Annotated in this window: 206 protein-coding genes, 3 tRNA genes and 1 pseudogene (2 of these 210 running past the window's edge); 107 read left to right on the top strand and 103 right to left on the bottom strand. The window is 61.1% G+C overall.

Annotated features, from left to right (window positions below; genetic code table 11):
• The 4 genes in view from M3N55_RS03435 to M3N55_RS03420 are tightly spaced (at most 12 nt apart) and all read left to right on the top strand, a layout consistent with a single transcriptional unit that may run on beyond the window.
• A protein-coding gene (locus M3N55_RS03435; RefSeq protein WP_249056397.1) for a microcin C ABC transporter permease YejB crosses the window boundary here: on the top strand, positions 1-6 show its 3' end. Its footprint begins 1,083 nt before the window's first position; the window shows 6 of its 1,089 coding nt (coding positions 1,084-1,089); its start codon lies beyond the left edge, outside the window; its stop codon occupies positions 4-6.
• 3 nt (positions 7-9) lie between these two features.
• The gene (locus tag M3N55_RS03430) at positions 10-1,167 is read left to right on the top strand and encodes an ABC transporter permease (RefSeq protein WP_249056396.1); all 1,158 of its coding nucleotides are present in this window, start codon (positions 10-12) and stop codon (positions 1,165-1,167) included.
• Positions 1,164-2,765 carry an ABC transporter ATP-binding protein gene (locus M3N55_RS03425; protein ID WP_249056394.1) on the top strand — a complete coding sequence of 534 codons (1,602 nt, stop codon included), beginning with the start codon at positions 1,164-1,166 and terminating at the stop codon, positions 2,763-2,765. The genes M3N55_RS03430 and M3N55_RS03425 overlap by 4 nt, the downstream gene beginning before the upstream one ends.
• Before the next feature lie 12 nt (positions 2,766-2,777).
• Entirely contained in the window at positions 2,778-3,989 is a 1,212-nt protein-coding gene (locus tag M3N55_RS03420) for a glycosyltransferase (RefSeq protein ID WP_249056393.1), read from the top strand.
• Here M3N55_RS03420 and M3N55_RS03415 read toward each other — a convergent pair.
• The 3 genes from M3N55_RS03415 to M3N55_RS03405 form a co-directional block, all read right to left on the bottom strand.
• Entirely contained in the window at positions 3,986-4,681 is a 696-nt protein-coding gene (locus M3N55_RS03415; RefSeq protein WP_249056391.1) for a dimethylsulfonioproprionate lyase family protein, read from the bottom strand. The genes M3N55_RS03420 and M3N55_RS03415 overlap by 4 nt on opposite strands.
• Positions 4,682-4,763: 82 nt before the next feature.
• Positions 4,764-4,889 (bottom strand): type B 50S ribosomal protein L36, encoded by a 126-nt coding sequence (gene ykgO, locus M3N55_RS03410; RefSeq protein ID WP_072247233.1) that lies wholly within the window; start codon positions 4,887-4,889, stop codon positions 4,764-4,766.
• A 68-nt stretch (positions 4,890-4,957) separates the two neighbouring features.
• Positions 4,958-5,032 (bottom strand) — tRNA-Val (locus M3N55_RS03405).
• Between the two features lie 146 nt (positions 5,033-5,178).
• Between M3N55_RS03405 and M3N55_RS03400 the strand changes: the two genes are divergently transcribed.
• From M3N55_RS03400 to pnp, 4 genes are all read left to right on the top strand, one after another.
• Positions 5,179-6,033 (top strand): N-formylglutamate amidohydrolase, encoded by an 855-nt coding sequence (locus M3N55_RS03400; RefSeq protein WP_249056389.1) that lies wholly within the window; start codon positions 5,179-5,181, stop codon positions 6,031-6,033.
• A 48-nt stretch (positions 6,034-6,081) separates the two neighbouring features.
• Complete coding sequence (locus M3N55_RS03395) at positions 6,082-8,598, top strand: cation:proton antiporter (RefSeq protein WP_249056387.1); 2,517 nt, start codon at positions 6,082-6,084, stop codon at positions 8,596-8,598.
• A 63-nt stretch (positions 8,599-8,661) separates the two neighbouring features.
• Positions 8,662-9,558 (top strand): oxygen-dependent coproporphyrinogen oxidase, encoded by an 897-nt coding sequence (hemF, locus tag M3N55_RS03390; RefSeq protein ID WP_249056385.1) that lies wholly within the window; start codon positions 8,662-8,664, stop codon positions 9,556-9,558.
• A gap of 287 nt (positions 9,559-9,845) precedes the next feature.
• Positions 9,846-11,975, top strand: a complete 2,130-nt coding sequence (pnp, locus tag M3N55_RS03385; RefSeq protein ID WP_249056383.1) for a polyribonucleotide nucleotidyltransferase — start codon at positions 9,846-9,848, stop codon at positions 11,973-11,975.
• Positions 11,976-12,058: 83 nt separating this feature from the next.
• On the opposite strand, the gene M3N55_RS03380 is transcribed toward pnp, so the two are convergent.
• The 9 genes from M3N55_RS03380 to regB form a co-directional block, all read right to left on the bottom strand.
• The gene (locus M3N55_RS03380) at positions 12,059-12,520 is read right to left on the bottom strand and encodes a hypothetical protein (RefSeq protein ID WP_249056381.1); all 462 of its coding nucleotides are present in this window, start codon (positions 12,518-12,520) and stop codon (positions 12,059-12,061) included.
• Between the two features lie 105 nt (positions 12,521-12,625).
• A complete protein-coding gene (eno, locus tag M3N55_RS03375; protein ID WP_249056379.1) occupies positions 12,626-13,900 on the bottom strand; it encodes a phosphopyruvate hydratase in 1,275 nt (424 codons plus the stop codon).
• Positions 13,901-13,937: 37 nt separating this feature from the next.
• Complete coding sequence (locus M3N55_RS03370; protein WP_249056377.1) at positions 13,938-14,825, bottom strand: DMT family transporter; 888 nt, start codon at positions 14,823-14,825, stop codon at positions 13,938-13,940.
• 116 nt (positions 14,826-14,941) lie between these two features.
• Positions 14,942-15,730 carry a cytochrome c1 gene (locus M3N55_RS03365; RefSeq protein WP_249056375.1) on the bottom strand — a complete coding sequence of 263 codons (789 nt, stop codon included), beginning with the start codon at positions 15,728-15,730 and terminating at the stop codon, positions 14,942-14,944.
• 23 nt (positions 15,731-15,753) lie between these two features.
• Positions 15,754-17,103: a cytochrome b gene (locus M3N55_RS03360; protein ID WP_249056373.1), complete on the bottom strand. Its 1,350-nt coding sequence runs from the start codon at positions 17,101-17,103 to the stop codon at positions 15,754-15,756.
• A gap of 12 nt (positions 17,104-17,115) precedes the next feature.
• A complete protein-coding gene (gene petA / locus M3N55_RS03355; RefSeq protein WP_249056371.1) occupies positions 17,116-17,679 on the bottom strand; it encodes a ubiquinol-cytochrome c reductase iron-sulfur subunit in 564 nt (187 codons plus the stop codon).
• Between the two features lie 170 nt (positions 17,680-17,849).
• Positions 17,850-18,458, bottom strand: a complete 609-nt coding sequence (locus M3N55_RS03350; RefSeq protein ID WP_428982590.1) for a glutathione S-transferase — start codon at positions 18,456-18,458, stop codon at positions 17,850-17,852.
• Between the two features lie 5 nt (positions 18,459-18,463).
• On the bottom strand, positions 18,464-18,748 hold the full coding sequence (locus M3N55_RS03345; protein ID WP_249056367.1) for a hypothetical protein: 285 nt from the start codon (positions 18,746-18,748) through the stop codon (positions 18,464-18,466).
• Positions 18,749-18,826: 78 nt separating this feature from the next.
• On the bottom strand, positions 18,827-20,203 hold the full coding sequence (regB, locus tag M3N55_RS03340; protein WP_249056365.1) for a sensor histidine kinase RegB: 1,377 nt from the start codon (positions 20,201-20,203) through the stop codon (positions 18,827-18,829).
• Positions 20,204-20,291: 88 nt separating this feature from the next.
• Between regB and M3N55_RS03335 the strand changes: the two genes are divergently transcribed.
• The 6 genes from M3N55_RS03335 to M3N55_RS03310 all read left to right on the top strand — a co-directional run bounded on the left by M3N55_RS03335 (position 20,292) and on the right by M3N55_RS03310 (position 27,805).
• Positions 20,292-20,912, top strand: a complete 621-nt coding sequence (locus tag M3N55_RS03335; RefSeq protein WP_249056363.1) for an SCO family protein — start codon at positions 20,292-20,294, stop codon at positions 20,910-20,912.
• 77 nt (positions 20,913-20,989) lie between these two features.
• Positions 20,990-21,544, top strand: a complete 555-nt coding sequence (locus M3N55_RS03330) for an ActR/PrrA/RegA family redox response regulator transcription factor (RefSeq protein ID WP_249056361.1) — start codon at positions 20,990-20,992, stop codon at positions 21,542-21,544.
• Positions 21,545-21,602: 58 nt separating this feature from the next.
• Complete coding sequence (locus tag M3N55_RS03325; RefSeq protein WP_249056358.1) at positions 21,603-22,262, top strand: ABC transporter ATP-binding protein; 660 nt, start codon at positions 21,603-21,605, stop codon at positions 22,260-22,262.
• Positions 22,259-24,616: an ABC transporter permease gene (locus M3N55_RS03320; RefSeq protein WP_249056356.1), complete on the top strand. Its 2,358-nt coding sequence runs from the start codon at positions 22,259-22,261 to the stop codon at positions 24,614-24,616. Before M3N55_RS03325 ends, M3N55_RS03320 begins: the two co-directional genes overlap by 4 nt.
• Complete coding sequence (locus M3N55_RS03315; RefSeq protein WP_249056354.1) at positions 24,606-25,655, top strand: lipocalin-like domain-containing protein; 1,050 nt, start codon at positions 24,606-24,608, stop codon at positions 25,653-25,655. The genes M3N55_RS03320 and M3N55_RS03315 overlap by 11 nt, the downstream gene beginning before the upstream one ends.
• A 143-nt stretch (positions 25,656-25,798) precedes the next feature.
• The gene (locus M3N55_RS03310; protein ID WP_249056352.1) at positions 25,799-27,805 is read left to right on the top strand and encodes an NADPH-dependent 2,4-dienoyl-CoA reductase; all 2,007 of its coding nucleotides are present in this window, start codon (positions 25,799-25,801) and stop codon (positions 27,803-27,805) included.
• 177 nt (positions 27,806-27,982) lie between these two features.
• On the opposite strand, the gene M3N55_RS03305 is transcribed toward M3N55_RS03310, so the two are convergent.
• Entirely contained in the window at positions 27,983-28,801 is an 819-nt protein-coding gene (locus M3N55_RS03305; RefSeq protein ID WP_249056350.1) for an ABC transporter permease, read from the bottom strand.
• A gap of 87 nt (positions 28,802-28,888) precedes the next feature.
• On the opposite strand from M3N55_RS03305, the gene M3N55_RS03300 reads away from it, so the two are divergent.
• Together M3N55_RS03300 and M3N55_RS03295 are read left to right on the top strand one after the other, a co-directional pair.
• On the top strand, positions 28,889-30,082 hold the full coding sequence (locus M3N55_RS03300; protein ID WP_249056348.1) for a KpsE/RkpR family capsule polysaccharide export protein: 1,194 nt from the start codon (positions 28,889-28,891) through the stop codon (positions 30,080-30,082).
• Between the two features lie 9 nt (positions 30,083-30,091).
• On the top strand, positions 30,092-30,751 hold the full coding sequence (locus M3N55_RS03295; RefSeq protein WP_249056346.1) for an ABC transporter ATP-binding protein: 660 nt from the start codon (positions 30,092-30,094) through the stop codon (positions 30,749-30,751).
• A 6-nt stretch (positions 30,752-30,757) separates the two neighbouring features.
• Here the strand turns inward: M3N55_RS03295 and M3N55_RS03290 are convergent, their stop codons facing one another.
• From M3N55_RS03290 to M3N55_RS03250, 9 genes are all read right to left on the bottom strand, one after another.
• A complete protein-coding gene (locus tag M3N55_RS03290) occupies positions 30,758-31,798 on the bottom strand; it encodes a DUF2793 domain-containing protein (RefSeq protein ID WP_249056344.1) in 1,041 nt (346 codons plus the stop codon).
• Between the two features lie 91 nt (positions 31,799-31,889).
• A complete protein-coding gene (locus M3N55_RS03285; protein ID WP_249056342.1) occupies positions 31,890-32,777 on the bottom strand; it encodes a 2-oxo acid dehydrogenase subunit E2 in 888 nt (295 codons plus the stop codon).
• Positions 32,778-32,786: 9 nt separating this feature from the next.
• Positions 32,787-34,211 (bottom strand): NAD-dependent succinate-semialdehyde dehydrogenase, encoded by a 1,425-nt coding sequence (locus M3N55_RS03280; RefSeq protein WP_249056341.1) that lies wholly within the window; start codon positions 34,209-34,211, stop codon positions 32,787-32,789.
• A gap of 12 nt (positions 34,212-34,223) precedes the next feature.
• Positions 34,224-35,498 (bottom strand): biotin/lipoyl-containing protein, encoded by a 1,275-nt coding sequence (locus M3N55_RS03275; protein ID WP_249056339.1) that lies wholly within the window; start codon positions 35,496-35,498, stop codon positions 34,224-34,226.
• On the bottom strand, positions 35,488-36,483 hold the full coding sequence (locus M3N55_RS03270) for an alpha-ketoacid dehydrogenase subunit beta (RefSeq protein WP_249056338.1): 996 nt from the start codon (positions 36,481-36,483) through the stop codon (positions 35,488-35,490). The genes M3N55_RS03275 and M3N55_RS03270 overlap by 11 nt, the downstream gene beginning before the upstream one ends.
• Before the next feature lie 12 nt (positions 36,484-36,495).
• Complete coding sequence (locus M3N55_RS03265; RefSeq protein ID WP_249056336.1) at positions 36,496-37,467, bottom strand: thiamine pyrophosphate-dependent dehydrogenase E1 component subunit alpha; 972 nt, start codon at positions 37,465-37,467, stop codon at positions 36,496-36,498.
• Between the two features lie 73 nt (positions 37,468-37,540).
• A complete protein-coding gene (locus M3N55_RS03260; RefSeq protein ID WP_249056335.1) occupies positions 37,541-38,851 on the bottom strand; it encodes a M24 family metallopeptidase in 1,311 nt (436 codons plus the stop codon).
• Positions 38,852-38,916: 65 nt separating this feature from the next.
• On the bottom strand, positions 38,917-39,723 hold the full coding sequence (locus M3N55_RS03255) for an SDR family NAD(P)-dependent oxidoreductase (protein ID WP_249056333.1): 807 nt from the start codon (positions 39,721-39,723) through the stop codon (positions 38,917-38,919).
• Positions 39,724-39,733: 10 nt separating this feature from the next.
• Positions 39,734-41,470, bottom strand: a complete 1,737-nt coding sequence (locus tag M3N55_RS03250) for an extracellular solute-binding protein (RefSeq protein ID WP_249056331.1) — start codon at positions 41,468-41,470, stop codon at positions 39,734-39,736.
• A gap of 300 nt (positions 41,471-41,770) precedes the next feature.
• On the opposite strand from M3N55_RS03250, the gene M3N55_RS03245 reads away from it, so the two are divergent.
• The 5 genes from M3N55_RS03245 to M3N55_RS03225 all read left to right on the top strand — a co-directional run bounded on the left by M3N55_RS03245 (position 41,771) and on the right by M3N55_RS03225 (position 47,111).
• Positions 41,771-42,724, top strand: coding sequence for a sugar ABC transporter substrate-binding protein (locus M3N55_RS03245; RefSeq protein ID WP_249056329.1), 954 nt, complete (start codon positions 41,771-41,773; stop codon positions 42,722-42,724).
• A gap of 79 nt (positions 42,725-42,803) precedes the next feature.
• Positions 42,804-43,601 (top strand): SDR family NAD(P)-dependent oxidoreductase, encoded by a 798-nt coding sequence (locus tag M3N55_RS03240; RefSeq protein WP_249056327.1) that lies wholly within the window; start codon positions 42,804-42,806, stop codon positions 43,599-43,601.
• A gap of 25 nt (positions 43,602-43,626) precedes the next feature.
• Positions 43,627-44,598, top strand: a complete 972-nt coding sequence (locus M3N55_RS03235; RefSeq protein WP_249056325.1) for an ABC transporter permease — start codon at positions 43,627-43,629, stop codon at positions 44,596-44,598.
• Positions 44,599-44,610: 12 nt separating this feature from the next.
• Positions 44,611-45,606, top strand: coding sequence for an ABC transporter permease (locus tag M3N55_RS03230; protein WP_249056324.1), 996 nt, complete (start codon positions 44,611-44,613; stop codon positions 45,604-45,606).
• Positions 45,603-47,111 carry a sugar ABC transporter ATP-binding protein gene (locus M3N55_RS03225; RefSeq protein WP_249056322.1) on the top strand — a complete coding sequence of 503 codons (1,509 nt, stop codon included), beginning with the start codon at positions 45,603-45,605 and terminating at the stop codon, positions 47,109-47,111. Before M3N55_RS03230 ends, M3N55_RS03225 begins: the two co-directional genes overlap by 4 nt.
• Before the next feature lie 34 nt (positions 47,112-47,145).
• Here M3N55_RS03225 and M3N55_RS03220 read toward each other — a convergent pair whose 3' ends face one another.
• Both M3N55_RS03220 and ribA read right to left on the bottom strand, forming a co-directional pair.
• A complete protein-coding gene (locus M3N55_RS03220; protein ID WP_249056320.1) occupies positions 47,146-47,658 on the bottom strand; it encodes a L,D-transpeptidase family protein in 513 nt (170 codons plus the stop codon).
• Positions 47,655-48,737: a GTP cyclohydrolase II gene (gene ribA, locus M3N55_RS03215; RefSeq protein WP_249056316.1), complete on the bottom strand. Its 1,083-nt coding sequence runs from the start codon at positions 48,735-48,737 to the stop codon at positions 47,655-47,657. Before ribA ends, M3N55_RS03220 begins: the two co-directional genes overlap by 4 nt.
• Positions 48,738-48,897: 160 nt before the next feature.
• Between ribA and M3N55_RS03210 the strand changes: the two genes are divergently transcribed.
• A complete protein-coding gene (locus tag M3N55_RS03210; protein ID WP_249056314.1) occupies positions 48,898-49,584 on the top strand; it encodes a response regulator transcription factor in 687 nt (228 codons plus the stop codon).
• A 157-nt stretch (positions 49,585-49,741) separates the two neighbouring features.
• Here M3N55_RS03210 and M3N55_RS03205 read toward each other — a convergent pair whose 3' ends face one another.
• Positions 49,742-50,410, bottom strand: coding sequence for an NUDIX hydrolase (locus tag M3N55_RS03205; RefSeq protein WP_249056312.1), 669 nt, complete (start codon positions 50,408-50,410; stop codon positions 49,742-49,744).
• On the bottom strand, positions 50,394-50,795 hold the full coding sequence (locus tag M3N55_RS03200) for a DUF983 domain-containing protein (RefSeq protein WP_249056310.1): 402 nt from the start codon (positions 50,793-50,795) through the stop codon (positions 50,394-50,396). The genes M3N55_RS03205 and M3N55_RS03200 overlap by 17 nt, the downstream gene beginning before the upstream one ends.
• A 194-nt stretch (positions 50,796-50,989) precedes the next feature.
• Here M3N55_RS03200 and M3N55_RS03195 point away from each other — a divergent pair, with 194 nt between their 5' ends.
• Genes M3N55_RS03195 through M3N55_RS03180 form a run of 4 tightly spaced genes read left to right on the top strand, consistent with a single transcriptional unit; the run spans position 50,990 to position 52,768 of the window.
• Positions 50,990-51,364 (top strand): CREC-EF hand family protein, encoded by a 375-nt coding sequence (locus M3N55_RS03195; protein WP_249056309.1) that lies wholly within the window; start codon positions 50,990-50,992, stop codon positions 51,362-51,364.
• A 52-nt stretch (positions 51,365-51,416) separates the two neighbouring features.
• Positions 51,417-51,986, top strand: a complete 570-nt coding sequence (locus M3N55_RS03190; protein ID WP_249056307.1) for an RNA polymerase sigma factor — start codon at positions 51,417-51,419, stop codon at positions 51,984-51,986.
• Positions 51,967-52,314 carry a hypothetical protein gene (locus tag M3N55_RS03185; RefSeq protein ID WP_249056306.1) on the top strand — a complete coding sequence of 116 codons (348 nt, stop codon included), beginning with the start codon at positions 51,967-51,969 and terminating at the stop codon, positions 52,312-52,314. Before M3N55_RS03190 ends, M3N55_RS03185 begins: the two co-directional genes overlap by 20 nt.
• 1 nt (position 52,315) lies before the next feature.
• Positions 52,316-52,768 (top strand): periplasmic heavy metal sensor, encoded by a 453-nt coding sequence (locus M3N55_RS03180; protein WP_249056304.1) that lies wholly within the window; start codon positions 52,316-52,318, stop codon positions 52,766-52,768.
• Here the strand turns inward: M3N55_RS03180 and M3N55_RS03175 are convergent.
• From M3N55_RS03175 to M3N55_RS03150, 6 genes are all read right to left on the bottom strand, one after another.
• Positions 52,765-53,175 (bottom strand): Fur family transcriptional regulator, encoded by a 411-nt coding sequence (locus tag M3N55_RS03175; RefSeq protein ID WP_249056302.1) that lies wholly within the window; start codon positions 53,173-53,175, stop codon positions 52,765-52,767. The genes M3N55_RS03180 and M3N55_RS03175 overlap by 4 nt on opposite strands.
• Positions 53,176-53,253: 78 nt before the next feature.
• Positions 53,254-53,691 carry a YidB family protein gene (locus M3N55_RS03170; RefSeq protein WP_249056299.1) on the bottom strand — a complete coding sequence of 146 codons (438 nt, stop codon included), beginning with the start codon at positions 53,689-53,691 and terminating at the stop codon, positions 53,254-53,256.
• 61 nt (positions 53,692-53,752) lie between these two features.
• Positions 53,753-54,622, bottom strand: a complete 870-nt coding sequence (locus M3N55_RS03165; protein WP_249056297.1) for a dimethyl sulfoxide reductase anchor subunit family protein — start codon at positions 54,620-54,622, stop codon at positions 53,753-53,755.
• The gene (locus M3N55_RS03160; RefSeq protein WP_249056296.1) at positions 54,623-55,381 is read right to left on the bottom strand and encodes a 4Fe-4S dicluster domain-containing protein; all 759 of its coding nucleotides are present in this window, start codon (positions 55,379-55,381) and stop codon (positions 54,623-54,625) included.
• The gene (locus M3N55_RS03155) at positions 55,378-55,515 is read right to left on the bottom strand and encodes a hypothetical protein (RefSeq protein WP_249056294.1); all 138 of its coding nucleotides are present in this window, start codon (positions 55,513-55,515) and stop codon (positions 55,378-55,380) included. Before M3N55_RS03155 ends, M3N55_RS03160 begins: the two co-directional genes overlap by 4 nt.
• A 77-nt stretch (positions 55,516-55,592) precedes the next feature.
• Positions 55,593-58,424: a molybdopterin-dependent oxidoreductase gene (locus tag M3N55_RS03150; protein ID WP_249056292.1), complete on the bottom strand. Its 2,832-nt coding sequence runs from the start codon at positions 58,422-58,424 to the stop codon at positions 55,593-55,595.
• A gap of 162 nt (positions 58,425-58,586) precedes the next feature.
• Between M3N55_RS03150 and M3N55_RS03145 the strand changes: the two genes are divergently transcribed.
• The 4 genes from M3N55_RS03145 to M3N55_RS03130 all read left to right on the top strand — a co-directional run bounded on the left by M3N55_RS03145 (position 58,587) and on the right by M3N55_RS03130 (position 61,202).
• Positions 58,587-59,375 carry an exodeoxyribonuclease III gene (locus tag M3N55_RS03145; RefSeq protein ID WP_249056290.1) on the top strand — a complete coding sequence of 263 codons (789 nt, stop codon included), beginning with the start codon at positions 58,587-58,589 and terminating at the stop codon, positions 59,373-59,375.
• Positions 59,376-59,448: 73 nt separating this feature from the next.
• Positions 59,449-60,354 carry a thioredoxin gene (gene trxA / locus M3N55_RS03140; protein ID WP_249056288.1) on the top strand — a complete coding sequence of 302 codons (906 nt, stop codon included), beginning with the start codon at positions 59,449-59,451 and terminating at the stop codon, positions 60,352-60,354.
• A 27-nt stretch (positions 60,355-60,381) separates the two neighbouring features.
• Positions 60,382-61,020 carry an LON peptidase substrate-binding domain-containing protein gene (locus M3N55_RS03135; RefSeq protein WP_249056286.1) on the top strand — a complete coding sequence of 213 codons (639 nt, stop codon included), beginning with the start codon at positions 60,382-60,384 and terminating at the stop codon, positions 61,018-61,020.
• Entirely contained in the window at positions 61,017-61,202 is a 186-nt protein-coding gene (locus M3N55_RS03130) for a Trm112 family protein (RefSeq protein WP_249056284.1), read from the top strand. The genes M3N55_RS03135 and M3N55_RS03130 overlap by 4 nt, the downstream gene beginning before the upstream one ends.
• A 65-nt stretch (positions 61,203-61,267) precedes the next feature.
• On the opposite strand, the gene M3N55_RS03125 is transcribed toward M3N55_RS03130, so the two are convergent.
• The 4 genes from M3N55_RS03125 to M3N55_RS03110 all read right to left on the bottom strand — a co-directional run bounded on the left by M3N55_RS03125 (position 61,268) and on the right by M3N55_RS03110 (position 64,228).
• Entirely contained in the window at positions 61,268-61,405 is a 138-nt protein-coding gene (locus M3N55_RS03125) for a hypothetical protein (RefSeq protein WP_249056282.1), read from the bottom strand.
• Positions 61,406-61,579: 174 nt separating this feature from the next.
• Positions 61,580-61,978: an 8-oxo-dGTP diphosphatase MutT gene (gene mutT / locus M3N55_RS03120; protein WP_296640380.1), complete on the bottom strand. Its 399-nt coding sequence runs from the start codon at positions 61,976-61,978 to the stop codon at positions 61,580-61,582.
• Entirely contained in the window at positions 61,975-63,303 is a 1,329-nt protein-coding gene (gene argJ / locus M3N55_RS03115) for a bifunctional glutamate N-acetyltransferase/amino-acid acetyltransferase ArgJ (RefSeq protein WP_249056280.1), read from the bottom strand. The genes mutT and argJ overlap by 4 nt, the downstream gene beginning before the upstream one ends.
• 85 nt (positions 63,304-63,388) lie before the next feature.
• A complete protein-coding gene (locus tag M3N55_RS03110) occupies positions 63,389-64,228 on the bottom strand; it encodes a peptidylprolyl isomerase (RefSeq protein ID WP_249056278.1) in 840 nt (279 codons plus the stop codon).
• Between the two features lie 212 nt (positions 64,229-64,440).
• Here M3N55_RS03110 and secA point away from each other — a divergent pair, with 212 nt between their 5' ends.
• The 3 genes from secA (at position 64,441) to M3N55_RS03095 (ending at position 68,943) form a co-directional block, all read left to right on the top strand.
• On the top strand, positions 64,441-67,131 hold the full coding sequence (gene secA / locus M3N55_RS03105) for a preprotein translocase subunit SecA (RefSeq protein WP_249056276.1): 2,691 nt from the start codon (positions 64,441-64,443) through the stop codon (positions 67,129-67,131).
• Positions 67,115-67,702 carry a hypothetical protein gene (locus tag M3N55_RS03100; RefSeq protein WP_249056274.1) on the top strand — a complete coding sequence of 196 codons (588 nt, stop codon included), beginning with the start codon at positions 67,115-67,117 and terminating at the stop codon, positions 67,700-67,702. The genes secA and M3N55_RS03100 overlap by 17 nt, the downstream gene beginning before the upstream one ends.
• 188 nt (positions 67,703-67,890) lie before the next feature.
• Positions 67,891-68,943, top strand: a complete 1,053-nt coding sequence (locus M3N55_RS03095; RefSeq protein WP_249056271.1) for a hypothetical protein — start codon at positions 67,891-67,893, stop codon at positions 68,941-68,943.
• On the opposite strand, the gene radC is transcribed toward M3N55_RS03095, so the two are convergent.
• Positions 68,915-69,691 carry a RadC family protein gene (gene radC / locus M3N55_RS03090; protein ID WP_249056268.1) on the bottom strand — a complete coding sequence of 259 codons (777 nt, stop codon included), beginning with the start codon at positions 69,689-69,691 and terminating at the stop codon, positions 68,915-68,917. The genes M3N55_RS03095 and radC overlap by 29 nt on opposite strands.
• A gap of 191 nt (positions 69,692-69,882) precedes the next feature.
• On the opposite strand from radC, the gene M3N55_RS03085 reads away from it, so the two are divergent.
• Positions 69,883-70,170 carry a hypothetical protein gene (locus M3N55_RS03085; protein WP_249056266.1) on the top strand — a complete coding sequence of 96 codons (288 nt, stop codon included), beginning with the start codon at positions 69,883-69,885 and terminating at the stop codon, positions 70,168-70,170.
• Between the two features lie 547 nt (positions 70,171-70,717).
• On the opposite strand, the gene xylB is transcribed toward M3N55_RS03085, so the two are convergent.
• Complete coding sequence (xylB, locus tag M3N55_RS03080; protein ID WP_249056264.1) at positions 70,718-72,160, bottom strand: xylulokinase; 1,443 nt, start codon at positions 72,158-72,160, stop codon at positions 70,718-70,720.
• Between the two features lie 182 nt (positions 72,161-72,342).
• Between xylB and M3N55_RS03075 the strand changes: the two genes are divergently transcribed.
• The 7 genes from M3N55_RS03075 to M3N55_RS03045 all read left to right on the top strand — a co-directional run bounded on the left by M3N55_RS03075 (position 72,343) and on the right by M3N55_RS03045 (position 79,879).
• Positions 72,343-73,374, top strand: a complete 1,032-nt coding sequence (locus tag M3N55_RS03075; protein ID WP_249056261.1) for a LacI family DNA-binding transcriptional regulator — start codon at positions 72,343-72,345, stop codon at positions 73,372-73,374.
• Positions 73,375-73,466: 92 nt separating this feature from the next.
• A complete protein-coding gene (locus M3N55_RS03070) occupies positions 73,467-74,780 on the top strand; it encodes an ABC transporter substrate-binding protein (RefSeq protein WP_249056260.1) in 1,314 nt (437 codons plus the stop codon).
• A gap of 128 nt (positions 74,781-74,908) precedes the next feature.
• Positions 74,909-75,775: a carbohydrate ABC transporter permease gene (locus tag M3N55_RS03065; protein ID WP_249056257.1), complete on the top strand. Its 867-nt coding sequence runs from the start codon at positions 74,909-74,911 to the stop codon at positions 75,773-75,775.
• Between the two features lie 2 nt (positions 75,776-75,777).
• The gene (locus M3N55_RS03060; protein ID WP_249056255.1) at positions 75,778-76,608 is read left to right on the top strand and encodes a carbohydrate ABC transporter permease; all 831 of its coding nucleotides are present in this window, start codon (positions 75,778-75,780) and stop codon (positions 76,606-76,608) included.
• 12 nt (positions 76,609-76,620) lie between these two features.
• The gene (locus M3N55_RS03055) at positions 76,621-77,625 is read left to right on the top strand and encodes an ABC transporter ATP-binding protein (RefSeq protein ID WP_249056253.1); all 1,005 of its coding nucleotides are present in this window, start codon (positions 76,621-76,623) and stop codon (positions 77,623-77,625) included.
• Positions 77,622-78,395: an L-iditol 2-dehydrogenase gene (locus M3N55_RS03050; protein ID WP_249056251.1), complete on the top strand. Its 774-nt coding sequence runs from the start codon at positions 77,622-77,624 to the stop codon at positions 78,393-78,395. Before M3N55_RS03055 ends, M3N55_RS03050 begins: the two co-directional genes overlap by 4 nt.
• Positions 78,395-79,879 carry a mannitol dehydrogenase family protein gene (locus tag M3N55_RS03045; protein WP_249056250.1) on the top strand — a complete coding sequence of 495 codons (1,485 nt, stop codon included), beginning with the start codon at positions 78,395-78,397 and terminating at the stop codon, positions 79,877-79,879. The genes M3N55_RS03050 and M3N55_RS03045 overlap by 1 nt, the downstream gene beginning before the upstream one ends.
• A gap of 297 nt (positions 79,880-80,176) precedes the next feature.
• Here M3N55_RS03045 and M3N55_RS03040 read toward each other — a convergent pair whose 3' ends face one another.
• Positions 80,177-81,400 carry an FAD-dependent monooxygenase gene (locus M3N55_RS03040; RefSeq protein WP_249056248.1) on the bottom strand — a complete coding sequence of 408 codons (1,224 nt, stop codon included), beginning with the start codon at positions 81,398-81,400 and terminating at the stop codon, positions 80,177-80,179.
• A gap of 117 nt (positions 81,401-81,517) precedes the next feature.
• Between M3N55_RS03040 and M3N55_RS03035 the strand changes: the two genes are divergently transcribed.
• From M3N55_RS03035 to M3N55_RS03010, 6 genes are all read left to right on the top strand, one after another.
• Positions 81,518-82,849 (top strand): amidase, encoded by a 1,332-nt coding sequence (locus M3N55_RS03035; RefSeq protein ID WP_249056592.1) that lies wholly within the window; start codon positions 81,518-81,520, stop codon positions 82,847-82,849.
• Between the two features lie 181 nt (positions 82,850-83,030).
• Entirely contained in the window at positions 83,031-84,209 is a 1,179-nt protein-coding gene (locus M3N55_RS03030; RefSeq protein WP_249056590.1) for an aminotransferase class I/II-fold pyridoxal phosphate-dependent enzyme, read from the top strand.
• Positions 84,210-84,220: 11 nt separating this feature from the next.
• Positions 84,221-87,247 carry a DNA translocase FtsK gene (locus M3N55_RS03025; RefSeq protein WP_249056246.1) on the top strand — a complete coding sequence of 1,009 codons (3,027 nt, stop codon included), beginning with the start codon at positions 84,221-84,223 and terminating at the stop codon, positions 87,245-87,247.
• A 3-nt stretch (positions 87,248-87,250) separates the two neighbouring features.
• A complete protein-coding gene (locus tag M3N55_RS03020; RefSeq protein WP_249056244.1) occupies positions 87,251-87,580 on the top strand; it encodes a hypothetical protein in 330 nt (109 codons plus the stop codon).
• Positions 87,581-87,775: 195 nt separating this feature from the next.
• A complete protein-coding gene (locus M3N55_RS03015) occupies positions 87,776-88,381 on the top strand; it encodes a LolA family protein (protein ID WP_249056243.1) in 606 nt (201 codons plus the stop codon).
• A gap of 39 nt (positions 88,382-88,420) precedes the next feature.
• Positions 88,421-89,167, top strand: coding sequence for an SDR family oxidoreductase (locus M3N55_RS03010; protein ID WP_249056241.1), 747 nt, complete (start codon positions 88,421-88,423; stop codon positions 89,165-89,167).
• Positions 89,168-89,226: 59 nt separating this feature from the next.
• Here M3N55_RS03010 and rplT read toward each other — a convergent pair whose 3' ends face one another.
• The 4 genes from rplT to pyk all read right to left on the bottom strand — a co-directional run bounded on the left by rplT (position 89,227) and on the right by pyk (position 91,616).
• Complete coding sequence (rplT, locus tag M3N55_RS03005) at positions 89,227-89,589, bottom strand: 50S ribosomal protein L20 (protein WP_249056239.1); 363 nt, start codon at positions 89,587-89,589, stop codon at positions 89,227-89,229.
• A 12-nt stretch (positions 89,590-89,601) separates the two neighbouring features.
• Entirely contained in the window at positions 89,602-89,802 is a 201-nt protein-coding gene (gene rpmI / locus M3N55_RS03000) for a 50S ribosomal protein L35 (RefSeq protein ID WP_072247128.1), read from the bottom strand.
• Between the two features lie 107 nt (positions 89,803-89,909).
• The gene (locus M3N55_RS02995) at positions 89,910-90,143 is read right to left on the bottom strand and encodes a hypothetical protein (RefSeq protein WP_249056238.1); all 234 of its coding nucleotides are present in this window, start codon (positions 90,141-90,143) and stop codon (positions 89,910-89,912) included.
• 27 nt (positions 90,144-90,170) lie between these two features.
• Complete coding sequence (gene pyk, locus M3N55_RS02990; RefSeq protein WP_249056587.1) at positions 90,171-91,616, bottom strand: pyruvate kinase; 1,446 nt, start codon at positions 91,614-91,616, stop codon at positions 90,171-90,173.
• Between the two features lie 188 nt (positions 91,617-91,804).
• Between pyk and M3N55_RS02985 the strand changes: the two genes are divergently transcribed.
• From M3N55_RS02985 to M3N55_RS16695, 5 genes are all read left to right on the top strand, one after another.
• Complete coding sequence (locus tag M3N55_RS02985; RefSeq protein ID WP_249056236.1) at positions 91,805-92,116, top strand: DUF1244 domain-containing protein; 312 nt, start codon at positions 91,805-91,807, stop codon at positions 92,114-92,116.
• 3 nt (positions 92,117-92,119) lie between these two features.
• Entirely contained in the window at positions 92,120-92,374 is a 255-nt protein-coding gene (locus tag M3N55_RS02980; protein ID WP_249056235.1) for a hypothetical protein, read from the top strand.
• Positions 92,313-92,747: a DUF5671 domain-containing protein gene (locus M3N55_RS02975; protein ID WP_249056233.1), complete on the top strand. Its 435-nt coding sequence runs from the start codon at positions 92,313-92,315 to the stop codon at positions 92,745-92,747. Before M3N55_RS02980 ends, M3N55_RS02975 begins: the two co-directional genes overlap by 62 nt.
• A complete protein-coding gene (locus tag M3N55_RS02970) occupies positions 92,747-93,073 on the top strand; it encodes a hypothetical protein (protein WP_249056231.1) in 327 nt (108 codons plus the stop codon). Before M3N55_RS02975 ends, M3N55_RS02970 begins: the two co-directional genes overlap by 1 nt.
• Positions 93,074-93,190: 117 nt before the next feature.
• Positions 93,191-94,789 carry a calcium-binding protein gene (locus M3N55_RS16695; RefSeq protein ID WP_283163851.1) on the top strand — a complete coding sequence of 533 codons (1,599 nt, stop codon included), beginning with the start codon at positions 93,191-93,193 and terminating at the stop codon, positions 94,787-94,789.
• A 27-nt stretch (positions 94,790-94,816) separates the two neighbouring features.
• Here the strand turns inward: M3N55_RS16695 and M3N55_RS02960 are convergent, their stop codons facing one another.
• The 4 genes from M3N55_RS02960 to dgcN form a co-directional block, all read right to left on the bottom strand.
• Entirely contained in the window at positions 94,817-95,680 is an 864-nt protein-coding gene (locus M3N55_RS02960; RefSeq protein WP_249056229.1) for a D-amino-acid transaminase, read from the bottom strand.
• A gap of 5 nt (positions 95,681-95,685) precedes the next feature.
• Positions 95,686-97,527: a dihydroxy-acid dehydratase gene (ilvD, locus tag M3N55_RS02955; protein WP_249056227.1), complete on the bottom strand. Its 1,842-nt coding sequence runs from the start codon at positions 97,525-97,527 to the stop codon at positions 95,686-95,688.
• A gap of 62 nt (positions 97,528-97,589) precedes the next feature.
• The gene (dgcA, locus tag M3N55_RS02950; protein ID WP_249056224.1) at positions 97,590-98,567 is read right to left on the bottom strand and encodes an N-acetyl-D-Glu racemase DgcA; all 978 of its coding nucleotides are present in this window, start codon (positions 98,565-98,567) and stop codon (positions 97,590-97,592) included.
• A gap of 57 nt (positions 98,568-98,624) precedes the next feature.
• On the bottom strand, positions 98,625-99,626 hold the full coding sequence (dgcN, locus tag M3N55_RS02945; protein WP_249056223.1) for an N-acetyltransferase DgcN: 1,002 nt from the start codon (positions 99,624-99,626) through the stop codon (positions 98,625-98,627).
• 260 nt (positions 99,627-99,886) lie between these two features.
• On the opposite strand from dgcN, the gene M3N55_RS02940 reads away from it, so the two are divergent.
• Positions 99,887-100,843, top strand: coding sequence for an L-malyl-CoA/beta-methylmalyl-CoA lyase (locus M3N55_RS02940; RefSeq protein WP_249056222.1), 957 nt, complete (start codon positions 99,887-99,889; stop codon positions 100,841-100,843).
• Between the two features lie 48 nt (positions 100,844-100,891).
• On the opposite strand, the gene ilvD (M3N55_RS02935) is transcribed toward M3N55_RS02940, so the two are convergent.
• Positions 100,892-102,628 carry a dihydroxy-acid dehydratase gene (ilvD, locus tag M3N55_RS02935; RefSeq protein ID WP_249056219.1) on the bottom strand — a complete coding sequence of 579 codons (1,737 nt, stop codon included), beginning with the start codon at positions 102,626-102,628 and terminating at the stop codon, positions 100,892-100,894.
• A gap of 156 nt (positions 102,629-102,784) precedes the next feature.
• On the opposite strand from ilvD (M3N55_RS02935), the gene mutS reads away from it, so the two are divergent.
• Positions 102,785-105,397 (top strand): DNA mismatch repair protein MutS, encoded by a 2,613-nt coding sequence (gene mutS / locus M3N55_RS02930; protein ID WP_249056584.1) that lies wholly within the window; start codon positions 102,785-102,787, stop codon positions 105,395-105,397.
• Positions 105,398-105,502: 105 nt separating this feature from the next.
• Here the strand turns inward: mutS and mtaB are convergent, their stop codons facing one another.
• Complete coding sequence (mtaB, locus tag M3N55_RS02925) at positions 105,503-106,762, bottom strand: tRNA (N(6)-L-threonylcarbamoyladenosine(37)-C(2))-methylthiotransferase MtaB (protein ID WP_249056217.1); 1,260 nt, start codon at positions 106,760-106,762, stop codon at positions 105,503-105,505.
• Positions 106,759-107,577, bottom strand: coding sequence for a diaminopimelate epimerase (gene dapF, locus M3N55_RS02920; RefSeq protein WP_249056215.1), 819 nt, complete (start codon positions 107,575-107,577; stop codon positions 106,759-106,761). Before dapF ends, mtaB begins: the two co-directional genes overlap by 4 nt.
• 129 nt (positions 107,578-107,706) lie before the next feature.
• Here dapF and M3N55_RS02915 point away from each other — a divergent pair.
• Positions 107,707-107,782 (top strand) — tRNA-Lys (locus M3N55_RS02915).
• Positions 107,783-107,799: 17 nt separating this feature from the next.
• On the opposite strand, the gene M3N55_RS02910 is transcribed toward M3N55_RS02915, so the two are convergent.
• The 5 genes from M3N55_RS02910 to trhO all read right to left on the bottom strand — a co-directional run bounded on the left by M3N55_RS02910 (position 107,800) and on the right by trhO (position 113,243).
• A complete protein-coding gene (locus M3N55_RS02910; protein WP_249056214.1) occupies positions 107,800-109,011 on the bottom strand; it encodes an FAD-binding domain-containing protein in 1,212 nt (403 codons plus the stop codon).
• A 61-nt stretch (positions 109,012-109,072) separates the two neighbouring features.
• Complete coding sequence (locus M3N55_RS02905) at positions 109,073-110,461, bottom strand: TRAP transporter large permease (protein WP_249056213.1); 1,389 nt, start codon at positions 110,459-110,461, stop codon at positions 109,073-109,075.
• 1 nt (position 110,462) lies between these two features.
• A complete protein-coding gene (locus M3N55_RS02900) occupies positions 110,463-111,020 on the bottom strand; it encodes a TRAP transporter small permease subunit (protein ID WP_249056209.1) in 558 nt (185 codons plus the stop codon).
• A gap of 84 nt (positions 111,021-111,104) precedes the next feature.
• Complete coding sequence (locus M3N55_RS02895; RefSeq protein WP_249056208.1) at positions 111,105-112,214, bottom strand: TRAP transporter substrate-binding protein; 1,110 nt, start codon at positions 112,212-112,214, stop codon at positions 111,105-111,107.
• Between the two features lie 126 nt (positions 112,215-112,340).
• Positions 112,341-113,243 carry an oxygen-dependent tRNA uridine(34) hydroxylase TrhO gene (gene trhO, locus M3N55_RS02890; RefSeq protein ID WP_249056206.1) on the bottom strand — a complete coding sequence of 301 codons (903 nt, stop codon included), beginning with the start codon at positions 113,241-113,243 and terminating at the stop codon, positions 112,341-112,343.
• Positions 113,244-113,339: 96 nt separating this feature from the next.
• On the opposite strand from trhO, the gene pncA reads away from it, so the two are divergent.
• From pncA to M3N55_RS02875, 3 genes are all read left to right on the top strand, one after another.
• Entirely contained in the window at positions 113,340-113,936 is a 597-nt protein-coding gene (gene pncA, locus M3N55_RS02885; RefSeq protein WP_249056204.1) for a bifunctional nicotinamidase/pyrazinamidase, read from the top strand.
• Positions 113,937-113,939: 3 nt separating this feature from the next.
• Positions 113,940-115,229: a nicotinate phosphoribosyltransferase gene (gene pncB / locus M3N55_RS02880; RefSeq protein WP_249056202.1), complete on the top strand. Its 1,290-nt coding sequence runs from the start codon at positions 113,940-113,942 to the stop codon at positions 115,227-115,229.
• 125 nt (positions 115,230-115,354) lie between these two features.
• Positions 115,355-115,522, top strand: coding sequence for a YdcH family protein (locus M3N55_RS02875; protein WP_121093459.1), 168 nt, complete (start codon positions 115,355-115,357; stop codon positions 115,520-115,522).
• A gap of 63 nt (positions 115,523-115,585) precedes the next feature.
• Here the strand turns inward: M3N55_RS02875 and phbB are convergent, their stop codons facing one another.
• Entirely contained in the window at positions 115,586-116,308 is a 723-nt protein-coding gene (gene phbB / locus M3N55_RS02870) for an acetoacetyl-CoA reductase (protein ID WP_249056200.1), read from the bottom strand.
• Positions 116,309-116,401: 93 nt separating this feature from the next.
• Positions 116,402-117,574, bottom strand: coding sequence for an acetyl-CoA C-acetyltransferase (locus tag M3N55_RS02865; RefSeq protein WP_249056198.1), 1,173 nt, complete (start codon positions 117,572-117,574; stop codon positions 116,402-116,404).
• A gap of 243 nt (positions 117,575-117,817) precedes the next feature.
• Here M3N55_RS02865 and hspQ point away from each other — a divergent pair, with 243 nt between their 5' ends.
• Positions 117,818-118,144 (top strand): heat shock protein HspQ, encoded by a 327-nt coding sequence (hspQ, locus tag M3N55_RS02860; protein ID WP_249056196.1) that lies wholly within the window; start codon positions 117,818-117,820, stop codon positions 118,142-118,144.
• A 10-nt stretch (positions 118,145-118,154) separates the two neighbouring features.
• Here the strand turns inward: hspQ and M3N55_RS02855 are convergent, their stop codons facing one another.
• Both M3N55_RS02855 and M3N55_RS02850 read right to left on the bottom strand, forming a co-directional pair.
• Positions 118,155-118,613: an ATP-binding protein gene (locus tag M3N55_RS02855; protein ID WP_249056194.1), complete on the bottom strand. Its 459-nt coding sequence runs from the start codon at positions 118,611-118,613 to the stop codon at positions 118,155-118,157.
• A gap of 76 nt (positions 118,614-118,689) precedes the next feature.
• The gene (locus tag M3N55_RS02850; protein WP_249056192.1) at positions 118,690-119,031 is read right to left on the bottom strand and encodes an STAS domain-containing protein; all 342 of its coding nucleotides are present in this window, start codon (positions 119,029-119,031) and stop codon (positions 118,690-118,692) included.
• A gap of 122 nt (positions 119,032-119,153) precedes the next feature.
• On the opposite strand from M3N55_RS02850, the gene M3N55_RS02845 reads away from it, so the two are divergent.
• The 4 genes from M3N55_RS02845 to M3N55_RS02830 are packed head-to-tail and all read left to right on the top strand — an operon-like array spanning position 119,154 to position 123,632.
• Positions 119,154-120,209 (top strand): saccharopine dehydrogenase, encoded by a 1,056-nt coding sequence (locus M3N55_RS02845; protein ID WP_249056189.1) that lies wholly within the window; start codon positions 119,154-119,156, stop codon positions 120,207-120,209.
• A gap of 49 nt (positions 120,210-120,258) precedes the next feature.
• Positions 120,259-121,047, top strand: coding sequence for an alpha/beta hydrolase (locus M3N55_RS02840; protein WP_249056188.1), 789 nt, complete (start codon positions 120,259-120,261; stop codon positions 121,045-121,047).
• A complete protein-coding gene (locus M3N55_RS02835) occupies positions 121,044-122,993 on the top strand; it encodes an FAD-dependent oxidoreductase (RefSeq protein WP_249056186.1) in 1,950 nt (649 codons plus the stop codon). The genes M3N55_RS02840 and M3N55_RS02835 overlap by 4 nt, the downstream gene beginning before the upstream one ends.
• A 54-nt stretch (positions 122,994-123,047) precedes the next feature.
• Positions 123,048-123,632 carry a hypothetical protein gene (locus M3N55_RS02830; RefSeq protein ID WP_249056183.1) on the top strand — a complete coding sequence of 195 codons (585 nt, stop codon included), beginning with the start codon at positions 123,048-123,050 and terminating at the stop codon, positions 123,630-123,632.
• A gap of 28 nt (positions 123,633-123,660) precedes the next feature.
• Here M3N55_RS02830 and der read toward each other — a convergent pair whose 3' ends face one another.
• From der to M3N55_RS02815, 3 genes are all read right to left on the bottom strand, one after another.
• On the bottom strand, positions 123,661-125,121 hold the full coding sequence (der, locus tag M3N55_RS02825) for a ribosome biogenesis GTPase Der (RefSeq protein WP_249056181.1): 1,461 nt from the start codon (positions 125,119-125,121) through the stop codon (positions 123,661-123,663).
• A 78-nt stretch (positions 125,122-125,199) separates the two neighbouring features.
• Positions 125,200-126,513, bottom strand: a complete 1,314-nt coding sequence (locus M3N55_RS02820) for a PQQ-like beta-propeller repeat protein (protein ID WP_249056178.1) — start codon at positions 126,511-126,513, stop codon at positions 125,200-125,202.
• A gap of 30 nt (positions 126,514-126,543) precedes the next feature.
• Positions 126,544-127,194, bottom strand: coding sequence for a hypothetical protein (locus tag M3N55_RS02815; protein WP_249056176.1), 651 nt, complete (start codon positions 127,192-127,194; stop codon positions 126,544-126,546).
• Positions 127,195-127,398: 204 nt separating this feature from the next.
• On the opposite strand from M3N55_RS02815, the gene M3N55_RS02810 reads away from it, so the two are divergent.
• Both M3N55_RS02810 and M3N55_RS02805 read left to right on the top strand, forming a co-directional pair.
• Complete coding sequence (locus tag M3N55_RS02810) at positions 127,399-128,487, top strand: efflux RND transporter periplasmic adaptor subunit (RefSeq protein ID WP_249056175.1); 1,089 nt, start codon at positions 127,399-127,401, stop codon at positions 128,485-128,487.
• Positions 128,484-132,188, top strand: a complete 3,705-nt coding sequence (locus tag M3N55_RS02805; RefSeq protein WP_249056173.1) for an efflux RND transporter permease subunit — start codon at positions 128,484-128,486, stop codon at positions 132,186-132,188. The genes M3N55_RS02810 and M3N55_RS02805 overlap by 4 nt, the downstream gene beginning before the upstream one ends.
• Before the next feature lie 9 nt (positions 132,189-132,197).
• On the opposite strand, the gene M3N55_RS02800 is transcribed toward M3N55_RS02805, so the two are convergent.
• Positions 132,198-132,785 carry an exopolysaccharide biosynthesis protein gene (locus M3N55_RS02800; RefSeq protein ID WP_249056171.1) on the bottom strand — a complete coding sequence of 196 codons (588 nt, stop codon included), beginning with the start codon at positions 132,783-132,785 and terminating at the stop codon, positions 132,198-132,200.
• 297 nt (positions 132,786-133,082) lie between these two features.
• Positions 133,083-133,850, bottom strand: a complete 768-nt coding sequence (gene yaaA / locus M3N55_RS02795) for a peroxide stress protein YaaA (RefSeq protein WP_249056169.1) — start codon at positions 133,848-133,850, stop codon at positions 133,083-133,085.
• A gap of 127 nt (positions 133,851-133,977) precedes the next feature.
• Between yaaA and M3N55_RS02790 the strand changes: the two genes are divergently transcribed.
• The 4 genes from M3N55_RS02790 (at position 133,978) to M3N55_RS02775 (ending at position 138,063) form a co-directional block, all read left to right on the top strand.
• Positions 133,978-134,265, top strand: coding sequence for a YggT family protein (locus M3N55_RS02790; protein WP_249056168.1), 288 nt, complete (start codon positions 133,978-133,980; stop codon positions 134,263-134,265).
• A complete protein-coding gene (gene recQ, locus M3N55_RS02785; RefSeq protein WP_249056166.1) occupies positions 134,246-136,312 on the top strand; it encodes a DNA helicase RecQ in 2,067 nt (688 codons plus the stop codon). Before M3N55_RS02790 ends, recQ begins: the two co-directional genes overlap by 20 nt.
• A 75-nt stretch (positions 136,313-136,387) precedes the next feature.
• The gene (locus tag M3N55_RS02780; protein ID WP_249056164.1) at positions 136,388-136,918 is read left to right on the top strand and encodes an acyl-CoA thioesterase; all 531 of its coding nucleotides are present in this window, start codon (positions 136,388-136,390) and stop codon (positions 136,916-136,918) included.
• A gap of 158 nt (positions 136,919-137,076) precedes the next feature.
• Entirely contained in the window at positions 137,077-138,063 is a 987-nt protein-coding gene (locus M3N55_RS02775) for a cytochrome-c peroxidase (RefSeq protein ID WP_249056163.1), read from the top strand.
• 99 nt (positions 138,064-138,162) lie between these two features.
• Here the strand turns inward: M3N55_RS02775 and cls are convergent, their stop codons facing one another.
• Complete coding sequence (gene cls, locus M3N55_RS02770) at positions 138,163-139,590, bottom strand: cardiolipin synthase (RefSeq protein ID WP_249056161.1); 1,428 nt, start codon at positions 139,588-139,590, stop codon at positions 138,163-138,165.
• A gap of 110 nt (positions 139,591-139,700) precedes the next feature.
• Here cls and M3N55_RS02765 point away from each other — a divergent pair, with 110 nt between their 5' ends.
• From M3N55_RS02765 to M3N55_RS02755, 3 genes are read left to right on the top strand one after another with little or no spacing between them, the layout of a single operon-like run.
• Positions 139,701-140,591 (top strand): CPBP family intramembrane glutamic endopeptidase, encoded by an 891-nt coding sequence (locus tag M3N55_RS02765; protein WP_249056158.1) that lies wholly within the window; start codon positions 139,701-139,703, stop codon positions 140,589-140,591.
• 56 nt (positions 140,592-140,647) lie between these two features.
• Positions 140,648-141,553: an acetyl-CoA carboxylase, carboxyltransferase subunit beta gene (gene accD / locus M3N55_RS02760; protein ID WP_249056156.1), complete on the top strand. Its 906-nt coding sequence runs from the start codon at positions 140,648-140,650 to the stop codon at positions 141,551-141,553.
• A gap of 1 nt (position 141,554) precedes the next feature.
• The gene (locus tag M3N55_RS02755) at positions 141,555-142,823 is read left to right on the top strand and encodes a bifunctional folylpolyglutamate synthase/dihydrofolate synthase (RefSeq protein ID WP_249056154.1); all 1,269 of its coding nucleotides are present in this window, start codon (positions 141,555-141,557) and stop codon (positions 142,821-142,823) included.
• A gap of 56 nt (positions 142,824-142,879) precedes the next feature.
• Here the strand turns inward: M3N55_RS02755 and M3N55_RS02750 are convergent, their stop codons facing one another.
• A complete protein-coding gene (locus tag M3N55_RS02750) occupies positions 142,880-143,305 on the bottom strand; it encodes a c-type cytochrome (RefSeq protein ID WP_249056153.1) in 426 nt (141 codons plus the stop codon).
• A 222-nt stretch (positions 143,306-143,527) separates the two neighbouring features.
• On the opposite strand from M3N55_RS02750, the gene M3N55_RS02745 reads away from it, so the two are divergent.
• Positions 143,528-144,406: a DMT family transporter gene (locus tag M3N55_RS02745; RefSeq protein WP_249056151.1), complete on the top strand. Its 879-nt coding sequence runs from the start codon at positions 143,528-143,530 to the stop codon at positions 144,404-144,406.
• Here the strand turns inward: M3N55_RS02745 and M3N55_RS02740 are convergent.
• Entirely contained in the window at positions 144,403-146,316 is a 1,914-nt protein-coding gene (locus M3N55_RS02740) for a serine hydrolase (RefSeq protein WP_249056150.1), read from the bottom strand. The genes M3N55_RS02745 and M3N55_RS02740 overlap by 4 nt on opposite strands.
• A gap of 169 nt (positions 146,317-146,485) precedes the next feature.
• Positions 146,486-147,190 (bottom strand): HAD family hydrolase, encoded by a 705-nt coding sequence (locus tag M3N55_RS02735; RefSeq protein WP_249056149.1) that lies wholly within the window; start codon positions 147,188-147,190, stop codon positions 146,486-146,488.
• 92 nt (positions 147,191-147,282) lie between these two features.
• On the opposite strand from M3N55_RS02735, the gene clpS reads away from it, so the two are divergent.
• From clpS to M3N55_RS02715, 4 genes are all read left to right on the top strand, one after another.
• Positions 147,283-147,618: an ATP-dependent Clp protease adapter ClpS gene (gene clpS, locus M3N55_RS02730; RefSeq protein ID WP_249056148.1), complete on the top strand. Its 336-nt coding sequence runs from the start codon at positions 147,283-147,285 to the stop codon at positions 147,616-147,618.
• Between the two features lie 9 nt (positions 147,619-147,627).
• The gene (locus tag M3N55_RS02725) at positions 147,628-148,650 is read left to right on the top strand and encodes a class I SAM-dependent methyltransferase (protein ID WP_249056147.1); all 1,023 of its coding nucleotides are present in this window, start codon (positions 147,628-147,630) and stop codon (positions 148,648-148,650) included.
• Positions 148,647-149,453: an SDR family NAD(P)-dependent oxidoreductase gene (locus M3N55_RS02720; protein WP_249056146.1), complete on the top strand. Its 807-nt coding sequence runs from the start codon at positions 148,647-148,649 to the stop codon at positions 149,451-149,453. Before M3N55_RS02725 ends, M3N55_RS02720 begins: the two co-directional genes overlap by 4 nt.
• Positions 149,454-150,004: 551 nt before the next feature.
• Positions 150,005-150,802, top strand: coding sequence for a hypothetical protein (locus tag M3N55_RS02715; RefSeq protein ID WP_249056145.1), 798 nt, complete (start codon positions 150,005-150,007; stop codon positions 150,800-150,802).
• 20 nt (positions 150,803-150,822) lie between these two features.
• Here M3N55_RS02715 and panB read toward each other — a convergent pair whose 3' ends face one another.
• Positions 150,823-151,632, bottom strand: a complete 810-nt coding sequence (gene panB, locus M3N55_RS02710; RefSeq protein WP_249056144.1) for a 3-methyl-2-oxobutanoate hydroxymethyltransferase — start codon at positions 151,630-151,632, stop codon at positions 150,823-150,825.
• Positions 151,629-152,474, bottom strand: a complete 846-nt coding sequence (panC, locus tag M3N55_RS02705) for a pantoate--beta-alanine ligase (RefSeq protein WP_249056143.1) — start codon at positions 152,472-152,474, stop codon at positions 151,629-151,631. The genes panB and panC overlap by 4 nt, the downstream gene beginning before the upstream one ends.
• 127 nt (positions 152,475-152,601) lie before the next feature.
• Between panC and M3N55_RS02700 the strand changes: the two genes are divergently transcribed.
• Both M3N55_RS02700 and M3N55_RS02695 read left to right on the top strand, forming a co-directional pair.
• A complete protein-coding gene (locus tag M3N55_RS02700) occupies positions 152,602-153,063 on the top strand; it encodes an EF-hand domain-containing protein (RefSeq protein WP_249056142.1) in 462 nt (153 codons plus the stop codon).
• A gap of 130 nt (positions 153,064-153,193) precedes the next feature.
• Positions 153,194-155,680, top strand: a complete 2,487-nt coding sequence (locus M3N55_RS02695) for a GcvT family protein (RefSeq protein ID WP_249056140.1) — start codon at positions 153,194-153,196, stop codon at positions 155,678-155,680.
• Between the two features lie 3 nt (positions 155,681-155,683).
• On the opposite strand, the gene M3N55_RS02690 is transcribed toward M3N55_RS02695, so the two are convergent.
• The 3 genes from M3N55_RS02690 to M3N55_RS02680 all read right to left on the bottom strand — a co-directional run bounded on the left by M3N55_RS02690 (position 155,684) and on the right by M3N55_RS02680 (position 158,173).
• On the bottom strand, positions 155,684-156,577 hold the full coding sequence (locus M3N55_RS02690; RefSeq protein ID WP_249056139.1) for an NAD-dependent epimerase/dehydratase family protein: 894 nt from the start codon (positions 156,575-156,577) through the stop codon (positions 155,684-155,686).
• A 70-nt stretch (positions 156,578-156,647) separates the two neighbouring features.
• A complete protein-coding gene (locus M3N55_RS02685) occupies positions 156,648-157,136 on the bottom strand; it encodes an isoprenylcysteine carboxyl methyltransferase family protein (RefSeq protein WP_249056137.1) in 489 nt (162 codons plus the stop codon).
• Positions 157,133-158,173, bottom strand: coding sequence for a type III polyketide synthase (locus M3N55_RS02680; RefSeq protein ID WP_249056135.1), 1,041 nt, complete (start codon positions 158,171-158,173; stop codon positions 157,133-157,135). Before M3N55_RS02680 ends, M3N55_RS02685 begins: the two co-directional genes overlap by 4 nt.
• Positions 158,174-158,369: 196 nt before the next feature.
• Between M3N55_RS02680 and M3N55_RS02675 the strand changes: the two genes are divergently transcribed.
• The 4 genes from M3N55_RS02675 (at position 158,370) to dnaJ (ending at position 165,049) form a co-directional block, all read left to right on the top strand.
• Positions 158,370-159,665, top strand: coding sequence for an MFS transporter (locus M3N55_RS02675; RefSeq protein ID WP_249056133.1), 1,296 nt, complete (start codon positions 158,370-158,372; stop codon positions 159,663-159,665).
• 66 nt (positions 159,666-159,731) lie between these two features.
• Positions 159,732-161,738, top strand: a complete 2,007-nt coding sequence (locus M3N55_RS02670) for a M3 family metallopeptidase (protein WP_249056132.1) — start codon at positions 159,732-159,734, stop codon at positions 161,736-161,738.
• Positions 161,739-161,906: 168 nt separating this feature from the next.
• Positions 161,907-163,820 (top strand): molecular chaperone DnaK, encoded by a 1,914-nt coding sequence (gene dnaK, locus M3N55_RS02665; RefSeq protein WP_249056129.1) that lies wholly within the window; start codon positions 161,907-161,909, stop codon positions 163,818-163,820.
• 71 nt (positions 163,821-163,891) lie between these two features.
• Positions 163,892-165,049, top strand: a complete 1,158-nt coding sequence (dnaJ, locus tag M3N55_RS02660) for a molecular chaperone DnaJ (RefSeq protein WP_249056127.1) — start codon at positions 163,892-163,894, stop codon at positions 165,047-165,049.
• Here the strand turns inward: dnaJ and M3N55_RS02655 are convergent.
• The 5 genes from M3N55_RS02655 to M3N55_RS02635 all read right to left on the bottom strand — a co-directional run bounded on the left by M3N55_RS02655 (position 165,046) and on the right by M3N55_RS02635 (position 170,396).
• A complete protein-coding gene (locus M3N55_RS02655; protein WP_249056125.1) occupies positions 165,046-165,642 on the bottom strand; it encodes an HD family hydrolase in 597 nt (198 codons plus the stop codon). The two genes, dnaJ and M3N55_RS02655, sit on opposite strands and share 4 nt — an antisense overlap.
• 97 nt (positions 165,643-165,739) lie before the next feature.
• Positions 165,740-166,816, bottom strand: coding sequence for a BMP family ABC transporter substrate-binding protein (locus tag M3N55_RS02650; protein ID WP_249056124.1), 1,077 nt, complete (start codon positions 166,814-166,816; stop codon positions 165,740-165,742).
• Positions 166,817-166,852: 36 nt separating this feature from the next.
• The gene (locus M3N55_RS02645) at positions 166,853-167,785 is read right to left on the bottom strand and encodes an ABC transporter permease (protein WP_249056122.1); all 933 of its coding nucleotides are present in this window, start codon (positions 167,783-167,785) and stop codon (positions 166,853-166,855) included.
• Entirely contained in the window at positions 167,782-168,867 is a 1,086-nt protein-coding gene (locus M3N55_RS02640) for an ABC transporter permease (RefSeq protein ID WP_249056121.1), read from the bottom strand. Before M3N55_RS02640 ends, M3N55_RS02645 begins: the two co-directional genes overlap by 4 nt.
• Positions 168,864-170,396: an ABC transporter ATP-binding protein gene (locus M3N55_RS02635; protein WP_249056119.1), complete on the bottom strand. Its 1,533-nt coding sequence runs from the start codon at positions 170,394-170,396 to the stop codon at positions 168,864-168,866. The genes M3N55_RS02640 and M3N55_RS02635 overlap by 4 nt, the downstream gene beginning before the upstream one ends.
• Before the next feature lie 162 nt (positions 170,397-170,558).
• Here M3N55_RS02635 and dnaE point away from each other — a divergent pair, with 162 nt between their 5' ends.
• The 12 genes from dnaE (at position 170,559) to M3N55_RS02575 (ending at position 183,528) form a co-directional block, all read left to right on the top strand.
• Positions 170,559-173,996, top strand: coding sequence for a DNA polymerase III subunit alpha (gene dnaE / locus M3N55_RS02630; RefSeq protein ID WP_249056117.1), 3,438 nt, complete (start codon positions 170,559-170,561; stop codon positions 173,994-173,996).
• 67 nt (positions 173,997-174,063) lie between these two features.
• Positions 174,064-174,900 carry a 3-deoxy-8-phosphooctulonate synthase gene (gene kdsA / locus M3N55_RS02625; protein ID WP_249056115.1) on the top strand — a complete coding sequence of 279 codons (837 nt, stop codon included), beginning with the start codon at positions 174,064-174,066 and terminating at the stop codon, positions 174,898-174,900.
• Positions 174,897-175,712: a 3-deoxy-manno-octulosonate cytidylyltransferase gene (locus tag M3N55_RS02620; protein WP_249056113.1), complete on the top strand. Its 816-nt coding sequence runs from the start codon at positions 174,897-174,899 to the stop codon at positions 175,710-175,712. Before kdsA ends, M3N55_RS02620 begins: the two co-directional genes overlap by 4 nt.
• Positions 175,713-175,837: 125 nt before the next feature.
• Positions 175,838-176,674 carry an amino acid ABC transporter permease gene (locus M3N55_RS02615; RefSeq protein ID WP_249056111.1) on the top strand — a complete coding sequence of 279 codons (837 nt, stop codon included), beginning with the start codon at positions 175,838-175,840 and terminating at the stop codon, positions 176,672-176,674.
• A gap of 19 nt (positions 176,675-176,693) precedes the next feature.
• Positions 176,694-177,521: a transporter substrate-binding domain-containing protein gene (locus M3N55_RS02610; protein WP_249056110.1), complete on the top strand. Its 828-nt coding sequence runs from the start codon at positions 176,694-176,696 to the stop codon at positions 177,519-177,521.
• 63 nt (positions 177,522-177,584) lie between these two features.
• Entirely contained in the window at positions 177,585-178,433 is an 849-nt protein-coding gene (locus tag M3N55_RS02605; protein WP_249056108.1) for an amino acid ABC transporter permease, read from the top strand.
• 11 nt (positions 178,434-178,444) lie between these two features.
• Positions 178,445-179,188, top strand: a complete 744-nt coding sequence (locus M3N55_RS02600; RefSeq protein WP_283163850.1) for an amino acid ABC transporter ATP-binding protein — start codon at positions 178,445-178,447, stop codon at positions 179,186-179,188.
• Positions 179,189-179,255: 67 nt separating this feature from the next.
• On the top strand, positions 179,256-180,395 hold the full coding sequence (locus M3N55_RS02595) for an iron-containing alcohol dehydrogenase (RefSeq protein ID WP_249056106.1): 1,140 nt from the start codon (positions 179,256-179,258) through the stop codon (positions 180,393-180,395).
• Between the two features lie 61 nt (positions 180,396-180,456).
• Positions 180,457-181,188 (top strand): competence/damage-inducible protein A, encoded by a 732-nt coding sequence (locus tag M3N55_RS02590; protein ID WP_249056104.1) that lies wholly within the window; start codon positions 180,457-180,459, stop codon positions 181,186-181,188.
• On the top strand, positions 181,185-181,883 hold the full coding sequence (locus tag M3N55_RS02585) for a GNAT family N-acetyltransferase (protein ID WP_249056102.1): 699 nt from the start codon (positions 181,185-181,187) through the stop codon (positions 181,881-181,883). The genes M3N55_RS02590 and M3N55_RS02585 overlap by 4 nt, the downstream gene beginning before the upstream one ends.
• Before the next feature lie 10 nt (positions 181,884-181,893).
• Positions 181,894-182,289, top strand: coding sequence for a diacylglycerol kinase (locus M3N55_RS02580; RefSeq protein WP_249056100.1), 396 nt, complete (start codon positions 181,894-181,896; stop codon positions 182,287-182,289).
• Positions 182,290-182,352: 63 nt separating this feature from the next.
• Positions 182,353-183,528 (top strand): lytic murein transglycosylase, encoded by a 1,176-nt coding sequence (locus M3N55_RS02575; protein WP_249056099.1) that lies wholly within the window; start codon positions 182,353-182,355, stop codon positions 183,526-183,528.
• On the opposite strand, the gene M3N55_RS02570 is transcribed toward M3N55_RS02575, so the two are convergent.
• The 3 genes from M3N55_RS02570 to M3N55_RS02560 all read right to left on the bottom strand — a co-directional run bounded on the left by M3N55_RS02570 (position 183,525) and on the right by M3N55_RS02560 (position 187,722).
• Positions 183,525-185,792: a hybrid sensor histidine kinase/response regulator gene (locus tag M3N55_RS02570; RefSeq protein WP_249056097.1), complete on the bottom strand. Its 2,268-nt coding sequence runs from the start codon at positions 185,790-185,792 to the stop codon at positions 183,525-183,527. The genes M3N55_RS02575 and M3N55_RS02570 overlap by 4 nt on opposite strands.
• Complete coding sequence (locus M3N55_RS02565) at positions 185,792-186,958, bottom strand: FIST N-terminal domain-containing protein (RefSeq protein WP_249056096.1); 1,167 nt, start codon at positions 186,956-186,958, stop codon at positions 185,792-185,794. Before M3N55_RS02565 ends, M3N55_RS02570 begins: the two co-directional genes overlap by 1 nt.
• Positions 186,959-187,023: 65 nt before the next feature.
• Positions 187,024-187,722: a response regulator gene (locus M3N55_RS02560; protein ID WP_249056094.1), complete on the bottom strand. Its 699-nt coding sequence runs from the start codon at positions 187,720-187,722 to the stop codon at positions 187,024-187,026.
• 235 nt (positions 187,723-187,957) lie between these two features.
• Here M3N55_RS02560 and M3N55_RS02555 point away from each other — a divergent pair, with 235 nt between their 5' ends.
• Positions 187,958-189,082 carry a polysaccharide biosynthesis/export family protein gene (locus tag M3N55_RS02555; protein ID WP_249056092.1) on the top strand — a complete coding sequence of 375 codons (1,125 nt, stop codon included), beginning with the start codon at positions 187,958-187,960 and terminating at the stop codon, positions 189,080-189,082.
• Positions 189,083-189,101: 19 nt separating this feature from the next.
• Here the strand turns inward: M3N55_RS02555 and M3N55_RS02550 are convergent, their stop codons facing one another.
• From M3N55_RS02550 to M3N55_RS02540, 3 genes are read right to left on the bottom strand one after another with little or no spacing between them, the layout of a single operon-like run.
• Positions 189,102-189,836: a lysophospholipid acyltransferase family protein gene (locus M3N55_RS02550; RefSeq protein WP_249056090.1), complete on the bottom strand. Its 735-nt coding sequence runs from the start codon at positions 189,834-189,836 to the stop codon at positions 189,102-189,104.
• The gene (locus tag M3N55_RS02545; RefSeq protein ID WP_249056089.1) at positions 189,837-190,697 is read right to left on the bottom strand and encodes a cell division protein FtsX; all 861 of its coding nucleotides are present in this window, start codon (positions 190,695-190,697) and stop codon (positions 189,837-189,839) included. It abuts the gene before it with no gap.
• Positions 190,694-191,365, bottom strand: coding sequence for a cell division ATP-binding protein FtsE (locus tag M3N55_RS02540; RefSeq protein WP_249056087.1), 672 nt, complete (start codon positions 191,363-191,365; stop codon positions 190,694-190,696). Before M3N55_RS02540 ends, M3N55_RS02545 begins: the two co-directional genes overlap by 4 nt.
• Positions 191,366-191,512: 147 nt before the next feature.
• On the opposite strand from M3N55_RS02540, the gene M3N55_RS02535 reads away from it, so the two are divergent.
• Positions 191,513-192,325 (top strand): zinc-ribbon domain-containing protein, encoded by an 813-nt coding sequence (locus M3N55_RS02535; protein WP_249056085.1) that lies wholly within the window; start codon positions 191,513-191,515, stop codon positions 192,323-192,325.
• Positions 192,326-192,447: 122 nt separating this feature from the next.
• On the opposite strand, the gene M3N55_RS02530 is transcribed toward M3N55_RS02535, so the two are convergent.
• Entirely contained in the window at positions 192,448-194,589 is a 2,142-nt protein-coding gene (locus tag M3N55_RS02530; protein WP_249056084.1) for a transglycosylase domain-containing protein, read from the bottom strand.
• A 350-nt stretch (positions 194,590-194,939) separates the two neighbouring features.
• Here M3N55_RS02530 and M3N55_RS02525 point away from each other — a divergent pair, with 350 nt between their 5' ends.
• Positions 194,940-195,278 (top strand): P-II family nitrogen regulator, encoded by a 339-nt coding sequence (locus tag M3N55_RS02525; RefSeq protein ID WP_249056082.1) that lies wholly within the window; start codon positions 194,940-194,942, stop codon positions 195,276-195,278.
• A 48-nt stretch (positions 195,279-195,326) separates the two neighbouring features.
• Entirely contained in the window at positions 195,327-196,661 is a 1,335-nt protein-coding gene (locus tag M3N55_RS02520) for an ammonium transporter (protein ID WP_249056079.1), read from the top strand.
• Between the two features lie 105 nt (positions 196,662-196,766).
• Here M3N55_RS02520 and M3N55_RS02515 read toward each other — a convergent pair.
• From M3N55_RS02515 to xdhA, 7 genes and pseudogenes are all read right to left on the bottom strand, one after another.
• A tRNA-Val gene (locus M3N55_RS02515) sits at positions 196,767-196,841 on the bottom strand.
• A gap of 99 nt (positions 196,842-196,940) precedes the next feature.
• Positions 196,941-199,304 carry an endopeptidase La gene (gene lon / locus M3N55_RS02510; protein WP_249056581.1) on the bottom strand — a complete coding sequence of 788 codons (2,364 nt, stop codon included), beginning with the start codon at positions 199,302-199,304 and terminating at the stop codon, positions 196,941-196,943.
• 409 nt (positions 199,305-199,713) lie between these two features.
• Positions 199,714-200,055: a DUF2853 family protein gene (locus tag M3N55_RS02505; RefSeq protein ID WP_249056077.1), complete on the bottom strand. Its 342-nt coding sequence runs from the start codon at positions 200,053-200,055 to the stop codon at positions 199,714-199,716.
• A 110-nt stretch (positions 200,056-200,165) separates the two neighbouring features.
• A complete protein-coding gene (gene guaD, locus M3N55_RS02500) occupies positions 200,166-201,455 on the bottom strand; it encodes a guanine deaminase (RefSeq protein ID WP_249056075.1) in 1,290 nt (429 codons plus the stop codon).
• A complete protein-coding gene (gene xdhC / locus M3N55_RS02495; protein ID WP_249056073.1) occupies positions 201,452-202,240 on the bottom strand; it encodes a xanthine dehydrogenase accessory protein XdhC in 789 nt (262 codons plus the stop codon). The genes guaD and xdhC overlap by 4 nt, the downstream gene beginning before the upstream one ends.
• A complete protein-coding gene (gene xdhB, locus M3N55_RS02490; RefSeq protein WP_249056071.1) occupies positions 202,237-204,543 on the bottom strand; it encodes a xanthine dehydrogenase molybdopterin binding subunit in 2,307 nt (768 codons plus the stop codon). Before xdhB ends, xdhC begins: the two co-directional genes overlap by 4 nt.
• Positions 204,540-205,987, bottom strand: a pseudogene (gene xdhA, locus M3N55_RS02485) (xanthine dehydrogenase small subunit). The gene xdhB and the pseudogene xdhA overlap by 4 nt, the downstream one beginning before the upstream one ends.
• Before the next feature lie 154 nt (positions 205,988-206,141).
• Between xdhA and chrA the strand changes: the two are divergent.
• Positions 206,142-207,290 (top strand): chromate efflux transporter, encoded by a 1,149-nt coding sequence (gene chrA / locus M3N55_RS02480; RefSeq protein ID WP_249056069.1) that lies wholly within the window; start codon positions 206,142-206,144, stop codon positions 207,288-207,290.
• 50 nt (positions 207,291-207,340) lie between these two features.
• Here the strand turns inward: chrA and rpsD are convergent, their stop codons facing one another.
• Both rpsD and M3N55_RS02470 read right to left on the bottom strand, forming a co-directional pair.
• Entirely contained in the window at positions 207,341-207,961 is a 621-nt protein-coding gene (gene rpsD, locus M3N55_RS02475) for a 30S ribosomal protein S4 (RefSeq protein ID WP_249056066.1), read from the bottom strand.
• A 178-nt stretch (positions 207,962-208,139) separates the two neighbouring features.
• Complete coding sequence (locus tag M3N55_RS02470) at positions 208,140-210,473, bottom strand: calcium-binding protein (protein ID WP_249056064.1); 2,334 nt, start codon at positions 210,471-210,473, stop codon at positions 208,140-208,142.
• A gap of 201 nt (positions 210,474-210,674) precedes the next feature.
• On the opposite strand from M3N55_RS02470, the gene M3N55_RS02465 reads away from it, so the two are divergent.
• Both M3N55_RS02465 and M3N55_RS02460 read left to right on the top strand, forming a co-directional pair.
• The gene (locus tag M3N55_RS02465) at positions 210,675-212,105 is read left to right on the top strand and encodes a glycosyltransferase (RefSeq protein WP_249056062.1); all 1,431 of its coding nucleotides are present in this window, start codon (positions 210,675-210,677) and stop codon (positions 212,103-212,105) included.
• The gene (locus tag M3N55_RS02460; protein WP_249056060.1) at positions 212,102-213,025 is read left to right on the top strand and encodes a hypothetical protein; all 924 of its coding nucleotides are present in this window, start codon (positions 212,102-212,104) and stop codon (positions 213,023-213,025) included. Before M3N55_RS02465 ends, M3N55_RS02460 begins: the two co-directional genes overlap by 4 nt.
• 22 nt (positions 213,026-213,047) lie before the next feature.
• On the opposite strand, the gene M3N55_RS02455 is transcribed toward M3N55_RS02460, so the two are convergent.
• The 6 genes from M3N55_RS02455 to M3N55_RS02430 all read right to left on the bottom strand — a co-directional run bounded on the left by M3N55_RS02455 (position 213,048) and on the right by M3N55_RS02430 (position 220,565).
• Positions 213,048-214,712 (bottom strand): glycosyltransferase family 2 protein, encoded by a 1,665-nt coding sequence (locus tag M3N55_RS02455; protein WP_249056058.1) that lies wholly within the window; start codon positions 214,710-214,712, stop codon positions 213,048-213,050.
• A 120-nt stretch (positions 214,713-214,832) separates the two neighbouring features.
• Positions 214,833-215,885: a flagellar basal body P-ring protein FlgI gene (locus tag M3N55_RS02450; RefSeq protein ID WP_428982589.1), complete on the bottom strand. Its 1,053-nt coding sequence runs from the start codon at positions 215,883-215,885 to the stop codon at positions 214,833-214,835.
• 50 nt (positions 215,886-215,935) lie between these two features.
• The gene (locus tag M3N55_RS02445) at positions 215,936-216,943 is read right to left on the bottom strand and encodes a flagellin family protein (RefSeq protein WP_249056055.1); all 1,008 of its coding nucleotides are present in this window, start codon (positions 216,941-216,943) and stop codon (positions 215,936-215,938) included.
• Position 216,944: 1 nt separating this feature from the next.
• The gene (locus M3N55_RS02440; RefSeq protein ID WP_249056053.1) at positions 216,945-218,372 is read right to left on the bottom strand and encodes a FlgK family flagellar hook-associated protein; all 1,428 of its coding nucleotides are present in this window, start codon (positions 218,370-218,372) and stop codon (positions 216,945-216,947) included.
• A 31-nt stretch (positions 218,373-218,403) separates the two neighbouring features.
• Positions 218,404-219,702 carry a flagellar hook protein FlgE gene (locus M3N55_RS02435; protein ID WP_249056052.1) on the bottom strand — a complete coding sequence of 433 codons (1,299 nt, stop codon included), beginning with the start codon at positions 219,700-219,702 and terminating at the stop codon, positions 218,404-218,406.
• Positions 219,703-219,776: 74 nt separating this feature from the next.
• Complete coding sequence (locus M3N55_RS02430; protein WP_249056051.1) at positions 219,777-220,565, bottom strand: flagellar motor protein MotB; 789 nt, start codon at positions 220,563-220,565, stop codon at positions 219,777-219,779.
• Positions 220,566-220,744: 179 nt separating this feature from the next.
• Here M3N55_RS02430 and M3N55_RS02425 point away from each other — a divergent pair, with 179 nt between their 5' ends.
• On the top strand, positions 220,745-221,335 hold the full coding sequence (locus tag M3N55_RS02425; RefSeq protein ID WP_249056049.1) for a transglycosylase SLT domain-containing protein: 591 nt from the start codon (positions 220,745-220,747) through the stop codon (positions 221,333-221,335).
• A gap of 3 nt (positions 221,336-221,338) precedes the next feature.
• Here the strand turns inward: M3N55_RS02425 and M3N55_RS02420 are convergent, their stop codons facing one another.
• On the bottom strand, positions 221,339-221,911 hold the full coding sequence (locus M3N55_RS02420) for a LysE family translocator (protein WP_249056047.1): 573 nt from the start codon (positions 221,909-221,911) through the stop codon (positions 221,339-221,341).
• Between the two features lie 153 nt (positions 221,912-222,064).
• On the opposite strand from M3N55_RS02420, the gene M3N55_RS02415 reads away from it, so the two are divergent.
• Genes M3N55_RS02415 through lpxK form a run of 4 tightly spaced genes read left to right on the top strand, consistent with a single transcriptional unit; the run spans position 222,065 to position 226,390 of the window.
• A complete protein-coding gene (locus tag M3N55_RS02415) occupies positions 222,065-223,426 on the top strand; it encodes a TldD/PmbA family protein (protein WP_249056045.1) in 1,362 nt (453 codons plus the stop codon).
• Entirely contained in the window at positions 223,419-224,186 is a 768-nt protein-coding gene (locus tag M3N55_RS02410; RefSeq protein ID WP_346429248.1) for a 3'(2'),5'-bisphosphate nucleotidase CysQ, read from the top strand. The genes M3N55_RS02415 and M3N55_RS02410 overlap by 8 nt, the downstream gene beginning before the upstream one ends.
• A gap of 46 nt (positions 224,187-224,232) precedes the next feature.
• Entirely contained in the window at positions 224,233-225,399 is a 1,167-nt protein-coding gene (locus M3N55_RS02405) for a 3-deoxy-D-manno-octulosonic acid transferase (RefSeq protein WP_249056042.1), read from the top strand.
• Between the two features lie 4 nt (positions 225,400-225,403).
• Entirely contained in the window at positions 225,404-226,390 is a 987-nt protein-coding gene (gene lpxK, locus M3N55_RS02400; protein WP_249056040.1) for a tetraacyldisaccharide 4'-kinase, read from the top strand.
• A 390-nt stretch (positions 226,391-226,780) separates the two neighbouring features.
• Here the strand turns inward: lpxK and M3N55_RS02395 are convergent, their stop codons facing one another.
• On the bottom strand, positions 226,781-227,773 hold the full coding sequence (locus M3N55_RS02395; RefSeq protein ID WP_249056038.1) for a YcjF family protein: 993 nt from the start codon (positions 227,771-227,773) through the stop codon (positions 226,781-226,783).
• Positions 227,770-227,833, bottom strand: partial view of a YcjX family GTP-binding protein gene (locus M3N55_RS02390; RefSeq protein ID WP_249056036.1) — the end only. 1,358 nt of this gene lie beyond the right edge of the window; only the last 64 of its 1,422 coding nucleotides appear in the window; its start codon lies off the right edge, out of view; the stop codon is at positions 227,770-227,772. The genes M3N55_RS02395 and M3N55_RS02390 overlap by 4 nt, the downstream gene beginning before the upstream one ends.

The raw sequence follows: 227,833 nt of genomic DNA, 5'->3' as shown, positions 1-227,833 counted from the left end.
ACCTGAGCCATGGACCAGACCAATTTCCTGCCCCAGACCGAAACGCTGCCGAAACGCCGCTTTGCGTTGTCGCCGCTGAACCAGCGCCGCTGGGGCAATTTCAAAGCCAATCGCCGCGCGCTTTGGTCGCTGGTGGTGCTGGGAACGCTTTATGTGCTGTCCCTCTTTGCCGAATTCATCGCGAATGACCGGCCCATCATCATCAACTATCAGGGCGAATATTACTTCCCCATTGGGAATTTCTATTCCGAAACCACCTTCGGCGGCGATTTCCGGACCGAAGCGCAATACACCGACCCGGTCGTGCAATGCCTGATCCGCGCGGGCGGATCAGAGTTTTGCTTCGATGATCCGGCAGAGGCAACGGCTCAAGCCGCGACAGGCATTGTGGACGGTGCAGAGATCACCCAAGGCTGGATGATCTGGCCCCCCATCCCCTACAGTTATAACACGGTCAATGATATCGGCCGCGCCGCGCCCTCTCCGCCCGATGAAAACCACCTTCTGGGCACGGATGACACCGCGCGCGATGTGCTGGCACGGGTGATTTACGGGTTCCGCCTGTCGATCAGCTTTGCCATTGTCGTCACGTTGCTGACCTCTGTTATCGGGGTCGCGGCGGGGGCGGTGCAGGGCTATTTCGGCGGTGTGCTGGACTTGTTGTTCCAGCGAGTCATTGAGCTGTGGAACTCTGTCCCGTCCATTTACATCATCATAATCATTTCCAGCATGGTGGCGATGAACTTCTGGCTGTTGGTCTTCCTGATGACGTTGTTCGGCTGGACCGGGCTGGTCGGCGTGGTGCGCGCCGAATTCCTGCGTGCGCGCAATTACGAATATGTCCGCGCGGCGAAAGCCTTGGGCGTGTCGAATGCCAAGATCATGTTCCGCCATGTTCTGCCCAACGCCATGGTTGCCACGCTGACCTTCTTGCCCTTCATCATCACCGGCGTGATCGGGTCGCTTGCTGCGCTCGATTTTCTGGGCTTCGGCCTGCCCTCCTCTGCCCCGTCACTTGGCGAGTTGACGTTGCAGGCCAAGAACAACCTGCAAGCGCCGTGGCTTGGGTTTTCGGCGTTTTTCACTTTCGCGATCATGCTGTCGCTTCTGGTCTTCATCTTTGAAGGGGTGCGCGACGCGTTCGACCCCAGAAAGACGTTCCGATGAACCTGCTGGACGTGACAGACCTGAACGTGACCTTTAGCCAAGACGGCCAGCCCGTGCGCGCGGTGCGCGGCGTATCCTTCCATGTGGAACAGGGCGAAACCGTCGCACTGGTGGGCGAATCAGGGTCCGGCAAATCTGTCAGCGCGTTGTCTTGCGTGGGGCTATTGCCCGATGCAGCGCAGGTGGCCGGGTCCGTGACCTTCAAGGGCGAAGAACTGATCGGGGCACCGGACGCCAAACTGCGGCAAGTGCGCGGCAATGACATCAGCTTCATTTTCCAAGAGCCGATGACGTCGCTCAACCCGCTGCATACAATAGAAAAGCAGATCGCGGAAAGCCTGTCCTTGCATCAAGGGCTGTCGGGTTCTGCAGCGCGGGCGCGCGTGCTGGACCTGCTGAACAAGGTGGGCATTCGCGACGCCGAAAGCCGCTTGTCGGCCTATCCGCACCAGCTATCGGGCGGGCAGCGTCAGCGCGTGATGATCGCCATGGCGCTGGCAAACGGGCCGGAATTGCTGGTCGCGGATGAACCGACCACGGCGCTGGATGTAACCATTCAGGCGCAGATTCTGGAATTGCTGGTGGACCTGAAACGCGCCGAGGGGATGAGCCTGCTGTTCATTACCCACGACCTGAACATCGTGCGCCGTTTTGCTGACCGTGTTTGCGTTATGCAGGCGGGTGAGATTGTCGAGCAGGGCAAGACCTCCGAGATTTTCGCCAATCCCCAGCACCCTTACACGCGCAAATTGCTGGCCGCCGAGCAGCATGGCAAACCCGCGCCGGTGCCCGATGGTGCCAAGGAAGTGCTGCGCACCGATGCCCTGCGCATCTGGTTTCCCATCACGCGCGGGTTTTTGCGCCGCACTGTGGGGCATGTAAAGGCCGTCAATGGCGCCAGCCTGACGCTGCGGGCGGGCGAAACGCTGGGCGTTGTGGGCGAATCCGGGTCGGGCAAGACCACGCTCGCGCTGGCCATTTTGCGGCTCATCTCGTCCGAGGGGCCGATCTGGTTCAATGGCACCGACATTCAGGGCCGTAAATCGACCGAGTTGCGGGCGCTGCGGCGCGACGTGCAGATTGTGTTCCAAGACCCGTTCGGCAGCCTGTCGCCCCGCATGACCGTGGCGCAGATCATTGCCGAGGGGCTGGGGGTGCATGGCATTCCGACCGGGAAATCGGAACGCGATCTGGTGGCGGAAATCATGGCCGAAGTGGGTCTGGACCCGTCGACCATGGAGCGCTACCCGCATGAGTTTTCCGGCGGCCAGCGCCAGCGCATTGCCATTGCGCGCGCCATGATCCTGCGGCCCAAGCTGCTGGTGCTGGATGAGCCGACCTCTGCGCTGGACATGACCGTGCAGGTGCAGATTGTCGAATTGCTGCGCGACTTGCAGCGCCGTCACGGGCTGGCCTATCTGTTCATCAGCCACGATCTGCGCGTCGTGCGCGCGCTGTCGCACAAGGTGGTCGTCATGAAACAGGGCGACGTGGTGGAAAGCGGGCCGGTCGATCAGGTGTTCGACGCGCCTGTGCATGACTACACCCGCGCGCTTTTGGCCGCTGCGTTCGATATGACGGCCATCGGCGCGGACTGACGGGGTGGGCGCATGAAAATTCTGTTCGTCCACCAGAATTTTCCGGCCCAGTTCAAGCATCTGGCACCCGCATTGGCCGCACGCGGGCATGATGTTGTTGCCCTGACAGCGGACAGCAACAAGCAGCAAAGCCAGATCCGCACCTATCGCTACCCTATGTCGGACCCGGCCCCGAAACCGGGGCAAGCGCGTTTGGCCACGACCTATATGGCCATGACCGATCGCGCGCATCGTGTCGGGCGGGCGGCGGCGCAATTGCGCGACAAGCTGGGCTTTGTGCCGGATGTGATCTTTGGTCATTCCGGCTGGGGCGAAACCCTGTTCCTGAAAGAGATCTTCCCACAGGCCCGGCTGCTTGTCTATGCAGAGTTTTACTATGGCACCAAGGGGTTGGATGTGGGGTTTGACCCGGAATTCAGCAGTGCAGACCCGTTTTCGGGCTTTGGCGTGATCGCGCGGCAATCGCATCTGGCTTTGTCTATGGTGCAGGCTGATGCCGCGCTATCGCCAACCGAATGGCAGGCTGACACGTTTCCGCCGGAACTGCGCAGCAAGATCACCATCACCCATGACGGGGTTGATACCGATGCGCTGGTGCCGAACCCCGCCGCGCAATTCACCTTGCCCAATGGCCGCGCCTTGCGCGCGGGTGATGAGGTGCTGACCTATGTCACACGCAATATTGAGCCCTATCGCGGGTCGCACATCTTTATCCGCGCCTTGCCGCAGATATTGGCCGCGCGGCCCGGCGCACAGGTGGTCATTATCGGCGGGGATGGGGTCAGCTATGGTATGGCGCCCCCGCAAGGCACATGGAAAGAGCGGTTTCTGTCCGAAATCGCCGGTGCGCCGGGGCTGGAGCGCGTGCATTTCCTGGGGCGCGTGCCGTATCGCGATTACGTCACGCTGATGCAGATTTCGCGCGCCCATGCCTATCTGACCATCCCGTTCGTCTTGTCATGGTCGCTGCTGGAATCGATGGCTATGGGCGCGCATGTGATGGCGTCGCGCACCGCCCCGGTAGAGGAAGTGGTGGTTGATGGGGTCAACGGCCAGTTGGTTGATTTCTTCGATGTCGACGCATGGTCCGAGGCGCTGATCGCGGCACTGGCCAACCCTGCTGGCTTTGCCGCGCGCCGGGCGGCAGCCCGCAAAACGATTGTCGAGAATTACGACCTGAAACGGCTTTGCCTGCCGCGGCTTATTCGCTTTACCGAAGGTTAGCGCGCCGGTTTCGGCGCGCGGCTGAAGACCATTTTCTGGTTCGCCAGCTTTTCTGTCGCCCCCATCCAGGCATAGGCCAGCAATGACGGTTCGTGATCGGCGACCGTGATTCGGTGCAACTGCCCCGGCTGGTTGAAGATCAGCGACCCCGGCGCGTAGACCCCTTGGTCGTTTTCCGACACAGCCCCCGACAGGCACAGGTAGCTTTCGGTAATGCCGTCATGCGCATGGGCCGGGTAGGTGCAGCCGGGTGCGAAAAGCACCAGACCCAGGATCACCTCGTCCGTCACTACCGGGCCGGTCGGGCCAACCAATTCGGCATAGGCGAATTTGCGCTCCAGACCGCGCGGCACTTTTTCATAGCCATACTGCCACCGCAGTTTGTCATGGACCGCGTCGATGGTGCGGATGAAGGCCGCGTGCTGCGCCTCTCGTCCCTGGTCCAGTGCGCGACGGAAATGCAAGGTGACGGGTTTTTCTATTGGCGGCAGGTCGGCAATCGGCGGATTGGCTTTGATGACCCGTGCAATGCGTTCCCGCACGCCGCGTTGATGCGCGCGGATTTTGGCACTGCCGCCAGCGGGCAGGTGGCGATAGAGTTCGTAGAAATCACGCAGCAAATACCGCCATTCGGGACGGTCGGACAGGTGCAACACCGGCACCGGGGCGGGATCTGGAAGGAGTTCTGTCATGGCGCAACCCTAGTGATTCGGCATAGAAAAACGCCGCCCTGAACGACAGAGCGGCGCCAAATCGCGACAGTCGGGGCGAATATCAGCCCTGACGTGCCTTGAATTTCTTCTGGGTCTTGTTGATGACATAAACGCGGCCTTTACGGCGCACGATCTGACAATCACGGTGGCGCTGCTTGAGCGACCGGAGCGAATTCTTGACCTTCATCGGTCTTCTCCTTCTCGCGGCGCGCGTGCGCCTGCCTGTAAACTTGTCCTGCCGAAACAGGGATGAAATGGTGGGCACGACAAGGTTCGAACTTGTGACCCCTACGATGTCAACGTAGTGCTCTACCACTGAGCTACGCGCCCGACTGATCCGACAAACGCCCCAAACAAAAGGGACGCGGGCCAAACCGCGTCTGTAAGCGGGGTCTATAAATAGAGTCGCGAGCAGGATCAAGGGCTTTCGCAAGGGGAAATTCGCGGTATAACTTGGTATGGCAAGGAATTCTCTTATGCAGGCATACAAGTTCATCGAGGCGGCCCCGGCGACGACTTCGGTCATCTTCGCATCGCCGCATTCTGCGCGGGGTTATCCGGCAGATTTTCTGCAAGCCTCGCAGCTTGACGAACTGGCCTTGCGGTCTTCCGAAGATGCCTATGTGGACCTGTTGCTACAGGCTGCACCCGCTGCTGGCGCGCATGTCCTGCTAGGCGGCGTGCCGCGCGCCTATGTCGATTACAACCGTGCCGCGAGCGAGCTTGACCCGGCCCTGATTTCGGGAATAGCGGTGCGCGCCATGAATGCGCGCATCAGTTCCGGGCTTGGGGTTATTCCGCGTGTTGTCGCGGGCGGTCGTGCGATCTATTCGGGCAAGATTGGTCGCGCGCAGGCACAAGAGCGGCTGCACAATTACTGGCAACCCTATCATGACAAGCTGGCAAGCGTGATGGCCGATCATGTCCGTGATCTGGGCCGCGCGATTCTGCTGGATATGCATTCCATGCCGCGCGATGCGGTCATCTTGCGCAACAGCGGGCGGCCCGATGTGGTGTTGGGGGACCGGTTCGGCGCGTCCAGCCAGTCCGACATTGTCGATGCGGTCGCCGCCGTCTTTACCGCTGCCGGTTTGCGCGTGGCCCGCAATGCTCCGTTTGCCGGGGCCTATATCGCGCAGCGTTACGGTTTGCCGTCGGTTGGGCAGCATGTTGTGCAAGTGGAAATCGACCGTGGCCTGTATCTGGACGAGGCGCGGGTCGAACCGAATGCTGATTTCCCGGCCTTTCAGGCACTGATGGACCAGATCGTGACTACCTTGGCCGAAATCGGGCGCAGCGACCGTAAATCTGTTGCGCTCGCGGCCGAATAGGTCGGTGCTGCGTTCCAATTATTTGGCGCGCGCGCTAGACTGAACAGTATGGATATCATCGCTTTTTCCGGCGCGGTTGCGTTGCTTTTCATTGTGATCGGCGTGTCGGAGCCCTTGTCCGAGCGTCTGCGCCTGCCGTTTACCGTGATTCTGGCGATCATGGGCGCGTTGATCGGCGCGGTCGCGCTGACGCTCGCGACCTCTGGTTTGGGCGATACGCTCAGCCCAACCGTGCGGCGGCTGCTGGACCTGCCCATCCGCTCTAATGTGTTCTTGTATATCCTGCTGCCAACGCTGTTGTTCCAGGTGGCGCTGGTGGTCAATGCGCGGCGGATGCTGGATGATTGGGTGCCTATCCTTGTCATGGCGGTCGCGGCGGTGCTGGTCTCTACCGTGGTCATCGGTTATGCGCTGACGCCGTTTACGTCGCTTCCGCTGGCTGCCTGCCTGCTGATCGGGGCTGTCGTTTCGACCACAGATCCGTCTGCCGTGGTCAGCATTTTCCGCAACATCGCGGCGCCGCAGCGGCTGACCCGCATTGTCGAGGGCGAAAGCCTGCTGAACGATGCCGCCGCGATTGCCTTGTTCGGGTTTTTTCTGACTTTCGTTATGCTGGGCGTACCCAACCCGACCCTGCAAGAGGCCGCACTGACCTTTCCGTGGCTTATCGGTGGCGGTGTGCTGCTGGGGTGGGTCTTTGCCCGCGTTGCCACCGCGCTCATGGCGGTGCTGCCCACCTTCCCGCGCGCGCAAGTGTCGGTCAGCGTGGCCCTGCCGTATCTGACCTATATCGTTGCTGAACAATATCTGGGTGCATCGGGCGTGATTGCGGTGGTCGTGGCGGGGCTGGCGCTGAACCTGTCGGGGCCAAGCCGCCTGACACCGGCAAGCTGGGGCTATCTGCGAGAGGTCTGGGATATTCTGGCCTATTGGGCGGGCGCGTTCATCTTTATCCTTGCCGCTCTGTTAATCCCGCGCCTGATGGGCGATCTGCGCCCAAGTGACCTGTTCCTGATCGGGGTGATCGTGGTCGCGGCCTTTGTGGCGCGCGCGGTTATGTTGTTCGGAGTGCTGCCGGTGTTGGGCCGGTTGCGCTTGTCGCCACGGGTGGACCCCAGCTATCGCGCCGCTATCCTGTGGGGCGGTTTGCGCGGGGCGGTCACGCTGGCGCTGGCGCTGGCAGTAACGGAAAGCGCGCTGGTTCCACCTGCGGTCAAGCGCGAGGTGGGTATTCTGGCAACCGGGTTTACCCTGTTCACGCTGCTGGTGCAGGGCACAACATTGCGCTGGGCCATCGCAAAGCTGGGGCTGGACCGTCTGCCGGCCTTGGACCAGGCATTGTCGCGGCAGGTGATTGCGGTGGCGCTGCAAAACGTGCGCGAGGCCGTGTCGGACAGCGCGCGTGATTACCGGCTGACCCCCGATGTGATCCGGTCAGAGGCCAAGCGCTTTGCCGGGCGGCTGGATGGCGCGGTGGCAGAAGCCGAAAGCGTAGACATTCCCGACCGCGACCGCATCACTTTGGGGCTGGTGGCTTTGGCCGGGCGAGAGCGTGATCTGATTATCGAACATTTCCGGCAGCAGCTCTTCTCCTCCCGGTTGGTGGAGCGGATGTTGTCCGATGTCGACGGCCTGATCGAACGCACCCGCCTTGGCGGGCGCAACGAATACCGCAGCACGGCCCGGCGCGCGCTGGGCTATGGTGGGCGCTATCGGCTGGCGGTCTGGCTGAACAACCGTTTGCGTTGGTCTGGCCCGCTGGAAGTTATGACCGCCGACCGCTTCGAATTGCTTCTGAACCAACAGCTTGTTTTACAAGAGTTGCATGGTTTTATTGCGGGCAAGATCCGCCGCATTCATGGCCGGCGCGTGGGCGACCTGTTGCATGAATTGCTGCGCCGCCGGGCCGAGGAAACGGCCAGCGCCATCGAGGGGCTGCGCCTGCAATATCCCGGATATGCCGAAGAAGTCGAACGCCGTTTTATTCGCCGTACATCGTTGCGACTGGAAGAACGCGAGTATGAAACCCTGTTCGCCGATGGGCTGATCGGACGCGAATTGCACGCCACCTTGCGCAACAGGCTGGACGCCGCGCGCAAGCAGTTGGACGATCGGCCCCGGCTGGATTTCGCGTTGCAGCGCGAGGAATTCCTGCGCGCCTTCCCCGTGTTCGATGCCATGCCACCAGAAGCGCGCAAGCGTTTATCGCGGGCTTTGACCACGCATTATGTGGACCCCGGCGCCGTGCTGATCCGGAAGGGGGAAGTGGCGCGCTCGGTCTATTTCATTGCATCCGGCGCGGTAGAGATGGAACGTCGCGGCCAGAAACTGCGGTTGGGGCGCGGCGAGTTCTTTGGTCATTTGGGTATGCTGACCGGCCAGCCGCGCCGCGCGATGGTCAGTGCGATCACGCATTGCACCCTTTTCGCCTTGGACGAGGCGCGCTTCCGCCGTCTGTTGGCCCGCAATACCGCGCTTCAACAGGCGGTAGAGGACAGCGCGCGGGCGCGCGGCGCCAATCTCGAAAAGGTCATGTCGCAGACCAGACCCGGCGACGAACTGTAAACCTAGCTTGTCATAGACGCCCCCGCATGGCACATCATGGCAAAGCCATAGGGAACCGCGCCGATGACCGATCAGAATTTTGACGACCGCAAGGCCCACGCCGCCGCCTGGTTCCGCGAGCTGCGCGACCAGATCGTTGCTGCGTTCGAGGCGGTCGAGGACAGTCATACCGATGGCCCGATGTCCGACCACGCGCCGGGCCGGTTCGAAGTGACCGACACCAAGCGCACTGCGCCAGACGGCTCGGATGCCGGTGGCGGCTTGATGAGCGTGATGCGCGGCGGTCGCGTGTTCGAGAAAGTCGGCGTCAACGTCTCTGCCGTTTATGGCCAATTGGGCGATCAGGCGCAGCGGTCGCTGACCGCGCGCAAGGAAATTCCGGGGCTGGAAGATGACCCGCGTTTCTGGGCGAGTGGCATCTCGCTGGTGGCGCATATGCAGAACCCGCATGTGCCCGCCGTGCACCTGAACACCCGCATGTTCTGGACACCGGGCGGCTGGTGGTTCGGTGGCGGCACCGATCTGAACCCCTGCCTTGAATACCCCGAAGACACCGCCGATTTTCACGCCACGCTGAAAGCCCATTGCGACCCGCATGGCGCAGACCTCTATCCGCGCTTCAAGGACTGGGCGGATGAGTATTTCTACATCCCCCACCGCAAGCGCGCGCGCGGTGTAGGTGGCATCTTCTATGATGACCATTGCACCGGCGATTGGGAGGCCGATTTCGCCTTTACCCAAGATGTGGGCCGGTCCTTTCTGCCTGCGTTTCTGGCGCAGGTGGAAAAGCGGCGGGGTATGGCGTGGGATGATGCCGATAAGGAAGCACAGCTTATCCACCGTGGGCTTTATGCCGAATACAACCTTGTCTACGACCGGGGCACAAAGTTCGGCCTGCAAACCGGCCACGACCCGGACGCAGTGCTGATGAGCCTGCCGCCCTTCGCGCGCTGGGTGTGACGCCCCGGTCATCATAGCGACAGCGGCAGGCCGCGGGTCGGCCCGCGCGGCGGGCTTCGCCCTTGATTCCGCGCCTTTGGTTAGTTGGCCGCCCAATGATGGCTCTTTCAAACGCAACATTCCCCCACTTCCCCCGCAGCCGCTTTTCCTGTATGGCACAGCCCATCTGAGACGTGACGCTTCGGCCCCGGCGTGATGCACAAGGATTGGGGTCGGCGGCAATGGGGCCGCCATAGACATCAGGAGATCCGGGAAGGGCCCGGAAGTGCTCCGACGAGGAATGACGTATGTTCAATATCACCAAGAAATCCATCCAGTGGGGCGAAGAAACCCTGACACTGGAAACCGGCAAGGTTGCCCGTCAGGCAGACGGCTCGGTCATTGCCACGCTGGGCGAAACCAGCGTCATGGCCAACGTGACCTTCGCGAAAGAAGCAAAGCCGGGGCAAGACTTTTTCCCGCTGACCGTGCATTACGTTGAAAAATACTATGCAGCCGGCAAGGTTCCCGGCGGGTTCCTGAAGCGCGAAGCGCGCCCGTCCGACAAGGAAACCCTGACCTCGCGCCTGATCGACCGTCCGATCCGCCCGCTGTTCGTCGAGGGCTTCAAGAACGAAGTTCTGGTTATCTGCACGGTGCTGAGCCACGATCTGGTCAATGAACCCGACGTGGTTGCGCTGATCGCCGCCTCTGCCGCGCTGACCATTTCCGGCGCGCCCTTCATGGGGCCGATTGCTGCTGCGCGCGTGGGCTATTCGAATGGCGAATACGTCCTGAACCCCGAATGTCAGGATATGGAAAAGCTGCGCGAGAATGCCGAGCAGCGTCTGGACCTCGTTGTCGCGGGCACCAAAGACGCCGTGATGATGGTCGAATCGGAAGCCTATGAGCTGACAGAAGCCGAAATGCTGGGTGCCGTGAAATTCGCGCATGACAGCCTTCAGCCGGTGATCGATCTGATTATCGACCTGGCGGAAGATGCCGCGAAAGAGCCCTTCGACTTCCAGCCGCCGGATTACTCGGATCTGTATGCCGCTGTAAAAGCGGCTGGCGAAACCCAGATGCGCGCCGCCTTTGCCCTGCGTGACAAGCAAGAGCGCGTGGCTGCCATTGGTGCTGCCCGCGATGCCATCAAGGCTGCGCTGACCGAAGAGCAGTTGTCCAATGCCAATTTGGGTTCGGCCCTGAAAAAGCTGGAATCGAGCATTCTGCGCGGCGATATCATCAACGGGTCGCCGCGTGTTGACGGACGCGACACCAAGACGGTGCGCCCCATTGTGGCCGAAACCAGCCTGCTGCCGCGCACGCATGGCTCTAGCCTGTTCACCCGTGGCGAAACGCAATCGCTATGTGTGACCACCTTGGGCACGGGCGATGATGAGCAGTTCATCGACGCGCTGACCGGCACCAGCAAATCCAGCTTCCTGCTGCACTACAACTTCCCCCCCTATTCGGTGGGCGAGGTTGGGCGCTTCGGTCCTCCGGGACGGCGCGAAGTGGGCCACGGCAAGCTGGCATGGCGCGCGTTGCAGGCGGTTCTGCCTGCGGCAACCGACTTCCCCTATACCATTCGTCTGGTGTCCGAGATCACGGAATCGAACGGGTCTTCGTCCATGGCAACCGTCTGCGGCGGGTCGCTGTCGATGATGGATGCGGGCGTGCCGCTGAAAGCGCCGGTGGCCGGTGTGGCTATGGGCCTGATCCTGGAAGATGACGGGCGCTTCGCTGTGCTGACCGACATTCTGGGCGACGAAGACCATTTGGGCGACATGGATTTCAAAGTGGCCGGGACCGAAGCGGGGATCACCTCGTTGCAGATGGATATCAAGGTCGCGGGCATCACGTTTGAGATCATGGAGCAGGCTTTGGCACAAGCCAAAGACGCGCGCATGCATATCATGGGTGAAATGGCCAAGGCGCTGACCGCGCCGCAAGGCTTCAGCCAATACGCGCCCAAGATCGAAACCATGCAGGTGCCGACGGATAAAATCCGCGAAGTCATCGGCACGGGCGGCAAGGTCATCCGCGAAATCGTGGAAGTGTCGGGCGCGAAGGTCGACATCAACGATGACGGCGTTATCAAGATCGCTTCCAGCGACGCAGAGGCGATCAAGAAAGCCTACGACATGATCTATTCGATCGTGGCAGAGCCGGAAGTCGGCAAGATCTACACCGGCAAGGTTGTAAAGCTGGTCGATTTCGGTGCTTTCGTGAACTTCTTTGGCAAGCGCGATGGTCTGGTGCATGTGTCCCAGATCGAGAATCGCCGTTTGAACCATCCTTCGGATGTGTTGAAGGAAGGCCAAGAGGTGAAGGTCAAGCTGCTGGGCTTCGATGATCGCGGCAAGGTCCGTCTGGCCATGAAAATGGTCGATCAGGAAACCGGCGAAGAGATCGCGGCAGAGCAGGCAGAGTAAGCCTTTCGCTTTGCTTAGAAGCTGGAAAACCCCGGATTTTTATCCGGGGTTTTTTGCTTTCGAAACAGAAGCTGGCTGAAAATTCAAAAGCGCGCGTTAATTTTCGCAGCGTCGCTGACGGGCGTTTCGTGTGAAGAAAGCTGACCATAGGCGGTGTTTGTCATGTCTGGCTGTTGCTGCAAATTGCCGGTGCGCGGCAGCGCCGGATCATCCGGGGCATCGTTCCCATCATCTTCGCCCGTGCTGTCGGGCAACGCCATCTCTGGCGGGTCGTTGCGTGTTTCGCGGAGGTGCTGCAACAGGTTCACTTCGAATGTGGGGGGTGGCCCGACAAGGCGGTTGCGCCTGTCGGTAATGGGCACACTATCGCGCGTGGTCAGCACCTCTGTCCGGGTGCCGGCCTTGGTCTGCTGGACGGCGGTTTGGGTCAGCGTGGCAGAGACAGCCGGGGCAGGGCGTTGCGCCGCTGTGTTGGCAAAGGCCACCGGGTCGCGCGGTTGTGTGTTTTGCGGCAAAGGTGCCGAAACAGGTAAAAGAAGTGACATCTGGCCCTCCGCCACTGGGATAAAATCTAAGTCACTTAGTATAGCTGATTCGTCTTAACGACAGGTTTACACGCGCGGGGTGTGGTGGCCCCGCGCGTGTAGCGCTTAACGCAGGATTGAACGACCTGCGTAAACCGCGGTTTCCCCAAGCATTTCTTCAATGCGGATCAGTTGGTTATACTTGGCCAACCGGTCTGACCGCGCCAGCGAGCCGGTCTTGATCTGCCCGCAATTCGTGGCCACGGCCAGATCGGCAATCGTGGCGTCCTCTGTCTCGCCCGAGCGGTGCGACATGACGCAGGTCATGCGCGCGCGGTGGGCCATATCTACGGCGGCCAGTGTTTCTGTCAGGGTGCCGATCTGGTTGACCTTGACCAGCAGCGAGTTGCCGCAGCCTTTCTCAATCCCATCGGCCAGACGCGCGGGGTTGGTGACGAACAGATCATCGCCCACAAGCTGCACGCGGTCGCCCAAGCGGTCGGTCAGCAGTTTCCATCCATCCCAATCATCTTCTGCACAGCCGTCTTCGATGCTGATGATCGGGTAATCGTCGCAGAGTTTCGCCAGATATTCGACATTCTCGGCGGCTGTCAGTGACAGACCTTCGCCCGCCATTTCATACTTGCCGTCCTTGAAATACTCGGTCGAGGCGCAGTCGAGCGCGAGGTAGATGTCCTGCCCCGGCTTGTAGCCTGCCTTTTCAATGGCTTTCAGAATGAAATCCAGCGCGTCGCGGGTGCTGGACAGGTTCGGGGCAAAGCCGCCTTCGTCGCCAATGCCGGTGGACAGGCCCGCCGCGTGCAGTTCCTTTTTCAGCGTGTGGAACACTTCGGCGCCCATGCGCACCGCATCGCGGATATTGTCCGCAGCGACCGGCATTATCATGAATTCCTGAATGTCGATCGGGTTGTCGGCGTGCTCGCCCCCGTTGATGATGTTCATCATCGGCACCGGCAGCGTGCGCGCAGAGGTGCCGCCGACATAGCGAAACAGCGGCTGGCCGGTGTATTCGGCAGCGGCTTTGGCCACGGCCATGGACACGCCCAGAATGGCATTCGCGCCCAGACGGCCCTTGTTGGCGGTGCCGTCCAGTTCCATCATCGCGGCGTCAATGGCGACCTGTTCGGTGGCATCAAAGCCGACAAGCGCTTCGGCCAACTCGCCATTCACGGCGGCGACGGCTTCCAGAACGCCTTTGCCCATGTAGCGGGACTTGTCGCCATCGCGGCGCTCAACAGCCTCATGTGCGCCGGTAGAGGCGCCCGAGGGCACGGCGGCGCGGCCCATGGTTCCGTCTTCAAGGATGACGTCCACTTCGACCGTGGGGTTGCCCCGGCTGTCGAGGATCTCGCGGCCGATAACGTCGATGATGATGCTCATGATCTGTCCCTATGTATTGGCGGTTTGTTTGCGCTAGCTATACCGTTCCAGCCGACCCAAGGGAAGGGCGGCGCGTTTCGCGCCAGAGCGTGAATAGGCCTGCGGCTACAATAATCGCGGCCCCGATATAGGTCAGCGTGTCCGGACGCTCGCCGAACACCGTGAGGGCGACAATAAGCGCGAAGACCATGCGGGTGTAGCGAAACGGGGTCACGACCGGAATTTCGCCAACGCGCATGGCGGCGACCACCATATAATAGGCGGCGACCCCTATGACGAGTGTGCAGAGCAGCAGACCGGTTTGCGGGCCATCGGGCAGGACGGGGTGCCCACCCATGACCCACATCATGATTGCCCCTGTCGGGGCCATAAGGCCAAAGGCCCATGCCGACATCTGAAACCCGGATATGCGCGCGGGTGCGGCGCGGGTGGCCAGATCGCGCGTGGCAAGGCCCAGAACGCCCAGAACCGCCCAAAGCGAGGCAGGCTCAAATCCTGCCATGCCCGGTCGCACAATAAGCATGACGCCAAACAGACCTACCAGAATGGCGATCCAGCGTTTCCAGCCGACCTGCGCCCCAAGGAACAGCGCCGCGCCCAAGGTCACAACAAGCGGGGTGGCCTGCAAAATGGCAGACGCGGTGGACAGGCTGGCCAGCACGAAGCCCAGAACGAATCCGACGGTGCCAAGAACCTCGCCCATATTGCGAATAATCATCGCGCGGCTGGACATGTCAGCCGAAAACAGCGCCTGGCCTTTGGCGCGGGCGAATAGCCCAAAGACAACCGCGCCGCTTGCGCCAAGCATGACAAGGATCTGACCAACCGGGATCGCCCCTGCCAAAAGCTTTATGAACATGTCTTCAAGCGCGAAACCCGCCATGGCGAGGGTCATCAGCAGAGCGCCGCGAAGGTTGTCGGACATTGGGGGGTCTTTCACAGGTTAAGCATGGCCAAGTGCTACATAAGCAGTGTGGTCCTGCAAAGCAAAAAGCGCGCCTTGGTCAGGCGCGCTTTTCAGTCCCGTAGCTTGTTGGAAGATCAATCTTCCTTCGCGGCCCGCTTGATGGGTGCCCAGAGCTGCTTGTTGGTCAGATACAGCAGGGCTGCCAGCACCGACAAGAAGATGACGCCGACGAAGCCCGCTTGCTTGCGTTCGACCATTTTCGGCTCTGCTGCCCACATCAGGAACGCGGCCACATCCTGCGACTGCTGCGAAGCCGTCGCCGGGGTGCCATCAGCGTATTCGATGCCGTCCTCATACAGCACGGGCGCCATGGAGACCCAGCTTGCCGATGCCTTGTTGTAGTAAAACATCGACCCGGCTTCGAATTTCTCTTCGCCGGTAAAGCCGTTGGTGAAGGACGCGATGTATTCGGCGCCCCCCATCCCGTTCATAAGCTGGTTGATGCCCAACCCGTAGGGACCAGAGAAGCCCACACGCGACTTGGCCATCAGGCTTAGGTCGGGCGCACCTTCGAATTGCGATTCCGGGAAGTGGTCCGGGGTTGCGGCCACGCGCCAGTCACGCAGTTCCGGGTCCCAAATTTCGAACATTTCCGCAAAAGCGCGCACCTGGTCTTCGGGAAGGGCCGGCCCGTTCTCTGCGCTCAGCGTACGAAATGCGACCAGGTTCAGGCCGTGGCAAGACGAGCAAACTTCGGTGTAAACCTGCAAACCACGCTGAAGCTGGTTACGGTCATAGGTGCCAAACGGCCCCTCGAACGAGAAGGCGTAGTCGGTGATTTCACCCTTCTCCCCGGCCGCAAGGGCCGGAGAGGAGGCGAGCAAAGCTGCCGTTATCGTGGAAACGGCGAGTTTCTTGAACATTCTATCTCTCCAATTTCCGTCAGTTACTCGGCAGGAACCGGTTCGGGGGACGGGCCATTGCCACCGGATTTCTTCTTCAGCGATGCTTTGAAGTCCTCCTCGATCGTGGCGGGCTGCGGCAGCGGCTTCTCGATCACACCCAAGATGGGCAGGATCACGAGGAAATACGCGAACCAGTAGGTCGTCCCGATGAGCGAGATCATGGCGTAGATGCCTTCAGCCGGCATGGCGCCTGCCCACATCAGCACGAAAAAGTTGACCACGAACAGCCAGAACCACCACTTGAACATGGGGCGGTAGCGGCCCGACCGCACGGAAGAACGGTCCAGCCACGGCACCAGCGCCATGACGAAGATCGAGCCGAACATGGCCAGAACCCCGAAGAACGCCGCGTCGATGATCCCGAAGGACAGCCAGTTTACGGCTATCACGACCCAGACGTCAGAGGTGAAGGCGCGGAGAATCGCGTAGAAGGGCAGGAAATACCATTCCGGCACAATATGCGACGGCGTCACCAGCGGGTTCGCTTCGATGTAGTTATCCGGGTGGCCCAGGAATTGCGGCATAAAGCCGACCAGCGCCCAGAACAGCGCAAAGATCACGGCCAGCGCAAACAGATCCTTAATCACGAAATAGGGCCAGAAGGGCAGCGTATCTTTCGCAGCTTCTTCTTTCGACGTGCGGCGCACATCAACACCGGTCGGGTTGTTGTTGCCCGTGGTGTGGAAAGCCCAGATATGCAGGATCGACAGACCCAGGATCACGAAGGGCAGCAGGTAGTGCAGGCTGAAGAAGCGCGTCAGCGTGGCGTTGCCCACGGCAGGCCCGCCCAGCAGCCACGTTTGCAGCATTTCGCCGATGCCCGGAATAGCGCCGAACAGGCCGGTGATTACGGTTGCGCCCCAGAAGGACATCTGGCCCCAGGGCAGAACGTAACCCATGAACGCGGTCGCCATCATCGCCAAGTAGATGAACATGCCCAAAATCCACGTCACTTCGCGCGGGGATTTGTAGCTGCCGTAATACAGACCACGGAAAATGTGGATATACACAGCCGCGAAGAACAACATTGCGCCGTTCTGGTGCAGATAGCGCAGCATATGCCCGCCATTCACGTTGCGCATGATATGCTCGACACTGGCAAAGGCCAGATCGGCGTCGGGGGTGTAGTGCATGACCAGCACAATGCCGGTGACGATCTGCAATACAAGGCAGGTCATCAGGACAATGCCCCAGATCCACATCCAGTTCAGGTTCTTGGGCGTGGGGATCTTGATGGTGTCGTATAGCAAGCCAACGATGGGAAGACGCTTGTCGATCCACTTCTCGGCATTGCTGGTCGGCTCGTAATGGTCGTGTGGAATACCGGACATGTATTCTCTCCTTTAACCAAGCTGGACGGTTGTGTCATCGACGAAGGTCGCGACCGGAATATGCATGTTTTCCGGTGCCGGCCCACGGCGGATACGGCCTGCCGTGTCGTAGTGCGACCCGTGGCAGGGGCAGAACCAGCCGCCGAAATCGCCTGCGCCATTGCCCAGGGGCACACAGCCAAGATGGGTGCAGACACCTGTCATCACCAGCCATTCGCCCTCATCATCCATGGTGCGGTTGGCGTCGGATGCGTCGGTCCCCGGCTTGTTGGGGTTGCGTGATTCCTGGTCGATCGTCAGCTCGTCCACCGACACAGCGCGCCCGGCCTCGATTTCCTCGGCGGTGCGACGGCGCAGGAACACCGGTTTGCCAAGAAAGCTGACGGTCAGCTGGCTGCCGGGTTCTAGGCCACCGACATCAACAAATATCGACGACAGAGCTTGCACATCGGCCGTAGGGTTCATCTGATTGACAAGTGGCCACACGGCAGCGCCGACAGTCACGGCACCCGCACCTGCGGTTGCGTAATAGATGAAATCCCGGCGGGTGCTTTCGTGGTCATCAGCGTGGGACACGAGCATTCTCCCTTTTCAGTGGGTACGAGGGCTAAATTGCAGACAGGCCGCATGTCATTCGCGGCCCCTCGAGGTTGCATTTAGCGGGGATTGGGGGGTGCGTCCAGCTTTGAAAGCGTGGAAAGGTGTCGCACTTGCGCCGATTTTCACGGTTTTTTGCAAGGTTTGCGCTACCCGGGCGGGGTTGTCATGGCCATGCTGTCGCGCGCGCTGAATTCGTCTTGCCAGCGGGACAGTGTCGGCGCGTGCTTGCGCCACCCCCGATCCGCCAAGCGAAAATCCAGATAACCCAGCGCGCAGCCCAGCGCCATCTGACCCATGCAGAGTGGCCCGGCCAGATAGGCCAACCAACGGTCTTCCAACAGGGTAACGCTGCGGGCAATCTTGGACCATTGCCCGGCGACGATCGCATCAGAGCGCATCGGCTCTGCCCTCAGCCGGGTTTCATACATTATCGAGAGCGCTGCATCCAACATGCCATCTGCCGTTGCTTCCAGTGTCAGGCAATCCCAGCGCCGCGCGCCTTGCGGATAGAAACGATCCCCGGCCAAGGCATCCAGATAGGCGCAGATCACACGGCTGTCATACAATGCACCACCTTCTGGGCGCGTCAGCACCGGCACCTTGCCAAGCGGGTTGGCTTCCAGCGGCACAGAGCCAGGGTCCAGCGGCGTGCCAGAGGCCGGGACCAGCGCGATCCGGTCGGCAAGCCCGGCTTCATGCGCCAGCACCATAACCTTGCGCACATAGGGTGAGGTCGCGCTGTGATACAGCGTCAGCCCGCTCATACCCGGCGAAACCGGATGCGCCCCAGAAGGCTGCCGTCGATCTCCACGCCGGGCCCAGACTGCCCCAGTCGCACCACGCGGCGAAAACGTCCGGCCATGTTCCATTGTTGACGGTCGCGCGCGTGCTGCCCGGTCAGCCCTTCTGGCAGATCGTCAAACGCATCTTCCGCGCGTTGGTCGACGCGACCGCGTTCCATCTGGCGGGCCAAGACATAACCGGCAAGGGCAATGGCACCGTAACGCGCGGCGGTGGCTGCAATCGGGGCAAGGGGGACAGGCATATTGCGGTCTCTCCAAAATTCAGGTCCGGCAATGGTATCAGTATCCGCGAAGCTGTCCATTCACGTTGTTGGAAAAACTTACCTGTCGACCGGCAGGTTCTGGGCCAGCGCTTCGGCCCGGTCCACGGCGATTCGCGCCAATGGCCATGTCAGGTCCACCATTGCGCCATGCAGAACCGGACTGCCCGGCAAGGTCTTTATCGCGCCGTCGCAATTCAGAAATTCCAGCCGCGCGCCAGTGCGTTCCAGCAAGGTCTTGGCAATGAACATTCCCAACCCCATGCCGGCGTAGCCCGGACGACGCTTGGGGCGGTTCGGATCGCGCCCGCGCCCGATGAATGGCTCGCCGATGCTGCCCAGCACCTGCGGTGAAAAACCCGGCCCGTCATCGATGATGCGGATGCGCAGGGTCTGCGCGGTCCAGCTTGCATCGACCCAGACCTCGGACGCCGCGAAATCGACCGCGTTCTGCACAAGGTTGCGCAGGCCATGAACCAGCTCTGGACGGCGTTGGATAAGCGGTTGCGGATCATCGCCCGATTTCAACAGGAAATGCACGCGTTTGCCGCGGTCCAGATGGGGTTCTGCGGCCTCTTGCAGCACCGCTTCCAAAGGCGCGCGGCGCATCATTGTGTCGTCTTTGCCGCTGCGCCCCATAGAGTGCAGAATCGTCCGGCAGCGGTCAGCCTCTTGCACCAGAAGGCGCGCGTCCTCGACCAGATCGGGGCGGTCGGCCAATTCTTCGACCAACTCGGCGCTGACCAGCTTGATCGTGGCCAGGGGTGTGCCAAGCTCATGAGCGGTTGCCGCGACCACGCCGCCAAGGTCGGTCAGCTTTTGCTCGCGAGAGAGCGCCATTTGCGCGGCCAGCAGCGCGTCGGCCATGGAATTTGCCTCTGCGGCGACGCGCTGGGCATAGAACGCCTGAAACGCAATCCCGATCACGATTGCCGCCCAATGCCCAAAGGTCAGGATTGGGGCGACATCCAGCACGGTGCCATCGGCAAAGCGCAAAGGGCGGTAGCTGACACTGACCAATGTGATAAGCGCAATCGCCACAATCGACAGCAAAAGTGTCGAGCGTGACCGCAACGCCATGGCCGCCACTGCGACCGGGGCCATGACCAGAAGCGCAAACGGGTTGGTAATGCCGCCGGTCAAATACAGCAAAAAGGACAGTTGCGCGATATCGAACAGAAAGGTCAGCGAGGCTTCGGTGTCGGATAGCCGCTTGGCCGGCGGATATAAAAACAGCGACAGCAGGATCGAAATACCTGCCGCGCCCACCACAAGCGCGACCAAACCCGTGTCGAAGCGTAGCCCAAAGGCCAGTTGCCCCGCCACCAGCGCGGCGATCTGCCCCGACAGCGCGACGATGCGCACATAGGTCAGCGTGCGCAGCCGCACCCATTCGGTGCGGTTGTCTTGTGTGATCTCTCCGAAGGTGGGGTCCATGGGCGTGATGTCACATCTTGGGGAATAGGGATTGTTACGCGCGCGCGCCTTTGGCATCAAGCGTTGGTAACGTCACAGGGGTGCGCAAATGCTACGTCGATATTCCATCATGGCTGCTGGGTTTTTGGCGCTGGTTCTAGGCGGCCTGGGCGGCATGGTGTTCTTTGCGCCCGAAGACGGCGAATTTGCGCAATGCCGCGAGACATCCATTGCCGGGGGTAGCGGGGCCATTGGCGGGCCGTTCACCCTGACCGACCATACCGGCCAGCAGGTGACAGAGGCCGATTTCGCCGACCGTCCTGTTCTGCTTTATTTCGGCTACACGTTCTGCCCCGATGTCTGCCCCTATGACCTCGCCCGGAATGCTGAAGCCGTCTACACCCTTGCAGAGCAGGGCTATGATGTGACGCCGGTGTTCATCTCTGTGGACCATGGGCGCGACACGTTGGAAGGGCTGGCCGAATTCGTCAGCTTCATGCACCCCAATATGGTTGGCCTGACCGGGACCGAACAGCAGTTGCGCGATGCTGCCCGCGCTTATCGTGCCTATTATGCCGTGCAAGAAACCGAGGACGAATTCTACCTGATCGACCACACGACCTTTACCTATCTGAATCTGCCCGGTCATGGATTTGTCGAATTGTTCCGCCGCGAGGCAACACCCGACCAAATGGCCGACCGTATCGCCTGCTTTATCGACAATGCCTGAGGCCGGGACATGGTCGGTTCAAATTGACCTTTTACCCTGCACGACCTAATTGTGGTGTAACCCATAGGGGAAGCACAATGACTGAACCCGCGCAACTTGATCTTGGTCCCGACCCGTCTTTGCTGATCGTCGATGATGACGAGGTGTTTCTGAAGCGCCTTGCGCGCGCCATGGAAAAGCGTGGCTTCGCTGTGGAAACCGCCGAAGGCATCACGGCGGGTAAGGCAATCGCCACGGCACGCCCGCCCGCCTATGCCGTGATCGATCTGCGGCTGGAGGACGGTAACGGGCTGGACGTGGTCGAGGTGCTGCGCGCCAAGCGCGAGGACGCCCGGATCGTTGTGCTGACCGGTTATGGTGCAATTGCAACCGCCGTTGCGGCGGTGAAAATCGGGGCGACGGATTACCTGTCCAAACCCGCCGATGCCAATGAAGTGGTGTGCGCGCTGCTGGGCACGGGAGAGGCTTTGCCCGACATCTCTGAAAACCCAATGTCCGCCGACCGCGTGCGCTGGGAACATATTCAGCGTGTCTATGAGCAATGCGACCGCAACGTATCGGAAACCGCGCGTCGTCTGAGTATGCACCGGCGCACGTTGCAACGTATTCTGGCCAAACGTTCCCCGCGCTGACATTGCTTGGCGGCATAGCCGGGCTATCCTACGTGGCAGGGTTGCCGCAGGGACAGACATGACGCTTCTGGCGCTAGAGGATATCCACAAGAGCTTTGCCAGCGCCGAAGGACCGGTGCCGGTTTTGCAAGGCGTCTCGCTTACCGTCGCTGGTGGCGAGGTCGTGGCGCTGACCGGCGAAAGCGGTAGCGGAAAATCGACCCTTCTGCATATTGCCGCCGGGCTGGAAGCGCCCGATGCGGGCCGCGTGCTGGTCGGTGGGCAGGATATGGCCGCGTTGCCCGATACGGGCCGCGCGAAATTGCGGCGCGGCACGGTGGGGTTGGTGTTTCAGCAATTCAACCTTGTGCCGTCCTTGAGCGTGGGTGCGAACCTTGCTTTTCAGGCGCGGCTTGCGGGGGGTCATGACGCAGCGTTTTGCACGCAGCTTGCCGCGCGGCTGGGCCTGTCGGACCTTGTGGCACGCTACCCCGAACAGCTTTCCGGTGGCCAGCAACAGCGCGTGGCGATTGGTCGCGCCTTGGCCGCGCGGCCCAAAGTGTTGCTGGCGGATGAACCGACCGGCAACCTTGATGAGGCAACGGGCGATGCCGTGTTCGCCCTGATGCTGGAGCTTGCCCGCGCGCAAGGCGCGGCTCTGTTGCTGGTCACGCATTCTGCGCGGTTGGCGGGGCGATGCGACCGGGTCGTGCATTTGCGCGCGGGGCGGTTGGCATGACGCTGGCGGCGCTACTGTCGCACTGGGCGCGCAACAAGATGCAACTGGCCATGTTGCTGGCGGGGCTGACGCTGGCCACCGCTCTTTGGTCCGGGGTCCAAGCGTTGAACGCGCAGGCGCGCGGGGCGTATGCCACCGCCGCCGCCTTGGTGTCCGAGGACGGCGCGGCCCGGCTGGACACGCCTTCGGGCCAGATGCCGCAATCCCGCTTCGTCGCGCTGCGGCGGTCGGGGTTGATGGTGTCGCCCGTGGTCGAAGGGCGGGTGGTTCTGGGCGACACCCGCGTAACGCTGCTTGGAATTGAACCCTTGACCGCGCCTCCCGGAACGGCCGCAGCCCTTGCGGATGGCGATTTGCAGGGCTTCGTTGCGGGCGGGGGCTTTGCGCATCCTGAGACCTTGGCAGAGATCGGCCCAAGCGATCTGGCGCTGACCCCCTCGCAAGCCGTGCCGGTGGGTGTTGTGCTGGTGGATATTGGCACCGCGCAAACCCAGCTTGGTATGGCGGGCCAGATCAGCCATCTGATGCTGACCGGCCCTGCGCCCCGGCCCTTGCCGGAAGGGTTGCGGCTGTCCCAAGCCGATGCGGGCGCAGAACTGGACGGGCTGACCGACAGTTTCCACCTGAACCTGACCGCTTTCGGCGCCTTGGCCTTTGCGGTGGGCCTGTTCATCGTGCATTCCGCCGTGGGGTTGGCCTTCGAACAACGGCGCGGTCTGTTCCGCACCCTGCGCAGCCTTGGCGTTTCCTTGCGTGCGCTGACCTTCGCCTTGGCGCTGGAACTGGCGCTGATGGCGCTGATCGCGGGTCTGGCCGGGCTGGCGCTTGGCTATGTCATGGCCGCCGCGCTGTTGCCCGATGTGGCGGCTACTTTGCGCGGCTTATACGGTGCGCCGGTGCCGGGTAGTCTGCAATTCAGCCCGGTCTGGGCGCTGGCGGGCTTGGCGATGGCCTTTGCCGGGGCCGTTCTGGCAGGCGGGCAGGCGCTGTGGCGGCTGTGGCACATGCCGGTTCTTGCACCTGCGCAACCGCGCGCTTGGGCAATCGCGTCGGGCCGGGCAATGCGCTGGCAGGTTATGGGCGCGCTGGGCCTTGGTGTGGTTGCCGTCGTTTTGGCGTTCACGGGGTCGGGCCTGTTTGCCGGGTTCGCGCTACTGGCGGCGGCGCTGCTGGCGGCGGCGCTTCTGACCCCGGCGGTTTTGGCGCTGTGCCTGCAAGGGGCCGCGCGCTTCGCCCGCGCCCCGGTGGTGCAATGGTTCTGGGCGGACAGCCGCCAGAACCTGCCGCGTCTGTCGCTGGCGTTGATGGCGCTGATGCTCGCGCTTGCCGCGAATATCGGCGTCGGCACAATGGTTGCCAGTTTTCGCGCCACGTTCATCGGCTGGCTGGACCAAAGGCTTGTGGCCGAAATGACCGTCACCCCGCGTGATGCCGCGCAGGCGGTTGCGCTGGAATCCTTCCTTATGCCGCGCACCGATGCCGTGCTGCCCCTGCGGCGGGTGGATGCCACGCTTGCAGGTCAGCCCGGTGCCGTCTTTGCCATGCGCGACCATGCGACCTTTCGGGATAACTGGCCGCTGATCCAGGCCGCGCCGGACCCGTGGGACCGCTTGGCTGCGGAACAAGGCGCGCTGATAAACGAACAACTCGCCCGACGCGCGGGGCTTTGGCCGGGGGACAGCGTGGTCTTGCCGGGGGCTGGCGCGGTGTCTGTCTTGGGTGTCTACCCCGATTACGGCAATCCGCTGGCGCAGGCGATCATCACCGAAGGCTGGTTCGACCGGCTTTACCCCGGCACACCCACGCGGCAATTGGCAATCCGCACCGATAACCCAGAGGCAACCCGCGCCGCGCTGCTCGATGAGTTCGGGCTAAGTGCTCAAGCCATCACCGACCAAGCGCAAGCCAAGGCGCTGTCCCTGGCCATATTCGAGCGCACCTTCCTGATTACCGGCGCGCTGAACGTGCTGACCCTGTCGGTCGCGGCACTCGCCCTGTTCGCCACGCTGGTCACGCTGTCGGGCCTGCGGCTGGTGCAGCTTGCGCCGTTATGGGCGATGGGCCTGACCCTGCGCCAACTGGCCAGGTTGGAGCTGGCCCGAGCATTGGTTCTGGCAGGCTTGACGATGGGTTTGGCGCTGCCCGTGGGCCTGATGTTGGCGCAGGTGTTGCTTGCGGTCATCAATGTGCAGGCTTTCGGCTGGCGGCTGCCCTTGCAGGTCTTCCCCGCCGACTGGGCACGTCTGGCGCTTTGGGCCGGGTTGGCCATGTTTGCCGCGGCCGCATGGCCCGCATGGCGCCTGTGGCGCGCGGGTGGTGGGCCTTTGCTAAGGGTGTTTGCCTATGAACGTTAAGGCTTTGCTGGTCCTGCTTTTGCTTGCCCCGCCCGCGCTTGCCCAAGGCTTCGCCGGGCTGGGCACGGATGCAGAAGGCTTTGCGATTCCCGAACGCGGTCGCGCGCTGGACTTCCCGCGCGACCATGGCGCGCATCCCGATTACCGTATTGAATGGTGGTATCTGACCGCCACCTTGCAGGGCGCGGATGGCCGCGATTACGGCGCGCAATGGACGCTGTTTCGCTCTGCTGTCGCACCGGGAGAGGCCGACGGCTGGGACAGTCCCCAAGTCTGGATGGGTCATGCCGGCCTGACCACGCCAGAGCAACATTTCAGCGCCGAACGCTTCGCGCGTGGCGGCATCGGGCAGGCGGGCGTGCAGGTCGACCCCTTCACGGCATGGATTGACGATTGGCACATGACCAGCACCGCGCGCGCCGGGGCAGATGCTTATTCCGCGCTTCACATTGCCGCGACAGGCCCGAATTTCAGCTATGATCTGAACATGCGCGCCGAAGGCCCCTTGGTGCTGCATGGGGATAACGGTTACTCGGTAAAATCCGCCGCCGGGCAGGCCAGTTATTATTATTCACAGCCCTTCTACACGGTCGAAGGCACGCTTAACCTGCCCGACGGTCCGGTTGCAGTGACCGGCCAAGCATGGCTTGACCGCGAATGGTCCAGCCAGCCCTTGGCCAGCGACCAGACGGGGTGGGACTGGTTTTCCATCGTGCTACAAGATGGCCACCGCTTGATGGGCTTCCAATTGCGCGGCGACCAGACGTTTACGGCAGGCACATGGATCACGCCACAGGGCGAGGCGACCGCCTTGCCCGATGGCGCGTTGTCCTTCACGCCGCAAGGCACAGCGCAGGTCGCGGGCCGCGACGTCCCCGTGCGCTGGCGGATCGACTGGCCTGAACAGGGGCTGGCCTTGCAGACCGAACCCATTAACCCGCAAGCATGGATGGACCTGACCGTCAGCTACTGGGAAGGCCCTATCCGCGTGACCGGCAGTCATGACGGGCGCGGTTATCTGGAAATGACCGGCTATTAATCGCGCGCATTTCATCTTGCCCTAAATACTCACAACACCCGGCCCGCAAAAGGTGCTGCGCTTGCCATCCCCTTGACGCCGCGTTGCACTGGACCGGGCGGCCACTGCGCGGCTAGTGTTGGTGCATAGCCGGAGGAGCCCCCATGCCATCCTACCCTCATTTGCTTGCGCCTTTGGACCTTGGCCATACCGTGCTGAAAAACCGCGTTCTGATGGGCTCCATGCATACCGGGCTGGAAGAACGTGGCGACTGGAACCGCGTGGCCGAATATTATGCCGAGCGCGCGCGGGGTGGCGTGGCGCTGATCGTGACTGGAGGCATGGCGCCGAATGCCGAAGGCGGGGTCTTTCCGGGTGCAGCAGGGCTGTATACCCCGCAGGACATTGCCAATCACCGCCAAGTTACCGACCGTGTCCATGCCGAGGGCGGCAAGATCGCCATGCAGATATTACACGCCGGCCGCTACGCCTATGGCCCCGATTGCGTGGCACCTTCTGCCATCAAATCCCCCATCAGCCCCTTCAAGCCGCGCCCGCTGGACGAGGCCGGGATTGAAAAGCAAATCGCCGATATCGTCCTTGCCGCCGCCCGTGCGCAACAGGCGGGGTATGACGGGGTAGAGGTGATGGGGTCCGAGGGGTATTTCCTGAACCAGTTTCTATGCGCGGCCACCAACCACCGCAGAGACCGCTGGGGCGGCGACTACGCGAACCGCATGCGCTTGCCGGTGGAAGTTGTCAAACGCGTTCGCGAAACCGTCGGTCCCGATTTCATCGTGATCTACCGCATCTCGCTGATCGACCTCGTGCCGGGCGGACAGAGCTTTGACGAGGTCTTGCGCCTTGCTCACGCGATAGAGGCAGCGGGGGCAAGCATCCTCAACACCGGAATCGGCTGGCACGAGGCGCGGGTGCCGACCATTGCGACCTCTGTGCCGCGCGGTGGCTGGGCTTGGGTCACGCGAAAGCTGATGGGGAAGGTGGGCATCCCTGTCATTACCTCGAACCGCATCAACACACCGGAACTGGCCGAGGACTTGCTTGCCAAAGGCGCTGCCGACATGGTGTCCTTGGCGCGGCCCTTTCTAGCCGATCCCGAATTTGTGACCAAGGCCGCGTCAGGCCGCGCCCGTGAAATCGCGCCCTGCATCGCCTGCAACCAAGCCTGTCTGGATCATACGTTTCAGGGCAAAATTTCCAGTTGCCTTGTGAACCCCCGTGCAGGGCATGAAACCGAACTTAACTACACGCCCACAGATACCCCCAAACGCATCGCCGTGGTCGGTGCTGGCCCTGCGGGGCTTATGGCGGCTCTTGTGGCGGATCAGCGCGGGCATGACGTGACCCTGTATGAGGCAGACGCCCGCATCGGCGGGCAGTTGAACATGGCCCGCATCATCCCCGGCAAGGAAGAATTCCACGGGCTGGTGGAGTGGTTCTCTACCATGCTTGGCGCGTCGCGCATTACGCTGCACCTAACCACCCGCGCTACGCCTGACATGCTTTTGGGCTATGATGACGTTATCATCGCCACCGGTGTCATCCCGCGCGACCCGGCCATAGACGGGCAAACTGCGCCACATGTGCTGCGCTATACCGATGTGCTGCGCAATGCTGCGCCCGTAGGTGCGCGCGTGGTTGTGGTCGGCGCAGGGGGGATTGGCTTTGATATGGCCGAATATTTGGCGCATCAAGGGCCAAGCGCCACGCTCGACCTGCCCTTATGGCAGCGCGAATGGGGCGTGACCGACCCGGCCCTTGCCCCCGGTGGGCTTGCGCCAAATGGCCCGCAGCCCACGCCATCCGCGCGCGCAATCACGCTGGTGCAACGCAAACCCGGCAGGCCCGGCAAAGGGTTGGGCAAGACCACCGGCTGGATTCACCGCGCAAGCCTTGCCGCCAAAGGCGTGACCATGCTGGGCGGGATGACCTACAAGCGCATCAGTGCTGAAGGGCTCGTGGTGGAGCGTGACGGGGCAGAGCAGACACTGCCCGCCGACACAATCGTGCTCTGCACCGGGCAAGACCCGCTGCGTGATCTGGCCGACGTCTTGCCACAGGCGCATGTCATCGGCGGGGCGGATGTGGCCGCAGAGCTCGACGCAAAACGCGCCATAGACCAAGGCGCACGGCTGGCCGCCAGTCTCTGACCTTGTGCTTCATCTTGCCAAAAATACTCATGACGCATCATGGGCCACGGGCGCGACCTTTGGTCAGCGTCGCGCCACCCCGCGCTATGTGCGGCCTGCCCCTGCGTCGAGGGGCCAGCTTGGGGGATCACCGCTGCGTCCAGTCGCGGGTTAAGGCGGTGCAGCGGTAGCACCCGTTCAGCGATAGAGCAGGTCGCGGTGATACTGGCGCAACAGCATCAGCCCGACCACCATCGGCACCAGCGCGCAGGCGGCGGTATAGGCGACCGAGATATATCCGGGCGAATAGACCGGGTAGAAGCCTTCGCGCATCAGCCCGGTGATATGCATGATCGGGTTATACCAAAGGATGTCCTGCGCGAAGGGCGGCAAATCCTCGTATAAAAACAACACGCCCGAGATGACGAAAAGCGGGGCTGTGACGATGCCCCAGATATCTTCCCAGACCGGGAACCGTTGGAACAGGTAGCAGTTCAGGCAGCCAACCCCGAAGCCCAAGGCGCAGATCAGGGCGATGGCAAGAAAGATGCGGCCCCAGTCCAGCACGGTTTTCAGGTCTTCGAACAGGACTATCCCGGTCAGGATGATGCAGGCCGCCGTCAACGACACCAGTGTGTTAAGAAGAAAGCGCGCGATCACTGCGTCGATCCAGCAAACTCTTGGGTAAAACAGCAGCGCCCGCGAATAGTTCATGGCGCGCCCGACATTGCTGCCCAAAGCGTTGAAGGTCTGCAACACAAGCATTCCTGTCGCCTTGAACAGCAGGAAGCTGGTGCCAAGCGCGGGCGATTTGGCCAGAAGTGAAAAGGCGAAGGCGATGATGATGATGATCCCCAGTGGTTGCAGCACCGCCCAGACATACCCACCGGGGCGGCGACCGTAGCGCGTGCCCATCTCGCGCAGCGTTAGCGCTGCGATGCATCGCAGGGCCGATGCGCCGGCACTTTCGGTGGCAGGCTGCGGGATATCGCCAATTTCCGGGGCCTTGCCAGGCATTCGCCGCCTCTGCGCTGGTTTTTGCAAGCTGGACTATGTAGAAAAACAAAAGCAGAATCAATCAGGCAAGCAAGGCGGTCGCGACGCGTGAACACACAGGCCCCTCCCCCTGTTACCGACGATTCAGAAACATCCGTTCAGCGGCTTGCCCGTCAGACGGCTGTGCATTCGCGGTTGCGCACGCGCCATAAGGGGCTGATTGCCAGCCTGCTGTTTGTCGTTGTTTTACCGGTTGTCCTGACATCGCTCTATCTGGCGCTGCTTGCGCAACCGCAATACGCTTCGGAAACCGGCTTTGTGGTGCGACAGGAAGAAAGCGTGTCGGCCAGCCAGATGCTGGGCGGGTTGTCGCAGGTTCTGGGCACGCCATCGGCCAGCAATTCCGACCTGTTGTTCGAGTTCATCCAAAGTCAGGCAATGGTACGGCGCATAAATGACGAACTGGGCATCGTCGGACATTATGCGCAGTTCTGGCCATTGGACCCAGTCTATTCCATCAGGCCCGACATCACGATCGAGGATTTGGCGCAATTCTGGCGCCGGATGATCCGCATTACACATGACAAGTCGTCAGGCGTCATCATGGTCGAGGCGCGCGCGCGTGACGCCGCCATGGCCCAGCAGATCGCAAGAGAGATCGTGGCGCAGAGCGAAGCCATGATCAACATGTTGAACGCGCAAGCGCGCCGCGACAGTATCGCCAATGCCGAGGCTGATCTGGACCAGGCGTTAAGCGCGCTGCGCAGCGCCCGCGAAGCCTTGGTCGCCTTTCAGGCCCGCACCCAGATTCTGGACCCGCAGGCTGATATTCAGGGCCGCATGGGCGTGGTTGCGAATTTGCAGCAACAGCTTGCAGAGGCGCTGGTCGATTATGACCTGCTTTTGCAGGCCACCGATTCGACCGACCCGCGCGTGCGGCAGCTTGACCGCCGCATCCGCGCCATCGAGCAGCGGATCGCGGGGGAACGCGCCAGTTACTCCAGCGATGGCACCACAGAGGATGCCGACAGTTACCCCAGCCTGCTAGCGACCTATGAGGGGTTGCGCGTGGATGTGCAATTCGCCGAGGAAATTTACCGTGTGTCGTTGACCGCATTGAATCAGGCCCGCACGGCGGCCGAGCGTCAGCAATTATATCTGGCGACCTTCATTTCCCCCACCAGCGCGGAAACGGCAGAGTATCCGCGCAAGGTCCTGCTGGTCGCCTTGACGGCGTTTTTCTGCATGATGGGTTGGTCGGTAGGTGCGTTGGTCTATTACAGCCTGCGCGACCGGGGCTGACGGCGCGGCATGATCCAGCTTCAGAACCTGTGCAAGACATTTGAGATTCCGGGCGGCACGCATACCGTGTTCAGCGACCTGAGCCTTGATCTGCCGCCGGGCCGGTCGCTGGGGTTGCTGGGGCGTAACGGTGCTGGCAAATCCACCTTGTTGCAGATCATCGCCGGGACAATGCAGCCCACATCGGGCCATGTCATCCGACGCGGCAAGATATCATGGCCCATAGGCGGCGCGAACAGCTTTCACCCCGACATGACCGGGCTTCAGAACACACGGTTCCTGGCCCGGTGTTACGGGGTCGATACTGATGCACTTGCGGCCTTTGTCGAAGAGTTCGCGCAGATCGGCAAACATTTCAACATGCCGTGGCGCACCTATTCTGCCGGGATGAAATCGCGCATGTCTTTCGGGGTGGCCATGGGCATACCGTTCGACACCTATCTGATCGACGAGGTTACGGGGGCGGGCGATAAAAGCTTTCGCGAGCGCAGCAACACCGTCTTTAAAGCTCGCATGGCCAATGCTGATGCGATCATGATTAGCCACAACATGTCGGACATGCGCAATTTCTGTAACAGCGGTTTGGTGCTGCACAAGGGCGTGTTGGAATTCTTCGATGATATCGAGCAAGCGATAACCCGCCACGAAGAGTTGATGCGCGTTGCCTGACGCGGCTTAGGCTTCGCGCAGGAAGCCGTTGGCGTCGACCGTGGTGTTGGCCGATGTCCAGAGTTTTGCCCATGAAATTGCCCCGGTCGCAGAGGCGCGCGACCCAAGCCAGAAGCCTTGTGCCGCCCCAGTTGCCACGGGCAGACCCAGCAAGAAGGTCGCACCAGCCGGAGCCGCGCACATGACAAGCAAGGTGCCGCCGCCGGTCTGGCCCGTAGGCACACCTGTTGCCGCCGCCATGTCAGGGACATGGTAGAAGCCGGGGGCAAGCGCGGTGGTCAGGTCCGTCACCGCCGGAGGGGTGGTCGCCCCCAGCCCGAAATCCCCCACTTTCAGCAGCTTGTCGGCGCTGGCATCGGTCGCAGTCTGGGTTACGGCCGTCCCGCTCAAGGTGCCATCGACTGTCATTCCGGCGGGAAAGCCAGCCACACCGCTTGCGGCATCGACCACGATGGCCTCTTGCCACAAGCTGCCATCGGCGCTGACCTTCAGGCTGAAATCGTCATTGCCCGCCGTGCCTAGTTCGGCACGCCCGGACCAGTTGGTCTGGAACAGCAGGCTTGCCGTGTCTGATGCGCTCGCTTTGTTGACCTTTATCTGGTGCCCCGCACCCTCATGTGTGAACAGGCTGGCGTCGGAGGAAAGCGCCAGCCGGTTCACGGCGTCATGGCTGGCATTGATGCCTATGCCGGTCATGTTGTTCAGGCTATCGGGGGCCGCGATCTGCCAAGTGCCGCCGTCCCAGACATAGAGGGTCGTGCCTTGCGCAGCGCACCAACCCGGCAGCGGCGTGATGAATTGCCATGCATCGCCCATCCATGCGGCCAGCCGCCCGTCATTCCCGGACCAATCGCCAGTCGCGCCAGCGCCCAGTGCCCAGACTTGGCGAGTGCCGGGGCTGACAGGGGGATTGATGGCATCGACCCCTTCAAGCGTCAGATGCACGACAATGTCGAGCGTCTCCAGCGCCTCGTTATGCGTGACGTGCTTCTGGGCCTGTGCGGGCAACAAGAACGGCAGCCCAAGACGGGGCGATAGCTCTGACATGGTCGGCACTCCTGAACCGGAAATTCAGGGGCACCCTAGCGCGCGCAGGTAAGCAAAGCCTGACCGCAGCGCGCGCCGGTCAGGCAACAGGTCAGATAAGCAACTGCCGCGGGTCTGCGACAAGCTGGCAATAGCGCGTCATGAAGCGCGCGGCATCGGCCCCGTTTATCACCCGGTGGTCGTAGGACAGGTCAAGCGGCACCATCGGCACGGGGCGTGGCGTGTCGCCGTCCCAGACCGTGACCGTTTCGGTGCGGGTTATGCCAAGGATCGCCAGCTCCGGCGGGTTCACGATGGGGGTAAACGCCGTGCCACCAATGCCGCCCAGATTGCTGATGGACATGGACGCGCCGCCCATCTCATCGGGTCCGATCTTGCGGGCTTGCGCGCGCGCGGCAAGGTCGGCGATCTCTGATGACAGCTCCCACAGCCCCTTGCGGTCAGCGTTGCGGATGACCGGGACCATCAGGCCATTGGGCGTATCGACGGCAATGCCGATATGCACGTAGGTTTTCAGGACCAGAGTCTCGCCATCCGGTGTCAGCGAGGCGTTGAATCGGGGAAATTCCGTCAAACAACGCGCCAGTGCCATGACATGAAACGCCAGCGCGGTCAGTTTCAGCCCGCGCGCCTGTGCGTCTGCGCGCCACGCTTTGCGCAAGCTTTCCACCGCCGAGATATCGGCCCGGTCATGATGCGTGACCTGCGGGATCAGGCTGCTGGCCGCACCAAGATTAGCCGCGGCAAGCTTGGCCATGCGCGATAGGGGTTCTTCGGTCACGGGGCCATGCGCGGCATGGTCCACATCCCAGTAGCGGGTCTGGTCCGGCCCCGCCATGCTGGGTGCCGCGCCGCCCAGATGCGCGTCAACATCCTCGCGCCCAAGCGTGGTTCGTCCGGTTTTGCGGGCCAGTTCCTCAAGATCGACGCCCTTGTTGGCGGCATAACTCTTGGTGCTGGGGCTTGCTTGCAGGTCCATGATCCCCCCTTACCAACTGGCCGAAATATATTGCGTTTCCATGAATTCGAGCATGCCTTCATGCCCGCCTTCACGCCCCAGCCCAGATTGCTTGGTGCCGCCGAACGGTGCTGCCGGGTCGCTGACCAGCCCTCTGTTCAGGCCCACCATGCCGTAATCCAGCCGCTCGCAAACCTGCAAACCGCGCTTGAAATCGCCAGAGAACACATAGGCGACCAGCCCGTATTCGGTGTTGTTGGCGCGATGGATAACATCTTCCTGATCGGTGAATGTCTGGATGGCCGCGACGGGGCCAAAGATTTCATCCTGCACGCAATCGGCATGTTCCGGCACGTTCGACAGCACGGTCGGCGGATAGAAATAGCCTTTGGCCTCTGGCACCACACCGCCACATTCGACCTTCGCGCCCTTGGCGACGGCATCGGCCACGAACTCGGCCACCTTGTCGCGGGTTGCAGCGTTCACAAGCGGGCCGACATCTACGCTTGGGTCGGTGCCATTGCCCACCTTCAGCGCCGACATGGCGGCGGTCAGGCGGGCGGTGAAGTCCTCGGCAATGTCGGCGTGAACATAGATCCGGTTCGCCGCCGTGCAGGCCTCGCCCAGATTGCGCATCTTGGCCAGCATTGTGCCTTCAATGGCCGTGTCCATGTCGGCATCCTCGAACACCACAACGGGCGCGTTGCCGCCAAGTTCCATCGCCGGTTTCAGCACCTGGTCGGCAGCACCTTTCAACAGCGTGCGCCCCACGCCGGTGGACCCGGTAAAGCTGACCACCCGCACACGCGGATCGTGCATGATATGATCGACCAGCGCACCTGTGCGCTTCGATGGCAGCACATTGACCAAGCCCGGCGGCACGCCTGCTTCTTCCAACAGCGGCATCAGCGCCAGCATGGTCAGCGGTGTTTCCGAGGCGGGTTTGATGATGACCCCGCAGCCCGCCGCCAATGCGGGCGCAATCTTGCGGGTGCCCATGGCAGCCGGGTAGTTCCACGGCGTAATAAGAACGGCCAGCCCGGCGGGCTTGTGCTGCACCATGATCCGCGCGCCAGAAGCGGGGGCATGCGTAATCATCCCATCCGCGCGCACGGCTTCCTCGGCGAACCAACGGAAGAACTCGGCAGCATAGGTGGCTTCACCCTTGGCATCGGTCCCGGCTTTGCCGTTTTCCAGCGTAATCAGATGCGCGAAATGATCCAGCCGCGCGGTCATCAGCTCCCACGCGCGGCGCAACACCTCTGACCGTTGGCGCGGGGTGCGTGCGGCCCACTCGGCCATTGCGGCTTCGGCAGCGTCCAGTGCTGCATCGGCATCGGCCAGTTCGGCGCTTGCGACAGAGGCAAGCACCTCTTCGGTGGCGGGGTTGATAACATCGAAGCGCGTATCGGTCTTGACCCATGCGCCGTTAATATAAAGGTCAGTGTGGTCCATCTCGGTCCCCTTTCACAACAGGTGGCGAAGCGGTTGCTCCAGCCGTCCTGCGACAGTGTTCAATAGCGCAATCGCTGCCTCGGCGCTCAGCTGCTCGGGTGCGCATTCCAGCACCAGCGTCAGCCCCTTGCCCTTGGGCAGTAGCGTCAGGACCGGAATATCTTCGGCCCCAAGCTCTACATTCTGCACGAAGCTGCCGCGCAGATCGCGCAAGATCAGTTCTGGCATATCCTCAGTCACAGCAACCTGCGACAGGCGGCGCAATATTGCAAAGCTGCGCGCGTGGCCGATGCGTTCAATAGCCAGCGTCTGCACATGGCCTTGGCCCAGCAGCCCGGCCAAGGCGGCATCAGTGTCGTCCACCCCCTGGCCTTGCGCCCAATTCAGGAAGGCCTCCAGTTCCGGGCGCTTGACCCGTGCGGTCAGGCGGCGGCTGGCCTGCGCGGTGCCAGTGCTGGGTGTCTGACCTTCTGGCATCGCGCGCAGCACCTCCAGATCGCTCACATGGTAGGGCTGAGGGTGGCCAGCTTTGACCAAGCGCGACAGGTCCAACCCTTGTTCCAATGCCAAACGCCGCGCTTTTGGGGACGCAAGGATGCGCCCGCCCTCTGCGAGGAGCGCTTTGGGGGCGGGTTTCGGTGCCTCTGCGGGCTTGGCGGGCGCGGCCTCTGGTTCGGGCTGCGCGGGGGCGAGAGCCTGCGCTTTGGCCGCATCATCTGCCGAGCGCGCGACGGGGTTCGCCGGTGCCTCTGCCGTCAGGATCGCGACCGGCGCGCCGACTGCCACATCCTCGCCCGCTTGCGCCAAGGTCGCGGCCAAGTAACCGCGCGCCCCGGCGGGCACTTCCATCGTGGCCTTGTCGGTCTCGACCTCGAACAACAGGTCATCCGGGCCGACCTGTGCGCCCAGTTCTACCAGCCAACCAACCATTTGCCCGCTATCCTGCGCCATGCCCAGTTGCGGCATGGTGATTTGCTTGCCCTCTGGCAATGCATCACTCGCAGGCTCTGGCGTGGGCGGTGTGGCGGGTGCAGGCGTGTCATCCTTGGCAGTTTCAGAGATACGCGCGATCACCTGCCCCACCGGCACATCATCGCCCTCAGACGCGACAACGCCGGTCAGGTAGCCGGCCGCCTGCGCCTCGACCTCCATTGTGGCCTTGTCGGTTTCCACCTCGAACAGGGCATCGCCCTTGGCGACCGCATCGCCCGGCGCTTTCAGCCAGGCCACGATCTTGCCTGCATCCTGCGCCATGCCCAGTTGAGGCATCGTCACGTCATGCGGCATAAATCATCTCCCCGGCGCACAGCTTGCGGGCATTCGCGGCCACACCCTCGGGTGTCGGAACGGTGATATCTTCCAGCGCAGGCGAGAACGGCACCGGCACATCCATCGCACCCATGCGCAGCACCGGCGCATCCAGATGGTAAAACGCCTTTTCGTTCAGGCGGCTGGCGATTTCAGCGGTCACGCCGTAGCTTTGGTGGCCCTCGTCAATGACAATCGCGCGGCTGGTTTTTTTCACGCTGGCCAGCAGCGTTGCCTCATCCAGCGGCACAATGGTGCGCGGGTCGATGACTTCGGCGCTGATGCCTTCGGCGGCCAGTGTTTCGGCGGCTTTCTCTGCCACCTGCACCATGGACGATGTGGCGATGAAAGTAATGTCAGAGCCTTCGCGCTTCACATTGGCCTCGCCGAAGGGGATAAGATATTCCTCTTCCGGCACCGGCGCCTTGTCCTGATACATCAGCTTGTCTTCGAAAATCACCACCGGATTGTTGTCGCGGATGGCGGTTTTCATCAGGCCCTTGGCCTCATAGGCTGACGATGGCATCGCCACCTTCACGCCCGGAATATGGGCGACCAAAGCCTGCAAGCTCTGGCTGTGCTGCGCCGCCGAGCGCCGGGTCGCGCCCATATTGGTGCGCAGCACCATCGGCACGGTCAGCTTGCCGCCCGACATGTAGTGCTGCTTGGCGGCCTGATTGCACAACTGGTCCATGACCAGGTAGATGAAATCGCCGAACATCAGGTCCACGATGGGGCGCGCGCCGGTCATTGCGGCCCCCACAGCCATGCCGACGAAACCGGGCTCGGAAATCGGCGTATCGAGCACGCGGTCGGTGCCGAATTCCTCGACCAGACCGGACAGCACCTTGAAGGGGGTGCCCGCCTCGGCCACATCTTCGCCCATCAGGAACACAGTCGGATCACGGCGCATTTCCTCGGCAATCGCCTCGTTCACGGCCTGCGACAGGGTAATCTCGCGCATGGTCAGTCCTCCTCAGGCGGCGAATACGTGCATGTCCACTTCGGACACATCGGGATAGGCGGCAGCCTCGGCATAGGCGACCGCGTCAGTCGCGTCTTTCTCGACCGCCGCATTGATCGCCTCGATCTCATCCTCGGTGGCGATGCCCTGTTCGACAAGGTAGCCGCGGAACCGCACGATCGGGTCGCGGTTTTCCTTCCAGTCCTTTTCCTCGTCCTTCGACCGGTAATATTCGCGGTTGATGTCGCCCACATGGTGGCCATGGTAGCGGTAGGTCATCAGCTCGATGAAGAACGGCCCTTCACCCTTACGCGCGCGGGCGACCAGCTTTTGCGTCAACTCATTGACCGCCAGCACGTCCTGCCCGTCGACCTGATGGGCCTCGATCCCGAAGGCTTCTGCGCGTGCGGTGATGGACCCGGCGGCGATTTCCTCTGTCTTGGTGTATTCGGAATAGCCGTTGTTTTCGCAGGCATAAATAACCGGCAGGTTCCACAGCGCGGCCATGTTCATGACCTCATACATCAGGCCCTGCGCAGTTGCGCCATCACCGAAGAAACAGACCGTCACATCGTCCGACCCTTGCAGCTTGGCCCGCAATGCAGACCCCGTGGCGATCCCCATCGACCCGCCCACAATCGCATTCGCACCAAGATTGCCGTGGCTCTGATCGGCGATATGCATCGACCCGCCCTTGCCCCGGCAATAGCCCTCGGCCTTGCCCAGAAGCTCGCAGAACATCTCTTTGAATTCCGCGCCCTTGGCCACGCAATGCCCGTGTCCGCGGTGGGTGCTGGTGATGCGGTCGTCATCCGTCAGCGCCTCGCAAATTCCGACGGCCACGGCCTCCTCGCCGGAATACATATGCGTCAGCCCCGGCATCTTGGCCGATAGATAAAGCTGGTTGGCATTATCCTCAAAGGTGCGGATGCGCACCATCTGCGTATACATCCGCAAATAATCTTCGGTGTTGGTCTTGGTCATGGGCTCTCCGTGCCCCGGGCTTGACCCGGGGCCTCCACCGTTGAGGTCCCGGGTCAAGCCCGGGACGGGGTTATCAATACCGGTTGGCGATCGGCAATTCCTCGGCCGGGAACAGGCTGATGACTTCGCAACCTTTTTCGGTCACAACCACCTCTTCCTCGATCCTGGCGGCGGAATAGCCGTCGGCGGCAGGGCAATAGGTTTCCAGCGCAAAGACCATGCCGGTCTTGATCTCCATCGGGTGATCCAGAGACACGGCACGGCTGATGATGGGCCGCTCGTGCAGCGCCAGCCCCAGACCGTGGCCAAATTGCAGGCCGAAAGCCGCGTCCTCGTTCGGAAAGCCAAGCGATTCCGCTGTGGGCCAAACCTCTGCCACCTTGTCGGTCGTCACGCCCGGCTTGATCATGGCAATCGACGCATCGATCCATTCGCGTGCCTTCACATAGGCGTCGTTCTGCGCGGGTGTCGCGCGGCCCACGTTGAAGGTGCGGTAGTAGCAGGTGCGGTAGCCCTGATAGCTTTGCAGAATGTCGAAGAACGCTTGGTCGCCGGGCCGGATCAGCCGGTCGGTGAAGTTATGCGGATGCGGATTGCAGCGCTCGCCCGAAATGGCGTTGATCGCTTCCACATCGTCCGATCCCATCTCATACAGCAGCTTGTTCGACATCGCGACGATGTCATTCTCGCGCACACCGGGTTTCAGCTCTTCATAGATCATGTGATAGACGCCATCGACCATCGCGGCGGCCTGCGTCAGAAGCTGGATTTCGTCCCAGTTCTTGATCTCGCGCGCGGCCAGCATGATCTGCTGGCCATCGACCACATTGATGCCCTCTTCGCGCAACGCATGGAACATGGCGGTTTCGGCATAATCGACGCCCACCGGCATGTCGGCCATGCCCGCATCCTTGATAAGTTGGGCGATCATCTTGGCGTATTTCTGCATCAGCCCGAATTCCGGCGGGATGGTGCCACGCATGCCAACGACACCGGCCAAGCAATGGCTGGGTTCCAGCCAGTCGGAATAGCGCTGATGGTGCACGGCAGCAGAGCCGAAATCCCACACATAGGGGCTGTCATCGCCGGTCAGCAGGCAGAAACGGCACATCTTGTCGCGTTCCCATTCGCCGATCTTGGTCGAGGTGACATAGCGGATATTGTTCACATCGAAGAGCAGGAGCGAGCCGGCTTGCGAGTTTTGCAAGGACTGCCGCGTGCGCGCCAGCCGGTAGCGGCGCAGCCGGTCGTGATCGACCCGGCGCTCAAAATCGACAGAGGTGTGGCCCCAAGCCGGGATCTTGTCCCGCCATTCCCAGTTGGTCTCAAGATCCTGCGGGGTCAGCAGGTTGGGCATCAAGGCATTGCCTGGACGTTCTGACATCGTAAACTCCTTTCGGGGGCGACAGAGCGCACCCGATTTGTGAATGAAAGCAGAGGATTGCCGGGTTATTTCGTGACCCAGCCGCCGTCGATGGAAATCATCTGGCCGGTCATGTAGTCGCTGTCATCCGACGCCAGGAACGATGCTGTGCCGACCACGTCTTTGGGGTAAGAGACCCGCTTGATGACAAGATTGTTCTCTACAATATCGTCATAGGCTTGGCCCGCACGTTCCTTGAAGCCGATCTCGACCAAGTCCTTGTCCAATTGCTCCCAGAGCGGCGTGACCACGACGCCGGGGGCGTAGCCGTTCACGGTGATGTTGTGTTCTGCCAAGCCCAGCGCACCGCATTCGGTCAGCGCAAGGCAGCCGTATTTCGAGGTGCAGTAGACCGTCACATCGACCAGCGGTTTACGGCTGGCGATAGAGCCGACGTTAATCAGCTTGTAAGGCTTTTCCTGCGGACCCTGCGCAATCATCTGGCGGGCGGTTTCCTGCATGCCCAGCCACATCGCCTTGGTGTTGACGTTCATAATCATGTCCCAGTTGTCTTCATCGATATCCATGAAGAACCGGGGCTTGTTCAGACCTGCATTGAACAGGCCAACATTGATGGACCCGAAAGCCTCGACTGTGGCGGCAACGGCGGCTGCGTTGTCCTCGCGCTTGGTGACATCCATTTTGACCGCGATGGCCTTGCCGTTCCCGGCGGCGTTGATGCGATCGGCCACGTCCTGCGCTTCCTCTAGCGACAGGTCGCCCAAGCAGACATTCGCGCCTTGGGCGGCGAAGGATTCGGCATTGGCGGCACCCATGCCGCGCGCGGCACCGGTAATCAGGATGTTTTTGCCGTTCAGGCGGTTGGGGTCCATGGTGTCCTCCCTAAGTGACCTTGGATTTCAGGATTTTTTCTGCCTCGGACTGCACGCGGTCCAAAGCGTTGCGCGGGGTAACGATTCCCCGCAGCATGTCGTGCAGCTCGCGCCCGCACAGGTCGATTATCTGCGACACTTGCGGAATGGGTGGGCGCGGCCAGAATTGCAGCTCGTCGCGCCATGACATCTGGTCCAGCAGCCCGAATATGGGCGACAGGCGGCGCACTTCCGGGTCGGCACCCACGGAATAGCGCGGCTCTGTCCGGCTGCCGTTCTGAGCATAGAGTTTCTGCGCGCCGGGTGAGGTGAAGGTGACAAGCGCCTCGACAGTATCGTCAATGCGGTCTTCCGCCAGATTGGCCGGAACGCACAGAACATAGCCCCCCACCGGTGCGATCGGGCTGCCGGTTGGCCCGTGTGGATGCGGCAGATAGCCGGTATTGCCATGCGCCGGGCTGTTTTCGTTCAGTTCGAAATACGGTGCCAGCAGCGTGTAGCCATAGGCCATCGCCACATGTCCGGCACCGTAAGGGCGCACGCGCTCATACCATGACATCGACAGGATATCGGGTGGCGAGTAATCCAGAAGCTGCATCAGGTAATCTGCCGCGGCCAGCGCGCGGTCGGTGTTCAGCGTGGGTGTAAACCCGCCCTTGGCCAAGCTGTCCGTGTCATACCCACCCGCAATTTCAGGCATGTCGATGATCGGTTGCCCAAAAGCGCCACAGGTCATCATGAAGGTATGACCAAGCGCCGTGCCGCGTGCCGCGTTCCACGCCACCCCGTAGCGTCCGCGCTGCGGGTCGTGCAGGTGGCGTGCGGCAGCGATGACGGCATCGGTCGTTGTCGGCGGTTCCAGCCCTTCATTGGCGAACCAGTCCTTGCGGTAGAACATAAGTTCCGGCGTGGTCTGGCTGGGCACACCATAGGGCCGCCCATCCCAATGTGCCGCGCGCCAACCTGCGGTGTGAAAATCCGCCGGGTCAAGACGCGCCACATTCATCACGCCGTCCAGCGGGCGAATCACTCCCTTTTCCACGAATTCACCGACCCAGGGCAGGTCCACCGCGATCAGGTCATAGCGGCTTTTGGGGCGCTCGGCGTTGCGCAGGGCTTCTTCGCGCAGACGGTCGATGCTGAAGGCGCGTTGATGGATGGTGGTGCCGACGATTTGCTCGAACTGGCGCTTCAGCCCTTCCATTACCATGAAGGTCGGATCGCCATGCACCAGAATGCGCAGCCCGCCTGACAGTTTCAGCGGTTCCGGCAATGCACGCGGGGGCGCGATGGCGGCGCGGCCTGGCTGATAAGAGCCACCGAAGTAATAATCCGTGGTTTCTGGTGTCGGTCCGGCAAGATCAAAGGATTGCCGTGCCAGCCGGTCGATTCGGTCCGCCAGTTGGCTGAACCCGTCCAGCAGGCTGGCGCTTGGGTGCAGCGAATGGCTTTTGCCGGTGCGCGTGCGGGCGCGGCGGTCGATCAGGCCCGCGGCCTCGACCTCTGTCAGCTTGCGGGTTGCTGTTGCATAGGGCACGCCCGCTGCGGCGACCAAAGACGATGGCGAGACGATTCGCCCTTCGGAATGACTCCGCATCAGGTGCAGGATCATCTTCAGATGTGGGTTTGGCGAGCTGGGCTCAATGGCGCTGTCCAGCTCGACCAGAAGATTGCTTAGAAAATCTGTGACCCGATCCACATCCGGATTGTTTGATGCGACAACAGCATCCAATGACGCGATCGCCATGGATTGTCCGGTTTGAATATTTCTTGCCGTGCTGTGTTTCATTTTCTCGATATCTGGTATCTGACCTGGGAGCGTGGTGGCCCGCATATGTCATCTCCTCTGGTAAATTGCTCAAATCGGATGACAAAAATATCGCCAAAATATCCAAAATGGTAATAAATCTATCCAAACCTGATAAAATGCAGGAGGCATGTTGCGCCAGGAATCGCGATGACTTGTTGCGTGATCGGTCGGGGCGTCTTGTGCTCTCGATGCTGGGAGGCTCGCGATCGCATCTGAATTCACACGGGAGGAATGAATATGAAGACAACACTCAAAATCGCCCTTGCCTGCAGCACCGCACTTATCGGGGCCGCTGCAAGCGCGGACACGATGACCATCGGCATTACCCAGAACAACGTGGGCGTTGACAGCTACCAGACGACCTATGAGCGGGCCTTCATTGCGGCTGCCGAGGCAAACCCAAACATAAACGCTGTCGTTCTGGACGCAGGTGGCGACGTGGCACGCCAACTGGCCCAGATTGATGACCTGATCCAACAGCAGGTTGACGCGATGATTATCTGGCCGACCAATGGCGAGGCCGTGATCCCCGCCGTGCGTCGCGCGTCGCAAGCGGATATCCCGGTTGTCATCACCAACTCGAACATCGCCGAAGCCGGGTTCGACTTTATCTCGTCCTTCTCTGGCCCCGACAATGTCACCCAGGGCGCACGTTCGGCAGAGATCATGTGCGACCGCTTCAAGGCGCTGGGCATCGAGAACGAGGCGAAAGTCGTGCACATCACCGGCCAGCCCGGTTACACCACCGCCATCGAGCGCGCGCAGGGCTTCAACGACCGCCTGCCAGAGGTCTGCCCGAATGTCGAACAGATCGACGAGCAGCCCGGCGACTGGAACCGCGAAAAGTCGCAGCAGGTCATGGAAGCCTTCCTTGTCCAGTATGACGATATCGACGGCGTCTATTCTGGCGATGACAACATGGGCGTGGGTGCCATGAATGCCGCGATTGCAGCTGGTCGCGTCGAAGGCATTACCTTTGTTGGCGCAACCAACTTCGCAGTTGGCTATGACGCAATGGCCGATGGCACCTATTGGGGGTCGATCTACCAGTCTCCGGTTGATGACGCCGAAGCCGCGCTGCAAACCGCCATCGACATCCTGAACGGCGAAGAAGTGCCCTTCCTGAACTACTTCGACACGCCGAAGATCACCCAGGACAACATGGGCGAGTTCACCAAGCCCGTGTTCTGATCTCTCCCGGGGGGCGCGGGGCGGCTACGGCTGCCCCGCGTCTTTTGCACTTTATCAAGACAAAATTTACGGGGTCGGTATGGCGCGTGTTGCAGGGCGATCGTGTATCGTAACAGGGGCTGCGCAAGGCATAGGCCGCGCAATTGGCGAAGCGCTTTTGGCCGAAGGCGCGCATGTCTGTTTCGCGGATATTAACGCAGACAAAGTCCAAGAGGTCGCGGATACAAATGCGGCTCGCGCCGCCGGGGCGGATGCGATGGTCACTTATGCTGCCGTCGATGTAACCGACCGCGAACAGGTCCGGGCGATGATCGCGCATACGGTAGACCGCTTTGGTCGGTTGGACGTGAAATTCAATAACGCCGGTGTGAACAAGCCGATGAATTTTCTGGACGTGACCGAAGACAACTGGAATTTCATAATGGGAATCAACGGGCTGGGCTGCCTGATTGGAATGCAGGAAGCCGCGCGTCAGATGATCTCTCAAGGCAGTGGCGGCAAGATTGTGAACACTGCCAGCATTGCCAGCCGTCAGGGCTTTGGTAACGTGGCGCCCTATTGTGCCAGTAAATGGGCTGTTGTGTCGCTCACCCAATCGGGTGCGCGTGATCTGGCTGCTCATAACATAACGGTAACAGGGTTTGCGCCCGGCGTTGTCGCCACAGAGATGTGGGAACAGGTTGACCAGGACCTGATGGCGATCGGTGCGGCGGAACGGCCCGGTCAGGCAATGGAAGAGTTTTCAGCGGAAATCCTGAAAGGCCGTGTTGCACAGCCAGAGGATATTACCGGGACTACGACGTTTCTGGCATCGCGTGACAGCGATTACATGACAGGCCAGATCATCATGATTGACGGGGGCATGACGCTGGTTTGACAGCGTGCCTTTGGGAGGGGAATAGATGCAACTGACAAAGCAGGATATCGGCAGGCTGCTGGCCAAACAGGGCATTCTGATTGCCTTCGCCGTTTTCATGATCGGCTTCGCGCTGGCCAATCAACGGTTTATCGCCGTTGACAATATTGCCGGCGTCATCCGGTCTTCGGCCATTCTGGGAGTCATGGCGCTGGGCGTGACCTTCGTGGTCATCGGCGGCAATCTTGACCTGTCTGTCGGGTCGATGATGTCGTTTTCCACCATCGTGGTGCTGGATTTGCATGACAAGATCGGCCCGGCACTGGCCATTCCGGCCATGTTCGCGCTGACCTTGTGTTTGGGGGCGTTCATCGGGTTTCTTGTGGGATACCTGAAGCTCAATTCCCTGATCGTGACGCTTGGCATGCTCTCGGCCATTCATGGTCTGACGCTGACATGGTCAGGCGGCAAGAACATGGACATTGCCGACAAGGCGGGGACGTGGTTCTCGTTTTTCGGACAGGACCGGATTATGGGGATTCCTGTGCCCATCCTGATATTCGCGTTGCTTGCCGCACTGCTGGCCATGTTGCTGTCGAAAACCCCGTTTGGCCGCAAGGTCTATGCCGTGGGCGGTAACGGGCAGGCGGCCACATTCTCGGGCATTCCGCGCGCGCGGGTGGTCTTCTACACCTACCTGATTTCGGCCTTTTGCGTCGCCGTGGCAGGGCTTTTGCAGGCCAGCCGCAGCCTTGGCAGTCAAAACACCGTGGGGCAGGGGATGGAGCTGGAGGTTCTGGCCGCCGTTATCCTTGGGGGCGCGTCACTGCTGGGTGGGTCCGGCACCGTGTTCAAGACCGTGATCGGCGTGCTGATTCTGGGGTTCATCCAGAACGGGCTGCTGTTGGTCGGTCTGGATTTCTACGTTCAGTATATCGTGACATGGGCGATCATCATCCTTGCCGTCTGGCTGGATGTGGCTGCCAAGAGGGGCCGTCTGTGGTCCCCCATAGCATAAGGACGCCGTGACATGACCAACTACAAGGATATGCTGAAGCGTGGTGCGATCTGGGGGTTCATCCTGCTGCAACTGGCCTTCTTTTCCATCATCGGCGACCAGTTGTCAGTCTCGGACCAGCCGTTTCTGGCCTATGACAACATGCTGCTGGTGCTGAAACAATCCGCGCCCATTGGCATTATTGCGCTGGGCATGACCGTCATCATGATTAACGGCAATATCGACCTGAGCGTGGGGGCGACCTTTGCCCTTGCTGCCATTGTGATGCTGGACAGCATGACATGGCCCTTCATGCAGGCGCTGGGCGACTGGGCGATTCCGCTGGCCTGGATTTTCGCGCTGATGACGGGCGTTATCATGGGGGCGATCAATGGCATCATTGTGTGGAAAACCGGGGTCGATGCGTTCATCGTTACGCTGGGGGCTATGCTAGGGTTTCGCGGGCTGGTCTTCATGTTCAACGGCGAACAGCCTACCAGCCACCTGAACTGGACGCTTGTCGATTTCGCGGAAGCCCAATTTCTGGGCCTGCATACCGCAACATGGTTCCTGCTGGGCACCGCACTTGTGCTGTGGCTACTGATGACCAAGACGGTGCATGGCCGCAATGCTTATGCCATTGGTAACAACCGCGACGCGGCGGTGAATGCGGGTATCCGTGTTGGGCCGCATTTCATCTGGAACTTCATGCTGATCGGCTTTCTGGCCGCGCTGTCGGCGGTGGTGTTCTATTCCGAAAGCGGGTCTGTAAACCCCAATGACGGTATGCTCTATGAGCTATGGGCCATTACTGCCGTCGTTCTGGGTGGCACGAAGCTGGCAGGCGGTTACGGGTCGATCATTTCTACGCTGGGCGGGGTGCTGGCCATCCAGATCCTTCGCAAGGGGCTGGGCCATATCGGGGCCGACACACAGACAGTGAACCTTGTCATCGGCCTGATCCTGATCGCCGTTTTGGTGCTGGACCGCCAGTTGAACCGCAAGGGCCATGGGGAGTTGAAGATATGACCGACCAAACACCAGTTCTGCGTCTGGAAGGCATTGTCAAAACCTTCCCCGGTGTGCGTGCGTTGGATGGGGTGTCCTTCGATGTGCGCCCCGGCGAAGTGCACGCCCTGATGGGTGAAAACGGCGCCGGAAAATCCACGCTGATGAAGGTTCTGGGCGGCATTCATGCTCCGAATGAGGGACAGATATTCGTGGGCGAAGAGCCTGTCACGATGACCTCTCCCAAGCAGGCAAAGGCCAAGGGAGTGGTGTTTATCCACCAGGAACTTAGCCTTGCGGGTGAATTGACCGTGGCCGAGAACATGTTTCTTGGCGAATTGCCGCTGAAAAGTCTGGGCCGTGTCGATTGGAGAAAGCTTTACGATGATACGGACGCCATCCTGAAAACCCTGAATGTCAGGTTCAATGCGAAAACCCGCGTTGGCGATCTGTCCATTGCCAACCAGCAGATGGTGGAAATCGGCCGCGCGCTGACTGTGTCGCCCCGCGCAGTTATCTTCGATGAGCCGACCGCTTCGCTAACCGATTCAGAGAAGGTGGTGCTGTTTCAGGTGATCGCCGGGCTTCAGGCCAAGGGCGTGGGGATCATCTATATTTCGCACCGAATGGAAGAAATCTTCAAGATCACTGACCGTATCAGCGTGCTGCGCGATGGGCAGTATCGGGGCACGGTCAACACCGCCGACACCAACGAGGATGAGGTCACGAAACTGATGATCGGGCGCAGCTTGGACCTGTCACGCAGCCCTGTTTCGCATGAGTTGGGCGATGTCGCGCTGGAAGTTAAAGGGCTTGCCTGCGGTGATCTGTTCCAAGATGTCAGTTTCAAACTGCATAAGGGAGAGGTGCTGGGATTTTACGGCCTTGTCGGCGCAGGCCGGACAGAGATTGCCGAAACCATCTTCGGACTGCGCAATCCCTCGGCAGGGCAAATTTTGCTCAACGGGCAAGAGGTGCAGATTCATTCCCCGATCGACGCCGTGCGTCATGGCATTTCGCTGGTGCCAGAGGACCGCAAGGACCAAGGCCTTGTTTTGGGCATGAATTGCCGCGACAACATGACCTTGCCGCAGGTCGATGACCTGACAGCAGGGCCGTTTGTCAGCGATGGGGCCGAGATTGCGATTTTTGACCAGTATCGCGACAAGCTGGACATTCGGACACCGGGCTGGCGGCAGTTGGTGGGCAACCTGTCGGGCGGCAACCAGCAGAAAATCGTCATTGGCAAATGGCTGTCCATGCGCCCTGATGTGCTGATCGTGGACGAACCCACACGCGGCATCGACGTTGGGTCAAAATCGGAAATCCACAACCTGATCCGTGAACTGGCGGCGCAGGGCTACGCCGTCATCGTTATCAGTTCGGAAATGCCTGAAGTGCTGCGCGTGTCCGACCGGATTGTGGCCATGTTCAACGGCAGCGTAATGCGCGAATTCACCTCCGAGGAAGTGACCGAGGATAACCTTATACAAGCCATTTCGGGGATGGGCGCGAAGGTGGCGTGACAGGCTGCGTGCGCAGGGTATCGGTCGCCAACGGCTAGCGGTTGGCCATAGGGTCTGGCACGATTAACCGAGTTTCGTGGCGGATACCCTTTGCAATGCGGCGCAGGTCGCCGCGGTCCAACCCGATACAGCCCGCCGTTGGCCGCCCCGGTCCGCGCCATTGGTGAATGAAAATCGCAGAGCCACGCCCGCGTTCGGCGCGTGGCCAGTTCCAGCCTGTCAAGATGACAAGGTCATACATCGGGTCGGCGCGGCGCAACTTTTCATGGCTAAAGCCGTAGGGCGCACGCACCATCAGGTTATAGTCCTCGTGCCGCGGGTCGTCCGACCACAGGTCGCGCGGGCCGATGGGCAGCGCCCAATTCGTCGGCGCGGCCATGCGGTCGGGCCGGTAGAGCATACCGACTATCCTATGCGTGCCGGTTGGCGTGGCCCCATCGCCTTCGCGCTTGTCCCAGCGCACACCGCCGTGCCCGATGGTGCAAGGATAGGTCACGCCCCGAAAGCGCAATCCCATCCGGGTCAGCACCATGTCGAATCGGGTCACAACAAATGCCCCGATTTCGCAGCCTTGGTGGCCAGGTAATGGGCGTTCTGCGCGGTTTCGCCGACACGCAGGGCAACCCGCTCGACAACCTTTAGCCCGTGCGTGTCCAGCATGGCGACCTTGCGGGGATTGTTCGTCAGCAACCGCACCTGCGCGAAGCCCATCTGCCGCAGCAACCCTGCGCCAATGCGAAAATCGCGCTCGTCATCCTCGAACCCAAGACGATGATTGGCCTCGACCGTGTCGAAGCCCTGATCCTGTAGCGAATAGGCGCGCATCTTGTTGGCCAGACCAATGCCCCGGCCTTCCTGGTTCAGATAAAGCAGCACGCCTGCGCCCTCTTGCCCCATTTGCGCCAGCGCGGCGTTCAGTTGCGGGCCGCAATCGCATTTCAGGCTGCCCAGAACATCGCCGGTAAAGCAGGCCGAGTGCAGCCGCGCCAGAACCGGCTTGGCACGATCGGGCTGGCCGATTTCGATGGCGTAATGCTCTTCGCCGCCATCGCGTGGGCGGAAGATATGCACGCGCCCGGCCTGCGACGCCACGATCGGCAAGCGCGCATTCACCACCGGGGATAGCTGGGTTTCCTGCGCCAGCGCGTCTGCCAACAAGCCGAACGGTAATTCGGTCAGCTCTGCGCCGTCGATCAGCCCGGCGGGAGGGTTCTCCAACACCAGCGCCGCGGGCAGAAGCTGCGCGGTTTTCACAAGCGCAATCGCGGTGCGGTGCAGGTCTGCCTTGCCATCACGCGCGCAAAGGAATGGCCCCTTCATAGGGTGGCGCAGGTCATCTGCGGGGTCGGCCATGGCGCGCAGCCAGCTTAGCCCGCCGTCATGCGGCACGATAATGCGCGCCAGATCGCCATCATAGGGTCGGGCCTTGAGTGTCTCTGCCCGGTAGCGTGTGATGGCCAGCACCAGACAGGGCGCGCGCAGCGCGTCCAGCCGGTCTGCCGTCGCGGTTTCGGCCGCCATGACCACCGCCGCGCCGGTCGGCCCGCTTAGGACAATGGGCACGCCCAGCCGCAAATCTGCCCGCGCGCGGTTGATCCGTTCTACCAATGAAAGACCGAACGCCATGCCTGTCCCTTTCCCGTTTCACGACATCTAGTCCGACTGCGGAGAAATTGAAACAAAACCTGCATCTGCGACACATACGCGTGACCTGATTGTAGCAATTGTTGCGGTTGGCGGCTTCGCAACGACATGAGTTACAGAACAACCCGAGAGGAGCACACCCATGCCCAAGTTGAATCGTATTCTGTTGGTGGATGATGACGATGACTTGCGAGAGGCGCTTGCCGAGCAACTTGTCATGACAGAGGAGTTCGACGTGTTCGAAGCTGTCGATGGCGCGGCGGCGATGGAACAGGTCCGCGCGGGCCAGTTCGATCTGGCGGTGCTGGATGTGGGTCTGCCCGACACCGATGGGCGCGAATTGTGCAAACGCATGCGCAAGGCTGGCTTCAAGTCACCCGTGGTAATGCTGACCGGGCATGATTCGGATGCCGACACCATTCTGGGGCTGGATTCGGGCGCGAATGACTACATTACCAAGCCGTTCAAGCTGCCGATTCTGCTGGCCCGCCTGCGCGCACAGTTGCGCCAGCATGAACAGTCGGAAAACGCGGTATTCCAGCTTGGTCCGTATATGTTCAAGCCAGCGCAGAAGATGCTGATTGACGAGAAAGACCGCAAGATCCGCCTGACCGAGAAAGAGACGAACATTCTGAAGTTCCTGTATCGCGCGCCCGAAGGCGTGGTGCAACGCGATGTTCTGCTGCACGAGGTCTGGGGATATAATGCGGGTGTTACGACACACACGCTGGAAACCCATATCTACCGGCTGCGGCAAAAGATCGAACCAGATCCGTCGAATGCTTCGTTGCTGGTCACAGAGTCTGGCGGGTATCGTTTGGCCGGATAATGGTCACATAGCCGTCTTATTGTTGCCAGATATCGGAACAATGGTAAGCTTACAGAGCGATTGTTTTCAAATCCCTCCTGCGCCGGGGTCATGGCGCAGAGTTCCTCCCTGTTGGACTTGTCCGGGCATGACGTGCCCGGACTTTTTTATGAGGTGTTCAGGCGATCCGCCGGAAGGTCGAAACCCCGGTTGAATTGTCGAAGAAGGGCACCGTATCGGGCATGTCCTTGCTTAAGGCCATGGCTTGCACTTCGGCCAGCACCACTTCGGTAATGAAGGGCAGGTTCAGCTTGCGGGCCTTTGCCAAGGGCACCCAATGCAGATGTGACAGCTCATCGCAGGCGGCAGAGAAATCATCCAGATCGCCGACAATAGCGCCTGCATCGGCCAGAAAGAACCGCGCATCAAAGCGGCGTGGGCGGCCCGGCGGGGTGATGGCACGGAAGATAAAGCGCAGTCCGCCTGCATCGGGTCGCAGCCCATGCGCGGTAAACCGGTGCCAATCTGTGGGCGCGTCAGCCCAGTCACCGGGAAGCCCCATCATCAGCCCGGTCTCCTCCCACATCTCGCGGATCGCGGCGGCGGCCAATGCGTCGGGGTTGGCATGGCCTTGGGCCATGCGGGCGCGGCAAGGCTCTGGCATGGTGACGGGAATTTGCGCATCCGCTGCATCAAGAGCGCCGCCGGGAAACACGAATTTGTCCGGCATGAATGCCGCCGTCGCCCCGCGCTGGCCCATCAGCACCGCGGGACCATCCGCCCCCTGCCGCAACAGGATGATCGTGGCCGCATCGCGGATAGCTGTCTTGTCAGTGGTCTCGCTCATCCCCGAACCCATGCATGCGTTTCGCCCATTGGAAGGCCACGATCATGCCCTTGAACCGGGGCAGAAGGAAGAGGGTCATTGCCACAAGCAGCAAAGCGGATAGAGCGAACAGAAGCGTGGGGTTCATGTTGTAATTGAACATGACATACACCATCAACGGCACGACCGTTTTAAGTGTAACCAGCATAGTCAGGTAAGCGGGACCATCATCGGCGCGCTGGTGGCTTAGGTCTTCGCCGCAGGCCGGGCAGCAGTCGCGCACTGTCAGATACGCGCGCAGCATAGGCGCAGCGCCGCAGGCCGGACATTTGCAACGCATCCCGCGCAGCAAGGCTTGGCCCGTGGGGCGGTCGTCTTCAAGAGTGTTCGTCTGGGAAAGTGTCATCTGCGCGCTCCGGCTACTTAGCCCGACATAGGCGCTTAAGATGTAAAATACACCTGCAATACCGAATTTGCGTCAGCGTGTCGCAAGACCCTGCCGAATGACCGCCTGAATTTTTTGCGACGGAACCAGCCGCAGCCCGCGTTGAACATGTATCAGGCGGCCAGAGAGGTCGCGCAACATGAAGGACGCCAGACATGAAAAAGACACTGATCTCTGCCCTAGCCCTGACCATCGCACTTGGTGCAGGTGCCGCCACTGCACGCGGTATGCAGGACCACGGCCCCCGCGCCATGCCCAGCTTTGAAGACCTGGACCGCGACGGCAATGGCCAAGTGACGCTGGAAGACCTGCAAACCTTTGGCGAAGCGCAGCGTGCCGAGCTGGACGCCAAGCGCGCCGAACGCATGACAGAACGCGCCGAACGGATGGGTGAGCGCGGGCAACGCATGTTCGACCGGGTGGACGCCAACGATGATGGTATTGTCGATGCCGAGGAATATGCCGCCTTCACCGATCGCATGGCAGAGCGTATGGAGAAACGTGGCAAGCGCGGCTGGGGCCGCCATTAAGCTGGGCGAATGCAGGCGGGGCGTTTTGCCCTGCCCCATGGAAGGATAGCGGGTGCTGTCACAACAGGACGAAGCCGATTTGCTGGCGCAGTTCGCGCAAGGCGACCTGCGCGCAGCGCAGGCGTTGACCGACCTGTTGGCCCCGCGCCTTTTGCGCTTTGCTGCCCGCATGTTGGGCGACCGGGCAGAGGCAGAGGATGTCACCCAGGATACCATGTTGCGACTGTGGCGCATGGCCCCGGATTGGGAGGCAGGGCAGGCCAAACCCTCGACCTGGGCGTTTCGGGTGGCGCGCAACCTGTGCACCGACCGTTTGCGCCGCCGCAAGCCAATGGTGCCAGAGATGCCCGACTTGCCCGACGACACGGCAGGCGCGGATGCCCGGATGATGCAGGCTGCGCGTGCGCAGGCCCTGGATGCCGCGCTAGCGCAACTGCCTGACAGGCAGCGCGAGGCGGTCATCCTGCGCCACATAGAAGGGCTGTCGAACCCAGAGATCGCCGCCATATTGATGGTGGGAGTGGAAGCGGTGGAAAGCCTGACCGCGCGCGGCAAACGCAAGTTGACCGCCCTGTTGAGCGGCCGAAAAGAGGAGTTGGGATATGACGCGGAAGACATCTGACGACGATCTGGCGCTGTTTTTCGAGGCCGGTCAATCCGCCGATCTGCCCGATGCTTTGCGCGCCCGGATTTTGACCGATGCGGCTGCAAGTATTGCCCAGCCTGCCGCGCCAAGCTGGCGCGCACGGATGAAGGCTTGGGCGGGCGGCTGGGCCATGCCCTCGGTTGCCGGGGGTGTCGGAGCAACCTTGGCCGGAGTTTACCTTGGGCTGGTGATGCCTGTGTCGCTTTACGATGCGCCGGTCTGGATGGATGGTGCGCTGGGCGTGTTCGAACAGGTCACGGCCCCGATTGTCGGTGTGCGTGACCCGCTGGAAATGGGGTTCTGAGATGAATGATACCACGCAGAAACCGGGGCGTTGGAAGACATGGGCTTTGGTCGGTTCGGTGACGCTGAACCTTGTGCTGGTGGGGATGCTGGGTGGTGTCATGCTGCGCGGTGGGCCAGATGGTAGCCTGATGCGCGCTGCAATCAGTGCGCTGCCGGATGATGCCCGCCGTGACATGCGCCGCGAGGGCCGAGAGGCGTTTCGCAGCTCGCGCGGTCATGCCGAGTTGCGTGACGCCCGCGCCGAGCTTTTGGCAGCTTTGCGCGCCGAGGCATTTGATGAAGCCACGTTCCGCGCCAGTCTGGATGTCGCGCAAGCGCGGTTGTTGCAAATGGGTGATCGGTTGGAGGGACAGTTGATAAGCCGACTATCCACCATGGACCGCGACGCGCGTTTGGCTGTTGCCGACAGGCTGGAAGACCGGACCAAGCGCTTTGCCCGCCCGCGCGACTAATCCTTGATCTTGCGGCCCAGCAATTCCAGCCGGTGCCCTTCCAGCCGGTAGCCAAGGCGGCGCGCGATCTTGTCTTGCAGCGCCTCTATGTCCGGGTCGACGAATTCGATCACCTCGCCCGTGTCCATGTCGATCAGATGGTCGTGATGGGCGCGCTGGCTGTCCTCGAACCGGGCGCGGCCATCGCCGAATTCCAAACGGTCCAGAATGCCCGTTTCCTCGAACAGTTTGACAGTGCGGTAGACGGTCGCCAAAGAAATTCGCGCATCGCGGGCATTGGCGCGGGCGTGTAGTTCTTCCACATCCGGGTGGTCATCTGCCTCGTCCAGCACGGCGGCGATGGTGCGGCGTTGGTCGGTCAGGCGCACGCCTTGCGCTTGTAACCGCTGCATAATCGGTTTCGCCATTGTGCTGCCCCTGACTTCGGCCCCTTGGGACCGAAGTTTACGGCTTTCAGGCGGTGCTGAAAACCGCCAATCGCTGCGTTACAGCTTACCCTTTAGAAAACCGCCCAGCATGGATTGCAGCGACCCGAAATCCATGTCCTGCGCTTCGCCCTGCGGCGTCAGTTTGTCGATCATGGCGGGCAAAGCCTGCGACAGCACATCAGAGGCCTGAGACGGGGCCATATTGGCCTGTTCTGCCAGTTGCCGCACCACGTCGCCACCCAGCGCCTGTTCGATGTCGCCACCCGACAGAGGCTTGTTGGCCCCATCGCCCAGCCAGCTTTGAACCGCTTCGCCCATGCCTGCATTCTGGAAGTTGGCCAGCAGCCCTTGCACACCGCCCACAGGGCTGTCCTTCGACAAAAGGCCCATCACCCCTTCCATCAGCTTGGGGTTCTGCATGACGCTTTCCAGCAGGCCAGCCTTTTGACCGCCTGCATTCAGCACCATATCGGTAAGGGATTTCAGAAGGCTCATGCCGCATTACTCCTTGCGCACTTGTTAACAAACGCAAGGTTAACATGCGCAGCGTAGCGTGTCACCGCCCGTAATACAAACCCACGACATGTTCCGCTTCGGCGAAGAACAACCAGCGTTGCGCCAGCATTCCGGCCAGATGCAGGCCCAGCGCGAGGAAGGCAGCGACGTAGCTGGCAGGCAGCATCAGCAACAGTGCGGGGGCCAGAGCGCCAAGGCCCAGCGCAATCAACCGCAGCTTATGCGCGTGTTTGCGGCCCACAATATGCACCATCTCGCGCAACAGGTAGTTCCGGCCCGAATGTGGCGGTTCCAGCAGGCGCACCTTGCCCAAGTTGCCCAAGCCTGTCGCCGTGCCGGCATCGCTGCCTGAATTGGCAAAGCGCCTGTCGCCCGCAACCCAATGCGCGACCATGGCCAGTGAAAGCGCCAGCATCAGCCACAGCGCCAAGGTCAGCTTGGCCGCCAGAAGTGCGCCACCGGCCAGACCGGCCAACACGAATACGGGCGGGGTGGACCAATGGTGCCAGCGCGGCACGGCGCGGATCTGGGCGTAGATCATCGCTGTGGCGAAGATCGTGACAAGCGATAGCGCGCCACCGATCCAGCCCAGCACGGGCAATTGGGTGTCCCAGAATGCCGAAGCGGCGGCATGGGGGGCCATGATCGCCAGCGTGGCGGCGGACAGAACCGCCTCGCGCGAGAGCCAGCTGGAGCGCCATTGGGTAAACGCCAGAAGCGCGCGTTCGGGGTGGCCAAGGTGAAAGGCGGCGGCGATCAGGCCAATGCCCGCCAGCCCATAACCCAGCCCGAAAAAGACGATGGCAGCAATCCCGGTCGGCGTGCGCAGGCCAAAGCCCAGCCATGCCAGCAGGCCAAAGCCTATGCCGGACAATGTGGTGAATATGATAAGCGATGGGGCAGGATGCATTCAGATCTTCTCCAACGCGCGGTCAAGCCAGCCAAGAAACCCCTTGGCCGCAGGTGTGGTTTCGTCCCCCGGCACCGGGTCGCACAGGCTGGCAAGATCGGGAATATCAAGGCTGTCGCGCGCACGCGGTGGCAGATATTTATTGACCGGGGCGGTGCCTTGTTCTGGCATCAGATCGAACCCTTCGCGCGCGGCAACCAGCTTCGACACCTCGCTCTCGGGGTCCGACAGGTCGCCGAAATGGCGCGCATTCGACGGGCAGGTGCGCACGCAGGCGGGTTCGCGGTCCTCGCTGGGTAGGTTTTCGTTATAGATGCGGTCTACGCAGAGGGTGCATTTCTTCATGACCTTTTCCGCGCCGTCCATATCGCGCGCGCCGTAGGGGCAGGCCCAAGCGCACAGCCCGCAGCCGATGCAGGCGTCCTCATTGACCAGAACGATGCCGTCCTCGACCCGCTTGTAGCTGGCCCCGGTGGGGCAGACGGTGACGCAAGGCGCGTCATCGCAATGCAGGCAGGATTTGGGGAAATGCACGACCATCGGCGGCGCTTGCTCGCGCGCCACCTCAAAGCTGTGGACACGGTTCAGGAAGGTGCCTTCGGGTTCCCCGCCATAGGCGTCCATATCCGAGAGCGGCGCGCCATAGTTCTGCGTGTTCCAGCCCTTGCAGGAAATCACACAGGCATGGCAGCCGACACAGGTGTCCAGATCAATCACAAGGCCCAGCTTCTTCTGGGTGCTTTTGGGAAGTTGGGTCATGCGGGCTGTTCCGTTGTCATGGGCAGCATGGAAAGCGGCGCGCGTTGCTTGGAATCCCACGTCGCCACGAACCAGATGAACGACCCGAGCATAAGCGCGATGAAGGCGAAGATCAGCAGAAGCGTGCGTTTCATGGCGCGCACCTGTCGGAAGGGGTGCTTTTGGCGGGCGCTGCGTCATGAGTATTTTTGGCAAGATGAAGCTGCATGGGTCAGTCCTTCACATGCTGCGCGACAGTTTGCGGGGCGGGCGGCACGGGGCTGTCTTGCGCGCCGGTATGGGGGTGAGAAACGCTCTGGCCCGCAGGCGCTTTTTCGATCCGCACGCGCAGGTCATACCACGCGGCCTGCCCCGTGACCGGGTCGGAATTTGCCCAGCGCAGCCCGTCGCCTTTGGGGGGCATCAGTTCATGGATAAGATGGTTCAAAAGCTGCGATTTCGTGGCCTCTGGCGCGTCATCATCCAGCGCCCAGGCGCCGCGCCGCTTGGCGATGGCGTTCCATGTCCAGACGGTGTGCGGGTTGAGCGCGTCCATCCGCACCACGGGCAGAGTGATCTTGCCATGAGGTGAAGAGAGGATTGCCCAGTCACCTTTCTTGAACCCGTGCGCTCTCCAGATTTCGCCCGACACATACAGCGGCGTATGCCCGTGGATTTGCCGCAGCCACGCGTTTTGACTGCCCCAGCTATGGTAATGCGCCATAGGGCGCTGGGTCAGGGCGTGCAGCGGGTATTCGGCGGGGTCTGTCACGTCATCGGTGAAGGTCGGATACCAGATTGGCAGCGGGTCCATGGTTTCGATCAGACGCGCGCGCAGGTGGTCGGGCGGCTGGCGATGGCCATGCCCTTCGGCAGCAAGCTGGAACTTGCGCAACGGTTCGGAATACAGATTGAAGACATAGGGTTGCGGACTGTCATAGATCCCGCGTTCCACGGCCCAGTCCTGATAGGCGGCGTTCCATGGCTTATAGAACTGCGCTTCTGCCGGGATATGGTCGATCCAAAAGCCACCGTTTTCGATGTAGCGCGCGATCTGGTCGGGGTTGGGGGCGCCCCGGCCTTTGCCGTCACCATTGCCACGAAAGCCGGCGAGCGGCCCGACACCGGGGCGGCGTTCGTGGTTGGTGATGTAATCGGCGTAATCGCCGAATTTCGCGCTGCCATCTTCAAGCACCATACCGGGCAGCCCCAGCCGCGCGCCAAGATCCAGCAGCACCGACTGGAAGGGGCGCACCCCTTCATGGCCGGGGCGGTCGGGAGGCACAACAGGCCAGCGGATGGAATCTGCCAGCGCCTCTGCCTCGCAGATGGGGCGGTCCAGAAGCGAGATACAATCGTGCCGCTCCAGATAGGTCGTGTCGGGCAGGATCAGATCGGCATAGGCCACCATTTCAGAGCTATAGGCATCGGAATAGATAATGCGCGGGATCTTATAGCTGCCGTCGTCGTTCTGGTCGGTCAGCATGTCCATGACCGCGCTGGTGTTCATGGAGGAATTCCACGCCATGTTCGCCATATACAGGAACAAGGTGTCGATAGGGTAGGGATCGCCCGCATGGGCATTGCTGATGACCATATGCATCATGCCATGGGCGGACAGAGGCGCGTCCCATGAAAATGCTTTATCTATTCGCTTTGGCTGGCCGGCGTCATTCAGCAACAGGTGTTCCGGCCCCAGTGGATAGCCCAAGTGCGGCCCGTCAAGTGGTTGTCCCGGTGCATGGCCCGCATGGGGGCGGGGGTGCGCTTCGGGCGGTTTGGGGTAGGGCGGTTTGAAGCGAAAGCCGCCCGGTGTTTCGACCGATCCGATCAGGATTTGCAGCATATGCAGCGCGCGGGCGGTCAGGAAGCCGTTGGAATGGGCCGAAATCCCGCGCATGGCGTGCATGGCCACGGGGCGACCGATCATCTTGTCATGCTTCACGCCGCGAAAATCTGTCCAGGGCTGGTTGATGGTAATCTCTTCCTCGAACGCGACACGGGCGATTTCGGCGGCAATGGCGCGGATGCGGGCCGCAGACACGCCGCAACGCTCGGCCACTTGGTCCGGGGCGTAGTCATCGGCCAAGTATCGGTCGGCCAAGTGGCGGAAGACGGGCAGATGCGAGACGCCGCCAATCTCTACCCCCTCGCCAAGATCGGGGGAAATGCCGGGCGTATCCCACGCCACCGCTTGCCCTGTGTTGCGGTCGCGCACCAAGGGTTTGCCGTCCGCGTCGCGCAGGAATAGCCCTTTTTCCGGGCCGTCTGCCGCATTCACGAGGTAAGGCGCGTTCGTGTAGCGCACCAAATACCCAAGGTCGATCTTGCCCGCCCGCAGCAATTCATGCACCAGCGACAGGATGAACAGCCCATCCGTGCCCGGTGTGATCGCGACCCAATCATCGGCAATGGCGTTGTAGCCTGACCGGATGGGGTTCACGCCAATAACGCGCGCGCCGCGCGCTTTCAGCTTGCCCAGCCCCATCTTGATGGGGTTGCTGTCATGGTCTTCGGCCACGCCGAACAGCAGGAACAGCTTGGTGCGGTCCCAATCGGGCTGGCCGAATTCCCAGAACGCGCCGCCCATGGTGTAGATGCCCGCCGCCGCCATGTTGACGCTGCAAAACCCGCCATGCGCGGCCCAGTTGGGTGTCCCAAAGGCTTGCGCCCACCAGCCGGTAAACGATTGCGACTGGTCGCGCCCGGTGAAAAACGCCAGTTTTTCGGGTGCCGTCTGGCGCAGCGGTTTCAGCCAATCAACGGCGGTTTGCAGCGCTTCGTCCCAAGTGATCTCTCGGAACTTGCCGGACCCGCGCGGGCCAACCCGTTTCAGCGGAGCGCGCAACCGGGCGGGCGAATTATGCTGCATGATCCCGGCGCTGCCTTTGGCGCAGAGAACGCCTTTGTTCACCGGGTGGTCGCGGTTGCCTTCGATATAGGCGACTTTTCCGCCCTTCATATGCACGTTAATGCCGCAGCGGCAGGCGCACATGTAGCATGTGGTTTTGCGGACCTCGTCCGAGACCTGCGGTGACAGGTCCGGGGCTGGCTGGCTTGGCATACCCTATCCTCCCTTATCGCGTTCCACGCGGGTGCCGAAGCGCGGAACGGTGCAATCGCCAACAGAACAGAAACAGGACGGGGTTGTCCAGATGTATCAATTCGCACCCTTGCCGCTCTGTCCTGCCACGTGCATGTAAGGGAGCAAATTAGGAGAGACCGGATGCCCTTCACGCTTGCCACATGGAATATCAACTCTGTTCGTTTGCGCGCAGGGCTGGTGCAAAAGCTGCTGTGCGACGAAGCGCCCGATGTGCTGTGCCTGCAAGAATGTAAAAGCCCGGTCGAGAACATTCCGTTCGAGCTGTTCGCAGAGATGGGCTACGGATATTGGGCCGCGCGCGGGCAAAAGGGTTATAACGGGGTAGCCATCCTGTCGCGACTGCCCTTGCAGGATGCGGGCCATATCGACTGGTGCGGCAAGGGCGATGCGCGCCATGTCGCGGCCACGCTGGAAAATGGTGTGACGATCCATAATTGCTATGTGCCCGCCGGGGGGGATGTGGCGGATCGCACGGTCAACGAGAAATTCGGCCACAAGCTGGATACGCTGACAGAGATGCGCGACCATTTCAGGGCGAATCTGCCGGAGAAATCCATCCTTGTGGGCGACCTGAACATTGCCCCGCGCGAGGATGACGTGTGGTCGCACAAGCAGCTTTTGAAGGTGGTTTCGCATACGCCGATAGAGGTGGAGCATTTGGGCAACGCCCAAGAGGCCGGCGGCTGGGTCGATGTGACCCGCGCCGATATCCCGGAAGGTTTGCTCTATTCCTGGTGGTCCTACCGCGCCCGTGACTGGGATGCCGCCGACAAGGGCCGCAGGCTGGACCATATCTGGGCCAGCGGCGATATTGCGGCGGCTGGGCACGGCTCTCGTGTGTTGCGCGCCGCGCGCGGGTGGGAGAAGCCTTCGGACCACGCGCCGGTTTTTGCTACTTTCGACCTGTAACCGCCCTTTCGTTTTGGGCCATGCGCGCCCATATATATCGCGCAACACGAATTTTCGGACCAAGAGGACCAAGATGCTGGAATTTGGGACAGGCGCCACGGGCGCGGGCGACGACATCATCAAGGACACCACCGACCAAGGCTTCATGGCTGACGTTATTGAGGCCAGCAAGGATGTGCCCGTCATTGTCGATTTCTGGGCGCCGTGGTGCGGGCCATGCAAAACCCTTGGCCCGGCGCTAGAGGCAGAGGTCAAGGCCGCAGGCGGCAAGGTCCGCATGGTCAAAGTAAATGTGGATGAGAATCAGGCGGTGGCCGGGCAGTTGCGGGTGCAATCCATCCCGACCGTTTACGCGTTCTTTCAGGGGCAGCCCGTTGACGGCTTTCAAGGCGCGCAGCCACCGTCGCAGCTGAAGGAATTCGTGACCAAGCTGGCCGCTATGGGCGGCGATGACGGGCTTGACGCTGCTTTGGATGAAGCCGATCAGATGCTCGATTCTGGCGCTGCTACCGATGCCGCGCAGGTTTTTGCTGCTGTCTTGTCTGAAGAGCCTGAAAATGCCCGTGCCTTCGGGGGGCTTGCGCGCGCGCATGTTGCAGCGGGCAATCTGGATCAGGCAGAGGCGTTGATCGCCAACGCCCCGGCCGCCATCGCCAGCGCCCCAGAAGTGGACGCAGCGCGTGCCATGCTGGCTTTGGCGCAGCAGGCGACAAGTGCCGGCCCGGTCGATGACTTGCGCGCGGCGGTCGAAGCCAACCCCGATGACCATCAGGCGCGGTTTGATCTGGCGCAGGCGCAATACGCGGCTGGTCAGGTCGAAGACGCGATCGAAACCCTACTGGAGCTTTTCCGCCGTGACCGCGACTGGAATGACGCTGCGGCCAAGGCGCAGTTGTTCACGATTTTCGACGCGCTCAAGCCCAATGACCCGCTGGCAGCAAAGGGACGGCGGAAGTTGTCGTCAATGATATTTGCCTGAGGGCCGCTTCGGGTTAGATTGCACGGCATGACGCGGATCAAAGACTTCCCAGACCTCATGCCGGTCTTCCCCTTGCCGGGGGCGCTGCTGTTGCCGCGCGCCCGGTTGCCCCTGCACATCTTCGAGCCGCGCTACATTGCGATGCTGGAAGATTGTATGAAAACGCCGCACCGTCTGATCGGGATGGTTCAGCCACGCAATGCACCGGACGGTTCGGACCGTTGGCACAGTATCGGCTGCGCGGGGCGTTTGACAGCGTTCTCGGAAACCGAGGACGGGCGCTACATGATTACCTTGACCGGGATCTCACGGTTCCGGTTGCGGCAAGAAGTGGCAGGTTTCACGCCCTATCGCCGCGCAGAGGTGGATTGGGCCGACTTTACCCGCGATTGCGGCGTAGAGGAAACAGATGGCGGGTTTGACCGCGCGCATTTCTTTACCTTGCTGGAGCGGTTTTTCACGCATCATGCGCTGTCGACAGATTGGAGCAGCCTGAAAGAAGCGGATGATGAAATGCTTATCAATTCGCTATCCATGCTGTGCCCGTTTGAGCCAGATGAAAAACAGGCGCTGCTGGAAGCGCCTTCATTGTCCACCCGGCGCGAGACGCTTGTGACCCTGATGCAATTCGCGTTGCACGGCGGTGAAGGTGAGGCAATGCAATGAGCGCCGAGGATCGGGGCTTTGACCGGCATATGTTGGAAGCCCTGGTCTGCCCCGTGACGAAAGCGCAGTTGCGCTATGACCTGGCCGCGCAGGAGCTTATCTCGCGTCCTGCGCATCTGGCCTTCCCCATCCGCAACGGTATTCCCGTCATGTTGGTGGATGAAGCCCGCGAGATAGAGTGACCTGCCGGATATGATAAAACCCTGGCCACAGGGCCAGGGTTTGAGTAGAAACCACGCGCCGTTGTTCAGGCGACGCGCTTGGAGATCGGACGTCCTGTCAGCACCTTCTGACCCGCCCGAATGACGATCATACCGTTTGCCAGCCGTTTCACCAGAATGCCTTGCGCCTGTATGTGGCTGCTGATGCGGATAGTTGCGAGCATGATTAACCTCTTCGTGTTACCTGATTGGTATCAGAAGGCCGGGCGCTTCCAATCCGGATTAACCATCTTATGCCCTAATTATGCCATTTTCTGCGGTGCATCAGAAATAAGATGTTTCGATGAAGAAACAGTCATTTGCATGGTTTGGCGTTGTCTCCATGTGGACAACAACGCTTACAGCCAGTCGCGCAGGATGGGAATCAGTGGCAGGTCGGCAGCAGGCATAGGATAGTCGCGCAGGTGCTCTGGGCGCACCCATTTCAAAGCCTGCCCTTCGCGTGATTGAGGTTGGCCGCCCCATTTCCGGCACACGAAAAGGGGCATCATCAAGTGGAAATCATCATAGCTGTGGCTGGCGAAGGTCAGCGGCGCCAAACAGGAATCCCAAGTCTCGATCCCAAGTTCTTCATGCAATTCGCGGATCAGCGCGGCCTCTGGGGTTTCCCCGGCCTCTACCTTGCCACCGGGGAACTCCCACAATCCAGCCATTGACTTGCCTTCCGGGCGTTGGGCAAGAAGCACGCGCCCATCCGGGTCGATCAGCGCCACGGCAGAAACCAGAACGACCTTCACGAACGGTAATCCGCATTGATTTCGATGTACCGATTGGTCAGGTCGCAGGTCCAGACCTTGGCCGAGCCCACGCCAAGCCGCAGGTCGACGCCGATGACAAGTTCCTGCCCCTTCATATAGGCCGCGCCGATTTCTTCCGTATAGCTAGGCGCGACTTGCCCTTGATAGGCGACGAGATGCGGCCCAAAGCGGATAGACAGACGATCGCGATCGGCTTCGGCCCCGGACTTGCCGATGGCCATGACAACGCGGCCCCAGTTCGGGTCTTCGCCAGCAACGGCTGTTTTCACCAGCGGCGAATTGGCTATGGCCATGGCAACACGGCGGGCATCGGCATCGGACCGCGCGCCGGACACGGCCACTTCAACGAATTTGGTGGCGCCTTCGCCGTCGCGCACAACCTGATGCGCAAGGTCCAGCATCAGACCGTTCATTGCCGTGGCAAAGGCTTGGCCCTCTGGGCTTGCGGCATTTTCGATAAGCGGCGCTTGGCTTGCGCCGGTGGCAGCAGCCAGCAGCATGTCCGAAGTCGATGTGTCGCTATCCACCGTGATGCAGTTGAAGCTGGCATCAGTGCCGCGAGAGATTACCGACTGCAACGCGGCTTGGGTGATTCTTGCATCGGTGAAGATGTAAACCAGCATCGTCGCCATATCGGGTGCGATCATGCCCGACCCTTTGGCAATACCGGCGATCTGCACGGTTTCACCACCGATGGTTACGGTCGTGCTGGCCCCCTTGGGGTAGGTGTCGGTGGTCATAATGGCGCGGGCGGCATCGGGCAGGGCGTCTTCATGCAGCGCGCCTGTCAGCGTATCGAGCGTGGCGGTGATGCGCTCATACGGCAGGGCTTCGCCAATGACCCCGGTGGATGACGTGAAGACCCGCGCGGCCGGAAGCCCCAAGCGGTCTGCTACGGCCCCCGCAATGGCTTGGACTGAGTCACCCCCCTGTGCCCCGGTAAAGGCATTGGCATTGCCGGAATTCACAAGGATGGCCGCGCCATCCCGGCTATCAAGGCCGATTTTCGCCTGCGCATCCAGTACAGAGGCCGCGCGTGTGGCCGACCGTGTAAAAGTGCCTGCCATGACGGTGCCCGGTGCCAGATGCGCCAGCATGACGTCGGTGCGTCCGCCGTAGCGCACCCCGGCCATGGCGGTGGCAAAGCGTGCGCCGGCAATGACGGGCAGCTTCGGAAACCCTTCGGGGGCAAGCGGCGAAACGCTTGGTGCCGGTTTGGCCACACCTGCCAGTGTCGCTTCTGCGGCGGCCAAACGTGCCTTAAGTGCCTTAACCTTGGCTTTCAGCTTTTTCTTCTTGCCCATTGGGAACCCCATGAAAAAGCCGGCCCGCGAAGGGGCCGGCGGTCTGCGCAAAGCGTTACACGCTCTGAGAAACTTCGTCTAGTTTCTACTCTGCCTCGGGCGCTTCGGGCGCGATGGCGTCCAGGTTCCGGGTAATCTCTGCGGTTTCGGTTACTCGGGCGATTTCCGCTTCCACCGCTTCACGCTGGATGTTCTGCACCAAGGCATCGCGGACATCTTCCAATTCGGGCGCGGTGGACATGCGGGTGTCGTTCAGAATAACCAGATGCCAGCCGAATTGCGTTTGCAACGGGCCTGCGACCTCGCCCACCTCCATGTCGATGACGGCGTTTTCGAATTCAGGCACCATCGCGCCCAGTCCGAACCAACCCAGAGAGCCGCCATTGGCCGCGGCACCATCGGTCGAATTGGCGCGGGCCAATTCGGCGAAATCAGCGCCTTCGTCCAGTTGCGTGCGCAGCGCCTGCGCTTCTTCTTCGGTCGCCACGATAATATGCGAGGCATTGAATTCCGGCGTTGGCTCGCGTCCATCGAATTCCGTGACGAAGGCCGCGTAGGCTTCGGCGATCGCTTCTTCGCTGACTGCGGCTTCCGCCGCGCGGGTCAGCGCGGTATTCGCCATGAAGTCGCGCCGCCCGTTTTCCAGGGCCACTTCTTCTGCGGTGGTCAATGTGCCATCAACCGATTGCATCAGCGCGGTCTGGTCGATCAACTGGTTGACCAACGGTTCCAACAGCGATTCCATTGGCATTTGCTGGAACTGCTCGGGCAGGCTGGTGCGCGCCTGAAGCACATGACCAAGCGTGATCTCCACTCCGTTCACGCTGGCGACAACCGTTTCCGGGCTAGGTTCTTGTGCCGTGGCGGTGCCTGCCAATCCGAAAACAAGGGCGACGGCGGGCAATGTGCGCAAAAAACTGACCATATCGGGCTCTCCATTCTGCGCGAGCAAGGCGCGCTTTGTTGACTATCTTGAGGCCGCCTATTACATCGCAGCCAAGGTTCTGCGATGTCCGGGGCCGTGCGGTTCACCTGCCCTTCTATGGAAGCCTGCGCGTGCCGACAACCCCGGCGCGCGGTCAAGGGCAATGACGATGTGGTCAGCGGCGCCGACGCGCGCCAACAGGTGGAGAGAGCATGCTGGGTCTTGGTGCAGTATCGAAGAAGATCTTTGGCACGGCGAATGACCGGATGGTCAAGGCCGTGCGACCGCTTGTGGCAAAGATCAACGCGCTGGAGCCGGAGTTCGAGGCGCTGTCCGACGATGGCCTGATTGCCAAAACCGAAGAGCTGAAAGCCCGCGTGGCAGATGGCGCAAGTCTGGATGATGTGCTGCCAGAAGCCTTCGCCAATTGCCGCGAAGGCGCGCGCCGCGCGCTGGGGCTGCGCGCCTTTGACGTGCAGTTGGTTGGCGGCATTTTCCTGCACCAAGGCAATATCGCGGAAATGAAGACGGGCGAGGGCAAGACGCTTGTCGCCACCTTGCCTGCCTATCTGAACGCGCTGGCGGGCAAGGGCGTGCACATCGTGACCGTGAATGACTACCTTGCAAAGCGCGACTCTGCCTGGATGGGCAAGGTGTTCGAGAAGCTGGGGATGCGCACGGGCGTTGTCTATTCGCAGCAGCCTGACGCCGAGAAGCCCGCCGCATATGCTGCGGATGTAACCTATGCCACCAATAACGAACTGGGCTTCGATTATCTGCGCGACAACATGCGGATGCGGTTGGAAGAGATGAACCAGCGCCCGCATTTCTTTGCCATTGTCGATGAGGTGGATTCGATCCTGATCGACGAGGCGCGCACACCGTTGATTATTTCCGGCCCGGCGGATGACCGTTCGGAGCTATACGTTAAAGTTAATGCGCTGATCCCGTCCCTGACCGAAGAACATTTCACGCTGGACGAAAAGCTGCGCAACACCACGCTGACTGAAGAAGGCAACGAGTTTATCGAGGAAAAGCTGCGCGAAGCGGGAATGCTGGAAGACGGCATGTCGCTTTACGACCCTGAAGCCACCTCGCTTGTGCATCATGTGAATCAAGGTCTGCGCGCGCATAAACTGTTCCACAAGGACCAGAATTACATCGTGCGCGATGGTCAGGTGGTGCTGATCGACGAATTCACCGGGCGGATGATGACAGGGCGCCGCCTGTCCGAAGGGTTGCATCAGGCGATTGAAGCCAAGGAAAACGTGGCCATCCAGCCCGAAAACGTGACCTATGCCTCTGTGACCTTCCAGAACTACTTCCGCATGTATCAAAAACTGGCGGGCATGACCGGGACAGCCAGCACAGAAGCGTCCGAATTCAAGGAAATCTACAATCTGGGCGTGGTCGAAATACCGACCAACCTGCCGATTGCGCGTCTGGACGAGGATGACCAGGTCTACCGCACCGCCACCGAAAAGCTGCAAGGCGTGCTGGAAGAAATTCGCATTGCGCATGACAAGGGCCAGCCAATTCTGGTGGGCACGACATCCATCGAGAAATCCGAAGAACTGTCCACCCTGCTGAAAGACGCCAACATCCCCCATAATGTGCTGAATGCACGCCAGCACGAACAAGAGGCCCAAATCGTGGGTGATGCGGGCCGTTTTGGCGCCGTGACGATTGCAACCAACATGGCCGGGCGCGGCACCGATATTCAGCTTGGCGGCAACGTCGATATGCAGGTAATGCAGGCCTTGGCGGAAAACCCCGATGCCGACCCTGCTGAGACCCGCGCCCGGATTGAAGCGGAAGTGGCCGACGAAAAGCAAAAGGTCAAAGACGCCGGTGGCCTGTTCGTGCTGGCCACAGAGCGCCATGAAAGCCGCCGGATCGACAACCAGTTGCGCGGTCGGTCGGGCCGTCAGGGCGATCCGGGGCGTTCGGTTTTCTTCCTGTCGCTGGAAGATGACCTGATGCGGATTTTCGGGTCCGAACGGCTGGAAAAAGTGCTGTCGACCTTGGGGATGAAAGAGGGCGAGGCAATCGTTCACCCCTGGGTCAACAAATCGCTCGAAAAGGCGCAGGCCAAGGTCGAGGGCCGCAATTTCGACATGCGCAAGGAGCTGTTGAAATACGATAACGTCATGAATGAACAGCGCCGGGTTATCTTCGAACAGCGGCGCGAGATCATGCTGGCCGATGACCTGTCGGAGATTACCGGGGACATGCGGCATCAGGTCATCGACGACTTGGTTGATGAGCATATGCCGCCGAAATCCTATTCCGAGCAATGGGATATGGACGGCTTGCAAACCGCTCTGCGCGACAAGATGGGGCTGGACTTGCCCGCGCCTGCCTGGGGCGAAGAAGATGGTGTCGATCAAGAGGTTGTGCGCGAACGCGTGGCAGAGGCGTCGGATGCGCTGATGGCACACAAAGAAGAACAGTTCGGCGGCGACACGCTGCGGTCGTTGGAAAAACAGGTTCTTCTGGAAACGATTGACCGCAAATGGCGCGAACATTTGCTGACGTTGGACCATCTGCGCTCTGCCGTGCGCTTTCGGGGGTATGCCCAGAAAGACCCGCTGAACGAGTATAAGGCCGAAGGCTTCGTCTTGTTCGAGACCATGCTAAATTCGTTGCGCGAGGATGTGACGCAATATCTTGCGCGGGTGCGTCCACTGACCGAGCAAGAACAGCAGCAGATGTTGCAGCAAGTGGCGCTTCAGCAGCAAAGCAAGCGCGTCGCTGAGGAGAATGGTGGCGCAGCCCCGGCCCCATTGCTTGACGGGTTTGTCGAGAACGATCCCGCGACTTGGGGCAATCCGGGCCGGAATGACCCGTGCCCTTGCGGGTCGGGCAAGAAGTTCAAGCATTGCCATGGGCAAATTTTGTAGCTTCATGTCATCATACAAGGACAAAATTGAAATGAAGCCAAAATTTAAACTGATTTTGCCCTTGATCCTAATGGGTTGCGCGCAGGCCCAGATCAACACGCCGCCGATTACGGTTACTCCGAATGATCGCGCCGGAGCAGTTGGCGTTGATGTCTATGCCCGCGCCCGGTCGCAGGGTAATCCTGTTCCACGATTCCGGGGGCAGGATACCGTCCAAGTGCGTGCTTTCGGCCAAGGGGAAAATGGCCGGGCCGAATTGACAGGTGTATCTTGCAAGCTGGATAGTGGCCTCTATACGGCCAGCTTCGCCACACCTGCCAATGTCGTTGTGCCGGATTATGGTGCGAACTCCCCGGCTTTGTTCGTGCGTTGCGAAATCGGCACGCAGTCCGGGTCGTCTACGGTAAATGTTGTTAACGTCACGGCGCAGCAGCGGCAATCCGGCGCGATTGGAACGGGTCTTTTAGGAGCAATCATTATCGGAGCCGTCAACGCGGCCGCGACCGATAATGAAACAGACGACTTTGCATACCCGCCGATCACCGTGCAGCTCAGAGATACCTCAGATTAAAGATTGCCACTGATTTAACCGAGGCTCAATATTTTAGCTTACGCCGCGTTTGCATGGGTGCAAATCCGGTGGTTTTAGGCCGATTACATCAGTTTCGTGACCAAAACCGCTAAACCGCCAAGCTTTGGCCGTTTTCCCGCCCGATTCCAAGGTCATCCCATAGGCAGGTTGAAATGTGGGTGATGACGATGAATCGGCAATTGGTTATTCGTGGGGCTGCGGTCTCTGTCGCGGCGGTTGCGGCATCTGTTTTCCTGGCAGGGCAGTTCCTTGGCGACAGGCAAACCTTCGCTGAAGGCGCCATTACTGGCGCCCCGATCGAGGTTCGCGGCGCCAGCGTGGTCAGTCCCTTCGGGTCTACAACCCTGCCCGCTAACACGGAGCCAGCCCTAGAGTTTTCTGCGCTCGACAATTCCGCCGACACATCAGCGGCGCCGAGCGTGCAAGAAGGGTTCCAGCCCGAACTGACCTTCGCCGACGCAACCCAACCAAGAGAAAAATCGCTATGCGATGCAAGTTTGACCGCCGCGCCGGCAATCGACGGCTTGATCGAGGTTCGCCTGTCAGCGCCATGCAGCATGGGCGAACGGGTCGTCATCAGCCATGGCGAGTTGGCCTTTACGGCGACGCTCGATCAGGCGGGTCGTCTTGCGACCTATATTCCCGCGCTGTCTGAGCTGGCCGTGGTCGATGCGTTTATGTCCGATGACACGATGTTGCAGGCACAAACACAAGTTACCGATTTCGACCAACACGCACGGATGATCGTGCAATGGACCGGGGCGGATGCCATGGCGCTTCATGCCTATCATCGCGGCGCGCAGCACGGTGAAGCGGGGCACCTGCACGCCATGAACCCGTTCGACCCCGAATTGGAAGATGCGTTCCTCGTGTCTTTGGGCGACGAGGCGGCTTTGGAACCTTTGCTGGCGCAGGTCTATTCCGTGCCCGTGGTGGAAGCCGCTGCCTCGCGCTTGCAGCTTGAACTAGCGGTGACGGAAGCAAGCTGTGGCACCGACATGATCGCATATGTCATGCCCACCCATGGACCGAACGCTGGGCAACCGCAAGAATTGGCCGTCGCAATGCCCGATTGCGGGTCGGGCGAGGGGTTTGTTATTGTTGACCTGCCCTTCGACGTCGCAACCACCATGTCAGCAGATTTGAACCTGTCGCTGGATGCGCCTCTGGCTGTCACTGAGCCGATACTGACTATAACAGCCCCGTCGCCCGAAAGCTGATTTCGCAGGATCTGCCTATGACAAGATGATCGTGCAGCGAGATGGACAGACATTCCGCTGCGCGCTGCACTTGTCCGGTCATGTCAATATCCGCTTGCGATGGGGTCGGGTCCCCCGATGGGTGGTTGTGAACCAGTATTAATGCTGTCGCGTTCAATTCCAGAGCGCGCCGAATAATTTCCCTTGGGTAAACCGGGACATGGTCGACCGTGCCGTTGCCTTGCACTTCATCGGCAATCAACGTGTTCTTGCGGTCCAGAAACAGGACGCGGAATTCTTCAGTCTCTTTATGGGACATGGCGGTGTGGCAATAATCCAGAAGTGCCGCCCAGCTAGAGATCGCGGGTCGGTTCATGACACGCGCGCGCGCCATGCGCTGGGCGCAGGCATTGGCGAGTTTAAGTTCGACCAGCACCGCGTCGCCGACGCCAGACACTTTGCGCAATCGCGCGTCAGAGGCGGCGATCACGCCGGCCAGATCCCCGAACATGCCGATCAATTCGTGCGCAAGGGGTTTCACATCCTGCCGCGGAATGGCGCGAAACAGTAGCAGTTCCAGCAGTTCATAGTCCGGCATTGCCTGCGCGCCACCCGCCAGAAACCGTTCGCGCAAGCGTTTGCGGTGATCGCGCAGATAAGACGGTTGCCGTGCGTCAGATGATTTGCGCGCCTGCCCGGCCTTGGCCGAGGGCGCATCCGAGAATAGTGGCAGACCGAAGTCCTGAAACCCTGAGGATGAGTGTGTCATGCTTACAGCGTGCACATTCTGCCCTAACAATAGGTTAACAATAGCGGTCCCTGTCAGAATTGTTGCCACGTTGAAAGGCAGGTGCTACGCTTCTCACAAGTGCGCGATTTCGGCGTTACCGGCGACTATCCGCGCACTTTGGGGTTTTGAGCAGTTAACTAAAAAAATTTTTTATTCTAGGAGGACTATCAATGAAAAAAATCGCGCTCCCGGCCCTTGCTCTGGCAATGGCTCCTTTCTTCTCGGCACCGGCGGCAGCTTGGGAAGGTCACGTAGTCGAATGTTTCGACAAGGTCTATGTGGCCCCAGAATACAAATACACCAAGCACTTGGTAAAGCATGCGAAAACGATGCTGGAGCATCGTGGCAAGGGAAAGCACATGCAGGTTGTGCGCGTGCATTACCCGGCCATCTACGAAGAAAGCCGGACCATGGTGCGTCCTGGTCACTATGTGATGAAGCCCGCTAAGTGCAAATAACGACGGGCTGATCGGTTTGGCATGACAGGGCGCCGTTGCGGGTAACTTCGGGCGCGCTGACGTGACCGGGCAGATCAAAGAACATGCCCTGCCGCGGGGTTCTGCGGCAGGGCTTTCTGAACCATATTATTGCTCCGAATCATATTTTCTGCGCATCGGAGGACGACATGCGTTTGACTGGAATCCTTGCGCTCGCCTGCCTTTTGCCGGGTTGCACTCTGCTTTCGACAAGCGATTGCGTGCAGGAAAGGTCGGCCCTGCGACAGGCGGATGCGGCGATTGCCGATGCCGCGCGCGCGCCGAAAACGGGATTTCGGGCCCATCTCGCGTCGCGCGGGCATTCCGCTTATGAATGCGCCCCGGCGCGTTCAGGCCAAGTTCACTGCACAAGAGCCGTGACGCAGCGCACAGTCGCGGAGGGGATGGAACGTCTCTATCGTAAGCGTGATGCGGCTGCGGCCCGGGTGGCAGAATACTGCGCCAGTTGAGCGGCCCTTTTGCTGGCGGATAGCGCTCTTTTCCCTTCGGTCACAACTAAGCCACCCGTTCACGCCAACTGCGCTTGCACCTTGCGGAGTGCCGGGTAGAGCGCCCTGTAGGCGGCAAGGCGTTTTTGCATCTCTGGCGTTGGTAAAGGGTTGAACCAGTCCTGTACCGGCGGCTTTTGCGCGGCGTCTGACAGGGTCATGTCACCTGCGGCGACGCTCGCCAAGCGCGCTGCCCCCAAGGCGGGCCCCAGATCCGCCCCGGCGCTGCGACCAAGGCGGCACCCTGTGGCATCTGCGATCATCTGCATCAGGAAATCGCTACGGGTTCCGCCGCCAATTGCAAGCAACTGGTCCGGCACTGTCCCAGCAGAGTTAAGCGCCGCCATCGCATCGGCAAAGGTGAAAGCAATCGCCTCTACCACGGCGCGCATCATGCTGCCTTGGGTAACGCCCTCGGCCAAGTTGGCAAAACCGCCGCGAATCTCGGAATCCCCGTGCGGTGTGCGCTCTCCGGTAAGGTAGGGCAGGAATAAGGGGCCAGCGGGGGCGGTTTCGGCCTCTGCCAATAGATCGGCTATCGGGCGGTTCAGAATTTCGGCCAACCAGGCCATAGGCCGGGCACCATTCAGCATGGCGGCCATCTGGAACCACAAGCCCGGCAGGCAATGGGCGTAGGCATGAATCCGGCTTTGCGCATTGGGCCGATACTCTGGCGTTGTCACGAACACCTGTCCCGATGTGCCAAGCGAGATGAAACCATCACCCGACTGCACGGCGCCGATGCCCACGGCCCCTGCTGCGGCATCGCCCGCACCCGCAGCGATGGGAATGCCTGCGGGCAGGCCAAGTTCTGCGGCGACATCGGGCAAGAGCCTGCCTGCCATCTCGGTTCCGTGCAGAACCTGCGGCAGCCAGTCACGGCGCGATTCGCTTAGGGTGCATAGCCTGTCGGACCATTCGCGCGTGGATTGGTCGAACCACGATGTGCCAGCCGCGTCTGACGGGTCTGTCACAAGGCGGCCATGCAAACGAAAGCCGATATAGTCCTTGGGCAGCAGGACATACGCAATCCGGCTATGAAGATCGGGATCATGGCGCGCAAGCCAGAGCAGCTTTGGCGCGGTAAAGCCCGGCATCGGCACCACGCCCGCAAGGTCGGCAGCGCCAGGGTCAGCGGCCATCATATGCGCACATTCCGCATGGGCGCGAGCGTCATTCCACAAGATGGCAGGGTGCAGGGGTTGTTTATGCGCGTCCAGCAGGACCGCGCCGTGCATTTGCCCCGAAAGCCCGATTGCCCGCATGGACATGCGCAAGTGCTGTGGCAAACCCTGAAGCGCGGCGCAGGTTGCCACCCACCAAGCGTTGCAGTCCTGCTCGCTGGCGCCGCTGAATGGGTGTTGCACCGTCAGCGCCTGGCTTTGCGTTGCCAGAACGGTGCCATCCTGACCCAGCACGCACAGCTTGACCGCCGATGTGCCAAGATCAATCCCAAGATACATGGCGTCCCCCACCTTTTTACATCTGACGTCCGGCAGGGTTTCGGCCGTCGTCGAAACACGCCATAACAGGTCAGGCCGGACCCGCAAAGACAACAGACTTGTGTGCGAAAGCACAAGTAGAATCTTTACTCGCGAAATGTTTTTGGGGTTTAATAAGTGGGCATCCGATCAAAGGCTTGAACATGCGCGAGCAGAAGATTCGAAATATGGAAGAGTTCGCCGCGCTTAGCGGGCTGTCACGGCCAACCATTTCCAAATATTTCAACGATCCCGCCAGCGTTCGCCCGACAACACGTCAGCGTATCGAAGCCGCGTTGGCAGAGCATGATTTCCGCCCGAATATCTATGCGATGAATCAGAATCGAAGTCTGACCAAGAATGTCGGTATCGTGGTGCCCTATCTGGCCGACCCGTTCTTTGCAGAGATTGCCCGCTTTATTGAACGGCGCAGCATCGACGCCGGGTTTTCGCCAATTCTGTATAGCGCGCATGGCGAACAGAAGCTGGAAAATGAAATCCTTGAAGGGCTTACGGCGCTCAAGCCCGCAGGTGTGTTCCTGGCGCCTTTGGGGCGGCTGTCAGATCGCAGCGCCATCGAACGCTTTTGCCGTGATGTGCCGACGGTTCTGTTCGACAGCAATGTAGAGGGGATGGGCGAAGCCTTTGTTGGCTCTGACAATTTCAGCTTCGTGAAGCAGACGGTTGACTATCTTTGCCGCACGGGCTCGCCGCCTGCCTTTTTTGAAATGCGGACCCCGGCCAATCCCAATGCCAACAAGCGGCGCCATGCCTATATCGAGGTGATGGAAGAGGCCGGGTTGGAGCCGTGCGTGATTCGGGTTGAGGGAGAGGGTTGGGGATTCGAAGAGATCGGTCGCCGCGGGGCGCATCATGTGCTGGAAACCCGCAGCTTGCCGACAGATACCGTCTTGTGCAGCAATGACCGACTGGCGATCGGGTTCCTGGCTGGGTGTTACGATCGTGGTTTGCGCGTTGGGCGAGGTGAAGGCTGTGCGCTGCGCGTGGCGTCACATGACGATCATCCGTTTTCGCGCTTTACCTGTCCGGCTTTGACCACGGCTGCACATCAATATGAGCAAGTCGCAGATACCTGCATGACCAAGCTGTTCCAGTTGATAGAGGCGGGCGGACGGTTTGAGAAGCGCGAGGAGACGTTGATCGCAGCCAAACTTATCCTCCGGGCCTCTGCCTGAAAACTTCTTTACGCGCGTAAAATTTTCATTGACGCGTGCAAGAAATGTCGCTTAACTGACGCTACATCACATCCAGATTAGGGAGGATTAGGATGTCCATACGTACCGCACTTCGTGCGACCAGTGCGCTTGTTCTTTGTGCAATCGCCACCACTGCATCAGCCCAAGACACCACGATCACGATCGCCACCGTCAACAACGGTGACATGATCCGCATGCAGGGCTACACCGACACATTCACCGCACAGACCGGCATCAATGTCGAATGGGTCACGCTGGAAGAAAACGTCCTGCGTCAGCGCGTCACCACTGACATCACCACGAATGGTGGTCAGTTCGACATCATGACCATCGGCATGTACGAAACCCCGATCTGGGGTGCCAATGGTTGGCTTGTGCCGTTGAACGACCTGTCGGCAGAATACGATGTCGACGACATCCTGCCGGCAATGCGCAACGGTCTAAGCCATGACGGCACGCTTTACGCGGCCCCGTTTTACGGCGAATCCTCAATGGTCATGTATCGTACCGACCTGATGGAAGCTGCCGGTCTGGAAATGCCGACGGCACCGACATGGCAATTCATCCGCGAAGCGGCTGCGGCCATGGATGACCCTGCTGACGACATTAACGGCATCTGCCTGCGCGGCAAGGCTGGCTGGGGCGAGGGTGGCGCGTTCATCACCGTGACCGGCAATTCCTTCGGCGCACGTTGGTTTGACGAAGAATGGAATGCGCAGTTCGATCAGCCTGAATGGGCCGAAGCTGTGAATTTCTACGTGAACCTGATGAACGACTATGGCCCCCAAGGCTATGCGACCAACGGGTTCAACGAAAACCTGTCGCTGTTCCAGCAAGGCAAATGCGGCATGTGGATTGACGCCACGGTTGCGGCTTCTTTCGTGACCAATGCTGATTCGACGGTTGCAGAGCATGTTGGCTTCGCGCTGGCCCCGAACGCCGAAGGTGTCGAGAAGCGCGCGAACTGGCTGTGGGCATGGGCGCTGGCCATTCCGGCAGGCACCCAGCAAGAAGGTGCGGCCAAGCAGTTCATCGAATGGGCAACCTCGAAAGACTATATCGAGCTGGTTGCCGCAAACGAAGGCTGGGCCAATGTTCCTCCGGGCGCGCGCACGTCGCTCTATGAGACACCGGAATATCAGGCGGTGCCTTTCGCCCAGATGACGCTCGATTCTATCAATGCTGCCGACCCGAACAACCCAACGGTTGACCCGGTCCCCTATGTTGGCATTCAGTTCGTTGCGATCCCGGAATTCGCAGGCATGGCCACAGAGGTCAGCCAGGAATTCTCTGCCGCCTATGCGGGTCAGCAGACCGTAGAGGAAGCTTTAGCCAAAGCGCAGGCCATTGCGACAGAAACTATGGAAGCTGCTGGCTACCGCTAAGCCGAGGCTAACCTGAAAAAAAGGGGGCGGCCCCCGCGCCGCCCCTGTTCTTTTCCGCTGATTTCCCCGATCGTTTGTCGACACGGTGCCCTAGCGCGCGCCGCCTGTCCCCGCAAAAGGTGTATCCAATGGCCACCAAAGCGTCCCGATCTGCCGCCCGCATCATGATGGCGCCCGCCGTGGTCCTGCTTCTGGGCTGGATGCTGGTCCCCTTGTTGATGACCTTGTGGTTCTCGTTCCGCAACTATCTGCCGCTACGTGGTGGAGACTTGGGCTGGGCGGGCTTTGACAACTATGTCCGTTTCGTTTCGTCCAGCGCGTTCTGGCCGTCTATCCAGGCCACGCTTGTCATCGTCGGCAGCGTGTTGGTGATTACGTTGGTGTTCGGCATTTTGCTGGCGCTGTTGCTGGACCAGCCAATGTGGGGTCAGGGAATTGTCCGCATTTTGGTTATTGCGCCATTCTTCGTCATGCCCACCGTGTCGGCGCTTGTCTGGAAAAACATGTTCATGGACCCGGTGAATGGCTTGTTCGCCCATCTATGGCGGTTTTTCGGGGCCGACCCGATAAGCTGGCTGTCTGACGCTTCCATGCCCTCGATCGTGATGATCGTATCATGGCAGTGGTTGCCCTTTGCCACACTTATCCTGCTGACCGCTGTGCAATCGCTGGATGGCGAGCAACTGGAAGCCGCCGAAATGGACGGTGCGACCAAGCTCAAGCGGTTCTATTTCATTATCCTGCCGCATCTTGGCCGCGCGATCACAATTGTGATTCTGATCCAGACGATTTTCCTTCTGGCGATTTTCGCCGAGATTTTCGTCACCACAGGCGGTGCGTTCGGCACCCGAACATTGTCTTACCTGATCTTCCAGCGCGTGCTGGAAAGCCAGAATATCGGTCTTGGGTCCGCCGGTGGTGTTTACGCCATCATCCTCGCCAACATCGTCGCGATCTTCCTGATGCGGATCGTCGGCAAGAATCTGGATAACTGATCATGGCCCGCGCTGTCACATCCCGCCGCAAGCTGATCAATACCACCGCCGCATGGGCTGTTGGACTCCTGATCTTCTTTCCGATCCTCTGGACCATCCTGACCAGCTTCAAGACAGAGGCGCAGGCCATCGCCGCCCCGCCGCTGTTCCTGAATTTCGACTGGACGCTGGAAAATTACGGCGTGGTCATGGAGCGGTCGAACTATGCCCGGTTCCTGTGGAATTCGATCCTGATCGCGGGTGGGTCCACCATTCTGGGTCTTCTGGTGGCGGTGCCTGCCGCATGGTCGATGGCTTTCGTGCCCTCGCGCCGGACAAAGGACATTCTGCTCTGGATGCTGTCTACCAAGATGTTGCCTGCGGTGGGCGTGCTGTATCCCATCTACCTGCTGTTCATTCAACTTGGGCTCTTGGACAGCCGCGCGGGACTGATCATCGTGATGATGCTTATCAACCTGCCGATCATTGTCTGGATGCTATACACCTATTTCCGCGAAATTCCGGTCGATATTCTGGAAGCTGCCCGCATGGATGGCGCGTCCTTAAAGTCCGAGATCCTCTATGTTCTGACGCCCATGGCGATCCCCGGCATCGCCTCGACCATGCTCTTGAACTTCATCCTTGCGTGGAACGAAGCGTTCTGGACGCTGAACCTGACCTCTGTAAACGCGGCCCCGCTGACGGCCTTTATCGCCAGCTATTCCAGCCCCGAGGGTCTGTTCTTCGCCAAGCTCAGTGCGGCCTCGACCATGGCAATTGCGCCAATCCTCATCCTTGGCTGGTTCAGCCAGAAACAGCTTGTCCGTGGCCTGACCTTCGGCGCGGTGAAATAAGGAACCTCTGTTATGGGACGTATCACGCTCGACAAGATCACCAAGAAATTCGGCGATGTCGAAGTCATCCCGCCGCTGGACCTGACCATCAACGATGGCGAGTTCGTGGTCTTTGTCGGCCCGTCGGGTTGCGGCAAATCCACCCTGCTGCGTCTGATCGCAGGGCTGGAAGATGTCTCTGGCGGGGAAATCCGCATTGACGGGTCCGACGCGACCATGGTGCCCCCGGCCAAGCGCGGGCTGGCCATGGTGTTCCAATCCTATGCGCTGTATCCGCATATGACCGTGCGCAAGAACATCGCCTTTCCGCTGCGCATGGCAGGCATGGACCCGGCAGAGCAGGACCGCCGCATCACCGCCGCCGCCGATGTGCTGAACCTGACCGACTACCTGGACCGCCGACCCGGACAGCTTTCGGGCGGCCAGCGCCAGCGTGTGGCCATTGGCCGGGCCATCGTGCGCGAACCGGCGGCCTTCCTGTTCGATGAACCCTTGTCAAACCTTGATGCAGCTTTGCGCGTCGGGATGCGGTTGGAAATTTCTGAGCTGCACAAGCGTCTGAAGACGACGATGATCTATGTGACCCATGACCAGGTCGAAGCCATGACAATGGCCGACAAAATCGTGGTTCTTAGGGCCGGGCATATCGAGCAAGTTGGCTCACCGTTGGAGCTGTATCGCGCTCCGCGTAACCTGTTTGTTGCGGGCTTTATCGGCAGCCCAAAGATGAACCTGATCGACGGCCCAGCCGCTGCCCCATATCAGTGCAAGACCATCGGCATCCGCCCCGAACATATTGCCGTATCGGCGGAATCCGGGGACTGGAAAGGCACTGTCGGCGTGTCCGAACATCTTGGTTCCGACACCTTCTTTCATGTCAAATGTGATGACATCTCCGAACCGCTTACCGTGCGCGTTGGTGGCGAAGTTGACGTGCATTATGGCGATACGATCTGGCTGCGCCCCGACGCGGCGCAGATCCATCGTTTCGATGATGCCGGGCTGCGCATCGCATGACACGGCTTGCTGGAAAGACCGCCCTGATTACCGGGGCCGCGCGAGGGATCGGGCGTGCGTTTGCTGAAACCTATATCCGCGAAGGTGCGCGGGTTGCGATTGCTGATATCGACATTGACCGCGCCCGCGCCACGGCAGAAGACCTGGGCACGGCGGCAATCGCGGTCAAGCTGGATGTGACACGTCAAGACAGCATCGACGCCGGAATTGCCGAAACGGTCGCGGCCTTTGGGCAGATCGACATTCTGATTAACAATGCCGCGATTTTCACAGCAGCGCCAATTGTCGAAATCACGCGCGCGGATTATGCGCGATGCTTCGAGATCAATGTATCGGGCACGCTGTTCATGATGCAGGCGGTTGCACAGCATATGATTGAACAGGGTGTGCGTGGGCGTATCATCAACATGGCCAGCCAAGCCGGGCGCCGCGGAGAGCCGCTTGTCGCGGTCTATTGCGCAACCAAGGCTGCCGTTATCAGCCTGACGCAATCGGCTGCACTGAACCTGATCCAGCATGGGATCAATGTGAACGCCATCGCACCGGGCGTGGTGGATGGCGAACATTGGGACGGGGTTGATGCCTTTTTCGCGAAATACGAGGGCAAGGCTCCCGGCCAGAAAAAACGCGAGGTCGGCGCCGCCGTGCCCTATGGCCGCATGGGCCGGGCTGAAGATCTGACCGGCATGGCGGTATTCCTGGCCTCTGCCGAGGCCGAATACATTGTTGCACAATGCTACAATGTCGATGGTGGCCAATGGATGAACTGATGACAACCACCCGTCCCGTTCCCCTGACCAATGCAACGCTGGCGGAGATTCCGGGCAGCATTCCAAAGCCGAATTATGATCGCGCGGGGCTAACGCCCGGCATCGTGCATATCGGGCTTGGTAATTTTCACCGCGCGCATCAGGCATGGTATACGCATCGGTTGATGCAGCAGGGTCTTGCGCAGGATTGGGCGATTCTGGGGGCCGGTGTGCGCCCGTATGATGCCGCCATGCGCGACAAACTGCTGGCACAGGATTGCCTGACCACGCTGATCGAATTGTCCCCAGACCATCGCGGTGCCGAAGTGACCGGCGCAATGATCGACTACCTGCCAATCGAAGCGGGGAATGCGGCGCTAATCCGGGCTATGGCCGACCCAGCCATCCGTATTGTCGCGCTGACCGTGACCGAGGGGGGGTATTATCTGGATGCAACTTCGGGCGTTCTGGACTTGGCCCATGAAGACATTCTTCACGATGGGGCACGCCCCGACCAGCCGCGCACGGCCTTTGGTGCGATGGTCGCCGCCCTTAAGCTGCGGCGTGACGCCGGGCATGGCCCGTTCACGGGGTTGTCTTGCGACAATCTGCGCGGCAATGGTCATATTCTGCGTCAAACACTTGTCGGGCTGGCGCGACTAAGCGACCCGTCGCTGGCCGCATGGATCAACGCGCGATGCAGCTTCCCGAATTCCATGGTCGACAGCATCGTGCCCGCAACCGGCCCGGCAGAACTGGCGTTGGTGCGCGAGTTTGGCATTGCCGACAATGCGCCTGTGACGCATGAGAATTTTCGCCAATGGGTGATCGAGGATGCCTTCTGCGCGGGCCGTCCGGATTGGGACCGCGCGGGCGCGACATTCACCGATGATGTGCATGTCTATGAGATGATGAAAATTCGCATCCTCAATGCAGGGCATCAGGTCTTGGCCAATGCGGGCGAGTTGCTGTCTGTGGCCACGATTGCCGATTGCATGGCTCATCCGTTGATCGCGGCGATGTTCGACAAGGTGCAGCGTCATGAAATTCTGCCGCATGTTCAGCCCGTGCCGGGTGTGACACCTGCGCAGTATCTGGACCTGATTTCGGGCCGTTTTGCCAACCCCGCCATTCGCGACACCACGCGGCGTGTGGCCTTCGATGGCTCTTCTCGGCATACCGGCTTTGTGTTGCCCATTCTGCGCGATGGGCTGGCTACAGACCAGTCGGTCAATGGGCTTGCCTTGGTCGAGGCGCTCTGGGCGCGCATGTGCGCGGGCATTCGCGAAGATGGGACCGTGATACAGCCGAATGATCCTTATTGGTCCGACCTTCATGCTACCGCGCTGACAGCACGCGACACGCCGCGTGCGTGGTTGGATCAGGCGCATATTTATGGCGATCTTGCACAAGCCCCGCGTTTCGCAGATGCGTTCGAGACTTGGTTGAACAGGATATGGCAAGATGGCACCGAAGCCACGCTTGCCGCTTATATTGAAAGCTGACCAGACAGGCCGCGATCAACAATCGCGGCCTGTCATTGGACTGTGACAGATCAAAATGCTTCGGAGTCGGTCAAAGAATGCGCGTTACCCATCGGTGGCGACTCGACGCATCGCGCCCATTTTCGGCCGTTGTAAGAGGGCTTAACCCGCAAAGCCGATGCGGGCGAAGCGCAGACCAAAGCCGCGCTCGACCTGAATATTTGGTCCCACGATTTGACGGTGCAATCCTGTCGCGGCAATGGAGGCAAGCATTATGGGGCACGTTTATCACGGGCGCGTCATGCGGCCCCACTTGCATCAAATCGGCAAGCCGCGCATCAACCTTGGCAGATCGCCGGTTAGGCCTGCGGCCTCGCGTATGCTGGCCCGGCGCAAGCCCGGCACTGCATTGACGACCCCAAGACCAATATCGCGAATGCCCCGCAAAACAGGGTTATCATTAGAAAATAACTTGTTCACGCTGTCGGTGCCAACGGCCATCAGCATCGTATCGAACCGCCGCCATTGTTGGTAACGCTCCAACACCAAGGGGCTGGCAATATCCTCGCCCCGGCGCGCGGCCTCTGCGATCACCTCGGCCAAGGCGGCAATGTCGCGCAGTCCGAAATTGAACCCTTGCCCCGCAATCGGATGCATCCCATGCGCGGCGTCGCCCACTAGGGCAAGCCGTGGCGCAATGAACCGATTGGCGATCGTCAGCTTCAATGGGTAGGCATGGCGTTTTCCGGCCAGAGAAATCTTGCCTAGAAAATCCCCGAAGCGGGGGCGCAGAACTTCTAGATAGGCGGCATCATCCAGAGCGTGGATTTCGGCGGCGCGGCTGGTTGTTTCGCTCCACACGATCGAAGAGCGGTTGCCGGGCAGAGGTAGGATTGCCAGCGGACCGGCTGGCATAAAGAACTGATGCGCCGTGCCTTCATGTGGTAACTCATGCTCTACCGCGCAGACCAACCCGGTCTGGCCATAGTCCCAGCCCGTCCGCCGAATACCTGCACGCGTGGCGGTGCCGCTGTCACGCCCGTCACAGCCCACCAGCAACCGTGCCCGCAGGCTGCGACCAGAGGCAAGCTGCACCGTTGCGGCGCGGTCATCCACCGATTGTGACACGACGGTTTCGCCAGAAAGCTGCGTGATCCCGGCCGCATCCATCGCCTGTAACAGGGCAGGGCGCAGGAAACGGTCTTCCAGCATGTGGCCCATCGGGCCTTCCTCGATCTCTGCGTGGTCGAATGCCAGAAAAAACGGCGCAGCCCCTTCGCCCGCGCGACCGTCGCTTGCCACGATCTTCAGCATGGGTTGCGCATGCTCTGCAACATGCGACCAAAGCCCAATTCCGTCCAGCACCCGGATAGACGCCAGCGCCAACGCATAGGCGCGCCCGTCAAAGCCCGCTTCTGCCCGCGTGTCACGCGGCAGGGCATCGACCACGGTTACGCGCTGTCCCGTGCTGGCAAGGGCAAGGGCCAAGGCGGGGCCGTTCAGCCCACCGCCAACAATAAGGATATCGGTGTCATAGCTCATGGGTGGATATATGGAGCAGGCTGCTGTGCAAGTCCATGTGGCATATTGATCGTTCCGATGGCATCGTGCGGCGAATAGTCTGACATTAAATGGCAGACCGCAAGATCGGGGTGGATGATGCAAGACTGGCTGACCAGAAGTGCGGTAGCGCAGGGCCGCGCAATAGAGCAGGGGGCATTGTGCCCGCTAACCCTGACCGAAGCCTATCTGGAGGCGATCCACGCGCACCCCCTGCGGGATCGGATCTATTCCGCAGTGACCGAAAAACGGGCCTTGCTGGAAGCGGTGGCAGCGCGTTCGCGGGCGCGCGAGGGGCTGCGGCGTGGGCCGCTTGATGGGGTGGCGTTGTCGTGGAAAGACCTGTTCGACAGCGCGGCCACACCAACGGCGGCGGGGTCTGCCCTGCTTGCGGGGCGCACCCCGTTGCGTGATGCGCAGGTGCTGCGCGTGGCGCGGCAGGCTGGCACGATCTGCCTGGGCAAGACGCATATGACCGAATTCGCCTATTCCGGGCTGGGCCTGAACCCCGTGACCGCAACGCCACCTTGCGTGAATGACCACAATGCTGTGCCGGGCGGGTCGTCTTCCGGGGCAGCGGCCTCTGTGGCGTTTGGCCTTGCCGCACTGGGGGTTGGGTCCGACACCGGCGGTTCCGTTCGGATACCGGCAGCCTGGAACGATCTTGTGGGGTTAAAGACCACGCATGGACGCTTGTCATTGGATGGTGTTGTTCCGCTGGCGCGCCGCTTTGACACGGTTGGCCCATTGGCCCGCAGTGTCGAAGATTGCGCGGCTTTTCTTGCCATGATCGAAGGGCGCCTTCCTGCCGATTTGCGCGGCTCCAGCCTGTCAGGACGGCGCTTTCTGGTGCTCGAGGGGGCGCCTTTTGAAGATATTCGCCCCGAACCCGCGCGGGCCTTCGAGGAGGCCGTGGCGCGACTGGAACAGGCCGGTGTGCGTGTGACACGCGCGACATTGCCGGTCGTGGACGACGTGCTGGCCTTGTCCGCTGTTATCTACACACCAGAGGCTTGGGCCGAGTGGCGCGACCTTATAGCGACGCAACCAGACGTGGTGTTCCCGCCTATCCTTGCGCGCTTTCGGGCGGGCGAAGACCACACTGCCGCTGACTATATCGCCGCTTGGAACAGGCTGGAGGTTTTGCGCAAACGCTACCTGTCGCAGGTTGCCGGATATGATGCCGTGATCCTGCCGACCGCCCCGAACCTGCCGCCCAATGCCGCGCGGCTTCTGGCGGATGAGGGGTATTACGCGACTGAGAACCTTCTGACGCTGCGCAATACCCGCATTGGCAATATGTTGGGCCTCTGCGCGCTGACGCTGCCCACGAATACGCCTTCTGCCGGGATTAGCCTGATGGCGCCCCCAATGCAGGATGACCGCCTGTTGCGCTTGGGCGCCGCGATGGAAACGGTCGTGCGCGGCTAGAGTTTGGGTTTGCGCGCAGTGGTCGCCGCTATATCTGGTAGGCTGCGGGTGTTCTGCGAAAATGCCACAATTTCGTGGGGTTATGGCGCGGTCTTCATCCAAGATGCTGGACGCACGCGCGGTTGCGCGTTATCGTGACAACAATATCGGGGCAAAAGATCCCGAAACACAGAGGCAGTCCATGCAAGTTCCAGAGCGGTTTTCGAACCTGCCTGAATACGCGTTTCCGCGCTTGCGCGCGTTGCTCGACCATCACGCCCCCGGCGGTGAGGTCGTGGCGATGACGATTGGCGAACCGCGTCATGAGATGCCCGCCTTTCTGGCGGATGTCTTGCAGGCGCATACGCATCTTTTTGCGAAATACCCGGTCAATGAGGGTATTCCCGAATTGCTGGAGGCAATCAGCGATTGGTTGGCGCGGCGCTACGGTGTGACGGTGCCCCAGGCCCAGATCATGGCGCTGAACGGCACACGCGAAGGGCTGTTCAACGCGGCCCTTGCGCTGTGCCCCGAACACAAGAATGGTCAGCGCCCGGCTATCCTGACGCCGAACCCCTTCTATCAGGTCTATGCCGTGGCCGCTTTGGCCGTCGCGGCGGAACCGGTTTTTGTGCCTGCAACGGCGGAAACCGGGTATCTGCCCGATTATGCGGCCTTGGCGCCCGATACGCTGGACCGGGTGGCGATTGCCTATGTGTGCTCACCTTCGAACCCGCAAGGTGCTGTGGCGGATGTGGCTTATTGGCGTGATTTGATTGCGCTGGCCGAAACGCACGATTTCCGTATTTTCGCCGATGAGTGTTATTCCGAGATTTACCGCAACACCCCGCCTCCGGGTGCTTTGGAAGTGGCCGCTGACATGGGCGCGGACCCTGAGCGTGTGCTCAGCTTTCATTCGCTGTCGAAGCGGTCGAACCTGCCCGGTCTGCGGTCGGGCTTCGTGGCCGGTGGCCCCGACAGTATCCGGCGTATTCGTCAATTGCGCGCCTATGCCGGTGCGCCCTTGCCCGAACCATTGCAACATGTCGCGGCCGCGGCTTGGACGGATGAAGCGCATGTCGACAGGTCGCGCGCGCTTTACCAACAGAAATATGCGTTGGCGAATCGAGTTTTTGCCAATGTTCCGGGGTATCAGGCCCCGGAAGGTGGCTTTTTCCTGTGGTTGCCAGTGGCAGATGGCGAAGAGGCCGCGCTGCGCTTGTGGCGCGAAACCGGGATTCGCGTTCTGCCCGGCGCTTATCTGGCGCGGGAACAGGACGGCCTGAACCCTGGCCAAGGTTTCGTTCGCGTGGCCATGGTCACGCCGATTGATGAAATACAAGACGCGCTGATCCGCCTGCGCGACTGTCTGTATCGCTGAGAGGTCTTTCGATGGCATCCTACAACATCAACCAGCGCGAACCGCTTCTGGACAGCAACCTGTCCGCGCTTGTGCAAAAACGGGGCCGAGAGCTGGTCGGGTTGTGCCTGCTGGTGCTGGCCTTTTTGTTTGCGGTGATGCTTGGGTCTTATACCCCGGAGGATCCGGGCTGGATGGCGGCTTCGGATGAGCCGGTGCGGAATTCTCTGGGCCGCGCTGGTGCTACGCTGGCAGCACCCTTGATGGTGATCCTTGGCTGGGCAAGCTGGACTCTGGTGCTGTTCACGGCGGTTTGGGGCCTGCGCCTTGTGCTTGCGCGCGGCCACGAGGCGCTGATAGCGCGCAGTGTGTTCCTGCCCATCGCCATGGCGGTGGTGTCGGTCTGGTGCGCGACGCTGGTGCCGGGCGAAAGCTGGCAGCCAGTGACCGGCTTGGGCGGTGTCTTTGGCGATACCGTTCTGGGGGCTGTGGTCAACGCGCTGCCCATGAGCGCGGGCGCAGGGGTGCGCTTTATGTCGATTGTTATGCTGGGCGCGACTGTGGTGATCATGGGTCATGTTCTGGGTGTGTCGCTGCGCGAAATGCGGCGTTTCACGACCTTCTTTTTGTCGGGTATTGTGCTGCTCTATGCCGGGATCGTTGTGCTGTTGCGCGGCGGGTTGGGACAGGGCGTGAAGGGCGCACAACGTGCCAGTGGCGCGATGCTGGATCATGCCCGCCAGAAAGCCCATGCACGCGCCATGCAGCGCGAGGCTGCGATGGCTCCGCCGCATGCTCAGGACTGGCAAGAACCGCAACTGTCAGCCGCGCCGGTCGCGCAGCGCCGGGCGCCGCCTGTAATCCGCGCGACGCCCCCTCTATCAGATCCGCAGCTTGCAGCCCAACGCCCAATGTCCGCACCGCACGTCCCTGCGCAGCCTGTTTCGCACTACGCAGAGGAAGACGATTTTGCTGAACGTCCTAACCTGTTGTCGCGTCTGAAATCACTCAACGCGCGCCCGGCCCCGATGCCAGAGCCAGAGTTGATCGAGCCTCCGCTGACGCAGAACGCGGCGGCAGCCCATGCGCCCGAGGGCGAGCATATCCGTTCGCGGATTGCGGATGCGATTCGTCACCGCAGGCCCTCGAAGCCGGTATTCCAGTTTGACCGTGATCGCCGTCCGGCAGAGCCGCGTCTGTCCGCGCCTGCGCACCCTCAGCCCACAGCACTGGACGCAGAGCAAAAGGCCGCGCCATTTGCTCAGGATCAGCGTTTTGCGGCACAGCTTTCTGCAAACCTGTCACCGGACATGCCGCCTGTTCCAATGCCCGATTGGATGCTTGCGGCGACCCCGGCGCCAGCCCCGCGTGTGGCAGTTCCAAGCGCGGCAGAGCCAAGCGTTGCCGAAAGCCCGATGCCCCCGCCGCGCGCCGCAGCCCATGTATTGCAGCGCAGGGTCGTGGCTTCGGCTGGGCGCAAGCAGCAACCTTCGCGTCAGGCCAAAGCCGAAGCAGAACCCGCATTCCGCTTTGACCAAGATGTGCCGGGCTTTGAACTGCCGCCGTTGGGCCTGCTGCAAAACCCGTCAGAGGTGGAGCGCTTCACCCTCAGCGACGATGCGCTGGAAGAAAATGCCCGGATGCTGGAAGCGGTGCTGGATGATTACGGCGTCCGCGGAGAGATTGTCAGCGTGCGCCCCGGTCCCGTGGTCACGCAATACGAACTGGAACCCGCGCCCGGCCTGAAAGCCAGCCGGGTGATCGGGCTGGCCGATGACATTGCGCGGTCCATGTCGGCCTTGTCGGCGCGTGTGTCTACCGTGCCGGGGCGGTCGATTATCGGGATAGAATTGCCCAATGCGCACCGCGAAAAGGTCGTGCTGCGCGAAATTTTGGCGGCGCGGGATTTTGGCGATAGCAACATGCGCCTGCCCTTGGCGCTGGGCAAAGGCATTGATGGTGAACCGATCGTCGCCAACCTTGCCAAAATGCCGCATTTGCTGATTGCGGGGACCACCGGGTCCGGCAAATCGGTGGCGATCAATACCATGATCCTGTCGCTGCTATATCGGCTAAGCCCGGACGAATGCCGCATGATTATGATCGACCCGAAAATGCTGGAACTGTCTGTGTATGACGGCATTCCGCATCTTTTGTCGCCTGTTGTGACCGACCCGAAAAAGGCGGTCGTAGCCCTGAAATGGGTCGTGGGCGAGATGGAAGAACGCTACCGCAAGATGTCGAAAATGGGCGTGCGCAATATTGACGGCTATAATGGCCGCGTCCGAGAGGCTTTGGCCGCGGGCGAAATGTTCAAGCGCACCATTCAGACCGGCTTCGACGATGAAACCGGAGATCCAGTGTTCGAGACCGAAGAATTCGCGCCCGAATTGCTGCCCTTCATCGTGGTGGTGGTCGATGAGATGGCTGACCTGATGATGGTCGCGGGTAAGGAAATTGAAGCCTGCATCCAGCGTCTGGCGCAGATGGCGCGGGCAAGCGGCATCCACCTTATCATGGCCACGCAGCGCCCCTCGGTCGATGTGATTACCGGCACGATCAAGGCGAATTTCCCGACGCGGATTTCCTTCCAGGTGACCAGTAAAATCGACAGCCGCACCATTTTGGGCGAACAGGGCGCCGAGCAGCTTCTGGGTATGGGCGATATGCTTTACATGGCCGGGGGTGGTCGCGTGAACCGGATTCACGGCCCCTTTGTCAGCGACGAAGAGGTGGAAGAGGTCGTCACGCATCTGAAATCCTTTGGGCCGCCCGACTATAAATCCGGCGTGGTCGAAGGCCCGGAATCTTATAAGGAAGCCGATATCGACGCGGTTCTGGGCCTTGGTGGCAATACCAATGGCGAGGATGCGCTTTACGATCAGGCTGTGCAGGTCATTATCCAGGATCGCAAATGCTCGACCAGCTATATTCAGCGCAAATTGGGCATCGGCTACAACAAGGCCGCACGACTGGTCGAGCAGATGGAAGACGAGGGGCTTGTTACATCTGCCAACCATGTCGGCAAGCGCGAGATATTGGTGCCAGAGCAGGGATAGGGCATGTTGCGGTTTCTGCAACTAGCGCGCGTGGCCCTGTTCTGGCTTGGCGTGGTTCTGGTTGTCGGGACCATGCTGTGGCTTTGGGTCACGCTGTATCAGGTGCCAGCGGACCTGACCGATGAACAGGACAGTAACCTTGGGGTGGTGCTGTTGACTTTGCTGGCAACTGGCTGGGGCGTTCTGCCCTATGCGGTGGCGGCTTGGGTCGCAAATCTGAACCGCAGCAACGTCGTTATTCAAAGCGTCGCGGTGGCCACTTTGATTGGCATGGGCCTGTTTCAGGCAGGCCTGTATTTTCTGGGGTTTGTTGGAGAACGGGATTCGCTGTAAGGGCTTTTGTTGGTTTTTGTACCGCTTTACATGCTTGGCGGGCTGGTCCCGTTACTCGGCGTTTGGGGCTGGGATTATCTGATGCGGAATCGCGGACCTGTTTAGAGGGTCGGTGATCGGCAACTCTCTGCCTTGTGTTGGCAGCGTGAGCGGATCGCGCCTTTCGCTGCGCGGGAAAACGGGTATTTATGCTGTATGAGTATTACACGCCGTTCCCTGCTTATGTCCCTGCCAGCCCTTGCGCTGGTGCGCCCCGCCCATGCCGAGCGTATCCCGCTGGATGAGATTTCGCGCTATTTCAACAGTTTCACCACGGCCGAGGGTGAGTTTACCCAGATCAACCCGGATGGCACCTTGTCCACCGGGCGTATCTATATTCGCCGTCCCGGTCGGGTCCGGTTCGAATACGACCCGCCGGAAGACTCGCTTGTGATGGCAGGTGGCGGGCAGGTCGCGATATTCGACGGGCGGTCCAATCAGGGGCCAAGCCAGTATCCGTTAAGCCAGACACCGCTGAACCTGATACTGGAGCGCAATGTCGATTTCAGCAATCGGCGCATGGTTGTCGGGCATATTGATGATGGCACCACCACCACTGTGATCGCGCAAGACCCGGAGAACCCGCAATACGGGTCTATCCGGCTGGTGTTTTCCGCCAACCCGACTGAATTGCGCCAATGGGTCATCCGTGACGATACCGGCGCGGAAACCACCGTCATCCTTGGTAACATGCAGTTCGGGGGCAGGCTCTCGGCAACGCTGTTCAACATTACGGCAGAGGTTGACAAGCGTAACCGCTGACGGGACTGCTATGCCGAAGGGCAGCGGCAAGGACCGAAGATGACAGACTCTAAAATCGTTCTGATAACCGGCGCAAGTCAGGGCATTGGCCGGGCGTGTGCGCTGGCCTTTGCCAAGGCCGGGCACAACGTGGTGCTTGTGGCGCGATCTGCCGACAAGCTGGCGACACTGGCTGAAACAGCACCGGGGCAGATGCTGGCCCATCCCTGTGACGTGTCCGACCCGGATGCCGTGGATGCCCTGTTTGTCGCCATTTCCAAACGGTTTGGGCGGTTGGATGTGGCCTTTAACAATGCGGGCCTTGGCTTGCCCGCCACCGAAATCGCAGACATCTCATGGCAGGACTGGCGGCGCGTGGCCTCTGTCAATCTGGACGGCGCGTTCCTGATTGCACGCGGGGCTTATGCCATGATGCGCGCGCAAGACCCGAAGGGCGGGCGGATCATCAATAACGGGTCCATCTCGGCGCATGTGCCGCGCGTGGGGTCGGTGCCTTACACGACCACGAAACACGCAATTACCGGGCTGACCCGAACCTTGTCGCTGGATGGGCGGAAACATAACATTGCCTGTGGCCAGATCGACATTGGCAATGCCGCGTCCGAGATGACGGATGCGTTCACCAAGGGCGTGCCGCAAGCCGATGGTAGCTTGCGTGCTGAACCGGTGATGGATGTGCAGCATGTGGCCGATGCTGTCCTGCATATGGCCAGCCTGCCGTTGGACGCAAATGTCCAGTTCATGACCATCATGGCCACGGCCATGCCCTATATCGGGCGTGGGTAACAAAAACCCCGCCGGGCGCTGGGCACGGCGGGGTTTTCAAACTGTCAGTGGGGTGGCGCTCAGGCCATTGCGGCCTTGGCTTTTTCCACGATTTGCCCAAACGCTTCGGGCTCGTGCACGGCCAGATCGGCCAGAACCTTGCGGTCCACTTCGATCCCGGCCAACATCAGCGCGTTGATGAAACGCGAATAGGTCAGGGATGGGTCGATTGCGCGGACAGCAGCGTTGATACGCTGAATCCACAATGCGCGGAAGTTGCGCTTGCGGTTCTTGCGGTCGCGGGTGGCATACTGGTTCGCCTTGTCCACAGCCTGCGTAGCGGTGCGGAAGTTGCGCGAACGCGCGCCATAATAGCCAGCCGCGGCTTTAATAACCTTGCGGTGGCGAGCGTGAGTGACTGTGCCGGATTTAACGCGTGACATGTTCCGCTCTCCTTACCGGTTATAGGGCATGTAGGTCTTGACGATACGGGCATCCTGCTCGGACAGCAGGGTGGTGCCGCGCGCGTCGCGGATGAATTTCTTCGTCCGCTTGATCATGCCGTGCCGCTTGCCCGCTTGCCCGGCTTTCACTTTGCCGGTCGCGGTCATGGAGAAGCGCTTTTTCGCGCCTGACTTGGTCTTCATCTTGGGCATTTCCGACTCCTTCTTCGGTCAGGGGGGCGACTCGGCATGCCACAACGGCCGGACGCCCCTTCGAATAGAACCCGCGCAGTAAACCAGAACGCGCGCGGGTGCAAGGCTCAGAACGCTTGCCATAGCCGAACAAGGACCGTCACGCTCAGTTCCGGAATGTCCCGCAAACCGTAGTTGCCATCGGGGCGCAGAATAGACGCGATCACGGCCAGGCCAAACCCCGCCAGACCCAGGCCAAGCGCCACATAGGGGCGCCGGCCATCGGTCCAGGCACTGATCGCGCTGACCAATGCAAGCGGGACAAGATACACCCCCAGCAAGAAGATAATCCCGGTACCCATATTGCCCCTTTCAGACAGGGGGCAAGGTTACTCGGGTTCGCCCGACACGATCAAGTGTTCCGCGCAAGGGGCCACACGCAAGATGTTCGTTGTGCCCGGCTGGTTGAACGGAATGCCTGCGGTGACAAGGATCTGGTCCTTTTCAGTGCCGAACCCATATTTGCGCGTGACGCGAACGGCGTTGATGACGGCCTTCTTGAAGCGTTCGACCTCTGCCACCTCTTCGCAATGCACACCCCAGACCAGTTGCAAACGCCGCGCGGTTTTGGTGATCGGGGTCAGCGCCAGAATTGGCACATGGGGGCGCTCGCGTGCGACCAGAAGCGCGGTGGTGCCCGATTCGGTGAAACAGCAGATCGCGGCAATGTCGGTTTTCTCGGCCAATTCGCGCGCGGCAGCCACGATCCCATCAGCGATAGAGCTGTGCTTGACCTTGCGCGAGGCGTCTATGATCTCGATATAGGTTGGGTCGCTTTCGACCTCGCGCGCGACATTGTCCATGGTGACAACAGCCTCAATCGGATAATCGCCCGCTGCCGATTCCGCCGACAGCATGATCGCATCGGCACCTTCATAAATGGCGGTCGCGACATCCGAAACTTCGGCACGCGTTGGCATGGGGCTGTCGATCATCGATTCCAGCATCTGCGTGGCGACGATTACGGGCTTGCCAGCCGCGCGCGCGCGGCGCACCAGACGTTTCTGGATGGGTGGCACATTCTGCACCGGCAGTTCCACGCCCAGATCGCCCCGCGCAACCATGATCCCATCGGACACGGCGAGGATTTCGTCGAACGCGGCGACTGCGGCGGGCTTCTCGATCTTCGACAGAATCGCGGCCCGGCCTTGTGCCAGATTGCGGGCTTCGGCCACATCGGCGGCGCGCTGCACAAAGGACAGCGCCAGCCAGTCCACGCCCAAGCGGCAGACGAATTCCAGATCCTTGCGGTCCTTGTCCGACAGCGCCGCGACGGGCAGCACCACATCGGGCACGTTCACGCCCTTGCGGTTGGAAATTGTGCCACCCACTGTCACGGTGCAATTGGCGAAATCCTTGCCGCAATCGTTCACCTTCAGGCGGATTTTGCCGTCATTGACCAGCAGGTCCGCGCCCGGTTCCAAGGCTTCGAAAATTTCGGGGTGGGGCAGGGTCACGCGGGTTGCATCGCCCGGTTTGTCGGTCAGGTCCAACCGGAACGCGGCACCCTCGACCAGTTCTTCAGATTCGTTTGCGAAAACGCCCACGCGCAGTTTCGGCCCTTGCAGGTCGGCCAGAATGGCGATGGGGCGGCCCAAGTCGGCCTCTATCTTGCGAATGATCGCATGGCGCGCGGCGATATCGTCATGGGTGCCATGGCTCATGTTCAGGCGGAACACGTCTGCGCCTGCTTCGAACAGGGCGCGAATGGTATGATAGTCGGACGAAGCCGGGCCAAGCGTGGCCACGATCTTGATCATGCGGTGACGGCGCAAAGGCGTCATGAGGAGTCCTCTCTTGTCGTGTGTGGCCTGACGGTGTTCCCCCGATATGACAGGGGTCGATGTCAGGATGAATTCGTTAGCGCAAACATCTACCAATAATGCCCGGAAAAGCAAGCCTGCCGCGCTTGACCTGCACACCGGCAACACGCACCTTACAATCAGTATACGGAGGATAGCCCATGGACACCACCACCCGCACAGAACTGGAGGCCGCGGCTTTTCGGGCGCTTCTGGCGCATCTGGACAAGCGCAGCGACGTGCAAAACATTGATATGATGAACCTGACGGGGTTTTGCCGTAACTGTCTGTCGCGCTGGTATATGGAAGCCGCCCAAGAGCGTGGGGTGGCGATGGACAAGGACAGCGCCCGCGAGGCGATCTATGGCATGCCCTATGACGACTGGAAGGCCAAGCATCAAACAGAGGCCGATGCCAGCCAGAAAGCCGCGTTCGAGACATCTTTTGCCGAGAACGTGGGCAACAAGGACTGACATGTGAAACCCGCAGAGCAGCTTGAAGCCTTCGTTCAGCATGGGTTGCGCGCGGGGCACCGCCCCGATGCTTTGCGCATCGCCTTGCTGGCTGAAGGCTGGTCGCAGGCAGAGGTGACAGCGGCGCTTTCCGCTTGGGCAGACCATAATCTTGGCGTGCCGGTCCCGCGTCCGCAAGCGCAAACAAGCGGGCAGGATGCCGTGCTTATATGGGCTTATGTTCGTCGCGCTTTTGACAGTGACCTACAATCTGATTGATCTGGGGTTCAATCTGATCGAGCTGTGGTTGCCAGACCCGCTGTATTCCGAGCGTGGGTTTGGCAACCTTGGCGCCATGCGCTGGTCCATCGCGGTTCTGGTCGTCGCCCTGCCGGTTTTCCTGTGGTTGGATCGTCGGGCCGCCCGCGCGCTATCTGATGATCCAGGCCAGCGCCGCGCACCGCTGCGCCAGAAATTCGGCGCAATGACGCTGTTTCTGTCGGTGCTGGCTTTGCTTGGTGCCGCTGTTGCCGTGGTTTATGCAGGGTTAACGGGTGTCGTCACAACGCAGTTTCTTGCAAAGGTCGCGCTTGTTGTGCTTTTGGCGTTGCTGGTCATCGCTTGGTTCCGCGATTTTCTGGCAGAGCCGTGATGTCCCGCCTTCTACTGCCCTTTACGGTTCTGATGATCGGGCTTGGCCTATGGCAGGTGGGTGGCCCGGAACAGGCCCGGAGCGAACAGCGCGATGCTCAGCGCCTGAATGATCTGCGGGCTTTGGCCGCCTATTTGACATGCGAAAAGATGCGTAAGGGCGGGGCGGACTTTATTTGCGGCACATATCCGCGCGACACGGACCGTTTTACACAGCAGCCGTTCACTGTAACCCAGACACAGGTCTGCGCAGAATTCGAGCAGTCCGACCGCACGGCACACCGTTTTCCGGACGAGGTTGAAAACGGATGTATTCGGCTGGATTAACCTTGTTTTTCGCAACAATCCGAAACGATTGTCACGACTCTTGGGCCGAATTCTGATATTTTTATTGTTAAAATGTGATTAGCCTTCACAGCATATTTATTCGGGATGGGTTGGGATATGCTGGGTTTTGGATTTGTCGGCTTTTTGCTGGCCTTTGCTGCATTGGCGTTCTTAGAAGTCGGTAGTGACGATAGCTATAATGATCGGGAGGAAGATACTCCGCCCGACCCGGACGAAGAAGCTGCCGACCCAAACGAGGAACCTGAAGATCGGGGGCAAGATGGGCCAGGTGACGATCTGATTACCGCGCGTGACGATGTGTCGGTTTACAATGGGTTCGCGGGCAACGACACGCTGATCGGATTTCCGGAATTTGGTGTCCAACTGAATGGTGGCGCTGGTGACGACCTGCTGATTGCGCTTGAAGACGACCATGCTTTCGGCGGCGAAGGCGATGATTTTCTGATCGGCGAGCATATGGATCCGGGAAGCACCGTGCAGATCCTGCGCGGCGGCGGCGGCAGTGACACGATCGTAAGTGCCGGTGGCTCTGAAATGACTGGCGGCGCGGGCGAGGATGTTTTTGTCATCTCGCTGGGTGGTCTGGATTTGACCGGGGCTATGCAAAGCATCGGGGGCGAAGCTCTCTCAACCCCCGTGATTCGGGATTTTAACCCAAGCGAAGACAGTCTTGTGCTGGACCTGAACCGTGAGTTCATGAGCGCCTTTGATGACTTGCCGCAGGATCAATATGGGCCAAACGAGCGTAGTCCGCTGTTTTTCGGTGATACCGTAACGCTGACTGCTGAACGCACATCGGACGACACAGGTATATTGATCCGTGTTGATGGTTTGCCGATGGTCGAATTGGAAGGGTTTGATGGCACGGACCCGTCCGAGCTTCTGGCGGCGATTTCTGTTGAAGTGAATGGTGCCTCCGTGTCCGATGCCGAATCGGGTGGCGGTTCTGGCTTGACCGAGGAAGAGGATGCAGAAGGTAACGTGACCTTGGTTCTGACAGATGCCTTCCAAGGCGGCGGAAACTATATTGGCGGTGATCGCTTCAGCACGTTGGACCTGAGCGCCTTGAGCGCGGACATGCGTGTGACCGTCGCGGAGGGCGATATCATCACGATTGAACCCGCGGACGGCAGCCTGCTGCCAACAACCTTTGAGGGGATCGACCGTGTTATTTTAGGCAATGGCGATGACGTGTTCGATGGCGCTGACGGATCGGGATTTATTGAAGTGGTGGCGGGAAATGGTGAAGACAGGATCCTAGCCAGTGACAGCGGAATTCAGAACAGCTTGCGCGGTGAAGGCTTCATGCGAGCGGAAGGGGACGGCGAAGTCATTGATGGAACCGGCGCGACAGTGCTGATCGGGGGCTCTGGCAATGATATCTTGTCTGGCGGTTTGGGTGATACGCTGACCGGTGGCGCGCGCTCCGACGTGTTTGTCATCTATGGTGTTGGAGACGAGGGGGCCGGGCCCGCCCGCATAACGGATTTCAACCCGCTGACGAATGACAACCTTCTCTATGTGCCGGTCAATCCGGATGGCAGCAATGATCCGCATGACATCATCATTCAAGTTGATGATTTCTCCACGTCTATCATCGATAATGGCGAGGTTGTCGTCTTCATTCAGGACATCGGCAGATTTTACGATCCAAGCATAACCATTCTGGACCCCGTCACAAGTTTGCCTGTCTAGCACCCTGATGACGAGGTCGGTCCTGTTTCAGATCGCCGCCTTGCGGCTTTCCTCGATGTAAATCTCGCGCAAGCGGGTTGCCAAGGGGCCGGGGGTGCCTGTCCCCAGCTCTGTCCCGTCAATAGAGACCACGGGCATGACAAAGGTGCTGGCTGATGTGACAAACGCCTCATCCGCCGATTTTGCTTCTTCCACGGTGAAATTGCGTTCCTCGACCTGCATCTGCGCCTCGCGCGCAAAGCGCAGAACGGCGGCGCGGGTGATCCCGTGCAGAATGTCATTTGACAGCGCCCGCGTCACGATCTTGCCGTCCTTGATGATATAGGCGTTGTTTGACGTGCCCTCGGTAATTGCGCCGTCCTGCACCATCCATGCGTCATCCGCGCCTTGCTTGATCGCCATCATCTTGCCCATGCTTGGATACAGCAGTTGCACCGTCTTGATATCGCGCCGCCCCCAGCGCAGGTCATCAATGGTCACGACCTTGATGCCCTTTTTTGCCTTTGGGCTATCGACCAAAGCAGGGTTGGATTGCGTGAACAGCACGACTGTTGGGGCGGTGGTGTCCGGGTCTGGAAATACGAAATCCCGATCACCCGGCGCGCCGCGCGTCACTTGCAAGTAGATCATGCCCTGATCGACCGCATTTTGTCCGACAAGCTGGCGATGCACCTCCAACCAGGCGTCGCGGTCCATCGGGTTAGCGATATCCAATTCGCCCAGGGACCGTTCCAGCCGCGTGAAATGCCCCTCAAAGTCGATCAGCTTGCCGTCAATGACAGTCGTCACCTCGTAGACGCCATCGGCCATCAGGAAGCCACGGTCGAAAATCGAAATCTTGGCGTCGCCCTCGGGCATGTAGTCGCCGTTCACATAGACGATGCGGGTCATTCGGTTTACCATCCTTCAGGCAATTTGCGCACGGCCCCCATGGCCGCCGATGTGGTCAGCGCCGCATAGGCCCGCAGCGCAGTAGAGACCTTGCGGGGGCGCGGCTTGGCGGGCTTCCAGCCTTTTTCGTCCTGTGCGGCGCGGCGCGCGGCAAGGGTCGCGTCATCAACCTTCAGCTCGATCCGGCGCTCCGGGATGTCGATCTCGATCAGGTCGCCATTTTCGACAATCCCGATCAATCCGCCCTCTTCGGCCTCTGGCGAGACATGGCCAATGGACAGCCCCGATGTGCCGCCCGAGAAGCGACCGTCCGTGACCAAAGCACAGGCCGCGCCTAGCCCCTTCGATTTCAGATAGCTGGTCGGGTATAGCATTTCCTGCATCCCCGGTCCGCCGCGTGGCCCCTCGTAGCGGATGACGACCACTTCGCCAGCCACGACCTTACCGGTCAGAATACCGCTGACAGCATCGTCCTGGCTCTCGAACACGCGCGCAGGGCCGCTGAATTTCAGGATACTGTCATCCACGCCCGCCGTTTTCACAATGCAGCCCTGTTCTGCCAGATTGCCGAACAGCACCGCCAAACCGCCGTCTTGGCTGAACGCATGTTCTTTGGTGCGGATGACACCCGTCTCGCGGTCGGTATCCAGCGTTTTGTAGCGGTTCGCTTGCGAAAATGCTTGCGTTGTGCGCACGCCGCCGGGGGCAGCACGGTAGAATTGCTGCACCTCTGGGTCGTCGGTGCGCGAGACATCCCACATATCCAGCGCCATGCCCATGGTTGGGCTGTGAACGGTTGGAAGGTCATTGTGCAGCAGGCCCGCATTGTCCAATTGCCCCAGGATCGACATGATGCCGCCGGCGCGGTGGACATCTTCCATATGCACATCGTCTTTGGCCGGTGCCACCTTGCACAGGCAGGGCACGCGGCGCGACAGGCGGTCGATATCCTGCATGCTAAAGTCGATCCCGCCCTCATGTGCGGCGGCCAACAGGTGCAACACGGTGTTGGTGGACCCGCCCATGGCGATATCCAGCGACATTGCATTCTCGAACGCTTTGAAGCTGGCAATGTTGCGCGGCAGCACGCTGTCGTCATCTTGCTCGTAATAGCGCTTGGCGTTTTCCACGATCAGATGGCCCGCGCGCTTGAACAGCTTTTCGCGGTCGGCATGGGTGGCCAATGTCGAGCCATTGCCCGGCAGCGACAGCCCCAAGGCTTCGGTCAGACAGTTCATCGAATTGGCGGTAAACATGCCCGAACATGACCCGCAGGTCGGGCAGGCGGCTTCTTCGATCGCTTGCACTTGCGCGTCGGTATATTTGTCATCGGCCGCAACAACCATCGCATCGACAAGGTCCAGTGCCTTCTCAACGCCGTCGACCTCGATTTTCCCGGCCTCCATCGGCCCGCCCGACACGAATACAACAGGGATGTTCAGCCGCATCGCAGCCATCAGCATACCAGGTGTGATCTTGTCGCAGTTGGAAATGCAGACCATCGCATCGGCGCAATGGGCATTGACCATGTATTCAGTCGAATCCGCGATCACCTCGCGTGAGGGCAGGGAATACAGCATCCCGTCATGCCCCATGGCAATGCCGTCATCTACCGCGATGGTGTTGAATTCCTTGGCCACACCGCCCGCTTTTTCGACCTCGCGGGCCACCAGTTGGCCCAGGTCTTTCAGGTGCACATGCCCCGGAACGAACTGGGTAAAGCTGTTGACGATAGCGATGATCGGCTTGTCCCAGTCACTGTCGGTCATGCCGGTTGCGCGCCACAGGCCGCGCGCGCCTGCCATGTTACGGCCATGAGTGGTGGTGCGGGAACGATAACGGGGCATCTGGCTCTCCTTGTGGCGGATCACGACTGATTAGCGCATGCGCGAGCCTTGGGGAAGAGCCGTCAGCCCCATAGTTCAGGCAAGGGTGGGTGCACGCCGCTTGCGTCATAAAACAACGCCGGATCGCGGTCCTCTGCCAACAACAACGGCCCGTCCAGATCGACGATGTCAGCGCCCTGTGCGACCAGAACAGCCGGTGCCATGGCCAGGGACGACCCAACCATACAGCCGACCATCACGCGGTAGCCTTCGGCGCGGGCGGCATCGCGCAGCGCCAGCGCCTCGGTCAAGCCGCCGGTCTTATCCAGCTTTATGTTGACCATGTCATACTTGCCGCGCAGCGCGGGCAAGCTGGCGCGGTCATGGCAGCTCTCGTCCGCGCAAACCGGCAGCGGGCGCGCAATCTCGGCCAACATATCATCGGCCCCGGCGGGCAAAGGCTGCTCGACCATCTCCACACCCAGTCGCAGCAAATGCGGCGCCAGATCGGCATAGACATCGGCATCCCAGCCCTCATTCGCGTCAATGATGATGCGCGTGTCAGGCGCGCCCCGCCGCACGGCCTCCAACCGGGGCATATCGTCAGCCGTGCCCAGCTTGATCTTCAGCAAGGGCCGCGCGGCATGTTTGCGCGCGGCCAACTCCATCTTTTCGGGCGTGTCCAGCGACAGGGTGAAGGCCGTCACAACCGGCGCCGGTGCCTGCAATCCTGCCAAATCCCAAACGCGGCGCCCCGCGCGTTTCGCGTCCCAATCCCAAAACGCGCAATCCACCGCATTGCGCGCGGCCCCGGCGGGTAGCGCATCTTGCAACGCCAGTCGGTCAATCCCGGCATCCAATCCTTCGATTTGCGTCCGGACCGACGCAATCGTTTCGCCATACCGGGCATAGGGCACACATTCGCCATGCCCGCGCACCCCATCTTGCGCCAGTTCCGCACGCAGCACGTCTGCATGCGTCCGAGATCCGCGCGCGATGGTGAATACCTCTGCCAAGGCGAAGCGGTCCGTTACAACCCTCAACACGCGATCTCCTTTCATCCTTGCTTAAATATCCTGGGGTGAATGGAGCCGCAGGCTCCAGAGGGGCAAAGCCCCTTATACAGACGCCAAGGCATCCACCAATCGCCCGGCACCGTGGCGGAACGGGTCCACCGTCGGCAAGCCCATCCGCGTCTCGATCTCGGCGCAACAGCTGCGCGCCGCGTCGTCATCCAAAGCGGCGGTGTTGACGGAAATTCCAACCACCTGACAGGCCGGGTTCGCCACCCGTGCCAGAGCCAGCGCCATATCGCGCAGGGCTTCCAAGGACGGCAGATCATAGCCGGGCAGCCCGCGCATGTGGCTGCGGGTCGGCTCGTGGCTCAGGATCAACGCATCGGGTTGCCCGCCATGGATCAACGCCATGGTCACGCCCGAATAGGACACATGGAACAATGATCCCTGCCCCTCGATCAGGTCCCAATGGTCGGGGTCATTGTCGGGCGTCAGCCATTCAACAGAGCCCGCCATGAAATCTGCGATCACTGCATCCAGCGGCACGCCATCGCCGGTAATCAGGATGCCGGTTTGTCCGGTGGCGCGGAAACTGGCCTTCATGCCGCGCGCCACCATCTCGCGCTCCATGCACAGCGCGGTATACATCTTGCCGACGGAACAATCCGTCCCCACGGCCAGACAACGCTTGCCGCTGCGTTTTTCGCCATTGGCGATGGGGTATTGCACCGAGGGCACCCGCACGTCGTGCAGCCTGCGTCCGGTTGCCTTGGCCACGGCCTGCAGGTCGGGTTCATCGCGCAGCAGGTTATGCAGGCCGGATGCCAGATCGAACCCTTCTTCCAGCGCCGCGATCAGCACTTTTTTCCACGCGGCGGAAATAACGCCGCCCCGGTTGGCCACCCCGATCACCAGCGTTTTCGCGCCGGCCGCCTTGGCGTCGGCCAGTGTCATATCGGGCAGGCCCATATCGGCGCGGCAACCGTCCATGCGGAACTGGCCAAGCGCGAAATCGGGCCGCCAATCCTTTATGCCTTGGGCGACTTTGGCCGCCAACGGGTCCGGCGCATCGCCAAGGAACAACAAGTAAGGAGTTTCGATCATGCGGGCCTCCAACATGCGGGGGTCAGATTTTGCGTTAGTCTATCCAAGTTTCAGGGGAGTGTTTCGTGATTTGCGTCATCTAATCTACCATTTTGCGAAGAAAATCTCTTAAATACGGATTTATGCGCAAATAATGACCGCACTTATGCTGCCGCGCAGCATGACCTTTGCGAGCGCAGAAAAGCTCTTGCGAACCGGTATGCAACAATATACCAAAAAATCGCATCATTCCGACATATCCTGTCCCGAAAGGTCACATCATGAGCTTCCGCCTTCAACCTGCGCCCGTCGCCCGCCCCAATCGTTGCCAATTGTTTGGCCCCGGATCGCGCATGGCGCTGTTCGAGAAGATGGCCGCCAGCGCCGCTGATGTCATTAATCTGGATCTAGAGGATTCCGTCGCGCCTTCGGACAAAGACAGCGCGCGCGAGAATGTCATCGCGGCGACCCATGACGTCGATTGGGGCAAGAAAACCCTTTCGGTGCGGATAAACGGGTTGGACAGCCCCTTCTGGTATCGTGATGTGGTCGACCTGCTGGAGCGTGGCTCGGAGCGGCTGGACCAGATCATGATCCCGAAAGTGGGCTGTGCTGCCGATATCTACGCCGTGGATGCGCTTGTCACCGCCGTTGAGGCTGCGAAAGGCCGAACAAAGCGCATCGGGTTCGAGGTCATTATCGAATCCGCCGCCGGTATCACCAATGTCGCCGAAATCGCAGCCGCTTCGCCCCGCCTGACCGCCATGTCCCTTGGCGCGGCAGATTTCGCAGCGTCGATGGGTATGTCCACCACCGGCATCGGGGGCACGCAGGAAAACTACTATATGCTGCGTGAGGGTGCGCAATACTGGTCCGATCCGTGGCATTGGGCGCAATCGGCCATCGTTGCCGCCTGCCGCGCCCATGGTGTTCTTCCGGTCGATGGCCCCTTTGGCGACTTCAGCGATGATGAGGGTTTCCGCGCGCAGGCGCGCCGCTCTGCCACCTTGGGCATGGTCGGCAAATGGGCAATCCACCCCAAGCAGGTGGCGCTTGCCAACGAGGTCTTTACCCCGTCCGAAGCGGCTGTGGCCGAGGCCCGCGAAATTCTGGATGCGATGGAACAGGCCAAGGCGCGCGGCGAAGGGGCAACTGTTTACAAGGGCCGTTTGGTCGATATCGCGTCTATAAAGCAGGCCGAAGTAATCGTGCGTCAGTCTGAAATGATCGCGGCCTAAGCCGACAAGATAGCGGCACGGCGGGGGTTTGCCCCGCCGTGCCCGCGTTCAGATATCCGCGTAGATGTGGCCTTCGCCCTTCGCGCCCGGATGCGTCACTGCGCCCAAGCGGGTCGGCCCCACAAGCTGCGCGTATTTATACAGCGCGCCACTGGTATGAATGGTCGGTCGCGCGCCGGCCCATGCTTTGCGCCGCGATTCCAGCTCCTCATCCGACAGGGCGACCGACAATTCGCCCGTCAGCGCGTTCAGCGTAATCATGTCGCCATTTTGCAGCAGTGCAATCGGCCCGCCATGCGCGGCTTCCGGCCCAACATGGCCCACACAGAACCCACGCGTCGCGCCCGAAAAGCGGCCATCGGTAATCAACGCCACGCGCTTGCCCATGGCTTGGCCCGAAAGCGCGGCCGTCGTGGCCAGCATTTCGCGCATACCCGGTCCGCCTGCCGGACCTTCGTTACGAATGACGATAACGTCGCCCGGTTCGTAGTCACGCGCCTTGACGGCGGCGAAAGCATCTTCCTCGCATTCAAACACGCGCGCTGGACCGGTAAAGACCTGGTCCTCTTCGGACATGCCCGCAACCTTCACAATCGCACCATCGGGCGCCAGATTGCCGTGCAGCCCGACCACCCCGCCGGTCTTGCTGATCGGGTTGGAAATGGGGTGAATTACCCGCCCGTCAGCCTCTAGCGAAATGCGGTCGAGTTCTTCCCCAATGCTGCGCCCTGTAACGGTCAGGCAATCTTCATGGACCAGCCCGGCCTTGCGCAATTCCTTCAGAACCACGGGCAGGCCACCCACCTCATACAGGTCTTTGGCCACATAGTCGCCGCCCGGTTTCAGGTTCACGAAATAGGGCGTGTCGCGGAAAATGTCGCAGACATCTTTCAGGTCGAAATCAATCCCCGCCTCATGCGCGATGGCGGGCAAATGCAGCCCCGCATTCGTGGACCCGCCGGTGCAGGCGACGACGCGGGCGGCGTTTTCCAGTGATTTGCGGGTGACAATGTCGCGTGGGCGCAGGTTCCGGGCCAGCAGGTCCATGACGGTGCGGCCTGATTCCTCGCAATATTGGTCGCGCGACTCGTAGGGCGCGGGCGCACCAGAGCTGTTCAGCAGCGCAAGCCCGATCGCTTCGGACACGCAGGCCATGGTGTTGGCGGTGAATTGCCCCCCGCAGGCCCCGGCGCTTGGGCAGGCGACACGCTCCAGCACCGCCAGTTCGGCATCGGAGTAATTGCCTGCCTGATGCTTTCCAACCGCTTCGAACACGTCCTGCACGGTCACGTCCTTGCCATCCAGCCGACCGGGCAGAATGGACCCGCCATAAATGAAGACAGAAGGCACGTTCAGCCGAACCATGGCCATCATCATGCCGGGCAAAGATTTGTCGCAGCCCGCCAGCCCCACAAGCGCGTCATAGCAATGCCCGCGCATGGTCAGTTCTACTGTGTCGGCAATCGCTTCGCGCGACGCCAGCGAGGATTTCATCCCCTCATGCCCCATGGCGATGCCGTCGGTCACGGTGATGGTGGTGAATTCGCGCGCAGTGCCACCACCTTTGGCGACACCCTTTTTCACCACCTTGGCCTGACGGTCGAGCGAGATGTTGCAGGGCGCAGCTTCGTTCCAGCAGGTTGCAACGCCCACCCACGGCTGGTGAATTTCCTTTTCTGTCAGGCCCATGGCATAGAAATAGGACCGGTGCGGCGCACGGGACGGCCCTTCGGTCACATGGCGAGAGGGCAGGCGGGATTTATCAAAGCGGGGCGTGTCTGTCATGGCATCCTCTGTTGGTTTTCAGGTAAGGTAGCCAGCACCCTGAGACCGGGCAAGGAAAACCGGGGATCAGCCCTCTTTCGCATAGTCGCGGGCTTCGCTAGGGTCTGCGCCACCGCCTTTAGCCGGAGCGTATGCGTGAGCGATACTGTCACCCCCATGATGGCCCAGTATCTGGAGGTCAAAGCCCAGCACCCCGATGCGCTGCTATTCTACCGCATGGGCGATTTCTACGAATTGTTCTTCGATGATGCCGTTGCCGCGGCGGCGGCGCTGGACATTGCGCTGACCAAGCGCGGCAAGCACGCGGGCGAGGATATCGCCATGTGCGGCGTGCCGCATCATGCGTCTGAGGGGTATCTGCTAACGCTGATCCGCAAAGGCTTTCGCGTGGCGATTGCCGAACAGATGGAAAGCCCGGAACAGGCCAAGAAGCGCGGCTATAAATCCGTCGTGCGGCGCGAGGTGGTGCGCCTTGTCACTCCCGGCACGCTGACCGAAGACAGCTTGCTAGATGCGCGACGGCACAATTTCCTTGCCGCATATGCCGAAATTAGGGACGCGGGCGCGCTGGCCTGGGCCGATATTTCGACGGGCCAGGTGCGAGTCATGCCCTGCCCGCGCGCGCAACTTGGGCCAGAGCTTGCACGGCTGGCCCCGCGCGAAGTTCTGGTGGCCGATCCGATGGCTGAATCCCTGCGCCCGCTGGTCGAGGATATGGGCGCGGCGCTGACGGCGCTGGCCCCTGCCGGTTTCGACAGTGGGTCCGCAGAGCGACGGTTATGCAACCTATACGGTGTGCAAACTCTTGATGGGTTCGGTCAATTTGCCCGGCCCGAGCGCGCGGCCTTGGGCGCGCTGGTGGATTACCTGGACCTGACACAACGCGGCAAGCTGCCCCTGTTGCAGCCCCCGACAGTGGAAAGCGCCGATGCGGCGGTGCAAATTGACGCGGCCACGCGCCGCAATCTGGAACTGACGCAGGCATTATCCGGCGGGCGCGACGGCTCGCTTCTGGCGGCGATGGATCGCACTGTCACGGCCGCAGGCGCGCGATTGTTGGAGCGGCGTTTGTCGGCGCCCGCCCGCCGGGTTGGCAGCGCCTTGGCGCGGCAGGCTTGTGTCAGCTTTCTGCACGGGCAATCGCGGCTCTGTGGTGATCTGCGCCAAGCGTTGAAAGCCGTGCCCGATCTGGACCGCGCGCTGTCGCGCTTGGCGTTGGACAGGGGCGGCCCGCGCGATCTGGGTGCGGTGCGCGCAGCGCTGGCGCAGGCAGGCGCGCTGGCAGACATGTTGCACCTCCCGGAGTTGCCCGTCCTGTTGGCAGACGCCCGCGCAGGGCTTTTGGGCCATGACCATCTGCTTGATGCGCTCGACACCGCGTTAGTGGCAGAGCCGCCGCTTTTGGCGCGTGATGGTGGCTTTATTGCGCCCGGCCATGAGCCCGATCTGGACGAGGCCCGCCGCCTGCGCGACGAAGGCCGCAGCGTCATTGCTGCCATGCAGGCGGAATATGCGCAGGATAGCGGCATCGGGTCGCTCAAGATCAAGCATAATAATGTCTTGGGCTATTTTATCGAAGTGACCAGCACCCATGCCGAACGGATGCTGGCCCCGCCTTTGTCCGAGCGGTTCATCCACCGCCAGACCACCGCCAATCAGGTGCGCTTCACCACGGTCGAACTGTCCGAGATGGAGACCCGCATTCTGAACGCGGGCGGGCGCGCGTTGGAAATTGAAAAACGGCTGTTCGAGGGTCTTCGCGCCCAAGTGCTCGACGCTGCCGCGCCGCTTGCCCAGGCTGCGCGAGCCTTGGCGGAACTCGACCTTTCCGCTGCGCTGGCCGATCTGGCACGCGCCGGCGACTGGTGCGCACCCAAGTTGGATGACAGCCGCGCTTTTGCCATTGATGGTGGGCGTCACCCCGTGGTCGAGGCGGCGCTTGCCCGTGCGGGCAGCCCTTTCATTGCGAATGATTGCGACCTGTCGGCGGAGCAGGGGGCGGCCATTTGGCTGCTGACCGGCCCGAATATGGCGGGTAAATCGACCTTTCTGCGGCAAAACGCGCTGATCGCCATTCTGGCGCAGATGGGCGCGTGGGTGCCTGCGCGCGCGGCACATATCGGAATGGTCAGTCAGGTGTTCAGCCGCGTGGGGGCCAGCGACGATCTGGCGCGGGGGCGGTCCACCTTCATGGTTGAAATGGTCGAAACGGCTGCGATCCTGAACCAGGCCGATGATCGCGCGCTGGTGATCTTGGATGAAATCGGGCGCGGCACGGCAACCTATGACGGGCTGTCGATTGCGTGGGCCACATTGGAACATTTGCACGATGTAAACCGCACCCGCGCCCTGTTCGCCACGCATTACCACGAGATGACGGCGCTGTCGGACCGGTTGGCGGGTGTGCAAAACGCGACCGTGGCCGTCAAGGAATGGGAGGGGGATGTCGTCTTCCTGCACGAGGTGCGGCGTGGCGCGGCCGATCGCAGCTATGGTGTGCAGGTCGCCAAGCTGGCGGGCCTGCCCGCGCCAGTGATCGCGCGGGCGCGCGAGGTGCTGGCGGCGTTGGAGGACGGCGCGCGCAGCACCTCGCCCAAGGCGTTGATCGATGATCTGCCGCTGTTTTCTGCTGTGCAGACCCCTGCACCTGCGCCCGCCAAACCTTCGCCGGTGTTGGACGCATTGGCAGAGGTCAATCCCGATACACTGTCCCCGCGAGAGGCGCTGGATGTGGTGTATAGGTTGAAGGGAATGGTGTCCGACGGCTAAGCCGTGGACCACGCGCTCCGGGCTTGACCCGGAGCCTCTGGGTCAGCCAACCGCAAGGCCCCGGGTCAAGCCCGGGGCGCGTTTCAAATTATTCGTGGGGGCACTCTATGCGCTTGCGCTCAGTTGCGCGCCATCATGCCCTGCAATCCGGGCCTGCACGATCTGCCCCACGGGCTGATCTGCCCTGAACACCACTTCGGCAAATTGTGGCGTGCGGCCCATGCGCGGATTTTCCATCAGCACCGGGTGCGCCTGTCCGACCTGCGCCGACAGATGTCGCGTAACGGTAGCGTTGCCCGCTGCACGCAGGCGGGCGGCGCGGTCACGGACGACCGCCCCATTGACTTGCGGCATACGCGCGGCAGGCGTGCCCTTGCGCGGGCTGAACGGAAAGACATGCAGCCATGTCAGCCCGCAGTCTTCGACCAGCTTCAACGAGTTTTCGAACATTGTTTCGGTTTCAGTCGGGAAGCCCGCGATGATATCTGCGCCAAACACCATGTCTGGGCGCAAGGCGCGCGCTTCGGTGCAAAAGGCAATCGCATCGTCGCGCAGGTGGCGGCGCTTCATGCGTTTCAGGATCATGTCATCGCCTGCCTGCAAGGACAGGTGCAGATGCGGCATCAGGCGCGGTTCAGATGCGATGGCTTCCATCAGCGCGGGGTCGGCTTCGATCGAATCGATCGACGAAATCCGCAGCCGCGCCAGATCGGGGACCAACCGCAGAATGCGGCGCACCAGATCGCCCAGTCGCGGCGTGCTTGGCAGGTCCGCGCCCCAGCTTGTCAGGTCCACGCCGGTCAGAACGACCTCCAGATACCCTTCACCCACCAGCCGTTTGATCTGGTCCACCACCACGCCAGCCGGAACTGAACGCGAATTGCCACGTCCGTAAGGGATGATGCAAAAGGTGCAGCGATGGTCGCAGCCATTTTGCACCTGAACATAAGCACGCGCGCGGGTGCCGAACCCGTCGATCAGATGGCTTGCGGTCTCGGTCACCGACATGATGTCATCGACCTGCACGCGCTCGGTCTGGCCGATGAGGTCGGGGGTCAGGCTGGCCCAGGTGGCGGGGTGCATCTTTTCTGAATTGCCGATGACGCGTGTCACTTCGGGCATGGCGGCGAAGGTTTCGGGTTCTGTCTGTGCGGCGCAACCGGTCACGATAATTGGCGCATCGGGGTTCTCACGCCGCAGGCGGCGAATTTCCTGACGGGCTTTGCGCACGGCCTCTGATGTGACTGCGCAAGTGTTCACCACCAGCGCATCACGCACGCCCGCGCCTTCGGCCAGAGCCTTCATCGCTTCGGTTTCGTAAGCGTTCAGGCGGCAACCAAGGGTCGTGAAGCGCGGCGCGCTCATGCGCCAAAGCCTTTGGCCAAGGTGGCGGTAAAGACATGCGCGACCGGGCCTGTCAGCCAGACGCCATCGTCGCGCCAATCCACCATCAGCGTTCCGCCATCGGCGGTGATCTTGACCTGCCGCCCGGTCAGGCCGCGCAGGTTGGCGGCAACTGCCGTCGCGCAGGCACCGGAACCACAGGCGAGCGTAATGCCCGTGCCCCGCTCCCACACCCGCAGGCGCAGATGATCTGGGGCAACCTGCGACGCAAATTCGACATTCGTTGCCTCTGGAAAAAGCGGGTCATGTTCTACGACCGGGCCGTGAGTGGCCACGGGCGCCGCCTCTGCATCGGGAACGAAAAACACGCAATGCGGGTTGCCCATTCCTACGCCCGCCGGGTCGCCGGACAGCGGCAGATGCAACGTGTCGCAATCGCGCGCCAGCGGTATGCCCTGCCACTCCAGCACCGGCGCGCCCATATTGACCCAGATTTGACCGTCCCGATCCTCGGCCCGCAGCAACCCTCGCGCGGTGCGGATGGTCAGCGTCTGCGCCCCTGTCTGCCCCATGACCATGGCCGCCACGCAACGCGTGGCATTGCCGCAAGCGCCAGCCTGCGTGCCATCGGCATTCCAGAAATCCAGCGCCAGATCAGCGTCCTCTGCCGGGCGCAATTCTGCCAGCTGGTCGAACCCGACGCCGCGATGCCGATCGCCAATGGCGCGGGCCAAGGCAGCATCCATCATTCCGGCTGCGCGGCTGCGCGAGTCGATTACGACGAAATCATTGCCTGCGCCGTGCATTTTGGAAAAGGTCAGGGCCGTGCCAGTCATGCGCGCCATATAACGACGGGTTCGCGACCTGACCAGCCCCGCGCGCAAGCTTGCCGTGAAAACATTGCGCCCGCGTGGCTTTTGTCCTTGACCCTGTGCCCGGCCTTTTCTAAGTAGCGGCCTCAGAGTGAGCCGGTAGCTCAGCCGGTAGAGCAACTGACTTTTAATCAGTAGGTCCAGGGTTCGAACCCCTGCCGGCTCACCATGATCCCCTACAGAGTGTCAGACCAATGCTGCATCTTGCAGGATTGCAGGGATTTTCGTCTTCACCTTGAAAAAGCCCGCCGTGGCATGCGGCCAGATGCGCTTGTCCCAGTCGCGCTGAACCTCTGTCAGGGTAATGCCCTGCGCGTCCAGCGCGGGCTGTGCGCTGTCTAGCCAGTCGCGCACGTAGCCTTGTGGCACGAACGGGGTCACGATCTGGCGCGCGCCCGCCTGTGCGGCCCATTTGGCCAGATCGCGAGGCAAGCCGGCACGCATTTCGAACGCTCTATGCCCAAGCCGTTGCGCGGTATCGCGCAGGGCAGCGCGCTCGAATTCGGTGACATGGTCGGCAACGGTTTCGGGGGAGCGCAGGTGGCTGGCTTCCAGTGTTGCCGTGGTCACGATTGTCAGGCCATCCGGCAGGGTTGGGGAGCAGTCTTCCTCTGTCAGCAACAGCGCGGTCGGTTTGGACAGGTCCGGCAGCAGCGGCATGCGCAGGCCAAGCCGGTCTGGCAATCCGTCGGGTTCTTCATGCACCAAAGCCGGGGCATCCGGGGCCAGATCCGTGTCGCGTGGCACGAAGCGACCGTCGGTGAATTTGGCGATGTTCCACGCCTGCGCGGCATAGGTCTTGCCGCGCGTGTGCAGCCCCGCGACCCAGCGCCAGCCCAAGGTGTTTGACGCGGGGTCTCCATCTAGCAGATTGCGCAGGAAGAAATCCGCGCCCAGCCGCCATGGCAGGCCGAAGGTGAATATCCAGATAGACGCGAACCACATACGCGCATGGTTGTGCAGGTAGCCGGTGTCGACCAGTTCGGTTGCCCAAGCATCGAAACAGTCCAGCCCCGTGCGCCCTTCGGTCGCGGCTTGCACTTGCGCGCGCAGCTTGCGGTCCTTGGTCAGCACCTCGAAATCGCGCTCCAGACCGTCGCGGTAGGTGGTCCATGTTGTCGGGCGGTGCTCCATCCAGCCTTTGAAATAGCTGCGCCAGACCACTTCCTGAATGAATTTCTCGGCACCTTCCTGGCCATGCGCGGCAAGCGCTGCGGCGATCACTTCATCTTCCGCCACAAGCCTGCGGCGCAGATGCGGCGACAGGCACGACACCGCGCCATGACGTCTCGGCCCGTAATCTGTGTTGCGGCGCTTGGCGTAGCGCGCGCCCATATGCGGCGTGAAATCTGCGATATGTGCAAGCGCAGCATCGCGGGTCGGGGCAGGAAGGGTCATGGCGTCCTCTTTCGCTTTGGGCGCAGATGGCGCACCCAAAGCGAAAGTCAAAACGACAGCCCTAGAACAGCAGCCCCGGCAGCCACAGCACCAGTTGCGGGAACATGAACAGCAGCACGATGGCAGTAATCTGCAACAGCACGAAGGGAATAGCACCCTTGTAGATCATGCCGGTGCTGACCGAATTGGGGGCTACGCCGCGCAGGTAGAACAGCGCAAATCCGAAGGGTGGCGTCAGAAAGCTGGTTTGCAGGTTGACCCCGACCATCACGCCCAGCCAGATCGGGTCGATGCCCAGCATCAGCAGCGTCGGCGCGGTGATCGGCAGCACGATGAAGATAATCTCGAACGTGTCGAGGATGAAGCCCAGCACGAACATCAAGACCATGACGGTTATCATCGCGCCCATCGCGCCACCGGGCATGGCCGACAGGAATTCATGCACCAGATCGTCGCCGCCCATTTGGCGGAACACGATGGCAAAGACCGAGGCGCCGAACAGGATGATGAAAATCATCGAGGTGATGACAGCCGTGCGGCGCGCCACATCGACGAAGATCTGTGCTTTCAGCCGACCGCGTAAACCGGCCAGCAGCGTCGCGCCCACGGCACCGACAGAGGCCGCTTCGGTTGGCGTGGCAATGCCGCCAAGGATAGAGCCCAGAACCGCGAAGATCAGCAGCAAGGGTGGTATCAGCGCGGTAACAATCTCGCGGCCCAACCCGGCTTTTTCCTCTGGCGGGATGGGGGTTGCCGGGCAGCTTTCAGGGTCGAACACCGCCTTGAACAGGATGTAGGCGATATACAGCGCGACCATCAGCAGGCCGGGAATGAACGCACCCGCGAACAAATCGCCCACCGACACTGTGGTGGGTGCGAAATTGCCAAGGCTCATCTGCACCTGGCTGTGCATGCCCGCGATCATGTCGCCCATGAAAATCAGCACGGTCGAGGGCGGGATGATCTGACCCAAGGTGCCGCTGGCGCAGATCGACCCGCAGGCGAGTTTCGGATCATACCCTGCGCGCATCATCGCGGGCAGGCTGATAAGGCCCATCGTCACCACTGTCGCGCCCACCACCCCGGTGCTGGCGGCCAGAAGGGCGCCCACAAGAATAACCGAAATTCCAAGCCCGCCGCGCATATTGCCGAACAGGCGGCCCATCGTGGACAACAGTTGTTCGGCAATGTTGCTGCGTTCCAGCATCACCCCCATAAAGATGAACAAGGGCACTGCGACCAGCACTTCGTTCAGCATGTAGCCGGTGTAACGCCCGGCCAGCGCGCGCAGGTTCGACATGTCGAACACGCCGAAATAAAGGCCAGCGAAGGCGAACAGAATGGACGTGCCTGCAAGCGTAAACGCGACCGGGAACCCCAGCAGCAGAAATCCGATCACGCCAAAGAACATCGTTCCGGCGAGGATCTCGCCAATCAATACCGGATCCATGTCAGGCTTTCTCCAACTCGTATTGGTAGCGGTAATCCGCTGGCACAAGATCTTCGCGCCCGGCGATAATCAGGATGGACCGGATCGCCATGGCCACGCCTTGCAGTGCAATGAGTGCCGCAAAAACCAGAATAAAACTTTTCAACACGAACAAGCCCGGCATCCCGCCGGGGTTTGCCGACCCTTCGAGCAGCCCGATAGACCGGTTCACGAAGGTGAAGGAATAGGCCCACACCACATAAGCGAAGGGCATCAGGAATACGCAGACGCCGATCAGGTCCATCCACGCTTTGCGCAGATTGCTGGCAGGGCGAAAGAAGATATCCACGCGCACATGGTCGTTGCGATACAGGCCATAGCCCGCCACGGCGGTGAACATGACCCCGTTCATCCACGGATACAGGTCTTGCATCCATAGGCGCGTATTGGCGAACAGGTAGCGTTCCACGACAACCCAGAAGCACACCATAACAATCGCCACCGACAGCCACATAAACGTGTTGCCGACAATGCGGTTCAGCGCGTTGATCGCTTTCATAAGTGCTGCGAGTGCGGTCATTTTGGCCCTCGTAATCTGATGCGTGCTCGCCCTAAAGGCCCCGGATCCTGTCCGGGGCCTTTGGTATCGTGTCATGAGAGGGTCTTAGCCAAGGTCCGAAATGTCGAAGTATTTCTGACGCGCGATCGCATAGGTCAGGTCGGTCCGCTCGGTGCGGGTGCGCAGAACATTCAGATTGCTGACATAGCTTTGCGCGACCTTCTTGGTCATTTCGTCGCCGCCTTCCAAAATCTCGGTCAGCAGTTCCTTGGCCGCATTCGCGCCACCTTGCCAAATTTCTTCCGGCCAGTTTTCATGCACGATGACGCCATGGTTCTCGACCATGTCGTTGAGCGCAATCGGGTCGTTCGCGTAGAATTCGCTTGGCACCTGGTCGTATTCGGCCTGGCACACATCGCGGACGATGGCTCGAAGGTTGGCGGGCAGTTCCTGATACTTCGCCTTGTCCACCACAACTTCGGTCGCCAGACCCGGCTCGTTGAATGAGGACGTGTAGTAATGCTTGCGCAACTGGTGGAAGCCCAGCGCGCGGTCATTATAGGGGCCGACGAATTCGGCGGCATCCAGTGCGCCCGATTGCAGCGCCTGGAAGATTTCGCCACCGGCAAGGTTCGTGACCGAAGCGCCCATCTTCTGCCAGACCTGACCACCCAAACCAGGCGTACGGAAGCGCAGGCCCTGAATATCGGCCAGACCGGTCAGTTCCTGATTGAACCAGCCACCTGCCTGCGTGCCGGTGTCGCCCGACAAAAAGCCCTGAACGCCGAACTGGTCGTAAAGCTCGTCCCAAAGTTCCTGACCGCCGCCATAACGCACCCATGCAGCCAATTCCCGGCTGGTCATGCCGAAGGGCACCCCGGTGAAGAAGGACAGGCCCACAGACTTGTTCTGCCAGTAATAGGCGGCACCGTGGCTCATCTCGGCAGAGCCGTCGATCACCGCGTCCAGAGATTGCAGCGCCGGGACCATTTCGCCAGCTGCAAAAACTTCAACGGTCAATGCGCCATCGGATGCGGCGGTGATGCGATCCGCGACGCGCTGCGCGCCCGTGCCCAGACCGGGGAAATTGCGTGGCCAGGTTGTAACCATGCGCCAAGTGATACGACCTTGCGCAACAGCCGGTGCGGCAAGTGTCGAAGCTGCTGCGGCAGAGCCGCCCAGCGCCGATGTCTTCAAAAACGAACGACGATCCATTATTACTCCTCCCGAGGTATTTTCGCCGGACATATGACTGTCCGTGCCCGGCGTTAGAGCATAATGGGGCTACGGAGTGAACAAAAATTCTTACCAATGTTATCGGTATCGTGGCTTTTGCGGCGCTCAGCCGCCGAAATGCGATGTTCCACGTTTGGCCGCCAGCCGAATCTGACGTTGCCGCTCGCGGAACCCTTCACGGCGTTCGGGGGTGAACTCTTCCACACAGTGATGACACAGCACACCCTCTTCGTATTCGGGGCGTGTTCTGTCCTCTGGCCAAAGCGGGCGGCGGCAGGCGTGGCACATGATATGTGGGCCGGGTTTCAACCCATGCTCGACCGATACGCGCTGATCGAAGACGAAACACGCGCCGTTCCATAGGCTTTGCTCGGCTGGCATCTCTTCCAGATATTTCAGGATACCGCCTTTCAGGTGGTAAACATCCTGAACCCCCTGCCCCAGAAGGTAATTGGTCGATTTTTCGCACCGAATGCCCCCGGTGCAGAACATGGCAATCCGCTTGTTGTGAAAGCGGTGGCGGTTGTCTTCCCACCATTGGGGAAATTCCCCGAAAGACTTGGTGCCCGGATCAATCGCGCCCTCGAACGTGCCGATCGCCACCTCGTAATCATTGCGGGTGTCGATCACGGCGACATCGGGCGCGCTGATAAGCGCGTTCCAGCCGGCGGGGTCCACATAATGCCCGGTGCCCGCGCGCGGGTCCACATCGGGCTGGCCCATGGTCACGATCTCTCGCTTCAGGCGCACTTTCATGCGGCCAAAGGGCATGTCGGGGGCGTGGCTTTCCTTCCACTCCAGCGCGGCACAACCCGGCAGCGCGCGGATATGCGCCAGAACCGCGTCGATCCCGTCGCGCGGGCCTGCAATTGTGCCGTTGATCCCCTCTTGCGCCAAAAGCAATGACCCTTTCACCCCATTGGTGCAGCATAGGGCGGCAAGCGGCCCCTTCAGCGAAGACGGGTCGTCAAACCGAGTGAAATGATAGAGTGCGGCCACGGTAAACATACGCGCGCTTTACTGCGCGCCGCGCTCGCGCGCAAGATAGCCGCCATTGACGCGGCCGTGTCAGGTGCTTAGCCCTAACCAAAAAGGAGAGCCGCCATGTCCCACGCCTTGATCGTGATCGACCTGCAAAACGATTTCTGCCCCGGCGGCGCGCTGGCCGTGGCAGAGGGCGACCAGATCGTGCCCGGCGTGAACGCCCGGATGGCAGAGGCCGCCGCCGTGATCCTGACGCAAGACTGGCACCCTGCCGGTCATAGCTCTTTTGCCAGCCAGCACGCGGGGCGCGCGCCGATGCAGATGGTCGATATGCCTTATGGGCCGCAAGTTCTGTGGCCGGATCATTGCGTGCAGGGCAGTCATGGGGCCGCGTTTCATGCCGATCTGACCACTGACCGCGCCGATCTGATTCTTCGTAAAGGGTTTCGGCGGCAGATCGACAGCTATTCGGCGTTTTTCGAGAATGACCAGACGACCCCCACAGGGCTGGAAGGCTATTTGCGCACACGCGGCCTGACCGAATTGGAATTCGTCGGCTTGGCGACCGATTTCTGCGTGGCATGGTCGGCGCTGGATGCCGCCAAGCTGGGCTTCAAGGTGCGGGTGCTGACCACCCTGTGCCGCGGTATCGACCTTGACGGGTCGATGGCCCGCGCGCTGGACGACATGCGCGCCGCTGGCATCGAATTGGTCTGACCCATGGATATCGCAACCCGCGTTTATAACCACCGCTGGAAGCTGGACCCGATTGTGCGGTCCCTGATTGATACCGATTTCTACAAACTGCTGATGTGCCAGTCGGTGTTCACCAACCACCCCGACACGCGCGTGACCTTCAGCCTTATTAACCGCGCCACCGATGTGCCGCTGGCCAAGCTTATAGACGAGGGCGAGTTGCGCGAACAGCTTGACCATATTCGCACGCTGCGACTGTCGCGCGGCGAATCGACCTTTCTGCGTGGCAACACGTTTTACGGCAAACGCCAGATGTTCCGCCCCGATTTCATGGAATGGTTCGAAGGCTTCCAACTGCCGCCCTATCATCTGGAACGTGTGGGCGACCAGTATGAGCTGACATTCGAAGGGTCATGGCCAGAGGCGATGCTGTGGGAAATCCCGGCGCTGGCGGTGCTGATGGAGTTGCGGTCGCGCGCCGTTCTGGGCCGGATGAAGCGGTTTGAATTGCAGGTGCTCTATGCCCGCGCGATGACACGTGTCTGGGAAAAGATCGAAGGCTTGCAAGGGCTGGACGGCCTGCGCATTGCCGATTTCGGCACGCGGCGGCGGCATAGTTTCCTTTGGCAGGACTGGTGCGTGCAAGCCATGCAGGAAGGCTTGGGCGCGCGCTTTATCGGCACGTCGAACTGTCTTGTTGCCATGCGCCGAGAGGTCGAGGCGATCGGCACCAACGCGCATGAATTGCCCATGGTCTACGCGGCGCTGGCCCCGGATGATGCCGCACTTGCCAAAGCACCTTACCGCGTGTTGGCCGATTGGCAGGCGGAACATGACGGCAATCTGCGCATCATTCTGCCAGATACTTACGGCACCCAAGGATTCCTTGACCGCGCCCCCGAGTGGCTGGCGGAATGGACGGGTATCCGCGTCGATTCGGGCGCGCCAGAGGATGGGGCCGAAGCCGCAATCCGTTGGTGGCAGGCGCATGGCCAAGACCCGCGCGAGAAACTTGTCATCTTCTCTGACGGGCTGGACGTGGACCGGATCCGGGCGCTGCACCGCGCTTTTGCCGGCCGGGTCAAGGTCAGCTTTGGCTGGGGCACGTTGTTGACCAATGATTTCCGTGGTTTAGCCACAGGTGATGGCTTGGCTCCGTTCAGCTTGGTGTGCAAAGCGATCAGCGCAGATGGGCGGCCCACGGTTAAACTTTCTGACAACCCTAACAAGGCGATGGGCCCAAAAAGCGAGATCGCACGCTACAAGCAGGTGTTCGGCGTGGGGCAGCAACAGGCAGAAGCCGTGCAAGTCTAAACGCTTTGGTAAGCATGGTGGCATATTTCAGCGCAAGCGCAGGGCGCTCACACCGAATTTTGGTGACAGGTGCCCGGAGCTGTGTTGCAATAAAACTGTCGCAATCAGAGTAGGAGGACACCTGAATGTCATTAACCTCGCATCTTGCCGCACTGCGCGAAAAACACGCGCACCTCTCTGACAAGGTTGACAGTATCCAACGCAGTCCTGGAAGCAGTGATCGGGAAATCGCTGAATTGAAGAAACAAAAACTTCGTTTGAAAGAAGAAATCGAGCGTTTGTCACACGCATAACGCTCATGTTTTAAATGCAAACGGCCCGCAAATGCGGGCCGTTTTTTTTGGCGTTTCAAGGGTTTAGACGAAGAACTGCGCACCGTTGGCGCTGATTGTGGACCCGTTCACGAAGCCCGCATCATCTGACACAAGGAACCCCACACAACGCGCGATCTCCTCTGGCTCTCCCAAGCGGCCTGCCGGGATGCCTGCAATGATCGATTCGCGCACCTTTTCCGGCACGGCCATGACCATTTCTGTCGCAATATAGCCTGGGCAAACGGCGTTCGCGGTAATGTTGAACCGCGCGCCTTCCTGCGCCAGAGATTTCACGATCCCCAGATCGCCCGCTTTGGTCGCAGCATAATTGACCTGTGCGAACTGGCCTTTCTGCCCATTGATGGAGCTGATGACCACCACGCGACCGAACTTGCGTTCGCGCATGCCGGGCCAGATGGGATGAACGGTATTGAACACGCCGGTCAGGTTGGTGTCGATCACTTCTTTCCACTGTTCGGGTGTCATTTTGTGGAAGGGTGCGTCGCGGGTGATGCCCGCATTCGCCACCACGATGTCGATGGGGCCAAGATCAGCTTCGACCTGCGCGATACCAGCTTTTGATGCGTCGTAATCCGCCGCGTTCCACTTGTAGGTCTTGATGCCGGTTTCGGCGGTGAAGTTCGCCGCGGCCTCGTCATTGCCGGCATAGGTCGCCGCAACCGTGTAGCCCTTGTCTTTCAATTCCTTGGAAATCGCCGCGCCAATGCCGCGCGATCCGCCTGTGACCAATGCCACTCTTGCCATGATGTCCCCCTCCTAAAGGTTGTTTTGCGTCTGCAATATTTGGTAACGAGCAAGCGCAGCGTGCGCAAGATTATTGCGCACGCCGAATCGCTTTTAACGTTCGAGGCACATTGCCACGCCCATGCCGCCGCCGATGCACAGGGTCGCCAGACCCTTTTTCGCGTCCGAGCGCTGCATTTCGAACAGCAGCGTGTTCAGGATGCGGCAGCCAGAGGCGCCGATGGGGTGGCCGATGGCGATTGCGCCGCCATTCACGTTTACCTTGGCCGGGTCCCAGCCCATGTCTTTGTTCACGGCGCAGGCTTGGGCGGCGAAAGCCTCGTTGGCTTCGATCAGGTCCAGGTCTTCGGGCTTCCAACCGGCTTTTTCCAGCGCCTTGCGGCTGGCGTGGATCGGGCCGACACCCATGATCGCCGGGTCCAGACCGGCAGTCGCGTAGCTGGCAATGCGGGCCAGCGGGGTCAGGCCGCGTTTTTCAGCTTCTTCCGCGCTCATCAGCATGACGGCGGCGGCACCATCGTTCAGGCCAGAGGCGTTTGCAGCGGTCACGGACCCATCTTTGGTGAAAGCCGGGCGCAGCTTTTGCATTGATTCAATCGTCGCGCCGTGACGAATATATTCATCATCTTCCACGACAATGTCGCCCTTGCGGGTCTTCACTGTGAAGGGTGCGATTTCATCCTTGAACTTGCCGGCCTTCTGCGCGGCTTCGGCCTTGTTCTGGCTGGCGACAGCGAAAGCGTCCTGCTCTTCGCGGCTGATCTGCCATTTCCCGGCCACGTTTTCGGCGGTTTGCCCCATGTGGTAGCCGTTGAACGCATCCCACAGCCCGTCCTTTATCATGGTGTCGATCATTTTCATGTCGCCCATCTTGGTGCCCGCGCGCATGTGGGCGCAATGGGGCGACAGGGTCATGTTTTCCTGACCGCCAGCCAGCACAATGGCCGAATCGCCCAGCATGATGTGCTGCGCACCAAGGGCGACGGCGCGCAGGCCCGACCCGCACACCTGGTTGATGGACCATGCAGCCGCTTCAATCGGCAGGCCCGCATTTACATGCGCTTGGCGCGCAGGGTTCTGGCCCTGACCGGCCGTCAGGACCTGACCAAGAATGGTTTCCGACACATCTGCCTTGTCGATTCCCGCGCGGGCGACCACCGCGTCAAGGATGGCGGCGCCCAGATCATGTGCCGGAGTGTTGGCGAAAGCGCCACCAAAAGAACCGACAGCCGTGCGGGCCGCGGAGACGATAACTACGTTGGTCATGGATGCTCCTGTATCGTTGACGATGCGCGCGCTAGACCTAGTTTGCGCGGCTGACCTTCTGCTTGTAACACGGGTAGGCGGTCTTGCAATGCGCCAAACTGCCCTGTTTGCGCAATAATATTACGCAAGCCGTCCGCAATGCTGCCGTTGTCGTGGGGTTTGTCACAAACTGTTTCTGCGAAACGCGGTGCTTGGCATGGACTCTTATATTCGTTTTGCGTTAGGTCTGCGGCAGAGGCGCTGATGGAAAAAACTTGGGCGAAATACCACCTTGGCCAAGTGGTTCGACATAAAAAGCACCCGTTTCGCGGGGTGATCTTTGATGTCGACCCCAAATTCGCGAATACCGAGGATTGGTATCATTCCATCCCAGAGGATAGCCGCCCTAGCAAGGACCAGCCCTTCTATCACCTGCTGGCAGAGAACGAGGACAGTTTCTATGTCGCGTATGTGTCAGAGCAGAACTTGCTGCCCGATGAGTCTGGCGAACCTGTAGAGCACCCAGACTTGTATGAGCTTTTTGGCGAGTTCAATAACGGTCGCTATCCGCTTCAGATTGAGATGAACTGAGCTTAAAGCCTTAGTCTGCAAGGGCCGCGATCGGTAGTTTGTGACCGACTGGAACCCAGAATGTCAGGCAATTCGTATCCTTGACCCTATGATAGGTCAGGGCGCGTGCCAGGCTGCGGATCAGGAACCAGCCATACCCACCTTCGCGTAGGCGTGTGGGTTCGGGTGCGCGATGGCCAATAAGTTTAGGGTCGAATGGCCGGCCCTTATCGCTAACCCGGCAGCGCAATTCATTCATGCCAAGCCGTATTTCCAGATCAATCCGGCCTGACATGTCGCTATAGCCATGTCGGGCGATATTCGACAGCACTTCGGCGAGTATGATATTCATATCTTCGACCCATTCAGCGGGTGTTCCTTGGGCGTGCAGGAATTTATCGACCTGCACAAGCAGGGCGCGGACATCGTTCAGGGAGCTGTTGCAGCATGTGGTCAAAACCGGCAGCGGCGTTGGATCGCTTTGTATCATTCAAACAGTCCAGTTCTGAGCGAGGCGGGCACAGGTCATGGCCCGAACGAGGTGGTCTTAAAACGGCAGGCCCCAACTACCCTGTGGCGGGGAATGCCTGAGTGTCGGGCGAGTGGTCATGAATGCGAAAGACGGTGTCCATGCGCGTCAGCCGGAACACCTTGCGCACGCCCGGTGAGAGCGCCGCGATTTCAAGCGGGCGTTCCGGGCCAAGCAGTTTCATGGCCCCGACAATGGCCCCCAAGCCGCTGCTGTCCATGAATTCGACATTTCCCAGATCAAGAATAACCGGGCTGCCGGGATGCGCGGTCGCGCTGCGAATGGCGTCCTTGAACCGAATGGCAACGGCGGCATCCAACCGGGTTTCGCGTAATTCGATCACAAGGGCGCCGCCCGCTTCGCCAAGTGTCATCTGCATGTCATGTCCTTTTCTGGCCAGCCGCAGCCAGCTTAGCGCGAAAGTGTTACCAACTGCTTGCCAGCTTGCGGGTCGCCACGCGTCGCGCTACCCAAGGCCAAATCCCACTTCATGAGGGCCGCATGACTCATCTCTGGATTCGCGCCGAGCAGCGCCCACAGGAAGAACGTGTGGGCATCACGCCCGATGGCGTGGCCGCGCTGCGTGCCAAGGGCTTTCGTGTAACCATTGAAGACAGCCCTCGGCGCGCGGTTCCCATTGCGCCCTATACAGAGGCCGGGGCAGAGCGGGCCGCGTATGGTTCCTGGCCCGATGCGCCGACCGACGCGATCATCTTCGGCTTGAAGGAATTGCCAGAGGACGGCACGCCGCTGCGTCATCGGCACATCATGTTTGGCCATGCCTATAAGGGGCAACCTGCGGGCCAAGAACTTCTGCGCCGCTTTCGGCAGGGGGGCGGGGTTCTGTATGATCTGGAATACCTGACCGATGCGCAGGGCCGCCGCGTGGCTGCCTTCGGATATTGGGCCGGGTATGCGGGCGCAGCGGTGTCGCTTCTGGCTTATGCGGCGCAGGCGCGCGGTGGGGTTTGCGCGCCGGTCGCCCGGTTTGCCGACAAGACCGTGTTGGTGGATGCGGTGGCGCAAGCGCTGGCAGGTTTGGCGGTCCCCCGCGTGCTGGTCATCGGCGCGCTTGGCCGCGTGGGGCGCGGTGCTGCGGATATGTGTGCCGCGGTCGGCGCGCCCGTAACCGCTTGGGACAAGGCGGAAACCGAAGCCGGTGGCCCTTTTCCGGAAGTGCTTGCGCATGACCTGTTCCTGAACTGCATTCTTGCCATGCCCGGCACACCGGTTTTCGTGCCGCAATCGGCGGTAAGCGCGCCACGCGCCTTGCGGGTGATTGGCGATATCGCCTGCGATCCGACGTCTGATTTTTCACCCGTCAAGGTCTATGACCGCGCGACAGATTGGGCGCGGCCTGTGCTGCGGGTGCATGGCGCTCCGGTGCTGGATGTGATGGCGATCGACAACCTGCCCTCTTTGTTGCCCATAGAAGCTTCAGAGGATTTTGCCGCGCAGCTCTTGCCGCATTTGCAGGCAGTTGATGCCGTTGACGCAGGCATTTGGGGCCGGGCGCGCGCGGAGTTTGACCGGAATATACGCGCCCTAGAGGCTTGATGTTTTAGGCTTGAAATATATGCTGGGCCAAGCTTCCGGGGAGGGCGGCATGACAGGGTTGATAGATTGGGACGCGGCGTTCGAAAACGGTGCGCATATTCCCGGAGGGGCGGACTATCCGGCGCGATGGCAGGCGCGCGCGGCGGAGTATCGCGACACCGTGCGCACCCGGCTTGATGTGCCCTATGGCGATGGTGCGCGTGAGCGGTTCGACCTGTTCCTGCCCGATGGCACGCCAAAGGGGTTGGCCGTGTTCGTGCATGGTGGCTATTGGAAAGCCTTCGACAAATCCACATGGTCGCATCTGGCACATGGTGCCGTTGCGCGGGGGTGGGCAATGGCCATGCCCAGCTACACGCTGGCACCAGACGCCACGCTGGCCGTGATGACCGCCCAGATCGCCCGCGCGATTGTCGCAGCGCAGGCAGAGGTGCCAGGCCCGGTGCGGCTTGCCGGGCATTCCGCCGGGGGCCATCTGGTCGCGCGGATGCTATGTGCCGACATGCCCAATGTGGCGGGGCCAGCGGTGTCCATCTCTGGCCTGCACGATCTGCGGCCATTATTGCGCACCAAGATGAACGGCATCTTGCGCCTGACCCCGGATATGGCGCAGGCCGAAAGCCCTGCTTTGCAGGTGCCGCGCCCCGGCACGCATCTGACCGCGTGGGTCGGCGGGCATGAACGCCCCGAATTCTTGCGGCAATCTGCGCTGATGCGCGAAGCCTGGCCCGGAACGCGGCTGGTGGTGGACGGTGATTTCCACCATTTCAACGTGATCGCCGCGCTGGAAGACCCCGATAGCTCGCTGACCGAAGCCATCTTGCAGGACGCTCCATGACTGTTTTCGTCACCCAAGAGGGCGATATCGCCCGCGTCACCCTCGACAATCCGCCGGTCAACGCACTGGGCCAAGCGCAGCGCGCGGGGCTGGCAGAAGCCGTGGCGCAGACCAACGCAATGCCGGGGCTGCGCGCTGTGGTCCTGCATTGCGCCGGGCGCAGCTTTGTGGCCGGGGCCGATATTCGAGAGTTTGGCAAGCCGCCCATGGAGCCGCATTTGCCCGACGTTCTGGCGCAGATCGAAGGCGCGCATGTGCCTTGGATTGCGGCCATTCACGGCACCGCGCTGGGCGGCGGGTTGGAACTGGCCTTGGCGTGTCGCTACCGGGTGGCCGCGCGTGGCGCGAAGCTGGGTTTGCCAGAGGTCACATTGGGCCTGATCCCCGGTGCTGGCGGCACGGTGCGTTTGCCGCGCATTATACCAGCCACCTATGCGCTGGAGATGGTTGCGGGGGGCAAGCCGATTTCTGCCACGCGCGCCGCAGACTTGGGGTTGGTGGACCAACTTGCAGAGGGCGATCTGTTGGACAGCGCCCTCCATTTTGCCGCAACGCTGGCAGAGCGTCCTGACCCCGGCCCGGTTCTGGCGCGCCCGGTGTTGCACCCCGACCCGGCGGCGTTTGAAGCGCTGGCGACCAAATTGGACAAGCGCGCCCGTGGCCAGAACTCTCCCAAAGAAGCGGTTGCGGCGCTGCGCGGCGCGCTGACCCTGCCTGCGCCAGAGGCTTTGGCGGCAGAACGCGCGGCTTTCCTGCGCCTGCGTGACGACCCACAATCCAAGGCGCTGGCATATGTGTTCTTTGCCGAACGTGCGGCGGGACGGTTGGACCGGTTGAAAGATGTTCGGGCGCCTGTGCCCGAACGGATCGGCGTGGTTGGCGGCGGCACAATGGGCGCGGGCATTGCGGCGGCTTGCGTGCTGGCGGGGCTGCGCGTGACGTTGCTAGAGCAGACAGCAGAGGTTGCTGACGCCGCAAAGGGCCGCGTGATGGGCATTTTGCAAGACAGCTTGGCGCGCGGGGTGATCGGGGCTGACCGCCACGCGGCCTGTGTCGCCGCTTTCACCGCGACCAATGACCCTGCCGACCTGTCGGATGCGCAGCTTGTCATAGAAGCCGTGTTCGAGGATTTCGACGTAAAGAAAGCCGTTCTGGCCCAGTTGGAAACTGTTACTGCGCCCGATTGCGTCCTTGCCACCAACACCTCGTATCTGGATGTAAGCGCCTTGGCCGCGACTATGGCCGACCCGTCGCGGCTGGTGGGGCTGCATTTCTTCTCGCCCGCGCATGTGATGAAACTTTTGGAAATCGTGGTGCCGGACGCGGTATCGGACCACGCCCTTGCCACCGGTGCAGCATTGGCCAAAGCCTTGGGGAAGATCACGGTGTTTGCCGGGGTGTGTGATGGGTTCATCGCCAATCGCATCATGTCGGCCTACCGCGCCGATTGCGAGCACATGCTGGAAGAGGGTGCGCTGCCTTGGCAGATTGATGCCGCTATGGTCGCGTTTGGCTTTCCGATGGGCATTTACCAGATGCAGGATCTGGCGGGGCTGGATATTGCATGGGCCATGCGCAAGCGCCGCGCCGCTGAGGGCAAGCGCCCGGCGAATTACGTGCGTATTCCTGATATTCTGTGCGAGGCGGGGCGCTTTGGCCGCAAGGCGGGGCGCGGCTGGTATGATTATTCCAGCGGCAAACCCGTGCCCGACCCGGAAGTGGAGCGCGTGATCCTGGACGAATCCGCGCGCAAGGGCATTGCCCGGCAAGATTTTGGCGCAGAGGCGATCATGGCGCGCATTCTGTCGGTCATGCAGGCCGAAGGGGACGCGATCCTTCGTGAAGGGATCGCCGCGCGCGCGGATGATATTGACGTTGTGATGATAAACGCTTTCGGCTTTCCGCGCTGGACGGGCGGGCCGATGTATCTGCGCGGGCCATTCTAGCCGTTGCGGCGAATCAGGGCGTGCAGTAGCGTTTTGGGAACTGGGAGTGTTGCCATGTTCCGATACGTTGTCATCGCGCTTGTCCTGCTGGCCCCTGCCGCAAACGCCGAGGATTGCGACGCGTTATTCCTGCGCCTGATGGTCGAAGGCAATCCGGAGGTACCGGTCGTGATTGAAGCTACGCAAAGCTTCAACGGTGCACCACCCACAATCACACGCCACTCGGCGGATGAGACAGGCGATTGGTTAAGCGAGGCGGTGGAGCCCGCAGCCCTGCCGTGGTCCATGCAGCGCGGCGATGTGATGTATCAATCCACCGATGGCGGGCAAAGCTGGTCAGAACTGGGTCGCTTCACCGCCGAACAGCGCGAGGCCGGGCGCGAGAAATTGCGGCAAGACTCCGAAACGCGCCACGACATCGCATGTGGCACCGACACCCGCGATGGCGCGCGGTATCAGCTTGTCGAGGGCCGCTATACAGCCAATAGCCAACAAGATGCGCAGATGTTCCTGCGCTACTGGCTGGACGATGACGGCTGGATCGCGCTGCATGAAATGCAGGTGCGCGCGGCGGCCTATGATCTGGACGTGACGCAGGTGTTGCGCCGGGTGGAAAGCGTGAAGTTGCCCACGCCATAGCGACAACCCGGCGCGGGGCAGACGGAGATCAGCTCTCGCGGCGCCCCTCCAGATGCTTGCGTAGTTTCGACGGCGGCGCTTTCTTGCGGCCCTTGAACGGGTTTTTGTCGTTCTGGGACCGCATGAACATGCGAATCGGTGTCCCCGGCATGTCGAAGTTGTCGCGCAAGCCGTTGACCAGATAACGGCTATAGGCTGTCGGCAGGTCTTCGGGATGTGAACACATGACCACGAAGGCCGGGGGCCGTGTCTTGACCTGTGTCGCGTAGCGCAGCTTGATGCGCTTGCCGCCCGGTGCGGGCGGCGGGTGCGCCGTGACCATCGCTTCCAGCCATTGGTTCAGCTTGGCGGTGCCGACGCGGCGGTTCCAGATATCATGCGCGCGCAGAACGGCGTCATGCAGACGGTCCAGCCCTTTGCCGGTCTTGGCCGATACTGTGACCATCGGCGCGCCGCGCAACTGAGGCAGCAGCTTCTCGAACTTGTGGCGCAGTTCTTTCAGCTTGTCCTGCTTTTCTTCTTCAATGTCCCATTTGTTGACGGCCACAACCACCGCGCGCCCTTCGGTTTCGGCGAAATCGGCAATGCGCAGGTCTTGGGATTCGAACGGGATCGCGGCGTCCAGCAGCACGACCACAACTTCTGCAAAGCGCACGGCGCGCAATCCGTCAGCCACGGACAGTTTTTCGACCTTGTCGACCACGCGGGCTTTCTTGCGCATGCCCGCCGTGTCGAAAATGCGGGTCGGCGTGCCCATCCAGTCCAGCGACAACGAGATCGAATCGCGGGTGATTCCTGCCTCTGGCCCGGTCAGCAGGCGATCTTCGCCCAAGATTTTGTTAATTAGCGTGGATTTACCCGCATTGGGCCGCCCGATAACCGCCACTTGCAAGGGACGTGCGGCGCTGGGCGTGTGGTCGGGAACCTCATCCTCGTCCTCGTCGGAGATATCCAGATCGACCACGGGGGCAGTGGCCTCTGCCCGTTCTTCGTATTCCTCGGCCAGTGGACGAAGTATGTGATACAGTTCGTCCATACCCTCGCCATGCTCGGCAGACAGGCGCAGCGGTTCGCCCAGGCCAAGCCCGTAGGCATCCAGCACCCCGGCTTCGCCTGCGCGACCCTCGGCCTTGTTCGCGCCCAGAATGACATGGGTGCCGCGTTTGCGCAGAATCTCGGCCAAGACTTCGTCGCTGGCGGTTACGCCTGCACGTGCGTCGATCAGGAACAGGCAGATATCTGCCATGTCCACCGCCCGTTCCGTCAGGCGGCGCATACGGCCTTGCAGACTGTCATCTGTCGCGTCCTCCAGCCCCGCCGTGTCGATCACGGTAAAGCGCAGGTCGCCCAGCTTGGCTGCGCCTTCGCGCAGGTCACGGGTCACGCCGGGCTGGTCATCGACCAGTGCCAGACGTTTGCCGACCAGTCGGTTGAACAAGGTTGATTTGCCGACATTGGGGCGGCCAATGATGGCGAGGCTGAAGCTCATGTATCCCTCCGGGGACAAAAACGCAGGACGGCCCCGCGCCGGGCGGGGCCTGTCAGAAAACGCGCTATAGCGCAATGGCTAGCGATAGGCCAGCAGGCTCCCGCTTTTGGATACGACATAGAGCGTTCCACCCACGGCAATCGGGCCGCTGGCCGCACCGCCGGGCAGATCGACCTCGCCCACAAGCGCGCCATTGGCCGGATCGAAGCTGCGGATCATGCCATCGCTCGAGGCGACGACCAATCGCCCCCCGGCCAGAAGCGGGCCGAAATGCGCGTAAATCTCTGCGCGTTTGCGTTCGCGTTCGGTCGTGTGCAGCGGAAGCGGCTGGCCCCAGATGAATTCGCCCGTCGCGGCATCAAGACGGACCAGGCGGTTGCGATCCGACATCAGGAACACCGACCCACCCACGGGCCAGACCGGGCCATAGGCGGCTTCGTCGGCGGTCCATAGCCGCGCGCCATTGGCAAGATCCAGCGCCATGACGCGGCCGGACTGGTTGCCGATGAAGACGCGATTTCCGGAAATGACAGGATCGCCGGTGATATCCTTGATCCGGGCATAGGCCACGCCCAGCCGCGTGCCCGCGATGCTGGTGCGCCATTCGATCATGCCGGTGTCGCGCTGTGCCGCAATCAATTCGCCCGACGGGGTCGGGAACAACACAAGCGCACCCGCGACCGCCGGTGCCGCGCCGCCCACCATAGAGGCGACCGAGGGCGTGCCGGGCAATTGCCAGTCCGTTTTGCCATCGCGGGTTTCCAGCGCCCAAGCTGTGCTGTCGGCGGCGACGACATAGACCCGGTCGCCAGCGACCGTTGGCGGGGCCGTTACGGGCGCGTCAAAGGCTTTGGTCCAGACAAGATCGCCGTTGGCCGAGTCGATAACAGTCAGGCTGCCGAAGGCCGAGGTGACATAAAGCCGTCCATCCGCCAATGCCAAGCCGCCGCCAGAGGCGCCGTCGCCGCGGCGGTCGGCGGTAGGTGTCAGATCGCGCGTCCAGACCGTTGCTCCGGCAGTGTTTGTGGCCGTCACTTGCGCCCGGCTGTCCAGCGTGTAGATGATGCCATTTGCTGCGACAGGTTCGGCGGTGATGCGGTGGCGTCGTCCGTCACCTTGGCCGACATCGGCAGCCCATTGCTGGGTCAGCGTCGCACCAAGCGCCGGGTGTGCAATCCGTGTATTGGGCGTGCCCAGACGGTGCGTCCAGGCTGCATTGACCTGCGTTCCGGGCAGGCTGATTGGCTCTGCCCGGCTTGCGGCGGCTTCGCCTGCGTTTTCGGCAAAGGGCGCGCGCAGCGGGAACCGCGCGCCTTCGAGGATGAATTCGCGGTCACAGGCTGTCACGGCGAGCGCCATGGCAAGCAAGGTTGCGGATGTCCAAAATCTCACCTCAGGCTCCTATCTTGCTGTGCCCGCGCGTCACGCGGCGCCGGTTTCGGCCCCAAGGCCAGTCAAAAGTTGCGTGACGCGCTGGCGCAGGGCCGCGGACACGTCAGATTGTTGCAACAGGTCTTGCAGAATTTCTATGGCGCGCGCCTCGTCGCCCTCTTCAAGCGCGAGCAGAGCGCTTTGTTCCAGCGCCAGCGGGCGGAAGGGTTGACCGGGCTGCGCCAGACCCGCGATCACGGTCTGGCGCTCTCCCAGGGGCAGAATGCCTTGCCCTGCCATCACCCGTTTCAGTGCGGCTAGCTGGCGATAGGCATCGGGCAGGCTTTCATCCTGCGCGGCGGCCTGAAACGCGTCCATCGCCGCGCCGCGGTCGGTTTCCAGCAATTCACCGGCGCGCAAAAGCTGAAGCAGCCCCTGTTGCGCACCTGTCACGTCAATCTGGGACAATGCAGCGACGCGCGCAGCACTATCGTCGTTTTCCAAGGCGGCAAGAACGCTTTCGCCAAATGCCTCTGCACTGGCTTGCGCGCTGGCTTTGCGCCATTCGTTCCATGCTGTGCCACCAACCAGCAACAGCACAAGCAACACAGCGATCCAGCTATATTTGCGCAGGTATTGCATGGCCCGGTCGCGCCGAAGCTCTTCGCTGACCTCGTCGATGAAACTTTCCGGATTGCTCACGTCGGGCACCTTTGCACTGGGTCTTGCGTTGTCTTAGCGTGAAGCGGGGGTAATTGCCAAGCCCTGCTGGCTGCAAGCGGGCTGTGCAGCCGCTGTGAATAAAAATATCGCACCATACGATTCTGCACCTGCAAAATAAATCTGAACTGGTTAGTCTAGCGTATAGAGGCTATATGCACGGAAAGTTTGGACCAAGAGGCGGCAATGCGCATTTTTCCACTAGTCACAGCGTTAACGGTTGTGGCTGCTCTCTATTTTCTGGTGATGGAGCGCGGCACGCTGTTCAGCTTCGCCGGCGTTGTGACGGAAGCAGAAGCTCAGACTGATGACGCGCCGGACAGGGATTTGGTCAAAGTGGTTGCAATGCGGTCGGTCGCGCAGCCGGTTGACAGCAGCGTTGTGCTGCGTGGACGAACAGAAGCCCCGCGCTCGGTCGAGGTCCGGTCTGAAACGTCCGGCCTTGTGGTGTCAGAGCCGCTGCGCCGCGGTGCGCGTGTATCAGCGGGCGATCCGTTATGCGAAGTCGCACCGGGTGTGCGCCGCGCGGCGCTGGACGAAGCGCGCGCGCGCCTGAGTGAGGCCGAGATCAATTTCCGCGCCGCCGAAGGGCTGCGCGAGGGCGGTTTCGCCCCCGAAACGCGCCTTGCAGGCGCCCGCGCCGCGTTGCAAGCGGCGCAAGCCGGGCTGGACCGCGCGGTGGAAGACATGGCGCGACTGGTCATGCACGCCCCTTTCGATGGATTGCTGGAAACCGATACGGCGGAGCTGGGCAGTCTGTTGCAGCCCGGCGCGCTGTGCGCGACGTTGATCCAGCTTGACCCGATGAAGCTGGTCGGCTTCGCGAATGAATTGCAGGTCGCACGCCTGACTGAAGGCGCGCGTGCCGGGGCACGGCTGGCCGGGGGACGCGAAGTGGTTGGTCAGGTCAGTTTTATTGCCCGCTCGGCGGACCCTGCCACACGCACCTTCCGCGTCGAGGTGACGGTCCCGAACCCCGATAACAGCATCCGCGACGGTCAAAGCGCTGATATCATGGTAGAGGCTGATGGCCGCGAGGGTCATCTGATCCCGGCGTCTGCCCTGACGTTGAACGACGCGGGCGAACTGGGGCTGCGCTTGGTGGATGACGAAGGTCATGTCAGTTTTGCGCCAGCGACCGTGTTGCGCGACACCGATCAAGGCATCTGGCTGGCCGGGTTGCCCACGGAAATTGGCGCAATCATCGTTGGGCAGGAATTTACCCGTGCGGGGGCCATGGTTGACGTGACATGGCGCGAGGAGGCCGCGCAATGATCGGCATCGTTTCCTGGGCCGCGACCCATGCGCGGATGGTTCTGGCTCTTGTGGTCATGACCCTTGGGGTCGGTGCGGCCGCCTATTTCGGCCTGCCCAAAGAGGGCGAGCCGGATATCGAGGTGCCCGCCGTTATCATCACCGTGCCGTTTCCGGGTATTAACGCGGTCGATTCCGAGGATGCCATTGTAAAGCCGATGGAAACCGAACTGGCCGGGCTGGACGGGCTGAAAAAGCTGGGTGCCTTTTCAGCCGATGGCATTGGCGCGGCGGTTCTGGAATTTGAATTTGGCTGGAACAAGTCCGAAACCATGGCCGACATTCGGGACGCCATGACCCGCGCCGAAGCGCAATTCCCCAGCGGCGCGCAGAATTACACCCTGACAGAGATTAACTTTTCCGAATTTCCGATCGTCATTGTTGCCCTGTCGGGCGATGTTTCCGAGCGCACGCTTCTAAGTGCGACCCGCAGCCTGCAAACCCGGATCGAGGCGCTCGATTCCGTGCTGGAAGCCGAAATCGCCGGTGCCCGCGATGAGATGGTCGAGGTGCTGATCGACCCGCTGAAGCTGGAAGCCTATAACGTGACGGCGGGTGAGCTGATCCAGACGGTCGGCGCGAATAACCAGCTTGTTGCCGCAGGGCAGGTCGAAACCGCCAGCGGCGCGTTTTCTGTCACCGTGCCCTCTACCTTTGAGAGCACGCAGGACATCTACAGGCTGCCAATCAAGGTAAACGGCGATTCGGTCGTGACCTTGGGAGATCTGGCAGAGATTCGCCTGACATTTGCCGACCGCGAAGGCACGGCGCGCTTCAATGGCGAAGAGAATCTTGCCATTCAGGTCGTCAAGCGCAAAGGCTTCAACGCCATCGACACGGTTGCTGCTGTGCGCACCGCCATAGAGGCAGAGCAAGCCAGTTGGGATGCCGAACTGCGCAGTTCTGTCCATGTTACCACCGCGCTCGACCAGTCGGTGCAGGTGGATGAAATGGTGCGCCAGTTGGAAGGCTCTGTCCTGACCGCCATCGCCTTGGTGATGATCGTGGTTCTTGCGGCCCTTGGCACGCGCTCTGCGTTGCTTGTGGGTTTCGCGATTCCGGCCTCGTTCCTGCTGTGCTTTATCCTGCTGGGCGTCATGGGCGTGGCGGTGTCGAATATCGTTATGTTCGGGCTGATCCTGGCCGTGGGTGTGCTGGTCGACGGTGCGGTTGTCGTGACGGAATATGCCGACAAGCGGATCGCGGCAGGCGATGGGCCAATGCAATCCTATGTCCGTGCCGCGCAGCGTATGTTCTGGCCGGTCATTGCCTCTACGGCGACAACGCTTTGCGCGTTTTTGCCCATGTTGTTCTGGCCCGGCGTGGCGGGCGAATTCATGGGGATGCTTCCGGTCACGCTGATCTTCGTGCTGACCGCTTCGCTGATTGTCGCGCTGGTATTCCTGCCGGTCATGGGCGGTGTCACGGGCCGGATTGCGCGCCGTGTGGGCCAGATATCGGATGCCTTGCGTCGTCTGCCTTGGGTGTTGCGCTTGCCTTTTGCCGCTTTGGCCGTGGTTGGGCTGTGGATGGGGGCGATGCTGCTTCTGAACCCCGGCTACCTGACAGGGGGCACGCAAGCTGCCCAATCTGTGGTGCAATTGCTGCCCGGTGCTGTGCTGATGATCTTGTCTGCCTTTGGCGTGTCGATCACCTTTGGTGCGATTGCCATTCGTCGCAAACCCAAGACAATCGATGCCAGCCGCCATTACGGTATTACGGGATGGCTGGCGCGGTTCGTTGTCGGCAACCCGGTCATGCCGATTGTGACTGCGGTCGCGGTGGTCGCGTTCGTGATGGCGGTGTTCCAGTATTATGGTGCCAATAATCGCGGGGTAGAATTCTTCGTAGAGACGGAACCCGAACAAGGCATCATTTATGTCCGCGCGCGCGGCAATCTGTCGTTGGATGAGAAAGATTCGCTGGTGCGGCAGGCCGAACAGGTCGCTCTGACCACCGAGGGGGTGGATTCGGTCTTTGCCTTTGCTGGTGATGGCGGGCTGAACACCAATACGGGTGGCACAAGTGCGCCCAATGACGCGGTTGGGCAGGTTCAGTTTGAGCTGACAAGCTGGCAGACACGCACGGATGACCCGGCCATGTCCGGCTCGCGGATTGTCGAGCGGATGCAGGCGCGCCTGTCCGAGATCCCCGGCATTTACGCTGAAACGCTTATTCAGGCGGGCGGGCCAGCCGGCGCGAAGCCTGTCCATCTGCGGCTGACCGGGCAGGATTTCGCCACGTTGGAAACAGCGGTGGAGCAGGTGCGCGCCCAGTTCGCTGACACCGCTGGTTTGTTCGACTTGGAAGATACCCGCCCGGTGCCCGGCATTGACTGGCAGATCAATGTCGATACCGAAATTGCAGGCCGCTTCGGCGCCGATGTGCAGACGATTGGCGGCATGGTTCAGCTTGTCACGCGTGGCCTGTTGCTGGACACGATGCGCGTCGATACCTCGGAAGAGGAAATCGACATCCGCGTGCGTTTGCCAGAGGAAAACCGCTTGCTCTCGACGTTGGAAACCCTGCGCGTGCAGACCAATTTCGGCATGGTGCCGCTGTCGAATTTCATAACTACGGAAACCGTGGCCAGCCGTTCGCGCATCGACCGGATGGACCAGCAGCGCTATTTCGACGTGAAAGCCGATGTGCGCCCCAATCTGGAACAGTTGGTAGATGCGGATGGCAATGTGCAGCGCGTTGTCACGCGGGCCGAAACCCACCCTGCCGAAAACGAACCCGGCACGCAGGCCCATGCGCTTGCCACGGAAACCGTGGCAGAGATGGAGCGCAACAACTGGCGTTCGGTGCCCATTAACGCCACCGAACGGATTCAGACGCTGACCGACTGGTTGCAGACAGAGGCCGATTTGCCTGCGGGCGTGGATTGGGAATGGACCGGCGAGCAGCAGGACCAGCAGGAAAGCCAGCAATTCCTGATATATGCGTTTGGCGCGGCACTGGGCCTGATGTTCGTGATCCTGCTGACCCAGTTCAACAGTTTCTACAATTCGGTGCTGGTGCTTTTGGCGGTCATCCTGTCCAGCGCGGGCGTGCTGATCGGGATGTTGGTCATGGAGCAGACCTTCTCTGTCATCATGACTGGCACGGGGATCGTGGCGCTGGCCGGGATCGTGGTGAACAACAACATCGTGCTGATCGACACATACCAAAGCTATGCCAAGATCATGCCTCGGATCGAGGCGATCATCCGCACCGTCGAGGCTCGTATCCGGCCTGTTTTGATGACCACAATCACCACTATGGCCGGTCTGACGCCGATGATGCTGGGGATCAGTCTCGATTTCGCCAATGGCGGCTACAGCATCGACAGCCCGACCGCGCTTTGGTGGAAGCAGCTTGCCACAGCGGTCGTGTTCGGTCTGGGCGTGGCGACGGTTCTGACGCTGATGCTGACACCGGCAATGCTGGCGCTTCGGGTCTGGATAGAGAAAGGCGCGTATCGTGGGGCACTGGGCCTGCGTTGGCTGTTTGCCAAGCGCGGAAGTGCTGCGCGGCGCGACCGGGCGCTTGAAAAGAAACTTTCGCGGATACGCGATACAGAGTTGATCTGGGACACTGGCTTGCCGCCAGCGCGGCCCGTCACGGTCACGCATGACCCGGATATCGAACCGGAATTGCCCTTGCGTGCGGCGGAATAGGCGCCGCGTTTACTGCGTCGCCAGCTTCGCGATCAGCAACACGGTCAGGCCAAGCCCACCAAGACCAAGACCTGCCAGCAGGCCATCGCGCACCAAAAGCGCGCTGGCCAGAATGCTTATGACAACCGCAAGCGACGTGGCCGAAAACGGCACCAGCTCGAAGAAAGGCATGATGGCGCCGCATGACATGCAGGTCAGCAGTAGTATCTGACGCCCCGGAAAGGCGAAAAACCATTCCGCGCGTGCAACGGTCTTGCGGTCGATGAAACCCGCAGGTTTATCCAGCTTCGAAACCGCCCAGACCAGCCGCGCTGTCGGCAGTTGCCGCCGCAAGATGAAACCTGGCAACCATATCGTGCGGCGTCCAAACAGGATTTGGGCGGCCACCAGCGCAATTGTCAGCCCGCCCAAGGACGACAACCCCGGAATGCCGCTGAGCGGTGACACAAGGATCAGTGCGGGCAACAGCAACAGCACCGGTTGCCCGCCTTTATCCATCGCATGCAGGATGTCCCCGAAACTGACCGAGGCGGCGTCCGAGACGTTGCGTAGCCGATCTAGGATATCCTGAACCGGGCGATGGGGTTGCTCTGCCATTTGGGCCTCTGTCCGAAGGGGCGCAGCCCGCAAACCGGCATCTGCTGGGCCACGGGTTGGGCCATCGCCATGGGAAACCCTGGTCGTATCCCCATTGGTCGCATCCTGCTGGCCAAACATGTCGCGCGGTTCTTCCCGTGGAACGCGGGCCTCCCCGCACGAATGAAAATGATGTTTCTCGCCGGGGTCGCAACCAGCGCAAATACAGCTTCCGCAAACCACCGAACAATGTCCAGATACGGACGCACGCGGTAACGGGGTCTTGAGCAAAGCGGAGCCGCGCGCCTAGATTCGGGGTCAGATTTCCCGGATGAACACAGGGCGGTCTTCGGATGATTGCTTGGCATCAAACGCATAGCCGCCGCTGTCGAACGCGCGCAATTCCGCCGGGTCGGTCAAACGGTGTTCCATCACGAAGCGCGCCATCGCGCCACGGGCTTTCTTGGCGTAAAAGCTGATGACTTTTGGCTCTGCGCCGTCCTTGCTGTCCAGAAATTGAGGAGTGATGACGCGCGGGCGCAGTGCGCCAAGCTCCACCGCGCCGAAATATTCCTGTGATGCGCAATTCACGATCACCTTTGCGCCCGCTTCTGCCGCTGCGGCGTTCAGCGCCTGCGAAATGCGGTCGCCCCAATAGTCATAAAGCGATTTGCCTTTTTCGGTCTTCAACCGGCTGCCCATTTCCAGGCGATAGGGTTGCATTGCATCAAAAGGTCGCAGCAGGCCGTATAGGCCCGACAGAATACGCAAATGCCCTTTGGCCCAGTTCAGCGCATCCGGGTCAAGAGAACCTGCATCCAGCCCGGTATAGGTGTCGCCCGCGAAAGCGTGGATCGCGGGGCGGGTGGCCTCTGGCTCTGGGTCGGCTTTGAAACTTTCGAACCGCTCAAGGTTCAACTCTGCCAGCTTGTCGCTGATATGCATCAGCTTTTTCAATCCCGGCGTGCCCAGCTCTTTCGCCACATCTGCCAGCGCAACGGCATCGGCCTGAAAATCTGGCCGGGTGGTGGCATCGGGCTGGGCTGTCCAGTCCAGTTTCTTTGCGGGCGACAGGATAACGAGCATTCGGCTAGTCCTTTTTGGCAACCCTTCTTACCTAGCGATTGCGCCGCGCATGTCCAGACAGGCGAAACGGTTGCTCTTGCCGGCCTGCACCCTTAGAGATGAAGCAACCCAATGGAAAAGGCCCAAGATGCTGTCGATCATCCAGATTATCCTGCTTGTGCTGAACGTGGCGCAATTCATCATCATCGCGCATATCATCCTGAGCTGGCTGATAAATTTCAACGTGCTTAGCCTGAACTCGCCCATTGTGGCTTCGATCTGGGACGGGATTAACCGGTTGGTGGAACCCGTTTACATGCGCATTCGCCGTTTCCTGCCCGATCTGGGTGGCATCGACCTTGCGCCGCTTGTTGCACTTTTGGCAATTTATGCAATCCAGATCATTCTGACCAATAATGCTGCCATGTTCATCTGAGGGGACAGACCCGCAGGCCATACTTAAACAAGTATTCGGCTTTGACGGGTTTCGCCCCGGACAGGCCGAAATCGTGGAATCTGTGGCCGCAGGCCAGGATACACTGGCGCTCATGCCCACGGGCGGCGGCAAGTCCTTGTGTTTTCAGCTACCGGCGCTGTGTCGTGATGGAATGACGCTTGTCATCTCGCCGCTGATTGCGCTGATGCGCGACCAGGTGCGCGGCTTGCAGGAGCTGGGTGTGGCCGCAGGCGCGCTGACCTCTGGCAACACCGAAGCCGAGCGCGACGCGGTGTTCGAGGCGATTGACCGGCGGGAATTGAAGCTGCTGTATATCGCGCCCGAACGGCTGGCCTCTTCGGGCACACTAGACCTGTTACGCCGCGCGCGTTGCACGCTGATTGCCGTTGATGAGGCGCATTGCGTCAGCCAATGGGGGCACGACTTCCGGCCCGATTACCTGCGCATCGGCGATCTGCGCCGTGCGCTGGATGTGCCGATGGCGGCGTTTACCGCGACCGCAGATGCTGAAACCCGCGCTGAAATCCTGAAGCGGTTATTTGAAGGGCGCGCGCCGAACATCTTTCTGCGCGGGTTTGACCGACCCAACATCACGCTGAACTTCACTGTAAAGGACAGCCCCCGCAAGCAAATCCTGACTTATGCTGCCGCGCGGCGTGGCCAATCCGGGATCGTCTATTGCGCAACGCGTGCGCGCACCGAAGCATTGGCGCAAGGGCTGCGCGAGGCAGGCCACAACGCTCGCGCCTATCATGGTGGGATGGAGGCGGACACCCGCCGCGCCGTCGAAGAACTGTTCCAGCGCGAGGATGATCTGATCGTGGTGGCGACCGTGGCGTTCGGTATGGGCATCGACAAACCCGATATTCGCTGGGTCGCCCATGCGGATCTGCCGAAATCCATCGAAGCGTATTACCAGGAAATTGGCCGTGCCGGGCGCGATGGCGCGCCTGCCGACACCTTCACCCTATATGGCCCAGACGATATTCGCCTGCGTCGCGCCCAGATAGATGAAAGCCCCGCGCCTCCAGAGCGGCGAGAGGCGGACCATGTGCGCCTGAACGCGCTTCTGGGGTTGGCAGAGGCGGCGGCCTGTCGGCGTCGGGTGCTGTTGTCTTATTTCGGGGAAGCGTCAGAGCCTTGCGGGAATTGCGACCTGTGCGCGCGTCCGGTCAAGCTGTTCGACGCTACGACCCCGGTGCGCAAGGCGTTGTCAGCCATGTTGCGCACGGATGAACGCTTTGGCGTGGGCCATCTGGTCGATATTCTGACCGGTAACGCGACCGACAAGGTCAAGGCGCGCGGGCATGACCACCTGCCGACCTTTGCCGTGGGTCGTGAGTTAAGCCGCGCCAAGTGGCAGGCGGTATTCCGGCAGATGATGGGGCGCGATCTGGTCCGTCCCGATGCCGAGCGCCACGGCGCGTTGCGCATGACCGAAGCCGCCCGACCCATCCTGCGCGGCGAGGCCGAAATCAGCCTGCGCGAGGACACGATCACCACCGCCCGCGACGGACCTGCGGTAAAGGCTCTGGTATCTGACGAGGACGCGCCGCTTTTGTCCGCACTGAAGGCCAAGCGCCGCGCACTGGCTGAAACGGCCCGCGTGCCTGCCTACGTCATATTCACCGACCGCACGTTGATCGAAATGGCAGAAACCCGGCCCGACAGCATGGACGCGATGGCGCGTATCTCTGGCGTGGGGGCGACCAAGTTGGAACGCTATGGGGCAGAGTTCCTGGCAGTCATTACCGGGGCTATGCCCGATGCCCAGCACCCCCAGCGCCGCAAGCTGGCTGGGCGCGAGGCGGGTGCGCTGTTCGATGAGTTGGCCGATATTGCGCGCGGGTTGGAGCGGGGCGAGGGCGGCACGGACAAGCTGCTGACCCTGGCCCCCGCCACCTTGCGCGCGATTGCCGAGCGGCGGCCCGCGAACGATTCGGAACTTGCCCGCATAAAGGGCATGGACGATGCGCGCGTGGACCGCTTCGGCGCGGCAATCCTGTCCTGCCTGCACAGCCTGTGACGCGCTGCTTTACGTCGCGGTGGGGCTTGACCCTGCCACCACGCCGCGCGACCCAAAGCCGCGAAAGGACCGCCCATGTATCCGTTTCTGCGCTTTGCCACCCAAATGCTGAAATACCGCAATGCGCCGCGTTTGGGGTTGCTGGAGACGCATGTGTCGCAGCATCGCTGTTGGCCGTGGGATCTGGACCCGTGGGTCGAGCTGAACAATGGCCGCACGCTGACGCTCTATGATCTGGGGCGCATTCCCATGGCCATGCGCACGGGGTTGGGTGTGGTGCTCCGCGCGAATCGTTGGGGCATCACGGTTGCGGGCAACTCCACACGCTACCGCAAACGCATCCGGGCCTTCGAGCCGTTCGAAATGCGCAGCCGCTGCATTGGCTGGGACGCACGGTTTCTGTATACCGAGCAATCCATGTGGAAGGGCGAGGACTGTGCCAACCACATTCTGATCCGCTCTGCCGTGACCAGCGCCAAGGGAATTGTGCCGACAGCGCAAGTGCTGGCGGCACTTGGGCACGTTGGCGACAGTCCCGAATTGCCCAAATGGGTGCAGGCATGGATCGCGGCCGAGGCGACGCGCCCATGGCCGCCGCAGATGTGATGAATATCTATCTTCAATGCTCAATTTACAATCATTCTAATACTTGATCTGAGTCAAGGTTTGCTCCGATTCTTCACGCTATGGTGATCTTAGACGCGCGAAAGTTTTGCGGCAGGTGTCGTGAAACCGTCAGGAGATGACCGAACATGGAGGCCAAAATGACCCCCCGTAACCTTCCCCGGCTTGGTGCCACGGCGCTTGCCCTTGTGCTTGGCGCAACGGCTGTTCATGCCGAAGATATCGCCGAATATATGGATTTCTTCGAGCCGCTGCCTTATCTGCCCCCCATTCCGGCCGATAACAGCATGGATAAAGTTAAAATCGACCTTGGCCGTATGCTGTTCTTTGAACCGCGGATATCTGCCTCGGGCGTGATTAGCTGCGCGACCTGCCACAACCCGGCTTTGGGTTGGACCGACCGTATTGACCGCGCCGTGGGCCATGGTGGGCAGGTTGGCAACCGCAACACGCCGACCGTGTTGAACTCTGGTTTCCTTGGCTCGCAATTCTGGGACGGGCGCGAGCCTGACCTTGAAGGCCAGTCGCTTGGCCCGATTCAGGCCGATGTCGAAATGAACATGACGCTGGAAGAAGCGATCCAGCGCCTGAAAGAGTTTGAGGTTTACCAAGAGCATTTCGCAACCGCATTCCCGGGCGATGCCGACCCGATCCGCGCCGAAAACGTGGCCCTGTCGATTGCGGCATTTGAGCGCACGTTGAACACGCCCAACTCGCCGATGGACCGTTTCTTGCGTGGCGATGTGCAGGCGATGACCGATCAGCAGGTAGAGGGTATGAAACTGTTCGTCGATGCGGGCTGTGTGGCCTGCCACAATGGTCCGGCCTTGACTGACAGCAACTTCTATCAGTTTGAGTTGCCTAGCTCGAAGGATGAGGGGCGCTTCCTTGTCACGGGCGACGAAGCCGATAAATTTGCCTTCCGCACGCCGACGCTGCGGAACGTGGCTGTGACCTACCCGTATTTCAACAATGGGTCGGTGGACAACCTGCATGACGCGGTGAACCTGATGGCCGAGCAGATGCTGGGTCAGGAATTCACCGAGGATGAAAACGATGCAATCGTTGCCTTCCTGGATGCGCTGACGGGTGAAATGCCCGCAATCGAAATTCCTGCGCTGCCATAAGGCGCCGGACGAAAACGAGCGCGCCGCCCAGATGCGGCGCGCCAAAGTCTCCCAACATCTGCCACCGCCCCGCGCGTCCTCCCACGCCGGGGCGGTTTTTTATAGCAAGGGGCTGGCCAGCGCGATGATGTTGTTGCGCAACCGTCGCCAGAACGGCCATGCCGCGACCGTGGCGCGGTCCAGCGGCACGGCGCGGTCAATATAGCTTTGCTGCCGCGCATCCAGTTTGGCGGAGAAGTCCGGACAGGCCAGCAGCAGCGAATTTTCGTAGTTCAGGTCAAAACTGCGATGGTCCAGGTTGGCGGTGCCCAGCATGCCGAATTGTCCATCAACCGTGATGATCTTGGAGTGGATCAGTCCGGGCTGGAACAGATGCACGCGCACGCCCGCGTCCAGCAATTCGGGGACAAGGCTTTCGCTTGCCGCGCCCACGATGGCGCTGTCATTGCGCGCGGGCAAGACAAGGTCCACCGCCACACCGCGTTCTGCCGCCGAGCAAATTGCCACATGCAAAGCCTGATCGGGGACATAATAGGGCGTGGTCATCGTAAGCCGGTCGGTGGCCGCATAGATCATGGCGCAGAGCGCGTCCGAGGGCGTTGTCTGCACATCGTCCGGGCCAGAGGCGATGACCTGCGCTATAACCTCGCCGGGGCGATTATCGGGCAGCACTTCAGCCAGGATCGCGCTCAGATCTTCTGCGTGATGCGTCATCCAGTCATGCACAAAGACGGCCTGTTGCTGGCGCACGGCCGGCCCTTCCAGCCGCACCAGAATGTCTACCCAAGGCGCGAAGCGGGGCTTGATGGCGAAGGCGGCATCGGCACAGTTGCGACTGCCGACCCATGACAGGTGGTTGTCGATAACCACGATCTTGCGGTGATTGCGCAGGTCAATCCGCCCGAAGGTCAGGCTGACCAAGGGGTTCCCCAAAGGCGCCGCGCGCTCCAGTGCGACGCCTGCCGCCTCCATCTGTCGCCACAAGGGCGACCGGATCAGCGATCTTCCGCCATGGTCATCAATCAGGACCCGGCAGGTCACGCCACGCCGCGCGGCGGCGGCCAGGGCGTGGGCCATGCGGGTGCCGGTGTTATCTGGCAACCAGATGTAATACAGCACATGAACATGGTCGCGGGCTGTTTCGACAGCGTCGATGATGTCGTCCATCATCGTGTCGCCCTCGGGCAATAGCATAAGTTTATTTCCAGAGACCGGCGGAAACTGGCTGGTCGCGTAGCCAGCCGCAAATGCCGGGCGCGCCGGTCCACTGACACTGACGCGCGGTCCGACCTGCCCGATCTGCGCTGCGTTCAGATGGTTCCGAATCTCGCGGATGCGTTCGCGTTGCGCGCGCGCCATGCGGATTTCACCGAACAGGAAATACGCCACCAACCCCACGCCGGGCAGGGCAAGGATGATCGTCACCCATGCCAGCCGGGCCGAGGGCGTCAGGCCGGGGCGCAACAGCGCGCGCACCACGAAGGCGGCTTGTGCGACAAATACCAATAAGACCCAGACCGAGGGCATTGCTGCTCCATAGTTGATTGTGCTTGGCCGCCGTATTTGCTTGAAGCCATATGGCGGGGCCTATCTAGTCCCGACATATAAGAATTTTTCGCCACAAATGGACAGGCCCCATGCCGTTTTCACAAGCCCAAGACCGATTTATCGCACCCGCCCGGTTGCGTCCGCAACTGTGGCGCCTGGGGCTTGGGGTGGCACTTATACTGGTGATCTACATAGCATGGATGGCCGTGATCGGGCTGGGTATGACTTTTGCTGTGGGCCTTGCGGGCGCTGAACAGGCGATGGGGCAGGTGGGCGTCGGGTCGTCACCCCTGTCCATTCTTGTGCTGCTGGCCACATTCGGCGGGTTGGTTTTGGGCACATTCGCCGCCGTGCGCTGGGTGCATAAACGCTCGGTCGCCAGCCTGTTCGGCCCGCCTGACCTGCTGTGGCGCGATTTTGGCGTGGCCTTTGGTGTCTTCATGGCGGTGTCACTGCCGGGGATTGTCTGGGTCGTCGCCTCTGGCACGCTGACGCCGGGGGTGCCCTTTGCGACTTGGGCTATCTTTGTCGTGCCGGTGCTGCTGGGCCTGTTGCTTCAGACCGGGGCCGAAGAAATTGTTTTTCGTGGCTACCTGCAACAACAGCTTGCCGCGCGCTTCGCGGCGCGCTGGGTGTCGTTTGTGTTTCCGTCCATCCTGTTCGGTCTGTTGCACTATGCGCCTGCTGAAATGGGGCAAGGAGCGTGGCTATTGGTGGGCCTGACTGGGTTCTTCGGTTTGCTGATGGCGGACCTGACCGCGCGCAGCGGCTCGCTTGGGTTGGCATGGGGCATGCATTTCGGTAACAACATTCTGGCCATCCTGATCTTCACCACCGGAGAGGCGCTGGACGGGGTTGCCCTGTTCCGCTTGCCCTTTTCGCTGACAGACCCCTCCAGCGTGGCGGGCCTGCTTGTGGTTGATCTGGCGGGACTGGTGCTGGTCTGGGCCTTGTTGCGGCGCTACCTGCGGGGTCGCTGATTGCATTTGCCGCAGGCTTTGCTTATCTCGGACCAAAGTCTGCGCAGGGATGCAAGATGAACTGGATCACCAACTACGTTCGCCCCACGATCGACTCGTTCTTTACCAAGCGCGAGATGCCCGAAAATCTTTGGGAAAAATGCCCCGAATGTGGGACCATGCTGTTTCACCGTGAACTGACGGACAACCAGCAGGTTTGCACCAATTGCGGGCATCATATGGCGCTGACCCCGCGTGAGCGTTTCGCCAATTTCTTCGATGGCGGCCTGTATCAGGAAATAGAGGTGCCGGCACCGCTGCCTGACCCTTTGCAATTTCGCGATCAGAAGAAATACCCTGACCGCATGAAAGCGGCGCAGAAGGCAACGGGGCAGAAAGAGGCGATGCTTGTGGCCGAGGGCGAGGTGCTGCGCACCAAACTGGTCGCTGTGGCGCAGGATTTCAGCTTTATGGCCGGGTCGATGGGCATGTATGTGGGCAATGCGATTATTGCCGCCGCTGAACATGCCGTGGCGCGCAAACTGCCCTTGGTGCTGTTTTCTGCCGCGGGCGGCGCGCGGATGCAGGAAGGCATCTTGTCGCTGATGCAGATGCCGCGCACCACTGTCGCGATTGATATGCTGCGCGAGGCCGGTCTGCCCTATATCGTAGTTCTGACGCATCCGACCACCGGCGGCGTGACCGCCAGTTACGCCATGCTGGGCGATGTGCAGATCGCGGAACCCGGCGCGCTTATTTGTTTTGCCGGGCCGCGCGTGATCGAACAGACGATCCGCGAAACCCTGCCCGAAGGGTTCCAGCGCGCCGAATACCTGCTGGATCATGGCATGCTGGACCGCGTGACGCCGCGCAAAGAGCAGCGTGCCGAAATTGCCACTGTCCTGCGCATGCTGACCGGGCAAAGCGCCGTGGTGCATGGCGATCTGCCGCCTCCGTCTGCTGCTTCTGCAAGGGCCGATTAAGATGACCACCGGGTCCGACGCGCTTTTGGCGCGGATGATGGAATTTCACCCCAAGATCATCGACCTGACGCTGGATCGTGTCTGGCGCTTGTTGGCGGCCTTGGACCATCCCGAACGGCGCTTGCCGCCGGTCATCCATATTGCCGGCACCAATGGCAAGGGCAGCACCCAAGCCATGATCCGTGCCGGGTTGGAAGGGGTTGGGCTGTCGGTTCACGCCTATACCAGCCCGCATCTGGCGCGGTTTCATGAACGTATTCGGCTGGCGGGCGATTTGATTGCTGAAGATACGCTAAGCGCCATTCTGGACGAATGCCTGCACGCCAACGGCGCGGACGCGATCACCTATTTCGAGATCACGACCTGTGCAGCGCTTCTGGCCTTTGCCCGCACACCGGCCGATTACACGCTACTAGAGGTCGGGCTTGGTGGGCGGCTGGACGCGACCAATGTGGTCGAGACACCCGCGCTGACCATCATCACCCCGGTCAGCATGGATCATGAGCAATATCTGGGAAATACGCTTGGCAAAATCGCGGGCGAGAAAGCCGGTATCATGAAACGCGGTGTGCCTTGCGTGGTGGCCACGCAAGGGGATGAGGCTATCGACGTGATAGAGGCGCGCGCCGCCCGTCTGGGCGCGCCGCTGATGGTGCAAGGCCAGCATTGGCATGTCATGACCGAAGCCGGAAGGCTGGTTTATCAGGACGAAACCGGGCTTCTGGACGTGCCGTTGCCGCGTTTGGCTGGGCCGCACCAAGTGCAGAATGCCGGAACCGCGATTGCGGCTTTGCGTGCACTTGGTCATGGGGCCGGAGCAGACGCCGCCGTCACCCGCGCCGAATGGCCTGCTCGGATGCAACGGTTGCGCCAAGGTCCGCTGGTGGATGCCCTGCCGGGCGGTACGCTTTGGCTGGATGGCGGCCACAACCCGGCTGCGGGGCAGGCGATTGCATCTACGCTCGCGGCGCAGGGCGACCGCCCGCTCTGGATGATCTGCGGGATGCTGAACACCAAGGACGTAACCGGCTTTATGCAGCCTTTGGCGCCACATGCGCGCAGGCTTTATGCGGTGTCTATTCCGGGCGAGGCCGCGACGTTAAGCGCGCAGGCCACGGCCGAGGCCGCGCGCGGCGCTGGCATAGAGGCCGTTGAGGCCGAAAGCGTTCTGGCTGCGTTGCAGGCAATCGCCGCAGAGGATTCCTCGGCGCAGGTTCTGATCTGCGGGTCGTTATACCTTGCGGGGAATATCTTGCGCGAAAACGGTTAGCCACCGCGCATGAAAAAGGGGCCATGCGGCCCCTTTTTGGTGTTCGTCCATTTGGCCTATTCGGCGCCGAACTGCGCCAGATAGGCATAGATGTCTTCGGCGGAACCACGCAGGCGGTGGTTCATGTTCGAGCGTGCCCGCGCATCGCCGGTTACTTCGCGCAGGTAGCCGGTCGGATCGTTGACATAGGCGACGAAATTTTCTTCGGTCCAGGTGATACCGGCTTCGCCAGCGGCTTGTATGGCGCTGGAATAACGGCTGTAGCCGTCATATGCCCCTGCAACGCGCCCGGCGACGCCCCAAAGGTTCGGGCCGGTCGGCGCGACACGATGAATCACGTCGCCATCGGGCGAGGCAACACCGTGGCAGCTTGCGCATTGGCGGAAATTACTTTCACCTGCGGCGGCATCTCCGCTGGCTTGGGCTTGTGCACTCATCGGCAGGGCGCAAAGGGCAACAATCGTGGCGGCTTTAAGCTTCATCGGATCCTCTTCCTTAATGGCTTACAGTCGTCAGAATACGGTTGAATACCGGACAACGTGGCCACCATACCCTACAAACGCAATTTCGCAACGTTCTAAATATGAAATCTTGAATATACCTATTCGATTGTGGGGCGCAGCATAGCCAATTGCGGGCTGGAAACCCTGCCGGGCAGGCTGTATCGATTCACATGTGCAGTAAGCTGGTAGAAAGGCCCCGCCATGGATATTCGCGCGCTGATGATGGGGCTTGCCTTTGCCTTTATGTGGTCTTCCGCCTTTGCGTCGGCCCGGATCATCGTGCAATCTGCACCGCCCCTTATGTCGTTATCGCTGCGATTCCTGATCTCTGGCCTCATCGGGATCGCCATTGCAAGGGCGCTGGGCCAGACATGGCAGCTTACCACGGCTCAATGGCGCGCAATTTTTGTCTTCGGGCTGTCACAAAACGCGCTTTACCTTGGTTTGAACTTTATCGCCATGCAGACCGTCGAGGCCTCTCTGGCTGCGATCATCGCGTCCTCGATGCCGCTTTTGGTCGCCTTTGCCGGATGGGCCTTTGCCGGCGAACGGCTGCGCCCGCTTGCCGTTGCTGGTCTGGCCGCTGGCTTTGGCGGTGTTGCGCTTATTATGGGCGCGCGGATGGGCGGCGGGGTGGACCTGTATGGCGTGGCGCTTTGCGTCGCAGGCGCGATCGCGCTGACGGTGGCCACGCTGTCGGTGCGCGGCGCCTCGGCGGGTGGTGGTAACCTGTTGATGATCGTGGGTTTGCAAATGCTGGTTGGCTCTGCTCTGCTGGCAGGGCCGGCGCTTGCGCTGGAAACCTTCGATGTCGTCTGGTCATGGCAGCTTGGTGCCGCCTTCAGCTACACGGTGCTTATTCCCGGCCTTGCCGCGACATGGGTCTGGTTTCTGCTGGTTGGGCGGATCGGTGCCGTGCGTGCCGCGACCTTCCACTTCCTGAACCCGTTTTTTGGTGTTGCGGTTGCGGCACTGCTGCTGGGCGAAAGACTTGGCCCATATGACGTGATTGGCGTGGCGATTATTATGGCCGGTATCCTTGCGGTGCAGCGATCCCGCGTTGTCGTGAAACCGATTTAGGGCTGGTCAACCGCGCAATCCATTCCGCGTGCGGATAATCTGGCGCAGGCCCGACCGGCTTCGGTTTGGGTTAAACCGGCAAAGCTGGCTTCGAACCGCCCGCTTACCTGTCGAACCCGGCTAACACCGCTGGCAAGAGCCTGAGATTCTGCCATGCGCACGGTAATCAAGCTGCGTTCGGCATCGTGACGGGAATTGAACACGCCCAGCGAAACCCTCCAAAGCCTGCCTGCATCAGAGGTCGATATCCGGCTGATGACCTGTGGCGTCTCTGCATTGAAGCTTTCCGCGACCATGGCCGTGGCAAGATCCTGACCTGATGTGTCGCTTCGCGTCAGAATGATCCCGGTTTCCGCCGGAAGAGCGGGCGCTGCCGCTACGTCCAGATCGGCGTTCAGGTTAAGCGGCGTGTCGACAGGTTCCGGCAGAAAGGATTCGGGCGCGCCGGTCCATAGCATTTCTGGTGCCGGGCCTTCGTCTTGTGTGAGAGCGCCCTGTAATGCCACCGGGTCGGGTCTAACCTCGGTGCCGCCGTCCATGTCGGACGTAACGGGGGCGCTTGCCATTTCGATTGTATCTTGGGTGGCGTCGGCAAGCTCAACAAGATCGGTCGAGGGCAGGTCTTCGCTCGCGCCGCCATCTTGCGCGACCGCATCCAGCGCCTCTATATCTGCATCTGGCTCCAGTGCAGCGAGGTCTTCGGGGGTCGCAACAGTGAACCCTGCGGCTTCCGCCACGGCCAAATCCAGCGCCTCTGTAATCTCTGCCGTTTCGGTTTCTGCATCGAACACGGGGCGGGGCGGGGGGGTTATTTCAAGTGCTTCGGGCGCAAGCTCTGTCAGGCTCAACTCTGCTGCTGTTTCCAGGACCGACGCATCGACGCCTTCCGCAACCGCCACAAGCAATTCCTCTGGCAATTGCGGGGTAGGGCGTGGACGCGGGCGCGGGCTTTTGCGCACAGCCGTAACAAGACGAATCGTCTTGGCGCCAGCATTGGGGTCATCATCGCCATTCTGGGGCTTGGAGGCGACAAGGGTGCTACGTCCTTGATAAGCTGGAGTTGCGGGTTTGCGCACCGCCACACGCGACTTGGCACGGCTGAACCCCATATCCAGCAGTTCCGCGACGCGGGCATTGCGCGCGGCTGTCGAAGACCCGCCGAACATGGTGGCGATGACATGCTTTGACCCGCGTTGGGCAGACGCCGTCAGGTTAAATCCTGCCGCGCGCGTATAACCGGTCTTGATGCCATTGGCGCCTTGATACGCGTCCAGAAAGCGACGGTTGGTATTGGGCACATTGGCCACGCCCGCGAAATCGGACCGGCGTGAGAAGATGTTGAAATATTGCGGGTAGTCGAAGAACAACTGTCGCCCCAGAATTGTCATGTCGCGCGCGGTCGAGACATGGCCAGACTGGGTAAGCCCATGCGGGTTCTTGAAGGTGGTGTTCTGCATTCCCATCGCACGAGCGGTCCGGGTCATGCGGTCTGCAAATGCCTCGACACTGCCGGAAATGCCCTCGGCAATCACGACCGCGGCATCATTGGCAGAGCGCAGCGCGGCGGCCCGGATCAGGTAGCGCAGCGAAATCCGCTGGCCTTCCTTCAAGCCAAGGCAGACACATTCCGCCCGTGTTGCGCGTCGGCTGACCTTGAATTTCGTGTCCAGACCGACTTCGCCGTGTTTTACCGCTTCAAATGCAATATACAGCGTCATCATTTTGGTCAGCGAAGCCGGATGCAGCCTCGTGTCATGATTGCGGGCGTGGATTACCTCGCCATTGCGAGCATCCATCACCATCGCTGCATAGGGTGCGGCTGAAAGCGGCGAAAGGGCGGCGACAAGCCCCCATCCCAGCACCAAAATGCCAAGCCCCACGCGCCGCATGACCTGCGCCTGCATATTCATGCCTCTACCTTTGTCCGCTTATTTTTATGCGGTTTTAACTGCTCATAGGCAGGGTAACATGAACGCTAACAATGGAAAAGCATGTTTATTCAACATGTTTTGGCAGGTTCTTAATGCGATCTGCGCGCAGGTGTAGGGGTTGATCTTGGCCTTGGCGCAAGATGCTGCGTCAGCATCCGTCGATCCAGCCCACAAGGTCCGGCAATTCGCCCAAATGTCGCAGGGTCCGAAATCGGTCATGCGCAAAAGGCGGCTCGGCGTGTTCGATTTCCCATTCCAGCCCGTGGGGGACGTGAACGCCCCATGCGCCAGCCATAATCGGGGCCACCACATCAGAGCGCATGGAATTGCCAGCCATTAACGCTTGTTCGGCCCCGTCGCCATGGCGGATGAAAATCCGGGCATAGGTTTCCGGCGTTTTCTCTGACACGATTTCGATTGCATCGAACAAGTCGCCCAAAGACGATTGGGCCAGCTTGCGTTCCTGATCCAGCAAGTCTCCTTTTGTAATCAAAACCAAGCGGTGTGACGGGGCCAGTGCGCGGATACTTTCTTCCGCATGAGGCAGCAGTTCAATCGGATGGCGCAGCATCTCCTGCCCCGCGCTCAGGATTTCTGCGATGACAGCGGCGGGAACGCGTTGGTCCGTCACCTCTATTGCGGTTTCTATCATCGACAGCATGAACCCTTTTATGCCGTAACCATACCGCGCAAGGTTGCGTTTTTCCGCCTCCAGCAGGCGCGTCATAAGAGTCTCACGCTCGGTATACTCTGCCAGAAGCCCGGCAAAATGGTCTTGGGTCAGCCGAAAGAAGCGTTCATTGTGCCAAAGCGTGTCATCCGCGTCGAAGCCGATGGTTGTGATCCTGTCCATGACGTCTCCGGTTCGGGGAGGGGTTTTCAGAGGGGTGACTCGCCCTATATTCCCCGCTATAGCAGCCAGAATAAACCAAGCGGAAGAGCGTGATGCAGTTTGCCCCAACCATGACAGAGGGTGATGGACCGCAGAATGATGACGCGGTCGTCACCAAGACGAAAACCCGCACCCAGCGGCCCCCGATGTATAAGGTCATGCTGCTGAATGACGACTACACGCCGATGGAATTCGTCGTGCATGTGCTGGAGCGGTTTTTCGGGATGTCGCATGCCATGGCGTTCGACATCATGCTGACGGTGCATAAAAAGGGCGTTGCGGTGGTCGGCGTCTTCTCGCATGAAGTGGCCGAAACCAAGGTCGCGCAGGTGATGGATTTTGCGCGCCGCCACCAGCACCCGCTGCAATGCACGCTTGAAAAAGAATAAACGCGCTTCATGCCCTACAATCCTGTGACCTTGGCCGCCCCGGCCCCGCGCGCCGAGCGCATGTCTTATGCCTTTTCCGAAGGCCTTGTGCTGCCCGATGGCGCGGTCACTATATTGCGGCCTCATGCCGGCGAAGGGTTTGACCCGGTAGAGGTTGACCGCATTCAGATGGTGCAAGGCTTTCGCCCCGACCATGACGCGCTTGCAGCCGCAGGCTTCAATGTGAGTGTGAGGGCTGAACCCGCGCCAAGCGTTCTTGTCTGCCTGCCGCGCGCCAAGGATCATGCGCATCTGCTGATCGCCCAAGCCGCTGCCTTGGCAGGCCAGATGGTGCTGGTGGACGGGCAAAAAACGGACGGCATCGATTCTATTCTGAAAGCCCTGCGCGGGCGTGTGGCCGTGAACAGTGTCTCTAAGGCGCATGGCAAACTCGTGTGGTTCGACCCTCGTGGTGTCGATTTCTCAGACTGGACCAGCGGCGCACAAACCGTGCCGACCGAATTTGGCCCAATGACCACCGTGCCGGGCCTGTTTTCCGCAGATGGTGTCGATCCGGCGTCGCACATGCTGGCTGGCCTCTTGCCGCCAGAGCTGCCCGCCCGCATGGTCGATTTCGGTGCTGGATGGGGTTATCTGTCGGCTGCAATTCTGGCGCGCAGCGGGCCAGAGGTGTTGCACTTGGTCGAGGCTGAACATGACGCGCTGGCGGCCGCGCGCGCCAACATCCGCGACCCGCGCACCCAATTCCATTGGGCGGATGCGACCAGTTTTGCGCTGCCAGACTCCCTTGGTGGTATTGTCATGAACCCGCCGTTCCATGTCGGGCGTGACGCACGGCCCGAACTTGGTCTGGCCTTCATCGCCAATGCCGCGCGCGCTTTGGGCACGCGTGGCCAGTTATGGCTGGTCGCCAACCGCCATTTGCCCTATGCCCCTGCGCTGGAAGAACGGTTCGTGCATCTGTCGGTTCTGGCAGAAGATAACCGGTTTCGCGTCTGGCATGCCAAGCAACCGCGCAAGGTGAAACGATGAGCTTTTCGATATCGGGCAAGACCGCCATCATCACCGGGTCCGCCAACGGGGTGGGGCTGGCCATTGCGCGGCATTTCATAGACCAAGGCGCGAATGTCGTCATGGCCGACCGGGATGAAGGCAAACTGAAATCCGAGGTTGCCAAGATGTCGGGGGCCGATGAACAGGCGATCTTCTTTGCCGGCGACCTGCGCGAGCGTTTGACCATCGCCAACCTGCTATCGGCCACCGTGGATGCGTTTGACCGCGTGGACATCTTGGTAAATGCCACGCGGCAATGCTTTCCGTCCGATCCGCTGGATGACCAGAGCGACACTGTCGAGGAAGCCTTGCAGCAAAACCTGCTGGCCAGTCTGAAACTAAGCCAGCTTGTCGCCAAGCGCATGATTGCGCAGGCCGAAGACGATCTCGACATAAAAACCGCCGGGTCCATTGTGAACCTGTCGTCTATCGCCGCGCGCCGCACCCAGCCGGAACTGATGGCCTATTCCATCGCCTCTGCGGCGCTTGACCAGATGACACGGTCGATGGCCGTGGCTTTGGCCGCGTCGCGCGTGCGGGTCAATGGCGTTGCGCTTGGGTCGGTCATGAGCGCTAATCTGAAAGACCAGATGCAGGCGAATGACGATTACCGCGAGCGGATATTGCACCACACGCCGATGGGCCGGATCGGCGCCGCGTCAGAGGCAGCCGAGGCTGTGCAATTCCTCTCCTCGGACGCCGCGGCCTTCATGACCGGGCAGATCGTGACCATCGACGGCGGGCGCACGCTACTGGACCCGGTTTCGGTCCCGGCGCATTAGGGTAAAAAAGGGTGACGGTTGCCCGCCACCCTTTTGGTTTCAACAAGCCTCTCGGACCGCCATCGCCTAGCCCAGAAGCAATTTATCACTACCCGGTCGGATTAGCGGCTACGCCAATGGGCGCAGACATGCTCGACCCGGCCAAAGCGGACGCGCTCATACGCGTTCACAAAGACACCTGTCTTCATGCCCAACTCCTTATGAGAGGGGTTGAAAAGAGGCGCGAGAACTGTCAATATCATGGTGTTGAGTCGATGATTTGACGGGCTCGCGCCTGCTGATTGCCGCTAAGAGGGCCGGTCGCTTAATTGCTGACCGGCTTTTCTCTTTTAGTCCCCCTGCAACGCCGTGCGGCAAACGGAGCAGAGCTCTGTGGGTATGGTCATAGCAATCTCCACTATATCTGGGCTGCGCACCCTTATCGCAACATACAGGGATTTAGAGGTCCGTCAAGCGGCAAGGAGAGCCCTAGCGCCAAAAAATAACACTAACGCCTTCCCTAACCTCAAGCCGTATGATACAACTATCCTCATTAGGCTATGGAGGCTGACATGGACGAGAGAGAAATCGGAGCAGACGAAGGGGTGCAAAGCAAGCGTCCGCGCAGCCCATCCTTTCCTTACCTAGATATTGATACTGCCGTTGACTATGCCGGTAAGCTCTACGCTGCCGCAAAATCGGCAGAAGTTAGGTTGGCCGATGTGGCCGCCGCTTGGGGTATGGCACCTAAGAGTGGTTCGTTAGCGAGATATGTTTCGGCTCTATCTCAATACGGTTTGATCGATACAATGGGTGCGAATGATGCTCGACGTATCAAGATCAGCGCAGCCGGTAAGCGAATTCTTGATGATCAACGCCCGGGTGTCAGAGAACAACTGAGGTCAGAAGCGGCTTTGAAGCCGCGAATTATTCGCGGACTTTTCTTTGGGGAGGCCGACATGCCTCACTGGGGCCGGGATCGCCCTAGTGACAGTATTGCAGAGAGCGCATTGAAGTTTGATTTAGATTTTGGCTCTGATGCCGCTAAAAGGCTTCTTTCTGTCTACGATGCCGCTATCGATGCGATCTTACATGACTTTGATATCGTCAACGAAATTAATGAAGAAGAGAAAGAACCTGTAGAAGCCGAGGTTAGTGAGTCTTCAATTCGTGTCGAGGTCGAAAAGCAACCTGCATCTCCACCTTCACCTGAAGTTAAAGCTGAGGCTGCTCCTGTGGACACGGGACTAAACAAGATTCACTTTAGAAGTGAAGACGGGAAAACAATTTATCTCTCCGCCAAACTTGATCTTGAAGGACTCGATCTCCTTGCGAAGAAGATCGAAGCGTTCAAGTTGTTGGTTACTTAGCTCCTGTTTCGACGCCGAACTCACTTGTAGACGTTGTCAGAGGTCGGGAAGCTGCGGTCCTTCACCTCTTCCGCATAGGCCGACACCGCGCGCTCTATCGCCGGGCCAAGGTCGCCGTAGATTTTCACGAATTTCGGCACGCGGGGGTTCAGGCCCAGCATGTCTTCCAGCACCAATATCTGCCCGTCGCAATTCTTGGATGCGCCAATACCGATGGTCGGGATGTCCACCGCAGCCGTGATGCGGTCGGCCAGTTCTTCGACCACGCCTTCGACCACAAGCGCAAAGGCACCGGCTTCGGCCACGGCAATCGCGTCGTCGATATGGGTTTGCCACGCGGCTTCATCCCGGCCCTGCACCTTGAAGCCGCCCATCGTGTTCACCGATTGCGGCGTAAGCCCGATATGCGCCATGACGGGAATCCCGCGTTCCGACAGAAAGCGGATCGTCTCGGCCATGCGCGCGCCGCCTTCCAGCTTGACCGCGCCGCAGGCGGTTTCCTTCATGATCTTGGCAGCATGACGAAACGCCATTTGCGGGCTTTCCTCATAGGTGCCAAAGGGCATGTCCACTACGATGAGCGCGGCTTGGGTGCCGCGCACCACGGCCTTGCCATGCATAATCATCAGGTCCAATGGCACGCCGATGGTGCTGTCCATGCCGTGCATGACCATCCCCAGACTGTCGCCCACCAGGATGAAGTCTGCGTATTTATCCACGATGGCTGCGGTATGCGCGTGGTAGCTGGTCAGCGACACGATCGGTTCACCCCCTTTGCGGGCGCGAATTTGGGGGGCGGTGATACGGCGGATTGGGGCTTGGGCGCTCATGTGCTCTCCTTGGGGGTAACGACGCGGTTGTCGATCAGGAAAACCTGACCGAACTTGACTGCAAGCAAGATGACGGCGGGCCGGGTCAGCGGCCCGGAAATTGTGTCGAGCGTGGCGGCATCGCGGATATCGACCGATTGCACCTGCGCGCGCGGTTCGGCTTCGATGGTTGCACGCACATGGCTGCGCAGGCGGGATGCGGTCACGCCGGTCGGGGCCATGGCGGCTGCTTCCTCCAGCGCTCGGGCCAGCACCGGGGCGCTCTCGCGGTCCTCTGGCGTCAGTCGCACGTTGCGTGAGGACATGGCCAGCCCGTCGGCTTCGCGCATGATCGGCCCTCCGATAATCGCGACATCCATATCCAGATCGCGCACCATGGTGCGGATGATAGCAAGCTGCTGGTAATCCTTTTCACCGAATACGGCAGCATCTGGGCGAATGATGTTGAACAGTTTCGCCACCACCGTTGCCACCCCGCGAAAATGGCCGGGGCGCAGCTTACCGATCAGTATTTTGGCCAGTTCTGTCGTTTCCACGATGGTCTGTGCCTTTGGGTCATAAACCTCGGCCACGTCTGGGACAAACACGGCATCCACCCCTTCGGCGCGCAGCATGTCCAGATCGCGGGCCTCATTTCGCGGGTAGGTGGAAAGGTCTTCGCTTGGGCCGAATTGCGTGGGGTTCACGAAAATAGACGCGGCAACCGTGCCACCCTCGGCCTTGGCGCGGCGGACAAGCGACATATGGCCCTCGTGCAGAAAGCCCATGGTCGGCACCAGCGTGACAAGCCCCGCCGATTTGCGCCATGCGCGGATCGCAGTTTTCGTACGGCAGATTTCCATTCATCCCCCCGGTGTTTGCCCCTGCCTTTTACGGTGCGCCACGCCCGCTGCCAAGCCGCGACACTTTGTCAAGACGGAACACATGAACAGATGCGTTTGTAAGCATGTAAAACATAAGGAAATACACATGAAACTTACCATTCTTGCCGCCGCATTGCTTCTGCCGCTTCCCGTTCTTGCCCAAGGCAATGGAACGCCGGGCGCGGGCTTTATCGCGGAATGGGACATATCGGGCACCGGGGCCGTTACGCCTGCGGATGTGTTGGAGCGCCGCGCCAGCCTGTTCGAGATGTTCGATCTGGATGGCAGCGGCATGCTGGACGCGGCAGAGTTGCAGAACATGGCGCAAACCATTGCCGACCGCGAGGCGGTGGAGGCAGAGCAGCGCAAGGGCCAAGGCAAGGGTGACGGGTATGGCGGCAATGGACCGGGTCAGATCATTCATGACGCGATGGCGGTAGCCTTTAACGATGCCGATGGCGACGGGCAGATTACCACTGCCGAATTCGACGATGCCAGCGCGCGCCTGTTTCCGATGATCGACCGTAATGGCGATGGGGTGATCGATAAGGCCGATTTCGGGCGGTAAATGCCCGGATACGGCGTGCCTGCTACAGGCGCGTCGTTTTTCCACCGCGTAGCGTCGCCACGGCATGGCCCGAACAAGCGCCGATTTGCGAAGGAAGGCGCAAGTTTCATCCTTGCCGGAGTGCGCGTCCATGCAAACCCATGTCAAAGCTCTTGTTGTCGGCGGTGGGGCCGTCGGGGCCTCTGTTGCTTATCACCTTGCAAAAGCGGGTTGGCAGACCACCCTTCTGGAGCGGGATGAGCTCACATCGGGTAGCACATGGCACGCCGCTGGCTTGTTGCCGCTGTTCAATATGAGCTATGCGACCAGCCATATTCACGATTACAGCGTGAAGTTCTATAAAACGCTGGAAGAGGAAACCGGGTTGAATGCCGGGTTTGCCGTGGTCGGCAACCTGCGCATGGCCCAGACCGATGCGCGCATGGACGAGTATATGCTTTATGCGTCCACCGCCGAGACGGTTGGTATTCCCTATGAATGGATGACCCCCGCGCAGATCAAGGAACGGTGGCCGCTGGTGCGCACCGAAGACCTGAAGGGCGCTATCTTTCACCCGACCGATGGCTATATCAACCCCGCCGACATGACGCAGGCGATGGCCAAGGGTGCCCGCCAGCGCGGCGTTGAAATCGTGCGCAAGGTTCAGGTTGACGGCTATCGCTGGACCGGGTCGGAATGGGTCGTGACGTGCACCAAGATGGTGGAGAGGGGCGGCAATCTTGTTGCGTCCGATGAGCAGTTCGAGATTACCGCAGAGCATGTCGTCACCTGCACCGGCAACCACGCGCAACGCACGGCCAAGATGCTGGGCATCAAAATGCCCGCGATCCCGGTGGAACATCAGTTCATCGTGACCGAACCCGACGCGGCACTTGTAGACTATCGTAAGTCGAACCCCGAACACCCGGTTCTGCGCGATGCCGATGCGAAATGGTATGTCCGCGAAGAGCGAGGCGGCTGGATTCTGGGGCCGTATGAACGTAACGCGCCCGCCTGTTTTGAACATGGCGTGCCCGATACATTCCGCGCCGACTTGTTCCCGCTGGATCTGGAGCGGATTGAAGAAGAATACATGTCCATGATCCACCGAATTCCGTCCTCGGAAACCGTTGGTCTGAAAGACGACTATAACGGCCCGATCTGCTACACGCCTGATGGCAACCCGCTGGTTGGCCCGGCGCCGGGCCTGCGCAACATGTGGCTGGCCGAAGGATTCAGCTTTGGCATTACGGCGGCTGGTGGAACCGGGCATTACCTTGCGCAGATGATGGTTCAGGGAGAAGCCGAGATCGACATGGCCTCGCTGGACCCCAAGCGCTTCGGGTCTTGGGTGACGACCGAATACGGCGCGCGCAAGAATGAAGAAGCCTATGAACACGTCTACATCCTGCACCATCCGGATGAAGAACGCCAAGCCTGCCGCCCCTTGCGCACAGCCCCCTGCTACGACCGGGTAAAAGCGCGCGGCGCGCAGTTTGGCTGCGTGAACGGCTGGGAGCGCCCGAATTACTACGCGCCCGAAGGGTTCGACGATCACGCCGCGCGCAGCTTCCGCCGGGGCGGCTGGTGGCAATACGCGGTCGAAGAGGCGAAGGCGATCCGCGAAGGCGTCGGCATGATCGACGCGACCGCCTTCACCAAGCACCTTGTGCGCGGACCGGGCGCGACGCAGTTTCTGGATTGGTTTACCTGCAACAAGCTGCCCAAGGTTGGCCGCATCAACCTGACCTATGCGCTGACCGCCAACGGCACCACGCGCACCGAATACACCATCGTCCGGCTGGCAGAGGATGAGTATTACCTGATTTCTGCCGGCGCTTGGACCGCCTATGACAGTGACTACCTGCTGAAAGCCGCGCAAGACAAGATGGCTGATTTCGGCTGGATCGACATTCATGATGTGACCACGCAATGGGGTGTGTTTGCAGTTGCTGGCCCGAAATCGCGCGATTTGCTGGGCAAGCTGGTGAAAGATGCGGACCCTGCCACCGTCTTGTCGAACAAGCGCTTCCCGTGGCTGTCATGGCGCAATATCGAGCTTGGCATGTGCCCGGTCCGCGCCGTGCGCGTGGCTTATACCGGCGAATTGGGCTGGGAGTTGCACCACCCGATCGAGATGCAGACCTACCTGTTCGACCAGTTGATGGCGGCGGGCGAAGATGTCGGGCTGAAGCTGGTTGGTGCGCGGGCGCAGAACTGGCTGCGGCAGGAAAAATCCTACCGCGCTTTCGGCAATGAATTGGGCCGCGATGCCACGCCGATGGAGGCTGATCTGCCGCGCTTTATCGACATGTCCAAGGATTTCCACGGCAAGGCCGCGATGGAGGCGACGGGCGTGCGGTCCAAATGCTGCACGCTGCTGATTGATGGCCCTGAAGATGCCGACCCATGGGGCCGCGAGGCACTTTATGACGGCGACACCAAGGTGGGCCGCCTGACCTCTGGCGGCTATTCGGTGGCCTTCGGCAAATCCATCGGTATGGGCTATGTCCGTCCCGACCTTGCGGTGGAAGGGACCAGGCTTAAGGTCCGTATGTTCAACGAATTGTGGGACGCGACCGTCACCTGTGACAGCCCCTATGACCCAACCAACGCAACCATCCGCAAGGATGGCTGAGCGCTAGCCGTCCAGCAGGCTGGGCCAATCATTGTGCTGGGGATCAAACCCCAGCAGCGCCTTGGCCTTGGCGTTGCTGTAGAAGCTGTCACGCGGCCCAAGCGCGTGACGGACCGGGACGCTTTTGTAAAAGGTCGCCAGCAGGTCGTCGGTGCTCATTGCGACCGAATGCGTGTCATTCGCCACATTGAACACTTCATAGCCCAGACCATCGACCGCTAGGCAACACGCAACCATATGCCCCAGATCGCGCGCGTCGATATAGGCGAAGATGTTGCGCCGACGGCTGGCCGGATTGGCGACATAGCCCGGAAAGTCGCGCGCATATTCGTGCGGTTCCACCACGTTGTTTATCCGCAACCCATAGACATCCGCGCCCGTGCGGCGCTGAAAAGACCGCGCCGTCGCCTCATTGACGACCTTTGACATGGCGTAGCTGTCTTCGGGAATGGTGGGGTGATCTTCGTCAATGGGCAGGTAGTCTGGCTTGCGCTCCCCATCCGCAAAGCAGATTCCATAGGTGGTTTCCGACGACGCGAAGATCACCTTGCGCACCCCGAATTTCAGCGCGGCATCCAGCACGTTATAGGTGCCTTGGGTGTTGACGCGGAAACACTCGTTATCGCTTTTCAGCAGAATGCGGGGCACGGCGGCGAAATGCACCACCGCATCGAAACGCGGCACGCCCGTGCCTGCGTCCAGCTCGTCAAAGCCCGCGTAGCTGGCCATGACGTCGAACATCTGCCCGGCATCGGCAATATCGGCAATGCGGTTGTCGACGCCCGGCATATCCAACGGGGTCAGGTCCACATTCAGCACCCTATGGCCTTGCGCCAGCAGATAGGCGATTGCATGGCGACCGGCCTTGCCAGAGCCGCCGGTGAACAGAATGCGCATGTTTCCCCCAAGTGGTGTTGGTCCGGCTATCAGTTAACCCGTTAAGATATCTGGCATCAAGCCCGCCTGCCTAACGCAAGGGCGCCAGCGCCCGATCCTCTGCCCGGATGCGGACCCATAGCATGGCCGCGTTCAACACCGTCCAGAGCGCGGCCACCCAGACCAGCCCCAAGACCATAGGGGCGACAATGATCTCTGCCACGACCAGCGCGTAATTGGGGTGGCGCATAAAACGGAAGGGGCCGCGCGCCACCAAGGGTTCGGGCAGCACGATGATGCGGGTAGTCCAGCGCGGCCCAAGTGTGAAAAGTATCCAGAGCCGGAACACCTGCAACACCGCGAATACCGCCAGCCACGGCCATGATACCGGATTGTTCCATCCAAACACCACCAATGCCACGATCCAAGCGCTGTGCATGGCGACCATTGCCGGGTAATGCGCCGCGCCATGTTCGGTCGCGCCTTGGGCAAGTAGCCGCGCGGTGTTGCGCTTGGCGATGACAAGTTCCGACAGGCGCTGCGCGATGATGAACGCAAGGAACCACAGGGCAGGGGTCATGGCACGCGCACCGGCAAGAAAGACGCGGTAAAGCCGGGACCAAGGGCCGCGAGCATCATCTGGCCGGTTGCGCCGCTGGCCAATACGCGCTCCAGCACGAACAGCACCGTGGGTGCCGACATGTTGCCATAGTCGCGCAGCGTGTCGCGTTCGGCATCAAGCGAGCCTTTGGGTAAGTCCAATGCCCCCTCGATGGCCGTGACCACCTTGGCCCCGCCAGGATGGCACACGAAGCGGTCGATTTGCGTGGCGGTCAGGCCAGCGGCGTCAAGCGCCTGAGTGGCGGCTTGGGCAAAATGCTCTGTCATGAAGCCGGGGATGGAACGGTCGAACACCACGCCAAGTCCGGTATCATCCACGTCCCATCCCATGATCTGCAACGTGTTGGGCCAGAGCACCTGCCGTCCCGTGCCAAGCTGCGGACCTTCGCCCTTGGTGGACAGCACCGCCGCTGCTGCCCCATCGCCAAACAGAACCGTGGCGATAATGTCGGCCTTTTGCATCCGGTCGGTGCGAAACGACAGCGAGCAGGTTTCCACCGCCACCATCAGCACGTTGGACCCCGGCGCGGCCAAGGCCAGTTGCTGTGCCAGCGCCAAGCCGCTGACCCCGCCCGCGCACCCAAGGCCAAAGACCGGCACGCGCTGAATGTCTGGGCGAAACCCCATGGCCGCATGGGCGCGTGCCTCGAGGCTGGGTGTGGCAATGCCGGTTGTCGAGACGGTGACAACTGTGTCGATCTGGCCCGCAGTCAGCCCGGCCTTGTCAAGCGCAGCCTGCGCCGCACGCGTGAACAGCGCGGTCGCCCCCTCCAGATAGGCGGCATTGCGGTCTGACCAGCGCTTGTCGTCGCTGAACCAGTCAATCGGGACCGCGCAATACCGCGTGCGAACACCGGCTGTCTGGAAGCTGGGGGCGATCCGTTCAAATTCCGGATAGCGCGGCCCAAGCAAGCTGCGGGCGGTTTCCTCTGCAAGGGTCTGGGGCAGGACGTGCGGAGGCGTTACGCAGCCCAAACCCAGTAAAGAGACCGTCATAATTTGTGCTCCTCTCCGGCCCAGATGACAATCTAGAGCGCCGGACTGTCGCTGCCATGCGCCGGTAACGCGTGTCTGTCTAGCAAAGTTTTGCCCGGCATGTCGGTTCCAAGCGTTTATGCGGCGGTGCAGCATAAACTGTTTGCGGCGTATTTACAGATACTGGCGGCCAGACGACGCGCGAAAGGTTCGTTCCATGTTTCAGGTGTTTTCCGGCGTCTGGGCGCTGTTGCTTGGCATTGTGCTTATCATGCTGGGCAATGGTATGCACTTTACCCTAATCGGCCTGCGTGGCGGGGTCGAGGGGTTCTCGGCGCTCGAATTGTCGATCGTCACTTCGGGATATTTCGTCGGCTTCCTGTCTGGCGCGCGCTACACGCCGGTGCTGATTCGGCGAGTGGGCCATGTGCGGGTTTTCGCGGCGCTGGGCAGTTTCATGTCGGCCGGGCTGATCGCTTTTCCATTGCTTGCAGAGCCGTGGTTCTGGACCATCCTGCGCATTGTGATCGGGTTTTGCATGTCGGGCATTTATGTTGCCGCTGAAAGCTGGCTGAACAATGCCGCGAGCAATGAAAACCGGGGCAAGGTGCTGTCGGCCTATATGATCGCCCAGACTTTGGGGATTATCGGGGCCCAGGGGCTTCTCAGCCTTGGGGATGCTGCCAGTTCGGTGCTGTTCATTGGCGCATCGATTCTTGTGTCGATTTCCTTCGGCCCGATCCTGCTATCCGCGACCCCGGTGCCTGCCGCAGAGGTGTCACGCCCGATGTCGTTGCGCGAATTGTTCACCTCGTCCCCGTTGGGCACGGTGGGCATTTTCCTGCTGGGCGCCGTTTATGCCACGCAATCGGGCATGGGCGCTGTGTTCGGGAGCGAACTTGGCTTGGGCGCAGGGCAGATCGCGTTTTTCGTGGCCATGCTGTTCGCGGGCGCGTTGGTGCTGCAATACCCCATCGGCTGGTTATCGGACAGGATAGACAGGCGCCAACTGATCTTTGGTGCATCGGTTTTGGGGGCGGGGTTCTGTGGCTTGGGCTTTATGACCGGTGGCAGTTTCTGGTTTCTCATGCTGTCGGCTTTCTTCGCCGGCGGGGTCACGACACCCCTTTATGCTTTGTTTCTGGCCTATACCAACGATACGCTGGCGCCAGAGGATATGGCGGCGGCCTCTGGCGGGTTGGTCTTTACCTTTGGTCTGGGCGCTATTTTCGGACCGATGGCCACCGGCGCGGCCATGCAGCAACTGGGGCCAATGGCGTTCTGGCTGGCCTTGGGGGTAACATTTGTCGCGATTGCGCTTTATGCGCTCTATCGCATGACGCAGCGCGCAGCGGTGCCTGCTTCCGAAACCGAAAGCTATATCGGGGTGCTGCCAACAGCATCGGCTGTCGCGGTTGAAGCAGCGGCCGCCTGGTCGGTGGAAAACGCAGAGGCCGAGGCAGAGGCAGCAAGTGCAGAGGTAGAGGCCGCGAAGGACGAGGCGCGCGCCTAGTTCTGCGTTGAACCCGTGTCGGATCGGCCCTAGCTTGCGTCTTGGCGCAACAGGAAAGGCCCGATCATGACCAACCCGCTTCTGGCCGACTGGCAGTCGGATTTCCAACTGCCCCCGTTTGCAGATATTACGGATGCCGATTTCGCGCCTGCGTTTGAGGCTGCGATGGCCGAGGGGCGTGCGGCCTATGCCGCGATTGCTGAAAACGCGGACGCGCCAAGCTATGCCAACACGGTCGAGGCGATGGAGCAGGCGGATGCCGTTCTGGACCGTGTGGCGGGGGTGTTCTTCAACCTCGCAGGGGCGGATAGCACACCGGCACGCGAAGCCTTGCAGCGCGAATTGTCGCCGAAGCTGTCGGCCTATTCGTCTCAGATCGTCAACAACCGTGCGCTGTTCGACCGGATCGAAACCCTATGGCAGGCGCGCGATACACTGGGGCTGGATGCAGAACAGGACCGCGTGCTTATGCTGTATCGGCGGATGTTCGTGCGCGCGGGTGCGGCGCTGGAAGGTGACGCGGCTGCCCGACTGACCGACGTAAAATCCCGGCTCGCCAGCCTTGGCACGCAATTCACGCAGAACCTGCTGGCCGATGAACGCGGCTGGTATATGCCGCTGGATGATCTGTCTGGCCTGCCCGATTTCGTGATTTCCAGCGCCAGTGCGGCGGCGGAAGAGCGCGGCATGGAGGGTCATGTCATTACGCTGTCGCGGTCGCTTATCGTGCCGTTCCTGCAACTTTCCAAGCGCCGCGACCTGCGTGAGCGCGCTTACACCGCCTGGACCGGGCGCGGGGCGAATGGTGGCGACACGGACAACCGCGCAATCGCTGCCGAGGTGCTGGCCCTGCGCGCAGAGCGCGCCAAGCTGCTGGGCTATGACAGTTTCGCCGATTACAAGTTGGAAACCGAAATGGCCGGCACCCCGGATGCGGTGCGCGACTTGCTGATGCAGGTCTGGAAGCCCGCACGCGCCAAGGCGATGGGCGACGCCACCAAGCTGGAAGCGATGTTGCAGGCGGATGGGGAAAGTGGCCCGTTGCAGCCATGGGATTGGCGTTACTACGCCGAAAAGCTGCGCCGCGCCGAGTATGACTTGGATGAGGCCGCGCTGAAGCCGTATCTGAGCTTGGACAACATGATCGCAGCGGCTTTTGACTGCGCGCAAAAGCTGTTCAGGCTGGAATTCCGCGCCTTGGATGTGCCGCTGTATCACGCCGATGCCCGCGCCTGGGAGGTTACGCGAGATGGCCGCCACATGGCCGTGTTCATTGGCGACTACTTTGCGCGCGGGTCCAAGCGGTCGGGGGCGTGGTGTTCGACTATGCGCAGCCAGCGCAAGCTGGGCGGAGAGGTGCGGCCCATCGTGGTCAATATCTGCAACTTCGCCAAAGGCGACCCGGCGCTGTTGTCCTATGATGACGCGCGCACGTTGTTTCACGAATTCGGCCACGCGTTGCATCAGATACTGTCGGACGTGACGCATGGGTTCATTTCCGGCACCTCAGTTGCGCGCGATTTCGTCGAACTGCCCAGCCAGCTTTATGAGCATTGGCTGGAGGTGCCCGAAGTGCTGGCCGAACATGCCCGCCATGTGGAAACGGGCGCGGCGATGCCACAGGAAATGCTGGACCGCCTGCTGGGCGCGCAGAATTTCGACCAAGGATTTTCGACGGTGGAATATGTCGCCTCTGCCTTGGTGGATCTGGAATTTCACGCTGGACCGCCACCGTCGGACCCAATGCAAAAACAGGCCGAGGTGCTCGACGCTTTGGGCATGCCCCAAGCCATTCGGATGCGCCACGCCACGCCCCATTTCGCGCATGTGTTTTCGGGCGATGGTTATTCCAGCGGCTATTACAGCTACATGTGGTCCGAGGTGATGGATGCCGACGCGTTTGACGCTTTCCGCGAGGCCGGGGATGCGTTCGACCCTGCAACAGCGGCCAAGCTGGAACGGTTTATCCTGTCTGCCGGTGGCAGCGCAGAGGCTGAAACGCTTTACACCGCCTTCCGAGGCCGTATGCCGGGGGTGGATGCACTGCTGCGGGGGCGCGGTTTGGCGGCCTGACGGCAAGATTTTTATGGGCTTGGGCAAATTTCACAAAGCTGTGACGGTTGCAGCCCCCAGACCCCCTACCTATATAGCGACCAAGCGCCCGAAAGGGCCGAACATTCGGGCAGGCAGGGGCCGTTGCGGACCTTCCTGCTCCATCGCTTGAAGAAGAGGATGAAATACATGGCCAAAGTCATCGGTATCGACCTTGGGACAACCAACTCTTGCGTTGCCATTATGGATGGCAGCCAGCCCCGCGTTATTGAAAACGCCGAAGGGGCACGCACCACGCCATCTATCGTGGGGTTCACGGAAGATGAGCGCCTTGTCGGCCAGCCCGCCAAGCGCCAGGCCGTGACCAACCCGACCAACACGGTATTCGCCGTCAAGCGCCTGATCGGGCGCCGCCTGACCGATGCAGAGGTCGAGAAGGACAAGAACCTTGTCCCCTATTCCATCGTGAATGGTGGCAATGGCGATGCGTGGGTCGAAGCCCGCGGCGAAAAATACAGCCCCAGCCAGGTGTCGGCTTTCATTCTGCAAAAGATGAAGGAAACCGCCGAAAGCTATCTGGGCGAAAAGGTGACGCAAGCCGTTATCACCGTGCCCGCCTATTTCAACGACGCCCAACGCCAAGCCACCAAGGATGCCGGCAAGATCGCTGGTCTGGAAGTGCTGCGCATTATCAACGAGCCGACGGCGGCTGCGCTGGCTTACGGTCTGGACAAGAAAGACAGCAAGACCATTGCGGTTTATGACCTTGGTGGCGGCACGTTCGACATAACCATTCTGGAAATCGACGATGGCCTGTTTGAAGTGAAATCAACCAACGGGGACACGTTCCTTGGAGGTGAAGACTTCGACATGCGAATCGTTAACTACCTTGCAGGTGAGTTCAAGAAAGAGAACGGTGTCGACCTGACCGCCGATAAGATGGCGCTGCAACGCCTGAAAGAAGCGGCCGAAAAGGCAAAGATCGAACTGTCCTCGTCGCAGCAGACCGAAATTAACCAGCCGTTCATCTCTATGGACAAGAACACTGGCCAGCCGCTGCACATGGTTATGAAACTGACCCGTGCCAAGCTGGAATCCTTGGTCGGCGACCTTATCAAGAACTCTCTGAAGCCCTGTGCCGCCGCGCTGAAAGATGCCGGGCTGTCCAAGGGCGACATTGACGAGGTGATCTTGGTCGGTGGTATGACCCGCATGCCCAAGGTAATCGAGGAAGTGACCGGCTTCTTTGGCAAGGAACCGCATAAGGGTGTAAACCCGGATGAGGTGGTTGCCATGGGGGCGGCCATTCAGGCAGGTGTTCTGCAAGGCGACGTGAAAGACGTGGTCCTGCTGGACGTGACACCGCTGAGCTTGGGCATTGAAACGCTTGGGGGCGTGTTCACCCGGTTGATTGACCGCAACACGACGATCCCGACGAAGAAATCGCAAGTCTTCTCGACCGCAGAAGACCATCAGAATGCAGTGACCATTCGGGTTTTCCAAGGTGAGCGGGAAATGGCCGCTGACAACAAGATGTTGGGCCAGTTCAACCTTGAAGAAATTCCACCAGCGCCGCGCGGTATGCCGCAGATCGAGGTGACCTTCGACATCGATGCGAACGGCATCGTGAACGTGTCCGCCAAGGACAAGGGCACAGGCCGCGAGCAGAAGATCACGATCCAAGCTTCCGGCGGTCTGTCGGATGCCGATATCGAACAAATGGTGCGGGATGCCGAGGCAAATGCCGAAGCCGACAAGGCGCGTCGCGAGTTGGTAGAGGCCAAGAACCAAGCGGAAAGCCTGATCCACTCGACCGAGAAATCGCTTGAGGAATACAAGGACAAGGTGGACCCGACCACGGTCGAAGCCATCGAGCTTGCGATTGTCGCGCTGAAAGACACGCTGGAAGGTGAGGATGCGGGCAAGATCAAGTCCGGTATCCAGAATGTCACCGAAGCGTCGATGAAGCTGGGCGAGGCGATCTACAAGGCGCAGGCCGAAAAGGCCGAGGGCGACTCTTCCGACGAAGACGGCCCGCGCGATGTTGATGAAGACATCGTTGATGCCGATTTCGAAGATCTTGAAGACGACAAGCGCAAGTAAGCCTGTCCGATAGCCAAACAGGACCGGTCTGACCAAGGTCAGGCCGGTCCCCGTGTTCGGAGCCCACAGCCATGGCCAAGCCAGATTTCTACGACCTGCTGGGTGTCAGCCGGTCCGCATCGGCGGATGAGATCAAGAAAGCCTATCGCAAGAAGGCCAAGGAACTGCACCCGGACCGCAATGCGGACAACCCCAATGCCGAAGCGCAGTTCAAAGAAATTAATGAAGCCTATGATGCGCTGAAAGACCCGGAGCGCAAAGCTGCATATGACCGCTACGGTCATGCTGCCTTCGACGGGGGCGTGGGCGCAGGGCAGCGCGGCGGCGGGCATCCGGGATTTGGTGGCGGCAATGGCGATTTTGCCAGCGCCTTTTCCGATGTATTCGAAGACCTGTTCGGCGATTTCGTCGGCGGGCGTGGGGGTGGTGGCCGTTCCCGCGCCAGCCGCGGTTCGGATTTGCGCTACAACATGCGCGTCACGCTGGAAGAGGCGTATTCGGGCACTCGCAAAACCATCCGCGTGCCGCGCTTGTCAGAATGTGATTCTTGCAACGGGTCGGGGGCAGAAGGTGGCGCGGAACCCGTGACCTGTCCGACCTGTTCGGGCATGGGCAAAGTGCGCGCGCAGCAGGGTTTTTTCACGGTCGAACGCACCTGCCCAACCTGTGGCGGCGCGGGACAGATCGTGAAGAACCCATGCAAGGCCTGTGGCGGCGCGGGCCGTATGGAAAAAGAGGCGAACCTGTCGGTCAACATCCCGGCAGGCGTCGAAACCGGCACCCGTATCCGCCTGTCGGGCGAGGGCGAGGCCGGCTTGCGCGGTGGTCCTGCGGGCGATCTGTATATCTTTGTCAATGTGGCTGAACATGCCCTGTTCAAACGCGACGCGATGACCTTGTTTTGCCGTGTGCCGGTCAGCGTCGCGCGTGCTGCCTTGGGTGGCGAGGTCGAGGTGCCAACCATCGATGGCGGGCGCTCGCGTGTAAAGGTGCCTGCGGGCAGCCAGTCTGGTCGCCAGATGCGGCTGCGCGGCAAGGGTATGCCCGCATTGCGGGGCGCGGGACATGGCGACATGCTCATTGAACTTGCGGTGGAAACCCCCGTCAACCTGACCGCCCGGCAGAAAGAACTTCTGGAGGAATTCGAGAAGCTGAGCGTCGAGAACAATCCCGAAGCCAGCTCTTTCTTTACCAAGGTAAAAGGCTTCTGGGACGGGATGAAGGGTTAAAGCTGCGCCAGTAATTCTGCGTGGCGCGCCAACATGCGTGCCCGCGCATCGGCGGGCGGCGTCAGGTTCAGCGATAGCTCTTGCAAGTGTTCCGGGTCGGGGCGACCGAAAAAGCGGGTCGCCTCGGCCTCTGAGAATCCGGCAATTTGAGTTGCTTCCAGCCAAGCAGACACTTTGTCTGCCGCCTTGATCCGTCGCTTGATTGTCACTGGCAAAACAGCAGGCAGCCCGAACCGGATGTGGATCGCGGCGGTTAAACGGGCGTCCAGCGCGCCATAATCCGGGCCAACGGCTGCTTTCACGGGCGAGATCATATCGCCAATCACATATTCCGGCGCATCATGCAGCAGCGCGGCGAGTTGCCAACGCGGTTCCGGGGGTTTGCCCGCGCGCGTAAAAATACGCTCCACCAGAAGCGAGTGTTCGGCCACGGAATAGGGCCAGTCGCCCTTGGTTTGCCCATTCCAGCGCGCCACGAAGGCAAGGCCATGCGCGATGTCTTCGATTTCTATGTCGACCGGCGTCGGGTCCAGCAGGTCCAGCCTGCGACCGGAAAGCATTCGTTGCCAAGCGCGGGGAGGGGCAGGGGGCATGGGTCATCCTCTGACGGTTCGGTGCCACGTTTAACGCCATTCCCGGATATGCAAAAGCCCCCGGCATTGGCCGGGGGCTTCGCAAAATCAGCTCAGATCAGTTCGGGATTTCCGAGGTGATCCCCTCGACATAGAAATCCATGCCTAGCAGCGTGCCATCATCGGCGACTTCGCCTTCGGCCAACCATGGCGTGCCGTCCTGACGGTTGATCGGGCCGGTGAACGGGTGGAAGCTGCCATCCGCAATCGCGGCAATCATGCCCTCGGCCTCAGCGACCAGCTCTGCCGGGATCTTGTCGTTGAATGGCGCGAAACCGACCATGCCTTCGTCAATGCCGTGCCAGACATTCACCGGCTCCCATGTGCCATCCATCACCGCCTTGACCCGGTCGATGTAATAGGGCGCCCAGACATCGACGATGCCGGTCAGGTGCGAATCCGGCGCGAAGCCAGACATGTCGGAGGCTTGGCCAAAGCCCATCACGCCCGCGTCTTGCGCAACCGTAAGCGGTGCGGTCGAATCGGTGTGCTGCATGATAATGTCGGCACCTTGTTCGATCAGCGCTTCTGCGGCAGCGGCTTCCTGTGCCGGATCATACCAAGAATAGGCCCAGATAATCGAGAATTCGACATCCGGGTTCACGGCCTTGGCAGCCAGATAGGCCGCGTTGATGCCCATGATGACCTCTGGGATCGGGAAGGACGCGATATAGCCGACCTTGTTGGTTTCGGTCATCTTGCCTGCAATATGCCCGATAACGGCACGGCCTTCGTAGAAGCGCGCGTTATACAAGCTGATATTGGGCTGTTCCTGCATGTAGCCGGTCGCATGCTCGAACTTGATATCGGGGAAGCGCGCGGCGACGTTGTTCATTTCCGGGCCATAGCCGAAGGATGTGGCGAAGATGATGTCTGCGCCGCCAAGTGCCATCTGGGTGATGACCCGTTCTGCGTCGGGGCCTTCTGCGACATTCTCTATATAGGTGGTTTCGACCGCGTCGCCGAATTCGGCTTCGACTGCCAGACGGCCCTGATCGTGAGTGTAGCTCCAGCCGTGGTCGCCGACGGGGCCGACATAGATAAAGCCGACCTTGGTCGGGTCTTGGGCAAAGGCCGGTGCGGCAAGCGCAAGGCCAAGCGCGGTGGCAGCGCCGAGGATTGTTTTGAGGGTCATTTTAGGTGTTTCTCCCTGTGGTGGCAGCAAATTGCCTCAGCCCGAGGCATGGAACGGTCGGTTCAACGAGCCGGGTGCATTCAGCGACCCGCGCGCTTTGCCCGACGATATGAACACAAGCACAATGATCGTTATCAGGTAAGGCGACATTGACAAGTATTCTACGGGTATCTTGACGCCAGCAGCTTGCAAATTCAGTTGCAAAACAACAATTCCGCCGAACAGATAGGCACCTGCGAGCGCGCGGAAGGGCCGCCAGCTTGCGAATACAACCAGTGCGAGCGCGATCCAGCCGGCACCTGCGGTCATGCCTTCGGTCCATTGCGGCACGCGGATCAGCGACAGGTAGGCGCCGCCAAGCCCCGCGCAGGCCCCGCCGAAGACGATGGCCAGTGCGCGCACGCGTTTCACATGATAGCCCAGCCCATGCGCGGCATCGTGGTTTTCACCCACCGCGCGCAGGATCAGCCCGGCGCGGCTGTATTTCAGGAACCACCAGACGCCGATTACGATGGCGATGGCGACATAAACCAGCGCGTCATGGCTGAAAAACGCACGACCCACGAAGGGGATGTCGGACAGCGGCCCCAAGTCCAGCTTGGGCGTGCGCGGGGGCGATATGCCGACATAGGATTGCCCCAACAGGGCCGACAGGCCCAAGCCGAACAGCGTGAGGGCAAGGCCAGAGGCGACCTGATTGGCCATAAGCACTTGAGTCAGCAGTGCAAATAGCAACGCTAGCAGCCCGCCCGCGACTGCCGCGCCGATAAAGCCCAAGGTCGCGTTGCCGGTCTGCACCGCCACGATAAAGCCCGCGACCGCGCCAAGAATCATCATGCCCTCGACTCCAAGGTTGAGGACGCCCGCTTTTTCCACGACCAATTCACCAATCGCGGCCAGCAGGATCGGTGTTGCCGCCACCATCAGCGCTGCGATCAGCACGGCAGGTTGAATGGACCCAAGGATCATGCGCGTGCCCCTTTCGTCAGCCGCAGCCGATAATTTGTCTGGAAATCCAGCGCCAGCAGGAAGAACAACAGCATCCCTTGGAACACCTGAATGGCCGCGCCGGGCAGTTGGAGCATCATCTGGCTCAGCTCTCCGCCGATATAGGTCAGGCCAAGCAACAGCCCCGCCAGCACAATGCCGATTGGGTTTAGCCGCCCAAGGAACGCCACGATGATCGCGGTAAACCCGTAGCCGCTGGCAAAGTCGATCCGCACTTGGCCAGAGGGGCCGCTGACCTCGAACATACCGGCCAAGCCCGCGAGCACGCCTGCGATGCCAAAGCAGGTCACGACCAGTCGCGTGGGCGACACGCCGGCAAACCGCGCCGCGCGCGGAGCCTGGCCGGCCAGTCGCACTTGATAGCCAAGGCTGTGCCGGGTCATCATGACATAGGCAAAGATGACAGCGATCATGGCCGCGACCACGCCCCAATGCATGCCTGTGTTTGCGATCAGGTCGGCATTATGCGCGCTCTCATAGCGGCGTAAATCGCGTGATCCGGGAAAGCCCGCGACATCGGGGTTGCGCATAAGCCCCAGCGCCATGCCCGCCAGCAGCTTTTCCGCAACATAGACCAGCAGCAATGACACAAGGATTTCGTTGGTATTGAACCGGGTTTTCAGAATGGCCGGGATCATGGCCCATAAAAACCCGCCCAATGCCCCCGCAAAGATCATCAGCGGAAAGATGAACCAGCCTTCCATTGGGTAGAACGCCAGCGCCACACCCGCGCCGCAGAGCGCGCCGATAATGTATTGCCCCTCCGCGCCAATATTCCAGATGCCCGCGCGAAAGCCGATGGCCAGCCCCACCGCGATCAGGATGAGCGGGGCAGATTTTATCAGCAGTTGCGGGCGCGAATAGCTGCCGAATTGTTCCGAGAAGATCGGGTCAAAGAAAATCAGCCGGATGGCTGCGATCGGGTCTTTGCCAAGGGCGGCGAACATCAGCCCGCCTGCGATCATCGTCAGCGCGACAGCCAGAAACGGGTTCAGATATTGCGCGCGTTTCGATGGGGCGAGCCGTTTTTCCAGCCGGATCATTGCGCCACCTCTTCTGCCACATGCATGCCATGCGCGCCGCCCATCATCAGGCCAATCTCGTCCACCGTCAGCCCCTTGGCGGGGCGCGGTGTGGTCAATCGGCCCTCATTGAGCGCGGCGAAACTGTCGGCCACTTCCAGAAGTTCATCAAGGTCTTGCGATATGACCACGACACCCGCGCCTTGGCTGGCCAAGTCCAGCAGCGCTTGGCGAATGGTCGCGGCGGCGCTGGCATCGACCCCCCATGTCGGTTGGTTCACGATAATTACCGCCGGGTTTTGTTCAATCTCTCGACCAATGACGAATTTCTGCAAATTTCCGCCCGACAGTGCGCGCGCGACCACATGCGGCCCCGGTGTCCGCACATCGAAGCGGGCGATCACGGATTCTGCGAAACCGCGCGTCTTGTCCCAGTCGATGAAGCCGTTCTTTGCCAACCCTTTGCGATGCGCGCCCGACAGGTAGGCGTTTTCGGTCAGCGACATATCCGGGGCGGCGGCATGGCCCAGCCGTTCTTCGGGTGCTGCCACAAGCCCCAGTTCGCGCCGCCCGTTCGGGCCAAGCTGCCCGACAGGCTTGCCCAGCAAGCACACGCGGTCGGAAGGGCTGGCCAATTCGCCAGACAGCACCAGCAACAATTCATCCTGCCCGTTGCCTGCCACGCCGGCAATGCCAAGCACCTCCCCCGCGCGCAGGGCGAAATTGATGTCCTTCAAGGACGTGCCGAATGGGTTGTTCGAGGCCAGCGACAAACCATCCACCTGCAAGACCACATCGCCAAAAGGTCGCGCGGGGCGTTCGGGCGGTGTCAGAAGCTGGCCGACCATCAGTTCCGCCAGATCACGCGCCGATTTCTCGCGCGGGTCGCAAGTGGCAACCTTTTTGCCGCCGCGCAGGATTGTCGCTTCCGAGCAGAGCGCGCGTATCTCGTCCAGCTTGTGGCTGATATACAGAATCGCCGTGCCTTCATCCGACAATTTGCGCAGGGTGCGAAACAGGATATCCACCTCTTGCGGGGTCAGAACGCTGGTTGGTTCATCCATAATCAACAGCTTGGGATCTTGCAGCAGGCAGCGAATAATTTCGACCCGCTGGCGTTCGCCTGCGGATAGTTCCCCGACCAAGCGTGTGGGGTCCAGCGGCAGTCCGTAAGCTTCCGACACGTCGCGGATCCGCTTGGCCAGATCGCGCAGAGGCGGCGGATTTTCCATCCCAAGGGCCACATTTTCGGCCACGTCCAGCGCATCGAACAAGCTGAAATGCTGGAACACCATTGCAATGCCGCTTTTGCGCGCATCCGATGGCTGACCGGGCGCAAACGCCTGCCCGCGCAGCCGCATCTCGCCCGCGTCGGGTTTGACAAGGCCGTAGACCATTTTGACCAGAGTGGACTTGCCCGCGCCATTCTCGCCCAGCAGCGCATGAATCTGGCCGGGGCCAATGTTGAAAGACACATCGTCATTGGCCACAACGCCCGGATAAGCCTTGGTCAGGCCGGAAAGCTGTAACAGGGGGGCGCTGGCTGTCATATTGTCGGGGCTTCCCTGCTACTCTGGACCATTCGACAGCAAACCGTGACAAGGCTCCGGTGGCAAGCGAAAGCTGCACGGTCGCAGATAAACAGGGCAAAAATGCCTGCAAGATCGCCATTCGATCTTTCGCCTTTTAGCAGCCCGGACTAGGATCGGTCCATGACAAACGCTCCCCGCTTCATCCATCTGCGCACCCATACCGAGTATTCGCTTCTGGAAGGGGCGGTGCCCCTGAAGAAGCTGGTCAAGACCTGCGCCGACAAGGGCTATCCGGCAATTGCCGTGACGGACACGGACAACATGTTCGCGGCTTTGGAGTTTTCGGTTCTGGCGTCGGGGCTTGGGGTGCAGCCTATCTTGGGCTGTCAGGTGTCCTTGGCCTATGACCCGCCCGCGCCGGGTGAAAAGCTGCGTATGCCCGCGCCCGTGGTGCTTCTGGCGCAGTCCGAGGCGGGCTATATGAACCTGATGGCGCTCAATTCCTGCCTGTATCTGCCCACGGACCGCCCGGTGCCGCAGGTCACGCTGGAAGAGCTGGAGGCACATTCGGACGGCATTCTCTGCCTGACCGGTGGGGCCGAGGGGTGTTTGGGCAAGCTGGTGCAGACCAACCAGATGCCCAAAGCGCGTGCTTTGTTGGAACGGCTGGCGCGTGCCTTCCCGGACCGGCTCTATGTCGAATTGCAGCGCCACGCGGGCGAAGACGGCCAGATGATGGCGGCCGAGCGCGTTACCGAGCGCCCGTTTGTCGAGATGGCGTATGAGATGGGCCTGCCGTTGGTCGCGACCAATGATGTCTACTTCCCCGCCGCTGACATGTATCAGGCACATGACGCGCTGTTGTGCATCAAGGAAGGCGCCTATGTCGATCAGGCCGCCCCGCGCCGTCGCCTGACGCCGCAGCATTACCTGAAAACGCCCGAAGAAATGGCCGCGCTATTCGCGGACCTGCCCGAAGCGATTGAAAACACCGTCGAGATCGCGCGCCGCTGCGCCTATAAGGCCGAGAAACGCGCGCCGATCCTGCCCCGCTTTGCCGAGGACGAGATCGAGGAATTGCGCCGTCAGGCCCGCGAGGGGCTGGCCGCGCGACTGTCCGTGATCCCCCATGCCGCCCCGGTCGAGGAATACGAGAAACGGCTGGAATTCGAGCTGGGCATCATCGAGGGGATGGGCTTTCCGGGCTATTTCCTGATCGTGGCCGATTTCATAAAATGGGCCAAGGATAACGGCATTCCGGTTGGGCCGGGTCGTGGGTCGGGTGCTGGCAGCCTTGTGGCCTATGCGCTGACCATCACCGATCTGGACCCGCTGCGCTATGCGCTGCTGTTTGAGCGCTTCCTGAACCCCGAGCGCGTGTCCATGCCGGATTTCGACATCGACTTCTGCATGGACCGCCGGGAAGAGGTGATCCGCTACACGCAGGAAAAATATGGCCATGACAAGGTTGGCCAGATCATCACCTTCGGCGCTTTGCTGTCCAAGGCTGCCGTGCGCGATGTGGGGCGGGTGCTGCAATTGCCCTTTGGGCAGGTCGACAAGCTGTCGAAGATGATTCCGGTGGAAGGAGTCAAGCCCGTCAGCATTGAAAAAGCCTTGGCAGACGAGCCGCGCCTGCGCGAGATGGCGAAATCGGAAGAGGTAGTCGATCGCCTGCTGACCCATGCGCAAAAGGTCGAAGGGTTGTTGCGCAATGCCTCGACCCACGCCGCCGGTGTCGTGATTGGCGACCGCCCGTTGGACCAGTTGGTGCCGCTCTACCGTGACCCGCGCTCTGACATGCCGGCCACGCAGTTCAACATGAAATGGGTGGAACAAGCCGGGCTGGTAAAGTTCGACTTTCTGGGCCTGAAAACCCTGACCGTCATTCAGAACGCGGTCGATCTGCTGAAACGGCGTGGGGTTGATCTGGATATTTCCGCGATCCCGCTTGATGATGAAGCAAGTTACAAGCTTTATGCAAGCGCCCGCACCGTGGCCGTGTTTCAGGTGGAAAGCACCGGTATGATGGATGCGCTGCGGCGCATGAAACCCACCTGCATCGAAGATATCGTGGCGCTCGTGGCGCTGTATCGTCCCGGCCCGATGGAGAATATTCCCACCTATTGCGAGGTGAAGAACGGGCAGAAAAAGCTCGAATCGATCCACCCGTCGATTGACCATATCCTGGAGGAAACCCAAGGCATCATCGTTTACCAGGAACAGGTGATGCAGATCGCGCAGGTCATGGCGGGCTATTCGCTTGGCGGCGCGGACCTGTTGCGCCGCGCCATGGGCAAGAAGATCGCCGAGGAAATGGCCAAGGAACGCCCGAAATTCGTAAAAGGCGCGATTGAGAACGGGGTGAATGAGAAAAAGGCGGGCGAGGTGTTCGACCTGCTGGAGAAATTCGCCAATTACGGCTTCAACAAATCGCACGCCGCCGCCTATGCCGTGGTCAGCTACCAAACCGCGTATCTGAAAGCGAATTACCCGGTCGAATTCATGGCCGGTGTGATGAATTGCGATATTCACCTGACCGAAAAGCTGGCGGTGTATAAGCGCGAAGTGGACCGGCTGAACATTGCCGTCATCCCGCCTTGCGTGAACCGCTCGCGGGCGCGGTTCGATGTGAAGGACGGCGCGTTGGTCTACGCCTTGGGTGCGCTGAAAAACGTCGGTGTCGATGCCATGCGCCTGCTGGTGGACGGGCGCGGCGACAAACCCTTTGCCACGCTGTTTGACATGGCCCGCCGGGTAGACCTGAAACGCGTTGGTAAACGCGCGCTGGAAATGCTGGCGCGGGCGGGCGCGTTCGACCAGTTGGACCGCAACCGCCGCCGGGTGTTCGACAGTCTGGATGGGCTTGTCACCTATTCGGCTGCGGTGCATGAGGCGCGCGCGTCCAATCAGGTGTCCTTGTTTGGCGAGGCCGGAACCGACATTCCCGAACCGCGCATGGCCCAAGGGGATGACTGGCTGCCCACCGAACGGCTGGCCGCCGAACACCAAGCCATCGGGTTCTACCTGTCGGGCCACCCGCTGGATGATTACGCGGGCGCATTGAAGCGCAAGAAGGTGCTGACGCTGGCCGAGATCGAAAAACAGGCGGCGGGTGGCGGCATTGCGACCCGCATTGCCGGCGCAGTGTCGTCGCGGCAGGAGCGCAAATCAGCGCGCGGTAATCGCTTTGCGTTTGTGCAACTGTCCGATTCGACCGGCCTCTATGAGGTCACGGTGTTTTCCGAGGCACTCGAAGCCGGGCGACAATACCTGGAGCCGGGGCAGAATGTCGTCATCAGTGTTGAGGCGACGATGGAGGCCGACACCCTGAAACTGCTGGCGCGCGGCATTCAGCCGATTGATGCGGTCGTGGCCGATGCGGGTGCGGCGGGCCTGCGCGTGCATGTGGAAACGCCGGACGCCATTGGCGCGGTTGCAAACCTGTTGGCCCGTTACGGCAAGGGGCAAGCGCGTGGGCCATTGTGTTTTTGCATAACCGACCCCGAACGCGGGCAGGAATACGACATCGACACTGGGCAGCTTTACGCGATCACGCCACAGGTGAAAGGGGCGGTCAAATCGCTGGATGGTGTGGTGTTGGTAGAAGAGATGTAGGCGCTTCCGGGCTGGACAAGCGCGGCCTTGCGCCACAAAACGGGGCAAGCGGCAAAGGACCAAAGCGATGAGCACAGCACAGACCGTAATTGTGGGCGATATTGCGATCGGGGGCAAAAACCCGATTGCCCTGATAAGCGGGCCGTGCCAGTTGGAAAGCCTTGACCATGCTCGCATGATGGCGGAGCGGATCGCCGCCGCCTGTGCGCCCACAGGCACGCAATTCATCTTCAAAGCCAGCTACGACAAGGCCAACCGGTCGTCCATCGGCACCGCACGCGGTTTGGGGATGGATGAGGGTTTGAGCATATTGTCTAAAATCCGCGCCGAATTTGGCTGCCCGGTCCTGACCGATGTGCATGACGCGCGCCAATGCGCGCCCGCCGCGCAAGCCTGCGACGTGCTGCAAATTCCGGCCTTTCTGTGCCGTCAGACCGACCTTTTGCTGGCTGCGGGCGAAACGGGTGCTGCGATCAACGTCAAGAAGGGCCAGTTTTTGGCGCCTTGGGACATGGGCAACGTGGCGGCCAAGATCACCTCGACAGGGAACACCCGCGTTATGCTGTGTGACCGGGGCACGTCCTTTGGCTATAACACTCTGGTGTCTGATTTCCGTGGTTTGCCTATTATGGCACAAACCGGGTTCCCGGTGGTGTTCGATGCCACGCATTCGGTGCAACAGCCCGGCGGGCAGGGCACCACATCGGGCGGGCAGCGCGAATTCGCGCCGGTTTTGGCGCGCGCGGCTTGTGCTGTAGGCGTGTCGGCATTGTTCATTGAAACGCATCAAGACCCGGATAACGCACCGTCTGATGGGCCGAACATGATCCCGGTGGACCAGATGGAAGCCCTGATCGCACAGTTGCGCGCGTTCGATGCGCTGGCCAAGGGGCTTGCCGCATGAGCGACATCGCCGTCATAATTCCGGCGCGCTATGCTTCGACCCGGTTTCCGGCCAAACCGCTTGCGCCCCTGCGCGGTGCTTCGGGGGATGTTAAAACCTTGTTGCAACGCTCTGTCGAAGCCGGGCGCGCGGCGGTGGCGGATATGGGCGCGCAGTTCGCGCTTTATGTCGCGACCGATGACAGCCGGATCGCGGAGGAAGCCGCGCGCATTGGCGCAGATGTCATCATGACATCCGAGGGCTGCCGCAACGGCACCGAACGCGTGGCAGAGGCCGTGCAAAGCGCCGGAATCACCGCCGAAATCATTGTCAACCTGCAAGGCGATGCGCCGCTGACACCACCGCATTTCGTAACGGCACTGGTGCAGGCCATGCAAGCCGATCCCGGCTGCGGCATTGCCACCCCGATTCTGCGCTGTGATGCAGAAGCCGTTCAGAACTTTATCGCCGACCGCGCCGCCGGGCGCGTGGGCGCGACCACCGTGGTGGCGAACCGTCTGGGCCACGCGCTTTATTTCTCGAAAGAGGTGATCCCTTTCACCAACGGCCGCGGCGTGGTCGATGGGGTGGTGCCGGTATTCCACCATGTCGGGTTATACGCCTACCGGCGCGCGGCTTTGGATGCCTATATGGGCTGGGAGATGGGCGCGCTGGAAGTTCTGGAAGGGTTGGAGCAGTTGCGCTTCTTGGAAAACGGCCATCCGGTGCGTGTGGTTGAAGTGTCCGCGCCCGGTGCGGTGTTCTGGGAATTGAACAACCCCTCTGACACCGCGCTGATAGAGGGCTACTTGGCCAAGATGGGCTGGGACTGAGTCACTTTCGGCTGCCCAAGATATAGACATATCTCAAATTGACCTATCTACAGCCTGATTCCGGGTGGCGGCGAGGCTGCATTTCCTGTAAATGTAAATCTGACGTGACACTTTGGCCAGGCAGGATGACTAAGGCTTTGGCAGTACACCGGGACAGGCCGCCAGTCGGTTTCAACGCATGGCGCAGTGCCGGGGTCGCTTGGCAGATCACGCAGGCGCTTTTGGTCTTCGCGGTTTTGGGCTGGCTGGTCTGGCGCGGGATTGACGCGATGGAGTATCGTTGGCAATGGTACCGGGTCGAACCGTTCTTTTACCGCGAAATCGACGGTGAGATCATCTGGGGCCCATTGGTGCGCGGGTTGATCCTGACAATCCAGATCGCGGCACTTGCCGGGGCTTTGGCCATCGTTATCGGGTTCCTGACCGCGCTTGCACGGCTGTCGGGGTCTTTCGCGGGCCGGGTTCTGGCAAAGGTTTATCTGGAAGCCATCCGCAACACGCCGCTTCTGGTGCAGTTGTTCCTTGTCTATTTCGTGCTGGCACCGATCATCGGGATTGACCGCTTCTGGGCGGGTGTGTTGTGCTTGGCGCTCTATGAAGGGTCTTTCGCCGCAGAGATCATTCGCGGGGGCTTGCGCGGCATTGACCGGGGCCAGTATGAAGCCGCCGATGCCGTGGGCCTTAGCACTTGGGATAAATACCGCTACATTATTGTGCCGCAATCCATGCCATTGGTGTTGCCGCCGCTTACCGGGTTGCTGATCTCGACGATCAAGCATTCGGCCATTGTCAGCGTCATTGCGCTGGCGGAACTGACCACGCAAGGACTGAACCTTGTGTCCAATACCTTCATGGCCTTTGAAGTTTGGTTCATCGTTGCCGGGATCTACCTTGTCCTGACAGTGAGCCTGTCTTTCGCAGTCACCTTGTTCGAGCACTACCTGAACAAGCCTAAACGCTAACAAACCAGAGAGAGAACACATGACCTTTCCATCCCTGAAAACCATGACTATCGCCGCTACTATGGCGCTGGGCGCGGTGCTGTCATCGGCGGCACATGCGCAATCTGACAGCGTGCTGGAAACCATCCAAGAGCGCGGCAAGCTGACAGTCGGCATGTCCACCTTCGTGCCTTGGGCCATGCGCAGCACCGAAGGCGAGCTGATCGGCTTTGAGATCGACGTGGCCACCAAACTGGCCGAAGATATGGGGGTCGAGGTCGAATTCGTGCCGACCGCTTGGTCGGGTATTATCCCTGCGCTTCTGGCGGGCAAGTTCGATGTCATCATCGGCGGCATGTCGATCACGCCGCAGCGCAACCTGACCGTAAACTTTACCGCGCCTTATGCCAATTCCGGCAACCAACTTGCGGCAAATGTCGAACTGACCGCCGATTTTACCGCCATGTCGGATTTTGACGATACGTCTGTGAACCTTGTCTGCCGCCGTGGCGTGGTGGGCTGCGACGTGCTGGCAGCCAACTTCCCGCGCGCCAATATCCTGCAATTCGACGACAACGCTCAGGCGCTGCAAGAGGTGCTGAACGGCAACGCCCATGCCATCATCGCCAGCGCACCGGAACCCGCTTTCTGGGTCGAAGACAACCTCGGCACGATTGAACTGGCCTTCGACGGAACCTATCTGGCGCGCGGCAATGAAGCATTTGCGCTGCGGAAAGGCGATGTGGATGCGTTGAACTTCTTCTCGAACTGGATCTTGGTGAATCAAGCGAACGGGTTCCTTGATGACCGCCATGATTACTGGTTCTCGGGCCGTAAAGCCTGGATGGACGTTGTCGCCACAGAGTAACCTCTTTTGACCCGCCGCGCCCCACCTCCACCCAAGCTGCCCCGTCGTCTGACGGTGCTGGACATGGCCCTGTTTGGCCTTGTCCTGGCGGCTGTGGTGTTCGTGGCGTGGCGGGTCAATTCTGTCCTTGTCTATAACTGGGACTGGTCGCGCGTTCTGGGCTTTGTTGCCCGGATAGACGCGGAAACCGGCCAATGGGTCAGCAACCTGTTGTTGCAAGGTCTGTTCACAACCATCCGGCTGGCCTTCTGGGGCACCATTCTGGCGGCGATCATCGGTTTGGTCATGGGCTATTGGCGCACCTGCGACACGCTGGCGCTGCGCATCATATCGCGCACCTATGTGGAACTGATCCGCAATATTCCGCCATTGGTGTTCATTTTCATCTTCTATTTCTTCATTTCCAGCCAGCTTTTCCCGGCTTTGGGGATGGACAATATCGACCGCAACAGCCCGTGGGTGGATAACGCCTTTTTCCGCTTTGCTTTTGGCGAGCCAGCGCTGTTTACCAATTTCATGTCCGGGCTGATCTGTCTGGCCTTGTTCGAGGCCGCCTACATTACCGAAATCGTGCGCGCGGGCATCCAGTCCATCGACAAGGGGCAGTGGGAAGCGGGGCGCGCCATCGGCTTGTCGCGTAGCAACCTGTTGCGCGATATCATCTTTCCGCAGGCGATTCGCAAAATTCTGCCGCCGCTGGCGGGTCAGTTCATCACGCTCATCAAGGATAGCGCGATCATTTCGCTGATCTCGGTGCAGGAATTGACCTTTCTGGCGACCGAAGTTGCCGCCACCACCGGCAAGACATTCGAGACGTGGATTCTTGTCGCCGCGATGTATTTCGCCCTGTGTTACCTCTTCGCTTTTGTCTTTGCCCGGCTGGAACGCCGCGCAGGCCGCAGCACCCGGTAGGAGCTTTCCCAATGACCCCTTCCCCGCTGGTCGAGATTTCCGGCCTGTGCAAATGGTATGACGATTTCTCGGCACTCTATGACATCAGCTTGACGGTAGCCGAGGGCGAGAAAGTTGTCATTTGCGGCCCGTCCGGGTCGGGCAAATCCACTCTGATCCGGTGCATCAACCAGTTGGAAGGACACCAACAGGGCAGCATTCGCGTGGCGGGGCAAGAGGTGCGGCCCGGCATGAAAGGGATCGAAGCCATCCGGCGCGAGGTTGGCATGGTGTTTCAAAGTTTCAACTTGTTCCCTCATATGACCATTCTGGACAACCTGACGATCGGCCCGATCCGCAATCGTGGGATGGGCCGTGCTGCCGCACGCGCTTTGGCGATGGAGTATCTGAACAAGGTCCGCATTTCCGAGCAGGCCGACAAATACCCACCGCAGCTTTCGGGCGGGCAGCAACAACGTGTGGCGATTGCGCGCGCCTTGTGTATGCAACCCCGCGTCATGCTGTTTGACGAGCCAACCTCGGCGCTTGACCCGGAAATGATCGCGGGCGTTCTGGAGGTGATGGAAACCCTGGCCCGCGATGGGATGACGATGATCGTCGTGACCCATGAAATGGGCTTTGCCCGGCGCGTGGCCGACCGCGTTGTGTTCATGGATGAGGGCGAGATCGTCGAGACTGCCCCGCCAGAGGCATTCTTCAGCGCGCCTCGGACAAACCGCGCCAAGTTGTTTCTGGGTCAACTTCTGGCGCATTGAGGGTGGTCTTGCCTTTCGGGCTGAAAGCCGCATGTTGGGGCCGATACTGCCGAACGGAGCCGCTTAAATGACTGTCTTTTCCTTTGCCACCGCAACAGAGATTAGGTTCGGGCGTGGCGAAGGGCCACGCGCCATGCCCGCTTTGGCCGCCTTGGGTCAGCGTGTCTTGCTGGTGCATGGCGCAAATGCCACGCGGGCCGACTGGTTGCGTGACGGGCTGGTCCGTCAGGGGTGCGACGTGTCCAGTTTTGCCGTTCCCGGTGAGCCCGACTTGCCGATGATAGAGGCCGGGTTGCATCAAGCCCGCGCAAAGGGCGTGCAGGCGGTGATCGCTTTGGGCGGCGGTGCGGTGATTGATGCGGGCAAAGCATTGGCCGCGCTTGTTCCGGCCACTCGCCCGGTGCTGGAGCATCTGGAAGTGGTGGGACAGGGGCTGCCATTAGATGCCAGCCCTTTGCCCTTTGCAGCCTTGCCCACAACCGCCGGAACCGGCGCCGAGGTGACGCGCAACGCGGTCATTGCCGTGCCGGATGCGCAGCGCAAGGTCAGTCTGCGTGATGCGCGCATGTTGCCCCGCATGGCGATTGTCGATTCTGCCCTGACCGATGGCTGTCCACGCGCTGTGACGCTTGCCTCTGGTCTGGATGCGATCACGCAGGTGATCGAACCGTATATCAGCACCCGTGCCAACCCGTTGACGGATTCGCTGACCCTGCCGCGCATCGCCCCTGCGCTTACGGCATTGGACCGACTGATGCACGGCGACGACCCCGCCGCACGCGATGAGATGGCCCTGACCAGCCTATGCGGTGGGCTGGCGCTGGCCAATGCGGGGCTTGGTGTTGTGCATGGCTTAGCCGGGCCGTTGGGTGGGTTGTCGAATGCCGCGCATGGTGCTCTTTGCGGCGTGATGTTGCCGCATGGCTTGGTGGCAAATGCTGCCGGGGCGTCTGGCGCGGCCCTTGACCGGATCACGCGTGTCCAGACGGAAATTGGTCATGCACTTGGGGTCGCGGCCCCCGACGCATTCCGCGCCTTGGCGGAATGGGCCAGGCAGGCCGGTCTGCCGGGGCTGGACGCACAGGGCGTGACGGCCGCACGCCGCGCCGAGGCGGCCCGCATGGCTGCAACGTCATCCTCGATGAAGGCCAACCCCGTCGCATTAGATGAAGACAGTTTGGCGCGGATCATGGAGGATGCGCGCTGACAGTTTGAAACCCGCGTAAGGCCAAGTATATCTGGCACGAACCGCAACCGCAGGAGCGCCTATGTCGAACCCTACCGCTGCCATGCTCGTGATTGGCGATGAAATCCTCTCGGGCCGCACCCGCGATGCAAATATGCATTACCTTGCGGGAGAGTTGGCGAGGGTCGGCATCGACCTTGAAGAGGTGCGAATCGTATCCGACAAAGCCCCGCGTATCGTCGCGGCGCTAAATGCGCTGCGCGCTGACTATGACCACGTCTTCACCTCTGGCGGGATTGGCCCCACGCATGACGACATCACCGCAGATGCCGTGGCAGAGGCGTTCGACGTGGGCATTGACGTGCGCGACGATGCCCGCGCCATTCTGGCCGCGCATTACCAGCGCACGGGGCTAGAGCTGAACGCCGCCCGTCTGCGCATGGCGCGCATCCCCGATAGCGCGGCACTGATAGAAAACCCTGTGTCATCCGCCCCCGGTTTCACGCTTGGCAATGTCCATGTCATGGCGGGCGTGCCAGCGGTGTTTCAGGCGATGGTCGCGTCTGTTCTGCCGGGGCTGCAAGGTGGCGCGGCGCTGTACAGCCAGACTTTGTGCATCCACCGGGGCGAAGGCGAAATCGCAAGTGCTTTGTCCGATCTGGCAAAAGCGCACCCGGATGTGTCCATCGGCAGCTATCCGTTCCAGCGTGACGGCGCTTTTGCCGTGAACGTGGTGGTGCGCGGGGCTGACAAGGCGGTGGTTGATGCTGTCATGGTCGCATTATGCGCCCATTTCCCTGAAATTGCCGCATGATCGGGCCTGACGCTTGCATGGCCGCGCTTTCGGCGACATGGCCAGCGGCGCGGGCATGGTCGCAAGATGGCTGGACGCTGCGCGATGGCGCGAGTGGTGGCAAGCGGGCCTCTGCCGCAAGCGCCGAAACTGGTGCCCGTGCCGCTGACCTTGCGGGTCTGATGCCTGATGGCGCCTTGGCCATGCTGCGCCCTGGTGAAGAAGCGCTAGAGTCCGACCTTGCCGCGCTTGGCTATAGCGTGGTTGATCCGACGCTGATATATGCTGCGCCGGTAGACGACCTGGCCCAGAAACCGCCGCATGTCAGCCTGTTCGACATCTGGCCGCCTTTGGCCATCATGCGCGAGATTTGGGCAGACGGCGATATCGGCCCTGCACGTCTGGCCGTTATGGACCGTGTGACAGGCCCCAAGACTGGCCTGATTGCGCGCTTGTCCGACCGCGCCGTAGGCTGCGGGTTCTGCGCCATCCATGACGGGATCGCGATGTTGCATGCGGTCGAAATTGCCCCTGCCTATCGCCGCCAAGGGGCCGCGCGCACCATGTTGCATGGCGCTGCACATTGGGCGCAGGGGCAGGGCGCGGACTGGCTGGCGCTGGCGGTGACAGAGGCCAACGCCCCGGCGCGCGCGCTGTATGAAGCGGCGGGAATGCAGGTCGTCACGCGCTATCACTATCGGTATTTGGCAAGGTGATGAACAGACCGTGACTCAGCCTGACAAGGACAAAGACCCAAGGCTGGTTCGACCGCGCAGCGGCCTGCTGCATATTGTGGACGCTGCGGGCTATTCCATGGCGGGGCTGCGCCGTTTGTGGTGTGAAACGGCCGCACGGCTAGAGATTGTCGGCGCGGGCATTGTCGCCGTGGTGTTCGCCTTGCAGGGGGCAGAGCCGTGGCATTGGCTGGTCGTCGGGTTATTGTTTGTGCTGGTGCTGGCGACAGAGGCAATCAATACGGCGCTGGAAGAGCTGGCAGACCACCTGTCGCCCGAATGGTCGCAGATGGCCAAGAATGTCAAAGACCTTGGATCGCTTGCGGTTGGGCTTATGCTGCTTGCAACCGGCGGTTTTGTGGCGGCAGTTTTGCTGGGTGTTGTGTAATTACGATTCCCATAAGGCACCGTATCCGTTAGTCTTTGGTCAAAATTTAGCCATGGAGCAGATATGCGTTTTTTCAAGACACTCGCGATTGCGGCAACACTGATGGCCGGTCCGGCCCAGTCGCAAAGCTGCGGCGGCGATTTCGGCGGTTTTGTCGGCGGGTTGAAAAGCGAAGCTGTAAGCATGGGCTATGACCGCGGGCTGGTCGATCGGTTCTTCGCCAATGTTCAGCGCGATCAAGCCGTCATCAATGCCGACCGGCGGCAGGGGATTTTCCAACGGCCGTTTCTAGATTTTTCGCGCGCGCTGATTTCGCAGAACCGGTTGAACAACGGCATCCGCAATTATGATCGCTATCGGTCCATCTTTGACGCGGCACAGCGTCAGTTCGGCGTGAACCCCGGCATCCTGCTGTCCTTCTGGGCTTTCGAGACCGATTTCGGTGCTGTGCAGGGCGATTTCAACACCGTGAATGCGCTTGTCACGCTGGCGCATGATTGCCGCCGCCCGGACTTGTTCCGCCCGCAGGTTTTCGCCGCGCTGGAAATGCACCGGCGGGGCGATCTGGACCCCCGCACCATGACCGGCGCCTGGGCGGGTGAAATCGGGATGGTGCAGAAACTGCCGTCCGACATCATCAACCATGCGGTGGATGGTGATGGCGATGGACAGATCACGCTGAAAACATCGCAGGCGGATTCGATCATGTCGGGCGCGTCCATGTTGCAAGCCAAGGGCTGGCGGGCGAATGAACCATGGATGCATGAGGTCACGCTGCCGCAAGGGCTGGATCTGACCCAAACCGGCCTGCGCACCCGGATGAGCGTCTCCGACTGGCAGAGCCTTGGTATTCGGCCCACGCATGGCAGCCTGCCTTCGGGCAATTTGCAAGCCTCTATCATTGTGCCGCAAGGGCATCGCGGTCCGGCTTTCATGGTGTTTGACAATTTCGTCACCCTGTTCGAGTGGAACCAGAGTTTTATCTACGTCACCACGGCGGCGTATTTCGCAACGCGGCTGACAGGGGCGCCAGTCTATCAAGCGGGCAACCCGGAACAGGGGCTGAACCAGGATCAAATGCGCGATTTGCAAACCAGACTTGCAGCGCGCGGTTTTGATGTGGGCGCGGTCGATGGCATCCTTGGTGCCAACACCCGCGCCGCTGTGCAGGATATACAGGCGCAGCTTGGCCTTCCCGCCGATGGTTGGCCGACACCGGCCTTGTTGCGCGCGCTTTAATCCTCTGGGCGTAGCCAAAAGCTGTGATCGCCGGGCGTTGCTTGGGTGAAGTGTTTGATCTGAGCGCCGCGCAACTGCGGAGTTTGCTGTAACACTCTGCGCAGTCGGTGCAGGGCAAGAGGTTTCGTCATGAGCAGAACGCCTGCCGTTTCGGCTTGCTCTGCCAAGGCCGGACCATGATCGGCAGTCACCAGAATCGCGGGGATCTCACCATGCTCTGCGCGTAAGGCTGCGATTGCCTGTAGCCCGGTTGCGCCACCGTCCAGCTGGTGGTCGGCCATGATAACATCGGGCGCTAGGCCAAGCTCTGTGATCTGCACGCGCGCGTCAGCAAGAGAGGCGGCCTCTATCGGGCTTGCGCCCCAATCCTCTAGTTTTCCCATCAGGGCGCGGCGGCTTGTTGCATCATTCTCGATCACCAGAACCAGCATGTCCGACAGTAAACCGGGCTGGGTTTCGGGGGCTGGGCGCTGAGGCGGCAGCGCGACCGGGTCCGGGGCAAGCGGGACGCGCAGGGAAAAAACGGTGCCGTGGCCAGGCCGAGAGCGTAGCGACAGCGGATGCTCCAGCAAGGCGCAAGCCTGTTCGACAATTGCCAACCCAAGCCCCATGCCGGTTTCGGCATTCGGGTTCAGCCGGGTGAATTCCTTGAAAATCTCGGCCTGCTTGTCGGGCGGAATCCCCGGCCCTGTATCCAATACCTCTAGCCGCAGGTCGGGGCCGCAGCGGCGCGCGCCCAGCAGCACGCGCCCGCGCTCTGTATACCGCAGGGCATTGGACACAAGGTTCTGCAAGATGCGTTTCAGATAAACCGGATCGCTTTGCACGTTCAGCGCGCAGGGCATGACAACCAAGTCCAAACCGCGCCGATCAGCCATCGGTTGGAATTCGTCCCGCAACCGCGCAAAGAGCGGTCCAAGAGGCACAGTATCGACCCGCGCGCGCGCCGCACCGATGTCGAATTTCGACAGGTCCAGCAATGCGCCCAGAATATCCTCGACGCTGGTGAATGCACTTTGCACGCGGTCGATCAGCCGGGTCTGCGTCGGCGTATTCTTTAGCGCGGCGAGCGACGACAGGAACAGCTTGGCCGCGTTCAGCGGTTGCAGCAGGTCATGGCTGGCACTTGCCACGAAGCGTGATTTGCTGGCATTCGCCCGTTCCGCAGCATCGCGTGCGGCGACCAGTTCGACCGTGCGCGCTTGCACGCGGGCTTCAAGCGTTTCGTTCAGCCGGTGCATTTCGGCAATGGCGCGACGTTCGGCTGTAAGGTCATTGAAGGAAATCACGAACCCTCGGTCGGGCATGGCCTGTGCCGACAGATGCAACTCTGTCCCGTCCTCTTGCACGATATCCAGCGCCAATGAAGGGCGGAACGCCGGGCCATTCACCCAATCGGTCAAAAGCTGCCGGATATTACCGCGTCCCAATTGGCGGCGGCGCATCAGGTCATTCAGGACTTGGGCAAAGGGTGTGCCGCTGGCCAGAAGCGCGCTGGGCGGGGCGAAAACTTCGCGCAAGCGACGGTTCCAACCCGCAAGCCGGGCTTTTGCATCAAAGATCAGAACGGCCTGGTCAATATGGTCGAGCGTGGCGCGCACCATCTGCGCTTGTTCGTCCAGCAGCTTTTCGCGTTCCAGCCGTCCGGTGCGCACCATGGCGGTCACATCGGTCTGGATCACGGCGGTTCCGCCCGAAATCATCCTCTGTTCGCTGACCTGTAACCAGTGATCGCCGATAAGCGGGACGGTGAAGTTGGCATTGCGGCGGGTGTGGCTTTGCAGGCGCTTCAGCGACCACTCACGCCGCTCGGTTGCAGTTGTCAGGTCGATTTCGTCGCTATCCGACACCATGCGCACATAATCGCGGAACGGCAATCCGGCGGAAAGCTGTGCGCGTATGTCAGGCAGCGCGGCACAGAACTGACTGTTCCAGAGTGTCAGGCAGTCGCGGGCATCGAACATGGCGAAGCCTTCGCCCATGGCTTCTAGCGCATCAACCAAGCTGTTGCGCGCGCTGACCGCATCGCGTTCAGCCTGCGACAGGCGGGCATGCGTCATCCGCAATTTGTCGAGCGTTTCGGCCAGGTCACGCGTGCGGGCGCGGACCTGCTGTTCCAGCGCCACGACATGCGACAACTGGCCCATTGGACGACTTGGCATCTGTCCGCGTTCGGCGCGGTCCATCAGCGCGGCCAGAATAGCGCGCAGGCGGGCATTCTGTTCGGCCATCGGCAGCGCGGGATCGACCAGATCTTCCAGCATCACTCCCCCCCGTAGGTGGCCAGGTCGTCACCCGAATTGGGCGGGTAAAAGGCAAAGCCCGTAAAGGTCTGGTTGACATGCACCATGTTGAACTGTTCGCCATAGGTGTTGAACCCGGTGACGCCGTGGCGGTCCAGAACCTCTGAAACCGCGCGTGCTGTCTGAGTGTTTTCAGCTTCCAACCGGCGCAGAATACAGTCGCAGGCCAGAATGTCGGGCGCGGTCCCCCCGACGCGCAGTCCGTTTAGCGCGCGGTCAAGATGCGCCACAAGGTCTGTGCTCTGCGCTAACCGCAGCACCAGCCCGCGTTCAATGGCCGAGAAGAAACGCAAGGTGCCGTCCGGTTCGACACGCTGTATGGCCAGCACATGATGTGTATCGCCGACTTTCGACACGACCGGGTTCGCAGCGAAAATGAAAGGTGAAAGCTGGCTGGGGTCTTTTCCCAAGATGCGGGCATATTCCGGTCCGGCCGGCATCCCGTTGATCTCGATCACCAGTCTTTGTGCCGGATCTGCTTGCGTCACAACCATACGCTGGGCGGTCGGTTCCAGATGGTCGAAGCGGAAGGCTGTCACGGTGCAAGGCGTGCGTAGCACGGCCAGCACAGCAGCATCGGTGCGAAAGCGGCGCTCTACCAGCACGAAGGTCTGGCCAAAGCGCAACCCGTCCCCCGCCGAGCCGCCCACAAGCGGGCTTTGCCCAAGTGCTTCGGACAAGGTCCAGACAAGCTGGTCTTCCATCAGGGACAGCCCATCGGTCAGAAGGAACGCAACCTCGGTCGCCCAATCGGCGGTCGAGAATGTCAGCCCGGCACGCAGATCAAAGGCCATGGCACGGGCGCGTTCGGGGTCGAAGTTGCGCAGGGATGCAACATACCCCACCGCCACACGGAACAGGTTGCGCGGCAGGCCAAGTGCGGTGATGCTATGATCCAGATAGCCGCCTTTTCCGATTTCGCCTGCGGTGGTGCAGCCCATCACCTGAACAGAGTCCGGCAATTCGGCCAGCGCTTCTTCAATACGCGGCAGGTCATGCCCGTCGCCCACGAACAGCACCACAAGCGCCAGATCGGCGGGGGCAAGCCCCGTCAACACCTCGGCAATCGCTGCGCCGGTATCCGTTTGGGAGGATTGCGCGCGGCGCATGTTGCCCAGTTGTGTCATGTGCGCCGCCCCCTGCTTCGGCCCGCGCAAGCCTACGTCAAAGGCCGCGCAAGGCAAGCCCGCAGCTATTTGCGCAGGATTTCGGCAAAGCTGGCGGAATTGGCAATTCGCACCGCTTGCGTCCGGCTTTGCGCGCCCAGTTTACGCAGAATCGCGGTAACATGCGCCTTGACCGTGGTTTCGGTGATCGACAATTCAAAGGCGATTTGTTTGTTCAGGTGGCCTTCACAGACCAGCGACAGGATGCGCGCCTGCTGCGGGGTCAGGTCCGATAGCCGGTCTATGACGCTGCGCTCGGCGGTCTCTGGCGCGGTCGCGCTGGGCGCGGTGTAGCCCTCTGGTGTATAGGTGCCACCTTGCAGTGCGGTGGCGATGGCGGTGACAAAGGCATCTCGCGGGCTGTGCTTGGGCACGAAACCGGCTGCACCCGCATGCATGACGGCGGCAATGATGCGGTCATCCGACATTGACGAGACAACGACCACCGGCACGCCGGGCGCCATATTGCGCAGCCGAGTCAATCCATCCAGCCCGGCGACATCGGGCAGGTTCAGGTCCAGCACGATGGCATCTGCCATCGGTCCGGTGCGCAGGGCGGCCAGAGCTGCCTCTAGCGTCGCGGCGGTGGCAACCCGTGGCAAGCCAAGCGACTCCGACAGCGTCATCTGTAACGCTTCGCAAAACAGCGGATGGTCGTCGATGACAAGGATCATCCCACTGCCCTGCTGTGCCAAATGTCCAACGGTAATCATGTCGGTGCGCATGGTGTCGCCGAACCTCCTGTAGGACAGCATAATATGCGATTACCCAAGTTTTCGCGCCCCCTTCTATCGTCGTAGTCCCGGCACGCTGGCGCGCGCATCTTTGAGGTCTTGGCCAGTGTGGCAATGGTTGACCGCGCCCAGCCATACGATATTGTGAATTTCGAAGCGTAGGTTACCTGCGGGCCGGGTTGCCGGCAATGCGGCTCAGACCAGCGCCAAGCACAGCAGGACAAAGATGACAGAGATTTCGCGCCGCGCTCTCATGGCCACTGGAACGGCTTTTCTGCTGACAGGCTGTGCCGTTGCACGCGATTCCGCCCGCAAATCAGAGATTGTTGCGGGGGCCGATACTGGCGACGGAACCTCTGATGCCGATTTCGCCTTGGTTGATGTCACGGATGATACCTTGGATAAGATCGCGGGGTGGCCGGTGATCGACCCACGACCGACGCGTCATTGGCCGAACCGTGGCGGCGGTATCACCAGCCAGAAGATCGCGCCGGGGGACCGGTTGTCAGTGCGCGTCTGGACCGCAGAGGAAACATCGCTCATCACCAGCCTTGGCGAGCGTTATGCCGATATTTCCGGTCTGGTTGTCTCTCCATCCGGGCATATCGTTCTGCCCTATGTCGAAGAGGTCCATGTCGCGGGGCTGGCGCCAGAGGTGGCGCGCGTGCGGGTTCAAGAGCGACTTAGCTCGGTCATCCCTTCGGCTCAGGTGCAGCTAACGTCAAACACCGGCATGCGAAATTCCGTCGATATGCTGGATGGCGTCCGCCAGCCCGGCACATTCCCTTTGGCCGAGCGGAACCTGACGGTGTTGAACCTTGTGGGTGCGGCGGGCGGTGTGGCGGACAGTCCCGGCAATCCGCAGATCATGATTACGCGCGGTGGCACGGTCTACCGAATGCCCTATGAGGAGGTGTTGGAAGCCCCGGAACTGGATGTTGCCCTGCATGGCGGCGACCGGGTCGTGATCCGGCCTGATGAACGCAGCTTTACCTCGCTTGGGGCAACGGGCGGGCAGCGGGTGTTCCCGTTCCCGTCCGAGGACCTGAGCGCTTTGCGCGCGGTATCTGTCATCGGCGGCATTGCCGATAACCGGGCCGATCCGCGCGGGCTGTTGGTCTTGCGGCGGTATCCTGCCGGAACCGCCACGCGCACGGATGGGCCGCCGCGCGACAAGGTCGTCTTCAGCTTTGACCTGACCCGCGCCGAGCGCCTGTTCGCTGCTGACCAGTTCCTGTTGCAGGATGGCGACGTGGTGCTGGCGACCATGGCCACTGGCACAACACTGCAACGGGCATTGGGCCTGTTCGGTGGCGCCTTGAATGTCGGGCGTGCGCTGCGCGCGGATTGACGCGGTGCCGGTCTGTTTCTCAGGGCGGTGGTGCGATCCCGGCCTGCGCCATCAGTTCATTTGACCGGGTTTCGACGACCTCTTCCAGCGTTTTCATGAAATCGCGCTGATCCATGCCTGCGGGAATGGGCGGCAAAAACTCCACCACGGCGGTGCCGGGTTTGCGATACATGCTACGCTTGGGCCAGAACAGCCCGACATTCGTGGCCACAGGCACGCAAGGGTGGCCCAACTGAGCATACAAAAGCGCAGAGCCGATCTTGTAGGGCTTGCTGTCACCCGGCGCGACGCGGGTGCCTTGCGGATAGATGATGATCTGCCCGGCCTCTTCGCGCCCTTGCTCCACGCGGGCCAGCATGTCGCGGATCGCAACACCCCGCTTGCCGCGATCAATGGGCACACAGCCCAGACGCATGGCATACCAACCAAGGAAAGGCGCGTTCTTCAGCTGTTTCTTCATAATGAAACGCGGATTCGGCAGCGCCCCGAAAATAAGGATAATATCGAAAAAGCTCTGGTGTTTCGCGGCGACAAGAGCGCCATCTTGCGGAATTTCCCCGCGAATTTCGGCATGCAGGCCGACCATCCAGCTTGCTGTCCAGCGCACATAGCGGCAATAGGCGTAGCAGGCCTGTAGCGCCATGTTGCGGCTGAACATGGCGAAGGGCGCAAAGCCCAACGCTATGACGGCCATGGCCAGATACATCTGGCCGATGAACAGAGCCGAACGGATATATTGCACCGCGTTCCGCATTTAGGTCACTCCTCGTAAAACGGCAAAGGCCGTTGCCATCGCCGCTGCCCAAGCCACTAAGGCAGCTAGAACCGGAACCGCCAAGGGCGCAATCCAGCTTAATCCTTGAAACCCCAATCCGTTTGTCGCGTCCGGGCCAAGGCTTGGCAAGCCCAGTACCGACAGCATGCCAAGAGCGGTCCCGATAGTCGCGCCCAAGGCCGCGCGGCGCGTCATCCGGCGCACAAAGGCATGGGCGATGAAGCGGTCGCGCGCGCCCACCAATCGAAGCACCCGGATAACCTGCGCATTAGAGGCAAGCGCCGCACTTGCCGCAAGCGCAATGATCGCGCCCGTGACACCGCCGATCAGGGCCAAGGCCAACATTGACAGCGCGCGCAACCGGGAGGCCGCGTCGATCAACGGGCGCCGCCATTGTGTGTGGTCATCGTAGATCGCGCTGGGGGCTTCGGCACTTAGCCGCAGCCGCAAGCCTTGGCGGTCTGGCCCCTCAGCGGTTTCGAACACTTCAAGCATACGCGGCAGGGGCAGGGCATCCAGCGGCAGGTCCGGGCCAAGCCAGACCGCCAGCAAATCTGCTTGCTCTTGCGCCGACATGACGCGGGCCTCGTCAATTCCGGGGGTCGTGCGCAACACTTCCAGCGTGGCGTTTGTCTGCGCATCCAGTTCAGCAGGTGGCGCGGAAATTCGCACAGTTGCGCTTTGCGCCAGCGCCGCCGTCCAGTTATCCGCAAGGCGCTCTGCCGAGATGGACAGCGCCAGCGCGAACACCGCCAGATAGGCCATCGCGGCGGCTCCCAGCCAGACCAGCCACGCGCCATGCCCGCTGCGCGGAACGATCTGGTCCGAGATCGCGCTCATAGGTCTGACCCCGCGCTCTGCAATTTGCGCCCGGCAATGCGCAGCACTCTGGCCGCGACCTGCGATTTCGCGGTGCGGATCAGGTTCATGTCATGGGTTGCGATCAGAACGGCGGTGCCCATCCGGTTCAGTTCAACCATCAGTGACAGCAGGCGTTGCGACATCTCCCAATCCAGGTTGCCAGTGGGTTCATCTGCCAGCAGCACGCGCGGGGCCGCGATCACGGCACGCGCAAGGGCTGCGCGCTGACGCTCGCCTCCAGAGAGCGTGGGCGGCAGCGCATCGGCCTGCGCTCTCAGGCCGACCCAGTTCAGCAGGTCATCCACATCGCGGTCGGATACGGCGCGCCCCGTGGTGCTTAGCGGAAGCGCCACGTTGCTGCGAATGTCCAGATGGTCCAGAAACTGGCAATCTTGGTGGACGACCCCGATGGAATTGCGCATCTCGGCCAAAGCGTCGCGCGACATTTGGCGCAGGCTGGTGCCTTGTAGTGTGACCGTGCCGCGGCTGGGGAGCAATTCGCCGTAGCACAGCTTCAGGAAGGTGCTTTTGCCTGCACCGGATGGCCCGGTCAGGAAATGAAAACTGCCCGGTTCCAAGGCAATTGTCACGCCTTCGAACAGCGCTCCGCCGCCGTAATCATGTGCGACGTCCTGAAATTCAATCATGGGTAATGCCGAAATATGTGACCTGAATTCGGGGCTTGGCGGCGTGCGGACAAAAAACATTAATCCTTGTTGGAAGGTGCTGGTAGGCTTGCTACAACATATAGAGTAACGCGCCAATGGAAGATATGGCGTCGAGGTGGAGTGACTATGCGTCTTGTATGTCCGAATTGTGCCGCTCAGTATGAGGTAGACGCCAGTTTACTTCCCGCAGGCGGGACAGAGGTTCAATGCTCTGCCTGTAGCACAGTCTGGTTTCAGGCCGGTGCCGCACAGCAGAAAGCGCCCTCTGAACCCGCAAAACGGACCGCGCCTGCGTCGCGCCCGACACCGGCACCGCCAGAACCTTCGGTTGAAAATCGCCCGAACCGGCCCGCGCGGTCCGAAGCAGGCCCGGCACGACGGCCAGACAAGGTGGCCCCAGCGGTCGCGCAGCCAACGCAATCGCGCCCCAGTTCCACGCAGCCCCCGGCGTCGTCCTCGGACCCTGCGCCGGGCGAGCCGACTTCTGGCGCGCGGCCATTGGACCCGTCTGTTGCAGAAGTGTTGCGCGAGGAGGCCGAGTTCGAGGCGAAACAACGGGCAAGAGAGACTTCTCCGCTGGAAACGCAGGAAGAACTTGGGCTGTTCGGACCCGTTGCATCCGTTGATGATGCGCCGCATCCGCGCGGCGGTGCGTCGCGCCTGCCCGATATTGAGGATATCAGTTCCACGCTAGAACCGATTGACAGCGGACGCGGCGGCCAATCCGGCTTGCCGCTGACAGAAGCTGCACGCAAACGCAGCTTCTTGGGCGGTCTGATCCTGCCGGTTGGTCTGGCCGGCGCCTTGACCGCGCTTTACATGGCCGCGCCGACGCTGGGGCAGTTAGTGCCGGCCGTTGATGGCCCGCTTGGGGCCTATGTCGCGCTGGTCGACAAGGCGCGACTGGGGGTTGCCGGATTGCTCGGGATGACGCCGTGACAGGCTGAGCCGAACCGCTCGAGAGGCCACAGCACCAACAACATGGGCACACTTAACCCGACGATCATCGCACAGGCTAAAGTTCAGGGGCTGGTCCTGTGATATGGGCGCTCCCGATCAGGTCAGTTTCCGCCAAACAAAGAGCCCAGAATTCCGCGAATCGCGTCGTCCAGCGGTGCGGCGCGCGGTGCGGTTTGTGTCGGCGGGGGCGTGGCCTCGGACCGCGACCGTTCCGGCGCGACCATTGGCAGCGGGCGTGGCCGCACATCCTCATGGATGCGGATCATGGTTTCGCGCCAGATCTCTGCGGGCAGACCGCCGCCAGTCACGCCGGTCAGCGGTGTATTATCGTCATTGCCCATCCAGACACCGGCGACATAATCGGCGGTGAACCCGATGAACCAGGCATCGCGTGCCGCTTGCGTCGTCCCGGTTTTTCCGGCGGCCTCCCGGTTCGGCAGCTTTGCGCGCCGTCCGGTGCCATCTTCCAGAACGCGGCTCATCATCCAGGTCAGCATCTGGGCGGAACGCTCTGAGATGACGCGCTCGCCAATCCCGGTCGAGACGCCGAAAAGCGGTGTCGAGTCGCCTAACAGCTTCAATTCTTCGATGCCATAGGGGCGCACCGCACTGCCGCCATTCAGAATACCGGCATAGGCGGCCGTCATTTGCAGCAGGTTGGATTCTGACGCACCAAGCGCCAGCGCCGGGCCTTCGGCCAATTCGCTGCGCAGGCCGAAAGCATTCGCCACCTCGCGCACTCTATCGCGCCCCATGGCTTCGGAAATCCGCACCGCCGGTGTGTTGAGAGATTCTGATAAAGCTTCCGACATGGTGACAAAGCCCCGGAATTCGCCGTCATAATTGCGTGGCGACCACGGGCCAGAGCCGGGAGTGTTGATTGTGAGCGGCGCATCCTCGACAATGTCGAAAGGTTGGAACCCGTTTTCCAAAGCCGCTGCGAACAGGAACGGTTTGAACGCGGACCCGGTTTGCCGCACCGCTTGAACCGCGCGGTTGAAGCCGCCGGTCTGGGCCTGTCTTCCGCCGACCATCGCGCGCACCGCGCCATCGGCGGACATGACGACAACTGCGACCTCTGCCTGCGAACCTTCGCGAACTTTGTCCGCATAGACTTTTTCGACAGCTGCTTCGGTTGCGGCCTGCAAGCGTGGGTCGAACGTGGTGCGCATAATGACATCTTCGGTCGTCTCCCGCGCAAGGTAGGTTGGCGCGTCCAGCATCAGCCAATCGGCAAAGGCGATGCCTTGCTGTTCTTCGGCGCGTTGCGACAAGGTCGCAGGATGCGCGCGGGCCTCGGCATATTCAAACTCGTCCAGATAGCCTTGCTCATACATCAGCTCGACCACCACGGCGGCGCGTTCTTGGGCGCGCTCCAGATTTCGGGTGGGGGCGTAATAGGATGGCGCGACCAGCAAACCGGCCAGCATGGCGCCTTCGGCGGGGCCGACTTCGTTCGCGGAGCGTGCGAAATACCTTTGCGCAGCAGCTTCGAACCCACGCGAACCAGCCCCCAGAAAAGCGCGGTTCATGTAGATGGTGAGAATGTCATCCTTGGAAAACTTTGCTTCCAACGCGAAGGCATAGGGCAATTCCTTTATTTTACGCCATAGCGTGCCACGGCGGCAATCGGCCTCGTAACTCGCCTCAGAGTCCCAGACGGTCGGGTCATAGGGCACGCCCAAACAAAGCAGTTTTGCCACCTGTTGCGTAATGGTGGAGCCGCCCGCACCTGAGAATGCGCTGCGTCCTTCGGACAGGTTAGAGCGGATCGCCCCTGCAATGCCGCGCGGCGAAACCCCCAGATGGCGGTAGAACCGCCGATCTTCGGTCGCAACAATTGCATTTTTCAGGTGTGGGCTGACATTGCTTGCTGTAATCGCCCCGCCGAAGGTTTCGCCCCGCCACGCGAAGACCTCTCCCTCTCTGTCAATCATTGTGACAGAGCCTTGGGCGCGATTGTCCAGCATTTCGGCCAGCGGTGGGAGCGTTGTGTAGAAATAGAATGTGGCCAGTCCAAGGATGAGCATGACCATCGCCATGCCGCGCCAGACCACACCCCATGTGAGCCGCCAGATCAGCGCCAGCGCCGACCTGAAAAACCTTGAGATCGGGTTGCCGCCCCTCGGCTTTCGAGGTGCAGCGGATTTGCGGGCCGCAGATTTGCGCGCCGGTGGTTTGGAACCGGCCGTCGCGCGGCGCGGCGCAGCAAGCTTTTTCCGGGGGGGGCGGGCGCTGGTCATGTGTAACGATGCCTGTTTGCCGAAAACCGGCACAAAAAGAATTTCCGTGTTGTGCCATGTGCAGCGCCGGTTTTCCACCACCTTTGGCACGACATCGCGGAACTGTGCCAAGCGCGACTCGGCAGTTTTCTCTGGTAGAATTTTGCGATTTGCGTGCTGCGACCAGCGCCTCCCATCTTAAAATAGCTTAAAAAATGTGCGTTGATGCAATTTTGTGCACTCTTTTTCGGAATCTGCTGCATTGCGGCGTCTGAAGCTGCCCCGAATGTTGAGCCACCCCGCGCTTCATCTTTTGTTGACGATGTGAGGTCGCGTGTTGGCCGACAACGTGGATGAAAGGGGATGATACCGTGAAATATATCATTGCGGCGATTAAACCGTTCAAGCTGGAAGAGGTGCGCGAAGCGCTGACCTCTATCGGCGTGCGCGGCATGATGGTGACCGAAATAAAGGGGTTCGGGGCGCAATCCGGGCATACCGAAATTTATCGTGGCGCGGAATACGCCGTGAATTTCGTGCCAAAGCTGAAACTGGAAATCGGCGTCAGCGACGCGATGGCCGACCAGGTGGTCGAGACACTCCAGAAAACCGCGAAAACCGACAAGATCGGCGATGGCAAGATTTTCGTGTTGGATCTTGCCTCTGCAACGCGCGTTCGCACGGGCGAAGCCGGTGATGATGCCCTCTGATCTCGTCGACATGATCTCGTGGACTTAGTTCGAAAAGGACAATAGCTGATGCAACTCAAGAAACTCCTTCCCATTGTGGCCGCGGCGGCGCTCTTGCCCAGCCTCGGCCTTGCGCAGGACGAAGCGCTAAGCGCTGACCGCGTGAATTCTGAAATGGTCTTCATCATGAACACGTTGCTGTTCTTGATGGGTGGCTTCCTCGTCTTCTTCATGGCCGCAGGCTTTACCATGCTGGAAGCCGGGCTTGTCCGGTCGAAGAATGCGACCATGCAATTGGTGAAAAACGTGGCCTTGTTTTCGCTGGCGACGATTGCCTATTTCGTCGTTGGCTTTAACCTGATGTATCCAGGCGATGGCTGGATCATCGAAGGCTGGATGGGCGGCTTCTCGATGACCGAACTGGAACCCGTGGGCGTTGGCTACGACGATCTGGTTGACGTATCCTATGCGTCGGTCGGGTCCGACTTCATCTTCCAGTTGATGTTCTGTGCTGCAACCGCATCGATCGTGTCGGGTGCTGTCGCGGAGCGTATCAAGCTGTGGCCGTTCCTTGCGTTCGTGGTCATCCTGACCGGCATCATCTACCCGATCCAGGCAAGCTGGAGCTGGGGCGGTGGCTTCCTGTCCGAAGCTGGCTTCTCTGACTTCGCTGGCTCGTCCATTGTGCACGGTGCAGGCGGCTGGGCTGCTCTGGCGGGTGTCCTGATCCTGGGTTCGCGGACCGGAAAATACGGCAAAGACGGTCGTGTCACGGTTATGCCCGGTTCTAACCTGCCCTTGGCAACGCTTGGCATGTTCATCCTGTGGCTGGGTTGGTTCGGCTTTAACGGCGGCTCGCAGCTTGCCATGGGCACTGTCAGCGACATCGCAGACGTTAGCCGCATCTTCGCCAACACCAACACGGCTGCTGCCGGTGGTGCGATCGCCGCGCTGATCCTGACGCAGGTTCTGTACAAGAAGGTCGATCTGACCATGGTGCTGAACGGCGCGCTGGCTGGCCTTGTGTCGATTACCGCCGAACCGCTTGCTCCGGGCCTTGGTCTGGCAACCCTGATCGGTGCTGTCGGTGGTGTGATCGTGGTCTTCACCGTTCCGATGTTGGACAAGTTGAAGATCGACGATGTTGTCGGTGCAATCCCTGTTCACCTGTTCGCGGGTATCTGGGGCACGCTGGCTGTTGTCCTGTCGAACAGCGACGCATCCATCGGCGCACAGATCTACGGGATTGTCGCAATCGGTGCCTTCATGTTCGTTGTCTCTGGCATCTTCTGGTTCATCCTGAAGGCCGTCATGGGCATCCGCGTCAGCGACGAAGACCAGATCACTGGTCTGGATACCTCGGAACTGGGCATGGAAGCCTATCCGGAATTCAGCAACCGCTGATCCGCACATCCTGAAAACGGCAAAGGCCCGGTCGCAAGACCGGGCCTTTTGCGTTGCAAACGGGGCGCGAACAAGCGCGTGATGCAACCAGCGAAAAGAGGGAAATGGTGGGCGATAACGGATTTGAACCGCTGACATCTTCGATGTGAACGAAGCGCTCTACCGCTGAGCTAATCGCCCCACGCTCGGCCTGATAGCGCCGCCGATTGGGCAGCGCAAGCCCTTTTCGCCGGATCGCGCGTCCCCCGACAGCAACCTGCCATCGGGGGGCGCATTCATTCAGTGTGCGGGGCGTGCCGCAGTATCTTCCGGCTTTGGGGCCATGCGGGCAAGACGCGCTGCCTCATCCGCCTCTGCGTCCCATTCCACCGGGGCAGGCGCGACCGTCAGGGCATGTTTCAGCACCTCGCGGACATGTGCGACGGGGATGATGGTCAGCCCCTCTTTCACGTTATCCGGAATTTCCGGCAGGTCCTTGGCGTTTTCCTGTGGGATCAGCACCGTGTCGATGCCGCCACGCAGGGCCGCCAGCAGCTTTTCTTTCAAGCCGCCAATGGCCAGAACATTGCCGCGCAGCGTGACCTCGCCCGTCATGGCGACATTCTTGCGCACCGGAATCTGGGTCAGCACCGACACAATGGACGTGACCATGCCCACCCCGGCACTTGGGCCATCCTTGGGCGTGGCGCCTTCGGGAACGTGAACGTGGATGTCCCACGCATCGAAACGCGGCGGTTTAACACCGATTTCGGGCGCGATGGAGCGCACGAAAGAACTGGCCGCGTCGATGGATTCCTTCATCACATCGCCCAGCTTACCCGTCGTTTTCATCCGGCCCTTGCCAGCCAAGCGCAGCGCTTCGATCTGCAACAACTCGCCGCCGACCTGTGTCCAGGCCAGGCCCGTGACAACGCCGATCTGGTCCTCTTTCTCGGCAGAGCCGAAGCGGAAGCGTGGAACGCCAAGGAAGTCTTCCAGGTTGTCGCGTGCGACGATGACCTTGCCGGTCTCCTTTTTGACGATCTTGGTCACGGCCTTGCGCGCGATTTTGTTCAATTCGCGCTCCAGGTTCCGCACCCCGGCCTCGCGGGTATACAGGCGGATGGTCTGGGTGATCGCGTTATCGGAAATCGTCAGCTCATCGCGCTTCAGCCCATGGTTCTTGACCGATTTGGGCAGCAGATGCGTGCGGGCGATTTCCAGCTTTTCGTCTTCGGTGTAGCCCGAAAGCGGGATCACTTCCATCCGGTCCAGAAGCGGGCCGGGCATGTTGTAGCTATTGGCCGTGGTCAGGAACATGACGTTCGACAGGTCGTATTCCACTTCCAGATAGTGGTCCACAAACGTGCCGTTCTGTTCAGGGTCCAGCACCTCCAGCATGGCGCTTGCCGGGTCGCCGCGGAAATCCTGCCCCATCTTGTCGATCTCATCCAGCAAGATAAGCGGATTGGTCGTCTTGGCCTTTTTCAGAGCCTGGATAATCTTGCCCGGCATGGACCCGATATAGGTGCGACGATGGCCCCGGATTTCAGATTCGTCACGCACGCCGCCCAAACTGATGCGGATGAATTCACGCCCCGTTGCGCGTGCAACCGACCGCCCCAAGCTGGTTTTACCAACGCCGGGAGGGCCGACAAGGCACATGATCGGGCCTTTCAGCTTGGATGAGCGCGATTGCACCGCCAGATATTCGACGATCCGTTCTTTGACCTTTTCCAGGCTGTAATGATCGGCATCCAACACTTCCTGGGCGCGGCCAAGGTCTTTTTTGACGCGGCTTTTCACACCCCATGGGATCGACAGCATCCAATCCAGATAGTTGCGCACAACGGTCGCTTCCGCGGACATGGGCGACATGTTTTTCAGCTTTTTCAGCTCTGCTTCGGCCTTTTCGCGCGCTTCCTTGGAGAATTTGGTCGCTGCGATCTTGGCTTCCAATTCGGCCAGTTCGTTCTGGCCGTCCTCGCCATCACCCAATTCCTTCTGAATGGCCTTCATCTGCTCATTCAGGTAATACTCCCGCTGCGTGCGTTCCATCTGGGTCTTGACGCGGGTCTTGATCTTGCGTTCGACCTGCAAGACAGACAATTCGCCCTGCATCTCGGCGTAAATCTCTTCCAGACGCGCATTCAGCGCGGTCATCTCAAGAATCGCCTGTTTCTTGTCAACGTTTGAGCCCAGGTGCCCGGCGGCCAAATCTGCCAGCTTGGCGGCATCGGTCGTATCTGCAATGGCTGCCAGCGCTTCATCCGGAATGTTCTTCCGGATCTTGGCATAGCGCTCGAACTCGTTTTGCACCGAACGCATCAGGGCGCGAATTTCATCATCGGTGCCAGCGGTATCGGGCATTTCGGCGACAAGGGCTTCAAAATACCCTTCTTCGCGGACAAATTCGGTAATGCGCACACGGTGCTGACCTTCGACCAGCACTTTGACGGTGCCGTCCGGCAATTTCAGCAGTTGCAGCACGTTGGCCAGCACGCCCACGCGGTAGATATCGCCGGTTTCCGGGTCTTCCTGCGTGTGGTCTACCTGCGAGGCAAGCAGGATCTGCTTGTCATCATTCATCACAGTTTCCAGCGCACGCACGGATTTGTCGCGGCCTACGAACAGAGGCACGACCATATGCGGAAACACCACCATGTCACGCAGGGGCAAGACGGGATAGCTGCTCAATTCGGTCACGTTTATATCCTTTGGCTGGTCGGCGCGAGCACGCCGAACATGGCTAAATGTGGGCCGTAAGGGGCGCGAATTCAAGCAGTCCCCTTCGTTGGCGTTTAATACATTCAGAACAGACACGGAAAAAATGGTCTAAACGGGACATGACTTGGGCGTTCTATGGGCCGGGCGCGGGACAGGCTGAAATTGCAAAGCCCATGAACGGAAAAGGAGCCCCGGTGCTGACCGGGGCCCCATATCTCACCCGCGTGCCCTTCACGTCACGAGAGGATGGAAAGCCCGGTCGTCCTGACCAGATAAACCACCGTCGCCGATTACACGCTGCGAAACAAGCCATATAAAAGCTAAAAGTTTCGCGAGTCTGGCCGGATCAGCCGTAAACGGCCTCTTTGCCGAAATGCTTGGTCAGCAGGTAATAGACCACAACGCGATACTTGTTGCGCTCGGACCGGCCATATTGCTCGATCACGGCATCAATCGCCTTGCCCAGTTCCGGCCCGTCCGCCAGCCCCAGTTTCTTGATAAGGAAATTCTTGCGCACGGTCTCCAACTCGTGATCTTGCGACCCGGCGACGGTGCTGGCATCGGGGTTGTAGATGGACGGCCCGCAGCCGATCGTGACTTTGCGCAGCAGGTCCATATCTGGCGTGACCCCGCATTTGTCTTTCAGATCAGCGGCGTAGCGTTCAATCAATTCATCGCGACGTCCCATGTTTCGCTCCCTTCGTGGTTTCGCACTTTTTACCAAACAGCACCTGGCGGCGCTTAAGCCGAGTTTGCGCAACTCTGTGCGGTAAACCAAGGAAAAAGCGCAAAGCTGCGTCAGGCGGGTTTGTGTTGTTGCCCAGCCACATAGGTTTGCACCACGGCACGATCATCGCCCATCACTTGCAGGGTGAACAATTCATCTGCCAGCTCGCGGGCGCGGTGCATGCGTTGCGCCATGGCGGGGGTGGCGCTTGCGTTCAGCACCACGAAATCGGCCTCGGTTCCTGGTTCCAGCGTGCCGATGCGGTCTGCCATTCCCAAGGCCACGGCATTGCCCCGCGTGATCCAGTGAAAGGCGCGGTAGGGGTGCAGACGTTGTCCTTGCAGTTGCAAGACCTTATACCCTTCGGCCAGCGTTTGCAGCAGTGAATAGCTGGTGCCGCCTCCGATGTCGGTCGCAATCGCATTGGTCAGCCCCGCGTTGCGCAGCTTGGCGTCGTTGAACAGGCCGGACCCAAGAAACAGGTTGGAGGTAGGGCAGAACACGGGCTTTGCCCCCGCCTCTGCCAGTGCACCGATCTCGCGGTCGGACAGGTGAATACAATGGCCCAGCAGGCTGTTGGTGCGCAGCAGGCCGTATCGGGCATAGATGTCGGTGTAGTCCTTGGCCTGTGGGTATAGCTGGCAGGACAGCGCGATCTCGGCGTGGTTCTCGCTTAGATGGGTCTGGATGTGGCAGTCGGCGTGCTCTGCCGCCAAGGCTTGCGCGGCTTCCATCTGTGCAGGGGTAGAGGTGATGGCGAAACGCGGCGTGATCGCATAGCCCAAGCGGCCCTTGCCATGCCAACGCGCAATCAACGCCTTGCTGTCATCGTAGCTGGATTGCGGCGTGTCGCACAGGGCTGCGGGCGCGTTGCGGTCCATCATGACCTTGCCGGTAATCAGCCGCATGTTGCGTGTGAACGCTTCGGCAAACAGCGCCTCGGCAGAGGACGCATGAACCGACGCATAGGCCACCGCCGTGGTCGTGCCATGATCGGTCAGCCGATCTAGAAACGTGCTTGCCATGGTGGCGCAAAGCGCGGGGTCGGCGTAGCGCGTTTCCTCTGGGAAGGTGTAGTCGTTCAGCCAGTCCAGCAATTCCGCCGCCCAACTGGCAATGACCTGCGTTTGCGGGAAATGCAGATGGGTGTCGATAAACCCCGGCATTAGCAAGTGCGGGCGGTGGTCGATTAGCTTCGCGTCGGGGGAGTTAATGTCGCGGGCTTCACCCATGGCGCGGATCATGCCGCCCTCGACCAGCAGCGCGCCGTCCTCGATATAGGTAAACGCGCCTGTGTCATCTGGCGTTTGCGGTTCACGGTGGAACGACAGCAGCCGCGCGCGGATCAAGGTTTGGGTCATGGGGTTCCTTGGGGGGTGTGCGCGAAGGCGGCGAATATTTCCTGCGCGGTCATGAGCGCAATCACCTCTGGCCGTTTGTCGCCCAAGCCCGCCGCGCCGATAGGACAGGTGAGCGCGGATGCGTCCAGGTCGTGGTCCCGCGCAAACCGGGTAAACCGCGCGCGTTTGGTGGCGGACCCGATCAGGCCCACATAGGCCGCATCGCCGCGCTTCAGCGCCGCGAGGGTCAGCAGAAAATCCAACCCATGGTCATGGGTTGTGACCACGAAAGCGGCGCCGGGGGGTGCTTGGTCGATCTCTGCCTCTGGGAGCGGCGTCAGGCGATGCTCGCCGCTCCGTGCTTGCGCCAACTCCTCGGCGCGGCTGTCCACCAACACCACGCGGCAGGGCAAGGGGGCCAAAACCTGCGCCAAGGCGCGGCCCACATGCCCCGCACCAAGGATCATAACGCCGGGGGCGTGTGCCCCATCCACTCGCGCCAGCATGGCCGTGCGGGCATCCGGGGTCAGCACGCAGAGCGCAACCGTCACCCGCCCGCCGCAGCATTGGCCAATTTCGGGGCCAAGCGCCATGGTCAGGCTGTCTTGCGTGGTGCCGATGTCCAGCATCTCGCGCGCCCGTGCCATGGCCCGATATTCCACCTGCCCGCCGCCGATGGTGCCCGCCTGCGCGTGGGCGGTGACCAGCATTTCCGCCCCAACCTCGCGCGGGGCAGACCCTTCAACCGCGCTCAGGCGCAGACGCACCAAAGGGGCATCGCTGGCCAGCAGGTCGCGCAAGCTCATCCGCGCAGCCGCTCCACGGCCATAAGCACGGTTTCAGGGGTGGCGGGTGCGTCCAGCCTTGGACATTCGCGGTAGTCGGCCACCGATGCGACTGCCATGCCAATCGCTTCGAACACCGACACGGGCAGCATGAAGGGCGGCTCTCCCACTGCTTTCGAGCGTTTGATGGTGCGTTCCGGGTTCACGGACCATTCCGCCAGTTCCACGTTGAAAATGCGCGGGCGGTCGCTGGCGAGCGGGATTTTATAGGTGCTGGGCGCGTGGGTGCGTAGGCGGCCCGCATCGTCCCAGACGAGTTCCTCTGATGTCAGCCATCCCATGCCCTGCACGAACGCCCCTTCGACTTGGCCCAAGTCCAAAGCGGGGTTCAGCGAGCGGCCCACATCATGCAGCACATCCACCCGGTCGACGCGGGACTCTCCCGTCAGAGTGTCCACGCTGACCTCGGAGCACGCCGCGCCATAGGCGAAGTAATAGAACGGGCGACCTTGGCCTTTGGTGCGGTCCCAGTGAATGTCTGGCGTCTTGTAGAATCCCGCTGCCGAAAGCTGCACGCGCGCCATATAGGCGGCCTTGATGAAGTCGTCCCATGGCACGATTTCCGCACCCACCGCCACACGACCGGGCAGGAATTGCACGGCATCCTCAGCCACGCCCCATTTATCGGCGGCAAAACCGACCAACCGCGCCTTGATCTGCTCGGCCGCGTTCAGCGCCGCCATGCCGTTCAGGTCCGACCCGCTGCTGGCGGCGGTTGCCGATGTGTTGGGCACCTTTTCGGTGGTCGTTTTGGTAATCTTGATGCGCGACAGGTCCACCTGAAACGCCTCTGCCACCACTTGCGCGACCTTGGTGAACAGGCCTTGGCCCATTTCCGTGCCGCCGTGGTTCAGGTGAACCGACCCATCCGAATAGACATGCACCAGCGCACCCGCCTGATTATACCATGTCGCGGTAAAGCTGATGCCGAACTTCACCGGGGTCAGCGCAATGCCCTTGCGAATGACTCCGCCTTGCGCGTTGAAGTCCAAGACAGCCTTGCGCCGCGCTTGGTAATCCGAGGACGCTTCCAACTCATCCACCAGCCGCGTCAGGATGTTATCCGTCACCTGCTGGTGGTAGGGCGTCATATCCGCCCCTTCGCGGTAGAAATTCGCGCGCCGCACGTCCAGCGGGTCGCGGCCCAGCGCATAGGCGATTTCTTCGATCATGCGTTCGGCGGCGATCAGCCCTTGCGGGCCGCCAAAGCCGCGAAACGCCGTGTTGCTGACCGTGTTCGTCTGGATCGGGCGCGAGCGCAGCCGCACATCGGGGTAGTAATAAGCATTGTCAGCATGAAACAGCGCGCGGTCGGTGACCGGGCCGGACAGGTCGGACGACCAGCCGCAGCGCGCGGCGAAAAGGCCATCTACCGCCAGAATGCGGCCCGCGTCATCAAACCCCAGATCGTAATCGATGCGGAAATCATGGCGTTTGCCCGTAATCTCCATATCCTGATCGCGGTCGGGGCGCAGCTTCACAGCGCGGCCTGTGGCGCGCGCGGCCAGCGCCGACACTGCGCAAAACAGGTTCATCTGGGTTTCCTTGCCGCCGAAACCGCCGCCCATGCGGCGCACATTCATTACCACGGCATTGAAAGGCACCCCCAAAGCGTGGGCGACCATGTGCTGCGCCTCTGACGGGTGCTGGGTCGAGGCGAAGACGGTCATTTCGTCATCCTCGCCCGGAATGGCCAGCGCGATTTGCCCTTCCAGATACATATGGTCCTGACCGCCCACGCGCATTCGGCCCTGAATGCGGTGCGGGGCGTTGGCCAGCGCGCTTTGTGCATCGCCGCGCGCCAGCGTCAGGGGCGCGGTCACGTCCGGGTAACCCGCCGCTTCTGCCGCGTCGATGTCGGTTGCGTGGGGCGTTTGGTCATATGTGACCTTGGCCAAAGTGCAGGCCCGCCGCGCCAGATCGCGGGTTTCTGCCACAACGGCAAAGATCGGCTGGCCGTGGAACTGCACGTCGCGCGAAAAGATCGGCTCGTCATTCAACCCGGTGGGTGAGATGTCGTTGCGGCCCGGAATATCATCTTCGGTCAGCACCGCGATGACGCCCGGCGCGGCGCGCACGGCAGACAGGTCCAGCGCGGTCACGCGCCCCTTTGCTACAGTCGCGGTGCCGATATAGGCATGCAGGCAGCCCATGGGTTCGGTGATGTCATCGGTATATTCAGCGCGCCCTGTCACATGCTTGACCGCGGAATCGTGGATCACGCTGTCATGCGCCGCGCCGGTAATGCGGTCGGAATCCTTCATGTCACATCCTCCAACGCCGCCGGTTGGCCCGCGTGTTCCAGCCAGAAGCGCGTTAGCAGGTTCTGCGCCGCGCGCATGCGGTAATCCGCGCTGGCGCGCATGTCCGAGAGCGGCGTAAAATCTTGCGGCAGGGCTTGGGCGGCTGTTTGCATCGTCTCCAAGCTGAAAGGCTGGCCTGTCAGAGCCGCTTCTGCATGTGTTGCACGTTTGGGCGTGGCGGCCATGCCGCCAAAGGCCAACCGTGCGTTGATAATTATGCCATCCGCCACCGTCACGGCCACGCCAAATGCCACGGCGGAAATATCCTCATCCCGGCGTTTTGACAGCTTGTAGGCCGCATGCAGTGTGCCGGGCACGGGTTTGGGCAGGATGATCTTCTCCACGAACTCGCCTGCTGCGCGGTCTTGCTTGCCATAGTCGAGGAAGAAATCTTCCAACGGCATCTCGCGCCGCGCCGCGCCTTTGCGCAGCACCAGCCGCGCGCCAAGGGCGATGAAGGGCGGCGGCGTGTCGCCAATGGGCGAGCCATTGGCGATGTTGCCGCCCAGTGTGCCCATGGACCGCACTTGCCAGCCCGCAATGCGGTCCCAGTAGCGCGCCATATGCGGGAAATGCGCAACAAGCGGCGCGCGCGCGTCTTCGTAGCTGACCAAAGCGCCGAAGTGGAGGGCATCGGCGGTTTCCGTGACCGCGCGCAACCCGTCCAGATGGCCGATGAACACGGCCACAGGCAGATCGCGCAGAAACTTCGTGACCCACAGGCCGACATCGGTCGCCCCCGCGACAATGCGCGCGTCGGGGTGCTGTTCCAACACATCGGCCAGATCATCGGTCGAGGCGGGCAGGATTGCGCAGCTTTGGTGGTTCGTGACGTCAACCCGCGCTCCATCGACCCATGCCGCCAAACGCCCTTGGACCTGCGCGCGCTCATTCATCAGCGGGTCGGTCGTGCCATGCCCGCCCATGGACAGCGCCGCGCGAATGATGGGCGCATATCCCGTGCAGCGGCACAGGTTGCCTTGCAGCGCGCGTTCGATCTGCGGCTCTGACGGGTGGGGCGTTTCCATCCACAAGGCGTAAAGCGCCATCACGAAACCGGGTGTGCAAAAGCCGCATTGGCTGCCGTGATGCTCTACCATGGCGCGCTGCACCGGGTGTAATCCGCCATCCGTGCCGCGCAGATGTTCCACCGTGACGACATGCACCCGTCGCAGGATGCCAGAAACCGGATGCAGGCATTCACGGGTTGGTAACGCACTGCACCCGCTTCCAGCCGCCCGACAAGCACGGTGCAGGCGCCGCAGTCGCCTTCGGCGCAGCCCTCTTTCGTGCCGCGCAAGCGTTGATCCAGCCGCAGATGGTCCAGAAGCGTATCGGTCGCGCCCAAATCACGCAGCGTGACTTCGCGGTCGTTCAGCAGAAAGCGGATATGGTCGCGGGCCATGGCGTGTCTTTCAGGGTCAAGGAAGTGTCATGCATAACAGATAGCCTGCGCCAATGCGGCATTCCATGCAAGCCACCACAAGGTTAAACTGTTTTCGGAAATATTTGTCAGTTTGCGCGCAACATGCGCATTCGTGCAGGGCGGGGAGAGCAATTTGTCACGATTGGCGGAAGTATTCGGCGCGTTTTTGCGGCTTGGGCTGACCTCTTTCGGGGGGCCGGTCGCGCATATCGGGTATTTCCGGGCAGAATTCGTCACCCGCCGCAACTGGCTGAGCGATGACGATTATGCGGAACTGGTCGCGCTGTGTCAGTTCCTGCCCGGTCCGGCCTCTAGCCAGGTCGGGTTCGCGCTGGGCCTGACGCGCGCGGGGTGGTGGGGCGCCTTGGCGGCGTTTGTCGGCTTTACCTTGCCTTCGGCGCTTATCATGCTTGCGGTGGCATTGGGCGCGGGGCTGGCTGGGCTGACCGGTGTGATTGCGGCGTTGAAGCTGGTTGCGGTCGCGGTGGTGGCGCAAGCTGTGATGGGTATGGCCCGCTCGCTTTGCCCCGATGGCCCGCGCGCGACGATTGCCGTGGCTGCCGTCGCGGCGCTGGCGCTGCTAAGCGGGCCATGGGCGATGGTCGCGGTCATTGTGGCAGGCGGATTGATTGGCGCTGTGCTGCGGCTGGATGTGGGCACGGGGCAAGGTGGGTTGGCGATCGCTGTCGGCAAGCCTGCGGCAATGACCGCGCTGGCGTTGTTTGCCTTGGGCCTTGTCGGTCTGCCAATGCTGGCCGGGCAAAGCGAAGGCTTTGCGTTGGCTGACAGCATGTTCCGTGCAGGTGCCTTGGTCTTCGGCGGCGGGCATGTCGTGCTGCCGCTGTTACAGGCGGAACTGGTCGCGCCGGGGTTGCTGAGCGATGATGCGTTTCTGGCGGGCTATGCCGCCGCGCAGGCGATACCCGGCCCGCTGTTTACCTTTGCAACCTATCTTGGGGGCTTGGGCGGTATCTTGGGCGCTGCAATCGCAACCCTTGCGATATTTGCACCGGGATTTCTGCTGTTGGTGGGTGTTTTGCCGTTCTGGCAGGCGGTGCGCGGTGCGCAGGCCGTGCGCGCGGGGATGGCGGGCGCAAATGCCGCTGTTGTCGGCATATTGGGCGCGGCGCTATATGATCCGGTTTTTAGCAGCGCGGTGGGCAGCTTGGCACAATTCGCCTTCGCGCTGGCCTGCTTTGTGGTTTTGCAAGTGTGGCGCTTGCCTGCTTGGGCGGTGGTGCTGGTCGCAGGGTTGGCCGGCGCTGTCGGGCTGGCCGCATAAAAAAGCCCCGCCACGAGGGGCAGGGCTTCGATTGTCCAGTGCGGCGAAGATCAGTTCTTCGCGTAGAATTCGACCACGAGGTTCGGTTCCATCTGCACTGCGTAGGGCACGTCTGCCAGCGACGGGGTGCGGGTGAATGTCGCGGTCAACTTGGAGTGATCGACCTCGACATAATCGGGCACGTCACGCTCTACGAGGCCAACAGCTTCCAGCACGATGGCCAGTTGCTTCGACTTGTCACGAATCGCGATGACATCGCCTTCTTTCACGCGGTAGCTGGGGATGTTGACCCGCGTGCCGTTTACGGTGATGTGGCCGTGGTTCACGAACTGGCGTGCCGCGAAGATGGTTGGCACGAACTTGGCGCGATAGATCACGGCGTCCAGGCGGCGCTCCAGCAGGCCGATCAGGTTTTCACCGGTGTCGCCCTTGATGCGCTCGGCCTCGGCATAGATGCGGCGGAACTGCTTTTCGGTCAGATCGCCGTAATAGCCCTTCAGCTTTTGCTTGGCGCGCAGCTGGATGCCGAAATCGCTGAGCTTGGTCTTGCGGCGCTGGCCGTGCTGGCCGGGACCGTAGTCACGGCGATTGACGGGGCTTTTGGCGCGGCCCCAGATGTTTTCGCCCATACGGCGGTCAATTTTATACTTGGCAGAGGTGCGTTTGGTCACCGTCTGATCTCCTTCTGTAGGTGCCCCTAAGGGGGCGATGAAGGGCGTTGTCCTTCCCCGGCAAGCGGGTGACAGGCTTTCCCTTGCGGGAGCCACCAACACCAATGGTCACGCGGCCCAAAGGGTCAGCGCGTGCGGTGCATTAGGGGGAAGCGGGCAGCGTGTCAATGCCGATAGGTCAGACAATGTGGATATAGTCTGCCAACATGGGCAGGTCGGACAAGCCCGAAAGCGTTATTATATCGCCGCCGCCGAAATCCAGCACCAAGGCCCCCGGCGTGACCGCGCCATAGAGTGACACGACCTGCGCCGGGGTCATCCCGCCGCCCCAGAGCGCGCTGTCAAGTTCCAGCGTGTCATTATCGGTAAAGGTGAAATCTTCGATCAGCAGGGTCTCATCGCCATCTAGAAACACGAACGTGTCCGCGCCCTGCGCCCCGCGCACCGTGTCGTCGCCGGGGCCACCGTGAAACCGGTCGTCCCCCAGATAGCCGCCCAGGAAATCATTGCCCGGCCCGCCAATGAGCGTGTCGTCCCCCTCCATCCCCCAGATCTCGTCGTCGCCCGCCCCGCCGTCAATAAAGTCATTCCCGGCGATTTGTCCGCCATAGATCGTATCGTTGCCCGGTCCGCCATAGATTGTGTCGTTGCCGCCACCGCCACCGATGCGCCCGCCTTCGTCGCTGCCATAGATCAGGTCGTTTCCGCCCATGCCCCATAGCCGGGTATCGCCGCCTTCGCCATGGATGGTGTCATCGCCGCTGCCGCCATACATAGAGTCGTTACCCGCGCCCCCGAACAGCAGGTCATTGCCGGGGCCACCGCCGATTTGGTCATTGCCCGGGCCGCCATAAATCGTGTCATTCCCGGCGCCGCCCCAAAGTCGGTTATGACCATTTTCACCAAAGATCAGGTCGTCGCCGTCAAAACCACGCACGGTGTCATTGCCGCGCCCTGCCCGGATCGTGTCGTTGCCTTCGCCACCGATGATACTGTCATGCGTATTGGTCCCCCAAAAAGCCTGCCCCGGTGGTGGCGGGGGCTGCACCGGGTCGATTTCGCCGGAGATAATCAGCATGGTGTCCGGCCCATACAAGCCATTTGGGAACAGCTCTGCCATTGTAAGCGGCCCGCTACTGGAGGAGTGCAGGATTATCTCCGTGTCGCGAAATTCTATGACCGCGCCAGTGGCCGTGGGCGTGATCTGAAGCTGACCCATGTTGCGCAACATTGGCAGATCGGACAGGTCCAGCCGGTCTAGTCCGGGTTGGAAATCTGTGATCGTAACCCGCGTGCTGTGTGCCCGGATCACAAACAGATCGTTGCCCGCGCCGCCCGTGAGCGTGCTTTGGCCCGTGCCAGATGACAGAATGTCATGACCGCCCCCGCCCAACAGCGTGTCGCCCCCCGACCCCGCCATCAAAATATCGTCGTCGTTGCTGCCTGCCAGAAGGTCCGCGCCAGTGGCGGAACTGCTGGCGACCATCCCTAGATTGCTTTGCACTGATTGCAGATGCACCATTTCCGATGTGTGTTGCGTGCCGATGAATGCGTGCAGCACACCATTTTGAAACGATGCGGTTATGGTTGTCGGCGTGTCGAGAGCGCCGCCCATGTCATCGCTGAACGCTTCCAGAAACACAAGATGGCCAGTCGGTAACATGCGAAACAGGCTGACCCCGTGATCCGCCCCAACCGCCAGAACAAAGATATGCTCGCCGTTTTGCACCAGTGTCAGATCTTGCACATTGGCAAAGCGGGTGCTGCCGGTATCAATAAGTTGCTGTATCGGGGTAAGGCTGCCATCAGACCCAACTTGGACAACGCTCAGCGACGACCCGGTTGCCGATGCCACCACGGCATAGGCCGCGCCGCCCAGATTGGCGATTTCCATGGCGGTGGGGGTGCTTAGCGCCAGCCCTTCGGACGCACCCAAACTTGCAACCAGAGTATAGGTCGCCCCAAAGCCGGCGCTATGGCTGAACAACTGGCCGGATGACCCGTCCAGCGACAGCACATAATCGACGCTGGGCGATGGCACATTATGCACCGCAACAAGGTTGTCGGTGGCAATCGGCGCATGAAAGGCCATGCCGGTCTGGGCGGAAATCTGTCCCCAAGCCTGCAATGCGCCCGGTGCATCAAGGCCCGCAGCCGTTTCCATCGCGTGCCATTCGATCGTCTGAAAGGGGCCGATCCTGCCATCGGCTTGAAAGCTGTAGCCAAAGGCATGATCCGTGTCGCCCCCAATGAAGATGACCGGCGCGCCGTCTATGACAGCCACGGTCAGGTCCGCGACCAGCCCCGGTTGCAGTGCTTCTGGAAAGACCTGCGTGTCATGCAGCGCCAATTGGCCATCGGGCAACAGCCGATAGACACTCAGCCCACCGGCCGCGCCGCTGGTCATGATGACGAAGGTTCCCGCACCATTGGTCACGATCTCGCTATCGGACATACCAATGTCCAACGCGTCGGCGCCCGCCTGATAGACGCCACCAAGATGCAACGACATCCCACCACCTATGTATTCACCCAAGGTCGAGGGTCTGCGATGGCCGGTGCGGACATGCGGTTCAATTCGGGCAAGAGCGTGGTCTTTGCAAAGGATTTGATCCTTCGGCGCGATTCAGCATGGACGCCACCGGCCTTGCGCAGTCAAGGCGGGCTGCGCTAGGAACTCGGTGGTATTTCGGTTTCATGCCAGGGCCAGCATTTGCGCATTTTGCATTACAACTGGGTGGACCCCGCTGATCCGGCCGGGCGGGGTGGTGGCGTGCGGATTTATGCCCAGTCCCTCATGGACGAGCAGCGCAGAATGGGCGGCCACGATTGCACGGCGTTAAGCGCAGGCATGGCCTATGATCTGACGGCGCGCGCAAAACCGCGTTGGCAGCCCTGTGGGCGGGGACGGTTTGAATTCGTCAACACGCGACCCGTCGCGCCGTCACATGCGGAATTTGCGGCAGGGGCGCAAATCTCGAACACTGCGACAGAGGCCTTGTTCCGCGACTTCCTAGACAAAACCGGCCCCTATGATGTGATCCATTTTCATGGGTTGGAAGGGGTGCCGGCGCGGGTTCTGGCGCTGCGCAACGACCTGCCGAACACCCGTTTCGTGCTGTCCCTGCACAATTATTACCCGTTTTGTCCGCAAGTGAACCTGTGGTGGCAGGAGCGCGCGCATTGCGAGGATTTTCGGCAAGGTGCACGTTGCGCCACCTGTTTGCCAGTCGTGCCCAATCCGCTTGCCGTGCGACGGGTCTATGCGGTCGAAGCCACTTTGGCCCGCTTCGGGGCACCAGCGGGAAGCTGGCCCTATGAACGGCTGCTGCGTCCGTCCCTTTCGGCCGGGTGGCGCGCGCTAAAGGCCATGCGGGCACGCAAACCGGCGGCGCCCGTGCCCCCTGTTTCACATAGTTCGGCTTCGGACTACGCCGCCCGCCGCGCCGAGATGGTGCGGCTTCTCAACACATATTGTGACGAGGTCTTGGCAGTGTCAGACCGTGTCCGCGACATTGCGCGCGGCTTTGGCGTAACCAAGACACGAACCTGTTATATCGGCACGCGCCATGCCGAAGCTTGGGCGCGCACGGCGCCACGCCCGCTTGGAACCGATCCGCTGCGCATGGTCTATTTGGGCTATATGCGCGCGGATAAAGGGTTCTTCTTCCTGCTCGATGCGCTGGATGTTTTGCCCGACCAAACCCTGTCCCGCCTGCATCTGACCGTTGCGGCGCGCAAGGGTCCGGCGCAGGTGATGGCAAGGTTGCGCGCGCTTGGGCAAAGGCTGGCGGGGCTGACATGGCATGACGGATATGCCGCGTCCAGCTTGGACCAGATCGTGGCAGAGGCCGATATCGGGATCGTGCCGCCGCTTTGGGAAGACAACCTGCCGCAGGTCGCGCTGGAATTACACGCGCGGCATATCCCGCTCATGACCTCGGACAGGGGCGGCTCGCAAGAATTGCCGGGCGCGCGCGATCTGGTGTTTCAGGCAGGAAACACGCAAGATTTCGCGCGCGTGCTGGCGCGTGTCTTGGCCGGGCAGGTCGATATGGCTGGCTATTGGGAAAACGCGCGCGTCCCGACCGGGATTGCCGATCATGCCACGGAGCTGGAACAGCTTTACAAGGGCATACAATGAAAGCGGTCATCCATATCGGTATGCCAAAATCCGGCACTTCAACCATTCAGGCATTTCTGGACATGAACCGCGATGCGCTTTCGCAACGGGGCGTGCTTTATGACAGGTTTGACCCGCGTTTTGGCAGCCAGTTCGAGCTGGCAATCATCGGGCTGAGTGCCGTAGGGCGGCAGATCCCGCCGCAATTCGAACGCAAGCTGTTGAACCTGCATACCATCGACGACGTGCACAACTATACAGAGCGTTACGCGGCACATCTGTCAAAGCAGCTATCGGCCCAGAACGGGCATCACTGCTTTGTCGGCTCCAGCGAACATCTCTATGCGTGGTTGAACAGTGTCGAACAGATCGAGGCGCTTGATAAGTTCCTGTCACAGCGGTTTTCGCAGGTTCAGTATATTCTCTACCTGCGCGCGCAAGAGGAGCTGGTTCTTAGCAGTTATTCCGAAGCGATCCGCCGTGTGCATTCCCACAGTCTCGCGCAGCATCTGGCGGCCAGCGGACGGATCAACCATTATATACCAGTGGAACGCTGGGTCGGCGCGGTGGGGCGCGAGCGTCTGGTTCTGCGCGTTCTGTCGCCCGATATGCTGAAAGACGGTGATTTGCTGACGGATTTTTGCCATCACACCGGGATTGGCGCCAGTGACCTTCTTAGGCCGGGGCGGGTTAATACTGCAATGTCGATGGAAGAGGTCCAGATCCGGCGGGTTCTGAATCGCGTCCTGCCCAGACAGGGGCGTGATGGTGACATGCATCCACTTTACCGGGTTGCCCTGAAAGCGCTTCTGGCAACCCGGCGCAATCGAACGCCTTTGGCCTTGACGAAGGAACAACGCGCCGAAATCCGTCAGATGAATTCGCCCCAGAACGAGGCGTTGCGCCAACGGTTTTTGCCGCACCTTCAAACTCTGTTCTGAACTCGCGGCACACCAATGGCGGCTATAGCAGCCGATGCAAGCTTTCACCGATATGCGCGGCGGCAGGTGGTTTGGGGAAGCGGCCCAAACGCCTTACCATTCCCCAATGCAAAGCCCGCATGATCCGCCTGCCGCGACCAGACTGTGCCAGAACAGCCAGTTGCGCCCTATGCGCGAAAACCGCAGCGGCTTGCGTGCGGGTCAGCGCCCCATGCGACAGAAGCCGCTGAAGCGCCCGCAAGGCGGCGCGGGGTGTTTCCGGCGCACGCGGCCCAAGGGAGAGCACCGTGGCTGTCACGCGCGCAGCTTGGTTCGGGGCAAGTGCGGCCCCGAATTGCAGCGCGGCGGCCCAATCGGCGCTATCAAGGTCGGTCGGCTGGTTTGCTTTGGTGGACAACATAAGCGCCGCAAGGTCGGCACAGGGCAGGTCCGGCAGCGCGAAACCGGGGTCAAACCCTTGTGGATGATGCGTTGCCGCGCAAACCGCGAAGGTTGCGCCCTCGGTGTTCTGCAATGCGTGCATCATCTTGGCTGACCAGTCGGGCGATGGCATGTCGCCCGCTTTCAGAATGGCGCACCAATCCGTTTCGATCCGGGGCCACATTTTGCGCAAGACCTCCGGTGCCGGGCCATTGGGCACCTCCAGAACGTGCTCCGGGGAGAGCCGTTGTGCTGCAAGCGCATGATGTGTCTGCTCCGCACCCGCGCCGGCTTGCACCAGCACGGTAAAACGCAGAGCAGGCGAAATCTCGGCAGCAGGGCGCAGGTCTATGTCGGTGGCGTCATCCCAATCCCAGCTCAACGCATGCGCTGCGAAATACTCCCGCGCCTTGTCGATGAAAGCTTGCCTTAGGGCCGCGTCCGTGACCGGTTCCAGCCGCTCATGCACCAGCCGTGTTGCCAGGCGGGACAACGCTGTTTGGCGATGCCGCATCGGGGCATCAGGCAGTAATCTGCGCACTTCATCCAAGCGGTCAAATTGCTGGAAAATCTGCCAGCTTCCCTGCATCGTAATTTGTCCGGGTCGCCCACGCCGATGATGATAGAGCGGTTCGGGCAGATACCACATTTGTTCTGAACGACAGGCCAGCGCCCAATAAAACGGATGATCCTCATAGAGCGCACCGGGGACGAACCGCAAATCGCCGATAAAATCCCGTCGGTAGAGCTTGTTCCACGCTGAGGGGAACTGCCGCGCGACAAGACGGGCATCGTCAAGCTCGCAGGGACGGATTTCGCCCATGATTTCGGGCGCTGCATGGATCGCAGAATGCATGGCGCGCGCGCCGGTATCGAATTCTAGCCAGATTGCGCAGGCCGCCCAATCTGCTTGTGTTTCGTTCAGTGTCGTGACCAGTCGCAACAGAAAATTTGGTGCAACCCAATCATCGCCATCCACAAAGGCGATATAGGCGCCGCGTGCCAGATTGAGGCCAGTGTTCCGCGCGGCAGACAGCCCCTGATTGGGTTGCAGGACCACTCGAAATCGAGCGTCTTGCGCGATCACGTCGCGCGCCGTTTGTGCTGTGTTGTCAGTCGATCCGTCATCGACCACGAGGACTTCGAAATCCTGGAACGCTTGGGCTTTCAGGCTTTCGATAGTCGTGCGGACATAGCCAGCCACGTTGTAGCAAGGCAGAATAACGCTCACCTTCGGCGGCGTGTCGGTCAAGTCCGCACGGGTCATGGCCCAAAGCTTTCACAGATTTCAGCCGGTTGGCCAACGCCAAATCGCAAGGCTCGCTTGATCGGGACGTCGGGGTTTTCCACATGGAAGGTTGAGGATGGCGCTGTGCTACGGATATTCTTATCTGACCAGCAACTCTGCATGCAAAGCGCCCGCTGCGTTTATGCTGCTGAGAATGTCGATCATGTCACGCGGCGCAACCCCGAGCGCGTTCAATCCTGCCACGATCTCGGATAGCGATGTGCCGCCTGTCACTTCGGCCAAGGCAACAGGTGGCGCATCTTCCAACTCTGCCGCTGTCCGTGGCACCACGACGGTCTCGCCATCTGCGAATGGGTTGGGTTGCACGACGAGCGGGCGTTCTTCCACGCGCAAGGTCAGTCCTCCTTGGGCGACTGCAACCCTGCTGATGCGCACATCTGCGCCCATCACGATCGTTCCCGAGCGCTGGTCGACCACCACGCGGGCCCGGCTGGCAGGGGTAATTCGCAGGTTTTCGATCCGCGCCAGTGCGTGCGCCGTAGATCGGGCGCCGGTCTTCGGAATTTGCAGAACCACGGTCCCAGAGTCGGTCATGTGGGCAACATGTCCGGCGAACTCTTGATTGATCGCCCGTTCGATCTGCAACGCGGTCGAGAAATCCGGCACGTTCAGCGCCAGTCGGACATCTCTCAGGCTCTCGAGCGCGAAATCGACCTCGCGCTCGACCCGCGCGCCGCCCGGAATGATGCCCGCGGTCGGTACGCCGCGGGTTTCGCGGGCGGCCTCTCCTTCGGCGACCGCGCCTCCGGCCAGGATGCTGCCTTGGGCGACAGCATAGATCGTGCCATCCGCACCATTCAATGGGGTCATAACAAGTGTGCCCCCCAAGAGGCTGGTCGCGTCTCCCATTGCCGAGACGGTGACATCCACCCTGCCACCGGCGCGCGCGAAAGGAGGCAGGCTGGCCGTGACAATCACGGCTGCGACATTTCTGGGCCGGAATTGCTCGCCCGTGACATTTACGCCTAGGCGTTCAAGGATATTCGTCATCATATCTTCGGTGAACGGCGCGTTGCGCAACCCGTCACCTGTCCCGTTCAGCCCGACGACCAGCCCGTATCCCAACAGGTCATTGCCGCGCACGCCGTCGAATTCGACCATGTCCTTCAGCCGAACTGTCGCCTCTGCCATGTTTGCAACCAAGGTGACGAACAACACCAGAAGGCACGCGAGGCCATATTTCATCGCAGATACTCCGTCAGGGACAAGCGCGATAAGCGTGCAGTCACAAGGTAAAGCGCGTCCAGCTTTTGGGTGGCCGCTTCCAGTGCTGTTGCGCGTTCATAGGGGTCCGCTTCACGCAATTCAGTCCGAATTATCTGGAAGGCTGCGGCTTTTGCCTCTGCCCGTGCGAGGGCGTTGGCCGCGCGCGCTTCCTGCGTGCCAATGCGGGCCTGTGTTGCGATGCGACTATCGGTCGAGGCGATCATTGCATCAGAGCCGGCAGCCAACAGAGCGCGCCTGTCTGACGGTTGCATTTGCGTTGTCAGAGGGGCGATCAAGGCACCAAGGGCCAAAGCCGCAAGGCTCTCGCGTAGGCCTTGGTCGGCGCCGGTCACGTCCAGTCTGATGCTATTGCCATCTCCAAGATCGATGGCGCCGTTCGGGGCGGAATGGCCTAAGTAGGCAAGCGAATCGAACGGCCCGCCCGTGGCGAACCAACTCGCGACATGAGAGGTGATATCGGATGGTGATGGCGCAGTTGGCAGGCCCGATGCCAGCGCGTCGAGGATTGCCTGCGGTTCGGCGAAGGGGCGCTGGTCCCCCGCTATGCCCGCGAAGATGTGGCGGCCGGCAACCTTCATGTTGAGCAGGCCGATTGCATCCTCGAACCCGGCCCTTGCGCGTTCACCTGCGGCACTTATTGCATCTGGGCTGGTGGCTTGCATTGTCATCCGCAGATCAGGCGCAAGGCTGTTGGTGATCTGGCTGATCTGCTCGAGCGCATTTTGCTGGGCGGCCAACAACGTTGCGCCAAACTTTGCGGAGCTGGAGTGCCGGGCGGCCTGCACCAACCCCTGTTCGACTGACGCAAGCTGCATCAGGTTCCCGCCCAAAGCGCGCGCGGTATCCGCGTGCTGGCCGGACGCGATTTCGCCGCCTATGCGCGCAACGGTCTGTCGCAATCCGCCGCCAAGTCGCCGCAACATCAAGGTTTGTGCCAGGTCGCCGCTGCCATGGGTGTTCATCTCAAATCTCCAGCAAATTGCGCATCATCTGGTCGATTGCGGACAAAACCCGCGCGTTAGCTGCATAGGCGCGTTCAAGCGTCAGCAAGTTCTGCATCTGCCGGTCCGTATCGACGCCTTGTGCGGCCAATTCCTCTTGCAGGGCCGCGTGCTGCGCCATGGTGAAGGTAAGGCTGCTTTCTTCGCCAAGGCGGGCGGTGGCAAGTGCCGATACTTGAGATGCGACGTGGTCGCTATATGCACGCGCTGGAGTGCCGGATTGCAGGCTGGTCGCCTTTTCCAGCACAGCCGACAGGGTGTTGAGGTTGGCTGGGTCCAGGCTGGGCCCAGGCGCGGCAGCGTTAAGTCCGGACCTCAACCGCCAAAGCCCTTCACCTGTATCGGGGTTGATGCGTGCGGATAGCTGCATTCTGCCGGCCAGTCCGTCCGCCATGGCGGGAAGCGTTGTTACCCCGTCAAGCGTGAACATTCCTAAAGCGTTTGGCGCGAGGCTCGCATCGGCATCCGGGCCGGAAAAACGCTTGAGAAGGTCATAGGCGAGGGTGTCGAGCCGGGTCTGTGCGCGCGGCGCAATCTCGTCGCGAATGGCAAGGTTTGCCCCCACCCGCCCGCTGCCAAGAACCGGGCTGTCCGCGGCAAGTGGGCGACCGTCAAGCGACACGGGCGATGCCGCGCCATTGCTGAGCGAGTCGCCGGCGACGAGGCCGATGCTGGGCGTGACGCCGAATTCTGTGTGGGTCAGGTCGGCAAGAATCTGGCCATTTGCGGCGAGCAGCATGATACGGTCATTGTCGCGCGGAATTTCGGTGATGGGGATGATCCGGGCAATCTCTGAGGTAACGCGCTGGCGTTCGTCCATAAGGCCATGCGTGTTGCCACCGAGCAGGGTTTGTCGCTGAATTTCGACATTGAGCGCAGCGACTCGATCGAGGGAGCTATTCAGCATGTTTATATCAACTGCGACGGCGTCATCTGCTTGCTGGCGCAGGGATTGGATCGCGCTTTCCGTGGCATTGAATTTCGCAACCAACCGCCCGGCATCTTGTGCAACCGAGTGAAGCGCCGCATCCGAGTCCGGCATGGATGCGGCTTGGCGGAGGCTCGAGTCCAGCTGTGTGACAAGCGAATTAAGCGAGCCGGACTCCCCGGGCAGCCCGAATGTGCGTTCGAGATCGACCATACCGGCATGCCGTATTTCGGTGTGCAGATGCGCAGAATCTGCTCTCCGCGCAGCACCCAGAACCACGGGGTTTACCTCGCGCTGTATGGGCATGTTCCGATTATTGACTAACAGGCTGCTGGGCACAAGGCTTCGGACACCATACCCATCGACCTCGGCATTCGCGAGGTTCTCTGCGACCAGGCGTGTGCCGAGGGCCGTCATGCGGATCCCACCCATGGCGGTATTTGTGGCTATTCCAAGGCTCATGGCATCTTCATTTTACTTTGTCGGCGTTGTCTTAACGCTTGATATTGTTGGTTTCCTGGAACATTTCGTCGACCGTCTGAATGACTTTGGCATTCGAGGAATAGGCACGCTGCGTCTGGATCAGGTTCGTTAATTCCTCGGCGACATCGGTTGCGGATTCCTGAAGCGCGAAGCCGACGAATTCGCCTACGGGGCCATCACCGGCATCCCATAGGAAAAACTGGCCGCTCTCACGAGAGACCTGAAAGGATTGATCGTTCGCCGAGGTCAGCCCGTTCGGATTTGGTACATCGACCAAAGGCACCCGAAAAAGCGTTCGGCGAAAGCCTTGGTCGTAGATCGCATCCAGATTGCCGCTGGCATCGATCGTCAGCCCGATAAGATTGCCGGCACCAAATCCATCCTGTGTGACCCCGGCCGGAGAGAAGGTCGAGCCGCGTTGGGTTAACCCGCCCGCTTCGCCCAATCGCCCGATTTGCAGGTTGATTTGCTGCACGCCGACGGTCAGATCGACACTGCCGGTGGCCGGGTCATAACTGCCCGACCCACCGAGGGCCGACACGGAGGACAGGGTGCCGCCACTGCTGGGGCTGTTGTCGAATACCAGTTCGTATTCGCCGACAATCGCACCACTGGACTGGTCGGCAATGCTCATGTTCCAGGTGTTTGCAGCGCCGCTGGGCTGAAAGGTTACGTCCAGAGTGCCCGGCAGGCCGACAGTGTCGAAATAGGCAACTGACAGGAAGGATGGATCCCCCACAGCGCCCGAAAGAGTTTCGCTTGCAGGCAAATTGACCGCCATATTGATTCGACTGGTTGGAAATGACGCCTGCTGGTTCATTGCGACCTGAATCGGGCGTAGAGCGCTGGTATTGTCGCGCACATTCGGTGGGACAGTACCGTTTTCGGCGGCAGGCCAGCCCATGAGAACCATCCCGGACGGGTTTCGCAGATAGCCATCCGCATCCTGGCGGAAAGACCCCGTGGTGGTCAGAAACAACGGCGCGGTACCGTCATGGAGTTGCGCGCCGAGTTCCGAGGTGACGGGTAAAAACCCACGACCATTCACGGCGATGTCGGTCGCGTTCTGCGTGCCGATCAACGCGCCCCCCTGGTCGGCAAGCCGCAAGGTGGATGTTCTGACACCGCCGGCGCTGTAGGCCCCCTGATTGGCGAGGCCACTGCCGATTACCATAGAATGAAACGAGGTTTGCGCCCGTCTGTAACCATAGGTCGCGGAATTCGCGATATTGTCGGAGATGGTCGAGAGCCGTGTCGCGTTGGCGCGCAGTCCCGAAATGCCCGCGTTCAAGGAAGAGGTGATGCTCATGGCCGCTCCGTGATGGGTTGCTGATTCTTCCCATCACTATCCACCGCGCATCTTAATTTCCCCCTAATCGGGTTTCACAATCGCACGCTACGCAACAATATAAGTTCCAGACGGTTGTTTTGCGCCGCCATTGTATTGTCGGGCAGGGCCGGGGTCCGGTCGGCATGGCCCGTCACCCGCTTCAGGCGCTCCGGATCGAAACCGCTTTCCAGAACGAGGTGACGGGTTGCCGCAGCCCGCGCGAGCGTAAGTTCCCACACAGGATTGTTACGCAGAACCGCCGGAAACGCTTGCGAATGCGCGCCGATGGCAAGCGGGTTCTGAACAATGCGCATCGCTTCTGTCATGAGCGGCACAAGTTGCAACAGAACAGGCCGCGCAGTTGCACCGGACGGATCGAACAGCGGCGCGTCAGGCAGGTCGGACAGGGTGACAACGAGGCCCTCGTCGGTCAACCTTATATTAACGTGTTTCAGCAATTGTTCGGCATGTGCGCTTTCCCCGGAAAGGGCTGCAAATGCGTCCACGACATCTTGCAACGCTTGCGATTCCGATTGGTATGCTTCTGCTGTGGCGATCTCGTCGGTGAGAGAGGAGACTGTTGAAATGGAAGAGCCGCCCAAAGCCCCGTCCCCTCCGGAGGATTGGCTGTCGACCGCGAAGGTCGGCGAAAAATAATCTGCAATCCCCTTGCGTTCGTCATCACTGACGGAGCCGAGCAACCACAACATGAGAAAGAACGCCATCATCGCTGTCACGAAATCGGCATAGGCCACTTTCCAAGCGCCACCATGATGCCCACCCCCCGCAACAATTTTTTTGCGTTTGATGATTATCGGCCTGACATTGTCAGCACGTGCCATGTTTACCCACCTTTTTACCCACCGTCTAATTTAGCAGGGGGATCTGAACGGAATGTTAAGACCGCGCGGTTTGCACGGATCAGGTCACGTTTTCGCCACTACTGCCCCAGTTGGGCAGGATGGGGGATTACTTTTCAGGTCAGACCCGTTAGTGTTCAGCACAAAAAATCGAGGCAGATATGAGCAGAATTCCTTTAATCATCGCAGTCGCGGTGTTGCTATCGGCGTGCGGCGGACGCGAGTTTTCGGCGCCGCGCAATCTGGACGATGCCTGTGCCATGCAATCCGAGCGGCCGAAATATTTCGCGGCGATGCGCGCGAGCGAGCGCAAATGGGGCATTCCGCTGGCTGTGCAGGCGGCGATCATCCATGCTGAAAGCCGCTTCATCGGGGATGCGCAGACGCCTGTGCGCTATGCGCTGGGCGTGATCCCGCTGGGGCGCCAAAGCTCTGCGTTGGGGTATAGTCAGGCACTTGACGGCACGTGGGACGAGTATCGCCGGGAAACCGGCAATCGCCGCGCGGACCGCACCGATATTCGGGACGCAACGGATTTCGTGGGCTGGTATTCCAACAAAACACGTGAGCGTAACGGCATTGCCCTGAATGACGCCCGCAACCAGTATCTGGCCTATCATGACGGGCATACAGGCTTCGCGCGTGGGACTTACAATTCCAAGCCATGGTTGTTGCAGGTTGCGGATCGCGTGGCCAGCCGATCGGTGATGTATGATCAGCAATTGCGGAATTGTCGCAGCGGTTGGTGGTAGGCATCAGCAGACAGCCACCCAGATGGCGACAGCGGCAAGGAGCACGGCAAAGGCTCTGTTGATCTGGCGCAGATGGGCCGGGTTTTGGATGCGTGCAAGCAAGGATTGGCCCAGCACGGTCCAGAGCAAAAAGGCGACCGCATTGTTGATGGTGAACACGGCTGCAACCCAGGTCATTGTCTGCCAGTCGGCGGATGGGAACTGGGTAAAAAGGGCGGCCATGATCGCCCATGCTTTGGGGTTTAGGGCCAGAAGTGGCACGCCGTCCCAGAGGCTGGCATGGTTGGCATCTGTCTGACGGGGAAGGCTGCTTGCGCGCCACAGCCGCAGGGCCAGCCATATCATGTAGCCGGTCCCGGCCCAGAGCAGCAGGCGGGCCGTGTCCGGCCCAGCCACAACCAACAGTCCACCACCTACCGCAAGGGCCGCGGTTATCGTTGCCGCATGATACCCCGCAAGCGCAGGCAGCGACTTGCGCCAGCCGAACCGCGCGCCATGGGCCGCGAAAAACAGGTTGCCCGGTCCGGGGCTAAAGGCCAGCGGCAAGAGGAACAGCAAAAGGGTCAGCGTTGTCATGGGTGGGCGCGCCTCCGGGGTCATCCGCATTGGATTATGCTGGCCTACCGGCCCTTGCCGACCCGGAACCTGCGCAAAATGCGGCCGTATGCCATTCCAATTCGTGCCGGTTCGCACTAGATCAGGCGCAGCCCTCGACAAAAGGATCGTCCGATGCAGAGTGATGAGCTGACCGCACCGCTGGCACCGCTGGCCCAAGCCATGTTGCGCGCAGCCAAGGATGCGGGCGCTGATGCCGCCGATGCAATGGCGGTCGAGGGGCGTTCGGTGTCCATTGACGTGCGCAAGGGCGGACTGGAACAGGCAGAACGCTCGGAGGGGCTGGAAATTGGGCTGCGGGTTTTTGTAGGCCAACGGCAGGCTTGCATCTCGTCCTCTGACACACGGCCGGAAACGCTTGCAGCTATGGCGGCGCGCGCGGTTGCGATGGCCCGCGAAGCGCCCGAAGACCCCTATGCGGGGCTGGCCGACAGCCACCGCCTTGCCATGTTGCGCAGTGCCGATGGGCTGGACCTGTTCGACCCGGCGGCCGAGCCCGACCCGGCCACGCTGGAAGAAGACGCGCGCCGTGCCGAAGCCGCAGCGCTTTCAGTGGCTGGGGTGACGCAGGTGCAATCGGCCTCTGCCGCGTACGGTCAGCAGGCAATCTGGCTGGCCGCGACCAACGGGTTTAGCGGTGGCTATGCGCGCACGTCCCGGCACACAAGCTGTGTCGCGATCAGCGGCGAAGGCACGGCGATGGAGCGCGACTGGTGCGGCGAGGGGCGGGTGTTTCAAGCGGATCTGCCAGCCCCGGAAACGATCGGGCACTTGGCCGCCGAACGGGCTGTGGCCCGGCATGGCGCGCGGCGCCCGAAAACCGGTGCCTATCCGGTTCTGTATGATGAACGCGTGGCCAGCGGGCTGATCGGGCATCTTGTGTCGGCAATCAACGGCGCGTCCATCGCGCGCGGATCAAGCTGGTTGCGTGATGCCATGGGCGAGCAAGTATTGCCCAAGGGACTGTCCTTGCATGAAGACCCGCACCGCCTTCGCGCCAGTGCTTCGCGCCCGTTCGACGCCGAAGGGCTGGCGACACGGGCGCGCGACCTTGTGGCAGACGGGATGTTGCAGGGTTGGGTTCTGGACCTTGCATCGGCGCGCAAGCTTGGGCTCGAGAGCACGGCCAATGCCATGCGCGGCACCTCTGCGCCGCCAAGCCCCGGCACCACCAACTGGGCGCTGACCCAAGGCGCGCCAAGCCGTGAAGACCTGATCGCGCAGATGGGCACCGGCTTGCTGGTCACGTCGCTGATCGGGTCCACGATTAATCCCAACACCGGCGATTATTCGCGCGGGGCAAGCGGGTTCTGGGTCGAAAACGGTGAAATCGCCTATCCGGTCAACGAATGCACAATCGCGGGCAACCTGCGCGACATGCTGCGGCGGATCATTCCGGCCAATGACGCGCGGACACATCTTTCGCATGTTGTGCCATCGTTGCTGGTCGAGGGGATGACCCTTGCCGGTGACTGACGACCTGGAGCTGGTTACGCAGGCCGCGCAACTGGCAGGCGAAATTGCATTGCGCCATTTCGGGCGCGCACCGCGTGTCTGGGACAAGGGGCAGGGGCAAGGGCCTGTCTCTGAGGTGGACCTTGAGATCGATGCGCATCTGAAAGACATGCTGCTTGGCGCGCGCCCTGACCACGGCTGGCTTTCGGAAGAAACCCCGGATAGCCCGGACAGGCTGGGCTGCGCGCGTGTGTTCATTGTGGACCCGCTGGATGGCACCAGAGCCTATTTGGCCGGGCAAGACGGGTTTGCGCATCCGGTATGTCTGGTCGAGCACGGGCGCCCTGTCGCCGCAGCGATCCATGTGCCGCGTCTGGGTCAGACCTACAGTGCCGCATTGGGACAAGGGGCGTTTTGCAATGGCGCGCCGGTTTCTGTGGCCGCGCCATCGGGGCGCGCGCGTGTGCTGGCGGCGCGTAGCCAATTTGACGCCGGGTTCTGGCCCGGTGGTCCACCAGAGGCCGAGCGGTTTTTTCGCCCCGCGCTGGCATGGCGTCTGGCGCTCGTCGCCGATGGCGCATTTGATGCGATGTTGACGTTCAAACCGGCATGGCATTGGGACATTGCCGCCGGCGCGCTGATTGTTGAAGAAGCGGGTGGACGCGTCAGTGACGACCGGGGCAACACGCTGCTGTTCAATACCGAAACCCCGCTTGCGCCGGGGGTTATTGCCGCCAGTCCCGTCTTGCATGCAGAGCTGTTGGCGCGCAGGCTGGGATGACGCACCGAAAGGCGGGTTGCGTTTTCGACATAGGAGAGCCGCAGGCGTGACCGGCAAGGATGAACAGGCATCGTATTTTCCCGGCTTGTCCGTAATCGCCGGGCTGGGCGACCCTTTGCTGTGGTTCCATTGCGACACCCCGCGCCGGTTGGAAAAGCTGGCCGCGTTGTCGGAAGCGGTTTTGCAGGCGGACGAGTCGGCGGGTGTGGTGCTCAGCTTTCCGCAAGACTGCACCGCACCGCCTGAAATACCGCGCCGCCTGTGCATTGCGTGCGATGATGACGGGGCGCGCCTTGCACGTCTGCTTGGGCAAGGGGCGCGGGTTTCGACGGCGCTTTTGGCCACGCGCTCTCTTGATTCGGCATTGGTTGCAACGCTGACGCGGCAGCGAACACGTATTCTGGTGGCCGAAATGCCCGCGCCCCAGACAACGGGGCTTTGGTCCTTTATTCCCGGTCATGCGCGGCGCGTCTTTGCTCGGGTGTCGCATGTTTATCTCGCCAAAGAAGATTGGCTGGCACAATGGCAGGGTGCTGGCGTGCCCGCTGACCGCTTGTCAGTCATCGGCACACTGTCGCAAGCGCCCTTGGCGTTGAAATGCAACGAGACCGAGCGCGAAGCCCTTGCAGACGCTCTGCGCCAGCGCACGGTCTGGCTGGCTGCGGGCGTGCCGCCCGAAGAAGAGGAGCGGGTCATTGCCGTCCAGCAGGAAGCCTTGCGCGAAACCCATCGGCTGGCGCTGATTCTGCATCCCGCCGACCCAATGCGCGGCCCGGCGCTGTATGACCGTTTTGCGCATCAGTTCAACATGGCGCTTCGATCACGCGACGACCCCCTGCTGCCCGAAACACAGGTTTATATTGCCGATACCGAGGGCGAGCGCGGCTTGTGGTATCGGCTGGCGGTCGCCTGCTACATGGGGGGAAGTTTCAGCACCGGCAGCACCTATTCGCCGCTGGAACCCGCAGGTCTGGGTTGCGCTATCGTCCACGGCCCGGAAAGTGGGCGGTTTGACGCCGCGTTCGACATGTTGGCAGAGCGGCAGGCGTCGCGGCGTGTAACGCGGCCCGATGCCCTTGGCGCGATGATGCGCAGCGTCTTGCGGCCGGAACGCGCGGCAGAGCTTGCGCATGGCGGCTGGCAGGTTGTTTCGGAAGGGTCCGAAGCGACAGAAATTCTTGTCACGGCCCTGTTGGCCACACACCGGGAATAACGCCATGCAGCCACCCGGATTCTGGTTTCGTCCGCGCTCTGTTTTGGCGACCCTGTTGGCGCCGCTTGGCGCGCTCTATGCGGCAGCGACGGCGCGACGGCTAAGGCAACCCGTGCGCTTCAGCCCCGATGTTCCGGTCATTTGCGTGGGCAATATCAATATCGGTGGCACTGGCAAGACTCCGACGGTGATCGCGCTGGTGCAGTTGCTGCAAGGGCAGGGGGTGCAGCCGCATGTTCTGTCACGCGGCTATGGCGGGCGATTGCCGGGGCCGGTGCAGGTGAATGAACGCCAGCACAGCGCCGAGGATGTGGGCGATGAACCGCTTCTGATGGCCGCTTTCGCGCCGGTCTGGGTTGGACGCGACCGCGCGGCGACCGCGCGGCTGGCGCAGGCGGCCGGCGCAGAGGTGTTGATTCTGGATGACGGGTTTCAGGACCCCGCCTTGCGTAAGGATCTGTCCTTGGTGGTTGTGGATGCAGGCCTTGGCTTTGGGAATGGACGGGTGCTGCCCGCCGGTCCGCTGCGTGAACCGGTGGCCAAGGGGCTGGCGCGGGCTGACATGATCGTTGCGATTGGCGGGCCAGATCAGGTCGCGGCGTTTCGCAAACTGGCGGCGTATCCAGTGCCGGTGCTGGGAGCCGCGCTCAAACCCCTTGCCATGGGCCTGTCGTTTCATGGCCAGAAGGTTCTTGCCTTTGCCGGGATCGGACGGCCAGAGAAGTTCTTTGCGACCTTGCGCGCGGAAGGCGCAGTTTTGCTGCGCGCAGAGGCGCTGTCGGACCATCAACGCCTGAGTGACGCGCTGATGACCCGGCTGGAGCTAGAGGCCAAGGCGCTGGGCGCGCAGATGGTCACGACAGAGAAAGACGCGGTGCGCCTGCCGCGCAGCTTTCGCCAGAAAGTGACGACCTTGCCGGTGCGGCTGGAATGGGAGGATGCGCCTGCGATCCATCTGGCGCTGACGCGGGTGTTGCGCAACCGCGCGTAATGGCTGGGGGCGAAGCCCGCTTTGCCGGGTGCTATGGACAGCAGACAAATCGAACTATCGCCGCCCGCATATTGACGGGGCAATGATCTTTTTCAGGGTCGCGCTCGCGGGCCCCGAACCTTGTGTGCTGGTGGCTTTTCAAGTCGCGCTTTTCAAGCTTACTGCCCGTCGCCCCGCTGTGTTTGTGCCACATCCCCCGGTCCGAGCGTAACATCTGGTGATGCCGAGGCAGGTAGCATCACATCGGCAACTGGCAAGACATGGCGGATCAGCTAAGATGTTGCCAGCTTGGCCCGGTCGGGCAGGGATTGGTGTGCGATGCAAAGGATTGGCCCAACGCGCATTTCGAGCAGGATACGTGCTTGCGCGCATCCTTGGTCGCCCTCTGCCTTAGCTGTTCGCGCGCTCGAACAACCCGCTGACGGCTGTTGACATGATAGCGCCGGTTCGGGGTTTTTGCACAGCCACGAAGGGCAGGGGGCGGCAGATGCTCATGGCGGCAATCCCCAGCCGCGCGGTCAGGGCACCATTGACCAGCCCTTCCCCAAAGCGACGTGACAGTTTCGACACCACGCCACCAGACGCAACCGTGCCCAGCATATCCTCGCCCACGGCCACAGCCCCTGTGGCCAGCAGATGTGCCACCACGCCGCGCAGCAGGCGGATGCTGCCCAAAGCGCCCGCGCGCCCGCCATAGATTTCAGCAATCCTGCGGATCATTCGCAGGTTGACCGCAAGCGCTGCAACCACATCGACCAGCGCCATCGGCAGCATTGCGGTCAGTAGGGCAACTTGCCGCGCGGCGGCTTCGACCTCGGCACAGGCGGCTTGGTCCAGCGGCATCAGAAGCGTGGTTTCCGTCAGGTGCAACAGCCCCTCGGCATCGGGTTTGTCGGGGGCAAGTTCGGCCAGTCGGTCGCGGTGCCAGCGCATTTCGGGGCGCGCGCTATAAAGGCCGGACAGGCGGTCCATCAGCTTTAGGGCGGTCGCTCTGGTGTCGTCGTGGCGCGCGCGGTCGGCTAACTGGCGCAGGTCATCCAGACGCCGCAATCGTCTGAATCCGGCCCATTCGCGCAAGGCTACCCCCAGACAGGCCAGCGCCACCAACCCCAGAAGCCCGCCTGCGACCCAACCCAGCGATGGGTTGCGCGCTATCAGCCCGGTGACGAAATCCCAGGCCGCGAGTGACAGGGCCATGCCCAGGAGCGCCAGCGCCGCTGCCCAGCCCATGCGACCCAGCCATGACATACGCCGCCGTCCCAGTGCGAGTGTGGCCTGCATGGCTGCGCCCGTGGGTGGGGTATCTTCGGGGGGTTGCGGGGCGGTGGCCGGGGTGTCGGTTGCCGTGTCATCCAGCTCAATCAGGGTGGGGCCGCGGCTCATAGCATGTCTCCGATCAGGAATTGCGCGGCGCGGTCCAGCCGGATATGCGCCAGCCCGTCA

The sequence above is a fragment of the Roseinatronobacter domitianus genome (genome assembly GCF_023336755.1).
GTDB lineage: Bacteria > Pseudomonadota > Alphaproteobacteria > Rhodobacterales > Rhodobacteraceae > Roseinatronobacter > Roseinatronobacter domitianus.
The sequence above is the reverse complement of the archived record's forward strand: the minus strand, read 5'-3'. Positions and strand labels throughout refer to the sequence as shown.

Excerpts from the sequence above, each read along its gene's own strand:
- mtaB (WP_249056217.1), bottom strand. The coding sequence starts at position 106,762 with ATGAGCGCGCCGCGCTTCACGACCCTTGGTTGCCGCCTGAACGCTTAC.
- pnp (WP_249056383.1), top strand. The coding sequence starts at position 9,846 with ATGTTCAATATCACCAAGAAATCCATCCAGTGGGGCGAAGAAACCCTG.
- secA (WP_249056276.1), top strand. The coding sequence starts at position 64,441 with ATGCTGGGTCTTGGTGCAGTATCGAAGAAGATCTTTGGCACGGCGAAT.
- M3N55_RS02545 (WP_249056089.1), bottom strand. The coding sequence starts at position 190,697 with ATGAGCGCGATCTCGGACCAGATCGTTCCGCGCAGCGGGCATGGCGCG.
- M3N55_RS03320 (WP_249056356.1), top strand. The coding sequence starts at position 22,259 with ATGACGCTGGCGGCGCTACTGTCGCACTGGGCGCGCAACAAGATGCAA.
- M3N55_RS02655 (WP_249056125.1), bottom strand. The coding sequence starts at position 165,642 with ATGCCCCCTGCCCCTCCCCGCGCTTGGCAACGAATGCTTTCCGGTCGC.
- M3N55_RS03235 (WP_249056325.1), top strand. The coding sequence starts at position 43,627 with ATGCAACTGACAAAGCAGGATATCGGCAGGCTGCTGGCCAAACAGGGC.
- panC (WP_249056143.1), bottom strand. The coding sequence starts at position 152,474 with ATGGAAATCTGCCGTACGAAAACTGCGATCCGCGCATGGCGCAAATCG.
- ilvD (WP_249056227.1), bottom strand. The coding sequence starts at position 97,527 with ATGCCCCGTTATCGTTCCCGCACCACCACTCATGGCCGTAACATGGCA.
- M3N55_RS03160 (WP_249056296.1), bottom strand. The coding sequence starts at position 55,381 with ATGACCCAACTTCCCAAAAGCACCCAGAAGAAGCTGGGCCTTGTGATT.
- M3N55_RS02620 (WP_249056113.1), top strand. The coding sequence starts at position 174,897 with ATGAGCGACATCGCCGTCATAATTCCGGCGCGCTATGCTTCGACCCGG.
- M3N55_RS02835 (WP_249056186.1), top strand. The coding sequence starts at position 121,044 with ATGACTGTTTTCGTCACCCAAGAGGGCGATATCGCCCGCGTCACCCTC.
- M3N55_RS03095 (WP_249056271.1), top strand. The coding sequence starts at position 67,891 with ATGAATCGGCAATTGGTTATTCGTGGGGCTGCGGTCTCTGTCGCGGCG.
- M3N55_RS02685 (WP_249056137.1), bottom strand. The coding sequence starts at position 157,136 with ATGACCCCTGCCCTGTGGTTCCTTGCGTTCATCATCGCGCAGCGCCTG.
- M3N55_RS02435 (WP_249056052.1), bottom strand. The coding sequence starts at position 219,702 with ATGAGCATCACCTCTTCCTTGAACGCGGGCATTTCGGGACTGCGCGCC.
- mutS (WP_249056584.1), top strand. The coding sequence starts at position 102,785 with ATGATGGCCCAGTATCTGGAGGTCAAAGCCCAGCACCCCGATGCGCTG.
- eno (WP_249056379.1), bottom strand. The coding sequence starts at position 13,900 with ATGAGCATCATCATCGACGTTATCGGCCGCGAGATCCTCGACAGCCGG.
- M3N55_RS02585 (WP_249056102.1), top strand. The coding sequence starts at position 181,185 with ATGATCGGGCCTGACGCTTGCATGGCCGCGCTTTCGGCGACATGGCCA.
- M3N55_RS16695 (WP_283163851.1), top strand. The coding sequence starts at position 93,191 with ATGCTGGGTTTTGGATTTGTCGGCTTTTTGCTGGCCTTTGCTGCATTG.
- M3N55_RS03135 (WP_249056286.1), top strand. The coding sequence starts at position 60,382 with ATGACGCGGATCAAAGACTTCCCAGACCTCATGCCGGTCTTCCCCTTG.
- M3N55_RS03150 (WP_249056292.1), bottom strand. The coding sequence starts at position 58,424 with ATGCCAAGCCAGCCAGCCCCGGACCTGTCACCGCAGGTCTCGGACGAG.
- M3N55_RS03285 (WP_249056342.1), bottom strand. The coding sequence starts at position 32,777 with ATGGACCTGCAAGCAAGCCCCAGCACCAAGAGTTATGCCGCCAACAAG.
- recQ (WP_249056166.1), top strand. The coding sequence starts at position 134,246 with ATGCTGCCATGTTCATCTGAGGGGACAGACCCGCAGGCCATACTTAAA.
- M3N55_RS03395 (WP_249056387.1), top strand. The coding sequence starts at position 6,082 with ATGGATATCATCGCTTTTTCCGGCGCGGTTGCGTTGCTTTTCATTGTG.
- M3N55_RS02940 (WP_249056222.1), top strand. The coding sequence starts at position 99,887 with ATGAGCTTCCGCCTTCAACCTGCGCCCGTCGCCCGCCCCAATCGTTGC.
- dgcN (WP_249056223.1), bottom strand. The coding sequence starts at position 99,626 with ATGATCGAAACTCCTTACTTGTTGTTCCTTGGCGATGCGCCGGACCCG.
- M3N55_RS03225 (WP_249056322.1), top strand. The coding sequence starts at position 45,603 with ATGACCGACCAAACACCAGTTCTGCGTCTGGAAGGCATTGTCAAAACC.
- M3N55_RS02460 (WP_249056060.1), top strand. The coding sequence starts at position 212,102 with ATGAAAGCGGTCATCCATATCGGTATGCCAAAATCCGGCACTTCAACC.
- dnaE (WP_249056117.1), top strand. The coding sequence starts at position 170,559 with ATGACAAACGCTCCCCGCTTCATCCATCTGCGCACCCATACCGAGTAT.
- clpS (WP_249056148.1), top strand. The coding sequence starts at position 147,283 with ATGCAGTTTGCCCCAACCATGACAGAGGGTGATGGACCGCAGAATGAT.
- M3N55_RS02600 (WP_283163850.1), top strand. The coding sequence starts at position 178,445 with ATGACCCCTTCCCCGCTGGTCGAGATTTCCGGCCTGTGCAAATGGTAT.
- M3N55_RS02565 (WP_249056096.1), bottom strand. The coding sequence starts at position 186,958 with ATGACACAACTGGGCAACATGCGCCGCGCGCAATCCTCCCAAACGGAT.
- M3N55_RS02750 (WP_249056153.1), bottom strand. The coding sequence starts at position 143,305 with ATGAAGCTTAAAGCCGCCACGATTGTTGCCCTTTGCGCCCTGCCGATG.
- M3N55_RS02550 (WP_249056090.1), bottom strand. The coding sequence starts at position 189,836 with ATGCGGAACGCGGTGCAATATATCCGTTCGGCTCTGTTCATCGGCCAG.
- M3N55_RS03165 (WP_249056297.1), bottom strand. The coding sequence starts at position 54,622 with ATGCATCCTGCCCCATCGCTTATCATATTCACCACATTGTCCGGCATA.
- M3N55_RS02425 (WP_249056049.1), top strand. The coding sequence starts at position 220,745 with ATGAGCAGAATTCCTTTAATCATCGCAGTCGCGGTGTTGCTATCGGCG.
- M3N55_RS02845 (WP_249056189.1), top strand. The coding sequence starts at position 119,154 with ATGACTCATCTCTGGATTCGCGCCGAGCAGCGCCCACAGGAAGAACGT.
- lon (WP_249056581.1), bottom strand. The coding sequence starts at position 199,304 with ATGGTGGTGTTTCCGCATATGGTCGTGCCTCTGTTCGTAGGCCGCGAC.
- ribA (WP_249056316.1), bottom strand. The coding sequence starts at position 48,737 with ATGGCGTTCGGTCTTTCATTGGTAGAACGGATCAACCGCGCGCGGGCA.
- M3N55_RS02700 (WP_249056142.1), top strand. The coding sequence starts at position 152,602 with ATGAAACTTACCATTCTTGCCGCCGCATTGCTTCTGCCGCTTCCCGTT.
- M3N55_RS03065 (WP_249056257.1), top strand. The coding sequence starts at position 74,909 with ATGGCCACCAAAGCGTCCCGATCTGCCGCCCGCATCATGATGGCGCCC.
- M3N55_RS03255 (WP_249056333.1), bottom strand. The coding sequence starts at position 39,723 with ATGGACCCCAACCGCCTGAACGGCAAAAACATCCTGATTACCGGTGCC.
- M3N55_RS02875 (WP_121093459.1), top strand. The coding sequence starts at position 115,355 with ATGTCATTAACCTCGCATCTTGCCGCACTGCGCGAAAAACACGCGCAC.
- M3N55_RS02590 (WP_249056104.1), top strand. The coding sequence starts at position 180,457 with ATGTCGAACCCTACCGCTGCCATGCTCGTGATTGGCGATGAAATCCTC.
- M3N55_RS03175 (WP_249056302.1), bottom strand. The coding sequence starts at position 53,175 with ATGGCGAAACCGATTATGCAGCGGTTACAAGCGCAAGGCGTGCGCCTG.
- M3N55_RS02530 (WP_249056084.1), bottom strand. The coding sequence starts at position 194,589 with ATGACCAGCGCCCGCCCCCCCCGGAAAAAGCTTGCTGCGCCGCGCCGC.
- guaD (WP_249056075.1), bottom strand. The coding sequence starts at position 201,455 with ATGACCCAAACCTTGATCCGCGCGCGGCTGCTGTCGTTCCACCGTGAA.
- M3N55_RS03415 (WP_249056391.1), bottom strand. The coding sequence starts at position 4,681 with ATGACAGAACTCCTTCCAGATCCCGCCCCGGTGCCGGTGTTGCACCTG.
- M3N55_RS03295 (WP_249056346.1), top strand. The coding sequence starts at position 30,092 with ATGATCCAGCTTCAGAACCTGTGCAAGACATTTGAGATTCCGGGCGGC.
- rplT (WP_249056239.1), bottom strand. The coding sequence starts at position 89,589 with ATGTCACGCGTTAAATCCGGCACAGTCACTCACGCTCGCCACCGCAAG.
- rpmI (WP_072247128.1), bottom strand. The coding sequence starts at position 89,802 with ATGCCCAAGATGAAGACCAAGTCAGGCGCGAAAAAGCGCTTCTCCATG.
- M3N55_RS02695 (WP_249056140.1), top strand. The coding sequence starts at position 153,194 with ATGCAAACCCATGTCAAAGCTCTTGTTGTCGGCGGTGGGGCCGTCGGG.
- ilvD (WP_249056219.1), bottom strand. The coding sequence starts at position 102,628 with ATGACAGACACGCCCCGCTTTGATAAATCCCGCCTGCCCTCTCGCCAT.
- M3N55_RS03170 (WP_249056299.1), bottom strand. The coding sequence starts at position 53,691 with ATGAGCCTTCTGAAATCCCTTACCGATATGGTGCTGAATGCAGGCGGT.
- M3N55_RS02740 (WP_249056150.1), bottom strand. The coding sequence starts at position 146,316 with ATGAATATGCAGGCGCAGGTCATGCGGCGCGTGGGGCTTGGCATTTTG.
- M3N55_RS03145 (WP_249056290.1), top strand. The coding sequence starts at position 58,587 with ATGCCCTTCACGCTTGCCACATGGAATATCAACTCTGTTCGTTTGCGC.
- M3N55_RS03305 (WP_249056350.1), bottom strand. The coding sequence starts at position 28,801 with ATGCCTGGCAAGGCCCCGGAAATTGGCGATATCCCGCAGCCTGCCACC.
- M3N55_RS03265 (WP_249056336.1), bottom strand. The coding sequence starts at position 37,467 with ATGACCAAGACCAACACCGAAGATTATTTGCGGATGTATACGCAGATG.
- M3N55_RS02775 (WP_249056163.1), top strand. The coding sequence starts at position 137,077 with ATGACCCCCCGTAACCTTCCCCGGCTTGGTGCCACGGCGCTTGCCCTT.
- M3N55_RS02570 (WP_249056097.1), bottom strand. The coding sequence starts at position 185,792 with ATGCTGGAAGATCTGGTCGATCCCGCGCTGCCGATGGCCGAACAGAAT.
- pncB (WP_249056202.1), top strand. The coding sequence starts at position 113,940 with ATGGATATCGCAACCCGCGTTTATAACCACCGCTGGAAGCTGGACCCG.
- M3N55_RS02910 (WP_249056214.1), bottom strand. The coding sequence starts at position 109,011 with ATGACCCTTCCTGCCCCGACCCGCGATGCTGCGCTTGCACATATCGCA.
- phbB (WP_249056200.1), bottom strand. The coding sequence starts at position 116,308 with ATGGCAAGAGTGGCATTGGTCACAGGCGGATCGCGCGGCATTGGCGCG.
- M3N55_RS03380 (WP_249056381.1), bottom strand. The coding sequence starts at position 12,520 with ATGTCACTTCTTTTACCTGTTTCGGCACCTTTGCCGCAAAACACACAA.
- M3N55_RS03335 (WP_249056363.1), top strand. The coding sequence starts at position 20,292 with ATGCTACGTCGATATTCCATCATGGCTGCTGGGTTTTTGGCGCTGGTT.
- xylB (WP_249056264.1), bottom strand. The coding sequence starts at position 72,160 with ATGTATCTTGGGATTGATCTTGGCACATCGGCGGTCAAGCTGTGCGTG.
- M3N55_RS03365 (WP_249056375.1), bottom strand. The coding sequence starts at position 15,730 with ATGTTCAAGAAACTCGCCGTTTCCACGATAACGGCAGCTTTGCTCGCC.
- dapF (WP_249056215.1), bottom strand. The coding sequence starts at position 107,577 with ATGACTGGCACGGCCCTGACCTTTTCCAAAATGCACGGCGCAGGCAAT.
- M3N55_RS03055 (WP_249056253.1), top strand. The coding sequence starts at position 76,621 with ATGGGACGTATCACGCTCGACAAGATCACCAAGAAATTCGGCGATGTC.
- M3N55_RS02610 (WP_249056110.1), top strand. The coding sequence starts at position 176,694 with ATGACCTTTCCATCCCTGAAAACCATGACTATCGCCGCTACTATGGCG.
- M3N55_RS02615 (WP_249056111.1), top strand. The coding sequence starts at position 175,838 with ATGACTAAGGCTTTGGCAGTACACCGGGACAGGCCGCCAGTCGGTTTC.
- M3N55_RS03345 (WP_249056367.1), bottom strand. The coding sequence starts at position 18,748 with ATGCCTGTCCCCCTTGCCCCGATTGCAGCCACCGCCGCGCGTTACGGT.
- M3N55_RS03430 (WP_249056396.1), top strand. The coding sequence starts at position 10 with ATGGACCAGACCAATTTCCTGCCCCAGACCGAAACGCTGCCGAAACGC.
- M3N55_RS03310 (WP_249056352.1), top strand. The coding sequence starts at position 25,799 with ATGCCATCCTACCCTCATTTGCTTGCGCCTTTGGACCTTGGCCATACC.
- M3N55_RS03020 (WP_249056244.1), top strand. The coding sequence starts at position 87,251 with ATGTTGCGGTTTCTGCAACTAGCGCGCGTGGCCCTGTTCTGGCTTGGC.
- M3N55_RS03045 (WP_249056250.1), top strand. The coding sequence starts at position 78,395 with ATGACAACCACCCGTCCCGTTCCCCTGACCAATGCAACGCTGGCGGAG.
- M3N55_RS02985 (WP_249056236.1), top strand. The coding sequence starts at position 91,805 with ATGGACACCACCACCCGCACAGAACTGGAGGCCGCGGCTTTTCGGGCG.
- dnaJ (WP_249056127.1), top strand. The coding sequence starts at position 163,892 with ATGGCCAAGCCAGATTTCTACGACCTGCTGGGTGTCAGCCGGTCCGCA.
- M3N55_RS02690 (WP_249056139.1), bottom strand. The coding sequence starts at position 156,577 with ATGCGCATTCTGTTCACCGGCGGCTCTGGCAAGGCCGGTCGCCATGCA.
- M3N55_RS02905 (WP_249056213.1), bottom strand. The coding sequence starts at position 110,461 with ATGGATCCGGTATTGATTGGCGAGATCCTCGCCGGAACGATGTTCTTT.
- M3N55_RS02780 (WP_249056164.1), top strand. The coding sequence starts at position 136,388 with ATGTATCCGTTTCTGCGCTTTGCCACCCAAATGCTGAAATACCGCAAT.
- M3N55_RS02680 (WP_249056135.1), bottom strand. The coding sequence starts at position 158,173 with ATGACGGTCTCTTTACTGGGTTTGGGCTGCGTAACGCCTCCGCACGTC.
- M3N55_RS02575 (WP_249056099.1), top strand. The coding sequence starts at position 182,353 with ATGCGTTTTTTCAAGACACTCGCGATTGCGGCAACACTGATGGCCGGT.
- M3N55_RS03085 (WP_249056266.1), top strand. The coding sequence starts at position 69,883 with ATGAAAAAAATCGCGCTCCCGGCCCTTGCTCTGGCAATGGCTCCTTTC.
- M3N55_RS03185 (WP_249056306.1), top strand. The coding sequence starts at position 51,967 with ATGACGCGGAAGACATCTGACGACGATCTGGCGCTGTTTTTCGAGGCC.
- M3N55_RS02810 (WP_249056175.1), top strand. The coding sequence starts at position 127,399 with ATGCGCATTTTTCCACTAGTCACAGCGTTAACGGTTGTGGCTGCTCTC.
- accD (WP_249056156.1), top strand. The coding sequence starts at position 140,648 with ATGAACTGGATCACCAACTACGTTCGCCCCACGATCGACTCGTTCTTT.
- xdhB (WP_249056071.1), bottom strand. The coding sequence starts at position 204,543 with ATGAAGGATTCCGACCGCATTACCGGCGCGGCGCATGACAGCGTGATC.
- der (WP_249056181.1), bottom strand. The coding sequence starts at position 125,121 with ATGAGCTTCAGCCTCGCCATCATTGGCCGCCCCAATGTCGGCAAATCA.
- M3N55_RS03195 (WP_249056309.1), top strand. The coding sequence starts at position 50,990 with ATGAAAAAGACACTGATCTCTGCCCTAGCCCTGACCATCGCACTTGGT.
- M3N55_RS03250 (WP_249056331.1), bottom strand. The coding sequence starts at position 41,470 with ATGGCGATCGCGTCATTGGATGCTGTTGTCGCATCAAACAATCCGGAT.
- lpxK (WP_249056040.1), top strand. The coding sequence starts at position 225,404 with ATGCAGCCACCCGGATTCTGGTTTCGTCCGCGCTCTGTTTTGGCGACC.
- pncA (WP_249056204.1), top strand. The coding sequence starts at position 113,340 with ATGTCCCACGCCTTGATCGTGATCGACCTGCAAAACGATTTCTGCCCC.
- M3N55_RS02440 (WP_249056053.1), bottom strand. The coding sequence starts at position 218,372 with ATGAGCCTTGGAATAGCCACAAATACCGCCATGGGTGGGATCCGCATG.
- M3N55_RS03040 (WP_249056248.1), bottom strand. The coding sequence starts at position 81,400 with ATGAGCTATGACACCGATATCCTTATTGTTGGCGGTGGGCTGAACGGC.
- M3N55_RS02900 (WP_249056209.1), bottom strand. The coding sequence starts at position 111,020 with ATGACCGCACTCGCAGCACTTATGAAAGCGATCAACGCGCTGAACCGC.
- M3N55_RS02505 (WP_249056077.1), bottom strand. The coding sequence starts at position 200,055 with ATGGGACGTCGCGATGAATTGATTGAACGCTACGCCGCTGATCTGAAA.
- M3N55_RS03330 (WP_249056361.1), top strand. The coding sequence starts at position 20,990 with ATGACTGAACCCGCGCAACTTGATCTTGGTCCCGACCCGTCTTTGCTG.
- M3N55_RS03110 (WP_249056278.1), bottom strand. The coding sequence starts at position 64,228 with ATGGTCAGTTTTTTGCGCACATTGCCCGCCGTCGCCCTTGTTTTCGGA.
- radC (WP_249056268.1), bottom strand. The coding sequence starts at position 69,691 with ATGACACACTCATCCTCAGGGTTTCAGGACTTCGGTCTGCCACTATTC.
- M3N55_RS02970 (WP_249056231.1), top strand. The coding sequence starts at position 92,747 with ATGTCCCGCCTTCTACTGCCCTTTACGGTTCTGATGATCGGGCTTGGC.
- M3N55_RS03210 (WP_249056314.1), top strand. The coding sequence starts at position 48,898 with ATGCCCAAGTTGAATCGTATTCTGTTGGTGGATGATGACGATGACTTG.
- M3N55_RS02420 (WP_249056047.1), bottom strand. The coding sequence starts at position 221,911 with ATGACAACGCTGACCCTTTTGCTGTTCCTCTTGCCGCTGGCCTTTAGC.
- M3N55_RS02430 (WP_249056051.1), bottom strand. The coding sequence starts at position 220,565 with ATGGCACGTGCTGACAATGTCAGGCCGATAATCATCAAACGCAAAAAA.
- argJ (WP_249056280.1), bottom strand. The coding sequence starts at position 63,303 with ATGGGCAAGAAGAAAAAGCTGAAAGCCAAGGTTAAGGCACTTAAGGCA.
- M3N55_RS03015 (WP_249056243.1), top strand. The coding sequence starts at position 87,776 with ATGAGTATTACACGCCGTTCCCTGCTTATGTCCCTGCCAGCCCTTGCG.
- M3N55_RS02830 (WP_249056183.1), top strand. The coding sequence starts at position 123,048 with ATGTTCCGATACGTTGTCATCGCGCTTGTCCTGCTGGCCCCTGCCGCA.
- M3N55_RS03100 (WP_249056274.1), top strand. The coding sequence starts at position 67,115 with ATGGGCAAATTTTGTAGCTTCATGTCATCATACAAGGACAAAATTGAA.
- M3N55_RS03070 (WP_249056260.1), top strand. The coding sequence starts at position 73,467 with ATGTCCATACGTACCGCACTTCGTGCGACCAGTGCGCTTGTTCTTTGT.
- M3N55_RS03240 (WP_249056327.1), top strand. The coding sequence starts at position 42,804 with ATGGCGCGTGTTGCAGGGCGATCGTGTATCGTAACAGGGGCTGCGCAA.
- M3N55_RS02395 (WP_249056038.1), bottom strand. The coding sequence starts at position 227,773 with ATGAGCCGCGGCCCCACCCTGATTGAGCTGGATGACACGGCAACCGAC.
- M3N55_RS02735 (WP_249056149.1), bottom strand. The coding sequence starts at position 147,190 with ATGGACAGGATCACAACCATCGGCTTCGACGCGGATGACACGCTTTGG.
- M3N55_RS03420 (WP_249056393.1), top strand. The coding sequence starts at position 2,778 with ATGAAAATTCTGTTCGTCCACCAGAATTTTCCGGCCCAGTTCAAGCAT.
- M3N55_RS02765 (WP_249056158.1), top strand. The coding sequence starts at position 139,701 with ATGCCGTTTTCACAAGCCCAAGACCGATTTATCGCACCCGCCCGGTTG.
- M3N55_RS02635 (WP_249056119.1), bottom strand. The coding sequence starts at position 170,396 with ATGACAGCCAGCGCCCCCCTGTTACAGCTTTCCGGCCTGACCAAGGCT.
- M3N55_RS02865 (WP_249056198.1), bottom strand. The coding sequence starts at position 117,574 with ATGACCAACGTAGTTATCGTCTCCGCGGCCCGCACGGCTGTCGGTTCT.
- M3N55_RS02975 (WP_249056233.1), top strand. The coding sequence starts at position 92,313 with ATGCCGTGCTTATATGGGCTTATGTTCGTCGCGCTTTTGACAGTGACC.
- M3N55_RS02745 (WP_249056151.1), top strand. The coding sequence starts at position 143,528 with ATGGATATTCGCGCGCTGATGATGGGGCTTGCCTTTGCCTTTATGTGG.
- M3N55_RS03245 (WP_249056329.1), top strand. The coding sequence starts at position 41,771 with ATGAAGACAACACTCAAAATCGCCCTTGCCTGCAGCACCGCACTTATC.
- M3N55_RS03400 (WP_249056389.1), top strand. The coding sequence starts at position 5,179 with ATGCAGGCATACAAGTTCATCGAGGCGGCCCCGGCGACGACTTCGGTC.
- M3N55_RS03325 (WP_249056358.1), top strand. The coding sequence starts at position 21,603 with ATGACGCTTCTGGCGCTAGAGGATATCCACAAGAGCTTTGCCAGCGCC.
- M3N55_RS02670 (WP_249056132.1), top strand. The coding sequence starts at position 159,732 with ATGACCAACCCGCTTCTGGCCGACTGGCAGTCGGATTTCCAACTGCCC.
- M3N55_RS02445 (WP_249056055.1), bottom strand. The coding sequence starts at position 216,943 with ATGAACACCCATGGCAGCGGCGACCTGGCACAAACCTTGATGTTGCGG.
- M3N55_RS02850 (WP_249056192.1), bottom strand. The coding sequence starts at position 119,031 with ATGCAGATGACACTTGGCGAAGCGGGCGGCGCCCTTGTGATCGAATTA.
- M3N55_RS02645 (WP_249056122.1), bottom strand. The coding sequence starts at position 167,785 with ATGATCCTTGGGTCCATTCAACCTGCCGTGCTGATCGCAGCGCTGATG.
- M3N55_RS03205 (WP_249056312.1), bottom strand. The coding sequence starts at position 50,410 with ATGAGCGAGACCACTGACAAGACAGCTATCCGCGATGCGGCCACGATC.
- yaaA (WP_249056169.1), bottom strand. The coding sequence starts at position 133,850 with ATGCTCGTTATCCTGTCGCCCGCAAAGAAACTGGACTGGACAGCCCAG.
- panB (WP_249056144.1), bottom strand. The coding sequence starts at position 151,632 with ATGAGCGCCCAAGCCCCAATCCGCCGTATCACCGCCCCCCAAATTCGC.
- M3N55_RS03315 (WP_249056354.1), top strand. The coding sequence starts at position 24,606 with ATGAACGTTAAGGCTTTGCTGGTCCTGCTTTTGCTTGCCCCGCCCGCG.
- M3N55_RS02555 (WP_249056092.1), top strand. The coding sequence starts at position 187,958 with ATGACAGAGATTTCGCGCCGCGCTCTCATGGCCACTGGAACGGCTTTT.
- M3N55_RS02470 (WP_249056064.1), bottom strand. The coding sequence starts at position 210,473 with ATGTCGTTGCATCTTGGTGGCGTCTATCAGGCGGGCGCCGACGCGTTG.
- M3N55_RS03270 (WP_249056338.1), bottom strand. The coding sequence starts at position 36,483 with ATGCGCGAGATTACCCTGTCGCAGGCCGTGAACGAGGCGATTGCCGAG.
- M3N55_RS02540 (WP_249056087.1), bottom strand. The coding sequence starts at position 191,365 with ATGATTGAATTTCAGGACGTCGCACATGATTACGGCGGCGGAGCGCTG.
- M3N55_RS02715 (WP_249056145.1), top strand. The coding sequence starts at position 150,005 with ATGGACGAGAGAGAAATCGGAGCAGACGAAGGGGTGCAAAGCAAGCGT.
- M3N55_RS02535 (WP_249056085.1), top strand. The coding sequence starts at position 191,513 with ATGCGTCTTGTATGTCCGAATTGTGCCGCTCAGTATGAGGTAGACGCC.
- M3N55_RS03290 (WP_249056344.1), bottom strand. The coding sequence starts at position 31,798 with ATGTCAGAGCTATCGCCCCGTCTTGGGCTGCCGTTCTTGTTGCCCGCA.
- M3N55_RS03230 (WP_249056324.1), top strand. The coding sequence starts at position 44,611 with ATGACCAACTACAAGGATATGCTGAAGCGTGGTGCGATCTGGGGGTTC.
- kdsA (WP_249056115.1), top strand. The coding sequence starts at position 174,064 with ATGAGCACAGCACAGACCGTAATTGTGGGCGATATTGCGATCGGGGGC.
- M3N55_RS03075 (WP_249056261.1), top strand. The coding sequence starts at position 72,343 with ATGCGCGAGCAGAAGATTCGAAATATGGAAGAGTTCGCCGCGCTTAGC.
- M3N55_RS03360 (WP_249056373.1), bottom strand. The coding sequence starts at position 17,103 with ATGTCCGGTATTCCACACGACCATTACGAGCCGACCAGCAATGCCGAG.
- M3N55_RS03060 (WP_249056255.1), top strand. The coding sequence starts at position 75,778 with ATGGCCCGCGCTGTCACATCCCGCCGCAAGCTGATCAATACCACCGCC.
- M3N55_RS02605 (WP_249056108.1), top strand. The coding sequence starts at position 177,585 with ATGGCCCTGTTTGGCCTTGTCCTGGCGGCTGTGGTGTTCGTGGCGTGG.
- ykgO (WP_072247233.1), bottom strand. The coding sequence starts at position 4,889 with ATGAAGGTCAAGAATTCGCTCCGGTCGCTCAAGCAGCGCCACCGTGAT.
- M3N55_RS02520 (WP_249056079.1), top strand. The coding sequence starts at position 195,327 with ATGCAACTCAAGAAACTCCTTCCCATTGTGGCCGCGGCGGCGCTCTTG.
- M3N55_RS02855 (WP_249056194.1), bottom strand. The coding sequence starts at position 118,613 with ATGATACAAAGCGATCCAACGCCGCTGCCGGTTTTGACCACATGCTGC.
- M3N55_RS03155 (WP_249056294.1), bottom strand. The coding sequence starts at position 55,515 with ATGAAACGCACGCTTCTGCTGATCTTCGCCTTCATCGCGCTTATGCTC.
- trhO (WP_249056206.1), bottom strand. The coding sequence starts at position 113,243 with ATGTTTACCGTGGCCGCACTCTATCATTTCACTCGGTTTGACGACCCG.
- M3N55_RS02800 (WP_249056171.1), bottom strand. The coding sequence starts at position 132,785 with ATGGCAGAGCAACCCCATCGCCCGGTTCAGGATATCCTAGATCGGCTA.
- cls (WP_249056161.1), bottom strand. The coding sequence starts at position 139,590 with ATGCCCTCGGTCTGGGTCTTATTGGTATTTGTCGCACAAGCCGCCTTC.
- M3N55_RS03425 (WP_249056394.1), top strand. The coding sequence starts at position 1,164 with ATGAACCTGCTGGACGTGACAGACCTGAACGTGACCTTTAGCCAAGAC.
- M3N55_RS02415 (WP_249056045.1), top strand. The coding sequence starts at position 222,065 with ATGCAGAGTGATGAGCTGACCGCACCGCTGGCACCGCTGGCCCAAGCC.
- M3N55_RS02895 (WP_249056208.1), bottom strand. The coding sequence starts at position 112,214 with ATGGATCGTCGTTCGTTTTTGAAGACATCGGCGCTGGGCGGCTCTGCC.
- M3N55_RS03200 (WP_249056310.1), bottom strand. The coding sequence starts at position 50,795 with ATGACACTTTCCCAGACGAACACTCTTGAAGACGACCGCCCCACGGGC.
- M3N55_RS02595 (WP_249056106.1), top strand. The coding sequence starts at position 179,256 with ATGACTGTCTTTTCCTTTGCCACCGCAACAGAGATTAGGTTCGGGCGT.
- M3N55_RS02640 (WP_249056121.1), bottom strand. The coding sequence starts at position 168,867 with ATGATCCGGCTGGAAAAACGGCTCGCCCCATCGAAACGCGCGCAATAT.
- M3N55_RS02720 (WP_249056146.1), top strand. The coding sequence starts at position 148,647 with ATGAGCTTTTCGATATCGGGCAAGACCGCCATCATCACCGGGTCCGCC.
- M3N55_RS02805 (WP_249056173.1), top strand. The coding sequence starts at position 128,484 with ATGATCGGCATCGTTTCCTGGGCCGCGACCCATGCGCGGATGGTTCTG.
- trxA (WP_249056288.1), top strand. The coding sequence starts at position 59,449 with ATGCTGGAATTTGGGACAGGCGCCACGGGCGCGGGCGACGACATCATC.
- M3N55_RS03050 (WP_249056251.1), top strand. The coding sequence starts at position 77,622 with ATGACACGGCTTGCTGGAAAGACCGCCCTGATTACCGGGGCCGCGCGA.
- M3N55_RS03125 (WP_249056282.1), bottom strand. The coding sequence starts at position 61,405 with ATGCTCGCAACTATCCGCATCAGCAGCCACATACAGGCGCAAGGCATT.
- M3N55_RS03275 (WP_249056339.1), bottom strand. The coding sequence starts at position 35,498 with ATGCCGCATGACGTGACGATGCCTCAACTGGGCATGGCGCAGGATGCA.
- M3N55_RS02840 (WP_249056188.1), top strand. The coding sequence starts at position 120,259 with ATGACAGGGTTGATAGATTGGGACGCGGCGTTCGAAAACGGTGCGCAT.
- dgcA (WP_249056224.1), bottom strand. The coding sequence starts at position 98,567 with ATGAAAGGAGATCGCGTGTTGAGGGTTGTAACGGACCGCTTCGCCTTG.
- M3N55_RS03030 (WP_249056590.1), top strand. The coding sequence starts at position 83,031 with ATGCAAGTTCCAGAGCGGTTTTCGAACCTGCCTGAATACGCGTTTCCG.
- M3N55_RS03025 (WP_249056246.1), top strand. The coding sequence starts at position 84,221 with ATGGCATCCTACAACATCAACCAGCGCGAACCGCTTCTGGACAGCAAC.
- M3N55_RS02995 (WP_249056238.1), bottom strand. The coding sequence starts at position 90,143 with ATGGGTACCGGGATTATCTTCTTGCTGGGGGTGTATCTTGTCCCGCTT.
- M3N55_RS02790 (WP_249056168.1), top strand. The coding sequence starts at position 133,978 with ATGCTGTCGATCATCCAGATTATCCTGCTTGTGCTGAACGTGGCGCAA.
- M3N55_RS03130 (WP_249056284.1), top strand. The coding sequence starts at position 61,017 with ATGAGCGCCGAGGATCGGGGCTTTGACCGGCATATGTTGGAAGCCCTG.
- M3N55_RS02455 (WP_249056058.1), bottom strand. The coding sequence starts at position 214,712 with ATGACCCGTGCGGACTTGACCGACACGCCGCCGAAGGTGAGCGTTATT.
- M3N55_RS03280 (WP_249056341.1), bottom strand. The coding sequence starts at position 34,211 with ATGGACCACACTGACCTTTATATTAACGGCGCATGGGTCAAGACCGAT.
- M3N55_RS03035 (WP_249056592.1), top strand. The coding sequence starts at position 81,518 with ATGCAAGACTGGCTGACCAGAAGTGCGGTAGCGCAGGGCCGCGCAATA.
- M3N55_RS03370 (WP_249056377.1), bottom strand. The coding sequence starts at position 14,825 with ATGTCCGACAACCTTCGCGGCGCTCTGCTGATGACCCTCGCCATGGCG.
- hspQ (WP_249056196.1), top strand. The coding sequence starts at position 117,818 with ATGGAAAAAACTTGGGCGAAATACCACCTTGGCCAAGTGGTTCGACAT.
- M3N55_RS03180 (WP_249056304.1), top strand. The coding sequence starts at position 52,316 with ATGAATGATACCACGCAGAAACCGGGGCGTTGGAAGACATGGGCTTTG.
- M3N55_RS02560 (WP_249056094.1), bottom strand. The coding sequence starts at position 187,722 with ATGCGCACCGACATGATTACCGTTGGACATTTGGCACAGCAGGGCAGT.
- dnaK (WP_249056129.1), top strand. The coding sequence starts at position 161,907 with ATGGCCAAAGTCATCGGTATCGACCTTGGGACAACCAACTCTTGCGTT.
- xdhC (WP_249056073.1), bottom strand. The coding sequence starts at position 202,240 with ATGAGCTTGCGCGACCTGCTGGCCAGCGATGCCCCTTTGGTGCGTCTG.
- regB (WP_249056365.1), bottom strand. The coding sequence starts at position 20,203 with ATGGACCCCACCTTCGGAGAGATCACACAAGACAACCGCACCGAATGG.
- M3N55_RS02650 (WP_249056124.1), bottom strand. The coding sequence starts at position 166,816 with ATGACCCTCAAAACAATCCTCGGCGCTGCCACCGCGCTTGGCCTTGCG.
- M3N55_RS03010 (WP_249056241.1), top strand. The coding sequence starts at position 88,421 with ATGACAGACTCTAAAATCGTTCTGATAACCGGCGCAAGTCAGGGCATT.
- M3N55_RS03260 (WP_249056335.1), bottom strand. The coding sequence starts at position 38,851 with ATGTCAGAACGTCCAGGCAATGCCTTGATGCCCAACCTGCTGACCCCG.
- M3N55_RS02450 (WP_428982589.1), bottom strand. The coding sequence starts at position 215,885 with ATGGCAGAGGCGACAGTTCGGCTGAAGGACATGGTCGAATTCGACGGC.
- M3N55_RS02675 (WP_249056133.1), top strand. The coding sequence starts at position 158,370 with ATGTTTCAGGTGTTTTCCGGCGTCTGGGCGCTGTTGCTTGGCATTGTG.
- hemF (WP_249056385.1), top strand. The coding sequence starts at position 8,662 with ATGACCGATCAGAATTTTGACGACCGCAAGGCCCACGCCGCCGCCTGG.
- M3N55_RS02725 (WP_249056147.1), top strand. The coding sequence starts at position 147,628 with ATGCCCTACAATCCTGTGACCTTGGCCGCCCCGGCCCCGCGCGCCGAG.
- M3N55_RS02960 (WP_249056229.1), bottom strand. The coding sequence starts at position 95,680 with ATGACCCGCATCGTCTATGTGAACGGCGACTACATGCCCGAGGGCGAC.
- M3N55_RS02755 (WP_249056154.1), top strand. The coding sequence starts at position 141,555 with ATGACCACCGGGTCCGACGCGCTTTTGGCGCGGATGATGGAATTTCAC.